Below are 226,093 nucleotides of genomic sequence, written 5' to 3'. Positions count from 1 at the left end.
TGAAATGCTTCAGGCGGCTGTCCGCCATTTGGCTGAGATGCGCGAGGTCAATCTGTTCTATTTCCAATTGCAATGCCAGAAGTTGCAATAAATCTTTCTTGCCGTAAGCGGTATTGACACGCTGCATCAATTCGGTTTTACGTTCACGCTCGGCTGCATCCGGTTCGCGGTCGGGATGCAGCACGGCGACCAGTTTACGGTAAACCTCTTGCACGGATTTGCTGGCCAAGGCGTCTTCCTCTTGTTGGCGGGCTTCTGCCGCCAATTGCTTTTTGGTTTTTTTAGGTGGCTGGGCGGGTTGGCCTTGGTTTTGGGTTTCTGATTGTTCGCCCAGCTTTTCTTCCAAGTAAGCTTTGAATTTCTCCGGCGAGCTGACATCGACATCATCCCCCAAATCCACATTAAACATTTCTTTGGCAAGGCCTTTCATGAGCTCGCCAACCGCCGCATCCGTTTCTTGCTTGAGGGTGTCGAAATCCTCGTCGCCGTATTTGTTGAAGATGGATTTCACTTCATCGGTGTCCATGTCGACCAATAAATCCTCGCACACGTCGATGATCAAATGCTTGATTTTGGCTTTATCGGTTTTTTTGAACAACGGTTGGTCGTGAAACTTATCCAATAACCGTATCCACTCCAATTGGTGCTGGTTCAGGGTTTCGACTAAGGGGTCGTATTCTTGCCCGACTTTTTGATGGTAAGCGGGTATGGTTTCTTTCCATTCCAGCAGTAATTTTTTTTGCCGGTCAATTTTTTTTCCTAGGCTGTTAAATTGTTTTTGTGCGGCGGTTAAGGTTTTTGCCTGGGGTTTAGGTTTAATGTGGACAACTTTATTGGGGGCTTTGGTCATGGCGATCATCTCATGGATAAGGGAAACAGGGATACCAGCTAGCAAGTAACCAGAATCCATGAGCGTCATTTTACCAAATTATCCGGTGCGCTAGTTCACTAACCTCGGCTCCACTATCAGGTCTTCCGCCCAGCAGCCTATCGGGTTACCCAGATTCAGTTCCCTGTCTTCAAAGCGGACTAGGAACACGCTGCGTTCTGGCTGTTCTTCGATGTGGCCTATCATAGTGATGACGCCGCGCGTCCCCGCCTCCGCCAACACTTCGCCTTCAATTCCGCCAGGTATCGAGCCATCATCGGTGATGACGGTTGCGGCGTAAACGATGTCGCCTATATCCAAATCTTCTACTCTCATGTTATCTCCCCGTTAGTGGCTAATGATTTTGTAAGGTTTCCTACAAAACCCGATGAATTGTTTGTTTGTAATCTTTGCTACACCTGTAAAAAAACAGGTTATCTTCGTATAAACAGTGGCTTGTATGAATAAAACTAGTCTGGCACACAGGTTGCATTAGCTTATTACAAGAACGATGCCAAACCTTTCAGGAGACTCTTGTGATTACCTTAACAGAAAAAGCTATTAACGCTGTCGGTCGCTTTATCGCCAGTTCGGAAACGCCGTCAGCGGGGCTTCGTATTGAAGTCACAGACGGGGGGTGTTCCGGTTACCAATACGGGCTGAAACTGGAGGCTGAAAACACGCCGGATGATACGGTCATTGACTGCGGTACGGTCAAGGTGTTTGTCGATCCGGTCAGTTTTCCGATGCTGGACGGTATGTCCATTGATTTTCTCGACAGTATCGACGGTTCGGGGTTTAAGTTCAGCAACCCGAATGCGGCCAAAAGTTGTGCTTGCGGTTCGTCATTTAATCCTAACCCTAGCGGTACAGGGACTAAGACCTGTTCTTAATGTAGGCCGGGCCGACTAATGCGCCTGCTTTGGGTGGCGCGTTAGGTGGCCCGGCAATCTAGGCCGCCACTGTTGGGTCACGCTATCGTTAACCCAACCTACACCAGTTAATCCGAGGACACAGCCATGTGGGACTATTCAGACAAAGTAAAAGAACATTTTTTTAACCCGAAAAACGCTGGCGCAGTCGTCGATGCCAATGCCACAGGCGAAGTCGGTTCCATCAGTTGCGGCGATGCCTTACGGTTGACCTTAAAAGTCGAGGAAGAGACTGAAGTGATCTTGGAAGCCGGCTTCCAAACCTTCGGTTGCGGTTCGGCGATTGCGTCATCGTCGGTGCTGACGGAAATCATCAAGGGCATGACCCTGGATGAAGCCCTGAAAGTCACCAACCAAGACATCGCCGACCATCTGGAAGGCTTGCCGCCGGAAAAGATGCATTGCTCGGTGATGGGCCGCGAAGCCCTGCAAGCGGCAATCGCCAATTACCGTGGCGAAGAATGGGCGGACGACCACGCGGAAGGCGCGTTGGTCTGCAAATGTTTTGCGATTGATGCGGTGATGATTGAAGAAATGGTCTGGGCGAATAAATTGCGCACCGTTGAAGATGTCACCAATTTCACTAAAGCGGGCGGCGGCTGCGCGTCTTGCCATGAAGACATTGAAGCCATTCTGGAAAAAGTGCTGGCGGAGAAAGGCGAGAAATTCGACCCCGAAGCGGCGCCTGTAACCAAAAAACCGGTTGTTGCCGAAGTCAAAGGCCCGTTGACCAATTTGCAACGCATCAAAAAAATCGAGGAAGTGCTGGAATCGTTGCGGCCTGCGTTGATGGCCGACGGCGGCGATGTCGAACTGGTCGAAGTCATCGGCAACACCGCTTATGTCAACATGACGGGCGCGTGCAGCGGCTGCCAAATGGCGGCGATGACCATTGCGGGCATCCAACAACGGCTGATGGAAGTGATGGGCGAATTCATTAAAGTCGTCCCCGCTTCGGAAATGAAAAAACTGGTCAATATTGAGGTGGCGTGATGACTGACATTTATCTGGACAACAACGCCACCACCAAGGTGGATCATGCCGTGGTTGATGTGATGATCCCGTATTTCCTTGAGCAATACGGCAATCCCTCGTCCATCCATAAATTTGCCGACGGTGTGGCCAAAGGCATCAAAAACGCGCGGCAACAAGTGCAGAACCTGATCGGCTGCGAACACGATTCGGAGATCATCTTCACGTCTTGTGGCACCGAATCCAATTCCACGGCAATTCTGTCGGCGATCAAAGCCCAGCCGAACAAAAAGGAAATCATCACCACCACGGTTGAGCATCCGGCGATTTTAAGCCTGTGCGAAGCGCTGGAAAAGGAAGGTTACACCATCCACCGGATGCCCGTGGACAAAGCCGGACGTTTGAACCTGGAAGCCTACAAAAAACTCTTGTCAGACCAAGTCGCTATCGTTTCAGTCATGTGGGCGAATAACGAAACAGGGACGCTGTTTCCAGTCGTGGAAATGGCGGAACTGGCCAACGCGGCGGGTGTGATGTTCCACACCGATGCCGTGCAAGCCGTCGGCAAAATCCCGATGATGTTGCAGGACACCAAAATCGACATGCTGTCGCTGTCAGGCCACAAACTGCATGCACCGAAAGGCATAGGCGTGTTGTATTTGCGCCGTGGCACCCGCTACCGCCCCTTATTGCGTGGCGGCCATCAGGAGCGCGGACGGCGTGCGGGCACGGAAAACACCGCATCCATCGTTGGTTTGGGCAAAGCCTGTGAACTGGCCTTGGAGCATATCGAATACGAAAACACCCATGTCAAAGCCATGCGTGACCGCTTGGAACGTGGCATCACCGAACAGATCCCGCATTGTTTCGTCACTGGCGATTTGTACAACCGCTTGCCGAACACGACCGACATCGCCTTTGAATACATCGAAGGCGAAGCGATTTTGATGTTGCTGAACAAGGCCGGGATTGCCGCGTCTAGTGGTTCGGCGTGTACCTCAGGCTCTCTTGAGCCTTCACATGTGATGCGGGCGATGGACATCCCTTACACCGCCGCGCACGGCACCATCCGCTTTTCGTTCTCACGCTATAACTCCATGCACGAAGTGGACGAAGTGCTGAAAGTGATGCCGGGGGTTGTCGCGACTTTGCGGAAACTGTCACCGTATTGGGAGGGTGATGGCCCGGTGGCAAGCCCTGAACAGGCGTTTAAGCCGACTTATGCTTGATATGTGTCATGATGGGCTTCATGCCTCGGCCCATCATGACGCCGCATGCCATCAATAAATCCAAGTAAGGTGGGCAAGCTGCTTTGTCCGCCATTTTTATCCTATGGATTGTATCGGGTGGGCACGGAAAGTGTGTGCCTACCCTAGTTGGCTTCTGAAACTTCCCCGTGCAGGCATGTGTTTCCCCCCGCTTTCGCCTTCTATAGCAAGGCCCGCTAAACCTATAACTCCAGTATGGCTAGGGTTGTTGGTTTTTACTGAATAGCAACATTTACAATAATCCTGGATTGTGTGAGACTCGGTTTTTCAGCCAATTAAACATTGGCCCTCATCTTTGTGATGTTACCTATGGAAAAACGTCTTGCTCTGATGTTAATAACTGGCGCTTTGGTTTATTCCAGCCACGCATGTGCGCTGACCCCGGCCCAAATGGACGCCTTGCAAGCCAAGCTATCGGCAAACAGTAAAGGACGCAGTGACGGCGCCACGGCGGGCTATGCCCAACTTATCGGTTTTATCTCGGATGCCTCGGTGTCGGGTTATGTCTTGGATGTGAACAATAGCCAAGGCTCAAGCATCAATATTGTGAAATTGCCCCTTGAACATGAATTGGCCGTGTTTGATAAGATGAAGATGTCGGTACGCGGCGGTTTCAATTATGCCAGTGTCGATTCCAAAAATATCCTTGCCGGCCTTTCTTCCGATACCGTCAAACCCACTTCGGAAGCGTATAGCGGTTTGGTGGGGCTATTGTTTGCCGTGCCCTTGGCTGAACATTGGACATTGAAGCCCGTGGTCGATGTCGGGATCGGGCGCATTGACAATTCCATCGCCTTTCAGGGGGCGGATGCCATCCAAGCCAAGCCTTTAGTTGAAAGCCTGGTCATCAATTGGTCGAGCAACATGGTGTTAGTGAGCACAGGCTTAGGGCTAGATTACACCCGCGCTTTCGGAAATTTTAAGCTCGACGTCAAAGCGAATTATAACCACACCCTGATCTCCAGTTTTTCTGAATCAGGCAATTTTAACGGCTTTAGCGAACAGACCGATTTGCTGCATTTTGCGGTTGATTTGGCCCGTCCCTGGGGGATTGGCCTGTTGGGTTATCCGCTAACCGGTGTGCTTCACACGGATCACACTGTTTTTCTGGGCAAGAATAGCAACGCGCTGGGTTTTTCTAACCTGAATGCCTTTGGTTACCGGGTGGAAGCTGATTTTAGCAAGGCCCGCTGGAAAGTAAGCTCGGCCGCCTTAGGCTTCAACTATTTGACGGGCGATAATGTCGAGGGGTATGAGGTGGTTTTTAATGTGGGCTTTTGATCCCTGTTTTTTCCTTGTTGGCTAAGAAATTGGCCTGTTCCATCGCTTAGCGCTTCCCTGTCCACGCATGGCGGCACTGCCATTAAGTAAAAATAAGCAATACAAACCAATTGGGCAGGCTATCGCCACCCGCAGTGGGCGGTTTGGCGGCCCAGCCTAGCACTCCCTTGCGGCATGGCTTTCCATGTTGCCTCCTTCAGTAAATCCGAGGGCTTCGGCAGCGGCGGGGTAGTCCCGGCCATACTGTGAACTGTCAGGTTTTCGGCTTTTACAAGCCACGGTAGGGTACGCTGTGCGTACCTTTAAAAAATCATCATAAAATCAATGCAAAAGGTACGCACAGCGTACCCTACCTAAAAAACCGAAAACTTGACCGCTTGAAGTATAGGTGGTTACCGCTTCGCCTGTTCGGACTCCCCCTACTTCAGTTAGAACACTACAGCCGCTATTTTGTCGGGTTTCCGACAATTTCCTTTGAATCCCCGCGCATTGTCATATCTGGCTAGCCAATCGCCGCCTACAGCCCCTTATTTTTGAGGTTCAAGCAGTTGGCAAGCGTTTTGCATTATCCATATCAACAGTATTTTGACTTCATCAAAAGCCCATGGACACGACAAGCCGCCACATCATCATAGACGACACCACGCTCAGGGATGGCGAGCAATCGGCTGGCGTGGTGTTTTCGCTGGATGAAAAACTGGCGATAGCCACGCAATTGGCGGCCTTAGGTGTGCCTGAATTGGAAATTGGCATTCCGGCAATGGGTGCGCTGGAGCGGGAAGAAATCCAGGCCATCGCCGCGTTGGGCTTGCCCCCGCAACTGTTGGTTTGGTCAAGGATGCGGCGTGATGACCTGAAAGCCTGTGTAGGTTTACAGGTGGATAAAGTGGATTTGTCCATTTCCGCCTCCGACCAGCATATCCAGCACAAGCTCAAACAAAGCCGCGCCTGGGTGCTGCAAACCATCAACGGGCTCGTGCAGGAAGCCAGAAGCTTAGGTTTCGAGGTCTGTGTCGGTATGGAAGATGCGTCACGGGCGGATGTCGGTTTTCTCTTGCAAATGGCGGAAGCCGCCCAACAAGCCGGGGCGTCGCGTATCCGTTTCGCCGATACGGTGGGCATCATGGAGCCGTTCGGTGTGTTCGAAACCATCAAAAGATTACGCGCCGCCACAGACCTGGATATAGAAATGCACGCCCATGACGATTTAGGTCTGGCGACGGCCAACACCCTGGCGGCGGCCCTGGCGGGGGCGACACATGTCAACACCACCGTCAACGGGTTGGGCGAACGCGCCGGCAATGCGGCATTGGAAGAGGTCGTGGTCGGGCTTAAGCAGTTATATGGTTTGGATACGGGCATCCATCTGGAGCGCTTCCCCGAATTGTCGGCATTGGTCGCCAATGCCTCCGGTGACGCCATCGGCACACGTAAGAGCCTGATCGGCAAAAACGTGTTCAGCCATGAAGCGGGCATCCATGTCGATGGTTTGCTGAAAGACCCGAACAATTACCAAGGGGTTGATCCCGCCATTGTCGGACGCCGCCACCAATTGGTGTTGGGCAAGCATTCGGGCACACAAGGCGTGATCCATGCTTATCAGCAACTCGGCATTAACGTGGACCGCCATCAGGCGCAATCCTTGTTGATACAAGTCAGGCGGTTTGTCAGTGAGCATAAACAAACGCCTGGCGCGTGCGATCTGAAACGTTTTCATCAAACAAATGAGGATAATTGTCATGAACGAAGAATTTGATTTGCTTGTTGACTGCCATGCAATCGACGCTGAATCCAGCGAAACCGACGAGTTGCCCGGCCTTGATGATGACCGCTATCCCGGTTCGTTTTTCCGCATCCCACGCCCGCCGATTCCTGGCAAAACCGAATGGAGCTTAAGGTAGTGGTCATGGTGATGACAACGCAAACGGCATCGGATGCGCCCCTGCCTTTTTTCGCGCAATGGGCCGAGGATGTTTTGTGTGTGTTCGGGCGCGACCCGGCGGCGCGTAGTGTCACGGAAATCTTGCTGACTTACTCTGGGGTGCACGCGGTGCTGTTCCACCGTATCAGCCACCGTTTATGGTTGGCGGAATGGAAGCTGGCGGCACGGATTTTGGCGGCGTTCTCCAAATGGATGACCAGCGTTGAGATCCATCCCGGGGCGACTGTCGGCAGGCGTTTGTTCATCGACCATGCGCTGGGCGTGGTCATCGGTGAAACCTCGGTGATTGGTGATGATGTCACGCTTTATCATGGAGTGACCCTGGGCGGCACGACCTGGAACAAGGAAAAACGCCACCCGACGCTGGGCAATAACGTCTTGGTCGGTTCAGGCGCGAAAATCCTGGGCGCGATCACCTTGGGCAATAATGTCCGTGTCGGCGCCAATTCCGTGGTCGTCAAGGATGTGCCGCATTGCTGCACCGTGGTCGGCATCCCTGGCCGCGTGATCCAAAGCAAAGGCACAAAAATACAGAACAGGCACGGCATTGACTTAGACCATCATCTGGTGCCAGACCCCGTCGGCAAAGCCATTGCCTGCCTGATGGAGCGCATTGACGAGCTGGAAGCCAAGCAAGCCGAATGGCAAAAAACCGCCAGCCAAGAACATTGCGATACCTGTGACGCTGAAAGCCTCTGTGTTTCGCATCAGGACGTCCCCGTCAAACTGACCGTGGTGCAGTAATGGATTTATTGGATTTTGAAGCGCAGGGTTTGTATTTTGAAGAAGCCGATGCCGAGGGCGTTAAGGAATTGATTGCAGACGCTTCGGAGAAATATGCGGGTGGTGAGGCGGAATTGCCCTTATTGCAAGCGTATTTCAAATCCCCGGATTCCTTGAATGTGTTGGTGGCCTTGAACCGGTTTTATTACTACCAACACCGTTTGGAAGACGCGTTGGCGGCGACGCTGAAAGCCTTGGCGGTGATCCGGCCGCTGGTGGGTTTTCCTGAAGATTGGCGGGAATTGCAGCTTGCCCATTTGCAAACCGTCCCGGCCGCGTTGTTGACGCAAGTCCGTTTGTATTTGTTTACGTTAAAGGCCATTGGTTTTTTGCACATGCGCCTAAACAATTTGGATACGAGCCAAGCGGTTTTTGAAAAATTGGTGGAGTTGGACAGCAAGGACAGGATAGGTGCGCAAGCCTTATTGGATTTGCTCAAGCAATGCCGGCTGGAAGCGGCTTAGCAAACGAAAATGGTAGGACGGGCTGGACAAGGGGGCCTGTCAATACCCACGGCAAACGATGGGCTTCCCTTTGTCCAGCCCGTCCTACCAATAACGGAGCCACTCCATGTTAAAGAGCACATCTGATTCCCTAATCACCATCATGGCCTTAGCGGCTTTCCTGGTCTTGGTGATTTATTTATTGGCGCAAGACACGTCCTTAGTCGGGCCCTTGTAAAAATCAGGATGGGTTGACGCAAGGAAGCCCATCGTTTGTTGTGAAGTTTGATGGGCCGGGTCTCCCATCGCCAGCCTTTATGCCCTATGGGCGCATCCTAACCTTAAGCGGAGAAAACCATGAGTTTTGCAGAAGAAATGGAAGAATTGGAATCCGCAGAAGATTTTTTGCAGTATTTCCAACTGGATTACGACCAGACCGTCGTGCATGTCAACCGTCTGCATATCCTGCAACGGTTCCACAACTACTTGCAACAAGGTGCTGACAGCCTGCCGGAAGACGAAACGGCGCTACGGGCAATTTACAAACGCTTGTTGCTGCAAGCCTATCAAGACTTTGTCGAATCCGATGCACAAACCGAAAAAGTTTTTAAAGTTTTCCACATGGGCGAGCAAAACTCGTTCGTAGCCCTCAGCGACATCAAAACATGAAACCGGACCGCTTTGATGAAGGCCGTTTTGAATACGGCGAACCGGTGCGGGTGACCCGAAATGTCCGCAACGACGGCACGTATCCGGGTATTGATGTCGGCGTGTTGCTGGTGCGGCGCGGCAGTGTCGGGCATATCATCAATGTCGGCACGTTCTTGCAAGACCAGGTGATTTTCACCGTCCATTTCCTGACCCAAGACATTATGGTCGGTTGCCGTTTGGAAGAATTGATTAGCGCCGATGACCCGTGGAACCCCAGCCGTTTTGAGTTCCGCGACAAAGTCGTCTGCACCCTGGACTTGGGTGTGCAGGGCAATGTGCTGGTCAGCAAAGGCACGGAAGGTGAGGTCTACAAGGTCATCCGTGATGACGAGAAGATCAAGTACCACGTCGCCTTTTATGACCGTACCTTGCTGGTGCCGGAAACGGTATTGGCCCCCGCCCACCCTGAAACGTTTACTGAGCCGGAGCTGTGAGATGAGCCAGCCACAAACCGAAGCCTATAACTTGTTAAGGGCAGCCCTGACGCTGTTCCAAAAATCGCCCGCGCAACTGGCGGCGGAAGAATTGCAGCAAGTGCGCGTGCAGGCCAGCAATGAACTGAAATTGGAAAACCGTGTGCTGAATTCGCCGGAAGCCGCCACGGTGGTGATCACCGAGCAGGAAGTGCAGGCGGCATTTTTGGAAATCCGGGGCCGTTATGAAGCGGAAAGCGATTTTCTTGCCGACCTGGAGCAAAACCAATTGGATGAGAGCCATTTACGCGCTGCGCTACACCGCCAATGCAAAGTCAACACCGTGCTGGATGTGGTCGGTAGCCGTGCGCCGACCATTAGCGAGGTGGAAATCGGCATTTATTACCACGTCCATGCCGAGCAGTTTAAAAAACCGGAAATGCGTGAAGCTTGGCATATATTCATCAGCATCAATCCTGATTACCCGGAAAACACCCGCGAAATGGCCTTGCAACGTATCCAAGAATTAGGCGTAAGGCTACAAAAAAAACCGTATAAGTTTGCCGATTTGGCGATGCAGCATTCCGAATGCCCGACTTCATTGCAAGGCGGAATTTTGGGCAAAGTGCCGCGCGGCAAATTGTATCCGGAGATTGACGCGGTGCTGTTTACGCTGAAAGAGGGTGAAATCAGCGGCGTGGTGGAATCGGAGATTGGTTTCCATTTGGTGTTGTGCAAACACATCCACAAACCGGAAACCTTATCGCTAGCCAAAGCCACGCCGAAAATCCGCCAATTAATGGGGGACCGCGCCAAACGGACGTGCCAACGGGCTTGGTTGGCGGGTTTAGGTAAAGATACGGATGAGCGGCATTGAAATGTAGGATGGGCTGAACGAAGGGAAGCCCATCATTTACTGTATTCTGGATGGGCTTCCTTACGTCAGCCCATCCCACAGGAACGTTAACTCTGAGGACAGCCATCATGACCATCAAAGAAATCAAACATTGCTCTTTTTGCGGTATTGAACAATCCGCTTCCATACCGCTGATTGCCGGTGCGGAAGGGTATATTTGCGGGGCTTGCGTGGCGCTGGCGCATCAGGTGGTCAGTAACTGGAGCCGCAAAAAAGAGCTGTCAAAAATGCAAGGCGCATTGCCGATCCCGGCCAAAATCAAGGAACATCTGGACCAATACGTCATCGGCCAGCAACTTGCCAAAGAAATCCTGGCGGTGGCGGTGTACAACCATTACAAGCGCCTGAAACACGAAAGCGGCGATGCGGGCTTAGGCCAGTTTGATAAGGATGTCGAAATCGGCAAATCCAACCTCCTGCTGATCGGGCCATCGGGCACGGGCAAAACCCTGCTCGCCAGCACGCTTGCCAAAATCGTCGGTGTGCCGTTTGTGGTCGCCGATGCCACCACGCTGACACAAGCGGGTTATGTCGGCGATGACGTTGAAAATATCCTGGTGCGTTTGCTGGATGTCGCCGAAGGCAATATGGCGAACGCCGAATGGGGCATTGTCTATCTGGACGAAATCGACAAGATCGCCCGCAGCCCCGAACAGCCTACGGGAACCCGTGATGTGTCCGGCGAAGGTGTGCAGCAAGCCTTGTTGCGTTTGGTCGAAGGTTCGCAAGTGAAATTGCCGAACAAAGGCCGGCATAGCAAAGAAGGTGCTGACCTTATCATGGATACCCGCAACATCCTGTTCATTGCGGGCGGCTCGTTCCCTGGTCTGGAAAAACACGTCGAAAAACGTTTGGTGCCGACCAACACCGCCATCGGTTTCCATGCCAGCGTCAACCAAACCGCCGAAAAACCGAGCCTGGAAGCCATGCTCAACGCCACCCAGCCCAGCGACCTGCGCAAATTTGGTTTGATCCCCGAATTTATCGGGCGCTTCCCGGTGTTGGCCCCGTTAGAACCCTTGGATATCGACGCGTTGATCCGCGTGCTGACCGAACCGAAAAACGCGCTGGTCAAACAGTACCAGCAGTTGTTCGCATTTGAAGGCGTGGAATTGGTGTTTGAGCGGGAAGCGTTGGAGGAAATCGCCCAAAAAGCCATTGAACGGGAAACCGGCGCCAGGGGCTTGCGTAGCATCATGGAGCAGATTTTACGCAAAAACATGTTTGATATTCCGTCCCGGGATGATGTGTCGCGCTGTGTAGTGGACGCCGATGTCGTCAAAGGCCTGGGTGAGGTCAAATTGGGGCATAAAGCGGATGAGGCGCGGCGGGAACAAGCCGGATAATTAGGTAGGCTGGGATGACGTAAGGAATCCCGGCACTGTAGGCCATCAAGCTGGGATCCCTTACGTCATCCCAGCCTACATTTAATAGGAAACTCATGAAAACCACCGAAGAAAAAATCCGCGAACAACTGGCAAACAACCCGGTCATCCTGTACATGAAAGGCGTGCCGGAAAAACCCGAATGCGGGTTTTCCGCCAAAACCGTGGGGATACTCAAGCAAACCAGTATCCCGTACACCTACGTCAACGTCTTGGCCGCCCCGTTCATCCGCGAAAAACTGCCTAGCATCTCGCATTGGCCAACGTACCCGCAATTGTTCGTCAATGGCGAGTTGGTCGGGGGCTGTGACATAGTTGAAGCGATGTGGAACGATGGCAGCCTGTTGCCCTTGTTGAAATCCGCCGAAGCCAAGGACGGCGCTGCTGGCGGCGAGCATTTAAGCGTGGCGGAAGTCACGCAACTGGTCCAGCAAGAGATTGCCGATGCCGAAGTGATTGTCGATGGTGCGGGCTGTGACCTGAGCTTGACCGTCATCAGCACCCGCTTTGCCGGTTTGCCCTTGGTGAAAAAACAGCAAGCCGTATTGGCGGCGCTGAAAGCACCGCTGGCTTCCGGTAAGTTGCATGCCGTCAGCGTGCTGGCTTACACGCCGGAAGAATGGCAAAGCAAACAGGCCTCCTCAACGGGCGGTCTGTTGCAGATACAGGGCTAGCCTTAGGGCCATAGGTTTTTACTAGCGGGGGGAGTCATGGCAAAAGTAGGCATTTTTTTCGGCACCGATACGGGCAACACCAGACGGGTCGCCAAAGACATGGCAACCTTGCTAGGCTCCGGGCTCGCCGCCAAGCCCGTGAATATCCGTAACGCGGAGGTTGCTGATTTGCTGCGATATGAGGTGCTGATCTTGGGGGCGCCAACTTATGGCGAGGGCGAATTGCCTGGTTTGGCAACCGGTAACGCGACAGAAAGTTGGGCGGAATTTTTGCCAAAATTGGCTGGCCACGATTTCACTGGCAAAACCATCGCCATTTATGGCTTGGGCAACCAAAAAAGCTACCCTAATGACTTTGTCAGCGCCATGTTTTATCTCTACGACAATTTTAAGCAGCGCGGTGCGGCCATCATTGGCGAATGCGGCACCGAGGGGTATAACTTCAAGGTGTCCAAAGCCATTGTCGATGGCTTGTTTGTCGGTTTGGCATTGGATCAGGAAAACCAAAAGGAGCTGACGGGGCCCCGCGTGGATGCATGGCTTAAAACCCTGCAAGCGGCTTGGGCTTAAAATGCAAGACCGGAAATTAAAAGCCATCTGTTCGCTGCACGACTTACGCCATGCCAGCTATTTGACCCGTCAAATAAGCCTTAAAGGCCAGGCTTGCTCCGCCCTGGTTTTTCTCTTTGAGGGCAAGCCATACAGTTACGTCAACCACTGTATGCACATGCAGCGGCCTTTGGATTGCGAACAGGACGCCATTTTTGACGGGACCGGCAAATTTTTGCGTTGCTCGATGCATGGTTTCATCTTTGATCCAACGACGGGCGAATGCCAAAGCCCGGTGTGCTTAGGGCAACGTTTGCAAGCGCTTCGCCTGCAAGAGATAGATGGCATGGTCTTTTTTGCCGAGAAGCATTTGGCGCTGCTTGTTTAGGGGGATGGGATGATAGAAGAATTGGCGGTCGTGGTGAAAATAGCCAACCATCAGGTATGGGTCGAGGGCGGGCAAAGCAGTGCCTGTGGTGGTTGCCTACAAAAAGCATCCTGTTCCACCCATGCGCTTGGCAGCGTCCTGAAGCAAAAGTCGGTGCCCGTTGATAGCGAGATCCCGCTAAATATTGGCGATAAGGTCATCGTCGCGATTGAGGAAAGCCTGTTGCTGCGTGCGTCATTATTGTTGTACCTGTTGCCCGTACTCGCCTTGTTTACGGGGGCGGGCATCGCCGACGGCTTGCTGGATAACAGCGGCACCGCCGAGCTATGGATAGCCGGCAGCGCGATAAGCAGTTTTTTACTGTCATTATGGTTAATCAATAAAGTGCAACAAGTGTGGACATTCGGCCATTTCGCCCGTCCGCTCGTCATCAAGAAAGTGTTACCCGCCGCGTATGAATGTCTGGGCGATTGAAAAAGACACGCCGCTTAAGATCCTGCTCTTGGAACTGGTGCACCGTTACGGCGAAAATGCCTTGGGCTTGAACACGAAGGAACAGCATTACCAAGCCATTGAAATTTGTACGCTACATGACCCCAGCCTATCGGCTTATATTTTCACTTTTGCCCAAATGCCAGGACGTTATGGCATCGACCTGAAATATCCCATTCCGGCGCACAACATCATCGGTGAAAACGAAAACCTGACCTTAGAGCAAACCCTAGAAATCATCAGCATCCACCTTTTCTCATGAACACCACCGCCCGTTATTTCCTCAGTTACAGCAGCGTCAAATTGCCGTTAAAACTGGTGAATGAAATCACCGAAGCCGACTTGAATCACCGTAATTTCTATTACCTAGGCCATTTCGATGGCGATGGGCAATTGCTGCATTGCCAGAAAATCGTCTACGGCGAAGTCGAATCCGAGCATCATTACCGCTATGGCGATGGCGGTGAATTGGCGTGGGCGCAAATCACGGAAGACGATGAGGTGCGGGAGATTGATTTTTAGCGCATGTCACGGTGTGGGTTTTGGTAATGGCTGAAACCGGACCTTCAGGTAGATGGGTTTAGCCAATAATCGCCCCGCCACAACTGCTGCCTTGCCCGGCCGTGCAGCCGTAGCAGTGTTGCAAGGTGTTGATGCGTTGGTTAAGCAGCGCGGGCACTTCGGTGATATGGGTGTGCCGCCCTTCCGCCCCCAAGGGCAGTTTCAGCATCTGGTTAAAATCACAATCATAAACAAAACCTTGCCAATCCACACTCAGGGTGTTTTTGCACATGACCTGTTCCAGCGTGGTGGCGTTGAAACTGTTTTTCAGCAAGGCCATATAGCCTTCAAACTGGCCTTTGCTTAGCAAAACACTGCCAAAGCGTTGTATCGGCAGGTTCGCCAGCGCATATAACCGGTTAAAAACAATGCCGTATTGTACAAACAAATATTGTTTGTAAGCCTGTTCCAGCGCGTGTTGTCCGGGCGGCAGGTTTGCGCCTTGCGGGTTATAGACCAAGTTCAGTTGCAAACCGCTGCCCGCTTGCCCATAACCCAGCGCATTGAGTTGTTGCAAGGCGGTGATGCTGGCGTTGAACGTGCCTTTGCCGCGTTGTTTATCGACATTGTCTTCCAGATAACAAGGCAAGGACGCGACAATTTCCACTTGCTTGTCCGCCAGAAACTGCCCCAAACCTTCAAAACCGGCTTCCAGCAAAACCACCAGGTTGCAGCGGTCTATGACGGTGATGCCCCTGTCCCTGGCGGCGGCCACCAGATAGCGGAAATACGGGTTCATCTCCGGTGCGCCGCCCGTCAAATCCAGTGTATGCAATTGCTGCTGGTCTAGGAACGCCAGCACTTGGTCTATGGTGGCTTTGTCCATCAGTTCCGTGCGCTTGGGGCCGGCATTGACGTGGCAGTGCGTGCAGCTTAGGTTGCACAAATAGCCTAGGTTGGCTTGCAAGATTTCCAGTGGCTTGCGGGTGATTGCCGGAAAGTCAGAAGGTTGCAGAAAGGGTAGGGAATCGAGCATGAGGGTGTTTTTCCGTCAATGCCGTAACCAGCGATGATAAACCGCCAGGCACTTTAATGCGGTTTGCGGGATATGCTGTTTTTTCCAAACGCCAGCGGCGTATTTGTTGGCTTCCGCTAAGGTCGGGTAAATATGTATTGTCCCCAAGACCTGATTCAATCCTAAGTTGTGCTTCATCGCCAACACAAACTCGGCGACCAGCTCGCTGGCCTGTTCGCCGACAATGGTCACGCCAAGGATTTTGTCTTTGCCTGGTTTGGTCAGCACTTTGACAAATCCTTGGGTTGCCCCATCGGCAATGGCCCGGTCCAAATCTTCCAGTGCATAAGTGCTGGTTTCATAAGCGATGCCTTGTTCACGCGCTTCCTGCTCGTTAAGCCCGACCCGCGCCACTTCGGGGTCGATAAACATGGCCTGCGGGATGGCGGAACCGTCGGTGCGGAATTTTTTGACTTGCCCGAACAGCGCGTTGACGCTGGCGTACCACGCCTGATGTGCGGCGGTGTGGGTGAACTGGTAAGGCCCGGCGGCATCGCCGCAGGCGTAGATGTTCGGGAAATTGGTGGTTTGGAAGCCGTCTATGGCGATGGTCTTTTTGGGTGACAGCCTGATGCCCAGTGCTTCTAAGCCAAAGCCTGAGACATTTGCGCTACGGCCTAGGGCAAGCAAAACTTGGTCGAAGGCAATACGTGTTGTTTGGCCTTGTTGTCCGGTGATTAGCGTTTTTTCGCCATTTTCGATTAGGAACGTTTTGGCTTCATGCCCCAGCAAAACCTGTATGCCTTCCTGCCGGAATTTGCTTTCGACCCATTCCGATACTTCGCTGTCTTCACGCGCCAACAAACGCGGCAATATTTCCACTTGCGTAACCCGACAGCCCAAACGTGCAAACGCTTGCGCCAGTTCACAACCTATCGCGCCGCCGCCTAGCACCAGCAAGCGTTCCGGTTTTTCCTGCAAACTCCAGATAGTGTCCGAGGTCAGATAGCCCGTTTCCGCCAAGCCAGGGATCTCAGGTACGAAGGGTTGGGCCCCGGTGGCGATGACGATGGCGCGGGTGGTGATGACGTGGCTTCCATTGTCGCCGTTTACTTCCACTTCCCAGGGCGAAATGATTTTCGCCGTGCCATTGATAACGTCCACACCCAATTCCGTGTACCGCCCAGGCGAATCGTGCGGTTCGATAGCTTTAATCACGGCCTGCACCCGTGCCATCACCGCCGCAAAATCCACGTCCGGCGGGCTGGTGTAGATGCCAAATTCTGCGCTGCGGCGGATTTGTGCAGCGGCTTTGGCGCTACGGATCAAGGTCTTGGAAGGCACACACCCCGTGTACAAACAATCGCCGCCCATGCGGTGCTTTTCGATCAGCGTGACTTTGGCCTTGACTGCGGCGGCGATGTACGAGGCCACCAAGCCGCCCGCACCTGCGCCGATCACGACCAGATTATTGTCAAATGTCTGCGGCTTAACCCATGCGCTGTAAACCTTGCGGGCTTGGAGCAACGCCAAGATTTTTTGGGTGATGAGCGGGAACAGGCCTAGCAACGCAAAAGAGCCGACCAAGGTTGGCGACAAAATCCCCGCTAACGAATCCAATTGCGCCAATTGCGTGCCCGCGTTCACGTACACCAACGTCCCCGCCAACATGCCGACTTGGCTGACCGCGTAAAAGGTGCGTGTGCTGATCGCCGTCAAGCCCATCACCAAGTTGATGATAAAAAACGGGAACAACGGCACTAAACGCAAGGTGAACAAATACAAGGCTCCGTCCTGCGCCATGCCTTCGTTGATGGTTTTCAGGCGGTCACCAAAACGGTCTTGGATTTGCTCCCTGAACAAAAAACGCGCCGCCAAAAACGCCAGCGTCGCGCCTATGGTTGACGCGAACGACACGATCACCGTCCCCCACAACAACCCGAACAGCGCACCGCCCGCCAAGGTCATCACCGTCGCGCCGGGCAAGGACAAACCCGTCACGAGGATGTACAGCAGGCTGTAGAGGGCGATGGTTAGGGAACGATGCCCGTCACGGTAAGCGGACAGGTTGTCTTGCTGGGCTTTGAGCATGTCCAGCGTCAAGTAATGTTGTCCGCCGGAGGCAAAGAATACGCTGATAGCCACGGCGGCAATGGCCAGTAAGAGGATGCGTGAGGGGTTCATAAGCATTAAGCCAAGGAAGTGTTGGGCGTAGGCGCATTCTTACCAAGTTTATGGTGTCGTGTCGAATGGTTTTTGGTGGGGGCTGATAAAAACGGGCTGGCCAGCCTGTATGGAACGGTAGCGTAATGCCCCGTCCAATGGCCCCGACAAAACCGAGGAGCGCAAGGAGGAAGCGGTAATCGGGCCGCCTTCTGACTCGTGCCGTCCAGGCACTCGCACTCCGTGTGCTTCGCATCCAAATCTGCTCCAAGCAGATTTGTCTTTGGATACTTTCTTTTCGACTGCAAGGATGCCACCACTAAAGGGTGGTCTATGGACAGAGGTAGGGCAACGCAGGAGCAGTTGCCGAGGCGGAGCAAAAAAAAGTATCTCGCTTTCGGGTGCGAGAACCCGATTAAAAAACTGTCGCGCTAGCGACTCATCATTATTTATTTTCAAGCCGCAGAAAATGTTTGCGTAACATCAGTTATCTATTGTTTCATAATAACATTTTGCTTGTGACATATGCACTTAAACGGGCTTTGGTTGATGGCTATAATCCCAACCCAAGGCCAAGGGGCTGATAGCTTGTTTCCTGGCCTTGCGCAGGAGGGTACATCCCTAGGGGTTGCCTGAGAGTGGGGAAAAACATCAACTGATGGTAAACAACAACGAGGAATTATTATGAAACGCAAAAATATGGCTAAATTTTCAGGCATTGCCTTAATGCTTTATTCCGTTTTCGCATCCGCCGCTTCGCCGGTTGGGTACTGGGAAATCACGTCTTATGTCGAACCTAATTTGGCTTTTGGGGTTGCCAATAAGGTCTGTTTCCTGAGCAACGGAACGTGGACTTCGTATACGTTCCCAGGGGCGAACGGTACGTGGTTCCAAAAAGGGGATAGGCTACGGACGACCGCGTATTCGCCGCAAAATCAATGGATGCATGGGTTATTCGGGCAGTTTGCGAATAACAATGAGTTTACCGGTGAATATATTGGTTTTGTGTTGAACGGTAACACTGTCCAAACAACGGAAAAAGGTAATTTTATTGCCAAACGTGCGGGCCGTGCTTGTCCTGTGCTATAGCGGCGGTAGGAAGCTGATGTACGGGTAATGTGCCATTTTAGGCCGGGTAACGAGGGTTGCCCGGCCTAGCCTGTGTTAACAGCTTGCTTTAATTCGATTTACGATGGTCTGCCGGAACGTCACGGCGGACTGCCCCGGTATACAACTGTCTTGGACGGCCGATTTTTTGTTCCGGGTCGGCGATCATTTCATCCCAATGCGCTATCCAGCCTACGGTACGCCCCATTGCAAACATCGCGGTGAACATATTGGTGGGGATGCCTAAGGCGTGCAGGACGATGCCGGAATAGAAGTCGACATTGGGGTAGAGCTTTTTCTCGATGAAGTATTCATCTTCCAAGGCGATACGTTCCAATTCCAACGCCAGCGCGAACAGTTTATTGTCGTGCAGGCCCAGTTCGGTAAGCACTTCATGGCAAGTGGCACGCATGAGTTTGGCGCGGGGGTCGTGGTTTTTGTAGACCCGGTGGCCGAAGCCCATGAGCCGGAACGGGTCGTTTTTGTCCTTGGCTTTTTTGATGAATTCGGGGATGCGCGAGACATCGCCGATTTTCTCCAACATGTTCAACACCGCCTCGTTCGCGCCGCCATGCGCAGAGCCCCACAAACAGGCGATGCCCGCCGTGATGCAGGCGAACGGGTTGGCTCCGCTGGAACCTGCCAGACGCACCGTTGATGTGGAGGCGTTTTGTTCGTGGTCGGCGTGCAGGATCAAAATCCTTTCCAAGGCACGCACCAGCACCGGGTTGGCCTGATAGTCGTCGCATGGGGTCGCGTGCATCATGCGCAGGAAGTTTTCCACATAACTGAGCTTGTTTTGCGGGTACATGAACGGCATGCCAGTGCTGTACTTATGGCACATGGCGACAATGGTCGGCACTTTCGCAATCAAGCGTATCGCACTGATTTCACGGTCTTTTTTAGAGCGGATGTCCAAGGCATCGTGGTAAAACGCCGATAAGGCCCCGACGACCCCGACCATGATCGCCATGGGATGCGCGTCGCGGCGGAAGCCTTTGAAAAAATTGGTCAATTGGTCATGCACCATGGTGTGCATGGTGACATTGTATTGGAACTCGGCCAGTTCGCCGCTAGCGGGCAGTTCGCCGTTCAGTATCAAGTAACAGACTTCAAGAAAGTTGCATTGCTCGGCCAGCTGTTCGATAGGGTAGCCGCGATACAGCAACACCCCTTCTTCCCCGTCAATAAACGTGATGGTGGAACGGCAGCTGGCGGTTGAATTGAAGCCTGGGTCGTAAGTAAACATGCCGGTGTTTTTATACAAGGCTTGGACATCAACAACATTAGGCCCCGTGCTTCCAGTTAAAACAGGTAACTCGCATAAAGGCTGGCCGTTCTCATTTAAGGTAAGACTGCGTAGTTGGGTCATGGATTTTCTCTCTGTTTTAGGTATGTTTAATGATGCCGCAAGCGGTATAGCAAGCAATCAGGCCGGTTTGGCGTTGGCTATGGCTTGTTGCGCCAGTTCCGTCACTTTCGCCCAGTTTTTGGCTTTGACCGCGTCGGCAGGCGCCAACCATGAGCCACCAACACAAGCGACATTGCTTAGGGCCAGATAGTCTTGGTAATTTTCAGGCGAAATCCCTCCCGTCGGGCAAAAAGTCACATAAGGCACGGGGCCGGCAATGGCTTTTAACATGGGGATGCCGCCAGCCGCTTCGGCAGGGAAAAATTTGAAGTGGTCCAACCCGTATTCCATGCCTTGCATCAGTTCTGACAACGTCGCTATGCCTGGGATCAAGGCGATATTGCCGGTTAATGCGGCGGCCAACAGCTTGGGCGTCAGGCCCGGGCTGATGGCGAACACGGCGCCCGCCGCTTCGGCGGCTTGAAGTTGTTCCGGAGTGGTGATCGTACCTGCGCCAACAATCGCGTCTTTGACATTATCGGCAATCAGCTTGATGGCTTCCAGTGCGATGGGTGTGCGTAAGGTGATTTCCAGCACCCTGATGCCGCCAGCAACCAAAGCTTCTGCCAAGGGCACGGCGTCATCCAGATTTTGGATAACCATCACGGGCATCACGGAGCTGGCATTGAGCACGTCTTTTGGGGATATTTTCCAGTGGGTTTGGGTCATGGTTTTACCAGTTGTGTTAGTTTAAATTCAATTGGTTAGGGTTAGACGGCTATGTTTAATCAATGACAAACAGATTGCTCGCACCTGTTTCGGCGGTGGTCGCACCTTGGCGGAACCCTCCGAACATTTCCCGTCCCATACCAAAATGGTGGTTTTTCGCGGAGTTTTCTTCCGGTAAACGGCCGTTAAACTCGGTTTCGTCAACCAACACATTCACATCGCCCGTTTTGATGTTCAGGGAAATGATGTCGCCGTTACGTACTTTTGCCAGCGGCCCGCCGTTGATGCATTCGGGGTACATATGGATGGCGGAAGGCACTTTGCCGGACGCGCCGGACATGCGCCCGTCAGTCAACAAGGCCACTTTGTAGCCTTTGTCCTGCAATAAACCTAGCGCCGGGGTCAGTTTGTGCAGTTCCGGCATCCCATTGGCGCGCGGGCCTTGGAAGCGCAACACGGCGACAAAATCGTGGTTCAGTTCGCCGCGTTTGAAGGCCGCCATCATTTCGTCCTGGTCATCAAACACCACGGCGGGGGCTTCAACCACTTGATGGTCTTCGGATACGGCGGAGACTTTGGAGATGCCGCGCCCCAAGTTGCCACGTATCAGATGGATGCCGCCACCCGGTGCAAACGGTTTTTCTACGGTGGCGATGACTTCGGTGTCCAGCGACGCGGCGGGGCTGGCCTCCCAAACCAAGTTGCCGCCAATAATTTTCGGCTCTTGTGTATATTGGCCCATGCCGTGCCGGTCGCCAATTGTCAAAATGTCTTCGTGCATCATGCCGTGTTTGAGCAGTTCGGCAATCAGCACGCCCATACCGCCAGCGGCTTGGAAGTGGTTGACGTCAGCCGGGCCGTTCGGGTAAATCTTGGTGATCAATGGGATGGCTTTGGACAGATTGTCAAAATCATTCCAGTTGATGATGATGCCCGCCATCCGTGCTATGGCAACTAGGTGCATGGTGTGGTTGGTCGATCCACCTGTCGCCAGCAAGCCGATCAGGGCATTTAAGATGGCTTTTTCGTTGATGACATGGCCGATGGGGCGGAAATCATTGCCTAAGGCGGTAAATTTCAGGACTTGCCGGGCGGCGGCTTTGGTCAGTTCATCGCGCAATGGCGTGTACGGATTGACGAAGGAGCTGCCTGGCAAATGTAACCCCATCATTTCCACCATCATCTGGTTGCTGTTCGCCGTGCCATAAAACGTGCAAGTGCCAGGGCTGTGGTAGGATTTGGATTCGGACTCCAACAATTCGGCGCGGCCGATTTTGCCTTCTGCATATTGTTGTCGGGCGCGGGATTTTTCTTTGTTGGTGATGCCGCTGGGCATGGGGCCGGCGGGGACAAACACGGCGGGCAAGTGCCCGAAACTCAACGCGCCCATCAGCAAGCCCGGGACGATCTTGTCGCACACCCCTAGGTACAGCGCACCGTCAAACATATTGTGGCTCAAGCCAATGGCGGTGGACATGGCGATCACGTCGCGGCTGAACAGGGACAATTCCATCCCGGCCTGGCCTTGGGTGATGCCGTCGCACATCGCAGGGACGCCGCCCGCAAATTGCGCCACGCCACCTGCGGCGCTGATGGCTTCTTTGATCAGGGCGGGCGCGTCTTTGTATGGCTCATGCGCGGACAGCATGTCGTTATACGAGGAGATAATGCCTATATTGGCTTTTTTATCGCCCGCCAAATCCAGTTTTTCGCCTGCGCCACACGCGGCAAAGCCATGTGCCAGGTTACCACAGCCTAACACGGAGCGGTGCGGGCCTTTGCCTATCGCCCCGTCGATACACACCAAATAGGCTTCGCGGGTGCGGTGGCTGCGGTCAATGACTTCTTTGGTGACTTTTTCTAATAATGGGTGCATGGACAATCCTGATAAATCAACGGCGGTTATTTTTAAGTTCGGAGGCTTTTAAACCTGAAAGGTTTTTGAAGACTTTCAGGGTATGGTTTTTTGATTTACTCTTCCCAAGCCCTGCCATCCCTGGCAATCAGCGCGACCGATGCGACCGGCCCCCAGGTTCCTGCCGGATAGGATTTGGGCTCGGCATTGAGATGTTGCCAGGCGTTCTGTATCGAATCAATCCATGTCCACGCCTGTTCGATTTCTTCGCGGCTTAAGAACAAGGTCGGGTTGCCGCGCATGGCTTCCAGCACCAATTTCTCATAACCGCCGAAGATCCGGCTCTTTTTGAAGGCTTCGGAAAAGCTTAAGTCGAGCTTGGTTTTTTTCAACTTGATATGCTCGTCAATGCCGGGGATTTTATTGAGCATTTCAATTTCCACACCCTCGTTGGGCTGCAAATGGATGATCAGCTTGTTGGGGGGCAACTCGCGGAAACTGTCGCTAAAAATGTTATGTGGCAATTGTTTGAAGTAAACGACAATTTCAGTGCGTTTGCTGAGCATGGCCTTGCCCGTGCGTAGGTAAAAAGGCACGCCGGCCCACCGCCAGTTGTCAATGTCCACACGCAAGGCCACGAAACTTTCAGTGGTGCTTTCGGTGTTTGCGCCTTCTTCCTCCAGGTAACCCGGGACCGCCTTGCCTTTCAAATAGCCGGCCGAATATTGCCCGCGTACGGTTTTTTCTTCAACGTTGTTGAGGGTGATTGGGCGCAATGCCTTCAGGACTTTGATCTTTTCGTTATGGATGCTTTCGGCTTCCAGATTGACAGGGGGCTCCATGGCAATAAATGTCAGGATCTGCAATAAATGGTTCTGCACCATGTCACGCAATTGCCCGGTTTTGTCGAAATAGTCCCAACGGCCTTCAATGCCGACCTCTTCGGCAACGGTGATTTGGATGTGGTCGATGGTGTTGTGGTTCCAGTTGGTGGTGAAAATCGAGTTGGCAAAGCGTAACGCCAGCAAATTCAGCACCGTTTCTTTCCCTAGATAATGGTCAATGCGGAAGACTTGCTTTTCGCTAAAGACGTTAGCCACCACATCATTGATTTCTTTGGATGATTTTAGGTTGTGGCCAATGGGTTTCTCCATGACCATGCGGGACTCTTCAGTCAAAATCCCGGATTGGTGCAATCCCTGACAAATGTTTTTAAACAAAAATGGCGATACGGCAAAGTAATTGACCAGCACCCGGGTTTTGCTGTCGGTGACGCTTTTTAATAGTTTGTATTGCTCCGTTTGCGTCAAATCAATTTGCAAATAAGCCAGCCTGGCCGAAAAGCGTTTCCAAACCACTTCGTCCATTGCCTCATTTAAAAACTCCTGCAAGCTTTTATAGGCAATATCAATAAATTGTGCATTGTCATGCGCATGTCTGTCGACACCAATGATGCGGGTGTCCGGTTCTATCAGTTGGGCATTTTCCAACCGATACAAAGAAATAAGTAGTTTGCGGCGGGATAAATCGCCGAGTGCGCCGAAGAGAACCAAATCACAGGGTTTAAATGCTTTTTTGTCTTTCATTACTTGTCGCCAGTTAAAAAGAGAGGCCGGTGTGGGAGGTGAGCAATTAATATGCCGAGATATTAGCTTCTTATTATCTCAGAAATTGTTTGAATGTGCTGTACTGATTAGCCACGTTAAACATGCAAAATTGGCAATTGGCGTTACAAAATGGGCGCAAACACCGGGAATTTTTGATCTATTTTGGTGCAAAGATGGGGTGGCTTAACCAAAATGTGGCGCGGCACAATCCATTGCAAAATATCATTTTTTGGATTGACAATGGACTAAAAACTCACATATAGTATCGACTCGAAACCAAAAAAGGAGAGCGATTTATGAATACTGCGATTTTTTATCATGCTGGATGCCCTGTTTGTGTGGGGGCCGAACAAATGGTGGCTGACGCCATTGATCATGGCAGGTATGCCGTTGAGGTTGTGCATTTGGGGGAACAGGCGGGACGTATTTTTGAAGCGGAACAGTCTGGCGTAAAGTCAGTCCCCGCACTACTGCTAAATGGCCAAGTTTTCCATATCAACTTCGGCGCATCATTAGACGACTTAAAAAAATAATAAAAAAGGTGTGACAATGAACGGACAAGAACAAAAAAAAGATAAATTCTGGTTGTATGTGGGTGGCGCCATGTTCCTGATCATTGCCGGTATCGCAATGGTCAAGCAAAGTGAGAATGAAAAATTCGCCCCTATCAAACAGCAGTTAGACGAGGAAAATGCCCAGATGAACATCAGGGTATTGGATGGCAATTAACAAAGGAGCGATTTCATGAAATATAAATTAACCGCTCTGCTGCCTTTGGTGGTTTTGCTCTCCGGCGCATCATTTACTGGGGAGGCATTGGCGACCGAATACATTTATCGGGATTTGATGGCGAACACCTTGCCGTCACCCGGCTGTGCAAGCGAAGCCGAGGCCATTGGCCATGCGTCCAAGCCGTTCAACATTAACAAGTACAGCAAGAAGTTTTGCCAGTCGCAAGGGTACGGTTGGCATGTCGATGCAGTCAAGGACAACGGTAAACCTGTTTGCCAGGATTGCAGCGGGGGCAATGTTGGCAAAAAGCAATGCCATCTTGAAGATGTTGTGGTGACCTGTAAACGCATTAAACCCGGTTCGGTTGGTATGTTGCCGGGAAAAAGCTGAGCGGCTTGGCATGGGTTTAGGTGGGCTGTAGCTCAAGAGTCAAATTATCTTCCTCCATTATATGGCCGGATAGCTTGCGCTAAGCCCGGCCTTTTTTGCCGCTGTTCCTTTGGCATAGTGGCGTCCATCAGGATCATAGTTAATTTGTTATAATGTTTCCGGTTGAAAAGCCGCTTTTCTGGTGCTTATGCCGCCGGAGAGGTTTATAAAATAACGGGACTACAACAACTATGAGTAACAATATTCTCCAGTCTTCACCTTCAGAAGACCTTTTCTCTTCGGCTTTTCTCTTCGGTAATGTCGGTGCGCCGTTTGTTATTGGTATGGCGGTCGGTTATTTTGCCAAGAAAATGCTCCGCATCACCCTTTTTGTTTCAGGCGCGGCTATCGTGATGTTGTTTGTGGCTGAATATTATGGGGTGGTCAATATTAGCGACGCGGACTTGCAGCATGCCGCCAATTCCGCAACCCATGCGGCAAAAACGTCAGGGGATTTTTTGGTGGGCCGTTTGTCTAGCATCACCAGCAAAGGCGTGAGTGGTGTGGTGGGTTTCTTTGCTGGTTTTAAATTGGGGTGAGAGCTTGGGCTGGTTGATGAAGTCGTTGGTTTTTAGCGTTTCATCGAGTCAAAAAACTCGGCATTGGTCTTAAAGTCTTTTAGTTTGCCGATTAAAAATTCTGATGCCGCCGTTTCGTCCATAGGCTGCAAAATTTTGCGCAGTATCCAGGTTTTTTGCAAGGTGTCAGGGTCGACCAGGTATTCTTCGCGGCGGGTACCGGAGCGGTTGATGTTAATCGCCGGGTAAATGCGTTTTTCGGCAATTTTGCGGTCCAGATGCAATTCCATATTGCCCGTGCCTTTGAATTCTTCGTAAATCACCTCGTCCATCCTAGAGCCGGTATCAACCAAGGCGGTGGCGATGATGGTCAAGCTGCCGCCTTCTTCGATATTACGCGCCGCACCGAAAAAGCGTTTGGGTTTTTCCAGGGCGTTGGCATCGACGCCGCCCGTCAATATTTTGCCTGATGAAGGCACGACCGTGTTGTAGGCCCTGGCGAGGCGGGTGATGGAGTCTAACAAAATGACTACGTCGTGTTTGTGCTCGACCAAACGGCGGGCTTTTTCTATCACCATTTCGGCAACTTGCACATGGCGGACGGCGGGTTCGTCAAAGGTGCTGGAAATCACTTCCCCGCGCACACAACGTTCCATCTCCGTGACCTCTTCAGGGCGTTCGTCGATTAACAGGACAATCAGATAACATTCGGGGTTTTGCTCGGCAATCGCTTGGGCGAGGCTTTGCAAGATCATGGTCTTACCGGCTTTCGGTGGCGAGACGATCAGGCCCCGCTGGCCTTTACCGATAGGCGCGATCAGGTCGATGATGCGTCCGGTCAGGTCTTCGCTGGTGCCGTTGCCTTGTTCGAGGACAAAGCGCTCTTTGGCAAACAGGGGGGTTAGGTTGGAGAAGTAGATTTTGTTTTTGGTGTTTTCGGGTGGCTCAAAATTGATTTGCTCAACTTTAAGCATGGCGAAATAACGTTCGTTGTCTTTGGGTGGCCGTATTTTACCGCTGATAGTATCGCCCGTTTTTAGCGAGAACCGCCGGATTTGGCTAGGGGAAACATAAATATCATCTGGGCCTGCGAGATAGGAACATCCGGGTGTACGTAAAAAACCAAAACCATCTTGTAAGATTTCCAAAACGCCGTCGCCGTAAATGTCGTCGCCTGCTTTCGCTTGTTTTTTAAGGATGGCGAAAATTAAATCCTGCTTGCGTGATCGGGCAACATTTTCAAGGCCTAAAGACTCGGCGATGTCAATGACTTCACTGATTTGTTTAAGTTTTAACTCGGTAAGATTCATAAAAAAGATAACCCGAAGGAAAGCGGTTAGTGCTGTACAGCCTAACTACTTGTATAGGATGGATGGATTGATAATTCAGGGGTGTAACTATCGGATGATATGATTGAGTGCGCGTGACCACCGCACCGGATAAGTATAACTGATGCACTCAGACCCGTCCAACCTTTTGTGACAGATCTGAGCCAATAGGCAAGCTAGATATTGGTGTCAAGAAATTTGGTAAGTTCTGATTTGGTCAGAGCCCCGACTTTAGTGGCTTCCACTTCGCCATCCTTAAATAGCATCAGTGTTGGGATGCCGCGTACGCCATAATGTTGTGGCGTTTTGGGGTTCTCATCTATGTTCACTTTTACTACAGTCAATTTGCCCGCATATTCTTCCGCAATAGCATCCAGAACCGGGGCAATCATTTTACATGGCCCGCACCATTCAGCCCAATAATCGACTAGGACAGGGCCGGCGGCCTTAAGGACTGTTTCACTAAATTCACTATCACTTACATGAAGGACTGAGTCACTCACACTAATTCTCCAACAAATAAAATTCGAAACTATAGGAGGCTTGGCAACGTGAGTCAATCAATTTTTAGGCTTAGCATTTTAACCTATTGGGATTTTACGTTATGCTATAGCCCATGAAACAGACTCATCTCACTGAAACACGCTTTAGCAATTTGGAATTATCTGACAGTATACTCCGTAGCCTCAATGAGGCCGGGTTCAAAAACTGCTCGCCCATTCAGGATAAAGCCCTCCCTTTGCTGCTACGCAATAAAGATATTGCCGGACAAGCCCAAACCGGAACCGGTAAAACGGCGACGTTTTTATTGGCCGCTTTCCAGTATCTCATCAATGACGGCTATGACGAACCGGTGGATGTTGATCCGGAAGATGTTGATATTGAAATCGTTCCGGCACCTGTTGCCGTTCCTGTCAGAAAAAAAATCAATAACCCTCGGGCCATTATCCTCGCGCCAACCCGTGAGCTGGCGATCCAGATACATAAGGATGCGTTGCAGCTCAGCAAGCATTTGGATTTGAAATTCGCGCTGATTTACGGGGGTACGGATTACGAGAAGCAGCGGGAAAAAATAAAATCCAATGTCGATATGATTATCGGCACGCCAGGGCGCATCATTGATTTTTACAAACAAAAAGTTTTTACGTTAGAGCATGTCAAAGTCACTGTCATGGACGAAGCTGACCGCATGTTCGACCTGGGTTTTATCAAAGACATCCGCTATCTGTTGCACCGCATGCCGCCGCCCGATAAGCGCTTGAATATGCTGTTTTCAGCGACCTTGTCTTATAAAGTGACCGAGCTGGCTTACGAGCACATGAACAATCCGGTGCTGATCCGGATCGAAAGCGAGGAGGTCACTTCCAAAGCCATACAGCAAAGCGCGTTTTGCCCCTCTAACGACCAAAAGCTGCCGCTGTTGCTTGGCATCCTTAACCAATACCAGCCCTTACGCAGCATTATTTTTGTCAACACCAAACGCTGTGCCGAGCTACTGGATGACACGCTCAATGCCAACGGCTATAAGACCGCCGCCCTGAGTGGCGACGTGCCGCAAGATAAACGCCAGCGCTTATTGAATGATTTTCAGGAAAACCGCATCACCTTGCTGATCGCCACCGATGTTGCCGCCAGAGGGCTGCATATCGCCGATGTGTCGCATGTGTTCAATTACGATTTGCCGCAAGACGTGGAAGATTATGTGCATAGGATAGGCCGCACCGCCCGCTTTGGGGCCAGCGGCGAGGCGATCAGTTTTGTTTGCGAGCAGTACGCTTATTCCATGCCCGATATTGAAGAATACATTGGGCAAAAAATCCCTGTCAAAGCCATCCCTAAGGAGCTGTTGGCCGAAGTCATCGTGCCGGAAAGAAAAATACGCGAGGCTAGGCCAGCCAATGGCGAAAAACGCTTTAAAACCGGTGGCAAGCCTTTCAAGCCTAAAGCCCGCCCATCAACTCCCGAAAATCCTCAATAGCCGGAAAGCCGTTAATCTCGCGTTTAGGTAGCTGGCTATCCGGTTTGGCGACGGCGACGACATGGGCGATGCCAAACCGCCGCGCTGATTCCAGCACCGCCAAATTGTCATCCACCAACAATGTCCTTTGTTTGTCAAACGCTTGTTGTTGCTGCAACAAAGCCCAAAAGCCTGGCTGTTCTTTGGCGGCCCCTAGTTCGTGGGAACAGATAATGGCGTCAAAAAAAACATGTAAACAGGTTTTTGCCATTTTTATATCAAGGCCGCCCCGATGCGCGTTGGTCACTAAAAACAATGCCCTTGATGAGGAACGGGTTTTTTCCAGGAAGTCCGTGACATGCGGCAGCACGGTGATCAGTCCGGCAATTTCCGCCTTCAATCCGGCAATGTCCAATTGCAGGGCGTCACTCCAATAATCTAAACAGTACCATTCCAGCTTGCCCTCCATGCTTTTAAAGCGCGGTATGAGCTGCCGTTTTGCTTCTGCTAGGGATAATCCTTGCTGCTGGGCATATTTCAACGGCACAAATTCCTTCCAGAAATGGTTGTCAAAATTCAAGTCCAGCAGTGTGCCGTCCATATCCAGCATCACGGTATCAATTTTGTTCCAATCTATCATAAGAGTGCGTTATAGTTAGGTCACTGAATTTATAAATATCCCGATGGCACAAAAACCGACTATCCTTACCAAAACCCTTGTTGCTAAAAGCCGTTTGTTCAGGATCGAAGCATTGGACATACAGTTTAGCAATGGCGAGTTACGCCAATATGAACGCCTGGCAAGAAGCGGTATGGGCGGCGCCGTGTTGGTTGTCCCGATGCTTGACAGCACAACGGTATTATTGATCCGCGAATATTCGGCAGGCACACACCGCTATGAATTGGGCTTGCCGAAAGGCAAAGTCGATGCGGGCGAATCGTTTTTTGAAGCGGCCAACCGCGAACTGAAAGAAGAGGTCGGTTTTGGCGCCAATAGCCTATATCATTTAAGCACGTTTTCCGTCGCCCCATCCTATCTCGAACACACCACCGAAATTATCCTTGCCCAAGACTTGTATGCCGAAAAATTGGACGGTGACGAGCCGGAAGAATTGGAAGTCATCGCCTGGAAGCTCGCTGACCTTAACGCCCTGATGGCGACGGGCGAGTGCACCGAGGCGAGGTCTATCGCGGCGTTGTTCATGGCGAGGGAATATCTGGAGCAATCTGCCAGTTAAGTTTAGATACAGATCCACACCCTGCCATAACGGGTTGGCAGTCTCTACAGCCGATACAAAGGTTCTAGCGGGCTGTCTTCTTTTCCCGCCAACTTTGCCCGCGCCTGATTCTCAGTAAAGGTCTGGAACAAGCGTTTGCCTTGCCATTGGCCGGTATCCTTACCATACAACACCTGGTTCAGTTCCTGGATCTCATCACGCAAACGCGCCTCGCAATGCGTGGCAATCGCGCCCAGGCTGGTTGCTTGGAATTGCTGTCGTCCCCAATCCAATAAGGCTTTTTTGGCGGCTGGTGCGTCATTTTCGGCGCAAGCCTTTTTTAAGCGCTTAACCGTGTCTTTAAAGCGCATTTCCCTCTCCATGGCGGCTTCATCAGGCATGGCTTTGTTGGCAGGTTTGTTACGCAAAAAATAAACCAAGGTCGCAAGCCACCCTACTGCAAGCACTAACGCCAGCCAGGGCCAGTAATCGTCGGTAGGGGCTGGCGTTGTGCTGGTGATCGGTGCGGCGGGTGGCCTTTCCACGGGCTTTAAGGCCGCAGGTGGCGCATGGGTTGCCGGGGCTGGTGCGGGCGCATCGGCTCCGGCTATGGCGGTGATTACGGTTTCCGGGATGCTGGCCACTTCCATTTTCTGGGTTTGGGTGTTGAACCAGGGGATGGAAACCGCAGGTAAGGTATAGCTGCCTGCTTGGGAAGGGATCAGGGCGATTTTTTCTTCCCGGAAGGCGGTCAGGCCGTCGCTGCCCTTGTTTTCTTTTAGTACAGGCTGGTCGGGATAAGTCTTAAATGCGCCGTTATTTTGGCTGGAACCCAACTCCGGCAATTGCCCGACAGTGATGCCCTTGGCTTGCAGGGTCAACGTCCGGGTCAAGGGTTCGCCCACTTTCATGTGCGCCGTATCGCCAGACCACGCCTGTTTCAATTCCAATTGTTCGGCAGGCAGCCAAGGGTGGCCTGCGGTTAAGCTGGGGGCGGGTTTGATGTCCAATTTGATCGCGGGCGATTCGACGCGTTTCGTCTTGGCGACTTGGGGGTTAAAAAAATTATTGTAAAGCGAGCGGTTGGCGCTTAGCACTTCGGCGGTCAATACCAAGGGCTTAATGGTCAAGGCACCGCTTTTTTGCGGGAAAACCGCGTACTTGCGTTCTGTGACCGAATACGCAACGCCATTGATTTCGGTGTTGTAGTTGGTGTCTTCACCTAGTTTTTCGATCACCGCGTCCGCCAGTTCCGGTTCGGACAATTGCGCCCTGGCAATCTCAACGCGGGTAAAAACCCGCAGGGTGTAAATGATTTGCGCTTGGATATATCCGTTGGTTGGTGTGGCTTCGGCTTTTAGAAACACTTCCTCATGGGTGTCGGCATCTTGTTGCGTGCCGCCTTGCTGCACTTGCACCGGTACCGGCGCGGTGACATCGTCACCAAAATGGATGGCCGGGATTTCCAAATTCCCCGCCGTTTTTGCGATGACATTTAGCGTCCATTGGATTGTTTTGCTGGTTTGCCCGTTAATCCATGACGAACTGCTGCCTTGGCTTTGGTGGAGTATCGAAAAATTTTGCTCCAGCGGGCTAAAATCAGGGTCATCGTCAGGTTCCTCGGTGGCGGTGAAAATGACCTGGAACGAATCATTCAGATTGACCGGATTGCGGTCTACGGTCACTTGGATTGGTGCCGCCCAGCCATACTTTGGAATGGCCAGCAAGAACAGCAAGGGCAATAGCCGAAAAAATTGGAACAGGTTTGTCGGTAACATAAGTTTAGCTTTCATCTTTCAAGTTTTGAATATGGAAAGTAAAGGCGTGGCAGATAAATTCAACTTTTGTGACGGCTGGTTCGCCGAGCAAGGAAAGCCCGCGAATCAACGGCGGGATGCTTTTGCCCGCACGCCATGCCGGATAACCCTCAAGGGGGGCTAATGGCTTTGAACCCCATTATTTGTAATACATGGGAATCCCCATTCCATCAAATTCACTCGCGCACCGGTTTTTTATCCAATTTCCTTTGCAAGGTACGCCGGTGCATGTTCAGTGCGCGTGCGGCGGCGGAGATGTTGCCGTCATAGCGCATCAGCACTTTTTGCAAATGCTCCCACTCCAGGCGTTTGATAGACAAGGGGTTTTCGCTGATGGATACCGACGCGTCACCTTCGTTTTTATTCAGCGCGTTGACGATCTCATCGGCGTTGGCGGGTTTGGTCAAATAATGGATCGCGCCGAGCTTGATCGCTTCAACGGCGGTGGCGATGCTGGCGAAACCGGTCAGCATGACGATTTGGGTGTTGTCATCCAGGGAAATCAGTTTCTTGACCAATTCCAAGCCGGATTCATAACCAATGCGCAAATCTATCACGGCATATTCGGGCAGGGTTTGTTCGGCCAGCGCAATGCCGCTGGCGACATCGTTGGCGACCAGCACTTCATAATTACGTTTTTCCAATGCGTTTTTCAAGACCTTACAAAAAGTCTCGTCATCATCTACCAATAATAACCGCGGTTTATCCAGTTCCTGTGCTGTCATCGTTTTGCTCTGCATTTAATAGGGGTATGGTAATTTCTACACAAGCGCCGCCTGAGTCGAGGTTGTATAAATTTATTTTACCGCCTAAACGTTGGATCGTGGAGTAGGTCAGGAATAAGCCAACGCCCAGGCCACGCTTTTTACTGATGACAGGTTGTTTGCCCGTAAATTCCAGGACTTCTGCAGGTAAGCCGACACCAAAATCGCGGATTTTGATCACCGCTTGCTGTAAATCCCAGTTGGCATGCAGTTCAATGCCTTTTTCCACGGGTGAAACTTCAGCGGCATTGTTCAGGATATTAATGATGGAGTGGGTCAGCGTGCGTTCGGCGATAATCTTCGCGTCCGTGTCCACGTCGGGGTCGATGATGAAGTTAAGCTTGGTGGAGGCTTTATGGGTCCGCCATTGTTTGATGACTTCGTCAATATACTCAACGAATAAGATGACCCGGCCTGATTCGGCGCGGAGTTCGCCCGCCGAGGCCGACATCACCGATAAGGCGGCCTTACAACGCTCAATTTCCTGTTTCATAATCAGGGTTTTTTCGTGCAAATCAGGAAAACGGTGTTCGGGATACTCTTGCTCCAGTTCATGGGTGACGATAGCAATAGTCCCTAATGGCGTCCCCATATCATGCGCCGCGCTTGCCGCTAAAGTCCCCAAGGCCACCACCCGTTCGTCACGGAGCGCGTTTTCGCGGGCTTCGGCGAGGTTACGTTCCTGGATACGTAAGGCGATGGCCAGTTCCACAACAAAAAACGCCACCAAGCCTGCGCTGAACACAAAGCCAAACCACATGCCGAAAATATGCAAATTAAAATAGTGCTTATCGCTTAGGGCATGGGCTTGCTGCAAGGCGTCATAATTCACCCCCGAATGCAACAAATGGGGATTGGGCGAATGTGGCTCTATGGCGGGCAAGGGGATATTGAAGGCCATCAGCACCGTGTACATGGAGGTGGTGATGATCACCATATACCAGGCATAAGAATGCGGCAGCATGATCGCGGTGATGATCACGGGCAACAAAAACACCCAAATGATCGGGTTCGATGCCCCCCCGGTCAGATACAGCAAGGCGGCGATGGCGACCACATCCATAATGAGTTGGATGAAAATCTCGGTTTCATTGACCGGTTCTTCCGCCTGCAAGCGCACCGAGGTGTAAAAATTCAATGCGCCGATCATGAACACCACCATCCAAAGCTGCTGTTGCGGCAGGTGGATGTTCAGGCCATAGGACGAGAGGATGATCAGCAAAGATTCGCTGAGTATCATCAAATTCCTTAAGATGAACAGCCAGCGCAGGTTTTGCCGTGCCGAGAACTCTGATTTAGGGGAGACGTGTGAAAACATGGCGGGGTTTAACCTTCTTGGCCGTCAATGCGGGCCTGGGTCAGGATGGGCAGATAAACCACAATGAACAAGGCGAATGCCGCCAACCAACATAAGGTGGAACCATAGACCAACCAGTCATACCAATTTGGCAAGGCGATGGGCAGCAATACCCGCAGTAAGGCGGCAACGTTGATCAACACAAAGGCCAGGGCGATGGCATTGGATACCCGCAACGCCCGTCCGGTATGCCCTAAAGATACCCGTGCCATCATCCCCAAGGTCACTACGGCAATGCCTCCGACAGTAAACGCATGCAACGCTAATGAAGGCAAAACCAGTTGATAGGCCGCTAGTGCAGTCAGGCCAAATCCAGTGATAATCCAACCATAGCCAATATACAACACCCACAACAAGGGCACGTAGCGGATCCTGGGCACGTACCAGCCATAGACTCTGGCAAAATTGGCCAGTGCGGCAATGATCGCCGCCACCGCCAACCCAGTGCCGGAAACATGGGCCAGTTGTAAGGCAAACACCAACACCGCGCTGGCGATCGAAAGGCCCTCTATCAATGGGTTTTTTGTCACCATCGTGCCGGAAATGGCGCGTTCGGTAAAAAACGGATAAACGCGTCCGGCAATCACCAGGATCAAGACAACCAGCGTCGCCAACACCAGCCCGATGCCCAGGTTGGCCGAAGCATTTGTCCAGCCGAGCATTTGCGCATGGACCAGGCCATTACCGGCCGCCAATACCAGCAAGATGGCGACGAACACCAAGTTGACCGTTTGTTTGGCTTGCAAAATGGGCAGGCTGACGCGGTAAGCCAACAAGGGCAAGAAAAGAAAATCCACCAAGGCAATTAAGCTATCGGGCAATAATCCGGCATAGAACGGCAGAATCCGTCCATAAAGCCACAATAGGCATAGGCCCCCCAATTGGTCTCCTGATAACGTGGGGCGGCCTGTCCAATTTTTTACGGCGGTCAATAAAAACCCGGCGACCACGGCAACCGAATACCCCAGCAGCATTTCATGGGCGTGCCAAAGGTTAGGGACAAAATAGTTGGCATGCACCAGTTCACCTTTAAAAATGGCGTTCCAGAGGACGATCAGCATCAATGCCGACAACCCGGCGAGAACGAAAAAAGCCCTAAACCCCAACGCGAACAGCGGATAATCAAATATGTTTTTTGTCTTCATTGTGATGAATCTTCCAACCAGTCCAATTCAGTATCAGAAAAGCCTGCAATTATACGCATTTCTCGGTTAAATGGGCCTTTTGGCCTGCCGCCTTGGTAATATTGTTTAAGCATTTGTTGGTAATGGCTTTCTGGATCCAGCCCTTGTTGCAGGCAGCACCACTTAAACCAGTACGAACCGCGTTCGACATGCCCCACCTCATCAGCTAAAATCCGCCCTAACAACGCGGCACTGGCGGCATCACCCATTTGCTTGAATTTACTGATAATGCCAGGGGTTACATCCAAACCCCGCGCTTCCATGCAACGCGGCACCAACGCCAAGCGTGCCAACACATCCCCGGCAGTGTCCTTGGCATGATCCCACAAGCCGCCGTGTGCGCTAAGGTCGCCATACGCCAAACCCAAACCAGCCAAATGCTGGCAAATCAATTCAAAATGTTGCGCCTCTTCGTCGGCAACCGTCAGCCAGTCTTGGTAGAATGCGTCCGGTAGTCCCCGGAAGCGGTACAAAATGTCCCACGCCAAATAAACCGCCATAAATTCAATATGGGCGATGGCATGGAAAAATGCCCCGACCCCGCCGGGTTGCGTCAATTTTCGGTTAGGTACCAGGCGCGGCGGCAACAATTGCGGTTGGGCGGGAAACAGTATGCGGCCAATATCAGCGGGTGGATGCAAGGAAGCCAAGCTTAATTCGCCCCGGCAGAAACGCGCCTTGGCTTCATGCGTCAAAGCCAATTTTTCAGCAATGTCGGCGTTATGCAAACACGCTTCGGCATAATCAAACAGGTTATCCATCATGATGAGAGTTTTAGAAGTTTTCGGGTTACTGGCGTATTGCGGGTTCATCTATTGGCTATCCGACCAAGCGACACTGCCGACGCCGGATTTGTTTTCAGGCGAAGATAAACTGCATCATGCCGGGGCTTATTTTATCCTGGCCGCCTTGGCCTGGGCCAATTTCAGGCGTATCGCCAAACCGCCTATTATACGGGCGGTGGCGGTGATTGTTTTCAGCAGTTTATACGGCGCGTCCGATGAGTGGCACCAATCGTTCGTGCCAGGGCGCAGCCCGGATGTGTTGGATTGGCTGGCGGATACGTTGGGGGCGGTTTTGGCGGTGTTGGTGTTGTCCACGAAATACACGAAAAGCACGAAAAATGGAGTGCGTAGGTCAGGTTAGCGACGGCGTAACCTGACAATCCCGGAGCGGCATGTTGGCCTTCACCCATCCGGTGCATTACGCTATCGAGACTGTGAAAGAGTTATTTTATGTCCACGAAAATCACGAAAATCACGAAAAAACACGAAAGTGTAAAACTAGATTAAGTGTAAGTTATTGAAAGTTATTATTTAATTGTTTCGTGTTTTTTGTGGGCAATCATTAATTCTTAGAGCATTTTGCAATACTTTCACAGTCTCTATCGCTAATGCGCCCTACGGCTCTGATCCGATAACCTGATGGGTGGCGACCGCGTAACGTCCTCCGAATTTTTAGCACGGGGATTTATCGGTGTAAAACTTACTTGCCCGGATGGGTTGCTAACAAAAAAGTCAAGGCGTATATTCCTGAAAAATCAAGGGGGGCGTGTAAATACCATGCGCCGTTTGGTGTGTAATTCACGGCACCTTTTTAGGTGTCTACTTAACGTTGGGGGAAATTAATGCCTAATACATCAAATCAACCAAACAAAAATTATGACAAAACACCTGAGCAACTAGAAAAATATCGAAACATCAATGTAACCCATCTCTCTTGGAGCTTCTGGTCTAGCTTAGTCAGCTTATTTGCTGGGCTTGTAGCTTTACTTAGCGGCGTTTATCTTGTTATGCAAGGAAACACCGGGCTATCTTCTCAACTAACTGTCATTGGCGGCGTATTAACTGAATTTATTGGCGCAGGTTTTTTCATTCTTTATTCAAAAAATGTAAAGCAACTAAATATCTTCTATGAACGCCTTATAAAGCACCAGGATGTTCTTTATGCAATTAGCCTCGCCAGGGAAGCACAAGAAGACCATAGGGCTGATTTAATTAAAGCTATAATCGGCAAACTATTAACAACAAATGAACCGCCAACCCCGCCAGACGTGCTTAAGGCCATCCTTGAAAGCAATACCCGCAACTCGTAAGGTGCACACTGTAGGGTGCAATAGGCGGTTAGTCGTATTGCCAGGGTCACCTCATTAAAAGTATAAGTATAATCAGTTACTTAAAAATTTGCAGTTTGTAGTCAAATATGTATTTTTCAAACCATTGCCAAATATGCAGGCAATTCATTGATGAATACAATGAGTTACAAACGGCAGAAAATTACTGTCATTAAATCGATAAAACGAAAATATATAACTGACTGTTTTATTTTGATATTTTAATGAGGTGACCCTGGTCGTATTGCACCGCATGTTGGCCTTTGATCATCCGGCGCATTACGCTATCGCTAATGCACCCTACCGCTACCGCTTGAGCCGGGTAGGGTGGGCAACGCTTTTCTGCCCACCACTTACGAACTGTTTGGCTCATCGGCGGGTCTGCGGGTTGTGCGGCTCTGTGGTGTAAGGGCTGTTCGGATGTGGGTCAAAATGTGCTTCATCCTATGCCCAACAAGTCAGTCAGGGGCACGCCGCCCGTTGGCGGTTTTGAAGTTTTGTTTTTTTATCAAGGTTCGGTGGCTTCGCTAAAGCTCACCAAGCGGCGCGCGCCTGTAAAGTTGGGAAAAAGAGCAACCATCCAACAAATGGAATTGGTAAAAAAATAAAAATATGGTATTCAATTAAATAACCAATGCTTTTATTTACTGTGTACCATTGGCTAACTCAGAAAACGAACAACTTTTTGGTTTTTTAATTATGAATATTCAAGCTATTGAACAAGAAGTTTTGCATCTACCGATTGAAGAGAGGGCCAGGCTCGCCGAAAAGCTGCTTTCCAGTTTGGATGCCTTATCGGAACAAGAAATAGAAAAGCTCTGGCTTGTAGAAGCGCAACGTCGAGCTTCAGAAATTGATAATGGAACGGTCCGGCTTGTTTCTGCTGAAGAAGTGGAGCGAAAAATCCAGGCAATTTTGCAATGATATATGCTTTCCACCCTGAGGCAGCGGCAGAATATGCCGAACATGTTGCATTCTACAAATCTCTGCGTACAGAACTCGGAACGCGTTTCCATGAGGCAGTTAAAGCGGTAGTTGCCAGTGTCTGTGAAATGCCCGCACGCTACCGCGCTGAATGTCCACCAGCCATTCGCAAGGCAAGAGTTCAGGGTTTTCCTTACGGCGTCATTTTTCGGGAAGTTGAAGACAACATTCAAATCCTTGCGGTTGCACACCATCGCCGCCGCCCTCTTTACTGGCTGGGCAGGCTTTAAATTACGCGTCTATGGATTTTGCTTTATCTGGCATGTGTGTTTAAACAAGTGTTTGTTTTTTCAATTTGGCTTTGGGGTGTGTTGCAAAAGCCCAATAAGCCAGGCAACGGGACTGCCCGCCGTTCTGGCTGGTGAAGTCAGTTTTTTTCACAGGCAGGGGCTTCGCTGTAGCCAATCACGTAGGCAGCTCCTTGCCGTAACGTTGGGCAGTACAAAATGGAGTTACTTGGCAAAAATTGGTCAGTTGATTTAAAAATCGCATTTAATGCTTATTTGCTCTCCGTTACATACGCTAGCTTAAGCTTTACCTTGTTACTGGAGTGCTTCACTATAATCTCTGGCGGCGGTTTTGAACTGGCTACTGGCAATGATTTTTTTACCAAGGCACAACATTTGTTAGTCATGACAATGCTTTTTTTTACAATCAGTTGGGTATTCACTTTTGTAACCGCCATCCTTCCTTTCTTGTTTGGCATCATGGTTAGTAATCAATTCAAAATATCAAATCGGCTGTACTTTGCAAGTGGTTCTTCTTTAACTGCCGCCATGCTCTGCTCTCTTTTTGTCAATATTCCCGAACTTGGAATCGATGTACAACCGCCAGAACCCTCGTTTTGGCAGAAATATTTCAGAGTGCTGCCATTTTTTTTGGCATCTGGATCAATTGTTGGCTTGGCCTGCTGGAAATATATAATTAAAAAAGCAAAGTAGGCTGGGGTGACGCAAGGGGAACCCCAGCAGAGTGGCTTGTGGTGCTGGGATTGCGCTATTGCTTCATCCCAGCCTACGACACTGGGTTTTCGCGAACCAATGAAATTCCCCAAACTACGCAAACCCCTGCAAGTTCAGCTAAAATGGCGGTTTTTGCATGGGAGCTTGTGATGTCCAAAATTATCCGCGTACGCCGCTACAGTGGCGAAGCCTTAATCCCTTATATCCCTGATTTGGCAAGGCTACGCATTGAAGTGTTCCGCGATTTCCCGTATTTGTATGACGGATCGCTGGATTATGAAAAAAAATATCTGCAAACCTATATCGACAATCCCGCCAGTGTGATTGTCTTGGCTTTGGATGGCGACAAGGTGGTCGGTGCGTCCACGGCCCTGCCGATGAAAGACGAGACCGAAGAATTGCAAAGGCCATTTTTGGAAAATGGCTACAACATTGACGATGTGTTTTATTGCAGCGAGTCGGTGTTGGACAAGAATTATCGTGGCTTAGGCATCGGCGTGCGTTTTTTTGAAGAACGTGAAGCCCACGCCGCCGATTTGGGCGGCTTCAAACATATCACTTTTTGCTGCGTCGAACGTCCGGTTGACCATCCGCGCCGCCCTGCCGATTATGTGCCGTTGGATGCGTTTTGGAACAAACGCGGTTATTTCAAGCATCCTGAGCTGAAAACCAGCTATGTCTGGAAAGATTTGGATGACACTGAAGAAACCGCCAAACCTATGACTTTTTGGTTGAAAAAATGAATGTAAAAATCGCCACCGCCCAATACGACATCAGCTTCCTCGCCAACTGGCAGGAGTATGTGGACAAAGCCACGCGCTGGGTGCGTGAAGCCGCCAGCCAAGGCGCGAAAATCTTGCTGTTCCCGGAATACCACAGCATGGAATTGGCCTCGTTGTTTGGCCAGGATGTGTATTCGTCCCTAGACAGGCAACTGGACGCCATGCAGGCTGTGCATGATGATTTTGTAAGCCTGTTCAAGGGTTTGGCAGGCCATCACCAATGCCTGATCCAGGCCGGGACGTTCCCGGTCAGGCTGGAATCTGGCGCATACCATAACCGCGCTTACCTGTTTTTCGCCGATGGCCGGGTCGATTACCAAGACAAATTGATGATGACACGCTTTGAAAACGAGCAATGGCATATCAACAGCGGCACGGAACTGAAAGTCTTCAGTACCGACTATGGCAAGCTGGCCATTAACATTTGCTACGACAGCGAATTCCCATTATTGGCGCGGCAACAAGTCGAGGCGGGCGCGGACTTGATTCTGGTGCCGAGCTGCACCGACACCTTGGCGGGTTATCACCGCGTCAAAATCGGCTGCCAGGCGCGGGCCTTGGAAAACCAATGTTATGTCGTGCAAGCGTGTTTGGTTGGCGAGGCACCGTGGTCAGAAGCCGTGGATGTGAATATTGGCGCGTCCGCCGTGTACACGCCAGTTGATAGGGGCTACCCGGACAACGGTGTGTTGGCGGCGGGTGAGCTGAACGCGGTGCAATGGGTGTATGCCGAGGTGGCGTTGGCGGGCATCGCCACGGTCAGGGCGCAGGGGCAAGTGTTCAATTACCGGGATTGGCCTTTGCAAACCCGGCCTGTGTTGGTTCCGTGATGGCCATAAAGCCCCGCTGGGCAGATGCCGAAGCCATCCAAGAAGCCGCGCAGTTATTACGGCAAGGCCGCTTGGTCGCCTTCCCTACCGAAACTGTCTACGGCTTGGGCGCGGATGCCAGTAACGCCGAGGCGGTGGCGGGCATTTTTGCTGCGAAAAGTCGGCCCGCCGACCATCCTTTGATTGTGCATCTGGCCGATGCGGCAATGATGCCTGGCTGGGCGGAGGAAATTCCTGACATGGCTTGGCAATTGGCGGAACGGTTTTGGCCTGGGCCATTGGCAATGGTGTTGCGTAAAAAAGCTTCCGTGCCGTTGGCGGTCACGGGCGGGCAGGATACGGTGGCGTTGCGCGTCCCTAACCATCCGGTGGCTTTGCAGTTGTTGCGGGCGTTTGGCGGCGGCCTCGCCGCGCCATCGGCCAACCGTTTCTGCCGGATCAGCCCGACCCAAGCTGCGCATGTGGCCGAGGAATTGGGCGATGCGGTGGCGATGATCTTGGATGGCGGTGCCTGCCAAGTGGGCGTGGAATCGACGATTGTTGATTTGAGCGGCCCGCAACCGCGTTTGCTGCGTCCTGGCCAAATCAGTGTGGCGGCGCTTGAAGCCGTGTTGCGGCAACCTTTAGTGTTGCCGGAGGCGGTGGCTTCGGAAATCCGCGCCCCGGGCATGATGGCGGTGCATTATGCGCCACAAACCGTGGCCTTATTGTGCCCGGTGGAACAATTACAGGCACGGGCCCAAACGTTATTGGCCGATGGGCAACGGTTGGGCGTGTTGGCCTATGCGCAAACCTTGCCAGCACATCCCCATTTGCAGGTGCTAGCGATGCCGGCTACGGCGGACGGGTATGCGCAAGCCTTGTATGCGTCTTTGCGCGAGCTGGACGGCTGGCAATTGGACAGGATTTTGGTGGAGCAGCCGCCGCAAACGGAAGCATGGCGGGCGGTCAATGACCGTTTGGGCAAGGCGACGTTGGCGGTGGCTTAAGCCAGTCAGGCGCTTAGCCTTTTGAAATATTCGCTTTCCGCGACAATATCACGGTTGTCTTCCACCCTGTCCAAAAACACCAGGCCTTCGAGATGGTCGTATTCATGCTGGAACACCCGTGCGGTGAAGCCTTCCAGCGGCAAGTCCACCAACCCGCCTCGCGGGTCGGTGTAATGCACCAGGATATTCACATAACGCGGCACTAAGGCACGTATCGACGGCACGCTCAAACAACCTTCCCAGCCTTTTTCCTTGGTTTCTGAAACAGGCGAAAACGATGGGTTGATCATCACCGTTGGCGCCATCACGGGTGCGTAAGGGTAGCGCGTGGTCGGGCGTGAGGCGACGATGATGATGCGTTTGGATAAGCTGATTTGCGGTGCGGCCAGCCCGACGCCTTGGGTGTTGGCAAGGGCCTGTTGCAGGGCGGTTATCATGGCGGCTGTCTCAGGCGCGGTGGCGTCGGCTATTGGTTCGGCGGTTTGCCGCAAAATATCCGCCCCCAATTGGGCAATGTCATAAACGGTACCCATGGCCTTATGCCTGCAATTCACACAAAAGCAGCGTTTGCGCCTGGACAGTTTTTTCCCCGCCGTTGCGTGGTAACTGCCGATAACTGCCATCTGGCTGCAAGAACCACACTTGTGAGTTATCTTGCAAATACAAATTCAGGTCATGCAGGATACGCGCGGCCAGCCTTTTGGATTCAATCGGGAAGCACACTTCCACCCGCTTGAACATGTTCCGGCTCATTAAGTCCGCGCTGGACGCGAACACTTCCTGATGCCCGTCATTGGCAAACACGTAAATCCGGGCATGTTCCAAAAAGCGGCCGATGACGGCCCGCACTTCGATGTTTTCGGAAACCCCCGGAACGCCCGGGCGCAAGCAGCAAATGCCGCGCACAATCAGCTTGATTTCCACGCCAGCCTGGGAGGCGCGGTACAGGGCTTGGATCAGCTGCTCCTCGACAATGGCATTGACTTGGATGATGATTTTAGCGGCTTTACCGTTTTTGGCGTGGTTGCTTTCGCGCTCGATTTTTTCTAGCAGGCCTTTGTGCAGGGTAAAGGGTGATTGCAGCAGTTTATTGAGCTTGGTCACTTTACCCAGGCTGGTGAGTTGCGCAAACACGCGGCGGACGTCTTCGCCCAACTCTTTGTCACAAGAAAACAGTCCGTAATCGGTGTAGATTTGTGCCGTTCTAGGGTGGTAGTTGCCTGTCCCCAGATGCACATAATTGCGCAAGTCCTTGCCTTCGCGGCGCAGCACCAGGCACATTTTGGCGTGGGTTTTGTAGCCGACCACGCCGTACACGACATGCACCGCCGCTTCCTGTAATTTGGAGGCCAAGTCGATATTGGCCTTTTCATCAAACCGCGCCCGTAACTCAATGACCACGGTGACGACTTTGCCGGCACGGGCCGCTTTTATCAGGGCGGCGACGATAGGCGATTCGGCACCCGTGCGGTACAAGGTCTGTTTGATCACCAAGACATCCGGGTCATCGGCGGCTTGCCTCAAAAACTCGACGACGGGCGAAAAGGATTCAAACGGATGGTGCAGCAAGATGTCGTTTTTCCGGATAGCCGCAAATATGTCCTTGTCTTTTGCCAGTTGGGGGGGGATGCTCGGTTTGAAGGGTTGGAATTTCAGTTCGGGACGGTCCAGCAAGTCATTGACTTCTTGCAGGCGGTTTAGGTTGACCGGGCCGTTGACCAAAAACAAACGGTCACGGGACAGGCGGAAGCGTTCCAGCAGGAAGCTGACTTTGTCTTCCGGGCAGTTCGCGTCGATTTCCAGGCGCACTTCATCGCCGTAATTGCGCATCGCCAGCTCGCCTTGCACGGCCAGCAACAAATCGTCGATGGCGTCGTCGTCAACAAAAAAATCACTGTTGCGGGTGACGCGGAACTGGTAACAGCCGGTGACGTTCATGCCCGTGAACAATTCGTTGATGAATTCATGGATGATGGAGGACAAAAACACAAAGTCATGCGGGCCGCTTTTGGTTTCTTCCGGCGGCAACTGGATAACCCTGGGCAAGCCGCGCGGGGCTTGCAGCACGGCGCGGCCGCTGTTACGGCCAAACGCATCCTTGCCCGTCAGCGAAACGATGAAATTCAGGCTTTTGTTGAGGATGCGCGGGAAGGGGTGTGCGGAATCCAGCCCCACTGGCGTTAAAATCGGCAGCAGTTCTTCGTTAAAATAGTGCGTCAGCCACTGGTGCTGCGCTTTTGTCCACTCTTTGCGGCGGATAAACCGGATGTTCTCTTTGGCCAGTTCGGGGATCAGGATTTCATTGAGGACGACGTATTGGTCGGCGACCAGCTCTTGGGCATGGACGCCAATTTTGGCCAATTGCTCTTGGGGCGTCGTGCCGTCGGCGCTGATGGCGTTAGGGTCGATGCTGGCCATTTCGATGATGCTGGCGACCCGCACTTCAAAAAATTCATCTAAGTTCGAGCAGGAGATGCACAGGTAATTGAGCCTTTCCAGCAAGGGCACGCTGGTGTTTTTGGCTTGGGCCAACACCCGTTTGTTGAATTCCAGCAAGCTTAAGTCGCGGTTGATATACAGCTCCGGTTTGTTTAAGTCGGTTTTGGGGTCGGTCGGGTTGATATCCATATTTTTTCCATCAATAAGCATTCAAGGTCACTATTCAAGGCACAGTGCCGGTGATAAATACATGCCGGTCACTAATTTGCCTAACATCGAAAGGCAGTTTGGCTTCGGCCAATTGCGCAATAATTTCTTCGGCACGAAAAGCCGCCAACAAGGATTGGTAAAAATCCCGTTGCAGGATTGCCGGCTCGTTACCGGCATAGGTTTTTACCATGTCCCTGGCAATGTCTGTGCTCCCAGGGCGCAACAAGTCCATGATAACAACACGGGTGCCTGTTCGGGAAAAACGTTTTACGGTTTGCCAAAGTGTCTGGGGGTCTGGCAAATGGTGCAGCAGGCTGTTGCTGAAAATAATGCCATAACTGGGCTGGGGCAATATGACATCGGGCAAGCGACCCTGAATAAAGCGTATCGGTTCAATTGCGTGATTATTGACAAAGGCTTCCGCATAATCAAGCATCACAGCCGAACCGTCGACGGCATGTAAACGGCTGGCCGGATAAGCGCGGGCAAACCGCCTGCTGATGTCCCCGCTGCCGCAGCCCAAATCCAGTGCGGTGCCTTTAAAATCATCGCCAATGAACGTTTGTAAGCGTTGGATGAAGTGGTTATGGGGGATTTCAAAATCCGCTTGGGCATAAGCTTGCACTTGCCCGGGATCTTCCATCAGTTCTGGTTCTAGTTGTCTAATCATGGTTGCCGGTGCATTACAGAAAGCCCCGGTTGCCTTGTAAGCCGCCGGTGTGGATGGCGATAATTTTTTGGCCGGGTTTGAAAGTGTTTTTTTTGATCAGGTCATACAGGCCAAACAGCATTTTTCCCGTGTAAACAGGTTCCAAGATAATGCCCGTGCCGCATTGGAACTCGCTGATAAAATCCATCAATGGCGCTGAGGTTTGGGCAAAGCCGCCAAAATGATAATCCAGGTTAATGTGCCAGTTGTCACGCGGGTGTTGCAAGAGATTTTCGACTTCCTGGTTGAGGAACCCGGCATTTTTTAAGGCCGCAAAACCTATGGCACGGCTGTGTCCAGGGATGGCGTTGATTAATCCGGCCAGGGTTGTCCCTGTGCCGCAGGGCACGCAAAGCCAATCGAAAGGTAGGGTGATTTCGCTGGCTGATTCGGCGACGCCCAGTAAGGCCAACGCTTGCGCGCCACCCTCTGGTAGCCAGTACTGCCCTGGTTGCAAACCGGGCAACCCGTCCCAGTTTTGATGGTTTCTGAGTATACGGTAATCGCCGCGGGAAACAAACTTAAGCGTCATCCCCCATGCGCGGGCATCCTGCAACGTGGGTGTCAGCGGGCCAGCGGGGTCGCCACGGATGTAGCCTATGGTCTGCAGTTTTAATAGCTGGCCAACGTAGGCCAAGGCGTGCAGGTGGTTTGAGTAAACGCCGCCCATGCTGATTAAGGTGTGGCTTTTGAGCGAGAGGGCGTGGTTGAGTATGTATTTCAGCTTGCGCCATTTGTTGCCGGAGATGACGGGATGGAGTAAGTCATCCCGTTTTAGCCATAGCTCAATTTGCTGCTGATCTAAAATGGGGGCGTTAATTTTAGTCAGTATGGAAGGCTGGAACTGCCGTTCCAGTGGGTGAAGGGCCGGTTGCATCAGATCAAATGCTTGTTATGCCCAACCAATGCAACCGGATAATGCTGTTAGCCGCGGTAACGGTCATAGACCATTTGCAGCATTTTGATTTCGCCTTCTTCGGGTTTGCTCCAGCCTTGGATTTGGATGTCTTGCAAGACTTGCTTGCCCTGCTCATCATCAGCCATGCCCTGAAGGATTTCACCTAGGCTTTCCGCTTGTTTCTGTAAGTAAGGGGCGACACAGAATAGATGGCAGGCAAAATCAGTTTGGCTTTCATCAATTTTGCGGACACTGTTTTTGCTGAATGACGATAGCCCATCGTAAGTTTTCTTGAGCATAAAGGCCAGATCAGCCTTTTTGCGGATCAGCGTTTGCAAGGCTTTAATTTCATTGCCGGCAAAATCAAAAGAAAATTTTGCTGAATCGAGCTGGTTCTCATCACACAGAAAACGGCCTAACAGGTAAACGAAACTGTTTTCTGTCGCCGTGCTGACGCAGACGCCGGCATAGTCGGGCAACGCCCGGTCATCGTCGGCACGGCTTAAGATAACGACTTCATCGGCTTCCGACGTAGGCCGCATAACGGGTATGAAGCCATGCTGCTTAATCATTAATGAAGCTTCAAAGGGTTTGGCAAACAGCAGGTCGGTGGTATGGGCATTGGGCACGTCGACCGTTTGTTCGAAATGGATGGCCTTTTTCATGCGCCGCTGCAAATAGGTGTTGAGCAAATACCAACCGGTCAATTGTTGTCCTGATTGCATGCTGGCGACAAAATTGAGCTTGTCATGGCTAACGATCGTGTCAGCGTCGACTTTTTTCGTTTCAATATGCCGGGGCGGTTCAGGGTTTATGCTGGCTGTGCCCGTGCTTGTGTCGGGGGCGCCGCCCTCTGATTTAATAAAACGGCCTAGCCCGGTAATTTTAAAGAGCATGCTGACCATCCGGTCCAAGTGTTGGACTTCGATACGGATTTTTTGCTTTTCCCAGCTTTCAAAAACTTTCAGTAACAACGATAAGCCCATTGAGTTGACGCGTTCAACTTGGCTGAAATCAAGCAACACATAAGACCCCGGAGGAATTTGTGAGAAGGATTCCAGGACACTGTTGGCATGGGCGTCAATGGCACCGACTAGGTCGAAACTGTAGTTATTGTTTTCACTGGCGATTTGTTTAATGGAGAAAGTGTTGTTCATGCTCATGGTTACGCCCCCACCGTGTAAGCGGCTTCATATTCGGTGTGGTAAATGAATTGGATGCCGGAATCAACGTCCATATCAATGGGGTTGTTGATGCCCCACAAGGTTGTCACCTGGGTACGTTTTTGTGGATGGACGCGGATTTGCAGGTAGTCTGAGAGCCTCCACATCATGTATAAGCCAACCCCTCCGATACCGGCTTCAACGCCGTTTTCCATCGCATGGGCGATATTTTTTAAGAACACGCCAGGGGTCAATGTCCCCCAGTTGTCCGTGATCATCAAACCGAGTAAGCCGTCGGTCAAGGCAATGTCAATACGCACTTCTTCGTGGGCGTCCAGCTCCCTTGATTCGCCTTTTTGGTAGTAGGCGACACCTTTACCATCGCGTGGTGCGGCGTACAGGCTGTTTTCAGTCATTTCATCAAGGATCACCATGAGCGCCTCGATATGGTCTTTGGGCAGGTTGCCCTGGTCATTCAGCCAAGAATAGATTTCTTCCGTGATGAAAGGCTTGTCTTCGGTATGGGTCAAGTTGAATTGGCGGTATTGGGGTTGCCCGGGCATGAGCGAGTACAGGTCATCATCGGCGGACTCATGGTGTTGGTTCAGCAGATGTTCCCAGCCCAGCTTGTGGCAGAAATCATCGTTTTTCGGCAAGATGCGGCAGATGCCGTCTTGGCTGAAACGGGTCAGCAGGTCGGAATAGCCCTGTTCGGCGAGGAAAACCACATATTCTTTTGAAATCCGTGGGATAGGGTGTTCGCCTTGGCGGTAGAAACCTTCTGAAATGCGGATGATGTCGCTGACATCGTTGGATTGTGCCACTTGGCTGACGCGGTCGGTATGGCTGATGACGACAATGGTGATGTCGTCGGTATAAGCCGTACCACGGCAATGCACCCTTAAGGCATCCATCAGGATATTGCGCAGGTCTTCAGGGTCTTCGACATCCACGTTGGCGTTCAACAGGAATTCCAGGCGGTCATAGCCGAACGGTTCGCCAGAAGGCGATTCTTCTTCAACCAGGCCATCCGTGTATAAAAACAGTTTGTCGCCTACATCCAGCGTCAGTTCGATGGCGGTTTGCAGGTAATCGGAATCCAAGCTTTTGCCTAAGGGCAGGCCGGAAGCTTCCAGCATTTCCCAGTGCTGTGCGTTCTTGCGCAACAAGTAGGGTAAGACGTGCCCGGCGTTCGCAAACACCAATCGGCCATTTCTGGCGTCCAGGCTCAAGCACGCCATGGTCATTAATAGCGATTGCTGTGCAGTCGCTTGCATATTGATGTTGAGCGAATTGAGGATTTCGCCAGGGTTGGTGTAGCCTTCGTGGATCAGCGGATAAACGCCCGCTTTGGCCGCGCCCACCATCGTACCGGCAGCAACCCCGTGGCCGCTGACGTCACCGATGAACAGGATGCTGTTATGGCCCCCGACTTTATAATAATCGTAGTAGTCGCCGCCTACCTCGCTGGAGGTCAGAAGGTTTGCCAAACCGGCAATGCCAGGCAAGGCAATGTTTGGTTGTGGCAGGATCGAACGTTGCAAGGTCGCCGCCAAGTTGACCTCGCCTTGCAGACGGCTGGACAACTGCGCCAATTCGGCGTTGGCCTGTTTTACTTGTTGTTCCGCTTCCTTGCGTTCGGTGATGTCCAGCCCGGTTGCCAAAAACATCAGCGGCCTTCCGTCCGAATCGGTGATCACCGTCGGGTTCCAAATAATGTTGAGCAAATCGCCAGTGCTGATGCGCATCAGGGTTTCAATGGAATCGGCATATTGCGCGTCGCCTGACATCATTTCAGTGAATAGTTTGCGCAATTCGGCCTGGTCATGTTCAGGGATGAAGTGGCTGAAAAAATCTTTGCCTTTGACTTCTTCTTCCGACCAGCCGCTATTTTCTTCGGCGTGGTGGTTGAACAGCACCACTTGGGCGTCGGTGTCCAGACCAATAATCAGCGCCTGGGTCGTGTTGATAACGTTATCGGCAAAGGCCTTTTCCTGCTTCATTTTCAAGGCGCTGTCTTTCAGCTTAAGGACTAGCGGTTGGAGCAATAAAGTGCCCACCATCAGCAGCGTCGCCAGCGAAATGCCAAACATCATGTGCTGTTTGTTGGTTGTGGTGCCGAGCATAAACTCGCTTTGGCGTTGGTAGATAGAGCTTGCTTTGCTGATTTCTTCGAGCAATTGCGGGGAGAGGGTGAACAGCAGTTTGTTCAGGACGGGGTCATCGAGCGTTATATGGTCGGCAGACCGTCTATAAAGGTCACGGACAGTGGTCAGATAAGTCCGCATCTGATGGTCAAGGGGTTTGGCGTTGTCGAAATAAATCAGCCTTAAGTCTTGTGACAAAGTGCCGGGGACATGGACTAAACGATCCCCTTCACGGATATAGCGGTCGCCAGCGCTAAGCGAAGCGTGGGTTTGGTCCAGTTGGGTCAAGTTTGAGATGATCTTAGCATCGACACGGCGAATCTCATTGGCATCGGTAAGATAGGTTTTTTCGGTAAGTAATAAGTTGATGTCACCAATCAGCTGCCCTTGTTCCGTGCTCATTTTCACGAGCCGGGCATTGCCTTCTTGGTTACGGATGTCGGTGATAAGAACCATATAAGTGATGGTGGACACAGCCCCCAGCACTAATAAGACTGTTGCATATTGGTCTGCTATTTGACCAATAATCCGTCGAAAAATGTCTTGCATCGATTTAACCCCCAGTTTTTATTATTGTTTATTTTTATTATGTATTGCCCGGACTTACACTTTATCACCACCTTAATTATTGATGAACTGATTGGAAGCAGTGTCAGCAACTCAGGTTTTGGTGTTTATCTGAAGCTTATTTTTTGCTGCTTTTCATTAGGCTTCCCCCCGCGGGCAAGTTGTTAAAAAGCGATTTCTATTATTGACTTGAAATGATCTCCCGTGCCGTGTTAGTTACCATTTTAGCGTGGATTTGTAAATATCGTATTGGGCCGATAATGCTAACCGTAAATTTGATAAAAACACTAGGTTTTCTTTGTGGATTTTTAAAAACCGTGATGTTTATCACATAAATTTAGTTGCGTATTAAGATAACGCGGATTTGCAGTTGGAAAATGACCCGGGTTGCGAAAATTTTGTTGGCGAGCAGGCTGTGTTGGGCGCTTTGTCGGTTCGGTAATTGGATAGGGTGAAGGGCTTTGGCGTTGGTGGTGGCCGCCCTTGCTTTTCCTAGGCGACGGTCGCCCGGTAGGCGCGCCCTGCATTGATGCCGACCTAAATTTAGGTGGCGCACTTGCTTGAATTGCTTAGGCCATTTCGGCGCCAAATTTTGAAAATTAGGGTCTTAGGCCTTAAGGTGGATATTTTGAAGGGTATTTGCCGGTTACGCATCAAGGATTTTGTTTGGCGAGCTGGCGCGTCCATGGGTTGGCAGGCTTGGCTTGCAATCTACCATGTTTTCCTTTAATTTAGCTCGACATCGGTAAAGGCTAGGGGTGCTTCCTGATTTATCTTGAGGCTGAGAGAAACCCTTTGAACCTGACTCTGGTTAATACCAGCGTAGGAAAGCCCGCAAAACTTCCTGCGCTTTATTTTATGTTTTGGAGAAAAATATGAGCGCAGTCCTTAAAGAACAACAAGCTACAACTGCTACCAGCAGTGTAAAAATCGACTCTTACCCCGCTTCAGAAAAAATCTATGTGCAAGGCGGCCGTCCTGATATTCGGGTGCCGATGCGTAAGATCACCCTGTCTGACACCCCGGCGCATTTTGGCGCAGAAAAAAATCCCCCGCTCTACGTTTACGACACTTCTGGTGTTTACACCGACCCCAATATCGAAATTGATTTGAAAAAAGGTTTGCCTTTAGTCCGTTCGGCTTGGATCTTAGAGCGCGGTGACACTGAGGAATTGGCCGGCCCGACTTCTGAATTTGGTCTGCAGCGTTTGCAAGATCCCAAGACGGCGCACCTGCGCTTTGAGCACATCCGCAAGCCGCGCCGCGCCAAAGCTGGCCATAACGTCTCGCAAATGCACTATGCCCGCCAAGGCATCATCACGCCGGAAATGGAGTATATCGCCATCCGCGAAAACCAAAAGATGGAGGAAATGCGCGGATTGTGGAAAGGCCAGCATCCTGGGGATTCCTTCGGCGCGGCTATCCCTGAGGTGATCACGGCCGAATTTGTCCGTTCCGAAGTGGCTAGGGGCCGGGCCATTATCCCTGCCAACATCAACCATCCAGAATTGGAGCCGATGATTATCGGGCGTAATTTCTTGGTCAAGATCAACGGCAACTTGGGTAACTCGGCGGTCACTTCCTCTATAGAAGAAGAGGTCGAGAAGATGCTCTGGGGCATCCGTTGGGGTGGTGACACCATTATGGATTTGTCTACGGGCAAAAACATCCATGAAACCCGCGAGTGGATTTTGCGTAACTCGCCCGTGCCGATTGGTACTGTGCCGATTTACCAGGCCTTAGAGAAAGTGGATGGCAAAGCCGAAGACCTGACTTGGGAAATTTTCCGTGACACGCTTATTGAGCAGGCCGAGCAAGGCGTGGACTATTTCACCATCCATGCCGGTGTGCGCCTGCACCATGTGCCATTGACGGCGAAACGTATGACGGGGATTGTCTCGCGTGGTGGTTCAATCATGGCGAAATGGTGCTTGGCCCACCATACCGAAAGCTTTTTGTATACGCACTTCGAGGAGATTTGCGAAATCATGAAGGCCTATGACGTGTCGTTCTCGTTGGGGGATGGCTTGCGTCCCGGGTCAATCTACGATGCCAACGACGCCGCGCAATTCGGTGAGTTGGAAACTTTGGGCGAATTGACCAAAATCGCTTGGAGGCATGATGTCCAGACTATGATAGAAGGCCCCGGCCATGTGCCCTTGCACATGATCAAGGTCAATATGGAGAAGCAGTTGGAAGAATGTGGCGAGGCTCCGTTCTATACCTTGGGGCCATTGACTACCGACATTGCGCCTGGTTACGACCATATCACCTCGGCGATAGGTGCGGCAAATATTGGATGGTATGGTTGTGCGATGCTTTGCTATGTCACGCAAAAAGAGCATTTGGGTTTGCCGAACAAGCAGGATGTGCGCGAGGGCATAGTGACTTACAAAATTGCCGCCCATGCCGCCGATTTGGCGAAAGGCCATCCGGGGGCGCAAGCGCGTGACAACGCGATGTCCAAAGCGCGTTTTGAATTCCGTTGGGAAGACCAGTTCAATATCGGGCTTGATCCTGAGAAAGCGCGGGAATTCCATGATGAAACCTTGCCTAAAGAGTCCGCTAAAGTGGCGCATTTTTGTTCCATGTGCGGCCCGCATTTCTGTTCCATGAAAATTAGCCAAGATGTGCGTGATTATGCGTCGGCAAAAGGTATCGAAGATGAAGCCGAAGCGTTGAAGAAAGGCATGGATGAAAAATCTAAGCAGTTCCTTGAAGAAGGCGCTGATATTTATCATAAAGTTTAATTTATAAACTGGCGTTGGATCAGTCGGAGAGGCGCCATTTCGTTAAGCTGGATAAATAATCCAAGAATTAGTTTGACAACTTCTGTGGTTTGGTTAGAATAGTCGGCTCTTCACGGTAAGCGGGAAGTTCGGGGCGGCGGAGGCCGCCCGGCGCGGCGGCGGGTTTTGGCCGTGCCGCCCCGGGGCAAGGTTCCCGGGGCTGAAAAAAAAGTTTGACAGGTTGTTTTGGATCTGTATAATAGTCCGACTCAGCTGGCGTGAAGCGCCAACGCTCTTTAACAAGGTGGACCGAAACAATGTGTGTGGGCGCTTGCGGCGGCGGTTTGTGTATGCAAACAACCGGCACAAGGCTCCGCACGCAATCGAAGATTGCGTCGGGCGTTTTGCCGGGCCAAGATTGGCCGCTTGTCTCATTAAGCGGCAAAACTGATTGAAACTGAAGAGTTTGATCATGGCTCAGATTGAACGCTGGCGGTATGCTTAACACATGCAAGTCGGGCGAGTAGCCTTCGGGCGAGAGCGGCGGACGGGTGAGTAACGCATAGGAACCTGCCCCGTAGTGGGGGACAACGTGGGGAAACCCACGCTAATACCGCATACGCCCCAAGGGGGAAAGCGGGGGACCTTCGGGCCTCGCGCTATGGGATGGGCCTATGTTGGATTAGCTAGTTGGTGGGGTAAAGGCCTACCAAGGCGACGATCCATAGCTGGTCTGAGAGGATGATCAGCCACACTGGGACTGAGACACGGCCCAGACTCCTACGGGAGGCAGCAGTGGGGAATATTGGACAATGGGCGCAAGCCTGATCCAGCAATACCGCGTGTGTGAAGAAGGCCTGAGGGTTGTAAAGCACTTTTAATGGGGAGGAACCCCTGCCGGCGAACACCCGGCAGACTGACATTACCCATAGAAAAAGCACCGGCTAACTCCGTGCCAGCAGCCGCGGTAATACGGAGGGTGCAAGCGTTAATCGGAATTACTGGGCGTAAAGCGTGCGTAGGCGGCCCGTCAAGTCAGATGTGAAAGCCCCGGGCTCAACCTGGGAACGGCATTTGAAACTGGCGGGCTAGAGTTTGGGAGAGGTAAGTGGAATTTCAGGTGTAGCGGTGAAATGCGTAGAGATCTGAAGGAACACCAGTGGCGAAGGCGACTTACTGGCCCAAAACTGACGCTGAGGTACGAAAGCGTGGGTAGCAAACAGGATTAGATACCCTGGTAGTCCACGCCGTAAACGATGCCGACTAGCCGTTGGCCCCAATTATGGGGTAAGTGGCGCAGCTAACGCGATAAGTCGGCCGCCTGGGGAGTACGGCCGCAAGGTTAAAACTCAAATGAATTGACGGGGGCCCGCACAAGCGGTGGAGCATGTGGTTTAATTCGATGCAACGCGAAGAACCTTACCTACCCTTGACATCCAGTGGATTCGGCAGAGATGCCTTAGTGCCTTCGGGAACACTGAGACAGGTGCTGCATGGCTGTCGTCAGCTCGTGTCGTGAGATGTTGGGTTAAGTCCCGTAACGAGCGCAACCCTTATCCTTAGTTGCCAGCGGGTCATGCCGGGAACTCTAGGGAGACTGCCGGTGATAAACCGGAGGAAGGTGGGGACGACGTCAAGTCATCATGGCCCTTATGGGTAGGGCTACACACGTGCTACAATGGCCGGTACAGAGGGCTGCGAACCCGCAAGGGTAAGCCAATCCCACAAAGCCGGTCCTAGTCCGGATCGGGGTCTGCAACTCGACCCCGTGAAGTCGGAATCGCTAGTAATCGCGGATCAGAATGCCGCGGTGAATACGTTCCCGGGCCTTGTACACACCGCCCGTCACACCATGGGAGCGGGCTGCAAAAGAAGCAGGTAGTCTAACCTTCGGGGGGGCGCTTGCCACTTTGTGGTTCGTGACTGGGGTGAAGTCGTAACAAGGTAGCCCTAGGGGAACCTGGGGCTGGATCACCTCCTTACAAAGACGCAAACGCGCCGCGAGCGCCCACAACACATTGTTTCGGCCACCACCACACGAGCCCGGGCCTGTAGCTCAGTTGGTTAGAGCGCACCCCTGATAAGGGTGAGGTCGGAGGTTCAAATCCTCCCAGGCCCACCACTTTTGGAGCGGCCGCCCGGCGCCGGCCATCCCGGCGGCGCGGCGCCCCTGCGAAACGGCGCGGACGGGCCGGGGACTTGGTACAGACCTGGGGCCATAGCTCAGCTGGGAGAGCGCCTGCCTTGCACGCAGGAGGTCAGGAGTTCGATCCTCCTTGGCTCCACCATCCAGGACGCGGCCGCAAGGCCAGGCGGGAAGGCCCGGGCATCCGGGCATGGGCGCCAATTCTATAGGTTTTTTCCCCGTCGCGGGGCCGAGGCCCTATAGAATTGATGCACAATCAATAGCTCTTTAACAATGCGGAAATCTGTAAAGCAATCGAAAGATTGGAACGATGCGCGAGCGCGGCCGGCGAGCCGGGCGCGGCGCGCATCCTAGCGACATGTAAGCGTCAAGTGGCCACAAGGCCCCGACAGGACGCCCGTGCGCCGGCGCGAGCCGGGGCGCGGGGCAGGCCGATTGGGGTTATAGAGTCAAGTGAATAAGCGCATACGGTGGATGCCTAGGCAGTCAGAGGCGATGAAGGACGTTGTAGCATGCGATAAGCCGCGGGGAGTTTGCAAACAAACTTTGATCCGCGGATTTCCGAATGGGGAAACCCACCCGCAAGGGTATCTTGCAGTGAATACATAGCTGCCTGAAGCGAACCCGGAGAACTGAAACATCTAAGTACCCGGAGGAAAAGAAATCAACCGAGATTCCCTTAGTAGCGGCGAGCGAACGGGGAACAGCCCTTAAGTTGGCACAGTGTTAGTGGAACGGTCTGGAAAGTCCGGCGACACAGGGTGATAGCCCCGTACACGAAAACCTGTGCCAGTGAAAACGAGTAAGGCGAGGCACGTGAAACCTTGTCTGAACATGGGGGGACCATCCTCCAAGGCTAAATACTCCTGACTGACCGATAGTGAACCAGTACCGTGAGGGAAAGGCGAAAAGAACCGCGGAGAGCGGAGTGAAATAGACCCTGAAACCGTATGCGTACAAGCAGTGGGAGCCGGCTTTGTCCGGTGACTGCGTACCTTTTGTATAATGGGTCAGCGAGTTAATCTCAGTGGCAAGCTTAACCGAATAGGGGAGGCGTAGCGAAAGCGAGTCTGAACAGGGCGTTCAGTCGCTGGGATTAGACCCGAAACCGGGCGATCTATCCATGACCAGGCTGAAGGTCAGGTAATACTGACTGGAGGGCCGAACCCACGTCTGTTGAAAAATACGGGGATGAGTTGTGGATCGGAGTGAAAGGCTAATCAAGCTCGGAGATAGCTGGTTCTCCTCGAAAGCTATTTAGGTAGCGCCTCGCATATCACTGTTGGGGGTAGAGCACTGTTTCGGCTAGGGGGCCGTCTAGGTTTACCAACCCGATGCAAACTCCGAATACCAACAAGTGCAAGTGCGGGAGACACACGGCGGGTGATAAGGTCCGTCGTGAAAAGGGACACAGCCCAGACCGTCAGCTAAGGTCCCAAAATCTAGGCTCAGTGGGAAACGATGTGGGAAGGCACAGACAGCCAGGAGGTTGGCTTAGAAGCAGCCATCCTTTAAAGAAAGCGTAATAGCTCACTGGTCGAGTCGGCCTGCGCGGAAGATTTACCGGGGCTAAGCCTAGTACCGAAGCTACGGGTCACACTTTTGGTGTGGCGGTAGAGGAGCGTTCCGTACGCCTGCGAAGGTCAACTGGGAAGTTGGCTGGAGGTATCGGAAGTGCGAATGCTGACATGAGTAACGATAAAGGGGGTGAAAAACCCCCTCGCCGAAAACCCAAGGTTTCCTGCGCAACGCTAATCGACGCAGGGTGAGTCGGTACCTAAGGCGAGGCCGAAAGGCGTAGTCGATGGAAAACGGGTTAATATTCCCGTACCGGCCGTGGCTGCGACGGGGTGACGGAGAAGGCTACATCAGCCGGCGGTTGGAAGTGCCGGTTTAAGCGTGTAGGGAGGTTCCTTAGGCAAATCCGGGGAACCCTATCCTGAGGCGTGATGACGGGCCCGCTTGCGGGCGAAGTGATGGATGCCATGCTTCCAAGAAAAACCTCTAAGCTTCAGGCCACGGGTGGCCGTACCGTAAACCGACACAGGTGGGTGGGATGAGAATTCTAAGGCGCTTGAGAGAACTCGGCTGAAGGAACTAGGCAAAATGATACCGTAACTTCGGGATAAGGTATGCCTTAAGTAGGTGAAGCCCCCCGCGGGTGGAGCCGGACAAGGTTGCAAAAAATTGGTGGCTGCGACTGTTTAGCAAAAACATAGCACTCTGCAAACTCGAAAGAGGAAGTATAGGGTGTGACGCCTGCCCGGTGCCGGAAGGTTAATTGATGGGGTCAGCGCAAGCGAAGCTCTTGATCGAAGCCCCGGTAAACGGCGGCCGTAACTATAACGGTCCTAAGGTAGCGAAATTCCTTGTCGGGTAAGTTCCGACCTGCACGAATGGCGTAACGATGGCCACACTGTCTCCAGCCGAGACTCAGTGAAATTGAAATCGCTGTGAAGATGCAGTGTACCCGCGGCTAGACGGAAAGACCCCGTGAACCTTTACTATAGCTTGACACTGGACTTTGAACCGATTTGTGTAGGATAGGTGGGAGGCATCGAAGCGGGCGCGCCAGCGCCNGTGGAGCCGACCTTGAAATACCACCCTGGTTTGTTCGGAGTTCTAACCTGGGCCCATTATCTGGGCTGGGGACAGTGTCTGGTGGGTAGTTTGACTGGGGCGGTCTCCTCCCAAAGAGTAACGGAGGAGCACGAAGGTACCCTCAGCCTGGTCGGAAATCAGGCGATGAGTGCAATGGCATAAGGGTGCTTGACTGCGAGACGGACAAGTCGAGCAGGTACGAAAGTAGGTCATAGTGATCCGGTGGTTCTGTATGGAAGGGCCATCGCTCAACGGATAAAAGGTACTCCGGGGATAACAGGCTGATACCGCCCAAGAGTTCATATCGACGGCGGTGTTTGGCACCTCGATGTCGGCTCATCACATCCTGGGGCTGAAGCAGGTCCCAAGGGTATGGCTGTTCGCCATTTAAAGTGGTACGCGAGCTGGGTTCAGAACGTCGTGAGACAGTTCGGTCCCTATCTGCCGTGGGCGTTGGAGGTTTGAGGGAAGCTGCTCCTAGTACGAGAGGACCGGAGTGGACGCACCGCTGGTGTTCGGGTTGTCATGCCAATGGCATTGCCCGGTAGCTATGTGCGGACAGGATAACCGCTGAAAGCATCTAAGCGGGAAGCCCCTCCCAAGATGAGACCTCCCCGGGGCCATGAGCCCCCTGAAGGGCCGTCGGAGACTACGACGTTGATAGGCACGGTGTGGAAGCGCAGCAATGCGTGCAGCTAACGTGTACTAATTGCCCGTGAGGCTTGACCCTATAACACCCAATCGGCCTGGTGGCCAGGCCAAGGCCCGGGGCGGCTGACGCCGCCCCGGGCGACACATGGACTTTACAGGTTTCCGCGCGCGCCCCCGGGAGGGGGCGCGCACCGCCCGGCGAGCGCCGGGCACACCGAATTGCTTGGTGACCATAGCGAGCGTGAACCACCCGACCCCATCCCGAACTCGGAAGTGAAACCGCTTAGCGCCGATGATAGTGTGGCGGTTTGCCATGCGAAAGTAGGGAATCGCCAAGCGCCCAACCCAGGAAGCCCGCCCCCTCAACCGGGGGCGGGCTTTTTTTTGCCCGCCGTTTCTGCCCCGGGCCCGGGGCGGCAAAGCCGTCATAGGCCGGCGCCGGCCTGCGGGCCCTTTCCGCCAACCGGGGCGACCCGGAAAACGGTGCCGTCCACCGCCACCACCTTCACTTTGGTGCCGATGCCGCAGTCCTCGCCACACACCTTCCAGATGGAATCGTCAACCTTGATCTTGCCCTGGCCGTTTTCGACCGCCTCGTAAAGCTCGAACACCCGGCCGATATAATGCCCGGCACCTGCTGGCGTTGCGCCCCTTGCCTCTTATGGAACTATTTGGTGGTTGGCACCCCCATGGCCACCACCTCAAAATCCGTGTTCCCGACCCGCTTCAGGGCGTCCAGGGCGTCGTCATCCCAACGGCTGTCAGCCGTCCCCGATATGTACAGGTTGCCGCCGTTGTCCGCGACGATCATCCCGTATTTTTTTAACGCCTTGAGGATGACTTGGGCAGGTGCGGGAAACGTGCTGATGTCATAGCTGGCTTTCAAGCGCAATCGCGCACCCATAGGCAATAAGTTGGTGCCGGTATTGCTGCTGGCAAAGTGCCGCGCAGGGGCAACATAAGCCCTGCGTGTTTGTTCAACAGTAAAGCGGATTGCATGGTTGATTGCTTTTTGTAGATAGACTTCATCGTACCTTACCAAGCCAGGTAAAATCGGCAAACCTGCCGCATCGGCCGACGTCCATCCAGCCGGACGCAGGGCATTTGAAGTAAGGTTGAAAACGGCACCGGAACCAGCTTTCCAGCTACCGTCAGCTTGTGGGTATGAACTCCAGGTTTCATAAAGTTTCCAGTGATCCTGGTCAAGAACCAGAACATGCCGGTCACCCTTTGAATGGGATCCCCCTTCAATTGGCGCATTGCTGGGGATTGGATAAGGCCCAGGATCGCTTTGATCGCTGATGTCAAATGTAACCGGCACTTTAGGTGTCACGCCAGACACAACTATAAAGGGTATCCCGAAGGGCTTGCCGTCATCCCAGTACGCATTGGCGCCGAAGTCAGGATGTAACGGCACATTTGTGCCTATCTGATTGATCAAGATGGATGATTTCGCATCGACAGGTTTCTTGTCAATCGGCTGGTTCCACGGGTTATCGGCCGGAAAAAGGCGGTTTCCATGTAAATTTGCATTAATGCCTGTCGCTGTGTCACAAGCCCAAACTGCTGACAACAGACAATTGGCTAAACAGAATGCGATAACCCCATGTTTTTTCATGATCATATTTTTTCCCCATGTTGTGCGTGAGCGCTATTATTAAGCGGGTGATTTGTCAATTACGAGCTGATGGCCTGAAAATAATTTATGCCTGTTGATAACAAATGTTGTCCCTACGCATGGTAAGTGAAAAAGCGCAGCATTATCTGTGCGATATGCACATCGTAACCTCAATCGGGCTATCGAAAACAGGGTGGGATTGTTCGGAGCTGCTAAAATGGTGGACAAGGTGTTGATGGGTTTTGTCTCTCTATGCGTATTAAGGTGAAAAAATGCTGAAAAAACTAATGCTCACGATCCTAGCCATTCTGGTTATCTTTGAAGAATGGCTTTGGGACATGCTCACTGTCGCCGGGCAGTGGTTGGCCCGCGCGTTTAATTTGGAACAGTTCGACGAACGGCTGATGAAGGCCTCGCCACCGCAAGCTTTGCTGGCTTTGTTTATCCCCCTGGCAATCGTGACCCCTATCAATATTTTCGCCCTGTTTTTGTTGGCCCATGGACGTATTGGCGAAGGCATTTTGCTTGAAATTGTTGCGAAATTGATTGGCACGTTATTGGTGGCGCGAGTGTTTAAATTGGTGCGGCCTGCATTGCTTACGTTCGCTTGGTTTGCCAAGTTGTATGACGCTATTACCGGCCTGCTACGGTGGGCGCACAAGCTCGTGCACGATTCGGCCATTTATAAATTGAGTGTCATGGTAAAAGCCGCCGTTAAAGCGAGGGCCAAAGCTTTCCTACAATATTTTTATCATTGACGGGATCCCATGTTGGGGCGTCCGACGCCAGTCTCTGGTGTGGGGTGCTGGATAAGGGCAAGATAAAGATAAGGCTTTGGGGGCGGATTTAGGTGATAACGAATTTTTTACATTGGCAACAAGCGGCGCGTTAATCCAACGGATTGGAATATTCCAGATCCAAAATATTTCAATTGATGGCGCTTTTCTGGAAAACCTTCAATTTTCCAAGCATATCCCTGAACCCTCAGCGCTTGTTAGGGTTAGTTTGGGCTTTATGGGTTTCATCCGGTTAAGGCATACGGTTACAGCTTGATGTTAACCAACTGGCTTCCTTTTTTACCACATCAGATCATCAGGCACCTCAAATCCGGCATACGGGTCGTCGGTTGCTTTAGCCACTTCCGGTTGCGCTTGGAAACAGACGATGACGCAGTCCGCCAAACGTTCGCCGATTTTCTTGGCGGCTTCCGCTGGCACCACATCATACGCCCCTTCAAACTTGACCACGGCGGCACGGCCTTTAATGACCTGCTCGCGTAGGGATTCGCCCAGATACAGGGTTTTGACCTTGCCATTATCGGTGAAGCGGTATGCCACGCCGTCAGGATCTTGCCGCTGGCGGTTTTGTTCGATCAATTGCTTGACTTGCGCAACGAGTGCTTTTTGCGCTTCTTGCTGGTGGCGAAGTTGGTTTAGTTCACGGTCACGCCCGGCTTTTTCGGCTTGGGCTTTTAAGGCCAGTTCTTTAGCTTCGTCAACTACCGTGGCATTGTTGTGGGTTTGCATCCGGCTTTGCTTGCGTTTGTCCGCTTGGACTTTTTTTGCCTGTGCGGAGCTTGCCAGGCCCGATTTTAAGAGTTGTTCTTGTAGGGATAGTTTTTGTTTGCTCATGGGGGCATTTTTTAGGCTATGTTTGCGTTAATAGTTGAATCTGAACTTTTGTACTCACCCTGGTCTCATTGGGACAGGGGGTGGAACAATGAAGACAAAAGCCTATTGCGAGTGGTTGGAAGGGGTGGGCCGCCTCACCCGAAAGCAACGGACAGCCGTGCTCGTCCAGCTGAATGCGGCGGAATCCCGTGAAGCCATCGTCAGTGAATTGGAGAGCGGACACCTGCGCCCGTGCCCGCATTGCCAGAGCGGGCGACTGGGCCGCTGGGGCAGGCAATCGGGGTTACAGCGGTTCCGCTGCCGGGACTGCGGAAAATGTTTTAATGCTTTAACGGGCACCCCGCTTGCGCGGTTGCGGCATAAAGAGCGCTGGTTCGATTATAGCCAAGCCTTGATTGAAGGGCTCACCGTCCGTAAAGCCGCCGAGCGTTGTGGCGTGGCTAAAACCACGAGCTTTCGCTGGCGGCACCGTTTTCTCACCGAGGTGGCCGGGCTGAAGGCGACTGGCTTGACCGGCATTGTCGAAGCGGACGAAACCTATTTTCCGTTGTCATTCAAAGGCTCACGACAGTTACCAAGGCCGCCGCACCGCCGTGGCCATGCGGCCCATCAACGCGGGACGGGGGACGGTCAAGTGCCGGTATTGGTGCTACGTGACCGTCATGGTACCACCACCGACTTCAAACTGACGGCGGCCACGCAAGCCGAAGAGGCGCCCATTATTGGCCGCGTCGTCGTAGCGGACGCCGTGCTATGCACCGATGGCGGCGCAAGTCTCAAAGGCGCGGCGCGTCAGGCGGGTATTGCGCATCGTGCATTGAACCTATCGGCGGGGATTCGTGTGCTGGCCGGGGTTTACCACATCCAAAATGTCAATGCGTATGACAGCCGCCTCAAAACTTGGATGCGGCGGTTCCATGGGGTCGCCACCAAATACCTTGATAACTATCTGGGCTGGCGGCGCGGACTGGAGCGATGGGGCGAACAAATCACCCCCGGCGTCATCCTGCAAGCCGCTGTGGGGCGTTGCGTACCTTTCCAACTATTAACGCAAACATAGCCATTTTTTAGGTTATAAGTGTTGGTTTCAACCGCGAAAGTGATAAGGCTGGATGGGGTGAGCCGTTCCGGCAGCGGCTGGCAGTTTTGACATTAATCTGCCAACGCCAATTTCTTCAATAGCTCCCGGACAAAGTCAACCTTCTGCTCAATGCTGGTAAAAGCTTGGCTAAATTTCAGCTTATCCATGCCATCCAGCTTGTAAACCTGCGCTTGGGTTTGGATTAGGCTTATTAACTGCTCGGCATTAATCGTCGGCGTGGAGGTAAAGACGATGCGCCCGCCTGCCACGTTGGCTTCAATTTTTTTGATGCCCATTTTTTCCGCCTGCTGTTTCAGTTCGGTGACGCTGAACAAGGTTTTCACCGCATCCGGCAACAAGCCGAAACGGTCGATCATTTCGATTTGCAGCTCACGCAAATCGTCGGCGGTTTCGGCGCTGGAAATGCGTTTGTACAGCACTAGGCGGGCATGGATGTCGGGCAAATAATCTTCGGGGATGAGTGCGGCGGCCTGCAAATCAACTTCCGGGCCTTTGTCCATCGGCGTGTCCAATTCCGGTTGTTTGCCGGATTTGAGCGCGTCCACGGCGCGTTGCAGCAATTCGGTGTATAAGGTAAAGCCGATTTCTTGGATTTGCCCGCTTTGGTCATCGCCAAGCAATTCCCCTGCACCGCGGATTTCCATGTCGTGTGAAGACAGCATGAAACCCGCGCCCAAATCGCCGGACGCTTCGACCGCCTCCAGTCGTTTAACCGCGTCTTTGCTCATCAAGTTTTTCGGCGGCACGATGAAATAGGCGTAAGCGCGATGGTGCGACCGTCCGACCCGTCCGCGCAATTGGTGCAATTGCGCCAAGCCCAGTTTGTCGGCGCGGTTGATGATGATGGTGTTCGCGCTGGGGATGTCGATGCCGCTTTCGATGATGGTGCTGCACAACAGCAAATTAAAGCGTTGGTGGTAAAAATCGAGCATGATGCGCTCCAGATCACGTTCCGGCATTTGCCCGTGGGCGATTTGGATACGCGCTTCCGGCAGCAGGGCTTCCAGTTCCCGCGCCATTTTGTCCATGGATTTGACATCGTTATGCAGGAAAAACACCTGCCCGCCACGGCGGATTTCGCGCAGGCACGCTTCCTTGATCTGCGCGTCCACCCATGTGCTGATGAAGGTTTTGATGGCATGGCGGTTAGGCGGCGGGCTGGCGATGATGGAAATGTCGCGTAGGCCGGATAACGCCATATTTAAAGTACGCGGGATCGGCGTGGCGGTCAGCGTCAACATGTCCAGTTCGTTGCGCAGTTTTTTGAAATGCTCTTTTTGCCGGACACCGAAACGGTGTTCCTCGTCTATCACGACCAGCCCGAGGGCTTTGTATTTCAGCTCCTTAGACAACAAGGTGTGGGTGCCGATGATAATGTCCACTTTACCTTCCGCCAAGGCCTCCGTGATTTCCTTTTGCTGTTTGGCGGAAACAAAGCGCGACATGACCTCGATGCGCACCGGCCAATCGGCGAAACGGTCGCAGAAATTTTGGTAATGTTGTTGCGCCAATAAGGTGGTGGGGACCAGCACGGCGACTTGTTTGCCGCTTTGCACGGCGATAAACGCCGCCCGCATCGACACTTCCGTCTTGCCGAAGCCGACATCTCCGCAAATCACGCGGTCCATCGGTTGCGGGCAGGCCATGTCTTCGACTATCGCGTCTATCGCGGTTTGCTGGTCAGGGGTTTCTTCAAACGGGAAGGCGTCGGCAAAGGCCTGGTAGTCGGTATTTTCCACCGCAAACGCGTAACCCTGTTTGATGGCCCGTTTGGCGTGGATTTCCAATAATTCGGCGGCGACATCGCGGATACGCTCAATGGCTTTTTTCTTGGTCTTGCTCCATTGGTCGCCGCCGAGCTTATGCAGCGGTGCGGTGTCCGGGCTCATGCCCGTATAGCGTCCGATCACATGCAACGAAGACACGGGCACATAGAGCTTGTCGTTATTGGCGTATTCCAGCATCAGGAATTCCGCCGGAATGCCGCCGATGGTCAAGGTCTGTAAGCCCATGTAACGGCCTACGCCATGTTCCTGGTGGACAACGGGCGAGCCTATCGTCAATTCCGTGAGGTTGTTGACAATGGCTTCCAATTCACGGGCGGCGGATTTGCGCCGCCTGCGCTGTTGTTGGATTTTTTCGCCGGACAACAGGGGTTCGGTGATGATGGCCAGCGCAGGGTTATCCAGCCAGAGGCTGTTTTCCACAGGTGCGACCACCAGGCACACGGCGTCTTCGGACTGCAGGAATTGCTGCCAGGTGTCCACGCGTTTGCTGCTGATCCGCCATGCCCGCAGCTTATCCTGCAATGCTTCCCGGCGTCCGGCGGATTCGGCGACAAACAGCGTCTTACCGGCAAAGCCGGTAATGAATTGTTGCAGGCGTTGGGCTGGCTGTTCGAGCTTGGCGTTGAGGGCCAAATCCGGCAGGGTTTTGCAGGGGCTGCCGGCCAGCGTTTTGGGCTCCAAGGTGATGCGTGCAAAACGGCTGACTTTGGCGGCTAATTCTTCTGCTGACAAAAACAGTTGTTCTGGTTTTAACAGCGGGCGTTCCAGGTCGTATTTACGCTGCTCGTAACGCTCCTGCGCATCGGCGTAAAACGCCGCCGAATTCTTGGCAAAACAGTCGGTGTCCACAACGATTGCCGAAGTGGGCAGGTAATCAAACAAAGTCGCGGTTTGCGTGACAAACAGTGGCAGATAGTATTCGATGCCGTTGAAGGCCAAGCCTTTGCTGACATCGGCATAGAGCGTGTTTTTGCTGGACGTTTGCGGGAATTGCTCGCGGAAGGTTTGCCTAAAATGTTTGACCGCGTCATCGGTGAACGGGAATTCCCGTGCCGGGAACAATTGGATAAGGTCGATTTTTTCCAACGAGCGTTGGCTTTCGGGATCGAAGGTGCGGATGGATTCGATTTCTTCGTCAAACAACTCAATGCGGTAGGGTACGGAGCTGCCCATGGGGAACAAGTCGACAATCGCCCCGCGCACGGCGAATTCAGCGTGTTGGTAAACTTGTGAGACGCATTGGTAACCCACGCTTTCCAGCTTCAGGCGGTTCAGTTCCAAATTAAAGTCATCGCCGACTTTAATGGCAAAACTGTTCGCCAGGACGTGTTCGCGGGGGGCGAGGCGGTGCATCAACGTCGTGACGGGCACGACCAAGGCGCCGCGTTTGGTTTCCGGCAACAACGCCAACACTTTCAGGCGCTCGGAGGTGATTTCCGGTAGCGGCGAAAACACATCGTAGGGCAAGGTTTCCCAATCGGGGAAATGCAGGATGGGATATTGCTTGTTAAGGAAAAACGCCAGCTCATGCTCTAGCCTCAAGGCGGTTTGGTTGTCGGTCGTGATGATCACGAACAAGCGTTTTTCTTTGGCAATCGCCGCCGCCAAGGCCAAGGCGTCGGCACAGCCCGTCAAGCCTGGCCATACCAAGGTTTGGCCTTTAGTTTGTGGGATCGCGGGGGAAAAAATTAAGGATTCGGGCATGACGGTAAGCGGTTAAACAAAAATGCGATTATACAACACACGATGTTACCGTATTTGAAAAGGCGGGGATGGGATGTGCCATTATTTGTTTGGGCAATGGCGCCGGAACCCTGGTTTTTACGGCGGCCACATCAACGGTATAAAAACATCGCGTCGCCATAGCTGAAAAACCGGTAGCCTTGGTTGATAGCGTGTTGATAAGCGTCCATGACCGGCCGATACCCTGCAAACGCACTGACCAACATTAATAGGGTGGATTCTGGCAGATGGAAATTGGTCAATAAGGCGTCGACCACCTTAAACGTATAGCCAGGAGTGATGAACAGCCGGGTGTCGCCCAGCGTTGCGGCAAAAGGCCCGGTTCTTGCCGCCGATTCCAATGCCCTGACGGCGGTGGTGCCAATTGCAATGACGCGGCCTGATCTTGCGCGGGTTTGTGCAATTGCGGCGACAGTTTCCGGTGGCACGTTGAAATGTTCTTTGTGCATCACATGTTCGGCGAGATTTTCAACCCTGACTGGCTGGAAGGTGCCGCTGCCGACATGCAAGGTCACAAACGCCGAGCGCACGCCTTTGGCTTGGATGCTGTCCAGCAAGGCCTGGTCAAAATGTAGCCCGGCTGTCGGGGCGGCGACCGCCCCGGCGGTTTTTGCAAACACGGTTTGGTAGCGGCTGAAATCGGCCGCGTCATCGTCACGGGTGATATACGGAGGCAAGGGGATATGGCCGATTTGCATCAGCACTTCAAGCACGGTTTGCCCGCCGTCAAACACCAACTGGAACAAGTCGTTTTCGCGGCCTTCGACCGTGCAGGCCAGGCCTTCCGGCAACTGGATGACAGCGCCTGCTTTCGGGGCTTTGCTGGCCCGGACATGGGCCAACGCGTGATGCTCATCAATGATGCGTTCGATCAAGATTTCAACCTTGCCGCCGCTGGCTTTATTGCCCCACAGCCGCGCCGGAATGACACGGGTGTCGTTAAACACCAGCAAATCATCAGGCTTAAGCAAATCAATAAAATCGTTGAACTGTTTGTCGGCCAACACGCCAGAATCACGGTTCAAGCACAGCAAGCGGCTGGCGGTGCGTTCAGCCAAAGGGTGCTGGGCAATCAGCGCATCGGGTAAGTCGTAATAAAAGTCACTTTTTTTCATAGCCCGCCATGTTATCAGCTTGGGCGGGTTCAGCCAAAATATCCCGTCCGTTTAAGGCAAAAACCGCTGTTTCCCAAGCAAAAATAATTTAATGACGAAAATATGAAAAATTGCTTGGCAATTTTAAAAAACATGCCTATAATGTCGGTTCTTTGCCGGGGTGGCGGAACTGGTAGACGCGCCGGATTCAAAATCCGGTGATGGTGACATCGTGCCGGTTCGATTCCGGCCCTCGGTACCAAAGAATTCAAAGGCTTACATATTTTTTATGTAGGCCTTTTTTATTGCCTGTTAAAAATGGCGCAATTTTGGCGCACTTCTAAAAAAACAGCCATAATAAACCGCAACAATTGCCTAAATCCCAGGCACAAAAAACCGCCAATTAAGGCGGCTTTATTAGGGATTGCCTACAAGTTCCACATGTCCAAACAGGTTTATGTTATCGGGGCGGCTAAAGCTGTTTGAATATCCGGTAAAAATCTTTCTTCTTTAATCCGGCTTGTTCAGCCATGCTTTTGATAAGCGTTTGCGAGAAGGGTGATTTTGGGCAATCAACGGTTACTTTATACAGCTTGCCGTTTGCTTCTTTTACCCATTGTTCATGGGAAGTGCCTTTTTGGGGGCGGGCAACAAAGCCAAGATAGGCGAGAATCTTTTTAATGTCCTTGCAGGTCAGCGGCGGAAATTCACCGCTCATGCAGGAATTAACGGCATAGTTTCATCGAACACACGCCCCGCGCCATGCAGCAACGTGATTTTCAGCTTGATAAAATAGTATCTAAGCCATGAAGACAACGGGGCGTGCCTTGATAACAATTGCGCGGCGTAAGGCTTGTCTTCACCTGCCAGGGCGTCAAAAACATACTCGGCAATCATGGCTTCGAGCTTGGTTTTCACTTCCTCGAAAGAGTCGCCCTGTGCAGCAAGGTTAAAGTCCAAGCATACCGCAACCCAGTAATCAGCCTCTTGTTCGGCAAAACATTTTATTATCAGTTGGTTGGGTGTCATGGGTGCTTTCTCTTGAGTTATCTAGTCTGTAACATTGTATTAGAAACAACTGTAAATAAGTACACCACGCGCAAAAGTATTCGTAGTAAGGCGGGATGTAAAAGGCAGGCCGATTAGCGATTACATTATCATGCAAAGCAGTTTAATTCGGCAACTTATGGATAGAAACATTATTACAACGGCTAAATACATCACATTCAGCATTACGGTAGACAATAATGTTTTTAAAGTAAATGGACACTATGAATTGACTGGGGTAAATGATTTTTCACGCATTTGATAAGCAGACAATCAAATAATTGCGGCTGAATTGGCATCCATAGCATGGCGCAACATCTCCAACTGGATTTTGCGTTCAGAAATTTGCTGCATCAGGTGCTGTGTCAAATCGCCTAATGTGTCGCCACCCATTGCTTCAGTTTCTTGCACAGTTGCCATTAACTCGTAAAGCTCATGCTGTTGCAGCTCGGCAAGTTCCTTTTCGGCTTCTGAAAAGCGGCGGCGTAGCTGGGCAATACGGCGAATTGCTTTTATCAACCGTGCGCCTACATCTTCGCCTTTTATCGCTTCGGGGTCTTCACCGAATTCGACAATCAATTTTTCAATCATTGGCAAATCCCCTACCTCATAAGCCCGATTAACTTTAGCCATCATCACGTTGCGGCGTTCACGTTCCGTATCGGTGGTGGCGCGGTCAGGGTGCATCAGCTTGGCGGCTTGGCGAAATGCTTGCTTAATTTCGGGTGTGATTTCCGGTGGCGGTGGTTTGCTTTCAATCACCCCCGCTTCTTCGGCTGATTTTTGCGCTTGCGCTTGTGCGGCTTGGGCGCGGAATTGTGCCTCGACATCATCAGGATGTAATCCGGCTTCCACCAAGGCAATTTTTGCGTCCAACTCGTCCAACTCAACAAACAACCGTCCAATAGTTTGATTGTAGTGGTATTGAAACTGGGATAGCTCGGATTTTATGGTTTCCAGCGTCAATTCGGCGGATATGACTTGTTCTTCAAGTCCAGCCTGTTCGGTTTCCAGGCGGGTAAGTTCTTGTTGTTCGGGTAGCATTATGTTTCTTTCCAGTTAATGCCTAGTATTGCGAGGTTTTCTTGTGCTTCTGCATCACCCTGTTCAGCGGCCTTCCGATACCAAAACACGGCTTCATCATCGTCCTGTTCCACACCGTATCCATTTAGGTACATCGAGCCTAAATTGCATTGTGCGTTTGGGTGGCCTTGCCCGGCTGCTTTTCGATACCAGAATATAGCTTCAATATCGTTTTGCTCAAACCCTAAAGATTGATTGCTTTCCCAAATATTCCCTAAATTGTATTGTGCATTTGCGCAGCCTTGTTCAGCTGCTTTTTGATACCAAAATATTGCTTTGTCAAAATCTTGTTCTACACCATATCCATTTTCATATATCAAGCCTAAGCTGAATTGAGCATCTGCATGACCTTGTTCGGCTGCTTTTTGAAACCAAAATATTGCTTCATTATCATCAGCCTGTTCCATGCCGCATCCATATAGGTACATCGAGCCTAAATTGCATTGAGCCGCTGCATAGCCTTGTTCAGCGGCCTCTCGATACCATAGCACAGCCACGTCAAAATCTTCTAATGACTCAGGATTATTTTCGTAGGTGAAGCCTACATTATATTGCGCTCTCGCATAACTTCGGTCAGCGGCTTGACGATACCAACGCATAGCTAAACCAACCGTTCTGTATTCATAATCTTCAGGTTGCCCATTTGTTTCGTACCATTCCCATATATTAATTGGGGCATTTTCGTGGTTTTTTTCAATAAAGTTGCAGTAACTCAATGTATTCTCATCGTCCTGCTCTACTTCATTAAAATGGTCATACATCCAACCTAAATCAGTCCATACCTCCAAATCATCCAAGGCTTGATTAGCGAAATACCAATCGAAGGCTAATTTACTGTAATAATCATGCTTTTCATCATCTTTGCTTATTCCTTGTCCACCGTTAAACATACACGCAAGCGGAAAATAGGCTTTGCCATAACCTTCATCAGCCAATTGTTGAAAGACTTTATACACATCAGCCAGTTGTTGCAGCATGCCATAAAAAGGTTGTAACCGATTAACTTCAAACAAATCGGCCTGAACGCTTAGCTTAGGCATTAACTGGCAATCAAAGCGGCTTGTATAGCCATAATCTGTTATCCGGTTATAAATATCCCGTGCTTGCCGATAACGCTTATCTTGTTCAACAATGGCAAGTTTTTGGCTTTGAATCGCCGCCAGTCCACGTCCCAATAAGGTGGTGGATTTTTTATCTGCCACCGTAACATGGCGGGCTGTTTGGATAATGGGCAATTGGTCAGCCATGTTATTTACCTGCCCTGTCTTCAAGTTGCCTAATCAATTTACCCAATTCGGTGCTATCCAGTAAACGTACTTTGGATTGTCTGGCAAGTTCGATGGCATTGGGGGTGTAATTGCCTGTGGTAATCACCCATGCGCTGTGACATTGATAATAGGCCATACCTGATAACGCTTCTTGCACGGCGGCTACACCGACACTACCGCGATAGCATTTGGCCTGTACGGCGATGCGCTCGCCTTGTCGGGTCAGTAGCAAATCTGCCCCGTAATCGCCGGACGTAGGGGTTAGCTGGACATGGTAGCCATGTGCGCGGAATAATCCGGCTAGATAGTTTTCAAACTCTGTACCGCTGAGTTGATTCAGTTCGGCGGCTTGCCGTTTGCCGTATTCGTGTTGCCAATATTCCTGTTCGCGTTGTTTTTGGCTTAGGGTGTGGTGTTGGGTTTTGGCAAAGTCTAAGCTATTTTGCAGGTGGCGGGTTCGCGCATCTGGTTGGCGTGGTTGTGGTTCGGCAATAGGCGGGGTTGACGGGGTATCGTCAAATACGCGCTTGAAGAGGGAAAAAATACCGAACATGGGTTACCTGATTTGACCGGAAATTTTTAGGGGATTTGTCTGGCAATGTAGACAAGTGCTAAACAGTTGGCTTTACAATCGACGGAAACGGTTTAAGCCTAACACCTGTGTAGGATAGCGTCAAATGGGAGCATTTTTTATGTCGTCAGTAGGACAGCCCATCATTGCAGCTCTAGCCCTTACCCGTGCCAGTTCGGCTAACAGTTCTTCATCAGACATTTTTCTTAATTCTGCCATGTATGGATTTAATTTTAATTGGGACTTTTCAAGCTTGTCGATTCGGGTCTTTAAGGCCATTGGTAGTTTTCCCTTAGCACATCCAGCATTGTCCGGCATTTGCCTAGGCTTTGTCTGAACGCCGCCGCTCGGCGGTTGTTAAATGCGGTGAGGGTTTCGCCAGGAAGGCGGATAGGTTCGCCGTTGGCTTTGGCGGCCTCGCGTTGTTCCAGCTTGATGATACGGTTTTTTAACACCATCAGTTATTCCCACGCTGTCCCGACAAACTGCACCAGGAAGGTTTGCACGGGATGTACGTTGGGATGCCCGGCTTGCCAGCGTTTACAGGCTTCGTCCGCGCTTTCGCCCAGTTTGCTGATGATGACGGCAACCTCGCCATACGTCCCCCGCGCTTCCAGTTTGTTTAGCCGCTGTCTGATGTTCATGTCCCGCCCCATCCTGAGAGCAGGCCGTTTTTGATGCTCATGGTTTTGACTCCAAGGCTTCAATGCGTCGGGTCAGTTCGTCAACCTCGATAATTTTGGCCTGTGCCGCCAGGGCGGTGATTAATTGGCTGCCCATGTCCGGCGGTATCTGCCCCGCCAGCGTGGCCTTGATGATTTCGCCGCCTTGTTCGGACAATGTGCCATTGACGGGGACGTTAATCGGCATGGCTTGGGGTTTAAGCGTCGGGCAAACCCTGTCCAGCAACACCTTGGCGGCTTGCACATCGCCAGCTTTTGCCAATTCCACCAATTTGCCGATAATGTCGGGCATGTCGTCAACAATAGATTTCCTAAATAGGGTGGCGGGGGTTTTGTCCTTGGGGCGGCCTTTGGGATTTCCAGATTGTCCAGGCTTAAATTTAGGTGTGGGCATCTTGTTTGCTTTCTGCTTTTATCAGTCCATTTAAGGCATTTAACATATTAAACAAATGATTCAATCATCATGCGCTTAACTTGTCGGGTGAGCGGTGCAAAGCTATCAAACCTCTCGCCATCGGACTTAATAGCCTGTTCAATCCATGCCCGAACAGCCGCGTTATCAGTCAAGCCATATTTACGCTGTAACGCTTTCACTAAATAACCTTCAAGCATCACTGTGGTACGCTTGGGTTGCCCTTGGTGGCTAAAGGTGACGGCAAAGTGTATTTGTTTAAAATCATAAACAGGGCTGTCTAGGTCATCATCCTGATTAACAATTTCCTGTTTAACATCTTGAACAAGGCTGTCCGGTGAACTTTGTTTAATATTTTGAACAATGGCATCGTCTAGGGATTCAACAGGTTCTTTATGTACGCTATCGACTTGTTTAATATCTTGAACAGGGTTTAAGTGTTCAACATGCCAGCGGTAAATTGCCAACTTGACATCATCGGGTAATTTTTTGGCTTTGCTGTTCATGCCCAAAGCCGCTTTAGCTTGCGCCACCAGTTCAGCAATTTTATTATGGCTTCGCGGTGAACAGCCGTAAAGGGCTGCTATGGCATCACCGAGTTTACTTGTTCCATCGTATTGCATGGCGCACCTGTTTAATATTTTAAATGACTCCTATTTTATCGCATTTAACATATTAAACAAAACACTACATCATCCACTAGACAGTTTTACCCAATCGGTGGGCGTGTTTGCATAATAATGCACCAACACCTAAAGACCGCCGACTTAAAAAACCGCTAACGAATGTGGCCTAAATAAACGGGTAGGTATGGTTATAGTAGGTGTGTATCAAATTGTGGTACGCAAGGTTTCTGTAACCCCTTGATTTTTTCACTTTGCGTGTCACTTTTTGAGACACAAACCAGATTCAATATATTTTGTGTCTTAAAATGAAGCACACAAATCGGATTTGTGTACCTCATTTTGATACGGTTGCTTCAATTTTTGGGTTGCCATTTTTCCCAATCGTGGGTGGGTTTACAGCCTAAATAAGGCATCCACGTCAACCGCCATTCCCTTGTTTTACTGCCCGTTCTGCTGTTGAACAGGGATTCAGCATCACACACAATAAAGCCGCGTTCGTGCAGGATTTTGAACGCTTTGGTGGCGGTGTTTGGCGCACAGCCAATTTTGGCGGCGGCTTCACGGACTCCATAAGCAACCGCCCTCTCATTTCGCCATTGCATTTGGAGCAAGTCCATTAGCACCTTCGCGTCGGCAGGCATGGTTTCGTAAACAGGCTGTTCACGCATCCCCCTTGAGACGGCTAAAACACCGCCTCTCTGGTCAAATGGCAGATTTGACTTTTTCCGCTTTGACATGGTTGCCCCGTTAAAAGGGCAATAGCAATGCTAGCCAATCAGATAAGCCGATTAAAATGGGTTTCACATGCCCAGTTATTCGGGTAATATGGCTTTGCAGTTTTTTGAAAATGGCCTGTCTGGTGTTGGCGCACCGAGCAGGTTTTTTATTGGTCGCCATGTTGCCCCCTAATCCCTAAATTTTCAGGGGGAAAGCCATTTTTCTCGAAAATATCTGCTTGCGCCGATTGGTGCATACATTTTACAAGTCGATAAAACGCAACTTTTCCAAATCCTTGCCTGCGATAACTCAATATGGGCAATTCAAATTCCTTTTTCAATCGGTGAATGGTCGCGCCAAGCCGCCAACCACCAGCGTCCAAAGTTTGTTCTAGCGTACTGAGTTCTTCGCCAGCTTCTAAACGTTGCCTGACTTCGTGGAGTGACCATGCTGCCCTGTTGGATAAGCCGCCCATTTATTTGACCCCTTTACTGCTTTGGGATTCTAACCAACTAAAATAAGCGGCCTCCTTTATCAAAATGCGCCGCCCGTTGCGGACAATTGCGCCCGACTTGGCGAGTTCGTTAGTTTCGGCGTGGAAGATTTGATGACGTAATCCGCCAACTGTGAAAGCGGGGTGACGTTTTGTGAATTGTTGGACGGTTGAATAAATCCATGCGGTTTGCACGGCTTCGGTTTGCTGCTCTACTGACATAATTACCTTTAATTGAAAAGTACCGTCACGTTTTGTCACGGATTGTCGGCAATTATTCAGGTGTGGCGGGTGGTAATACGAAGTAGTAAAAGGTGGTAATTGTTGGTTTTATTGTTTTCCGCGTTTTGCAAAACTGGCATGGTTTGCCATCTTGAATAAGTCTAATTTACGGCCTTTTTTCCAAGCCGTACTAAAGCTACTCTCTTTATCGAAAAGCAAAGGGTAATCTAATCTACAAATATTTTCGATAGTTCCTTGTTCGCCGTCCGGTATTCTCATCGGTTCAAATTTTTTGATTTTAATAACTTCCAGAATGGCCTTGTGCTGTTTTTCAAGCTTAAGAAGGTTTGTGTCATTCTGCCAATCTGTTTCTATATCGCCTTGCCTATCCGCGCTATCATCCTTGCCTACAGTTACAGCGTCAGCATTAGTTTCCGTTTTGCCAAACTTCGCCTGGTTTATAACTTGCTCCTCTATCGCTTGCCACATGCCAAACGGTGTATCGTCCTTGCCTAAAAAACCAACTAAGTCAACCAAGCTCCATTTTGGAGAATGGTTATCTAGTTCCTGTTCAAGTCCCTGTATTTTTTGGGAAAGTTCCCTATCTATTTTTTCACCATTATATTTGGCATCGTATGGCTTATTCGCCGCGTACCTGTCATCAGGCCACCTAATAGGGTCTATTCCGTATATCAATTTTGCGGCTTGAATTGGTGTTATATTGCTTAAGCCTTTCCAGTAATCCCAGTCTATTGGTGAGCCATTGGTTATAGATTCCCTCCACTTTGTCACGCCGTTAGCTGCTGCATTTGAAACGGGCAGGCTGTTATATTCCCGTTTCAAATATCGCGTATCTTCCGTATTCATTATTGGGTTAAAACACAATTCGATAGGCTCTGTAATTGGCTCGTCTGTAATTTCATCCTTTCCATGCCTAGTAAATATTTCAGGTGACCATTCAAACCAGTTGTTAAATTCATCAAGCCAGACATAGGCTTTCAGTGGCTTGATTATTTCTATAGAACGTTTGCGCCATTCTGTTTTTGGCTGTCCTTTAACTTCGTTCTGAAGTTTTTCAATTAGATTGTTAATTTCATACCATTGTGCAGAAGGGATTGATGACGGCGTATTGTTGGTGTCTAAGTTGAAAGCTGTCGGAAAAGGTGTAGTGCCATCATGATAAGGCTTTACCAACCTATAAATGAGCATATCTGGCGATAATGCCCAACCTGTTACAAAGGGCAGAACCCATATTGGCAAAGCATCACGGCCTTCAATCTTAACAACGACATTCATCACACACCGCCAAATATTTTTTGGTTCATGCTGGCAACCACGTTGCTTACATGCCCGTCCGACAAATGGGCGTAACGCTTTACCATGTTTAATGTTTTGTGTCCTAACACTTCGGCTATTTCAGCCAAGCTCGCGCCGTTCATGGCTAGATAAGATGCTGTGCAGTGCCGTAAATCATGCCATTTTAGGTCATTTATGTCTGCACGCTCTAGGGCATATTCAAAGGCGCTTCTTAAATTAATGGGTTTCTGTGGGTTGTTCTTACTGGGAAAAAGTAAATCGGTATCAAGCCGCCTAATCTTGCTGTGTTCCCGTAACAGCTCCAAGCCATGCCCAGCCAAGGGAACGCGCCGCCGTGTGCCGTTTTTGGTTTTGTGCAGGATTAAAAAGCCGTCCTTTAAATTAACGTCCTGCCACTTCAAGCCCATTAATTCAGCTTGTCTCATGCCGCTGGATAAGGCCAGAATGACGCACAAATAAAGCCAGTCGTTTGAGGATTCCTTACAGGCGGTTAATAGTTTGGCGCGTTCGTCATCATCCAGGAATCGGACACGTCCATCGGGTTCAGTTGGTTTTTTTACCTTTTTTACCGGATTGTCATGTACCCATTGCCATTCATTCACGGCAACGGTGAAGGCGTGGGATAACGCCGCCATGTATCGAACAACGGTGGCAGGTGCGCGGCTTTCACCTAATGATTCCCGGCATTCCACAATTAAAGGCGGTGTAATATCGGCAAGCAAATAAACGCCTATTTTATCCTTCCACCAAGTCAGCTTGCTTTTACGCTCGGCTTGCTCTTTTTCGTTGTAGTTGGGCAGTTCGGCCTTGATGTACCTATCGGCTAAATCGGCGAATGTGTGTTTTTTAGCCTCAACGGTTTTGAAGTGTCGGCCTTCCCTGATTGCGCTCTCAGTATTTTGAATCCACTTTGAAGCATCGGTTTTACGTTTAAAGGTTGCTGTTTGTGTAGGACAGCCTTTTAACCGAACTTCCGCCCTATAGCGTTTAGTTCCATCTTTAGCTGTGCGTTCTGTGATGGTTGCCATAATTGCCCCTATGGGATAGCAACTGGCTTTGGTATGATGTATCAGCCATTGCTTAACCCTGTCTGTTAAGTAATCGGTAAGGCCTTGTTGGTGGTGGTACACCCTCAAGGCCGCTTTGTTTCTAGGGTTGTATTATAATGCTGTGGCGCACTTTTGGCGCAATTGAATATAAAAAATGGTGATAAATGGCAATAATTGACAACAAAGCAAAGCATTCAACATATTGATTTTAATGTTATTATTTGTTGCTGCTTGTTATGGTTTTTTGATTAAATCGGATTCAAAATCCGGTGATGGTGACATCGTGCCGGTTCGATTCCGGCCCTCGGTACCAAAGAATATAAAAGGCTTTACAAGAAATTGTAAGGCCTTTTTTATTGCCTGCGATATTCTAATCACCCCAACCCCGTCATCAGGAATAGGCAATGGCCGAGCAACAAAAGTCCCCTGCTATCAATCCCGTGCATCCGGCTATCGAAAGCTACATGCGCCGTCTTGTGCAAGCCACCGACCATCCCGTGCTGGCCGACATGGAGGCGTTAGCGGAAAAAAACAACTTCCCCATCGTAGGCCGCTTAGTCGGCACGTTTCTGGAAACCTTGGCAAAAATGGCCAACGCCCAACGCGTGTTTGAATTTGGCAGCGGCTTTGGCTATTCGGCTTACTGGTTTGCCAAAGCGGTGGGCGGGCAAGGCCAGGTCATTTGTACTGAAGCCGATTTCCTAAACCAAGAAAAAGCCAAAAACTACCTGTCCGCCGCCAATTTATGGGATAGGGTCGATTTTCAAGTCGGCATGGCGCAGGAGGTGTTCGCCCGGACAGAAGGCGTGTTTGACATTTGCTATAACGATGTCGATAAAGGCGATTACCCGGACATCTGGCGCATGGCGAAAGGGCGTATCCGCCCTGGCGGCCTGTATATCGCCGACAATGTCTTATGGAAGGGCAGGGTGGCCGTCGAAAATTACACCGAAGCATTTAGCGGCTGGACAGAAGCCATCAAAGAGCATAACGAATTGGTTTTCAATGACCCGGAATTTGATGCGTTTATCAACCCGACCCGTGATGGGGTGGTGGTGGCGCGGCGGAAAATGCCGTGAGCCAATGGCTTATCCGGTGTGGCCCGCCTTTTGGCTAACGCTTTAAGCAATGGCCTTTTTGCGCGCAAGCCACACGCTATTTTTGTCAATATGTGACAAAAATAGTCAATCAATCCCTTCCTGATGCCCTTTAAAATCCTGTAAAAACCACTATCCTGTTTTAGGTTTGATAGGATAGTGGTTTTTCCTCCATCACGTGTCCGGCCAATTTTTCAATAACCCTTGTTAAATCGGGTAATGGCGGATTTACAGGCCGGGGAAAGAAAAAAAGCGGATGTATCGCTAAAATAGGTCTAAATATTGCTTAACTCGATCACGGCATATAAGTTTAGGGCTTTGCTGTAATTTGTTGATGGTAAACGGCTTAAAGTTTTTTGTTATCCCACACTTACATAAACTCTAATCCATTAGCGTTAATCATATAAATGATGTGAAAGCAAAGATATTTAATTTTTCACAAGCATTTAAGATTTTCATATTAAACTCTAATAGCACAAGATAACCTCCGGTCTGATTCACTATTTTCACAATTAAAGAGAACAACTATGGCTACTTATAAATTTTCTACTGCACCTGCAAGCATTGTGTTTACTACCAGCGATTTTTTGATTTTTGATGTTTCAACAGTCAGTGCGTCATCAATCACTATTACAGGAACTGTAAACATTGCAATTAGTGATGGCAGTAAAACCGTTACTTTAACTGGATTCAACCTAGATAATGTTTCCAGCGCGAATTTTATCTTTGCCGATGGCAGCAAATTACAAATTGGTGATGACCTGACAACCACTGCCAATGATGGCTTGGCAAATTCCTTTATAAGCACTGACTCTAATGACTATTTTGATGGCCGCGGAGGTAATGACACGGTTTCGTATGCAACAGCAACGTCCGCTGTCACCGTAGACTTAACTGTAGCTACTGCCCAAAACACTGGCGGCGGCGGTACTGATAAGTTAATCAGTGTCGAAAATATCACCGGGTCATCTTACAACGATACCTTAACAGGCAACACATCAAACAATTATCTGGATGGCGGAGCGGGTGTTGACGCTATGACGGGTGGTGCTGGCAATGATACCTATATAGTCAATGCCAGTGATACAGTGACTGAAAATGCTAGTGAAGGTACGGATACCGTGATTAGCAGCGTCGATTATGTGTTGGGCGTTAATGTCGAAAATTTGACGCTAGCCGCAGGTGCGGTTTCAGGTACGGGCAATGGGGTTGCCAACATCATTATTGGTAACAGCCTTAATAACATTCTCACAGGTGGTGCTGGGACTGGAAATGACAACCTCCAGGGCGGTGCAGGCGATGACACCTATTTTGTAAGCAAAACAACGGATGTGGTCAATGAAACGGCTGCCGGTAGCGCGGGCATCGATCTCGTAGTATCCAGTGCCACTTACACATTAAGCACTAACGTTGATAATTTACGTCTGACCGCCGGCAACATTAATGGTACGGGCAACGCTTTAAACAATATTATCTATGCGGGTAGTGGTAACAATACCTTAGATGGTGCCGGTAATACAGGTGTTGGGGGGGCGGATACGCTTTCATACCAATACGGCGTTAGTTCAACCACGGGTGTGACTGTAAGCCTTGCGCTTGCCACGTCGCAAGCCACTGGCGGTTCGGGTTCAGATACTATCTCTAATTTTGAAAATTTGACAGGAAGTAATTACAGCGATGTTTTGACTGGTAACGCTGGGGTTAACGTCATCACGGGTGGTTATGGTAACGATAGTCTTAATGGAGGTACAGGCGGTGCCGATACCTTGGTGGGTGGGTTTGGTGATGATACCTACACATTGGTCGACGCTACCACAGACGTTATCACCGAGTTGGCTTTGCAAGGTACTGATACGGTTACCTCTGCTTTGGTGAATGTTGATATTAGCGCCATCGCTAATGTAGAAAATGTCTCCTTGACAGGAGCACTAACACTGAGCGGAACTGGTAACGCCTCTGACAACACTATCACAGGTAACAGTGCCGCCAATACCCTGACCGGCAATGCTGGCAACGATACGCTGATCGACGGTAACAGCGAAGGTACGACTGATACGTTAGTTGGTGGCTTAGGTGACGACACTTATCAAGTCAACTCATCAACAGATGTGGTGACCGAAGCCGCCTCCCAGGGTACGGACACTGTCATATCGACAGCGACGTTTGATTTAAGTGTTGCTGCAAGCGTTGGTGTTGAAAAGCTGACCCTGAGTGGCGCATCAGCGGTCAATGGCACAGGTAACGCCCTTGACAATACCATTACGGGTAACGGCGTTGCCAATAGCCTCACTGGCAATGCAGGTAACGATAAGCTTGATGGTCAAGGCGGCGGAGATACGTTAGATGGCGGCCTAGGTATTGATACCATGCTTGGCGGTGATGGTGATGATACCTATGTGGTTGACAATGCCTCAGATACTGTCACCGAACTAGCTGGCCAAGGCACAGATACTGTCCGGTCTTCAATCGCAGGGGTTAGCGGCTATACATTAACGGCTGAAGTTGAAAATCTAATACTGATTGGTTCCGCAGTTGTCGGGACAGGTAATGCGGCTGACAATACCTTGACTGCCAATGTGACCTTAGCTAGTACCTTAAACGGCGGCGCAGGCAATGACACGCTAAATGGCCTCGCTGGCGCGGACAAGCTTGATGGTGGTGTTGGTGCAGATATTATGAGTGGCGGGGATGGCAACGATACCTATATTGTTGACACCACCAACACCTTGGCTACTAATGGTGACCAGATCACTGACGGGGGTACAGGCATAGACCTCGTCCAGTCTAGCGTCACTTACACAATCTTCGATACGGATGTAGAAAACCTGACATTGACGGGTTCAACTAACATCAATGCTACAGGTAACGCTTCAGTCAATACCATCACGGGCAATACGGGCAACAACATTATTGATGGTCTCGGTGGTGCGGACATTATGAGTGGCGGGGCTGGCAATGACACTTATGTCGTTGACACCACCAACACCTTGGCGACTAACGGTGACCAAATCACTGAAAATGCAGGCGCAGGCACCGATCTTGTCCAGTCTAGCGTCACTTATACGATCTTTGATGTAGATGTGGAAAACCTGACATTGACGGGTTCTGGTGTGATCAACGCGACGGGTAACGCATCAGTAAACACACTGACAGGCAATGGTGCTAACAACATCCTTAATGGTTTGGGCGGTGCAGATACCATGGTAGGTGGTGACGGTAATGACACTTATGTTGTTGACAATGTAGGCGATAAAGTTACGGAAAGCCCAAGCCAAGGCACGGATCTTGTCCAATCTAGCGTGACTTACACGATTACAAACATAAATGTAGAAAACCTGACATTGACGGGTTCAGGTGTGATCAACGCGACGGGTAACGGATCGGTTAATACCATCATAGGCAATACGGCCGCTAACTTGATTGATGGTAAAGCTGGAGCTGATATTATGAGCGGAGGGGATGGTAATGACACCTATGTTGTTGATACCACCAACACCACGGCTACTAACGGTGACCAGATCACTGACGGAGGCACGGGCACTGACCTTGTCCAGTCTAGCGTCACTTACACGATCTTCGATACGGCTGTGGAAAACTTGACATTGACGGGTTCCGGTGTGATCAATGGTACGGGCAACGTTTCAGCCAATATCATCACAGGTAATGCTAAAAATAACGTTCTGGATGATGGTGGAGCTGGTGCGGCAGATACCCTGATCGGTGGTGTGGGCGATGACACTTACAATGTTAACAATTCAGGCGATACCGTTACAGAAAGTGCTTCACAAGGCACAGACACCGTTGTTGCAAGTGTTAGCTACACCTTAACGGATGTGGATGTTGAAAACTTAACCTTGAGCGGTACAGCAACAACAGGTATCGGAAATGCATCCGCCAACACCCTGACCAGTACAGGTAGTGCCAACTCCTTAAGCGGGCTTGCCGGAATTGATACGTTGGTTGGAGCGGCTGGTGCCGACACCTTAATTGGAGGGTTGGGCAAAGATACATTAACTGGAAATGCCGGAAACGATATATTCCAGTTTGCAACCACGTCAACTACCAACACAACAACACATGTCACAACCGTAACATCAAATGATACAACATTGGGCGCATCTGATGTTATAACCGACTTTACGCAAAGTTCGGATGTCATTAATTTACATCAAATATTTGATGATACTGGTGCAGGTTCTGGATCAGGTGTTGTTTTAACCTCATTTACCGGAACAGGGGCAAAAGAAGTCGTGTATGAAGCGTCAGGAAGTGACACGGTAGTCTTAGGTGACATCGGCGGTGATGGTGTGGCTGATTTTGAAATTATCTTAACTGGCTTCTCTAGCCCAATGGCAGGAACGGATTTTGTGTTCTAGTTATAACGCTTTAGTTTAGCGCCGAAATAAAACCCTCATTCGTCCGGGTGAGGGTTTTTTTTTGCCTAGATAAAAGCAACAAACTTCGCTTTTTTGATGTATAACGATCTGTATAAAATGCTGTACGCTTAAGGTCTGGTTGCGTCCAATTTGTTTAATCCCTCATACGGATTGTGCCACCTTAAAGTTAATTGTTTTATTTGAGGATAAGCGTATTTTATAAACCTGCGCCCGATTCTATAATCAACTTGTTTTTTCATTATTGAGGTCATAAATATGGCTAATACCTACGATTTCTCTACATTAATTGCTAGCGGCAATGCGTCGCAGGCATTTTTAACCACCGATTTTTTAACGTTTAATGACAGTATCCATGCGTCTGATTTGATTATTGCAACATCAGGGGCAAATATCACCATAAAGCTTTCCACTGGTTTTACCTTGACCTTAACTAGTTTTACCCAGAAGCAGGTGGCCAGTACAAATTTTATTTTTGCCGACGGCAGTAAATTGATTATCGGTGATGGCTTTGTTACTGCATCCAGCGATGATTTGGCCAATACTCTGGTTGGTACTGAATTTAATGACTATCTCGATGGTGGGCTCGGTATTGATACCGTATCCTATGCGGGCGCCAATTCAGCCGTTACTGTTGACTTAAGCATTACGTCCGCCCAAGACACTATTGGTGCCGGTACTGACAAACTGCTGAATATTGAAAACATCATAGGCTCAATCTATAGCGACACCTTGGCGGGTGATGGCAATGCCAATAGCCTTGATGGTGGTGCAGGCATAGACATCATGGATGGTAAAAATGGCAGTGACACTTATTTTGTCACCGCAGGCGATCTGGTCACCGACACTGGCACCACAGGCACTGACCTTGTCAATGCGGGCGTTGACTATGCGTTGGGGGCTGGAATCGAAAATTTGGTGCTAACTGGAACCAATGCCGTGAACGCTAGGGGTAACGGTTTAAATAACACTATAACAGGCAACTCGGCCAATAACGTTCTGGATGGCGGTGCAGGTGATGATTCATTGAATGGCAGTAGTGGCAATGACACTTATATTGTTGACAGTGCCAACGACAGTATTACTGATACAAGCGGTACCACGGATCAGGTGATCAGCAGTGCAGTTTCTTTTGACATGAGCGCCAAAGCGGTGACGGTAGAAATTTTGCGTTTAGTGGGTAGCGCCACTAGCGGGACTGGTAATGGTTTGGCGAATACAATATTCGGAAATAGCGGTAATAATACCCTGAATGGTGGTGCAGGTATCGATACTTTGACCGATTTATTGGGCGGGAATGATACGCTGATTGGTGGTGCTGGTGTGGATACCCTAAAGGGAGGTTCTGGCAATGATACCTTAACAGGGGGTGTGGATGCTTCGACTGGTGATGGCGCAGCCGATGCCATGACTGGCGGTACGGGCAATGATACATACAATGTCACCGATACCACCGATGTTGTCAATGAAGCCGCCAATGCAGGCACCGATCTCGTCAACACAATTGTCACTTTCTCATTGAATGACAACGCGAGCGGCAATACCAGTATTGGAGTTGAAAACCTCACCTTAACGGGTACGGGCAATATCAACGGCACAGGCAATTCCTTAGCCAATACCATCACAGGTAATAGTGGCAACAATATTTTGATCGGCGGGAAAGGTGCTGACTCATTGGTTGGCGGTTCAGGTAATGACACCTTAACGGGAGGAGGGGATGCTCTGACTAGTGACGGGGCGGCGGACACCCTGAGTGGCGGTACAGGCAATGATACGTACAATGTCACCGATACCACCGATGTTGTCAATGAAGTGGCAAGTGCGGGCACCGATCTCGTCAACACCACGGTCACTTTCGCATTGAATGACAACGCGAGCGGCAATACCAGTATTGGTGTTGAAAACCTCACCCTAACGGGTTCGGCCATTATCAACGGTACAGGCAATTCTTTAGCCAATACCATCACTGGCAATATTAGCAACAATACCTTATTTGGCTTGGCTGGCAATGATATCCTGACCGACACCTTGGGCGGTAACGATGTTCTTGATGGCGGAACAGGTGCGGATACGATGTCCGGTGGTTTAGGCAATGACACTTACATAGTCGATAACGCATCAGATTCTGTCTCTGAAGGCTCGCTGTTAGGTACTGATTTGGTGAAAGCCAGTGTCACTTACACATTGACCGATGCCGATATTGAAAACCTGACCTTGACTGGTAGTAACGGTACGACCACGTCCACCGACGCCCTTAATGGTACTGGCAACGCGGCGGCTAATACGATTACCGGCAATAATGGTGACAATACCTTAATTGGCGGCGATAACGCGGACAACCTGCAAGGTGGTGGCGGTAATGACCTCTTGGTCGGTGGTACCGCGGATACGGGTGCTATTTCTGGGGTCACGCCTGATGCCGATTCGATGGCGGGCGGTTTGGGTGATGACACCTACTCCGTTGACTTTACTAACGATGTGGTCACTGAGTTGGCAAGCCAAGGCACTGATTTGGTCAAGTCCCGTGTCACTTACACCCTATTGGACGTGGATGTCGAAAATTTGACGCTCACTGGTCTTACTGGTGTAGTCACCAATACCGATGCCATTAATGGTACGGGCAACGCTTCTGCCAACGTCTTGACAGGAAATGCGGGAAACAACATCCTTTCTGGTTTGGGTGGTGTTGACACGCTTACTGGCGGCGCAGGTGATGACACGCTTGATGGCGGCTCGGGTGCGGATATTATGGATGGCGGGGCTGGTAATGATACCTATATTGTTGACACGACCAACACCGCTGCTGGTAACGGTGACCAAATCAATGCTGAAACTTCAGGCCAAGGCACTGACCTCGTCCAGTCCAGTGTCACTTACACTATCTTCGATGTGGATGTGGAAAACCTGACTTTGACCGGAATCAGCGCGATAAATGGTACGGGTAACGTATCAAATAATATCCTAAACGGTAATGGTGCCAACAATACTTTGGTGGGTCTTGATGGTAATGACACGCTGGATGGTAAGGCTGGTGCCGATACGTTAAATGGCGGTAACGGCGTAGATACTTATTTTGTTGACGATACGGGGGATACGGTTGATGAAAGCACAGGCACATCTGGTGCCGACCATGCCGCGACTACAGTCGCTAATGCCAATTTGGATATTGTCAACGCCAGTGTCACTTATACCATTACAGATGCATTGGTTGAAAACCTGACTTTGACCGGTACTGGGGTTATTAACGGGATAGGTAACAGTTCTGCCAACATCCTAATCGGCAACGTCAGCAATAATGCTTTGGATGCCGGAGCGGGCAATGATGTTATCAACGGAGGAATCGGCAAAGATACGCTGACTGGCGGTGCCGGTGCCGACATGTTTACCTTTACACAGTCATCAGACTCCTCGGCGGCCAATTTTGATGTCATCACCGACTTTAGCCTAGCCGGCCCGGATGTCATTGACTTAAGCGCTATTGATACAGGGACGTTGGCATTTGGTGGTTTGAAAGCCGGTACGCCAACCACCGTTTCAGCTGCCCATACCTTGGATTATTATGTCAGTGGCTCCAACACCTTCCTGATTGCTGATACGGATGGCATTGCCAGTACCATAGACTTTGAAGTCCAATTGACTGGCTTTACATCAACGTTGACAGCATCAAGTTTTGTATTGGGTCATACCATTACCGGCACTTCCAGTAATGACACCTTAAAAGGCGGCGTGGGTAACGATACTATTACCGGGGCTGGCGGAGCCGATACCATGTCGGGTAGCTTGGGCAATGATAAATTTGTGATTGCCAACAAAGCAGCAACCCAAGGCTCTAGTTTCGCGGCAGGCAATACCTCCGCCGTAAACATTGACAGCATTACTGATTTTAATGGTAACGGTTCAGCCGTAGGGGATACCATCCAATTGGGTATCGGTAGCTCTGCTTTCGGAACCATGACATTTACTGGTTCGACAACAGCATCTGTAAATGCTGTGACAGTTGCCACGGCGGGAACTTTCACGACACTCGCTTCTGCTGTCCAGTCGGCGAGCGCAGGGGTGGCATCATCAAATTCAACGGCTCAAATCTATGATGTAACAGTTACTGCGGGCACGTTGGCAGGCCACTACGCCATCATTAATGATGCAACTGCTACAATTACCTCAAGTGATACCTTTATATCGCTGACAGGCATTACTGGGGCACTGAACAGCACGGATTTCTTGTTTGCCTAAAACCCGCTAAGTCATTCTACCTTTAAGCCATGTAGAGGCTGTTAAAAGCATAAGCGACCTCCATTTGGGCAACCGGATGGAGGTTTTTTTGTTTGGGGTATGTGCCGTATGTTTTTGTTTAAAGCGTATTTCCAGAAGGTGCAATATCCAATTGAAATATGCGGTATAAATATACTGGGTTGCGTTTGGCATCTGTGTGATTTAAAGCACCTTCCGAAACTTAAACTTACGGTTATCCGGCTCCACCCTGGTTTTGCCGCCCCCCTGGTCGCCATCCCAAGTGCTTAAACGTAAATACGCATCCGACAGGCCAACGATAATAAAGAACAAGGTGCAGCTTTGGTTCATCATCGCCACGGTCGCCACGGCGATAAAATACATCAAAAAAATTGCCGCCAATGAAAACGCCAATGAACTGCCTTTGGGTTCGGTCATCGGGCGCGACATGCCGTGGATAATCAGGCGCACCATCATGCCTAACATAATGGCCAGCAATAGGGTCAAGGCAATCACGCCGTGGTTCAGATAAGTCAGCAAAAAATGGTTGTCGATGGATTCAAAGCCAGGGACTTCCGGCCATTTCATCAAACCCCAACCCCACCATAGGCGTTCGCTGGCGACATCCATGTATTCTGTCACCAGTTCGTAACGGTAAGCGGCGGTTTCTTGGTTATCATCTTTGGCATTTTTTCGCCCGACCGACGCATAACTTAAAAAGGCCAGCAGCAAGGGCAAGCCGATAAACACCATCACGGCGATGACCGCCGTCATCGCCGCCACCCGTTGTTTGGAACGGCCAATGATGGTGATGCCCGCAGCGACAATGCCCGCCAACCATTGGCCTTTACCCAACGTCGTCAACACCCCGCCCAAAATCATGAGGGTGAAAATTTGCGCCGGGCTGAACCAAGGGGCCCACGCCAGCTGTTTCATTTTTGCAGGCCAGGCGTCCGACCATTGCAACCAGCGTTGTAAGCGGTAACCGACCGCCATAATCACGCCATCCAGCAGACAATGCCCATACGGCCCCGCCGCCCGTGCCAAGCCAAAGCGGAAAGTGGTGATCCAGCCCAAGCCTTGGCCTGGAAAGAACATGCCCAAGTAGGCTTGCCATAAGTTGTAGCCAAATTTGTTCTCGAACAAGTTCATGACAAAAACGAAGGCCAAACACAGCACCACGCTTTTGGCAAAGTCATAGCGCAAATTAAACGGCTCGATCAGGCTTTTGGCGAAAATATAGGGGAACATCACCGACGTGAGTTCAAAAAACATCAGGTTTTGCGCATCGGCATAACCGGAAGCAAGGAATTCGGAAAAGGACACAGAAAAGGCGTAAAAACCGACAAGCAAATCCGTAAGGCTGAATTTATAACCGGGCGAGCCTTTCATGACAAAGACCGCGAACAAAGCCACCGATGCGCTTTGGTTAAACGAAGGGTCAGGCAAGCCTGGCGTGATGGCCCGGTAATAATCCGGCAGCAGCAGCAAGGTCGGGATGTACACCCAAATGAACGCTTTGGTGACAGACTGGTTTTGCGCGACGTAATACGCCCAAATTCCAGGTAAATAAGCGATGTACGATAGCATCGGGAGTTAAGTTTTGATGACCCGCGCCGGAACCCCCGCAGCCACCGCTCCGGCGGGTATGTCTTTCGTGACTACCGCATTGGCGCCGACCACCGCGTTTGCGCCGATGGTCACGCCGCCCAGTATGGTCACGCCACGGCCTATCCAGGCATTTTTGCCGATGTGGATAGGCTTGCCCTCGTGTCCGCTATGCCGCATTGAGCCTTCGCCGACGATACGGTGGTTGGCATCACGCAGACTGGAATATTCGCCTATCATCACCCCGTCTTCCAACACAATCGAAGCAAACGCGACCAAATGCACCCCGCGCGACAATACCACATCGTTGCCGATGGTGATGTTTCCCGCGTCTTGGGTTTCCAGATACAAATCGCGGTACAGATACAGGTTTTGCCCTAAGCTGATTTGCCTGGTGCCGTGCAATTCCGGTGTGTTCAGCACCACAACCGACGGATGCACCGTGCCGTTTAACGCGCTGTTCAGGCGGGCGTTGGCCCAGAGGCGATGGAGTGCGTCTAGCTTGTTGGTGATTGTGGCGAGGGGATAGAGGGATTTAACTAAGAGTTTTTTTAGTTGCTGGCTCATGGGTTACCTTTTTATTTAGGTTCAGAGTTTAATATCGTAGGTTGAGGTGTACCCAACAAGGGCATAAAAGGTACGAACCCCAACAACAGAGGTTAGACCTCCGTTTGCTCACCAAAACCAATCGAGCCAAAATCATCACCGCAAGCCCAATTTTCATCAATAATCTGGTTTTAATATAACGATGAATGCTTGAAAATTGCCAATCCACTGGCCTCGTCACATAACCATGTTTAACGGGATTGTAGTGGATGTAATCCACATGGCGTTCAAAATCCAACTCATCGCGGATCAGGTGTTCCCAAAACCGACGTTGCCAGACACCACGCTCGCCCTTGCTTTTCCGGCTTATGGATACCCTTTCTGTTGCCGCAAGTTGTCTTGAAAAACCTGCTTTTATCAACCCCCAACGGGTAGAAAAATCACCATCGTTTTCCGGCAATGTCCACAAACAATGCAAATGGTCAGGCATTACCACCATCGCATCAATGACAAACGGATGCGCCAATTGCACCCGCCGTACCGATGACCTTAACAAAGGCTATGTTTGCGTTAATAGTTGGAAAGGTACGCAACGCCCCACAGCGGCTTGCAGGATGACGCCGGGGGTGATTTGTTCGCCCCATCGCTCCAGTCCGCGCCGCCAGCCCAGATAGTTATCAAGGTATTTGGTGGCGACCCCATGGAACCGCCGCATCCAAGTTTTGAGGCGGCTGTCATACGCATTGACATTTTGGATGTGGTAAACCCCGGCCAGCACACGAATCCCCGCCGATAGGTTCAATGCACGATGCGCAATACCCGCCTGACGCGCCGCGCCTTTGAGACTTGCGCCGCCATCGGTGCATAGCACGGCGTCCGCTACGACGACGCGGCCAATAATGGGCGCCTCTTCGGCTTGCGTGGCCGCCGTCAGTTTGAAGTCGGTGGTGGTACCATGACGGTCACGTAGCACCAATACCGGCACTTGACCGTCCCCCGTCCCGCGTTGATGGGCCGCATGGCCACGGCGGTGCGGCGGCCTTGGTAACTGTCGTGAGCCTTTGAATGACAACGGAAAATAGGTTTCGTCCGCTTCGACAATGCCGGTCAAGCCAGTCGCCTTCAGCCCGGCCACCTCGGTGAGAAAACGGTGCCGCCAGCGAAAGCTCGTGGTTTTAGCCACGCCACAACGCTCGGCGGCTTTACGGACGGTGAGCCCTTCAATCAAGGCTTGGCTATAATCGAACCAGCGCTCTTTATGCCGCAACCGCGCAAGCGGGGTGCCCGTTAAAGCATTAAAACATTTTCCGCAGTCCCGGCAGCGGAACCGCTGTAACCCCGATTGCCTGCCCCAGCGGCCCAGTCGCCCGCTCTGGCAATGCGGGCACGGGCGCAGGTGTCCGCTCTCCAATTCACTGACGATGGCTTCACGGGATTCCGCCGCATTCAGCTGGACGAGCACGGCTGTCCGTTGCTTTCGGGTGAGGCGGCCCACCCCTTCCAACCACTCGCAATAGGCTTTTGTCTTCATTGTTCCACCCCCTGTCCCAATGAGACCAGGGTGAGTACAAAAGTTCAGATTCAACTATTAACGCAAACATAGCCTTAACAAATCCACCTGCTCAACTAACAAACGGCTTTTGCGTTCCGCCAAATTAACCGTGAAAAAATAACAAGCTCCGGCTACATTGGCACGACGGTAACGCATAAAAAATCCTCTGTAGGTTGGGGTGACGATAGGAACCCCAACAAATGGGTGTCTATGGGATTGTTGGGGTTCCTGTCGTCACCCCCATAGGCATCAACTTAAGGAAATTTAGACGAACATCTCTGATTTCACGCATGATAAGCCAAACAACTATCAGAAGGAATCGGGACATGGACATTTTTTCAAGCGTAGCACGGGCATTGCAACACGTTTTAAACGGCAAAGCCGACAGTTTGGCAAAAAAACGGGTTTATCGGGCGGCAGCGTAAAATCACCGGATCAAATTTTGTAAAAACATTGCTGTTCGGGTGGCTACAAAACCATACGCCCTCGGTGGAAGGCTTGGCGCGGGCGGGCTACGCGCATGGCCTTAGGGTATCCGCGCAAGGCCTGGACAAACGTTTTGACGAAAAAGCCTGCGGGTTTATGCAGAGCGTCCTGGAGGAAGCCGTCGCCCAAGTTTTTGTGGCAGGGGACTTGCTTGACGTTAACTTGCTGAACCGGTTCACCGCCGTGTACGTGGCGGATTGTAGCACCGTGCCCTTGCCCGCCGTGCTGGCGGGCGTTTGGCAAGGCAGCGGCGGCGCAGGGAGCGGCAGCGAAGCGGGCATGAAATTGGACACCCGTTTGGAACTGAAAACGGGGGCGTTGCATATCGGGCTGTTGCCGGGCCGCCACTCGGACAACCGCAGCCCGGTGGCCGCGGCGACCCATGAACCGGGCAGCCTGCGCCTGCAGGACTTGGGCTATTTCAACCTGGCCCGGATGAAGGCCCAGCACGGGCGCGGCGAATTCTGGCTATCCCGCCTGCAACCGCGCACCAGCGTACTGGCGATGGACGGCCAGCCTATTAACCTGCTGGCTTGGCTCAAACAAGGTGTCACTCGCCAGGAAATGTACGTCCGCGTGGGTGTGGCCGAACAATTGCCCGCAAGGCTGCTGGTCTGGCAACTGCCGGATGGGGCACGCGCGAAGCGGCGGGCGAAGATGACCGCCAATGCCCGCGATAACGGCAGGATGCCCACGGCGGAGAGCTTGGCGGGCTGCGACTGGAATATCCTAATCACTAACGTCGCCCCTGAAAAGCTCAGCCTCGACGAATGTTTTATCCTTTATGGCGTGCGCTGGCAAATCGAATTGCTGTTCAAGCTATGGAAAACCCATGGCAAACTGGGGCATTCGCGGAGCGAAAAACCCCATCGCATCCTTTGCGAGGTTTACGCAAAGCTGTTGGGTGTGGTGGTCCAGCATTGGGTTGTGCTGACAGGCTTATGGCAACTACAGGAACGCAGCTTGGTCAAAGGCTGCCAAAGGGTCAGGGAGCAATCGGCACGCTTGGCGGCTTGCATCAATGACCTGGATTCGTTAACCGGGTTGTTAAAAGAATTGGCTGACCGTTTCAACTATGGCTGTTCGCTTAACACCCGAAAGACCAAGCCCAATACCTCCCAACGCTTTGATATGGCTGATGCGTTTTCTTAAGTTGATGCCTATGGGGGTGACGACAGGAACCCCAACGAATGGTATATTTATGAGATTGTTGGGGTTTGTACCTCACCCCAACCGAGCTTTAAAAAATGATTTAGGAAACATTTAAATGTATAAATTACGCCAAAATATCTGGTTAGTAGTGTTGATATTCTATTTTGTAATTAGCCAATCAGCTATTTCAAAAATCTATAAATACACGGATGATGAAGGTAGAACATATTATGCGGATGAACAAAAAACTTGTAGTTATAAACCTATAATAAATCTTCCCAAGAACATAAACCAAACATTAAAACTGGCTAAAAACGAAAATCCCGAAGCATTCTATGAACTTGCTAATCTGCTTGAAGATCGAGAAAATTACAAAGATGCGGCTATTTTGTTGTTGAGAAAAGCTGCTGAGCATAATCATCAATATGCACAATATGACCTTGGCGAAAAGTATTTAAATGGGGGCGGTGTTGAAAAAGATTATCAAGAAGCAGTTAATTGGTATCGTAAAGCTGCGGGACAGAATTATCCTTGTGCAAAATTTAAGCTTGGCTTGATGTATTTTAACGGTCAAGGTGTAGAGCAAGATTATAAACAAGCCATTTTTTGGTTTCACAAAGCTATTGAACTTGATAATCCAGATGCACAATTCAAGCTTGCTGAAATGTATGCTAAAGGACAAGGTGTGAGTCAAGATTTTAAACAAGTAGCCTTTTTGTATAGAAAACTGGCTGAAAAAGGTAATCCAAATTCACAGCTTCTTCTTGCGGATATGTACGCTAGAGGTGAAGGAGTTGAAAAAGATGTTAAACAAGCCCTTTTTTGGTATCAGAAGGCGAGTGAACAGGATAATCCAGAAGCGCAATTCAAACTTGGTGAAATCTACAATGAAGGCCGAGGAGTCAATCAAGGTTATAAACAAGCGTTTTTTTGGTATAGCAAATCTGCCAAACAAGGTTATTCGCTTGCACAATTTAAGTTAGGCGTGATGCTCAATAATGGTCAAGGAATAGCCCAAAATTATAAAGAAGCTGTTTTTTGGTATAGTAAACTAGCTGAACAGAATTATCTGTCGGCTCAATACAATCTCGGTTTAATGTATTTGAAGGGGTTAGGCGTTGCACAAAATTTTATGGAAGCGCATAAATGGTTTAACCTTGCGGCCAGAAATGGTGACTTATCGGCTATAAAGAATAAATCTATAACTGAAAAACGTATGACTCCTGAACAAATTGTAGAGGCACAAGAATCTGCCAATAAATGGCAGGCTGAATTTGATAAAAAGTAAATTTGTATGGATGGAATTAAATACTTGCAGGATTTTCTAATCCAACGTTTTCGACCATATTTTCAAAACCTTATGAACATGGTAATACATCCGTTCAAACAGCCCTTTGGTAGCACCTCATGTTAGCCTAACGTTTCAAATTATTAGCTCTTTATGCGTACGCAATTAAGAAAATTGGCAATTCACGCGGATTGATTATTCGGGTTGGCTTATTGGAGACCTATAGCTTTGAGGATGAGGTGGAATTGCGTTTGGAAGGCAAAACCTTTGTGATTGAAGCCCTTAACACGCCACGCAGAAGTTTACTTATACTCAATTAACCCCTGCCGTCGATTCCTAATCCGGTTGTACCAATACCCCAACTGCCCCAATGCTATCGGTATTTGCTGCAAATGCGAATGCACGCCATAGAGCAACAAAGTCACAGGCTGGCGGCATTTCCATCTCGCTTTGTACGCTGAGCGGACGATTAAAAAGCTATAGGCCAAGACTAAACCAACTAATGGCAGGGGATCGCCAAGTAGCACCGTCAAGCCTAGCGCACCCAACAACATCCCCAATAACACACTGACATGAATGGCGTTGCGTTTGCATTCGCTGACCCATAACGGGAAGGCGGTGTTTTTCATGCGTTGCGAGACTTCTGCGTAGGCGTGTCCGGCTCTGAGGGCGCGTTTCCAGTAGGCTTGCCAGCGGGTCATGGCGAGGTCGTGGTCGGTCATGGGCTGGTCGATGTGCAGGATGGTGTGGCCTAGGGCGCGGATGCGTTGGCAGAGTTCCGGTTCTTCGCCAGCGATCAAATCTTCGCTAAAGCCATCGACGTTTGCCAATACTTCGCGGCGCATCAACGCATCGCCGCCGCAGAAATCGGTGATGCCGGGTGCGTAAATCCAATCTAAATCTAATACTCGGTTGTACAGCGTGCGGTCGGGATAGCGTTCGCGGCGGTGTCCCCAGACGATGGCGACTTCGGGATTTTCTGCCAAGGCTTGCAGTGCGGCGGGCAGAAAATCGGGGTGCAGGCGGGTGTCGCCGTCTAAAAATAGGATGAATTCGGCTTGCGATTCGCGCCATCCGGCGTTGCGGCCTATCGCCGCGCACGGGCGTTTGGGGATGACGCGTAGGACTTTTGCGCCGCGTTGTTCGGCGAGTTCAGGGCTACCGTCGTGGGAATTGGAATCGACGTAGATGATTTCCAATCCGCCCGCAATCTGGGTGTTGTTAATGGAATCTAAGCATTCGGCGAGGCGTTGGCCTTCGTTGCGGCCTATGACGACGACGGAAACCAGTGGCTGGTTCATGCTATAACCTCGGCAAATTGGGCGCGGTAATCTTGCAAACGCGCGTGGCTAGAATAGTGTTGCCATAAGCGCTGGTGGGCATTGTCCGCCATGTTATTGAGTTGCGCGGCGGTGGCGGTTTGTAAACGGAGGAGTTGTTTAGCCAAGTCTTGCGGGTCGTTGGCTTGGAAATGCAAACCAGTAGTAGCTGTATCGGTTAAATCCAAGTCAGGGATCAAGCTGCCAGCACCGCCGGCATTAGGCAATAACACGGGAACTTTCGCCGCCATGGCTTCCAAAATCGCTAGGCCAAACGGTTCTTCAGGACAGCAATGCAATAGTAAATCGCTGGCAGTGAGTTCTTCGGCGACTTGCTCGCTAAAACCGACGAAATTGACGTTAGGATGGGTATTTTTCACCCGCTCGCGGAAAGCGTCCAAATCCCAGCCTGTGCCTAGGATACGGAATTCAAGATTCGCCAAGGCAGGTTCTAAATCCAGCGCGTCCAACAACACATCAATGCGCTTGATCGGATCGACACGCGAGACGACGATGACTTTGCGGATGCCATCTTGCGTAAAACGCGGACGTTGCAATGCCGTGTCGATTTGCTCGTCAGGCAGGAAGTTTTCCAATACTTTGATTTGTTGGTCGCGCACACCATGCGCGAGCAAACGTTCGCGGACAAAGTTAGAAACGGCGACTAAGGTTATCGGCAAATAGTTGAGGATTTTTTTTCTGCCGTAACTCAGGCGTTCGTCAGTGCCGCCATGCACCAGGTGCAGATGGACGTTTTTTAGGCGGTAACGCAGATTGAGGAACAGAAATATCAGCGAATGGGAAACGCCTGTGGCGCAGACGGCGATGCGTTGGTTGTTTTTCAGAACAACGGGCAGTTGTTTGAGCAAATCCTTGCTGCCGTTAAAGATATGGGATTCTATGCCTAAACGTTGCGCTTCGGCGTGTACTGGGCCGGGCGGGGCGAATAATAACGGGGTCAGGTCATTCTGCAAACCTTGCAAAGTCACCAAGGCCATGCGTTCCGTGCCGTAGAGATTGCCGCTGTGTAACAGGTATAGCAGGCGTGTTGCTTGCATTGTCGTTCCTCCTGAATCAAATGGTTATCAACCAGCCGTTATCTCATTTCATGAATTGTTGGTGATAGGGCGTTTCTTGTTATTTCTCCATAACATCCAATTTAAGTCAACATTAATCCATAGTTGACGGGGGGCATCAAGGTTTGCTTTGGGTTCTGAGTAAAATTCACTTTTATTACGGTAATACTTAATATTTTTAATATACATTTTTTGCTATCGTAAAAACGCGGTTGTTGTCCCGTGAATCGCTAAGGAAATTTATGAACTGACCCTGCGTCCAATATATGAACAATTCTCAGGGAAGGGTTTGGTTGTTAATGCAAAATTTAAAAATAACAAGAGAGGAAATATGCAAATAAGAACACTCGCAAGTGGCAATATAAACAACCCTATTTACACTAAACTGAGTTTGGGTGCCACCGTGTCAGGCTATAGTAGCGATGAAGCTTTGGGTGCGGGTGACCTCGTCGTAATTGATGCAAGCACTTGTTTCCCTAGTGATGTCAGTGTGGTGTTTGCCTCCCTTGATGCGGGGGCGGCGTTATTGCTGTTAGACCCCACTGATGGGCATAAGCAAGCGGTAGCTAAGCATATTGGCTTTAGGTCTAAAGGGGCCAGCATAGGCTACTATGTGGTTAAGCAACAAGTTGCTACGGGAGTTTCGCGCTACCGTATCGTTGAAGCGGGTGACAGCAAGGGCATGGTGGCATCCGTAAGCCAAGCCGTACTCGGTGACGCCAATGGCGTAAAAGAAACCTTTCCCCCACAAATTGCGTTCCAGGATGTTGAACAAGTGCAACCGCTCACTGACGCCGATGTGGAGTTGTTCCTAGCCGCCATTGATACGGTTGTCGAGCCGGACACCGCGTCTTCGCCGCCATCTGAATTGGTTTGGCAACAGTGGGTGTATTCAAGCCCCCATTCTTATACTGCCAGCGGGTCAGTCAATTCGGATACTGGCATGGGGCCGCCGCCCTCTAAATCTATCTCATTGCTGCTGACTTATACGTTCCAAGGGGCGCTCAACAATGCCCCGCAAAGTGGGGCTTTCCAATATTTGGGGTTATTGGAAACAGGCATTTTCCAAAATAATGGCATGAGCAATACAGATGACGACAATTATGGATGGATTATCGCCGCGCTTTCGCCAACCTATGAAGCACCGGCTTCGCTTTTTTGGTATGCCAGTTCACCGAGCAATACCAATGATGTCACCCAAGTCACTACCGGTTCATCCGTCAATATAGGCTTCAATAACAATGGCGTGAGTGGCGGCTATACCTATTCGAGTTCAACAACTGAAAATATAACGGATTGGTATATCAAACAACAAACCGCGTCTAGCTGGCTTTACGCCCAAAACACGCCATTTGACGGTTCCACAACATCGGCCAGTGTGGCGAGCGGTTGTGTGAATTGGTATTCAGGGCATATCAACACCAGTGAGTTCCCGGTCATTTCCACCAGTTCGCTCCAGTTTGCCGTGGACACCGTTTGGAAAACCAACGAAGTCCTCAGCACGGAAGTGGATATAACTATCAGCAATTTCATGCAAACGGATTATATGATGGTTAAGGAGTTCTTGGGCTTAGGCACGAATTTTGTGCTTTGGACTTCCCAAAGCACCCAGTCGGACAGTTTTGCCATTGACATGTCGGTGATTGCCTGAGGCTTGGCAGGGTTTGGAGCCAATAAAACAGTCAACGGGGCGGCCTGGGCAAAATAACCAGGCCGTTTGGCTTTTGATCTTAATTGGCCACTAGACTTAGGCCATCGGCCATGAATAGTGGCCGCCCAGTTGTTGGCAGGGGTTTATGTTGCAGGTGTTTGGGCATAAACCTTGGAATAATACCCGCCACCTTTAAAAACCTTCAAACGGGTGACGATAAAGCTAATGACTTTGGGATCCACGCGTTCCAGCACTTGCACGGCGCGTTTGATTTCCCCAGGTTGGGTTTCTTGGGCGGCGATCAACAACAGGGTAATGTCACTGATGCTGGCGAAGAACTCCACGTCGGCGGACAATAAAATGGGTGCGGCATCGAGGATGACCATCGCATATTGTTCCGACAATTTCCCCAGCGCGGCTTGCAGGCGCAAATAACCGAACAACAGGCCGTCTTCCGGCATGCTTAGGGCGATACGGTCAGGGTAACCGGAATCGGCCGGGCTGACGATTTGTTGCACGGTTATATCAGCATCTACGATCAAATCAAACACGCCCGCTTTTATTGGGTCTGTGACATAACGGGCATCGGCTTTAAGGGTGTTGACTTCCACGACCACGGCACTGACGTCCATATTGCCAAAATCCCGCGCCAAATCAAATGCCAATGATGTGGTGTTGCTGTCATGCGTGACTGCAGTCAATAAAATCAAGTTGCTGGCTTTGGCAGAGCGCAGGCGTTCGCGGTTCAGGGCCAAGGCCAAGCGGCGTTTCTGGTCGGCGATGATATGGGACGGGACACCGTCTTGGCCGTTTTCCAATAAAGCCGCCAAGGGTTTGTAGCCCAGCAATTTCTCGACTTGTCCGGCGGTTTTGATGCGGCGATCCAACAAATCCATGATGATGGGCACGATTAAGCCGAGAATCCCGCCCAGCACCACAAAGATAATAAAGATTTTTTTCTTGCCGCCGCGTATCGCTTGTTCCGGCGGCCTGGCATAGCTTTCCATACGGATATAACCGGGGGCGTTGGATTCCAACTCAATGAAATTGATGCGGTTTTCGACCGTTTCCAATTGCTGGTAAAAACGTTTTATATCCTGCGTCAAGGTCAGGGCTTCATTGTAATTATTGGAAAACCAAGACGCGCGTTTCTTTTGTTCCGTGATTTGCGCCAACAAGCCCTGTTCGATTTGCCGGGTGAGCGTGACTTTTGAGCGGCGCTCTTCCAGCAACATGCGTTTGACATCATTGCTCAATTGCGTCGTCGCCTCGACCACTTCCGCTTCAATCACCGCCAGTTGTTTTTTGATTTGTTCGTGCCACGGATGCTTCACGTCCAAGCCGCTGATTTGTTCGACCAATTTGCTGCGCCTTAAATACATATTGGCTTTCAGGCTGTACAGGCCCTGGTCTTTATAGACTTGTTCGGACACCAGCGATTCGAGCGCGGCGGAGGCCTTCGCGTCTTTAGGGTTTTCGAACAACTGCAAACCGGCTTCCGCCGCCATGCGTTCGCGTTGGGCGACGGAATAAGCTTTTTGGCTGTCCGCCAGCAAGTCATCGTAAGGGTTGGGGGCGTTATCAACAAAGGTCGTGACACTGATTTCTTGGGCTATATCGGACAGGTGTTTTTTCTTCTCGGTAACGATGTCCTGAAATTTTTTACGTTGCCCGTACAAAAACGCCAGCCGTTCTTTCGAGGCATAGAGCATCAAATCCTTACGCGCTTCTTCAAAGTACACGGCAATGACGGTATTGACGATGTCATCCAGATAGTCTTTTTTGTCCGATTCCAATGTCACCGAAAACAAATAGGTGTCTTTGACAGGTTTCACAACCAGCGCCGCCTGTAAGCGTTCGGCGGCGCGGCGGTCTTCTTCGTCAGGCAATTGCCAGACATAACGTTTATTGCCCAGCCTTTTTAAGGCCTCCAGAACGATGTCATAGCGTGCCACCGTGCTGGCTTGTTGCGTCAAAAATTGCAGATATTGCTGGTAGGAGGGGATTTCCTGTTCCTTGCTGTCTTGCAGGATGGTGGCGACACGTGGGGCGACATGTACCACGGCGGTGACGGCATAATAAGAGGTGCCTTTTTTCCACGCGACGGGGATGCCAAGCAAAGCCATTACCACAAACACCCCGGCACTGATTTTCCAATGCTTTTTCAGGCTGACCAAGGGCATGATCGCCCCGGTCGGCACCGATTCGCTGGCTACGGGGGTAAGCTGGGATTCCGCCATTAAGGGACGACCGCGCCTATTTGGCTAATGGTAAAAAGGGTGCTGAAGGGGTTGATTTGTTGCACGATATAACCAATTTTGCTGACCCCATGCCGAGGCACGAAAATGATGTCGCCTTCGTTGATGGCGACATTTAATTGCTGTTGCGGTTTTAACAAATCGGTCAGGTCGATTTTCATATTGACGTTGGCGCTGGGGCGGATGAGGTGGATGTCATGGGTATTGCCGTCTTTGGTCAAGCCTCCCGCCTGGCCCAAGGCGTCCATAAACGACATTTGTGGCGTTAGCCGTAAAACCCCCGGCGTATTGACCGCGCCCAAGACAAACACCGACGTGTCGGTCGCATCAGGAATATACACCACATCATTACGTTGCAACGGCACGTTTAAGCTGATGTCACCCGTCAGCAAACGTGTCAGGTCTATCCAGAGTATCTTTTCTTTGCGGATAATGGCGCAGCGCGTCAGCACCTGTTCTTTACGCAATAGCGGCATGCCACCCGCTTGGGCAAGGATGTCCAGCAAATTTGGTGGCGTATTGAACAGCAGCTCGCCAGGATGTTCGACACGGCCAATAATGATCACGCGGTTGGAATTGTAATGCTCGACGCGCACCGTGGTGAAAATATTCAAATAATACGGTGACAGGGCGGTATTGATGGTTTCGGCGGCTTGTTCGCGGGTGAGGTTACGCACCGACACCGAACCGACCACCGATAAGGTAATCCGGCCATCCGGCCCTATGCGCTGCACACCCGACAATTCCGGCCTGCCGATGACTTCAATGTTAATGTCATCGCCGTCGTATAACAGGTAATCGGTGATTTTTTTGGTGTCGGCCTTAAACGCCTCAACCGCGCTTATATTGGAATAGCGGGTCGAGCGGTCCGGAACGGTAAACGCTTTTTCAGCATGGCCCGTAGCATCGGGAATACTTTCCCATGCCCCGCACGCAGACAGTAATGACAGGTAGCAGGCGATGATAAGTCGGGCAAAGGGATGGGCCATAGTGTTTTAAACGGTAAGACTGTAATAATTGTCTGGCGTCCGATTGTAGCTAGGTTTCAAAACACTGTCACCTTGTCAAGCCATTAACGGCAATATCTGTAAGCCGCGGGGGAAAAGCAGTTTCCCCCTCAAAAACTTGGCCATTTGAAGCACCGGGATCCGCCATAAGTTATTTCAGCGCCAAGGCGGCACTGAAATGGAGGGGCAAGGTTAAGCAGACAAAAGCGGTTAGGAGGTTGTTTGCCCGTGTTAACTACAAGAAGAACAAAGGGTTTTTGGTGACGGCGACTATGCCGATATAAACAAAACACGCCATCGTACCAGCAAATGCCAGCCAGCGGGTTGTGCCGCGTGTGCGCATGGTCACGACGCCCAAACCGATGTAACCTAATAATGCCAGCACCTTGGCCAGTAACCAAGTGCTTTCGCCGGATAGCCATGATCCCTGAAAGACCAGGATGATGCCGCTGAGCAATAACAAGGTGTCGATGATGTGCGGTGCGACTTTCATGACGGGCTGTTTGAGCAGGCTAGGGTGGGTTTCTGACAAGATAACCCGTCCGACAAAGCTGAAAATGGACAGCAATATAAAAGTAAGGTGGATGGTTTTAATCATACGGTTCTCTGGTATGGGAAGCCGGGCTTCCGTTACGGGCTGCAACTTGACCGCCATTATTATGCGCGGTTCAATGCGGATAGGGACAAAAATAGGTTCTGGTCATTTGATTTCCGCCAGTAGCTTTGCCAGCATGTTTTCCGCTTGCCTGCCGTAGCCACCGCCGAACAAATTCAGATGGTTCAAAATGTGGTAGAGATTGTACAGGATTTTCCGTGTGCCAAAACCTTGATCTAAAGGCCAGGCCGATTGGTAGGCGGCGTAAAAATCACGGTCGAAGCCGCCAAACAGTTCGGTCATTGCCAAATCGGTCTCCCGGTCACCGTAATAACAGGCCGGGTCAAAGATAACAGGCCGCCCTTGCGGGTCAACGGCGGTGTTCCCGCCCCATAAATCGCCGTGCAATAGCGACGGTATGGGCTGGTAGCCGCTAAAGAAAGCGTCGAGGCTCCCGCATAATTGCTCGCCCAAGGTTTGCAGGCGGCCATTCTGCCCGTTAATTTTTGCCAGCTGCAATTGGAAACCGAGGCGTTGTTCACGCCAGAAATCAGGCCAGCTGGTATGGCCCGCGTTGGGCTGTGGCGTGCTGCCGATCGTGTTGTCGCGGTGCCAGCCGAAATAGGCTTGGGGTTGTCGGTGCAATTGGGCGAGTTGTTGCCCCAGCAAGCGGCTAGCGGAGGGGCTGCCCGCGCCCCAGTCCAGGTATTCCAGTACCAGGAAAGCATGCTCGTCAGTTGAGCCTGCCAAGATAGGGCGAGGGACGCGCAAGGTGTGGGTCGCCGCCAATTCCTGCAAACCTGCCAGTTCGGCGGTGAACATGGGTAATAATTGCGGGCGGTTGAGTTTGACAAAATAATGTCGCTTGCGGCCTTGCAAACGGAAAGCGGAGTTGATGTCGCCGCCAGATAGCGGCTGTGCGGATAGCAGGTCGAAGGGTTCGCCTAGGCTTGTACGGATTTGTCCGGCGATGTGGTTGAAAGTGTCCGTGTGTTTCACAGGCTTGGCGGTCAAGTCGTTTAGATAATGAAGTGGATTATAAAACCACGATAGAGGCGAAGGCTACGGCGTTTTTGATGGGTCGGTGTAGGTTCCAGGTTTGGAAGGTAAAAATTTAAGCCGGAAGCTCCGGTGTCACGTTTACACGGACAGGTGCATTCCGGCTTATGGTTGGGGTTGGCTGTGAAGCGTGCGTACCCTTAAGCAAGGACGAATTTTACGCCGATCAACAACAGGATGGTGGCTAAAGTTGGACGTAAATAACGTTCAGGGATTTTCGCGCTGATATGGCTGCCGACCCAAATGCCCGGAAAGGAGCCGATCAGTAAGCTGCCTAATAGCACAAAATCCACGTTGCCTAATGTCCAATGCCCAAAACCTGCAACAGCGGTGAGCGGGATGGCGTGGGCCAAATCCGTGCCGACTATTTTGACGGTTTTCATTTTTGGGTACAGGAACAATAAGGCGACTGTGCCTAAGGCGCCTGCGCCGACTGAGGATAATGTCACTAGCACACCGAGCACCGCACCCGTCAAAATGGTTGCGGGGATTTGCAGCTTATGGAAACGGCCAATCACTTCGAGGTCATTTTCCTGGTCTTTAGGGACATCAACCTTTCCCGCCCGGCGTATCAGGAGGCTACGCACCAGCAGTGACACGGCGGTCAGCAACAGGGCGACGCCCAAGGTGAAGGTGATGGCGCCAGTGACTTCTTTGCCGATATCCATCAAATGCTTCAATACCAGCAATGTGGCGATGGCAAAAGGGATGCTGCCTACCGCCAGCCAAGTGACGACTTTCCAATCGACCGAGCTGTGTTTGGTATGGTGTACCCCGACCCCGACCGTTTTGGTGATGGCGGCGAACAATAAATCGGTGCCGACCGCAACTGACGGTTTGAAGCCAAATAAGAACACCAATAAAGGGGTCATCAATGAGCCGCCGCCGACCCCGGTGATGCCCACCAATAATCCGACCAGTAAGCCTGAAAGCGAATATTCCCAATTCATAAGTAATAACCTTTTTTGATTGTTAAGATAATATGAAAACATCTTAACAGGGCTTATCTACAACTATTAATGATATGTTATGCTATGGTTATATCATTTGGTTATATAGAGCGGTATTATGAAGCTGCACCAGTTGCGTTATGTGCGTGAAATTTCGCGTCAGGGCTTGAACATTTCCCAAGCCGCCGAGGTGCTGCATACTTCGCAATCCGGTGTCAGCAAGCAGATCCAATTGCTGGAAGAAGAATTGAACCTGCATATTTTTGAGCGTAATGGCAAGCGGTTAACCGGTGTCACGGAATCGGGCAAGCTGATTTTAAACTTGGCCGAGCGGGCATTGCGTGAAATAGACAATATCAAGCTCGTCAGTGAAGAATTCAGCCAAAAAGAAACGGGGACATTGACCTTGGCGACGACGCACACGCAGGCGCGCTACCGGTTGCCAGCCGCTGTGCAGGCCTTTATACAGCGTTATCCCGATGTGAAATTGCATATCCATCAGGGCAATCCGACCCAGGTTGCCGAACAGGTGGCGAGTGGCGAAGCCGATATTGGCATCGCGACGGAAGTGATCAGCAATTTTGATAAGCTCCTGTGTTTCCCTTGTTACCAATGGAACCGTTGTATTGTCGCGCCGCATTCACACCCGTTGTTTGATGATCGGCCATTGACCCTGGAAAAAATCTCGCGCTATCCGTTGATCACTTATGATTTCACCTTTACGGGCGGTTCTTTGGTCAACCGCATCTTTACCGAGGCGGGGCTGGCGCCGAATGTGGTGCTGACCGCGATTGATGCGGATGTCATCAAAACCTATGTCAATCTTGGCTTGGGGATCGGTTTGTTGGCGAACATTGCTTACGACCCTGAGCGGGATAGCGGTTTGGGGGTTATCGACGCCAGCCATTTGTTTCCGCCCAGCACCACTTATCTAGGCATACGCCGGGATGCTTATTTACGCGGTTATATGTTTGAATTGATCCAATTGCTTGCCCCGCAATTTGACCGCAAAGCGATAGAGACTGCTTTGCAGGGGATTTCAATAAATAAGATGTTTTTGGGGTTTGTATAGCGTTTGCCGATTCGTGGCTGATTGTGCCGCATTCAAGAAAAAAAAAAGGATTCTTGATGCTTTAAGGTATAATCGCCGACTTAAAAAAGGGGGCTTTGATCAAGAATAACCACCCCCGGGCTTCTTAAAGTTATGCGGATATCGAGAGTTATGAAAAAAGTTAACGTTGCGTTAGTCAGGCTGCTTCAGTTTGTGGTTTTTGTGTCATTCACCTTTATGGTGGTGGCTTATTTTGGGGCGATGGTGTTGTTGCCGCTGGATGCTATAGTGTTGCTGACTAAGCTGATGGGTGTGGTCGGGATGCCCGGGTTTATAGGGGCATTAATTGCGGTTCCGGCGGTGGGTTATTTATGCCTTATCGTTTATAAGACGCCAGGATTATGCCAAATGGTCATTGATACGGGTGTCGATTTGGTTAAAACGGGCAAAACCAGGGTTGAAGCGTTTAATGAGATTGTCAATGCAGTGAAGGCGTAATGGTTTATTGCTAAAAAAGGGCGTGCCGTCATTGGCACGCCCTTTTTTTATACCTCATGGAAAAGCGAATTGATAAACGCAGAAATGTGCTGTATTTCTTCAATGCAGACGGAGTGTTCCATTAGGTAATCATGCCATTTGATGTGGTATTCCAGTGCGTCCAGGGCGTCGAAAGCGGCTTTGGCGGTTTCGATGGCGACCACATTGTCCAGGATGCCATGAGCCATGAAAATGGGTGTGCTGTAATTCGCCGCACTGCCTTCTGCTTTTAATTGTTCAGTGGTCGGCAAATAGGCCGATAATGCGACAATGCCCGCCAATTTTTTCGGATAACGCAGGCCTGCGTGGAGCGCTATTACCCCGCCTTGGGAAAAGCCGGCGAGCAAAATATTTTCGGATGGAATGCCTTTGTCCATTTCTTGCCGGATGAGCCGATTGATGGCTTCAGCGGATTTATAAATGCCTGCCGTGTCAACTTTCCTTTCTAGGGAAGCTTCCAGGATGTCATACCAAGAACGCATCTTCATGCCGTTGTTTATGGTCACTGGCTGGATCGGTGCGTTCGGGAATATAAAATGGATGTTCGCGGCGGACTGCAAATGCAGTTCAGGCACAATGCCTTCAAAATCATGGCCATCCGCCCCTAGGCCGTGTAGCCAGATCACAGAATATTTATGTGCCGCAGTCGGCAGTATTTCAACAAGGGTGAGTTCAGAAGGCATGGCGATGTCGGGAGTCGGCGGTTTAAAAAGTTTATGGGTCTAATTTACCATTACTATGAGGCAAATCAATAATGAAACCATGTAAGTTTTACCGTATTGTAAAGGCGGCCGCTGCTTTGGTAGGGAATTTTAGTAGAATATCAGCTTAACTTAGCGTTTTGTAACCAGTGGCGGCCATGATAGACCATCTTGTTTTAATTGCTTTAATATTATTGGGTTTTGGCTACTGGTATCACGGCCAAAAGGTGAAAGAAATTGCTTACCGGGCCACTCAAGCCCATTGCCAATCAGTGCAAGTGCAGATGTTGGATGATTATATTGCGGGAAATGGGCTTTGGCTAAAGCGGGACAACAAAGGGAGGCTGCGCTTGCAACGGACTTTTGTATTTGAGTTCGCTTCCACAGGCGATAGGCGATATAACGGAAAAATCATTATGTTAGGCCAATCTGTCGAATCTATCGTTATGGATCCTTACAGGGTGGATTTGGGTTGATTTTGCTTGGGGGTTAATATGCAAAAATGTCCTTCATGTGGCTATGAAACCGACACGCAGGTAATGCGCTGCCCGGAATGTGGCAGTTTTTACTCGAAAATCATTGAATTGATAGAGCAGGAGGCGGAGGACGAGGCCCGTTACCGATTAAAGTCCCGTCTGCGTCGGGTTTTTCAGGCCGACAATAAAAAACAAGCCGTCAAGCTTGAGTTTGAGCGGTTGAGTGCCGGGTTGACGCTAAAAGCCAAATTGGCCCTATGGGTGATTTTTGTGTTTGTTTTTGCGTTGATTGTTACGGTAGTGTGATCGGTGTCCGCAGGAGGGGTTAGAGACGCAAAATGTTGCGCCTCCACCGTCACTAAAAAAGGTGGGCTAAGCTTCTTCTGTTTTGTCCGTTAGTGGCTTTTCCATTTCAGAAACGCGCTTTTCCAGGTCTTCGAGTTTGGAACGGGTTTTTGCAAGCACCATTTTCTGGACTTCAAATTCTTCACGGGTCACCAAATCCAGTTTGCTTAATGCGCTTTGTAAAATGGCGTGAAAGTTTTTTTCCAGATCCTCTTTAAAATTGTTCAATCCGGGCGGGATGGCGCTGGCTAAACGGTTGGCTATGTCATCTATGGCTTTAGGGTCGAACATGTTGGCTCTCGCATTGATAAGGTCGGTTTACTAGGGGGATGGGGTGGTGGATGTGCCAGTCCCATCGACAAGGACATGCTCACGGCATATTTTCTTTGAGTCGGTTTGGCTTAACGGCAGTTGCGTTAAGTTGCACAGGTAGTGGTTTTCCACTTCAATGAAATTAACACAGGAATGGCAGACGCCAAAGCTTTTGGCATTGTTGGCCTTTTGTAGCTCGGTCAGGACATTGTTCAAGGCGTCTTCAATGGTAGTGAATTTTTGGGACGAGATGATGGCCTGCGCTTGTGCAAAAACATCAATAGGTTTGATTTCGTCCAATAAACGCTTGCCTGCCTCAGACAACGCCAGGTGCACCACGCGGCCATCGCTGCTGTCTTGGCTTTTGGTCACATAGTCTTTACGCTCAAGCACCTGAATCGATTGCGAGACGGTGCCTTTGGTCAGGCCAATGTATTCTGCAACTGCCGCAGGCGTGTCGCTAAAGCGGTTGCAAGTCGACAAATAATCCAAAACTTGGATATGCACGGGTTGCAGGCCAATGGCGGCATATTTTTTTCGCTCTTCAGAACGCAACAGGTTGCTGATGCGTTCAATAAGCCTGAAGGTGTTTAAATCCTGCATCAGCTTATAAAGAAAATGCTTTTTTAAAAAACTCTGGTTGCGCCAACGCTGCCTTGTGGATGTCGACATTGTAATAAGTCGTGTCGAAAGGTTTGTCGGCGGCATCCAATTCACGAAATTTTGCCAAGCTGGTTTTGCTGGCGATGGTCGCGCTCCACCATCCCGATGGGTAGATGCACTGCGGGAAAAAGAGGGTCTGCAAATGCCCAAAACCCGCCGACCCCATGGCGTCACGCATTTCGCCGATTAATTTCAGGTGGTATAACGCGGATTCGCTCTGTTGCACAACCATGCCGTGTTCGGACAGGCAGTTAAAGCAATCATGATAAAACGCTTTGCTGAACAAGCCTTCGGCCGGCCCGACAGGGTCTGTGCTGTCAACAATAATGATGTCAACGGAATTAGGTTCGGCATCCTTGACCCATTTGATGCCGTCGATAAATTTCAATTCCGCACGCGGGTCGCTGTTGGATTCGCAAAGTTCTGGGAAGTAAATTTCTGCAAGGCGGGTTACCCGTTCATCAATATCAATTTGCACGGCATGTTCAACGGAGCGGTGCTTCAATACCTCTTTCAGTGTGCCGCAATCACCGCCGCCGATAATCCATACCCTTTTGGGTTCGGGATGTGTGAACAGCGCGGGATGGCTAATCATCTCGTGGTAAAAAAAGTTATCGCGGGTGGATACCATGGTGCAGCCGTCTATCACCATCAAATTACCGAAAGTTTCGGTTTCGTAAATTTCTAGAAATTGGAACGCGGATTGTTCTTCGTGTAGTTTCTTTTTGATTTTTAAAGAAAAGGCCGAGTCAGCCCCTGGAAGTTGTTCGGTAAACCATTCTGAGGGGTTCATTTATGTTTCCTGAAATGTAATAAGTTAAGTCGCCATTATATTAGAATTTATTGGCTTTTAAGTATAGTTATGGCAAGTTCTTTTGAGCCGGGAAGTTTGGCTTGATATTTTGGGCGGAGGAATCAGGTGATGCCCGCTGGATTTGTTGGCGGTTGCAATAGCCTTGGGCGGCGCCCATCTGGCTCCGCTATATGCCTGTTGGCGGCTTCCTGATTGTAAAATGTGTCCAGTGAGCAGGTTTTTTGGCCATTAAGCCTGTATTTGGCTGTTTTGGTTTTCGTATATCCTGCCTTCGTGGTTGTTAAGGGTGATGGGATAAATTGATCCCCACATACGAATTTTAAATATTTAGTTGACACATTGGTTCTGATAGAAGACAATGAGCAGCTTACCCGATACTGGAGGGGTTCCCGAGCGGCCAAAGGGATCAGACTGTAAATCTGCCGGCTCTGCCTTCGGAGGTTCGAATCCTCCCCCCTCCACCATCTCAAATTTAGTTTAAAGCGGGTGTAGTTCAATGGTAGAACTCCAGCCTTCCAAGCTGATCACGTGGGTTCGATTCCCATCACCCGCTCCAAATTCTATAGGTTGTGCTCATATAGCTCAGTAGGTAGAGCACTTCCTTGGTAAGGAAGAGGTCACCGGTTCAAATCCGGTTATGAGCTCCATTTGCAAAGTCAAAAAGTTAAAGGTATAGATTCATGGCCAAAGAAAAGTTTTCACGTAGCAAGCCCCATGTCAACGTCGGCACAATCGGTCACGTTGACCACGGCAAAACCACCCTGACCGCGGCGCTGACGAAAGTGATGGCCGAGCTGCAAGGTGGGGAGGTCAAGGCCTTTGACCAAATTGACAATGCGCCTGAAGAGCGGGCGCGCGGCATCACCATCGCCACCTCGCATGTCGAGTACGAGTCCGCCGTCCGCCACTATGCCCACGTTGACTGCCCCGGCCATGCCGACTATGTCAAAAACATGATCACCGGCGCCGCACAAATGGACGGCGCGATCCTGGTCTGCTCGGCCGCCGACGGCCCGATGCCGCAAACCCGCGAGCACATCCTGCTGTCACGCCAGGTCGGCGTCCCCTACATCGTCGTGTTCCTGAACAAGGCCGACATGGTCGATGACGAGGAGCTGCTGGAATTGGTGGAAATGGAAATCCGCGAACTGCTGGACATGTACGAATTCCCCGGCGACGACACCCCTATCATTAAAGGCTCCGCGCTGCTGGCGCTGAACGGCGACACCAGCGAAATTGGCGCCCCGTCGGTCGTCCGCCTGGTCGAGGCTCTGGACACCTACATCCCGTTGCCCGAACGTGCCGTTGACGGCGCCTTCCTGATGCCGATCGAAGACGTCTTCTCGATCTCAGGCCGTGGCACCGTGGTGACTGGCCGTATCGAGCGTGGCGTGATCAAGGTCGGCCAGGAAGTCGAGATCGTCGGCATCCGCCCGACCGTGTCCACCACCGTCACCGGCGTGGAAATGTTCCGCAAACTGCTGGACCAAGGCGAGGCGGGCGACAACGTCGGCTTGCTGCTGCGCGGCACCAAACGCGATGATGTCGAGCGTGGCCAAGTGTTGGCGCACAAAAACACCATCAAGCCGCACGCCCACTTCAACGCCGAGATTTACGTGCTGTCAAAAGAGGAAGGCGGCCGCCATACCCCGTTCTTCGACGGCTACCGCCCGCAATTCTATTTCCGCACCACCGACGTGACCGGGGCGGTGAAGCTGCCTGAAGGCGTCGAAATGGTCATGCCTGGCGACAACATCTCCGTCAGCGTGAAACTGATCTCGCCGATCGCGATGGAAGAGGGCTTGCGTTTCGCAATCCGTGAAGGTGGCCGCACCGTCGGTGCGGGCGTTGTTGCCTCTATTATTGAGTAAATTTGGGGGTGTCGGTTTTCTGGCATCCTTTTCAGTAATGCTTGAATAATATAGGTTTGTAATATATTATATCCAGCTGTTTAAAGTTTTTTCTGAATAGGTCAGTAGTTCAATTGGTAGAATAGCGGTCTCCAAAACCGCGGGTTGGGGGTTCGAGACCCTCCTGGCCTGCCACTCAGATTAAAACATATCGATATTTTCTAATTTAACATTCAAAGGCTCATGAATACCCAAGTAGAAGCTGATGTGTCTGTCCTTGATATTGTCAAGCAGGTTTTTTCCGTGGTTTTAATGGTTGCCGGGATTGCTGCTTTCTATTATTTCTCGGATATTCAGCTTGTTTATAGGGTTTTGGGGCTTTTGGTTGTTGCCTTGGCAGTAGTCGCAATGATGTTGACGACCGCAGTCGGGCAGTCTGTTTGGTCATTTGCGCTTGAGTCAAAGCAAGAAGTAAAAAAAGTTGTTTGGCCTAACCGGGAAGAAACTGTACGGACCACATTGTTGGTTTTTGCTATGGTATCTGTGGTTGGTATTGTTTTGTGGTTATTGGATACCTTTTTGTTTTGGGGTGTGCGCCTTTTAACGGGTCAAGGCGGGTAATGTAGGATGTCATTGAGATGGTATGTTGTTCACGCTTACTCAAATTTTGAAAACAAAGTCAAGCAGTCTTTAGAGGAAAGGATAAAGCGTGAAGGCCTTGGGCAGTATTTTGGGAAGATACTGGTTCCGACCGAAGAGGTTGTGGAGATGCGCATGGGGCAGCAACGTAAAAGCGAAAGGAAGTTCTTTCCAGGATATGTCTTGGTGCAAATGGAGTTGACTGACCAGACCTGGCATTTAGTTAAGGATATCCCCAAGGTCTTGGGTTTTATAGGTGGCGTATCTGATAGGCCAGCCCCTATTTCTGAAAAAGAAGCGATGGCCATATTGAGTAGGGTTGAAGAGGGTGTCAATAAGCCAAGGCCTAAGGTTTTATTTGAAGTTGGTGAGGTGGTAAGGATAGTTGACGGGCCATTTAAGGATTTTAACGGGGCTATTGAAGAAGTGAATTATGAGAAAAGCAAGTTGAAAATATCGGTTTTAATATTTGGCCGGTCAACTTCAGTTGAACTGGGTTTTTCTCAAGTCGAAAAAGGCTAATTAAATAGCGGATTTTTTAAAATCCCTGTCTGAATAAGGCAGGGATTTTTGTTTCTTAGGGGAGCTGAAAAGCGTTTGTACCCATATTGGAGTTTAAGATGGCAAAAAAAATAACGGCATATATAAAATTGCAAGTAAAGGCTGGTGAAGCCAACCCTAGCCCGCCTATCGGTCCCGCGCTGGGTCAGCGTGGCGTCAATATAATGGAATTTTGTAAGGCGTTCAATGCTAAAACACAGGATGTTGAAAAAGGTTTACCTTTGCCTGTGGTCATTACTGTTTACAGTGATCGAAGCTTTACCTTTATTACCAAAACCCCTCCGGCTTCAATCCTTTTGAAAAAAGCGACGGGCTTGAAAAGCGGCAGCAGCAATCCGAACACGAAGAAAGTGGGCACTGTCACGCGTGAGCAATTGGAAGAGATTGCCAAGATAAAAATGGAAGATTTGAATGCGGCTAATCTTGAAGCCGCAGTAAAGACGATTGCAGGCAGTGCGCGGAGCATGGGTCTGAATGTGGAGGGGTTGTAATGGCTAAGTTATCTAAAAAAGCAAAAATCATTAAAGAAAAAGTCAGCCGTACTAAGCAATATCCGATTTCTGAAGCTGTTGAATTGCTGAAAGAGTTAAGCGCTGCAAAATTTAACGAAGCGATTGATGTCAGTGTCAACTTAGGTGTCGATCCCCGCAAGTCTGACCAAAACGTCCGCGGCGCGACTGTGTTGCCAAATGGGACTGGAAAAACCGTCCGGGTTGCTGTGTTTACCCAAGGCCCTAACGCCGATGCGGCTAGGGCGGCAGGTGCTGATATTGTCGGCATGGATGACCTGGGCGATTTGGTCAAAAAAGGTGAGATGAATTTTGATGTGGTCATTGCGTCTCCTGATGCTATGCGCGTGGTCGGTCAGTTGGGTCAGATTTTAGGCCCTAGGGGTCTGATGCCTAACCCTAAAGTAGGCACCGTAACCGCAGATGTCGCCACGGCAGTGAAAAATGCCAAATCAGGCCAAGTCCGTTACCGCACTGATAAAGGCGGGATTATCCATTGTACATTGGGTAAGGTCAGTTTTGATGCGGCTTCCATCCAAGGCAATTTGGAGGCGTTGTTGGCGGATTTGAGAAAGGCCAAGCCATCATCTGCCAAAGGTGTTTATATTAAAAAAATCACCTTGTCCTCAACAATGGGGCCAGGCTTGTGGTTGGACATGAGTAGCTTGGCCAGCTAAAAAGACTTTGGGTTGCCGTGCGAGCGGTGACCGTCAAAGACCGCAGGTGTTGTAAGACTTAATTTCCTGCGTAGACGGAGGCTAGACCTAAAAATTAAAATAGGGAAAGAGCCGTTATGGAGCGCCTGTTCTTAAGGCGCATATTATCAATCTGAATAATTCAGAAACTATCGGAGGTAAGCGTGGCGCTAAATTTGGATGGCAAAAAAGCTGTCGTAGAAGAAGTTGCTGCAATCGCCGCTAAAGCTCACTCTGCAATTGCAGCGGAATACCGTGGCATGTCCGTAACGGAACTGACCGAACTGCGCAAAACAGCGAGAGAAACAGGCGTTTATCTGCGGGTCGTAAAAAATACCCTGGCAAGACGTGCTGTGGCAGGAACCGAATTTGAATGTATGCAAAGTGGCTTAGTCGGGCCTTTGTTGATTGCATTCTCAATGGAGGATCCTGGTTCGGCGGCGCGTCTGATTGGCGAATTTGCCAAAGGTCATGACAAATTAATCCCTAAGGTAGTGGCAATTGGAGGTCAGCTTTATGACTCATCCGAATTGGCCCGTTTGGCAAGTTTGCCAACCCGCGATCAGGCTATCAGTATGCTGATGTCTGTGATCAAGGCACCAGTAGAGAAATTTGTCCGTACTTTGGCCGAACCGCATGCAAAAATGGTTCGCACAGTGGCGGCGATCAGAGATCAGAAAGAAGCGGCGTAAGCTTTATATCTAACCTGTTAAAACTAAATATATTTCGAGGAACAAAAAATGGCATTATCACAAGAAGAAATCTTGGACGCTATATCTAACATGACCGTCATGGAAGTCGTCGCATTAATTTCAGCGATGGAAGAAAAATTTGGCGTTTCCGCTGCCGCCGCTGTGGCTGTGGCCGCCGCTCCTGCCGCCGCTGCCGCTCCAGTTGAAGAACAAACAGAGTTTGATGTCATCCTGACTGGTTTTGGCGAAAACAAGGTTTCTGTTATTAAAACAGTCCGGACCATCACTGGCTTAGGCTTGAAAGAAGCAAAAGACGCGGTTGAAGGTGTGCCAACTGTTTTGAAAGAAGGCGTGCCTAAAGCCGAAGCCGAAGACATTAAAAAGCAACTGTTAGAAGCAGGCGCTACAGTCGATATTAAATAATAATATTGACCCACATCAAGACCTAGGTCTTTTAAGTATGGCTGGTGGCTTTAGTCACCGGCCTTTTACTGTTTACTCTAAATCGTACAGTAGAAACAATCCATGACGAAAAAGTTTGGAAGCGATATGTCCTATTCTTTTACCGAAAAAAAGCGTATTCGAAACAACTTTGGCAAAAGCACCGAAGTACTCGAAGTCCCCTATCTTTTGGCAACTCAGATCAACTCTTATGCCAGTTTTTTGCAATTAGGCGTAAACCCTGAAAAACGTGCCGATATAGGCTTGCATTCAGCATTCTCAAGCGTGTTCCCCATTGAGAGCCACTCTGGCTATGCTGCCCTCGAATATGTGAAATACCGCTTAGGTGAGCCAGTATTTGATGTAAGGGAATGTCAGCAACGCGGAGCGACGTTTGCCGCGCCTTTACGGGTGTTAGTGCGTCTGGTCATCTATGACAAAGAAGCCCCTGCGAATGCGAAAGTTGTAAAAGATATTCGTGAACAGGAAGTTTACATGGGCGAGCTACCCTTAATGACGGAAAATGGAACTTTTGTCATCAATGGTACTGAACGGGTTATCGTCTCCCAATTACACCGGTCTCCAGGGGTCTTTTTTGACCACGATAAAGGAAAGACCCATTCGTCAGGGAAATTGCTGTTTAATGCGCGGGTCATCCCTTATCGCGGCTCATGGTTAGACTTTGAATTTGACCACAAAGACTGTGTTTATGTCAGGATAGACCGTCGCAGAAAAATTCCGGCCACTATTTTGCTTAGGGCTTTGGGTTTCGACAATGAAGAAATGATTAGGATTTTCTTCGAAACCAATAAGTTCGCACTGGGTTCCGATCGCTGCCTATTCCACATTGTCCCTGAAAGGATGCGTGGTGAAATTGCCGCGTTTGATATCAAGTTCAACGGGCAAGTGTTGGTGGAAGAAGGCCGCCGGATTACGGCCAAGCATATCCGCGAAATGAACAAGGTGGGTATGACTGAAGTTGAAGTCCCGCGCGAGTACCTTATTGGCAAAATTTTAGGGCACAATGTTGTTGATCAATCGACCGGAGAGTTGGTTGCCAATGTCAATGATGAAATTACCGATGCATTGATTGAAAGATGTATAGAAAAGGGCATCTCTGAAATCAATACCCTCTTTGTTAATGATTTGGACCGGGGGCCTTACATCAGTAATGCCATGCGGCTGGATGTGACAACTAACACGTTGGAAGCGTTAGTTGAAATTTATCGTATGATGCGCCCTGGTGAGCCACCTACCAAAGAGTCGGCTGAAAACCTGTTCCAAAACCTGTTTTTTACCGATGACAGATATGATTTGTCGACGGTAGGGCGGATGAAATTTAACCGCCGCTTGGGCCGTGAAGAAATTGTCGGGCCAGGTACGCTAACTAAAGACGACATTATTGATGTGCTGAAAGAATTGATCAGCATCCGTAATGGCAATGGTAATGTTGACGACATTGACCACTTAGGGAACCGCCGTGTCCGCTCGGTCGGTGAAATGATCGAAAACCAATTCCGTGTCGGTTTGGTCAGGGTTGAGCGTGCAGTTAAGGAACGCCTGACTTTGGCGGATTCAGAAGGATTGATGCCGCAAGAAATTATCAACGCGAAGCCGGTTTCGGCTGCAGTTAAGGAATTCTTTGGCTCTAGCCAGCTGTCGCAGTTTATGGACCAGAACAATCCATTGTCGCAGGTGACACATAAACGCCGGGTTTCCGCTTTGGGGCCCGGCGGTTTGGCTCGCGAACGCGCTGGTTTCGAGGTGCGTGACGTACATGCGACACATTATGGCCGCGTATGCCCGATTGAGACGCCTGAAGGCCCGAACATCGGTCTGATAAACTCTTTGTCCGTTTATGCGCGCACCAATAATTATGGCTTTCTTGAAACACCTTACCGAAAAGTGGTAAATGGTGTCGTAACCGATCAAGTCGATTATTTGTCTGCCATTGAAGAAGGCGAGTTTGTTATTGCGCAAGCGAGTGTCGCGGTCGACGGGAACGGCAAGTTGGTGGACGGATTGGTTTCATGCCGGCATAAAGACGAGTTTACCTTGGCAATGTCGGATACCGTCCAATACATGGACGTGTCATCCAAACAAATTGTCTCGGTCGCCGCATCTATTATTCCGTTCTTGGAGCATGATGACGCCAACCGCGCCTTAATGGGTTCGAACATGCAACGCCAAGCCGTACCGACCCTCAGGGCCGAAAAGCCGTTGGTGGGTACTGGTATGGAAAGGACTGTAGCTAAAGACTCCGGTGTTACGGTAGTTGCCAAGCGCGGCGGTAAAATTGAAGCCGTCGATGCGGCAAGAATTGTTGTCCGGGTAAATGACACCGAAACCGAAACAGGAAGTCCGGGTGTAGATATTTACAATCTAATTAAATATACCCGCTCCAACCAGAATACATGCATTAACCAAAAACCGTTGGTCAAGCCTGGTGATATTGTCAATGCTGGCGACATTGTTGCCGATGGCCCGTCTACGGACATGGGTGAGTTGGCATTAGGGCAGAACATGTTGGTTGCCTTTATGCCATGGAATGGTTACAACTTCGAAGACTCTATCTTAGTGTCTGAACGGGTTGTCAAAGAAGACCGGTTCACCACGATTCATATTGAAGAAAAAACTTGTGTCGCACGTGACACCAAGCACAGCCCGGAAGAAATCACTGCGGATATTCCTAATGTCAGTGAAGAAGCGTTGGCAAAATTGGATGAGTCCGGCATTGTCTATGTGGGGGCTGAAGTTAAAGGTGGCGATATTCTGGTTGGTAAAGTCACGCCTAAAGGCGAGACACAGTTGACGCCTGAAGAAAAGTTATTGCGGGCGATTTTTGGCGAGAAAGCCGCCGACGTAAAGGATACCTCGTTACGCGTCCCTAGCAGTATCGAAGGCACTGTAATTGATGTCCAAATTTTTACCCGTGATGGGGTTAAAAAAGACAAACGTGCTTTGGATATTGAGCATGAACAAATCAAAAGCTATAGAAAAGATTTGGATGACCAGTTAAAAATCCTTGAAGAAGACATCTTCTTGCGTGTTGCCAAGTTGCTGGTAGGTAAAATCGCCATGTCTGGCGTAGGATTGCGTGCAGGCACTGAGATTAGCAAAGACTATTTGGATGGTTTGAAGCGCTCGGATTGGCTGAAAATAAAGATGCAGGATGAAGAGATTAACCTGCAATTGGAAACGGTCGCCGCCCAAATTGAGCAACAACGCAAAGATTTTGATGAAAAGTTTGAAATCAAGCGCAAAAAAATTACGATGGGTGATGATTTGCCACCTGGCGTGCTGAAAATGGTCAAAGTTTATTTGGCCGTGAAACGGCGTATCCAACCAGGTGACAAAATGGCGGGCCGCCATGGAAACAAAGGGGTTATCTCTATGATTAGACCCATAGAAGATATGCCTTATACCGCCGATGGCAATCCCGTTGACATTGTCTTGAACCCTTTGGGCGTACCATCGCGTATGAACGTGGGGCAGGTTTTGGAAACCCATTTAGGGTGGGCGGCCAAAGGCCTTGGCATAAAGATTGGCAAAATGCTCGAAGCGAAAGCGAAGATCAACGAGATCCGCGAGTATCTGGGTAAAATTTATAACAGCAGTGGCCGTAAGGAAAACCTGGATTCTTTTAGCGATAAAGAAATTTTGGAAATGGCCGCCAACTTGGTGGCGGGCGTACCTATGGCGTCGCCCGTTTTCGATGGCGCGGATGAAGAAGACATCCGCACCATGTTGAAATTGGCGGACTTGCCGGAGCATGGGCAAATTACCCTCTACGACGGTTTGACGGGCGAGCCTTTCGAACGTGAAGTGACGGTCGGTTATATGTACATGTTGAAATTGAACCACTTGGTCGACGACAAGATGCATGCCCGATCCACCGGCCCTTATAGCCTCGTCACCCAACAGCCGTTGGGCGGTAAAGCCCAGTTCGGTGGCCAGCGTTTCGGGGAAATGGAGGTCTGGGCGTTGGAAGCTTATGGTGCGGCTTATACGTTACAGGAAATGCTCACCGTTAAATCCGATGACGTGACAGGGCGTACGCGCATGTACAAAAACATTGTCGATGGTGACCATAAAATGGAAGCAGGTATGCCGGAATCATTTAATGTTTTGATTAAAGAGATTCGCTCATTGGCTGTGGATATTGAATTACAACGCGAATAACTGCGTGGTTTACCGCTACTACATGATAGCCTGCTCTGGATTATGCCAGAGACTATTTTAAAGAGGACAAGCTCTTGAAAGATTTAATGAACTTCTTAAAGCGTCAAGGTCGTGCAGACGATTTTGATGGAATTAGCATCGGGCTGGCCTCGCCAGATATGATCCGATCCTGGTCTTACGGTGAAGTGAAAAAACCGGAAACCATCAATTACCGTACGTTTAAGCCTGAGCGAGACGGTTTGTTTTGCGCCAAAATTTTTGGCCCGGTCAGCGACTATGAATGTTTGTGCGGTAAGTACAAGCGTTTGAAGCACCGTGGCGTCATTTGCGAAAAATGTGGCGTTGAAGTCACGTTGTCAAAAGTCCGCCGTGAGCGGATGGGGCATATTGACTTGGCCAGTCCTGTGGCGCACATCTGGTTTTTGAAATCTTTGCCGTCCAGAATCGCCTTATTGTTGGACATGACCTTGCGCGAAATCGAGCGCGTGCTGTATTTCGAATCTTTTGTGGTTTTGGATCCGGGCATGACCCCGCTGGATAAAGGCCAATTGTTGACAGATGATGAATATCTGGATGCGGTCGAGCTGCATGGTGATGATTTTGTTGCAAAAATGGGTGCGGAAGCGATTTATGAATTGCTGAAAGCCATTGATTTGCAAGAGCAAGTTAATGTGTTGCGTGAGGAGATTAATTCCACCAGCTCAGAAACAAAGATCAAAAAATACGCCAAGCGCCTTAAGGTCATGGACGCCTTGTTGAGTTCCAAGAACCGTCCTGAATGGATGATTTTGCAGGTCTTGCCTGTCTTGCCACCCGAATTGCGCCCTTTGGTGCCTTTGGATGGCGGACGTTTTGCGACCTCTGACCTGAACGATTTGTACCGCCGGGTCATCAACCGGAACAACCGGTTGAACAGGTTGTTGGATTTGAACGCACCCGACATCATCGTGCGCAACGAAAAGCGGATGTTGCAGGAATCGGTCGATGCCTTGTTGGACAATGGCCGGCGTGGCCGCGCCATAACTGGCACTAACAGAAGGCCGTTAAAATCCCTTGCGGACATGATCAAAGGCAAGCAAGGCCGTTTCCGCCAAAATTTGCTTGGCAAACGTGTCGATTATTCAGGCCGTTCCGTTATTGTGGTCGGGCCGACTTTGCGTCTGCACCAATGCGGCCTGCCGAAAAAAATGGCGCTGGAATTGTTCAAGCCGTTCATTTTTAGCAAATTGCAGTTCCGTGGTTTGGCGACGACGATCAAAGCAGCCAAAAAAATGGTTGAGCGTGAAGGCACGGAGGTTTGGGATATTCTCGAAGAAGTAATCCGCGAACATCCCATTTTGTTGAACCGTGCGCCAACTTTGCACAGGTTGGGTATCCAAGCGTTTGAACCCATCCTGATTGAAGGCAAGGCGATCCAGTTGCATCCTTTGGTCTGTAGCGCGTTCAACGCCGACTTTGACGGTGACCAGATGGCGGTGCATATTCCGTTGTCCATCGAGGCGCAGTTGGAAGCCAGAACCCTAATGATGGCGACTAATAATATCTTGTCGCCCGCAAATGGCGAGCCAGTAATTAACCCGTCCCAAGACGTGGTATTAGGGCTTTATTACATTAGCCGTGAAAAAATTAATGCCAAAGGCGATGGCAGTATTTTTGTGGATGTGGGCGAAATACATAAGGCCTTACAGGCAAAAACGGTCGAGCTGCAAGCAAAAATCGAGTTGCGTATCACCCAAAAGATATTAAATGAACAGGGTGAAATTGAAGAAAAAACTCATCGTGTTAAGACTACGGTAGGAAGAGGCCTGATATGGGAAGTCGTCCCTGGTCTTATGCCGTTTGACTTGGTCAACTGTGATATGACCAAAAAGAACATTTCCCGGTTGATAAATTACAGCTACCGTTATCTGGGCAATAAGGATACGGTGGTGCTGGCGGACCAATTGATGTACCTGGGTTTTAGGTATGCAACGATTTCTGGGGTCTCTTTTGGTATCGAGGATATGGCGATACCGGCCAAGAAGGTTGACATCATTGCTTCGGCTGAAGCTGAAGTTAATGAGATACAAAGCCAGTATTCATCAGGTTTGGTGACGGATGGTGAGCGGTACAACAAGGTTGTTGACATTTGGTCGCATGCCAATGACCAGGTTGCAAAGGTCATGATGGACGGGTTAGGCGAAGAGTCCGTTATTGATGCCGAAGGCAACGCCGTAAAACAAAAATCCTTCAACTCCATCTTTATGATGGCTGAGTCAGGTGCTAGGGGCTCGGCGGCACAGATCAGGCAGTTGGCGGGTATGCGTGGTTTGATGGCAAAACCGGATGGTTCGATCATCGAAACGCCAATCACTGCAAACTTCCGTGAAGGTTTGGACGTATTGCAATACTTTATTTCCACCCATGGTGCGCGTAAAGGTCTGGCGGATACCGCCTTGAAAACGGCGAACTCCGGTTATTTGACGCGCCGTTTGGTGGACGTGGCGCAAGATTTGGTTATTACAGGCCAAGATTGCGGCACCAAAGATGGTTTGGTCATGATGCCTATCATTGAAGGCGGGGATGTCGTCGAGCCATTATCTGAGCGTGTATTGGGCCGGGTTGTCGTGAACGATGTCATGGCTCCGGATGGTGAAACCATCATAGTTCCGACCGGTACATTGTTGGATGAGCATTGGGTTTCTGTGCTTGATGACCATAGTGTCGACCAGGTTATCGTCCGTTCAGTGATAACTTGTGAGAACAGGCATGGTGTTTGTGCCGCCTGTTATGGCCGTGATTTAGGCCGGGGACACCATGTTAATATCGGTGAGGCGGTGGGTGTAATCGCTGCGCAATCAATTGGTGAACCCGGTACCCAGTTGACCATGCGTACCTTCCATATCGGTGGGGCGGCATCACGGTCAGCGGCTATCAGTAACGTCCAGGTCAAATCTGCCGGTACTGTCCGGTTGAGTAACTTAAAATCAGTTGCCAACCGGGAAGGTAACTTGGTGGCGGTTTCCAGATCCGGCGAAGTCTGTGTTGTCGATGATTATGGCCGTGAAAGGGAGCGTTATAAAATCCCTTACGGTGCGGTGCTGTCCGTGCAAGAAGGCAGCAAAATCAGTGCCGGGGACATCATCGTCACTTGGGATCCGTTCACCCATCCTGTTATTACTGAAGTGGACGGGTTTGTTGAGTTGGTTAACTTTGTCGACGGCGTGACCGTACAAAAACAATCTGACGAAGTGACCGGTTTGAGTTCTCTTGTGGTCACGGATCCTAAGCAACGTGGTAGTGCAGGTAAGGAATTACGTCCAATGGTCAAGTTGATTGACCAAGACGGCAATGGCATTTCGTTGCCAGGAACTGATATACCGGCACAATATTTTTTACCGGCAGGGGCTATTGCTGGTATTAAAGATGGTGGCGAAGTAAAGGTTGGTGACGTTCTGGCCAGGATCCCGCAAGAGTCAAGTAAGACAAGGGATATCACGGGTGGTTTGCCACGCGTAGCAGATCTGTTTGAAGCGCGTAAGACCAAAGACCCGGCGATTCTTGCTGAAACTAGCGGGACAATTTCTTTTGGAAAGGAAACCAAAGGCAAGCAACGGGTTATTATTACTGACGCCCAGGGGGAGCAAGTTGAAACCCTCATCCCAAAATGGAGGCATATTACTGTTTTCGAAGGTGAATATGTAGAAAAAGGCGAAACGATTGCTGAAGGTGAGTTGACTCCCCATGACATTTTGCGGTTAAGGGGTATCGAAGAGTTGGCGAACTATTTGGTTAAAGAAATTCAGGATGTTTATCGTTTGCAAGGGGTAAAAATTAACGACAAGCATATTGAATGTATCATTCGTCAAATGCTTAGAAAGGTTGAAATTACCGCTTCCGGGGACACTGCCTTCCTGAAAGGCGACCAAGTCGAACGTGCCGCGGTAAGGGTCGAAAATGATAGGATGGAAACGGAAGGTAAAATCCCGGCTAGTTTCGAGTCTATTTTGTTAGGCATTACTAAGGCTTCTTTGGCGACCGAATCATTTATTTCCGCAGCGTCTTTCCAAGAAACAACCCGGGTGTTGACTGATGCCGCTGTTAGAGGATTAAGTGATAGCTTGCAAGGGCTTAAAGAAAACGTGATCGTCGGTCGCCTCATCCCGGCAGGAACCGGGTTGGCTTACCATGAAAATCGGAAAAATAAATTTATGCAACATCAGTCGGTAGATATGGCCAGTGTTCCGGTTGTAGATACTGAAGAGGCATTGAAGCAAGCCTTGAATATTTAAGTAAACTAAATGATATTTAAAATATGCTTGACCTGCGCGTTATAGCAAAGTAGAATATCCTGCTAACATAAGTTAAAGCGATTTAGATAAGACGAAAACAATTTTGACTGTCAGTAAGTTTTACTTGATGGTTGGTGAAATATTGTCTGGCAGTTAATTGTATATCGGAGAGAAAAATAAATATGGCCACGATTAACCAATTGGTTCGTAAGCCCCGTGCTAAAAGAATTGAAAAAAGTAATGTGCCAGCGTTGGAGGCGTGTCCTCAGCGCAGGGGTGTGTGTACCCGTGTTTATACGACGACACCTAAAAAGCCAAACTCAGCTTTACGTAAAGTGGCCAGGGTTCGGTTGACTAATGGGGCTGAGGTAAGTAGTTATATAGGTGGCGAAGGCCATAACCTTCAAGAGCATTCCGTGGTGTTGATAAGGGGTGGCAGGGTTAAGGATTTGCCTGGTGTGCGGTATCACGTTGTTCGTGGTAGTTTGGATGCTTCTGGTGTAAATAACAGAAAATGCGGGCGCTCTAAGTATGGAACTAAGCGGCCAAAAAGTTAAGAATATTGGATAAAAAAAATGTCTAGAAGAAGAGTTGCAACTAAAAGAGAGATTATTCCAGATCCAAGATTTAATAGCGTGATGCTGACCAAATTCATGAATATGATCATGGATAGCGGTAAAAAGTCTGTGGCTGAGTCGATTGTTTATGGTGCTCTTGATGTTATTGAGAACAAAGGTCATTCGGTTCCTTTAGATGTGTTGTCTAAGGCGTTAGAAAATGTTCAGCCAAGGGTTGAGGTTAAGTCGCGTAGGGTTGGTGGTGCGACTTATCAGGTTCCGGTTGAGGTTAGGCCGTCTAGGCGTATGGCTTTGGCAATGCGTTGGTTGATTGATGCTTCGCGCAAAAGAAACGAAAGGACGATGGCTTCTAAATTGGCAGGTGAGTTAATGGATGCTTTTGAAGGCAAAGGTAATGCTGCTAAGAAGCGTGAGGATACTCATAGAATGGCTGAGGCTAATAAGGCGTTCTCTCATTACCGCTTTTAATTAAATTAGGTCTTATGTAGCGTGGCTCGTAAAACTCCAATAGATAGGTATCGCAATATTGGCATTATGGCGCACATTGACGCCGGTAAGACCACAACTACAGAGCGGATACTTTATTATACGGGCGTATCCCATAAGATAGGTGAAGTGCATGATGGCGCTGCGACAATGGATTGGATGCAGCAAGAGCAGGAAAGGGGTATTACAATAACCTCCGCCGCAACGACATGTTTTTGGAGCGGGATGCAAAAACAGTTCGATCAGCATCGTATAAATATTATAGACACTCCTGGGCATGTCGATTTTACGATTGAGGTAGAGAGGTCGTTGCGTGTTTTGGATGGTGCCTGTGCGGTATTTTGTGCGGTGGGTGGTGTTGAGCCCCAGTCGGAGACGGTGTGGCGTCAAGCAAATAAATACAAGGTTCCCCGTTTGGTCTTTGTAAATAAGATGGATCGGACGGGTGCGAATTTTCTTCGGGTAATTGATCAAATAAAGGCTAGGTTGGGTGCTAATCCAGTCCCTATGCAATTGCCAATTGGATCCGAGGAGAATTACAGGGGTGTTGTGGATTTGGTGAAAATGAAGGCTATATATTGGGATGATGCCAATATGGGCATGAGTTTTTCTGAGCATGGCATACCAGATGAGATGCGTCCCGCGTGCGAAAAATGGAGGGAAAACATCCTTGAATCTGCTGCGGAAGCAAATGAAGAATACATGGAAAAGTATCTTGAAACAGGTTTTTTGACGGATGAAGAAATACAGTCAGGGATAAGATTCAGGACGATAGAAAATCAGATTGTTCCGGCCTTCTGTGGTTCGGCCTTTAAAAATAAAGGCGTTCAGGCAATGTTGGATGCGGTGATTGAGTATTTGCCTTCCCCTATTGATATACCTCCTGTTGAAGGTGTGTTGGAGGATGAGGTGACGGAAGTAAAGCGGTTTGCTGATGATGGCCAAGGGTTTTCGGCTCTTGCTTTTAAGATTGCCACGGATCCGTTTGTAGGCACGCTAACTTTTTTCAGGGTTTATTCTGGGGTTTTAAATTCTGGAGACGTACTTTATAACCCGATAAAAAAGAAAAAAGAGCGTGTTGGGCGTATCGTGCAAATGCACGCAAATAGCAGGGAAGAGGTCAAAGAAGTGTTTGCGGGCGATATAGCGGCGGCTATTGGCCTTAAGGATGTGACGACAGGTGACACATTGTGTGACGTAGGTGATGTTATCCTCTTGGAAAAAATGGATTTTCCAGATCCGGTTATTTCGATAGCGGTTGAGCCTAAAACGAAAGCAGATCAAGATAAAATGACGGTTGCTTTGGCTAGGTTGGCGCAAGAAGATCCGTCATTCAGGGTTAATACTGACGATGAATCTGGTCAGGTGATCATATCCGGGATGGGCGAGTTGCATCTCGAGATCATCGTCGATAGGATGAAAAGGGAATTTAATGTTGATGCAAATATAGGTAACCCCCAGGTCGCTTATAGGGAAACTATCCGGAAAACCGTCGAACATGAAAAAAAGTTTATAAGGCAAACTGGTGGTCGTGGTCAATATGGTCACGTATGGCTAAGGATAGAGCCATTAGAGCTAGGGAAGGGATATGAGTTTGTAAATGAAATTGTTGGTGGTGTTGTTCCTAAAGAATACATACCGGCGGTAGATAAAGGTGTGCAGGAGCAGCTAAAAAGTGGTGTATTGGCTGGTTTCCCTGTTTTAGATGTAAAGGTGTCGTTGTTCGATGGTTCTTATCATGATGTCGATTCGAACGAAATGGCTTTTAAGATTGCTGGATCAATGTGCTTCCGCGAAGGGTTGAGTGAAGCGGCTCCAGTTTTACTTGAGCCAATCATGAAGGTGGAAGTGGTCACTCCTGAAGAATATATGGGCGATGTGGTCGGCGACATCAATAGGCGACGGGGCATAATTCAGGGGATGGAGGATTTGCCTTCGGGAAAGGTAGTTAGTTGTGAAGTGCCTCTCGCAGAGATGTTTGGTTATGCGACAGATTTGCGCTCGACTTCCCAGGGAAGGGCTACATATAGCATGCAGTTTGAAAAATACAATGAAACCCCAGCGCATATTGCAGATGGCATCATTAAAAAATCTTCGTAAAATTGAATAAATATAAGGTATTAACTCATGGCCAAAGAAAAGTTTTCACGTAGCAAGCCCCATGTCAACGTCGGCACAATCGGTCACGTTGACCACGGCAAAACCACCCTGACCGCGGCGCTGACGAAAGTGATGGCCGAGCTGCAAGGTGGGGAGGTCAAGGCCTTTGACCAAATTGACAATGCGCCTGAAGAGCGGGCGCGCGGCATCACCATCGCCACCTCGCATGTCGAGTACGAGTCCGCCGTCCGCCACTATGCCCACGTTGACTGCCCCGGCCATGCCGACTATGTCAAAAACATGATCACCGGCGCCGCACAAATGGACGGCGCGATCCTGGTCTGCTCGGCCGCCGACGGCCCGATGCCGCAAACCCGCGAGCACATCCTGCTGTCACGCCAGGTCGGCGTCCCCTACATCGTCGTGTTCCTGAACAAGGCCGACATGGTCGATGACGAGGAGCTGCTGGAATTGGTGGAAATGGAAATCCGCGAACTGCTGGACATGTACGAATTCCCCGGCGACGACACCCCTATCATTAAAGGCTCCGCGCTGCTGGCGCTGAACGGCGACACCAGCGAAATTGGCGCCCCGTCGGTCGTCCGCCTGGTCGAGGCCCTGGACACCTACATCCCGTTGCCCGAACGTGCCGTTGACGGCGCCTTCCTGATGCCGATCGAAGACGTCTTCTCGATCTCAGGCCGTGGCACCGTGGTGACTGGCCGTATCGAGCGTGGCGTGATCAAGGTCGGCCAGGAAGTCGAGATCGTCGGCATCCGCCCGACCGTGTCCACCACCGTCACCGGCGTGGAAATGTTCCGCAAACTGCTGGACCAAGGCGAGGCGGGCGACAACGTCGGCTTGCTGCTGCGCGGCACCAAACGCGATGATGTCGAGCGTGGCCAAGTGTTGGCGCACAAAAACACCATCAAGCCGCACGCCCACTTCAACGCCGAGATTTACGTGCTGTCAAAAGAGGAAGGCGGCCGCCATACCCCGTTCTTCGACGGCTACCGCCCGCAATTCTATTTCCGCACCACCGACGTGACCGGGGCGGTGAAGCTGCCTGAAGGCGTCGAAATGGTCATGCCTGGCGACAACATCTCCGTCAGCGTGAAACTGATCTCGCCGATCGCGATGGAAGAGGGCTTGCGTTTCGCAATCCGTGAAGGTGGCCGCACCGTCGGTGCGGGCGTTGTTGCCTCTATTATTGAGTAATATAAATATGTCAAATCAAACTATCAGAATCCGTTTGAAATCATTTGATCATAAATTGATAGATCAATCGGCTGGTGAGATAGTAGAAACAGCAAGAAGGACAGGCGCACAAGTCAAGGGCCCGATTCCATTGCCTACTAAAAAAGAGCGTTTCACTATATTGATATCTCCTCACGTGAATAAAGATGCGCGTGATCAATATGAGTTGAGAACATATAAAAGATTGTTGGATATTGTAGAACCGACAGACAAGACTGTAGATGCGTTGATGAAACTGGATCTGGCGGCTGGTGTCGATGTTCAAATAAAACTGAATTAGAAGTAGAGGAATTGGCAGATGTCAATAGGTCTTATTGGTCGTAAATGTGGAATGACCAGAGTATTTTGTGAAGATGGTTCATCGGTACCTGTGACTGTTGTCCAAATTGAAGCAAATAGAGTGACTCAAGTGAAAGGGGTTGAGAGTGATGGTTATCGTTCAATCCAAGTCACGACTGGTGAAAAAAAGTCTTCCCGAGTCAACAAGGCAATGTCTGGTCATTATGCTGCGGCAAATATGACTGCGGGGCGTGGCCTTTGGGAGTTTAGGCTTGAAGACGGGGAAGGGGCTGATTTGACGACTGGCTCTGTTTTGCCGTTAACTGTCTTTTCTGAGGGTCAATTTGTTGATGTTCAAGGAAAAAGTATCGGTAAAGGCTTTGCTGGGGGTATTAAGCGCCATAACTTCCACATGCAAGATGCCACTCACGGTAACTCCCGGTCACACAGGGTATTAGGTTCCATAGGTATGAACCAGACTCCTGGTCGAGTCTTCAAGGGCAAGAAAATGGAAGGTCATTTAGGGGCTGTAAAAACAACAGTTCAAAATTTGACCATTCATTCTATTGACGTAGAAAGAAACTTGATTTTAGTAAAAGGTGCTGTGCCTGGAGCTAAAGGCGGAGATGTTATTATCACTCCTGCTATGAAAAAAAGAAATAAAGGTTAAGTCATGGGTTTTTATATACCTGCATTAAATGAGAAAGATTCTTCCGGTCAATTAGAGGTTTCTGAATCTGTTTTTGGCCAGTCGTTTAACGAAACACTGGTTCACCAGTTGGTAGTCCGTTATATGGCTGGTGCTCGTGCTGGTACAAAAGCACAAAAAACACGTTCTGATGTCAGTGGTGGCGGAGCTAAGCCTTGGCGGCAAAAGGGTACTGGCCGTGCTAGGTCTGGATCGACGCGTAGCCCTATTTGGCGGACTGGCGGTATTGCATTTGCGGCAAGACCTAGGTCATACGAACAAAAGTTAAATAAAAAAATGTTTCGGGTTGGGATACGGTCTATTTTGTCTGAGCTGTTAAGGCAAGACAGGTTGCTTGTAAGTAATGACATTATTCCTACTTCAGTTAAAACGAAAGAGTTAAGCGTCAAATTAAAAGCGATTGATGCCAAACGGATTTTGATTATTGTAGATCAAATAGATGAAAACATCGCATTATCATCTAGGAATATTCCTTATTTGGAAGTTGTAGAAGCGATAAACCTTAGTCCTGTTTTATTGGTTTCAGCTGATAAGGTAATTGCTACCCCTGAAGCCTTGAAAAGAATAGAGGAGCGGTTGTCATGAAATTGGATGCATATCAATTAACAAACGTTTTGCTTGCGCCAGTTGTATCTGAAAAAAGTGCAAATTCAGCGGAAACTAACAAGCAGTTCGTTTTTAGAGTGGAAAAGCAGTCTACAAAACATCAGATTAAATCTGCAGTAGAAGCAATGTTTAGTGTTGAAGTGGATTCTGTGAACATATTAAATGTTAAAGGAAAACAAAAAAGATCCGCACGTTCCTTGTACAAAAAGTCTGATTGGAAAAAGGCTTATGTAAAACTTAAGGAAGGGTTCGACATAGAGTTCACTACTGCTTAATTTAGTTACAATGAAAGGTCAATAGGAAACGGTAGAAAACATGGCTATTGTAAAGTCAAAACCGACATCACCAGGATCGCGGTTTGTTATACGTGTTAAAAATGACGATCTACATAAAGGAAGCCCTTATGCTCCTTTGCTTAGTAAGATCAGTAAGAGCGGTGGACGTAATAACCAAGGACGCATAACGACTCGGCATATTGGTGGGGGTCATAAACAGCACTACCGTATTATCGACTTTAAGCGTAATAAAATGGATATTCCGGCGATCGTTGAACGATTGGAATATGATCCTAATCGGACTGCCAATATTGCTTTGATCTTATTCAAAGATGGCGAGCGTAGATACATCATTGCACCTAAGGGATTGCAAGTAGGCCAGGAGCTTTTGTCATCAGAAAGCGTTCCTGTTAAGCCCGGCAATTGTATGCCATTAAGAAATATACCAATGGGCACCACCGTTCATTGTGTCGAGCTAAAGCCAGGAAAAGGTGCTCAAGTGGCTAGAAGTGCAGGTACTTCTGTGCAATTGGTGGCTAGGGATGGAGCCCATGCTACGATTCGCATGCGGTCAGGAGAGATGCGAAAAGTTATGGCTGATTGTCGTGCCGTGATTGGAGAGGTTTCTAATGCCGAACATAACTTATCCTCTTTGGGTAAGGCGGGGGCGACGAGATGGAAAGGTGTCCGTCCAACCGTACGAGGGGTTGTTATGAATCCTGTTGATCATCCGCATGGTGGTGGTGAAGGACGTACATCTGGCGGAAGGCATCCTGTATCGCCTTGGGGTATGCCGACTAAAGGTTATAAAACCAGAAAAAACAAACGTACTGATAATATGATTATCAGACGCCGTAAGTAGAATAGAGAGGGATTAACGTGCCGCGCTCAATTAAAAAAGGTCCTTTTATTGACCACCATCTTCTGAAAAAAATTGAAGATGCCGTAAGCAGCAATAATAGGAAACCAATTAAAACATGGTCGAGAAGATCAATGATTATTCCTGACATGCTAGGCCTGACTATTGCCATACACAATGGTCGGCTCCACATTCCAGTGCTTATTTCTGAGAATATGATAGGGCATAAGCTAGGTGAATTTGCGCCTACCCGAACATACAAAGGTCATGTGGCCGATAAAAAATCAAGGTAGGGCTCAATCATGGAAATTTCGGCAAAGTTAAGCAATGCCCCTCTATCAGCTCAAAAAGCACGTTTAGTGGGGGATCAAATACGTGGGTTGCCTGTTGATAAGGCATTGAATACGTTGAAATTCAGCTCTAAAAAAGCAGCAACGATCATAAAAAAAATACTCGAATCAGCAATAGCTAACGCTGAGCATAATGAAAGCATTGATATTGATGAGTTGCGTGTGTCCACGGTTTTTGTAAACGAGGGGCCCACAATGAAAAGATTTAAGGCCAGAGCCAAAGGACGTGCAAACCATATCCTTAAAAGAACCTGTCATATTACAATTTCAGTTGCAGAATACGAGTAGAGGTATATAGAAATGGGTCAGAAAGTACATCCAACAGGTATTCGGCTTGGAATTGTAAAGGACTGGAATTCAAGATGGTATGCAAATTCCCAAGATTATTCGGTTTTTCTGCATCAAGACTTGACGATAAGGGAGTATATCAGAAAAAAACTGGCTAACGCTTCAGTGAGCCGTATACAGATTAACCGTCCGGCGAATAATGCCCACATCACCATACATACAGCGCGTCCAGGTATCGTGATAGGCAAGAAAGGCGAAGACATTGATGTGTTGAAGCAAGAAATATCTAAGATGATAGGTATGCCAGTTCAAGTCAATGTTGAGGAAATAAGGAAGCCCGAGTTGGATGCCCAGTTAGTAGCTGAAGGTATTGCGCAACAACTTGAAAAACGGATTATGTATCGTCGTGCAATGAAGCGCGCTGTGACCAATACGATGCGTTTAGGCGCAGAAGGCATAAAAATCAGTATTGGTGGTCGTTTAAATGGCGCGGAGATTGCCCGTACTGAATGGTATAGGGAGGGTCGAGTGCCTTTACATACTTTGAGGGCTGACATAGATTATGCAACAGCCGAAGCAAATACTACCTACGGAATTATCGGTATAAAAATCTGGATATTCAAAGGTGAAGTATTCGATATGGACGCACACATCGCATCCATTAATTCTGAATCTAAAAAATAGTTGAAGGGAAAAAGTTATGCTTCAACCTAAAAGAACAAAATTTCGCAAGCAACATAAAGGCAGAAACAACGGAACGGCTGTTAAAGGCTCTTCCGTGAGCTTTGGTGAGTACGGATTAAAATCAGTAAGTCGTGGCAGATTGACTGCACGCCAGATTGAATCTGCTAGAAGAACAATAACGCGTCATGTAAAGCGTGGCGGCAAAATCTGGATCAGAATTTTTCCTGACAAGCCAATTACCAAAAAACCTTTAGAAGTTCGTATGGGAAAAGGAAAAGGTAGTGTAGAATACTGGGTTGCACAAATTAGGCCTGGCACTATGCTTTATGAAATTCAAGGTGTATCTGAAGAATTGGCTCGTGAAGCCTTTACACTTGCTGCAGCTAAGTTGCCATTAAAAACACTCTTTACTGTTCGGACAATAATGTAATGAAAGCAACAGATTTACGTCAAAAAACCAAAGCCGAATTGCAGGCTATGTTACTCGAATTGTCACGCGAGCGGTTTAACCTTAGGATGCAAAAGGCCACAGGCCAGCTATCTAAGTCAGACCAAGTGAAAAAAGTAAGACGTGATATCGCACGTATCCAAACAGTATTGACTCAAATGGTAGGTGCATGATATGAGCGAAAATGTTACCAAGCTGAGAACCATTTCCGGTAAGGTTGTCAGCAATAAAATGGACAAAACTATTACAGTTTTGGTTGAGCGTGTCGTAAAGCATCCTGTTTATGGGAAATATATAAAACGGTCAACCAAGATGATGGCGCATGATGAAAATAATGTTTGCCAGGAAGGTGATATTGTTGCAATTACATCTTGCAGGCCGATGTCAAAAAACAAAACCTTCAAGCTTGTTCAGGTCTTAGAAAGTTCTAACAAATAGCAGTAGCTATTTATACATAGTCAAATTAGGAATAGATCATGATTCAGATGCAAACTAACCTTGACGTCGCCGATAATAGCGGTGCAAAAAAGGTCATGTGTATCAAAGTCCTAGGCGGCTCACATCGGCGTTATGCAGGCATTGGTGATATTATCAAAGTCAGTATAAAAGATGCGATTCCGCGTGGAAGAGTAAAAAAAGGCGAAGTTTACAATGCCTTGGTCGTAAGAACCCGTAAAGGGGTTCGCCGCCCGGATGGCTCGTTGATTCGTTTTGATGGTAACGCGGCGGTCATTTTAAACAATAACTTGCAACCTTTGGGTACGCGTATTTTTGGCCCAGTTACACGTGAGCTTAGAGGGGAAAAATTTATGAAAATTATCTCTTTGGCTCCTGAAGTATTGTAAGGGGAAAATAATGCAAAAAATAAAGAAAGGTGATGACGTTATCATCCGTACTGGAAAAGATAAGGGTAAGAGTGGGCGCGTAACCCAAATACTTAAGAATGATAAGGTGTTGGTTGAAGGGGTCAATCAAGCCAAAAAAACGCAGAAAGCGAATCCAAATACCGGAGTTTCTGGGGGCATCATAGTAAAAGATATGCCTATCCATATTTCTAATATTGGTTTGTATAATCCTGTGACAAAGAAGGCGGATCGTATTGGCTTTAGGATATTGGAAGATGGAAAAAAAGTCAGATACTTTAAATCTACCAGTCAAGTCGTTGATAATTAAGGTGTAGATGGGTTATGGCCAGATTAAAAGATACATATAAAGAGACAGTGCTTCCAGCTTTAATGCAACAGTTTTCATATAAATCTGTTATGCAAGCTCCAAGAATTACTAAAATTACCCTAAATATGGGGGTAAGCGGCGCAGTCACAGACAAAAAAGTGTTGCAGTCAGCAGTTGCCGATATGGAAAAGATCGCGGGGCAAAAACCTGTGGTCACGTTGGCCAGGAAATCTATTGCGGGTTTTAAAATTCGTGACGATATGCCTATTGGTTGCAAAGTGACCTTGCGTAGCGAGAAGATGTATGAGTTTTTAGATCGGCTCATTAGTATCTCTATTCCTCGGATTCGTGACTTTAGAGGCCTAAGCCCTAAAAGTTTTGATGGGCGAGGTAACTATTCAATGGGCGTCAAAGAGCAGATTATCTTTCCAGAAATTGATTACGATAAAATTGATGCTTTACGAGGCATGGATATTACCATTACTACGACAGCGCGGACAAATGAAGAAGGTTTGGCTTTGCTGAAATTGTTCAATTTTCCATTCAAGAGCTAAGGTTAGGTTTATCATGGCAAAGAAATCAATGATCGCTCGTGAAGACAAGCGTAAAAAATTGGTAAAAAAACACAGCGCTAAACGTAATGCTTTGAAGGAAGCGATTAGAAGCCCTAATACATCGTTTGAAGATAAAGAGTTGGCTCAATTGCAATTGCAAAAAATGCCGCGGGATTCGAGCGTGTCCAGAGTGCGTAACCGTTGTAATTTAACTGGTCGTCCGCACGGATATTATCGTAAGTTTGGCCTTAGCCGGAATAAGCTGAGAGAAGCCACTATGCGTGGTGACGTGCCTGGCTTAGTCAAGGCTAGCTGGTAATATCTGGTAGATCGAGTTAGGAGAATTAATAATGAGTATGACAGATCCTGTAGCGGATATGCTGACACGCATCAGAAACGGCCAATCAGCGGGTAAGAAGTTTATCAAGCAGCCGTCTTCAAAATTGAAAGTGTCAATAGCAAAGGTATTGAAAGAGGAAGGTTATATAACCGATTTTAGTACGGAAACGGTAGGTAATCACATCGAAATGACAGTCGAGCTGAAATACTATAAGGGTGTTCCAGTTATCGAGAATATTAAAAGAATTAGTAGACCCGGCTTACGCATCTATAAGTCCAAAGATGAGTTGCCAAAGGTTCTTGGTGGTTTGGGTATTGCTATTGTTTCAACATCAAATGGTGTTATGACTGACCGGGCTGCACGTGCTATCGGGCATGGCGGCGAAGTCATTTGTACTGTTTGTTAATGTAGGCGTGTTATGTCAAGAATTGCTAAAGCCCCAATCACTATACCTAAGGGTGTAGATATAAAAATTGAAGACAACCATATGACCGTTAAAGGAGCTAAGGGTCAGTTGTCATTTACGCTTAATCCTGCTGTCAGTGTCGATATTGCTGATAACGTACTTCAAGTGGTTTGGAATAGGGATGATAAGGTTGCGACCGCTCAAGCGGGTACTGCACGGGCGATTGTCAGTAATATGGTTGCTGGTGTTTCTGCTGGTTTTGAAAGAAAGCTGACCTTAATTGGTGTTGGTTATAGGGCTCAGGCTAAAGATAAGATTTTGAGTTTGGCTTTAGGCTATTCCCATCCTGTTGATTTTGAAGTTCCTGCTGGCGTTACGATTGAAACTCCAAGCCAAACTGAGATTATTATCAAAGGTAGCGATAAGCAACAAATTGGTCAGGTAGCTGCTAAAATTAGGGCATATCGTCCTCCAGAGCCGTATAAAGGTAAAGGTGTCAGATATGCTGAAGAGAATGTTATCAAGAAAGAAGCTAAGAAGAAATAAGGTGGCGTGATGCAAAAAAAGCAAACTCGAATGAAGCGCGCATTAAAATTGCGTTGCAAAATAAAAAAATTAAACGCCATCCGCTTATCGGTTCATAAGACTTCCCAGCATATCTATGCCCAGATAATCAGCGGTGACGGTTCAAGCACTTTGGTGAGCGCGTCGACAACACAAACAGAGATTAAGTCGCTATTGAAAAATACCGATAACGTACAGGCGGCTATTGAAGTAGGTAAGAAAATTGCCGAGAAAGCTCTTGCTGCTGGTATTACCGAGGTTGCTTTCGATCGATCAGGTTTTAAATATCATGGTCGCGTGAAAGCATTAGCTGATGCTGCCCGTGAAGTTGGTTTAAAGTTTTAGGAGAATAAAATGTCTACAGCACCTGCTCAGGGCAGTATTGATGGTTTGCAAGAAAAACTCGTAAATGTGAGACGGGTTGCCAAGGTTGTTAAAGGTGGTAGAGTTTTCGGATTTACTGCCCTTACTGTGGTGGGTGACGGCGCGGGGCGGGTTGGTTATGGGGTTAGCAAAGCTCGTGAAGTTCCGATTGCAATCCAGAAGTCCCTGGAACAAGCGCGTAAAAATATGCGTAAGGTCTCTTTGAAGGGAGATACCCTTCAGTACCCTATCATGAATACTACAGGTGCCGCTAAGGTTTATATGCAACCTGCATCTGAAGGTACCGGTATCATTGCTGGCGGAGCGATGAGGGCTGTTTTTGAAGTTGTTGGCGTGCATAATGTGTTGGCAAAATGTATTGGCACTAATAATCCAATTAACGTTGTTAGGGCAACCATTAATGGTCTTACTGGAATGCATAACATAAACCAGATCGCTGCTAAACGCGGTTTATCGCCTGATCAAATAATCGGATAAATCAGATGGCTACTACTAAGTTGAATGTAACGATGATTAAAAGTAAGTTTGGTCGCCTTCCTAGGCATCAAGCGTGTTTAAAAGGGCTTGGTTTGCGGAAAATCCATCAAACCGTTGAAGTGCTGGATACACCGGAAAACAGAGGCATGATAAATAAAATATCGTACATGCTAAAAGTTGAGGAATTGTAATGTTTCTGAATACGATACAGGCAAGTGAAGGATCGCGGAAAAAAGCCAAACGAGTGGGTCGTGGAATAGGTTGTACTCTTGGTAAAACATGCGGAAGAGGGCATAAGGGGCAAAAGGCAAGAAGCGGCGGGTTCCATAAAGTGGGTTTTGAAGGGGGGCAGATGCCTCTTCAACGTCGGCTGCCAAAAATTGGTTTCATCTCACAATCAGGTAAGTATTCTGCTGAAGTGCGTCTAAGTGAATTGAATGGGCTGGATTCAGAAATTATTGATCTGAAAGTCCTAATTAAGGCGAATATTGTGCCTATTTTTACAAAAAAGGCCAAGATAATAAAATCTGGCGATCTTACCAAAGCAGTTACCATAAAAGGCATTAACGTAACAAGCGGTGCTAAAGAAGCTATTGAATCGCTTGGTGGAAAAATAGAGGCTTAATTAAGGTGAGTACTTCAAAAGTTCAAATGGCTAATAAGCTCGGCAATTTTTCAGAGCTACAGGCAAGGCTGCTTTTTGTATTAGGGGCTTTTGTTGTATATCGCGTTGGTGCACATATTCCGGTTCCCGGAATAGACCCTAAGGCTCTTGCCATAATGTTTGAACAGCAAAGCGGCTCAATACTAGACATGTTTAACATGTTTTCCGGTGGTGCCCTTATGAGACTTAGTCTGTTTGCTCTTGGTATAATGCCCTACATTTCTGCATCAATCATTATGCAGTTGATGACGGTCGTTATCCCTTCCATGGAGCAAATGAAGAAAGAGGGTGAGGCGGGTAGAAGGAAAATATCACAATTTACCAGATATGGCACAGTTGTTTTAGCTACATTTCAAGCGATCGGTATTTCCTTGGCTCTGCAAAACCAAACTGCAGGAGGCCTTTCCGTGGTTCTGGCTCCTGGCATTGGGTTTATAGCAGTAACCACAATCACGTTAGTGACTGGTACAGTGTTCCTGATGTGGTTGGGCGAGCAGGTCACCGAGCGCGGTATTGGCAATGGTATTTCAATGATAATCTTTGCTGGTATTGTTTCTGGGTTGCCTAAGGCTGTTGGTGGCACATTAGAACTTGCTAGGACGGGTGAGATGAATGGAGCATTTATTATTTTGCTCTTCCTTTTATCTGTCGGTGTGACGGCTTTGGTCGTATTTGTAGAAAGAGGGCAAAGAAGAATACTGATAAATTACCCAAAGCGCCAGCAGGGTCGTAAGCTTTATGCCGCACAAAGTAGTTTTTTACCCTTAAAGATAAATATGGCCGGGGTTATACCGCCCATATTTGCTTCCAGTATCATATTGTTCCCTGCAACAATTGCTGGTTGGTTCGGAAACGCCGAAGGGTTTAATTGGCTTCAGGATATTGCAACTATGTTGTCTCCTGGACAGCCGGTCTATGTATTGCTGTATGCCTCTGCGATCGTGTTTTTCTGTTTCTTTTATACCGCGCTGGTATTTAACTCAAAAGAAACGGCCGAGAATTTAAAAAAATCCGGTGCATTCTTACCTGGTATTAGGCCTGGTATTCAAACCAGTATGTATATTGATAAGGTTATGACCCGATTGACGTTGATCGGGGCGTTTTATATAACCTTGGTTTGTTTGTTGCCAGAGTTTTTAATAGTGTATTGGAATGTCCCTTTTTATTTTGGTGGCACTTCTTTGTTGATCATTGTTGTGGTTGTCATGGACTTTATTTCTCAAATGCAGACCCATGTCATGTCCCAGCAGTATGAAGGCTTAATGAAAAAAGCCAATTTAAAAAAATAATTTTATTGTAAGAACGCTTAGGGGTTTGTGATGAAAGTTCGTGCTTCTGTAAAAAAAATATGTAGGAATTGTAAAATAGTGAAAAGAAATGGTGTCGTTAGGGTTATTTGTCTGGATGGACGTCATAAACAACGGCAAGGTTGATTTTTTTGTTAACATTATTTCTATTGTGCTATAATTCGGCACTTAACTTTAGAATATTACTCAGGGGAGTAACTGAATGGCACGTATTGCCGGGATAAATGTACCAGATCATAAGCATGCAGTTATTGCCTTAACTGCAATTTATGGGATTGGGCGTCAAACTGCAACTGAAATTTGTTCGGAAGTAGGTATATTACCGTCCATTAAAATAAAAGAGTTAACAGAAGATCAACTAGAAATGATTCGTGGAGTTGTTTCTAAGATGACAGTGGAAGGTGATCTTCGGCGCGAAGTTTCTATGAATATTAAACGCTTAATGGATCTAGGTTGTTATCGCGGTATTAGGCATAGACGCGGCCTTCCTTTGAGGGGGCAAAGAACAAGAACAAATGCCAGGACTAGAAAAGGTCCACGTAAACCAATCAGAAAATAAAATATTCTTTTAAGAGAAAAAGTAATGGCTAGTCCAAATCGTTCAAGAAAACGTATCAAAAAAGAAGTGGCGGATGGTATAGTCCATGTGCATGCATCTTTTAACAATACAATAATTACTATCACAGATAGAAAGGGAAATGCACTATCTTGGGCGACCTCGGGTGGCTCTGGATTCCGTGGATCCAGAAAAAGTACACCCTTTGCAGCCCAGGTTGCAGCTGAAAAGGCCGGTATAGTTGCTCAAGAGTTTGGGATGAAAAACTTGGATGTGCTAGTTAAAGGCCCTGGTCCTGGACGTGAGTCGGCTGTTCGTTCTTTGAACAACTTAGGATTTAAGATTAACAATATTATTGATGTCACTCCCATTCCTCACAATGGTTGCCGTCCACCTAAGAAACGCCGCGTATAAAGATTTGGAGTAATAATATGGCAAGATATCTTGGTCCTACCTGTAAGTTAAGTCGTAGAGAAGGCGCAGATCTGCTTTTAAAAAGTAGAGGCAAGTCTTTAGAAAGTAAATGTAAATTAGACCAGAAGCCTGGTCAGCACGGTACTAAACGAGCTAGAAATTCTGATTATGCTATTCAGTTAAGAGCTAAGCAGCGTTTACGCCGTATTTATGGTGTGCTAGAAAAGCAATTCCGAAATTATTATAAAATCGCAGATATGAAGAAGGGTGCAACGGGCGAAAATCTTTTGAATCTTCTTGAGTCTAGGCTTGATAATGTCGTTTATCGCATGGGGTTTGCCTGCACCAGAGCCGAAGCCCGCCAATTGGTGAGCCACAAATCCATCCAAGTAAATGGTGGATTGATTAACATCCCTTCTTATCAGGTTGTTCCTGGCGACGTTTTAAGCATTCGGGAAAAGGCAAAAAAACAACAACGAATTGTTGATGCCTTAACTGTAACTGAGCAATATGGTTTTCCTGCTTGGGTTGATGTCAATCCAAAAACTATGACAGGTACTTTCAATTCATTGCCTGATCGTGTTGACTTAGGTAGCGATATTAATGAACAGTTAGTAGTTGAGCTTTACTCTAAATAATTGAAATTCGAGGGATATAAATGCAGAATTCTATTTCTGGCTTATTGAAGCCTCGTCTTGTTGAGGTTGTAAATAAAACCCCAAACCATTCTAGAATCGTCATTGAGCCACTTGAGCGTGGTTTTGGGCATTCGCTTGGAAATGCATTGAGACGAGTTTTATTATCTACAATTCCCGGTTGTGCAGTCACTGATGTGGAGATTGAAGGTGTCCTTCATGAATACACCACTATAGAAGGGGTACAAGAAGACGTCATTGATATACTCCTTAACTTGAAGAAATTGGCTGTTATATTGCATTCAAAAGATGAAGTTGAGCTTACATTGACAAAGAATGGTGCTGGTAGTGTAACAGCGGGCGACATTACTCTTCCCCATGATGTTGAAATTGTAAATCCTGATTTAGTTATTGCTAACCTGACCCAAGCCGGTGTGTTAAACATGAAGCTCAGGGTTCGTCGCGGCAGGGGATATGAGCCAGTAAGTGTACGTAAATCTCTGCCGAATTATAATGCCCCAGTTATGGGGTCTTTGCAATTGGATGCTTCGTATAGCCCTATAGTCAAGGTTTCTTATCAAGTTGAAAGTACCCGTGTTGAACAGCGTACTAACTTAGATAAGTTAATTATTGAGCTTGAAACAAATGGAACTGTAGATCCCGAAGAAACTATTAAACTGGCTGCGACCATATTGCATGAGCAATTGTCCGTCTTCGTTGATTTTGAGAAGGTAAATGACCTGCTTGAAGAGGAAAAGATAGAGGTCGAAGAGATATTTGAGCCTGTTTTACTTCGGCCAGTTGATGATCTTGAGTTGACTGTTCGTTCGGCTAACTGCTTAAAAGCTGAAAATATTTTCTATATCGGTGACCTGATTCAGCGTACTGAAGTTGAATTATTGAAAACCCCTAATCTGGGCAAAAAGTCACTTACAGAAATAAAGGATATTCTTGCCCTAAAAGGTTTGTCATTAGGTATGCGTTTAGAAAACTGGCCGCCTGACAATCTAGCAGATCAATCTCATTCATCAACACATTAATTTTATTAGGTCATCATTACAATGAGACATCGTAAATCAGGTAGAAAATTTAACATGAATAGCAGCCATCGCAAGGCTCTATTCAGTAACATGGCTAATTCTTTGTTTAAGCATGAATTAATCAAAACGACCTTGCCTAAGGCTAAAGAGTTAAGGGGCTTTGCCGAGCCTTTAATCACTTTATCTAAAGAAGATAGCGTGGCGAAAAGACGGTTGGCGTTTGCTAAATTGCGTGACCGTGACATGGTGACTAAATTATTTAACGAATTGGGTCCAAGATATAAAAATAGGTCAGGTGGTTACTTACGCATTATGAAATGCGGATTTAGGACAGGTGATGATACGCCAATGGCCTACGTTGAACTGGTCGATAAACCTGAATAATTTTAATTGCCATACCAAGGCAAATTAAATAGCTAAAAAAAAAACCCGATGTTGTTTATTAACAATATCGGGTTTTTTTTTAACTATATTTTATTGGTTTCGTCCATCTGATATTTTTAAATTTAGCTTTATGCCATTTAAAAAATTGTCTGGATTCGCGGACATGACATCAGTTAGTATTTCTTTGATTTCCTTGAGTTTAGGGAAGGGGATTACACATCGTTTTTAAAGCTTTCAATCCAATTACTACAAGATGGTAGGTATCGCTCATTGTTTATGTTGACAATGTCCTTTTACACTGCCGCCCTTTTTGGAAGCTTATTTTTAGAGGAGGAGTTATGCAAATGTATTTATCCATGATTCAAAATGGTTCTGCTAATGCTGTTGTTTATGGTGTGGCGGGTTTTGTGGTTTTTTGTCTTTTACTGTGCTTGCTAATGGCGTCCGGTTACCGTAAGAAAATATTTAAGTTGAAGGGTGATTTGGTGCTTGCCAAAACCGCCCAAGAACAGCTTTTGGCCTCGGAGGGGAGAATACAACAGTTGGAAGATGAATTCTTAGAATATAAAACCCAAGTTGGGCAATATACTACGCAGGCGATAAGTTTTCTGGAGGCCGCCGGTAACGGCTTGGCTTCCGATTCTGATCAAGATGTTGATATGGATAACCTTGAGAATCTATGGAAAAAACAAGAACACGTTGTTACCCAGTTATTAGACCGGATAAATGGCCTGCAAAGTAGTGTGCAAGATTACCAGATGCAGCTTGAGGAGCTAAATAGGACGGTCGGCGAACAAAGTGACTTACAAACAGCAACCGAAAATAGATTGGCAAATGTCCAGATAAAAAACCGTGATTATAAAGCAAGGATTGGTGGGCTAGAATTGGCCAGGATGAAGGAATTCAATGACCTGAATTTGTCTGCACAAGAGATACGCCGTTTAAATGAGGCGTTGGCTTGTAAATCTGATTACGATGAAATCAAAGGTTCGCTGCTAAAGTTGAAGGAAAAGAATAGGGCTTACAAAGTTCAAATTGAAAAGCTTGAATTGGATCGGATGAAGGTGTTCAATGACTTAAATCTGGCGGTACTCAAAAATAAGGCGTCGGAAGCAAACTTAGCTGATAAAACTGATTATGTGGCTGACGTTATAAAGCCGCTTGTGGTTGAGGAACCCCCAGCGGAACCCATTCAAGTTGAAGCGCCAACCGTGACAGGATTGAAAGATGCCGGCCTTACAACAGGAACTCCCAATGGCCCAACGGGTTTGTTCACTAAATGGATAAACAGCATTAAAACAGATTTTAGTCCAGGTGAAAAAGTAAGCCCACAATTTGTATCTTCTGAATCCAAGCAGGCCAATGAGGAAAAAACACTTGGAAACTTGCCAATCGAAGCATTGGGCCCGCCTGGTTTGGAGGAAAAGGCCCAATCCATTTTGGAGCCGCAGCCTGCCCAAAAATCTGATCCTGCATCGTTACAAGATAAGTCGCACTGGTTCAATTCTGTAAAAAAACAGTTTGGGAAAATTCAGCCTTCCCCACGCCAGACAGTTCAAGCGGATAAAGGACAAATTGTCGTCGCTGAAGAAAACAACAATCAAATCCCTAGGCAACTGAAGGATTTTTATCAAAAAATGACGTCTTTTAACGCTAAGCAATAGCAGTAAAAACATTATCAAGTGGTAGGGGCGTTACTGTCCCTACCGTTGTTGTAATCTTTTTGTGGGCATTCTACGTCTTAAGGCTAATTTCGCCGCCTATTGCCCAAATTGTAAATAACGCCGCAGCATGTCCAAAGATAATAGTGCCGCTTGATTTTGTTTGCGTTTAATGGTGCCAGCTATAATGTGGGTAGTTTGTTGATAACCCCCCTTGGCAAGGAGGACATTATAAATGGTAATGGATTGTTTCTTGTCGTTAAAGGCATTACGGCCGCCAGCGTATAGTTGAACCAGCGTGAATTCTGCCTGGCTGGTTTTTTGTAGGGCAACGGTCAATTGTTTGGCCGTTTCGTATAGGTTTCCCGTATCAATGGTGATGCCCATTTTTTGCCCGATACGCTCCAGGGGTTGTCCGAAGCCCGATTCCAACAGCCAATCCGCGCCGATACACATGCTAGCCAATAGGCCTTGGCTAGCCGTTTCCAAGACCGCCAAGGTATGCTGGCCTTTGTCCATCAAATGATCGACAACCCCGGGCAAATCATTTGAAGCCTCACCTTGATGCTCTATTGAAAAAACAGCGTCACCCAATAATCCAACAATGTTATCAATTAAAGTTGTCCGTTCAGATTTGGGGAAATTGGAAGGGAACAGCAGTTTGGTTTGGACATCCATGAGGCTGGCACGAAAACCTAGTTGGACTGATGCGGGAATTTTAATGGAATCAATGCGTTGCTGAATATCGGACTCACCTATGCCAAAAGTTTTTATACAAACCAAAGAGTTGGGGTTCAAGGCAAAACGGATGGGTAATAGTGGCAGGATTTTTTCAAGGAACATGGGTTTCATTTCCGAAGGCACCCCGGGTAAGAAAACTAGCCAGCAACCGCCGTATTGAAGGGAAAAGCCTGGTGCCGTGCCCCATTCGTTATCCAGCCGCAATGCGCCTAGAGGTAGCATGGCCTGTTTGCGGTTTAATGCAGGCATTACGCGTTGGCGTTGGATAAAAAACTGTTGGATTTGGGCAAAAGCCATTTCGTCGAAAACGAGTGGCAATGCAAACGCTTGGGCAACCGCTTCTGCGGTCAAATCATCAATAGTCGGCCCTAAGCCGCCAGTGCAAATGCAGCAATCGGCACGCCGGGCGATTTCCTTCAGTAACGCCACTAAATCTTCTAGTTTATCGCCTACTGCGGTATGCCTGGTTACGGTAAAACCTAAATTTATCGCTTGTTGTGATAGCCATGCCGCATTGGTGTCTACTGTCTGGCCTGTGACAATTTCTTCGCCTTGCGAGAAAATTTCCAGCGTTGGGTTCATGTCTGTGCCCATTTAATATGTGGTGTTATCAAAATTTGTACGGCATCATTACATCTCTAATAATAAGTGCCTTTGAGTTTTACTTGCCGCGTTAATTTTTATGGATATCAAGCAACATTGGTTGGCTGATGCCGCCCGCATCGTTTCACCCAATTATGACGAACGCCCTGACCCTTCAGATATTTCCCTAGTGGTCATCCACTGCATCAGTTTGCCGCCCGGTGAATTTGGTAATGCTTATATTGACCAGTTGTTTTGCAACCAGTTGGATCCTGATGGCCACCCTTACTTCAAAGAAATTTATCAGCTTAAGGTATCTGCCCATGTCCTGGTCAAACGGGACGGTGCTTGCGTCCAATATGTGCCATTTGACCGGCGAGCGTGGCATGCAGGGCAATCGAGTTACCAGGGGCGCGACCGTTGTAATGATTTCTCGATTGGCATTGAACTTGAAGGCACAGAGCTAGTTGCTTACACGGACAGGCAATATCAACGATTGTCCACGCTAATCCGCGCCTTATTGGCCCATTATCCAGGCCTATCAAAACAACGTATCGCTGCCCATAGCGACATTGCGCCGGGGAGGAAAACCGACCCTGGCCCGTCTTTTGATTGGCGGCGCTTGTACCGCCTGTTGGAATAATGGCCTTTGCCAAAAGCTTCCAAGCATTCGGTTTTCCCTGTTTGACACATTGGGCGGAGTGGATGGCTAGTGTTCGCCCTCACCCTCTTCTTTGTGTATGTCCTGTAGCGATAAGCTGTTTGCTATGGTCTTGTCGCTAACGGGTGATTTTGATCCAAAGCCTTCGCTTAAGCTGATTTTCAACTTTAAGTTATTGGGCGAATCCGAGTTTTGCAAGGCGTCTTCCAGGGAAATGACGCCTTCTTTAAACAGCCGCATCAAATGGCTATCAAACGTTTGCATACCGATATTTTCTGACTTTTCCATCGCTTCTTTGATATTTTGGATTTCCCCTTTCAGGATCAAATCCCTTACCAATTGCGAAGACAATAGGATTTCAATTGCCGCAACACGTTTGCCCTCAATGGTCGGTACCAGCCGTTGCGAAACAAAGGCTTTTAAATTCAGCGACAAATCCAACAATAACTGGTTGTGGCGTTCCTCAGGGAAAAAATTGAGGATACGGTCCAGGGCTTGGTTCGAGTTATTCGCGTGCAAGGTCGACAAACACAAATGGCCGGTTTCGGCGAACGCCAGCGCATGTTCCATGGTTTCACGGCTACGGATCTCACCAATCAGGATCACATCGGGGGCTTGGCGCAAGGTGTTTTTCAGGGCGTCTTCATAGCTCATGGTGTCGACGCCGACCTCACGCTGGTTGACCAGCGATTTCTTGTGCGGATGGATATATTCGATAGGGTCTTCAATGGTGATGATATGGCCGGATGAATGGGTGTTGCGATGGTCAATCAATGCCGCCAAGGACGTCGATTTTCCTGAACCCGTGCCGCCGACAAATAAGATCAGCCCCCGTTTTTCCATAATGGTTTTTTTCAGGATTTCGGGCAAACCCAATTTGTCGGCATTGGGGATTTCCACTTTGATATTACGGATGACCAGCGCGAAATTATTGCGTTGTTTGAAAATATTCACCCGAAAACGCCCTATCCCAGGTTCGGAAATCGCCAGGTTCATTTCTGGTATCACTTCAAATGCTTTTTTCTGGTCGTCATCCATTAAACCGAAGGCGATTTCTTTCAGTTTTTCGTTCGTCAATTTCACGTTTTCCAAAGGCTTAAGCACCCCTTGGAATTTGGCGGCAGGTGGGGCATCTACGGTCAGGTAAAGGTCAGAGCCGTCATGACGGACAAGGATGGTCAAATAATCTTTAAATTCCATAAAAAGCTCGCTTGAGGGGAAATGTGCCTAAGTTTAGCAAATAAAGAAGAGGGCGCCAGTTTAAATAATATCCGCGTATAATGCCTGATTTTTCAGATAACTATCAGACAACTACCGTAATCACTTAAAGGATATGAATCAGCAAAGAAAAGCAGTGGCACTTATTTCCGGCGGTTTGGACTCCATGCTCGCAGCCAAAACCGTCATGGAACAAGGCGTCCATGTTGAAGGCATCAATTTTTTCACGGGTTTTTGTGTCGAAGGCCACACCCACGCCATCCGGGACAAGGATAAGGCCAAACCCAAGCGCAATAACGCCTTGTGGGTTGCCGAACAACTCGGTATAAAGTTGCATATCGTCGATGTCATCGAAGAATATAAAAACGTGCTGATTAACCCAAAACACGGTTACGGGGCGCACTTGAACCCATGCTTGGATTGCAAAATTTTTATGGTCAACCGCGCCAAACGATGGCTGGTAGAGAATAACTTTGATTTTATCATTACCGGTGAAGTGATCGGGCAACGGCCTATGTCACAACGCAAAAACACCATGCCTATCGTCGCAAAACAATCGGGTGCAGACGATTTATTGCTGCGCCCCTTATGCGCAAAAAATTTGCCGGAAACCCTGCCGGAGCGCGAAGGTTGGGTCGACCGGGAAAAGCTCCACGACATCACCGGGCGGTCGCGCAAACCCCAGATGGCGATGGCGGAGCAGTTTGGTATCGACGACTATTCCCAACCCGCTGGCGGCTGTTGTTTTCTGGTTGATAAGTTTTACACGGCAAAACTGGTCGATTTATGGCAGGCGCAAGGCACAAAAGACTACGAACTTGACGATGTCATGCTGTTGAAAGTCGGCCGCCACATCCGCCCTGCGCCGAACTTTAAATTGATTGTCGCCCGTGAAGAAGGCGAGGGACGGTTTTTACAAGGCTATAAGAAAGATTACATCAGTCTGGTGTCGGTTAGCCATAACGGGCCATTGGTATTGCTGGACGGGGAACCGTCAGCGGAAGATTTGTTCCTCGCCGCCCGGATAACGGCGCGTTTTGGGCAAGGGCGCGAAGCGGAACAAGTGGATGTTGCGATCCTCGATAAGGATGGCCTGGAGAGGGTCGTCCCCGTCACGCCGTTACCAAAGGCTGAGATCCCTAAAAATTGGTATATATGATTAAAGAAACCCTAAACACCCGCCGCTTGCTCTGCCCCTTGCCGGTTATCCGCACCCAAGACAAAGTCAAGCAATTGCAGCCTGGCGACGTGCTGGAAGTGGCCGGCACTGACCCGGGCATCATGCAGGACATCCCCGCTTGGTGCCGCATCAATGGGCATAAGGTGTTGGAGACCCGGTCTGGCGACCATGAATATTTCATTGTTTTGGAAGTGGGCACTTAATGGCGGAGATCAAGGGTTCGGCAGCAGCCGATAAGCTGAAAAAACGGGCCAGCTTAGTTGGGGCGGCAATCAATGTGTTGCAGACATTGATTAAATTGACGTTTGGGATTGTGGGGCAATCGGCGGCATTGTTGGCGGATGGCATCCATTCCTTATCGGATTTGCTGAGTGATTTGCTGGTGATTGTCGCGGTCAGGTTTGGCAGCCGCGAAGCCGATGGCGACCATCCTTATGGCCATCGCCGTTTTGAGACCATCGCCACGGTGATTTTGGGGGTCAGCTTAATAGGCATTGGCGCGGCGATTATCTGGCATATTCTGGAACGGGTGCATCACCCAGAAACGCTGCCAATTCCTGAAATGAATACCTTGGGCATCGCCGCCGTGTCGATTTTGCTTAACGAATGGCTCTATCATTACACCAAGCGTATCGCCAAAGCCACGCGTTCGAAATTGCTGATGGCAAATGCCTGGCACCAACGAAGTGACGCGCTGTCATCGTTGGTGGTGTTATGCGGCATTATCGGTGTTTTGCAGGGCTACCCGTTTGCCGATGCGATAGCGGCGGCGGTGGTTGCGCTGATGGTCGCTAAGATCGGCATAAATTTGGTGTTCGATAGCATCAAGGAACTGGTTGACACGTCTTTGCCGCCATCCTTGGTCACTGAAATCCACAAAGTGATTTTGGGCGTTGAGGGGGTGCAGGGCATCCATTTGCTGCGTACCCGCCGTATGGGCGAAGATGCTTATATTGATGCGCATATTGTCGTCGATCCGCGGATCACCGTTTCAGAAGGGCATTGTATTGGGGATGCGGTCAGGGACCGGTTAATCAGCCGTTTTGACGATGTGCTGGATGTGCTGGTGCATGTGGATCCTGAAGATGACCAGGACTTTATCGCTAATGACCCCCCTTTGTCGCGGGTGATGGTGCAACAGTTGCTTGACAAATATCTGGCCGGGCTGGATGCCACCGTTGCAGAATTCCGTATCCATTATTTGGACAAACACATCGAGGTGGAAATCATCTTGCCCTTTACTGTGGTTGGACAAGCCGAACAGCTGGCGTTGCTGGAAAAACAATGCCGTCTGCTACAAGCCAATGTCCAGCAACTGCATAATATAGAAGTATTTTTTAAATTATAATGTGGGGGCGGATGCGCCCCTAGCCTAACAACGAGGATAATTATGGCGGTTGGACAATGTGATTTTCCAGAAATGCCGGCAGTGGCCGGCGTCACTTTAGGTACTGCGTGTGCCGGTATCAAACAAACGGTAAAAGATGACCTGTTGCTGGTCGCCATGCCGGAACAGTCAAGCTGTGCGGCGGTGTTTACGCAAAATGCCTTTTGCGCCGCGCCTGTGCAAGTTGCCAAAGCCCATTTGCCGCACTCGCCGCGCTGGTTGCTGGTCAATTCCGGCAATGCCAATGCCGGTACGGGCGCACAGGGCATGCAGGACGCGCTGATGGGCTGTGCTGAACTGGCCGGGTTAGTCGGCGGTACGGCGCAGCAAGTCCTGCCCTTTTCGACGGGGGTGATAGGCCAGCCGTTGCCGATGGCGAAAATCACCACGACATTGCCCGCCACCGTGGCGGATTTATCGGAAAGCCATTGGGGCAAAGCCGCAAAGGCGATTATGACCACCGACACCTTCCCGAAAGGCGTCAGCAAGGTGCTGATGGTGGACGGCCATTCCGTCACCATCAACGGCATTGCCAAAGGTGCGGGCATGATCCATCCGGATATGGCGACCTTGCTGGTTTTCATGGCGACCGATGCGTGTGTCAAACCCGATCTATTGCAAGCATGCCTTGCGGCGGCGGTGGAGCAATCATTTAACCGCATCACCGTGGATGGCGACACGTCCACCAATGACGCTTGTGTCTTGCTGGCGAGCGGCTGTTCAGCCGCACCGGAAATTCTTGCCGGGACTGGGCATTATGAAGCTTTTGCCGCCGCAGTGATGGAGGTGTGCAAGCAATTGGCCGAACTGGTCGTGCGGGACGGTGAAGGCGCGACCAAGCTGATGCGCATTATTGTGGGTGAAGCGGCAAGTGAGGAAGAAGCGGTGCGGGTTGCTAAAACCATCGCCCATTCGCCTTTGGTGAAAACCGCTTTTTTCGCCAGTGACCCGAATTGGGGGCGGATACTTGCCGCAGTGGGCCGCGCCGGTGTCGAGGCCATGGTGTTGGAAGACGTGCAAATTTATCTTGGCGATGTTTGCATCGTCAATAATGGCGGACGTGCGCTTGATTACACCGAGGAAGCCGGGCAAGCCGTGATGGATAAGGCAGAAATCACCATCACCGTTAAATTGGGGCGCGGCGCGTTTACCCAAGAAGTGTTGACTTGCGATTTCTCTTACGATTACGTCAAGATCAACGCCGAATATCGGACGTGATGAATTATCAACCCAGCCTGGCGTAAAATAAAATAGAGGTGTGTGGATGGCGGGACGACGGCTGCAAGTCGCGGTGGGGGTCATCAAAAACGCGGCAGGGCAAGTTTTGATCACCTTACGTGACGAGGCGTTGCACCAGGGCGGTTTATGGGAGTTTCCGGGCGGCAAGCTGGAAATTGGGGAAACGGCCGGACAAGCTTTGGCGCGCGAGCTGAAAGAGGAGTTGGATATCGTCGTGAATGCGGCAACGCCGCTGCTGGCCATAAACCATCAATACCCAGACCGGGCGGTACAATTGTTGGTGTTTGAGGTGACCGGTTTTTCAGGCCAGGCACGGGGCAATGAAGGCCAGCCTTGGCAATGGGTGGATGCCGCCGATTTGCCGCGTTATGCGTTTCCGGCGGCGAACCGGCCAATAATCGCCGCCGCGCAGTTGCCCGGTTATTACGCAATTTTGGAAACGGACGACCCGTCGCAGGTATTGGGTAACTTGCAAAGGATTTTGGCTAATGGCGTCAAGTTGGTTCAAGCGCGTTTGAAAAACCTGCCGCGCCACAGTGTTTTGCAATTTCTTGAACAGGCGTATCCCTTGTGCCAAAAACAAGGCGTGTGTTTGCTTGCCAATTCCAGGTTGGGATTGTCGGATCATCCGGCGTTCCAGGGCATCCACTTGACTAGCCGTGATTTAATGGCTTTAAGGCAACGTCCTGGGGCTGTGCGTTGGTTGGCGGCATCCTGCCATAATCCCGAAGAATTGCGGCATGCACAGGCTATAGGCGTTGATTTTGCGGTGCTCGCACCCGTATTGCCTACACTGACCCATCCGCAGGCCCAAACACTAGGTTGGGAGAAATTCTCGGACTGGGTAGTGGAGGCGAATTTGCCGGTTTATGCCTTAGGTGGGATGACGCGCTTATCGCTTGAGGCGGCGCGTAATGCGGGTGCGCAAGGTATTGCGTCGATCAGGGCTTTTCTTGATTAAGGCCGCCATATAATTTGGCCGTCAATATCCCCTTCATCTTCCTCCAATGGCTCACCCGGTATCCTTTTTTCTTCCATCGCCCATTCGCCAAGGTCTATCAGCTTACAGCGTTCAGAACAGAAGGGCCGGAACTGTTGCTCCGGTAACCAGGCGACCGGGGCTTTGCAAGTCGGGCAAGAGACGATAAGGGGCTGGCTGGAAGCGGACATCAGAATAGACAGCAAGTCAGTTCAAAAGGGATGTCATTAGGGCTTTGGGTCGGGCGTTTGTCATCTTCGGGGGGCACCATAAAGCGGATAGTGCAACGGTGCTTGCCGCCGCTTATTTCAGCAAAACAGGGTAGGGACTTATCCAGGCTCACTTTGAGCAACTGGAAATTTTGGTTGCGGTCAGGCGTGAATTGGAAAAAACCGGCCACCGCAATCTCTTGGGTGGCTGAGTTGCTGGTGCGTATCAGATTAAGGATCAGGTCGATAGCGATGCGGATGTCATTGAAAGGGCTGCTCCATAACTCAAGGTCTTTTCTTGATAGCGCGTCATCCTGTTCCAGCCAGTGATGGTATTCAGGCAAGTCAAAAGAGCATGTGCCACCAGGAATGGAACTGCGCTGGGTAATGCTTTGGAACAAGTCACTTTCCATGATGTTCAAACCGATTTTTCCGGTCACGGCATATAGGTTCTTGCTGATTTGTGCCAATTCAGCCAGGATAGTGTCTAGCTTGGTCGAATCAACCCCTTGGCTGTTTGCAATTTTGGCTAACGTCTTAGTGTTGCGGTCAAGTTCTTTTAAAACTTCGGACTTAAGGTCATTGCGCCTGAAGATGGACATGATGTCCAATAATGCACTGATGGCGGCCCGTTTGTCAGCGACACTACTTCCCGCTGAAAAATGGCCAAATTGATGGAAGAGCTGCTCTAACCTAATGAATACACGGATACGTTCGTTGAGAGGGAATTCATAGGTAATGGTGGTGTTCACAGACAAGTTAATCCTGACAATTGCTGATTGAAAGGTACAAATTGTGCAGTTTTTTAACTTGTTCTGCAAGCTTGTCGTTGGTGCCGGTATTTTCGATTAAGTCATTTGCGTTGGCGATCCTAAAATCACGTGGCACCTGGCTGCCGATAATCGCTTGTATCTGCCCGTCGGACAGATGGTCACGCTGTCTGACGCGCATTACCTGGATTTCCGTCGGGCAGTCGATCACCAGGATACGGTCGGCCAGCCGCGTCATTTTGGTTTCGAACAATAATGGGATGCAAATCACACAATAAGGGGATATGGTCTGCCCCACAGCTGCCAGTATTGCCTGGTAAACCAGCGGATGCAGGATGGACTCAAGCTTTTGTTTGGCCTCGGCGTCGGCAAAAATGATGTCGCGGAGATGGCTCCTGTCAAGTGAACCGTCAACGTTGAGTATTTTTCCCCCAAACACTTGCCGGATTGCCGCCAGCGCAGGTTGCCCTGGTTGCACCAAGTTGCGGGAAATAATATCGGCATCAATGATTGGCACGTCAAGTTGGGAGAACAGGTTGGCGACCGTTGATTTCCCACAACCGATGCCGCCGGTGAGGCCGATTCTTAACATGGTTTTATAGGCCGATGTAATTGAGGTACATCCGGTTGATTTCTATCCCCCAGACCAACGCTATCCAGCCGGCAATGGCTAGATAAGGCCCGAATGGGATGGGGATGCGATGGTCGCGTTTAGTGGCGATGATTACGGCAATGCTGATGATGGTGCCAACCAATGACGACAACAAAATGATCAGGGGTAGCGCCTGCCAACCCAGCCATGCGCCGAATAAGGCCAGGAGCTTAAAGTCACCATAGCCCATGCCTTCCTTCCCGGTGGCTAGCTTGAACAGGTGATAAACGGCCCACAGTGCCAGATAACCGGCAATTGCGCCGATAATGCCCGCGTTGCCGTCAGTAAACAGGCCGAAGGCATTCAAGAGCAAACCCAGCCATAGCATGGGAAGCGTAATGGAATCGGGGAGCAGATGGTGGTCAATATCAATAAAGCTTAATGCGATGAGCGACCATGTGAGGATCAAGGCAAACAGTGTTTGCGGGCCATAACCGAAATGCCAGGCAATGAAGGCCGAAGTGATGGCGGTAAACGCCTCTATCAGCGGATAGCGGGCAGAAATGGCTTGCCCGCAGGTGGCGCACTTGCCTTGCAATAGGAGATAGCTGACAACGGGTATGTTCTGGTGGGGTTTGATGGGCGTTGAACAAGAGGGGCAACGGGATAAAGGCAAGACCAAATTGAAAGGCTCTGAGGGTTTTTCAGCCGGGAGTTCCAAGTAATCCCGGCATTCTTTACGCCAGCCCCGCTGCATCATTACTGGCAAGCGGTAAATGACGACATTCAGGAAGCTGCCGACAAGCAAACCAATGATGCCTGCCATGGTTGAACAAAGTAATGGCGACGCGAGAAAAATATCCAGTTGCTGAAGCATGGTGAAATGTTTTATGGTGAAAATATCTGTTACGCCAGTAAGTTACCCGACCGCCGCGCCCAGCTTGAAAATCGGCAGATACATCGCCACGATTAAGCCGCCCACTAATATGCCTAAGATAACCATAATAATAGGCTCCATGAGGCTACTAAGGTTGTCGACTAGGTTATCGACTTCTTCTTCATAAAAATCGGCGACTTTTGACAACATCGCGTCCATGGAACCGGATTCCTCGCCAATGGCGACCATTTGCTGCACCATGTGCGGCCACATGCCAACTTGGCCCATCGCAAATTGCAAACGTTGCCCGTTCGAGACGTCTTCGCGCATTTTTAACACGGCTTCGGCATAAATGATGTTGCCGCAGGCTCCGGCGACGGATTGCAAGGCTTCGACCAACGGGACACCGGCCGCAGACATGGTCGATAATGTCCTGGAAAACCGGGCAATCGCAGATTTATTGATGATTAAACCGACCACCGGAATTTGCAATAACATCCTATCCAAAAAGTGGTTGAAAGGTTTGGAGCGTTTTTTAAAAAAATCAAAGACATAATAAGCGCCGACAAGGATGCCAAGGACGATATACCACCACTCTTGCAACCACGCCGACATGTTGATGACCATGCGTGTGAATGCGGGCAAATCGGCCCCGAAGCTTTTAAACAGGTCTTCAAAAACCGGCACCACAAACAATAGCAAGATCGCCGTCACAATAACGGCAACGGCCACCACGGCAATAGGGTAGGTCAGGGCCTTCTTGATTTTCTTTTTCATGGACTCTGATTTTTCTTTGTAAGTGGCGACCTTGTCCAATAAGGTATCCAGCACCCCGGCATGTTCCCCTGCTTCAACCAGGTTGCAAAAAAGTTCATCAAAATAGACCGGGTGTCTTTTTAATGACGAAGCTAATGTATCGCCGCCCTCGATATCCGCCTTGATGCCCATTAGCAAGGTTTGCATGCTTGGGTTTTCATGGCCTTTGCCAACAATGTCAATTGCCTGCACTAAGGGTAAACCCGCCGCCAACATGGTGGCCAATTGCCTTGCGAAAATGGCAATGTCGGCGGCGGTGATCGGTTTGGTCCTGGCCGTAAAAAACGGTTTAGGCTTTTTCTTGATGTTGGTGACACGGAAACCTTGCCGCCTTAATTCGGCTTTGGCGACGATTTCACTAATGGCGGCAATTTCCCCTTTGGTCTTGTTTTTTGCCTTGTCGACACCTTGCCAAATATAATCGATTTGTTCAGTTTTTTCTGCCATGTTTATTCCTTAGTTACCCGGTCAATTTCTTCCAGGCTGGTGATACCCATACGGACTTTATTTAATCCTGAGGCACGCAAGTCGTTAATGCCTTCCGATTTTGCCAATTGTGTCAGTTGCAGGGAGTTTCCCCCTTCGAGAATCAGTTCGCACATTTTTTCGCTCAGGGTCATGACCTGATAAATGCCAACCCGGCCTTTGTAGCCGTTTGTGCAGTGCTCACAACCGACCGGGCTGAAGATTTGCAGGCCGGGCAATTCATTTTCGGTAAACCCCGCATCGAGCAAAATGTGCTCAGGGAATTTTACCGGGGCCTTGCAATGTTCGCAGAGGCGGCGGGCTAGCCGTTGTGCCATGATCAAGTTGACCGCAGATACGATATTGAAAGGGGCGACCCCCATTTGCATCAGACGGTTAAGTGTTTGCGGGGCATCATTGGTATGCAACGTCGACAGCACCAAATGGCCAGTTTGTGCCGCTTTCACGGCAATATCTGCGGTTTCGAGGTCGCGGATCTCACCGACCATAATGATATCAGGGTCTTGCCGGAGAAAAGCACGTAAGGCATTGGCGAAGGTCAGCCCTGTTTTGACGTTGACATTGACTTGGTTAATGCCTTCCACCGTAATTTCAACGGGGTCTTCGGCGGTGGAAATATTACGGTCTATGCTGTTAAGGATATTCAAGCCTGTATAAAGCGAAACGGTTTTACCGCTACCGGTCGGCCCGGTCACCAGCACCAGGCCATAGGGTTTGTGAATCGCATGTAGGAAAAGTTCCTGTTGTTTAGGCTCAAACCCCAGCTTTTCAATGCCCATTTGTGCGGCGGTCGGGTCGAGGATACGTAACACCACTTTCTCGCCAAACAGGGTAGGGCAGGTGTTGACCCGAAAGTCGATGGCCCGATTTTTGGACAGCATCATTTTGATACGCCCGTCTTGGGGCACCCTCCGTTCCGCAATATCCATCCGGGACATGACTTTAACACGCGATATGATGCGGGTTGCAATGTTGACTGGCGGGCTGGCTACGGCATAAAGCATGCCGTCTTGGCGGAAACGGATACGGAAGTTTTTTTCGTAAGGTTCAAGATGGATGTCCGACGCGCCTTTCTTAACGGCGTCAAGCAATATTTTATTGACAAATTTGACAATAGGGGCCTCGTCAACATCGGGATTGCCATCAACAACAACAGTGCCATCATCAGCGGCTATATCCAGGTTTTCCAGGTCGGCGTCCAACATGTCCATCATTGACGTGTCGGCAACTTCTAAAGCCGTTTCGATGGCATTGGTCAGCTTGTTTTCTTCTACCAGAATAATTTCCGGGCGCATCAGGGTTTGGAACTTGATGTCTTCAATCCCCTGATGGTTGGTAGGGTCAGCCATCGCAATGAACAGTGTTTTGCCACGTTGGAACAACGGTAAGGCGTGGTGCTTACGGATGAGCTTTTCGTTGACCACTCCGACGGGAAGGCTGCGGCAGTCAATGGCATCCAAGTCTAAAAGGGGCAAGCCAAACTCAATGGATGCTTTTGCCGCAATGGCTTTGCTATCAACCAGCTTGTTTGTGACTAGGTAACTGATCAGTTGGACTTTGTTTTGCCTAGCTTCCTTAATACAGGCCCTGGCCTGGCTTTCTGTTAAAAGCTCGGCTTGAATTAATACTTTTGCAAGCCCTCTAAGCTGAAGATCAGTCGATTCAGTAGCCATTCATCATTACTATGGGTTTCATCATTAGGGAAATATAGAGCAAATAAGCACTTTGTCTACCTTGAACGGATAAAAACCAACAATGGGTTGGGTTTTTATCCGGAAGTGGGCCAGGTTTTTTATAACAAGCTAATTTTTTTGTGTTGCAGTTCAAGATTATTGAGCAAAGACTGCATTTCCGCAAGCTTGGACTTTTCTTTGTTGATGACGTCGGCGGGGGCTTTATCAACAAACGTCGGATTGTTGAGCTTGCCTTCCACGCGCGGCAAATCGTTCTTGATGCGCAGGATTTCTTTGTCCAGACGTGCGAGTTCGGCGGTTTTGTCAATAAGGCCAGCCATCGGGATCAGTATTTGCATTTCGCCGACCAGGGCAATGGCTGATTCTGGCGCGGCTTCGTTAGTGGCCAACCATGTTATAGATTCCAAGCGCGCCAGTTTCTGCAAATAAACCAGATTGTTGCTGACGTAAGTTTTGTCCGCTTCCGTGCCATTTTGCAACAATACCGGTAAGGGTTTGCCCGGTGCGATGCTCATTTCGCCGCGTATCCTTCTTACCCCCAAAATGACCGCCATCAACCAATCGGTTCCGGCAACGGCGGCAGTGTCGGTTTGCGTCGCATCGGCAGTAGGGTAAGCCTGCAACATGACCGTTTTACCCGTAATTCCCTGCAAAGGCGCAACCCGTTGCCAGATTTCTTCGGTAATGAATGGCATGATCGGATGTGCCAGACGCAACACCGTTTCCAAGACTGTTAAAAGCGTTTTGCGTGTACCACGTTGCAAAGCCGCATCTTCCGATTGCAAAGATATTTTCGCCAATTCCAAATACCAATCGCAGTATTCGTTCCAGGTAAATTCGTAAATCGCTTGTGCCGCCAAATCGAAACGGTAATGGTCAATGGCGTGGGTGGTGGCTTCGATAGTTTGGTTGAGGCGAGAGAGTATCCAGCGGTCAACTTGCGTAAATTCGCAAGGTGCATCTCCCAAACCACAATCCTGTTCCTCGGTGTTCATCAGCACATACCGCGCCGCATTCCACAATTTATTGCAGAAATTGCGGTAGCCTTCAGTGCGTTGCAAATCAAAGCGGATGTCGCGGCCTGTTGATGCCAACGATGCAAAGGTAAAGCGCAAGGCATCTGTGCCGTAAGATTGGATTCCATCAGGGAATTCCTTACGGGTACGGGCTTCAATTTTGGGTGCATCTTGCGGTTGCATTAAGCCCCTGGTGCGTTTCTCTACTAGCGGCTCCAAATCAATGCCATCAATGATGTCGATAGGGTCCAGGACATTGCCTTTGGATTTGGACATTTTCTGGCCTTCGGCGTCGCGCACCAAGCCGTGGATGTAGACCTCCTTAAACGGCACTTGGCCTTGGAATTTCAAGCCCATCATAATCATCCGCGCCACCCAGAAGAAAATGATGTCAAAACCCGTGACCAAGACGCTGGTCGGGTAAAACTTCGCCAGTTCCGGCGTTTGTTCAGGCCAGCCTAAGGTCGAGAACGGCCACAGTGCGGACGAAAACCAAGTGTCCAGCACGTCTTCGTCTTGTTTGAGCACATAATCCGCCGCCAAACCATGTTTGTCACGGATCGCTTGTTCGGATTCGCCAACGTAAACATTCCCCAAATCGTCATACCACGCCGGAATCCGGTGTCCCCACCAGATTTGCCGGGAAATGCACCAGTCTTGAATATTGCGCATCCATTCAAAATAAGTGTTTTTCCAGTTGTCCGGCACGAATTTAATGTCGCCATTTTCCACGGCGGCAATTGCCGGTTCTGCCAGTGGTGCGATTTTCACATACCATTGGTCGGTCAACAGCGGTTCGATGACGGCGTTGGTGCGGTCGCCGCGCGGCACCATCAATTTATGGTCGGCGATTTTTTCCAGCAAACCTTGGGCTTCCAAATCGGCGACGATTTGTTTGCGCGCCGCGAAACGGTCCAGGCCGTGGTATTGGGTCGGGATCAGTCCGTCGGCGCGGATGCTGGCATCGACGGTGAGGATGTTGAACAAACCACCGTGTGGCGTGTCCATCAGCGCCGAGGTGTGGCGGTGGCGCGTCCAGACTTCGTAGTCGTTGAAATCGTGGGCGGGGGTGATTTTTACACAACCCGTGCCGAATTCAGGGTCAACATAATCGTCGGCGATAATCGGGATGCGGCGGCCTGTGAGCGGCAATTCTAAAAACTCGCCGAGCAAATGCTTGTAACGTTCGTCTTCAGGATGGATAGCAACGGCGGCATCACCCAGCAAAGTTTCAGGGCGTGTGGTGGCGACAATCATAAAGCCTTGCCCGTTCGACAGCGGGTAGCGGATATGCCACATCGAACCGTTTTCTTCTTCGGACAACACTTCCAAATCCGATACGGCGGTGTGCAAGACCGGATCCCAGTTCACCAAACGTTTGCCGCGATAAATCAGGCCTTCTTCATACAAGCGGATGAACACTTCCTGCACGGCGTCGGACATGCCTTCGTCCATCGTGAAGCGTTCGCGTGACCAATCCAAAGACGCGCCCATGCGCCGCAATTGGCGGGTGATGGTGCCGCCGGATTCTTCTTTCCACTGCCAGACTTTTTTGATGAATTCCTCGCGTCCGTAATCGTGGCGGGTCTTGCCTTCGGCGTTGCAGAGGCGTTCGACCACCATTTGTGTGGCGATGCCGGCGTGGTCAGTACCCGCTTGCCACAACGTGCTGTGGCCTTTCATGCGGTGGTAACGGGTCAGCGCGTCCATGATGGTGTCCTGGAAGGCGTGCCCCATGTGCAGGCTGCCCGTGACATTGGGCGGCGGGATCATGATGCAGTAGGATTCTTCGGCTTCTGGGTTGGCGGCGAAATAGCCGTTGTCTTCCCAGGCTTGGTACCAGCGTTGTTCGATTGCGTGCGGTGAGTAAGTTTTGTCCATGTTGATATTCTTATTTTGGTGTTCAGAGCTTATGCGTGGCTATGTCAATGCCCGCTTGTTGGTATTGTCGGTAACGTTGCCGGCCTGCGGCTTTGGTCGTTTCATCGTTGTCGAGAATTTCCAGGATCCGGCCTATCGTTTGGAAATTTTCCGGGCAATGTGCGGACAGGTTCAGCAAGGTGCCCCGCCATGCGTCGGGGGCTTGCCTGTGGCCTATCAGTGTGACGTTCCCAAATTCAGGCGCTTGCCCGTCATAGATCTGGTGCGGGACAAAGCTGCCCGCCCTGAAAGTCCAGAGCAGGTTGTCGAGCAATTGGCTTTGTTCGGCGTGGTCGGTCAGGACATAACAGGCGGTGCCGTTACGGTAGGCTTTTTCGATCAGCTTACAGGCAAACACATAGCGTTCCTGGGCCGATCCGGAAGCTAGCAGGTAAAAACTGACGTCCGGCATCCGTTGTTAAAGCTGGCTGGCGCGGTTGAGCAAATATTGGCTTAACAGCGGCACGGGCCGGCCCGTTGCGCCTTTGGTTTGTCCGGTGCGCCAAGCGGTGCCGGCAATGTCCAAATGTGCCCAGCGGAAGCTTTCGGCAAAGCGGGACAGGAAACATGCGGCAGTGATGGTGCCGGCATCTTTGCCACCAATATTTGCCATGTCGGCAAAGTTGGATTTTAACAATTCCTGATATTCTTCCCACAAAGGCAGCCGCCATAGGCTATCATTAGCCGTTTCGCTGGCGGTGATCAGGTCATTGCAAAGCCCGTCATCGTTACCGAGTAGGCCGCTAGGGATGCGCCCCAAGGCCACCAGGCACGCGCCTGTCAGGGTCGCCAGGTCAATGACGACATCGGGATGGAAGCGTTCGGCGTAAGTCAGCGTGTCGCAGAGGATCAGCCGGCCTTCGGCGTCGGTGTTCAAGATTTCGATGGTTTTTCCGGACATGCTGGTGACAATGTCGCCCGGTTTGTTGGCATCGCCATCAGGCAGGTTCTCTGACGCGGGGACCAAACCGATGATGTTCAGCGGCAGGTTCAGTTTGGCGGCAAACAACAATGTGCCTAACACCGCCGCGCCGCCGCACATGTCGTATTTCATCTCGTCCATGCCCAGGCCTGGTTTCAAGGAAATCCCGCCAGCATCGAAAGTCAGGCCTTTGCCGACCAGGACTATCGGTTTGCTGTTTTTCTCGCCGCCTTGGTAATCCAGGGTGATGAGCTTGGCGGGTTGGCGGCTGCCGCGTGAGACGGAGAGTAGGGATCCCATGCCTAAAGCCTGCATGTCGGCTTCTTCAAGAATGCGGGTGGACAACTTGGTGAATTGTTCGCCCAGGGCAATGGCTTGCCCGGCAAGGTAAGCGGGCGTGCAGATGTTGCCGGGCAGATCTGCCAAGTTTTTGGCCAAACTGACACCTTCGGCGATGGCTAGCCCTTGTGCCAGGCCAATTTGCGCGGCGTCTGCCGTTTCGGCGGACGCGCTGATGCGGATGCCGGTAATTTGGCTTTCGGGCGTTTTATCGGATTTGGTTTGGGTATACTGGTACACCGCATCATTGAACACTTCGACGATCTGGCGCGTTTTCCATGCCGCATCGCCGCCTTCAACCGCGCATTCGGCAAGGCAGCAAACAATGGATTTGACCGGTGGTTTTTTGCAACTGTTGATCGCCGCCGCCAGGGCTTTGATGAAGAGTTTGTTGGATATGGGTTTGTTTTCGCCTAAACCGACCAGCAGGATGCGTTCAATGGAGCTATCGGGTATTGTGGTCAGCAATACGGTTTCGCCATTTTTACCGCTGATGTCGCCACGGCCGAGGATTTTGTGGATTAAGCCTTGCGTGCTGGCGTTCAGGCTGGCGGCGGAAGGGCTGAGTTGTTGGTCTTGGTAAACGCCAACAATGATGCAATCACATTCAAGTTTTTCTAATGGCGCGGTTTCTATAGAATAGTCCATAACTTTATCGTCTAGTTGCGGGTGAAGGTTTTTTCGGGAGCGGCAAGCCGTCGCCGGCCCAAGGTTAAGGTGCGATTATATACCTTTCGGCCTATAAATTCCGCATGGCGGGCAGTGAAAATACACGATTGTGCGCCATTGCCAATACGAAAAAAGACAACAGGGCAGTGAATTTTACCGGACGGTAAATAAACTGTGCCAACCAATAGTTTTTAAGGAGACAGGTTTGTTATCAGATTGCCCCCAAATCTTGGAATTACGGCGGTTTTACAAGTTGACAGTGCTGGATAAATTGATAGCCCAGGAGTTGCTGAAAACCCTGCTGTCAGTTTGGTCGGTGATTGTGGTCATTATTGTTAGCCGTGAATTTATCCGGGTGTTGGATAAGGCGATCCAGGGGCGGGTGTCCAGCGAAACGTTGATGACCTTGTTGGCGTTAAAAACCATCATTATTGGCGTGTCATTGTTGCCCGCCGCCTTGTTCATGGCGGTATTGATGGTGCTGGGCAAAATGTACCGGGACCAGGAAATGTCCGCAGTCGGGTCGGCGGGGGGCGGCGCGTTGACTTTGTACCGCGGGGTGTTCCTGCTGGTGTTCCCCTTGAGCGTCGTGGCGGCGGGTTTGTCCTTGTACACCACGCCGTGGGCGGAGGCCACGACCACCAGGATTATGCACGAAGGGGATGAGTCGGCCGATTTGCGTGGCATCGCCGCCGGGAAGTTCAGCGAATATAGCCAGAGCGACCTCGTTTTTTATGTCGAGGACATCACTGACGACAATGTCATGCATGATGTTTTCGTGCAACATCGGCAAGGTGGCACCCCCGGCATCATCACGGCTGAATCGGCGCGGTTACGGGATTTGCCGGAAGGCCGTTATGCCGTATTTTACCATGGCGAGCGTGTCCAAGGCGTCCCTGGCAACTTGGACTTTTTCATTGAAAAATTCACTGAATACGCCGTTAGGGTCGAAGAGCCGGATACGGCGGTTTTCTTCAGCCGCGCCGCCGTCGCCCCCGATGCGCTTTGGGCGTCAGCGGCGGCGGTTGACAATGCCGAATTGCAGCGGCGTTGGTCTATCCCGTTGGGGATGCTGTTGCTCAGTTTCCTGGGGGTGCCGCTAGCGCAAATTTCACCCCGCGGCGGCGCATTCGGCAATATCCTGACCGGGTTTGTGATTTATTTTTGCTACGGCAACTTTTTACGCGTGGGCCAGTTGTGGGTCACCAAGGCCGTGATCCCCGCGTGGTTGGGAGGGCTGGGCATCAACCTGCTGTTGTTGGCCGTGGGGGGGGCGCTGCTGGCGCGGCTGTATGGATGGCGGTGGTTGTATCTCAATTTAAGGCAGAAGGCCGAGCTATGAATGTACTGACCCGCTACATTGTTTGGGATATTTTAAAAGCCTCATCCGTTGCCGCCATATTGTTGTTGACCTTGTTCGATCTGTTCACATTCAGCGATGAGCTGGACGACATTGGCAAGGGGGAATATGGTTTGTTGGATGTCTGTCATTTCGTCACCTTCACGTCCCCGACCATCCTCTACGAACTGATGCCCGCCTCGGCGTTGATTGGCAGCTTGTTTGCGTTGGGCGGCATGGCCAATAACCACGAGCTGATCGCCATGCGGGCGGCGGGCCTATCGGTGTTCGGCATTATCAGGGCGGTGCTGGTCGCGGGTTGTTGTTGGATTGCCGTGGCGGTGTTGGTGGGCGAATTTGTCGCCCCGGTCGCTGAAAGCAGGGCCCAGGTGATGCGGGCCACCGCACAACACAACCCGTTTTTCCGCAATTTGAAATATGGGATTTGGCTGCGTGAAGGAAGGCGGTTCATCAACATCCGCCTAATCGAGGACAACGGCGACCTGGCCGACATCAGCATTTATGAAACCGATGCCCAGCGGCATCTGTTGCGATCTATCCATGCCCAAAGGGCCGTGTATTTAGGCAAGCAACAATGGCGGGTGGAAGGCATTCAGGAATCGTCCATCTCCACCACGCAAATGCAGGCCGACTCGCCAAAGGAACAAATCTGGAATTCATCCATAGAGCCGAATTTGCTAAAAATTGTCGTCGTCAACCCGGACAATTTATCGTTATATGATCTGGCGATGTACGTGGAATTTTTGAAGGACAACCGGCAAAAATCGCAACTTTATGAAATGTCCTTTTGGGGCAGGGTCGTCACCCCATTGGTCATTTTTACCATGTTGCTGGTGTCCGCCCCGTTTGTCATCGGTGTCAAGCGCGGTGTCAGCGCCGCTACGCGCATTCTGATCGGCGTGGTCATTGGTATGGGTTTTAATGTCATCGACATGACCATCAGCCATGTCGGCCTGATTTACAGCCTTAATCCGCCGTTGGTTGCGTTTATCCCTAGCTTGCTGGTGTTGTCGGGGGCGGTTTATGCGATTAGGAAGGTGGGGTGATAGCGTCAAGGCTTAGGTATTTTTACCTTAATCCCATAGCCCGATTGCTCTAATTTTCCCGTTTTCCCATAATAATCCACCACCCCATGCTCCCAAACCACCCAAACTTCTTCTGCGCCCGCCTGCAAATAAAGCTGCACCTTCTCGGCCATCTACACTTTTGAATTTGACGGAGAGACAATTTCAACACACCGTTCCGGCGCGTGGGGGTAGGGCGTTGCATAACCGTATTGTTTGATGAAGGCCTTGGAACACCATGCGACATCGGCGACTTTTACGCCTTCGGTGGTTTGGATGGAGCATTCGGCCAGTGCTTCGCCTTTTTTGAGTTTGCGCTCAAGCAAAGCGCTAATTTTTGACTGTAACCGGCCATGTCGATTGGAAGCGGGGGGCATTTCAACTTTTCCGTAACGGTTCAGCTCAATTTTAAACGGTAGGTTTTGAAAGTAAGGGTTGTCAATGACTTCCGACCATTGCATGGTTTGTTCTCCGGTAAAGGGATGCCCCATTGGCTTAATCGTTTAACGGTACACAACTTCTGGTTTACCGTCACCAGCCACCAGCGCACCGATGCTAAACACTGTTTCGCCTAAGCTTGCCAGCGTTTCCAGCGTCACCGCTTCATCTTCCGGCGCGACGCAAACAATCATGCCGACACCGCAGTTGAAGGTGGTCAGCATATCCGCCAGCGGGACATTGCCTTGGCTTTGCAGCCATTGGAAAATGGCGGGGAAGTCCCAGCTACTCAAATCAATCTCGGCGTTGATCCCCGATTGCAGGACACGAGGCAGGTTTTCGGTGATGCCGCCGCCCGTGATGTGCGCCAAGGCGTGGACGGGCACTTTTTCCAGTAGGGCCAGCAGTGGTTTGACATAAATGCGGGTTGGCGTCAGCAAGGCTTTGCCAAGGGTGGTGTCTTGGAACGGGCTGTCTAAGTCCGCGCCGCTATGGCTGATGATTTTACGGACTAGGGAATAGCCGTTGGAATGCGGGCCGGAAGAAGCGATGGCGATCAGTTTGTCGCCAATTTTCACTTGGCTGCCGTCCAGCACTTTGCTTTTTTCGACAATGCCGACACAAAACCCTGCCAGGTCGTATTCGCCTTCGGCGTACATGCCCGGCATTTCCGCCGTTTCGCCGCCGACCAAGGCTGCCCCCGCTTGTCCGCAGCCCGTGCCTATGCCCTCGATGACTTGCGCCGCCGTGTCCACGTCCAGCTTGCCAGTGGCGAAATAATCCAAGAAAAATAAGGGCTCAGCGCCTTGGACAATGATGTCGTTGACGCACATGGCGACCAGGTCGATGCCGACGGTGTTGTGGATGTCCAAGTCGATGGCCAATTTTAATTTTGTGCCGACCCCGTCAGTGCCCGACACCAACACGGGGTGTTGGTAGCGGTCTAAAGGCAATTCAAATAATGAGCCGAAACCGCCCAGTCCCGCCATCACGCCAGCGGTGCGGGTTTTGGCGGCAATCGGTTTGATGCGTTCGACTAATGCATTGCCGGCGGCAATATCTACGCCTGCACTTTTGTAATTTAGGCTCTCTGGGTTTTTCGCGCTCAATGTCGTGCTCTCGCTAGGGATTTAAATGCTGCTATTGTACAAGACAACGCGGGTTTTGTGTGTAAGCAGGGAAGGGATGGCGCGGATAATTGGTGTTTTTGCATTCCTGAACAAAATGCTGGGGAATTAGTTGAATTTGATAACAAAACTCATTAAAGTGCGGGGTGGTGTGATGACACCATCATTCGAATGAGGAGTTTAAAATGACAATAACAACAATTATTAAGCCCGTGTTTTTGCTTGCCGCGCTATTGGTGTCCGGTACGGCATGGGCCTATAGCCCTGAAGAAGCGGAGTTGGTTTGTAAGAAACCGAAATTTACCGATTTTAACCTGTCGCCGTATAACGCCGCCGATAATAATGAAGTGCCTGCCGGAGCGGAATTCATCATCAAGATATCCGCTTATGTTGACCCGACGACCATTAAGTTGACGGCAAAAGGGGAGCCTTTGCCCTTTAAGGTGGAAAGCAATATCTCCTTCCATAAAATTACGGCAAAATTGCCCGCTACGTTAAACGGGCAATATGCCCGGATCAATGTCAGCGCAAAAGCGGTTTTAGGTTGTGATGACCAAACGGGTTGGTTGGTTAAGGTCGCTAAGTAGCCAAGCAACCTAACGCCGGACACCGCCGTTTTGCTGGTTTTGGCAAAGCGGCGGGGTTTTTGGGTTTAAGTCAATTACTCTTTATCGCTTTGTGGTTCGTCCATTTCCGGATCGCCCGCTTCGGGATTGCGCACGCCAATATCATTATCATATTTTTCCGCTTCCATATCGGGCACTGGCTGTGCGGACACCCCGGTCGCATCTAAATCTTCAGCCGCATCCTGTCCGTCATACTCTGGATTGGGCATAGGTTTTGCGTTGGCCGATAATTTAGGTTCAATAGCCCTATCCGGTTTGGCAGTGGCGGGTGGCGTGTCCGTTATGGCCGTGTTGGCGCTGTCTTCGGAACCATCACAACCTGATAGGCAGATAAGCAGTGCCAAGGCTGTGAGGGTGAGGGATGATTTTTTCATATCGGGTTCCTTCTGTTAACGGTTAGGGTTAAATCGCCGCCCCACAACATTTTTTATATTTTTTGCCGCTACCACAATGGCAAGGGTCGTTGCGGCCTAATTTGACGGCGCTTATCGGTTGTGCCGCTTTAGGCGCGTTCGCCATCATGGCTTTTGTGCCATAGACTTGCAGGGTTTTGACCGCAATGGGCACGTTCGGGAACAACGATGCGGCGAGGATGTCGTCAGTCGGGTCTTGGCCTTGTTCGGTGATCAGTTTCTTGAGTTCGGCGACTTTGGCTTTGTCAAAGTTGCTGAAATCTTTTGTTATCAGGCACATAAACAGCTTCGCGCTGTTGCGGATAGCCAGCAGGTCATGGTCAGTCGGCCTTAGCCGCTCATTTTTTTTGCCAAACCAAAAATCTTCGTTAATCAATAAGCCGATATAAAAACCTTGGCACCAGCCGTAAGCGGATTCCGCCATCGCTTCATCAAGCTGGTCAAAATCAAACGGAAAAGCCAATTGGTTGCTGGCGAACAAGGCCTGATAGGCTTCATGCGTAGCGGCGGCCGTGGTGTCCAAGTTGCTGATCTGCCCTTCCGTAAGCGGCGGGCGTTCGCCATAAAATAACGCCGACAGCCAGACTAGCGGGTTGCTTTTATTGGGCGTGATCATTTGCGCAAAAAACAAACCACGGATTTCGTCTACGCCTAAGTATTGGTCCTCAGGGGCAATCGAAGCCAAACAGGTTTCGAGGCCGGTCAATAATGCTTTATCAATCATAAGTAGTTATTTTAATTATTATTAGGTGTGTTAAACGGTTACGGGCTACATGGTCAATTTGCCGCTACGTAACCAGGCGGTCATTGTAGGGCCGGTTTAGAATATAAGTTAGTGAACAAACGCACCACCACAAACAACATGGTTTTAGTCAAATCCACCGTGCTTTCATCGCTTTGCGTGTCCGCCGCCATGTCGTCAACGCCTTCGTTTAAAAATTGCAACAAGGCATTTTGTTGCAACTCGCCTGCTTTAGGTTTAAAGAAGTCTTCCTTCATTTTTTGGCTGCGTTTGTCATTGATGAAACGGCCTTCCATCAACGGTTTCAGCTCCTTGTCCAACAAACCTGCCTGACGTTCCATCCAAGTGGGGTCATCCTTAAATTTTGGGGTGTTGCCAAAGACTTTCTTGTAAACGCAGGCCACATCAAAACATAAATCCATAAACAAATTCGCCATGTCTTCATTGCGTTCGGTAATGATGGACGGGAAGGTTTTGAAGATGGTTTGGAAGAACATCGGCTGGTCGATCTCAAGCTGGATCATCATCCGTTTGCCTGTGTCCTGGTCTATGCTCCGGGCATATTCGAGAGCCTGATACAGCTCCTGGGTGTAAAGTACGTGCATTTTTTTCCTGTCATTAATAGATAAAATAAAACGCTATCATATCATGACAGGATGGGTTTGCTGGCTTGGGAATCGTAGAAGTCCGGCTAGGGTAGGGATGCGGGCCGGCCAGGGGGAACGCGGTCTTTTTGCATTGCAATTCCTACCATTACAAAACATTCACTTTGGCCCGTCCGCGTCCGCGGGGTCGCCCTCATAAGGTGTGGCGTATTTGCAATCTTTTTGCGGGCAGACTTTTTCTGCGCCATTGCGTTTGGTGGTTTTGACGGTCAGGATGGGCCAGTCACAGGCGGGGCAGCTTTCCTTGATCGGGGCGTTCCAGAGCGCATAGTCGCATTTTGGGTAGCCGGAGCAGGAATAGAAAATTTTGCCGTTACGGGATTTGCGTTTCAGCAAGCTGCCCGTTTTACATTGTGGGCATTCGACATGGGTGTCCAGCGGTTTTTCCAGCGGTTCGATATGGCGGCATTTGGGATAACCGCTACAGCCGATGAACTTGCCATATTTCCCGGCTTTTAAAACCAAAGGTGAAGAACATTCCGGGCAAACCCGCCCTTCAACGACATCGGCCGCTTCGGAATTGCCGCCATCATCGCCCAGATTGCGGGTGTACGAGCACTCCGGGTAGTTCGTGCAACCGATAAAACGCCCGTTGCGGCCTAAGCGTATGGATAGCGGCTTGCCGCATTCCGGACATTTTTCGTCTATGGCTTCCTGGGTGATGTCCTTGCGCTGGACACTGGCCTCTTTATCGGTGATCAATGAAGTGAAGGGGTTCCAGAAATCACGCATCAGCGGGATCCAGTCTTTTTCGCCGCGTGAAACCGCATCAAGCTCGTCTTCCAAATTGGCGGTGAAGCTGTAATCGACATATTTGGTGAAATGCTCGGTCAAAAAGCGGTTGACGATACGGCCCACATCGGTCGGATAAAAGCGCTTGCCCTCTAACGTGACATATTCACGGTTTTGCAGTGTCGAAATGATGGTCGCGTAAGTCGACGGGCGGCCTATGCCGTATTCTTCCAAGGCTTTGACCAAACTGGCCTCGCCGTAACGGGGCGGTGGTTCGGTGAAATGCTGGTCGGTGAGGATGTCGCTGAGCGGCACGGGGCGGCCTTCCTGCATGTGCGGCAGGAAGCTTTCCTTGTCGTCGCCTTCGCCTTCGTTGCTATCGTCCTTACCTTCCAGATAGACGGTCATAAAGCCAGGAATGGCAATCGACGAGCCCGTCGCCCTGAACACGTGCTTGCCGTTCGCGCAACTCAAATCGACGGCGATGCGGTTCAGGGTCGCGTGGATCATTTGGCAAGCGATAGTGCGCTTCCATATCAATTCGTAGAGCTTGAACTGTTCGGCGGTCAGGTGGTTTTTGATCGCCGCAGGCACGCGCCTAATGGAGGTGGGGCGTATCGCTTCGTGGGCTTCCTGCGCGTTTTTGGATTTGGTCTTGAACAGGCGCGGCTCTTTCGGGACGTTGTCATTGCCATAATTTTCGCCAATATAGGCGCGGATGTCCTGCACGGCTTCTTCCGACAAGTTGACGGAGTCGGTGCGCATATAGCTAATCAAGCCTTCGGTTTCGCCGCCGATGTCTATGCCTTCATACAATTGTTGGGCGACCATCATGGTGCGTTTGGTGGTGAAACCGAGTTTCCGTGAAGCTTCCTGTTGCAAAGTCGAGGTGATGAACGGCGGCGCCGGATGGCGTTTTTGTTGTTTTTGTTCGAGTTTAGTGACCAGCAATTGCCCGTCAGCGGCATTGAGGAGGGTTTGCTTGGTCTGTTCGGCGCGTTCTTGGTCGGTGATGCTGAATTGGCTGATTTTTTCGTCGTTGAACTGGATTAGTTTGGCTTTGAACGGCTGTCCGTCAGCCGTCAAGGCGGCATTGATCGTCCAGTATTCACGGGTTTTGAACGCTTCGATTTCCAGTTCGCGCTCGACGATCAGGCGCAAGGCGGGGCTTTGTACTCGCCCCGCAGACAGGCCGCGGCGAATTTTTTTCCATAACAGCGGCGATAGGTTGAAGCCAACCAGATAATCCAAGGCGCGGCGGGCTTGTTGGGCGTTGATAAGGTTAATCGCCAGTTGTTCAGGATGGGCAATGGCTTCAGTGACGGCTTTTTTAGTGATTTCATGGAAGACCACACGGTGCACGGGTTTGTCTTTCAGGAGTTTTTTTTCGTTGAGCAGTTCGTACAGATGCCAGGAAATGGCTTCGCCTTCCCGGTCAGGGTCGGTCGCAAGATACAAGGTGTCAGACGTTTTCAGGGCTTTACTGATGGCAAGCACATGTTTTTGGTTACGTTCGATGACTTCGTATTTCATGGCGAAATCATGCTCCGGGTCTACCGCACCTTCTTTGGGGATCAAATCACGGACGTGTCCATAAGAGGCTAAAACCTGAAAATCCTTGCCGAGGTATTTTTCAATGGTTTTGGCTTTGGCGGGCGATTCGACGATGACGAGATGCTTGCTCATGTAATTTAAATTTACGGTGAAAGGTTCGGTCCTCTAGGTCAAGAGGTAAAAGTAAAGGCTTGGGTTTTTTGGCGTTTAATGTAAATAAGTGGGCACCAAATCGTAAACAATGTCTTCCATCCTGGAAAAGGCGATTTCTTCATCCGGTTGGCTGAGCAACACCATCAACACTATCCATTTCAGTTTTTCCATGGAGATTTCTTCATTTTCCAAGGCCATCGCGCGGTCTATGACAATTTCGCGGTTGGCCGGGGTCAGGATGCCGCTATGTTCCAAAAACATAATGAGGTTGCGGCATTCAATGTCCAATTTGTTTTGCTCCTCGGTGCAGAAAATCCGGAACGCTGACGAAGCGCTGGGTTTGATTGCCCGTTGCAGGCTCAGGGATTCCAGCCAGTCAAACGCCTTGGTCACTTCGCAGGATTCAAAACCCGCTTCCTCAAGTTCGACTTTTATGACATCACTGTCAGGAAGAATTTCAACCTCATCTTCCATGTAGTTTTCAAACAGATACATCAGGACATCAAAAATATTTTCTTTCATGGTTCGCTTAAGGTTTGGGTTATTTTATTCGCGTATAGGAACCGCCAGCGGTTGCTTCGACATAACCTTGCAGTTCTAAAATAAGTAACATTGAAGAAACGGCTTCAACGGATAAGCCTGCATTTTCAACTAGATTATCAATGGAAGTTGGGCTGAACATGACTAGATTCAATAATGTTTGTTGCTCCAGGTCAAGCTTTGATTGTGGGGAATGGTGTGAATAATTCACATCTTGTTGAAAATATTGGTTTAATTCTTCGAGAATATCTTGGGTTGTTTCGACAAGTTTTGCTCCTTCACGGATCAAGGCATTGCAGCCACGGGCCAATGGGTTGTGGATTGACCCCGGAATAGCGAACACTTCACGGTTCTGTTCCAAGGCCATCCTCGCGGTAATGAGCGAGCCGCTTTGTTTGGCGGCTTCGACCACCAGCAAGCCTTGGCATAAGCCGCTGATGATACGGTTACGTCTTGGGAAGTGGTTGGCTTTGGCGGTCGTGCCAGGCGGGAATTCGGAGACCATCGCCCCTGTATTGACAATTTGCGTCGCCAAGCCTTTATGTTTGGCGGGATAGACCCGGTCCAGCCCGGTGCCCGCCACTGCAACCGTGTGGCCTTGGGCATGGAGTGCGCCTTCATGGCTGGCCGCATCGATACCTAGGGCCAGGCCACTGGTGATGACGAAACCTGAATGGCTTAAGGCTTTGGCAAATTCGAAGGCGGTTTCCCTGCCGAGTTGTGAGGGGTTCCGGCTGCCGACAATGGCAATTTGTGGTAAAGACAGGATTTCAGGCTTGCCACGCACGAACAATAGGGGGGGCGGGTCGGCAATCTGTTTGAGTTGCGCAGGATAATCCGCATCCAGCACCGTTATTGCCGTGTTGTTGGGTTGCGCCAACCACGCCATATCGCTGTCAATAACGGCCAAGTCCGGCTTTTTAATGGCGTCAATAATGCTGGGTTTTAAACCCAATGCGCTTAACGCTTGGCGCGACTCGGTGAAGATTTGTCCGGGGGTATGGGTGTCGAGCAATTTGAGGAAGCCTCTGCACCCCACACCCGGCACACGCAAGAGCGTTAGCCAGTCGCGGAGGGTTTCGTCGGTTGGTGCAGTGACCTTGCTCAGGGGGTCTTCACTTTGTCTAAAACGTGGATGGCCAGATTAGCTTTCATCACCAGCGCGTAACTGACGCGCTCAAAAGGACGGAAAACCATCAGTATGCCCGCCTTTTCATCAGGCAGTTTCACCATCGCGTTTTTAATCGGACTGAAGCGGTCGCTAATCATCCGCCCCTTTCGGTAAATGGTCAGTTCATGCCCGACTTGCAAGCCGTCCCGGCTGCCTTTATCAATGACCACCGTGTTGTAGAGGCCAATTTGTGAAACCCCCCCGGGGACACTGATAATGTTGCCGATAAGCTTTTTCGCTGGCGGCCTTGGGAAGTAGTTCAGCGTGACGTCTTCTTCGATGTTCGGCATCACCCTATCGCCTAGGCGGATTTCCGATTTGGACTTGGTGACCACCAGGCTAGCCGGGTCGCCGACTTGCTGCAATGTGGTGTCAGCGATGTATTGGGCTTCATACCCTAAGGTTTCGCCCGTTTCGGGGTTTTTATAGGTTTGGCCTTGACGGTAGACGGTGTAATTCTGGTTGCTGGATGAATAGATGGCCCGGACATAAATTTTATCGCCTTCACCGGCGACCAGATGCTCACCCGCCAAATCGACCACATAAGGTGCGGCGTTCAATTCATTTGGCCCGACGACCCGTGGCGTGGTCAAGAATTGCGATATTCTGTCTGTCGGGATCAATTTGATCGCTTGGTTGAGGTTGCTTTCCCGGATACAAGGCATCAGTTTGCCATCCGGGGAGACGGGGAATTTAGTCCGGCCGTTTTTCAAGTCTTCTTCATGAAGGACGCAAGGCGACTGGATATTCAATTCGCCTGAGGGCAATTCGTTTCTGGACAAACTTAATTGGGGGCGGCCATTGACCATGGAAAAATAGATGGTATCCCCAGGATAGATCAGATGGGGATTGTGGATCTGGCTGTTAAAACGCCATAGTTCTGGCCATTGTGTGGGATGCTGTAAAAATTTGCCTGAGATGTCCCATAGGGTATCACCGTGGACTACCGTGTATTGGTCAGGATGGGCCGGGTTGATTTGTAATTCATCTGCGCAAGCGTTGATGCTGATAAAAGCAGAGAGTAATATCCCTGAAAGTATGCGAAAAGCCATAGTGATTCCTGAGGGGTCTTTTTTAGTCTGTTTGAATTCAAAGTTTAGATGAATTCAGATAGAATTCCAGTATTCAATTATTATAGTGGAGAGTTTGTTGAGTATTCTAACTATTCTCGAGTTTCCTGATGATCGGTTGCGGAAAAAAGCAGCGGTTGTCGATAAAATCGACAATAACACCCAAAGATTTGTTGACGATATGTTGGCCACCATGTATGCCGCAAAAGGGGTCGGTTTGGCGGCTACCCAGGTCAATGTCCATAAACGTATCATCGTCATAGATATTAGTGAAGAAAAAAATGCGCCGCTTTGCCTGATCAACCCGCAAATTGTTGAGCAGGACGGGGTTAAGGAGTCTGAAGAAGGCTGTTTGTCCGTCCCCAGCTTTTATGAAAAGGTGAAGCGGGCCGAACATATTAGGGTCAAAGCCCTAGACCGCGAAGGCCGTGAGTTTGAGCTGGAGGCTCGGGAGTTGCTGGCGGTGTGCATACAGCATGAAATGGATCATTTGGAAGGCAAGTTGTTCGTCGATTATCTGTCGCCGTTAAAACGCCAACGCATTAAGACGAAGCTGGAGAAACTCCATAAATTGGAAAAAAGTTGAGCATGAAAATTATTTTTGCCGGAACGCCCGAATTCGCTGTCCCCAGTTTGCAAACCTTGCTCGCTTCAGGCCATGAAGTCTGTGCCGTTTATACCCAACCTGACCGCCCGGCAGGGCGTGGCCGCCATTTGCAGCCGAGCCCGGTCAAACAATTGGCGGTCGCCGCCAACATCCCTGTTTTGCAGCCGTTGACGTTTAAGGCGGATGAGGAGCTGCAACGCTTGCGGGATTTTAACGCCGACCTGATGGTCGTCGTCGCTTATGGCATGATTTTGCCGCAAACCGTCCTGGACGCGTTGCCTTTGGGCTGCATCAACGTGCATGGCTCTTTGCTGCCGCGTTGGCGTGGGGCCGCACCGATCCAGCGCGCACTCATGGCGGGCGATGAAAAAACGGGCGTGACCATCATCAAGCTTGTCCGCAAGTTGGATGCGGGCGATATGTTGCACAAAGAGGAATGTGCCATTGGTGGGTCTGACACCTCCAGCGATTTGCATGACCAGTTGGCGGCATTGGGTGCAATAGGCTTGGCAAAAGTTGTAGGGCAATTGGAACAAGGCACCGTGCAAGCGGAACCGCAAGATGAGGCCTTGGTTACGTATGCCGAAAAGCTTGGCAAAAGCGAAGCCGTGATTGACTGGGCGCTGCCTGCGGAGACCCTCGCCAGAAAAGTGCGCGGCCTGAATGCTTGGCCTGTGGCGCAAAGCCTCTACCATGGTGAAGTGTTGCGTATCTGGCGCGCCGAAGCGATTGCTGGTGAAAGGGCGGGGGAGGCCGGCACGGTGCATGGCGACCACAAACATATGGACGTGGTCACCGGCGAAGGCCTGTTGCGTTTGTTGGAAGTGCAATTGCCGGGTGGCAAACGCATGGCGGTTGAGGCCTTTCTCAATGCACACGATGTCAACGGGGCAATACTGGGTTGAGTATCAATACACGCGCCATCGCCGCTCGGACCCTGGCCAATGTCCTGGAAAACGGCCATTCATTAACGGCAAGCCTCGATACCACCTTGGCCAATGTGCCAGCCAATAAAGACCGCGCCTTTGTCCAAATGCTCTGCTACGGGGTTTGCCGGCATTATCACCAGCTCACCGCCATCTTGGATGAATTGGTCGATAAACCGCTCAAAGACACTGAAATCAAGGCCTTGATTTTAACCGGCCTGTACCAACTCAAATTTATGCGCGTCAAGGCTCACGCCGCCGTTTCCGAAACGGTCGCGGGCGTTGGCAAAAGGGCTTGGGCCCGGGGGTTGGTGAATGGCGTGTTGAGGACATACCAGCGCGAACAAGAGCGGTTAGACCGGCACTGCCAACAACACCCTTCCGCCGAATACAGCCATCCTGATTGGCTGATTGCAAAACTTTATGAAGACTGGCCAGGACACGCCGGGCAAATCCTCTTGGCCAACAACCAGCAAGCCCCGATGGTGTTGCGCATCAATACCTCCAAAATCGGGCTTGCAACTTACCGGCAACAGCTTGAAGCCCGCGGCATAACCGCGCATGGCGTTGCTTTTTGCCCGTCGGCGCTAGTTCTTGACAAGGCGGTGCCCGTGGATGAGTTGCCGGATTTTGCGGCGGGAGTTGTCTCCGTGCAAGATACGGCGGCACAACTGGCGGCCGGCCTGCTGGACTTAAAAGCCGGGCAACGGGTATTGGACATCTGCGCCGCACCGGGCGGCAAAACGGCACATATCTTGGAAACCCAAGGGCAATTGAAAGGGCTGGTTGCGGTTGATATTGACCCGGCCCGCTTGCAACGGGTTGCCGAAAACCTCCAACGCTTACAGCTATCTGCTACCTTGGTGGCCGGTGATGCCGCTGACCCGCAAAGTTGGTGGGATGGCCAGCCTTTCGAGCGGATTTTATTGGATGCGCCCTGTTCCGCAACGGGCGTGATCCGCCGCCATCCTGACATAAAATTATTGCGCCGTGCCGAAGACATCGCCCCATTGCAAGCCTTGCAACAGAGCATTTTGTCGGCCATTTGGCCCTTGTTGGCTAAGGGCGGCATTTTGTTGTACGCCACTTGCTCGGTATTGAAGCAGGAAAACGAACAGCAAATGCAAGCCTTTTTAGCCGCCCACCCCGATGCCGGGGAGCTGCCTTTTGCGGCGGATTGGGGGATGGCGGCGAGTGTCGGCCGGCAAATTTTGGCTGGCGAATCAGGCATGGACGGGTTTTATTATGCGCGTTTGTGTAAGCTTTAAATCCCCGTTGTTATGGTTTTGGTTGTTTTGCCTGTTGCCGCCAATGGCCCAAGCCGGTTGCTGTAACGCCTATATCAAACAGGCTGGGTTAGCCAGGGAAAGCAACGGCTATTTGTTGTCTGCGGAAATAGACTACCAACTCAGCGAAAAAGCGATGGAGGCGTTGCAAAACGGCGTCCCGTTATTTTGGAATATCCAGGTAAAAATCCAGCGGCCGCGTGAGTTTTTTTGGCCGGAAACACTGGCTGAAGCCACCATCCGTTACCGTTTGCAATATCATGCGTTATTGAAAATGTATCGCGTCAAAAATGAAAGGAACGGCGTAGTCCATAATGTCTCAACGCTGTCTGGCGCCATTGGTTTAATGTCGGTTTTGCGCAATGTCCGGCTTTTTGACGGGGCAGAGTTCTTGCCGGAACCGGGTGCGGTGGTGGCCTTAAAAGTTGATTTTGACCGCGATGCCTTGCCTTTGCCCCTGCGCCCCTTGGCTTATCTTAGCCGGCAATGGTATTTGTCCAGTGATTGGAGTTCATGGCCATTAAAAAATTAAAACTGCCGGCTAACCTGTCCGTATCGGTTTTGTCAGGGTTTATCCTGCTGTCATTGCAGTTGATGAGTTCGGCCACTCAAGAATCTTCACAGCTCGGGGAGATGTATTCCTGGTTGCTGTTGATGAATGCCATCGGTTCAGTGGTTTTGTTATGGTTGGTCGGCGCCAATATCTACACGCTGGCCAAGCAGTTGAAAAAGCATGAAGCGGGTTCCCGCCTGACGACCCGCATGGTGTCGTTGTTTGTGGTGTTGGCTTTGGCTCCGGCGGCGATCGTGTTTTATTTTTCCATGCAGTTTCTGCATCAGGGGATTGATAGCTGGTTCAATGTGGAAATAGACCGTGCCATGGAAGATTCGCTGGAACTTAGCCAGGCCTCGTTAGACCAGCGCATGCGCTGGCATTTAAAACAAACCCAGCAATTGGCCCCCAAGCTCGAGTTCTCGCCGGACAATTTGCTGACCTTGGAAATTGAAAATTTGCGCGAACTGTCCGGCGCCACAGAAATGACGTTATTTTCCCAGCCAGGCACGATCATTGTTTCTAGTAGCAATAACCCCAGCGATATTTTGCCCAGCCTACCGGACGAGCATATTTGGATACAACTGCGCCAGCAGCATTCCGATTATGTTGAGCTATCGCCAGTGCGCGATGACGAGCTGATGATCCGTGTGATTGTCAAAATAAATTCGCAAGAGCCTCTCTACTTGCAAGCTTTGTATCCGGTTCCGGTCAGGATAGCCGATTTGGCCGATTCGGTGGAGTTTGCTTTTGTGCGTTATCAGGAGATGAGTTTTTTACGGCACTCGTTAAAACTCAGTTTTTCGCTGGCTTTGTCCTTAGTGCTTTTAATGAGTTTGCTGGCGGCCATTTGGGTGGCGTTTATCAGTATCCGCCATATCGTTTCGCCGGTGAAAGCCTTGGTTAAAGGTACACAGGCGGTCGCTTCTGGCCATTATGACCAACAATTGCCGGTTATCGCGCAAGATGATTTGGGTTTCTTGGTGGAGTCTTTCAATGAAATGACGCAACGGATCGCCAGGGCCAGTTACGAATCGAGGATGGCGGGTTTTGAGGTTGAAAACCAACGCGCTTATCTGGAGACAATCTTGGCGAATCTGACGGCTGGCGTCATCAGTTTTGACGCGTCATTTAAAATCCGCACCGCGAACCAGGCCGCTTACCGGATTTTCCGTATTCAAGTGAACCATTGTATTGGTTATACTCTCTTGGAATTGGCAAAGAGCGAGGCTGAGCTGGCCGAGCCGTTGAAATCTATCCAGCGCCTATTGGAGCTATCCGACGACATTTGGGAGCAACGCATCGCCTTCTTGGGCCCCAATGGCAGGCAAGAGCTGCTCTGCCGTGGAACCCCGTTGTTCGCACAGGACGGCCTGCGTGTGGGTGCGGTGGTCGTGTTTGATGATGTCACGGATTTGATCCAGGCACAGAAAAATGCCGCTTGGGGTGAAGTGGCGAGGCGTTTGGCCCATGAAATAAAAAACCCGCTCACGCCCATCCAGTTGTCGGCAGAACGCTTGCAACATAAATTGGCGGACAAGCTCTCCGCAAATGATGCATCCATCTTGACGCGCTCCACCACCACCATTGTGCAACAAGTTGAAGCCATGAAGGAAATGGTGGATGATTTCTCCGAATATGCGAAACCATCAAAAAAACAGACGGTAGCGATTGATTTGCCTATACTGGTGCAAGAGGTGTTGGCGCTTTATGTGCTCAAGTCAGGGGTTAAATTTAAGGCCAATTATGAAACGGGCGGCGGTTTGTTGATTAATGGCGATCCGGTCAGTATCAGGCAAGTTTTGCATAATCTGATAAAGAACGCGTTGGAAGCTATAGAAACAGAGGGTTTGATTGAAATCAACCTGCATCGGGTGCAAAAAAATGACACTGATTTTATCGAAATCAGCCTTTTTGATGATGGCCCGGGGATAAAAGAAGATCAAATCGAGAAAATTTTTGAACCTTATGTCACTACCAAGGCCAAGGGGACGGGGCTCGGTTTGGCAATAGTCAAAAAAATCGTTGAAGAACATGGTGGCGCGATTTGGGTTGACGGCCGCCGTAAAGCGGGCGCCGGGTTTATTATCCAGCTGCCCGCCTATATCGTTTAGAAAATTTAAGGAAATGATGGATACACATACACCGCGGTTATTAGTTGTCGATGATGAGCCGGATATTCGCCGTCTGGTCAGTGAAATCCTCGAAGACGAAGGTTACGAAGTGGCTATGGCGGAAGACGCTGAAACAGCCAGGCAATTGAAATCAAAAACCAACCCCAATCTTATCCTGCTGGATATCTGGATGCCAGATACCGATGGCATCACCTTGTTGAAAGAGTGGGTGGCGGAAGATTCCTTGAATTGTCCGGTGGTTATGATGTCGGGGCATGGTTCGGTGGAAGCGGCGGTTGAAGCGACCCGCTTGGGCGCTTATGATTTCCTCGAGAAACCCTTGTCCATGGCCAAGTTGCTGCTGATTGTTGAAAAGGCCTTGGAATCGAGTTATTTGCAGTGGGAAAACGCCGGCACCAGCAGGCCGTCGGCCATCGACATAGAGCCTGTTGGCAAAAGCGCGAGTGTCGCCAGGACTAAAGACCAGTTAAAACGTTTGGCCCAGCATGACGCACGCTTGCTGTTGGTGGGTGAGGCGGGTGTTGGCAAGGAATTGTATGCCCGATACTTGCATAACCATAGTTCACATCGGGACGGCCCTTTTATTGATGTGGCGGTGGGCAGCATTTCGCCCGAAAATTCGGCAGTCGAGTTTTTTGGTAAGGAATGTGGCGGCAAAATTTATCCGGGGTTGTTGGAACGGGCCCATAAAGGCACGCTGTTTTTAGGCGAAATAGCGGGCATGGACAAGGAAACCCAGCTGCGCTTGCTGAGCGCGTTAGAGTCAAGGTCCTTCTTGCGGGTGGGGGGTAGCGAGGCTGTGCGTGTCGAAGTGCGGGTGGTGGCGTCAACACGGATTAGCTTGGACGAAGAGGTCAAGTCAGGGAGGTTCCGGCAAGATTTGTATTATTTGCTGAATGAAGTGACTATGGAAATCCCCCCGTTAAGGGCACATAGCGAGGATGTGCCGGCCTTATTGAGCTTTTATGTCGATTACTTTGTGAGCCAGGACAAGTTGGGGTTCAGGCGGTTTTCGATGGCGGCGCAGAATTTTTTGCGCAATTACTGTTGGCGGGGTAATGTGCGGGAGTTAAAGAACCTGGTGCAGCGCCTGATGATCCTCGGTGTTGGTGAAGATATTGAGTTGGAGGAAGTGAAGTCCGCGTTAGGGTCTGTGATGGGTGATATGGCCATGGCGCCATCCGTGCCGGATTTTTTTAATTTGCCACTGAAAGAGGCCAGGGATCATTTTGAGAAAGCTTATCTGGAATATCATTTTGAAAGGACTGGAGGCAGTGTCGCCAAATTATCCGCCGCAGTTGGCATGGAGCGCACCCACCTGTACCGTAAATTACATTCCTTAAATATTAAATTATGATTGGAAGCGCTTGGGGGATTTTGTTAATAAGTAAATTTTTACAAAAAACGTTGTAAAAAAACCTATTGTCCCGTAAAATTGCCAGTCTTTTATTGAGGCTTTCAGAAAGACTAAGTAACGATGAAAACATTTAGTGCAAAACCAGCAGAAGTTAAGCGTGATTGGTACGTGGTTGATGCAGAAGGAAAGACGTTAGGTCGCCTTGCTTCTGAAATTGCACGTCGTCTACGCGGCAAACATAAACCAGAATATACACCGCATGTCGACACTGGTGATTACATTATTGTCGTCAATGTAGAAAAAATTGGCGTTACCGGGAATAAAGAAAAAGATAAACTGTATCAGCATCATACAGGCTATATCGGTAACCTGAAAACTGTCAGCTTAGGTAAGTTAAGAAAAACGTTCCCTGACCGGATATTGACAACTGCCGTAAAAGGCATGTTGCCTAAGAATCCTTTAGGCCGGGCAATGTTCAAGAAATTAAAAGTCTATGCCGGCCCCGAACATGAACATCAGGCGCAACAGCCAAAAGTTTTAGAATTATAAGCGAGTAGACCATGGCAGCAGCTCAGTATTACGGAACAGGTCGTCGTAAAAGCGCAATAGCTCGCGTTTACGCAACAAAAGGCTCCGGAAAAATTACCATTAATACCAAGACTATTGAAGAGTATTTTGGCCGCAAGACAGATCAAATGGTTTCACGTCAACCTTTAGAATGCGTCGACATGGTCAGCAATTTTGATGTCAATGTCATCGTTAAAGGCGGTGGCCCATCAGGCCAAGCAGGAGCCATCCGTTTGGGCTTGACCCGTGCGTTAATGGAATATGATGAAACGTTACGTCCAGCGCTTAGGAATGCAGGTTATGTGACCCGTGATTCGCGCATTGTTGAACGTAAGAAAGTCGGTTTACACAAAGCAAGAAAACGTCCACAGTACTCCAAGCGTTAATCTTATTTTTAATCAAGATCACGTTAAAAGGGTTGCGTTATTTAATAATGCAACCCTTTTTTATTGGGATGGCGTTAGGTCATTAAGGGATAATTGACAGTTAAATGACATCCAAAAATGATTTTTTTTCTTAGCAATGCTAGAATGAAGCCAACTTATGATCAAATAGATGCAACGGATGTCGACGGACGCTAATAATACGCTTCATAATGGCTCTGCACTTGAGTTTAAGAGCAGTACTTTTTCGGTTCCTGTCTTAGTTTTATCCAGCAACGATTGGATAATTATCGAACATCAGCTACAGAAAAAAATCCAGCTGGCACCGGATTTTTTCAAAAACTCACCGATAGTGTTTGATGTGCAGTGGCTCAATAAAAACAAGCTTGATATTGACATTGCCGGGCTGTTGGATACCATCCGTAAAGCGGGATTGCTCCCTATTGGAATCCGTGGCGGAAATGAAGGGCAAAATAAACAGGCCATAGATCTCAATATTCCCGTCTACTCTGTCCACAATAGCCTGTCCAACGAACATAAGAACATCGACCGCACTCCTGCAAAAGCCCAGGCAGTGGCGCCGGAATCTGCGGCAAAAGCCCAAGCCACTATAATTACCCATCCGGTCCGTTCAGGCCAGCGCGTCTATTCGAGCGGCGACTTGATTGTTTTGGCCCAGGTGAGTGCAGGTGCGGAAATTATGGCGGAAGGTAATATTCATGTTTACAGTACCCTAAGAGGCCGTGCTTTAGCGGGAGTGCAAGGTAATGTCGAGGCGCGCATTTTTTGTTCCGATTTGGAAGCGGAGCTGATTTCAATCGCGGGCACTTATAAAATCAGCGAAGATATGCGAAGTATCGCCCGTAATAAACCAGTGCAGATTTATTTACAAGAACATGCTTTAATTATTAAAGATATTGCTTAATAAAACTACTTAGAGGAACATTTGTGGCAAGAATAATCGTTGTAACATCCGGTAAAGGCGGTGTTGGCAAAACCACAACCAGTGCTGCAATCGCCATGGGACTAGCAAAAAAAGGTCATAAAACAGCCGTCATAGACTTTGATGTGGGGTTGCGTAATCTTGACCTGATTATGGGCTGTGAACGTCGGGTAGTCTATGACTTTATCAATGTCATCAATGGGGAAGCCTCGCTTAACCAAGCACTTATCCGCGATAAACATTGTGACCAATTGTACATTTTACCGGCTTCGCAAACCCGGGATAAAGATGCCTTGACCCAAGAAGGGGTTGGCAAGGTATTGGAGGAGTTGTCTAAGGATTTCCAGTATGTTGTTTGTGATTCTCCGGCGGGTATCGAAAGGGGCGCGCATCTGGCGATGTATTATGCTGATGACGCTTTTGTGGTGACTAACCCTGAAGTTTCATCGGTACGGGACTCTGACCGTATGTTAGGGTTGTTGTCCAGTAAATCACGCCGGGCGGAGCGCAACGAAGAGCCCATTAAGGAATATCTGTTGTTGTCCCGTTATTCACCCGAAAGGGTAAAGATCGGCGATATGCTGAGTGTGGATGATGTGCAGGACATTTTGTCTTTGCATCTGCTAGGGGTGATACCCGAGTCAAAATCAGTTTTGACTGCGTCAAACTCAGGTGTGCCTGTCATCCTTGATGAAAAAAGCGATGCGGGGCAAGCGTATGCGGATATCGTTGCCCGTTATTTGGGCGAAGACAGGCCGCACCGTTTTATTGACGAGAAAAAAGGCCTCTTCGGGAAGCTTTTTGGAGGCAAATAATGAGTTTACTTGACTATTTTAGGATCACTAAAACCAGTTCGGCATCTCTGGCTAAGGAGCGCTTGCAAATCCTTGTTGCCCATGAGCGCTCTTCTCGGCATCAGCCTTCTTATCTTCCCCAATTACAAAAGGAATTGCTGGAAGTGATAAAAAAATATGTTAACGTCGATCAGGAAGCCATATCATTTAATTTCGAGCAAGATGAAAACCAGGAAACGCTCGAATTGAACATCGTGCTGCCTGACCATCATGCAAAAAATCTGTAAACTCTCTAACTACTCTCAAAGGTGATTGAAATGATTGAAATAATTGGTGATGCAGCAGGTAAATTGTGGAAGTATCTGGATGAAAATGGCCCTTCCAGTGTTACTAAAATTGCCACAGAAACTGGGATTAACAAGAATGATATACAGCGTGCTATTGGTTGGCTGTCTAAAGAAGATAAATTGATATTTGAAATGAAAGGCCGTACAGAGACCTTATCATTGAAATAGCAAAGTGACTGTCCTCAACCCAAGATTTGGCAAATATAGCCAGTCTTGGGTTTTTTATGCCCGGAAATTAATGCAGTTCCCGATGGCGGACAATGACGTTGAAGTAAGTGTTTTTGAACTGCTTGACTAATGAGTCCACTAGATAAACTGAACGGTGCTGCCCTCCTGTACAACCGATAGCGATTGTTAAATAAGTGCGGCCTTCAGCCTCAAAGCGGGGGATCCAGCGTTCAAGAAAATAGGTGATGTCTTGAAAAAACTCCAGAACTATTGGGTGCCCCTGCAAAAATCCAACCACTTCCTGATCTTTTCCCGTTAGCCCCCGTAATTCGGGAATCCAATAGGGGTTAGGTAAGCCGCGCGCATCAAACACAAAATCAGCATCTAAAGGCACGCCGTGTTTGAAGCCAAATGACTGGAATTGTAAGGAAATATGTTTGGCATCACGTTCGCCGATTTGGTCTTTAATCAGTTCACGCAATTGGTGGTAATGGGTGCGGCTGGTGTCAATGATGACGCTGGCATGTCTGGCGATCGGCGTGAGCATTTCCCTTTCTATTTTTAATGCTTCTTTTAAAGGGATATTGACGTCTGTCAAGGGGTGCTTGCGGCGGGTTTCGCTGTAGCGTTTCAGTAACGTGGCTTCTTCGGCTTGCATAAAAACGACTTCGCAGCTGATGCCCTTATCGTTTATCAGCCTCATGCTTTCGGAAAAGTTGGCCAAACTTTCGCTTTGGTTCCTGGCGTCAATCCCTATGGCCGTTTTGGCGTAGGTCTTGGTGTCGACCAGCATGACATGGTTAATAAAATCTTCGAGTAAGGTGACTGGCAAATTATCAATGCAATAATAGCCACAGTCTTCTAAGGTATCGAGAGCGATGCTTTTTCCGGAACCGGAGAGTCCGCTGACAATTAATAGTTTCATAAAATTAGGCGCAAGGTGCGTACATAGTTTTGGGTTTGTTTTGTATGATTGCCGTCTTGCGCCCTATAAAAGCTTTGTTATCTGTGGTTATTCGTTTTTTCTTTGTGTTTGGTTATTTGGCGGTCCAATTTGTCGACCAGGTTGTCGATGGCTGCGTACATGTCTTCCTGATGGTCTTCGGCAAATAACTTGGCTCCGCTCAATTGCAGCGTGGCCTCAGCTTTTTGCACCAGTTTTTCTACGCTTAAAATAACATGTACATCAGTCACATTGTCAAAATGACGCGCAAGTTTGGCAAATTTTGCGTCGATGTGCGTTTTTAACGCATCGGTTATTTCAAGATGATGACCTGTTATTATTACTTGCATGGTAAAACTCCTTAATGAATTGATGGGTTTTAGCTGGAGAGCGTGATGTTTATAAAATCCGTTTTCTCTGGCTTGATGATGCGATAAACATCGCTTCACGATACTTGGCAATTGTCCTTCGAGCAACATTAATGCCTTTTTCGTTTAAAAAATCAGCAATTTTGCTATCACTCAGCGGTTTGGCCGGATCTTCATTGCTGATTAATTCTTTAATAATTGCCCTAATGGCGGTTGAAGAGCATTCGCCGCCACTTTCGGTCGATACATGGCTGGAAAAAAAGTATTTGAATTCATAGATACCGTTGGGGGTATGCATGAATTTTTGTGTGGTCACCCTAGAGATGGTGGATTCGTGCAATTCCAGTTCTTCGGCAATATCGCGCAACACCATGGGTTTCATCGCAACAGAGCCGTGCTCAAGGAAAGCCGTTTGTTTTTCGACAATGGAGCGGGCTACCCGCAACAAGGTGTCGTTGCGGCTATGCAGGCTTTTGATAAACCACCGGGCTTCCTGCAAATGGTCTTTCATGCACGTATTGTCTTTGCTGTTGTCGGCACGTTTTATCATCGCCGAGTAGAAAGGGTTGATCCGAAGTTTAGGGGCAATATCGGGATTTAAGTTGACTTGCCATTGGCCATTTTGTTTGACAACGTAGACATCGGGGATCACATACTCTGAGTCGTGCTCTTGTATGCGGGAGCCGGGTTTCGGCTCAAGTGTCCTGATCAAGGCGACAACGGAGTCCAATTGCCTTTCGGTCAGACCCAATTTGCGCATGAGCTTGGATTGCTCATGGGTGGCCAATAGATCCAAGTGTTGGGTCACAACGGCAAGCGCTTCCTCCCTATATGGGGTGGTTTCTGGCAATTGCCGTAATTGCAGGCGTAAGCAGTCGCTCAAATCAATCGCCGCAATGCCGGCGGGGTCAAAATTTTGGATCCTGTGCAAGACGGCATAGACTTCTTCAATATACAGGTCATCCAGCTGGGTTTGTATGGATTGGAAAATGTCTTCTGGTTTGCTGGTCAGATAACCATCTTCATTGATTGAGTCGATAATGCCGATGGCGATGGCATGGTCACGTTCCGAAAACCGGGTCAGTTCCAATTGCCACAATAAATGGTCCAGTAAAGTGGCGCTGTTGCTGCGTTGGGTTTCAAACTCAACCGTTTCATTATTGTGGCTCCCCGATTCCATGACCGTGTCATAAATATCATCCCAGGACGAATCAATCGGCAATTCGTCAGGGATGTCAGTTTGTGAACCCTCACTGGTTTGCGTATCGGTTTGTTCTGTTTTTTTCTCTAGCTGTGGTTCGGGGACGGGTGCATTGTTGTCGTCGTCGCTGATTTCCAACATCATATTGGATTCAAGCGCTTGTTGGATTTCTTGTTGCAAATCTAAAGTGGACATCTGCAACAGTTTAATCGCCTGCTGCAATTGCGGCGTCATGGTAAGTTGCAGGCCTTGCCGAAGATGTAAAGATTGTTTCATTTTGTGTGCAATACTGTGACTAAAGACTAAAATTTTGGCCTAAATAAACCTTGCGTACTTCCTCGTTAGCGACAATGGCCTCAGCGTCACCTTCTGCGATCACTTTGCCGTCGTTCAATATATAGGCCCGATCACAAATACCTAAAGTTTCCCGCACATTATGCTCGGTAATCAGGACGCCAATACCCCGTTGCTTCAAGTGCACGATGATTTTTTTTATATCGTCAACTGAAATGGGGTCTACCCCCGCGAAAGGCTCGTCCAGCAAAATAAATTGCGGTTGTGTGGCCAAGGCCCGCGCAATTTCAACTCGCCGCCGCTCGCCTCCTGATAAGCTCAGCGCCCTTTGGTTGCGCAAATGTAGGATATTAAACTCCTGTAACAGGTCATCGATGACCAATTCAATTTGGCTGTCGCTTAAGTCAGCCCGGATTTCCAAAACGGCACGTAAGTTATCGGCCACGCTCAATTTACGGAAAATTGACGGTTCCTGGGGCAGATAACCGATACCCAGCCGCGCCCTCAAGTGCATCGGGTGGTGCGTTATGTCTTTGCCGGCCAAGGTGATTTCACCGGAGTCCGCTTTGATCAAGCCGACCATCATATAAAAACTGGTGGTTTTGCCTGCCCCGTTAGGCCCTAACAAGCCAACGACTTCCCCGGTATTGATAACCAAGGATACGCCGTTGACGACATGGCGTTTATGGTAGGCTTTAAACAGGTTTGTTGCTACTAAAGTTGCCATGCTTACTGGGTTTCTTTGGCTTTCGGCTTTAATATAACATGGACGCGTTTGTTATCGGATGATTTTTCACCCGCTTTTACTAGCGAACTTTTAATATCATATTCAATTAAGTTGCTCGAATAAGTCGCATTGCCTTGGGTGACAATCGCTTCATTTTGTAAGACCAGGAGATTGCTTTTCGGATAGTAATTGCCGACCAAGGCCTCACCGATAATGTCTTCGGCACCGGCGCTGGGGGTTTGTTTGAATTTGGCCCGGTTACCGGTAAACACCAGTTTATCGGCTTCGCCATTTTTCATATAAACGACCAATTTATCAGAATTGACACGGATGCTGCCTTGGATTGAGACGACGTTACCGGTATACGTGCTGGTTTCGGTGGTGTCGTCATAGGTGGCCGTGTTCGAATCGATTGAAATGGGCTGGTCGGCATCGCTTTCTAGGGCGAAAGCGGCAGTGTTAAACCAACTGCTTAGTAAAATACAGCAAAAAATAATGTGCTTATTATTGTGTTTCATATTTCCCTTGTACATGGGACAGCAATTCAATTCGAATTGGCTGCTTAAATACCAGTTTCATTCCAGTTCCTGTGGTTTTGTGGGGCGGGCTCACTAATTCCGCCCATGCATCAGTCTCTGCAAAATGGGTTTCTGGCCTTACTTTTAGGTTGGAGGTATTAATTTTCAATGCCTTAACGTTGTCAAACTTATCTCTGTCAATAACGACTTTACCTTTGAGAAAAATATTTTTGCTGTCGGCGGAAACCGTCCCGGATTCTGATTGGATAACCCATGGCAGTTGTTTTTCCTGGTGAAGAAAAATCAGTGGCTTATCCATATCCGTCGTATGGTCGTCGCTGTAATGGACGATTTTTTCAGCATACAATTGTGTATTGGGTAAGCCGGTGGCGCCCATTTCCCACTTGGTATAGCCAGTGCTGAAGAAATCGGGGCTGTGCGGTGGTATCAATTTGTTATTGTTATTATCTACGTCGGTCAAGTTGACTAGTATCCAGCTTGCGAACGCAATAAAAGCCAGATAAAAATAACTGTACGGGTCTCTTGAATAGGTCATGTCAGATAGGCGTTGACGATGGCGTCATAATGGCCTTGTGCATTCATGATAAGGTCACAGGCTTCACGCACAGCACCTTGGCCGCCACAGCGGCTAGTCTGCCAATGGGCGCGTTGTTTGACGGTATCAACTGCGTCGTGGACGGCAATTGCCAAGCCGGCCCGCGTCATGATAGGCAAGTCCAGTAAGTCATCACCGACGTAAGCCACTTGTTCCGGGCTTAGCTGTAGCGATGTCAACAGTTCCTGGAATGCGGCGCGTTTGTCTTCATGCCCCTGATAGACGTGGCTTATGCCCAGGCTGTTCATGCGTAAGGTGACTGCGGCAGACCGCCGCCCTGAAATCACCGCGACTTCCACGCCCGTTTGGCGCAGTAATTTGATGCCGTGCCCGTCTTGGGCATGGAAGCTTTTGTATTCATTGCCCTGATGGTCAAAAAATAGCTTACCATCGGTCAAGACACCGTCAACATCAAGCACCAATAATTTAATGAGGCTGGCCTTGGCGTGGATGCTGGATAAGGGCTCGTTACCGGACATTAAACAATACCTGCCTTTATCAAATCGTGCATATTCAAAGCCCCAATCGCACATTGTTGCTCGTCGACGACCAGCAGCGCGTTAATTTTTTTCTGTTCCATAATTTGCATGGCTTCGGCGGCCAGTATATCGGGGGTGATCACCGCACAATGTGGGGTCATGACTTCGGTGATTGGGGTGCTGTGGATGTCCAGGTTTTTTCCTAGCATCCGCCGCAAATCGCCATCGGTAAAAATGCCTATGACCCGGTTGTTGGCTTCTACGATGGCGGTCATGCCTAATTTTTTTTCGGTCATTTCCAAGAGCGCATGGCTAATCAATGCCGATTCGGGCACGGAAGGCATGTCAACGCCGACGTGCATAATATCCCTGACGCGTAACAATAGGCGTTTCCCCAAGCTGCCGCCCGGATGGGCGAGGGCGAAGTCATCGCGGGTAAAGCCACGCGCTTCCAATAACGAAACCGCCAGCGCATCACCCATCACTAAGGCGGCGGTGCTGCTGGAGGTGGGCGCCAGCCCCAAAGGGCAGGCTTCCTGTTTGACGGCCACATTTAAATAAGTGGTTGCAAACCTCGCTAGCGTTGAATTGGCGTTGCCGGTAATGGCCACCAATGGCACACCTAGGCGTTTGATGATTGGTAGGATAGTGAGCACCTCTTCAGTTTCCCCTGAATTGGATAAGGCAACCACGACATCATGCTTGGTGATCATGCCCAAGTCACCGTGGCTGGCTTCACCTGGGTGCACAAAAAAAGCGGGCGTACCGGTGCTGGCCAAGGTGGCGGCGATTTTACTGGCGATATGCCCTGACTTGCCCATACCGATGACCACAACGCGTCCGGTGCAATCAAACAATAACTTACAGGCGGCGACGAAATTGCCATTGATTTGCTCTTCCAAATCGGCAATGGCCTGTGCTTCTACCTGGATGACCGCCTTTCCTAATTCGCGGAGTTTTTGATCATTTAATTTCATTTTCTGCCTTCAAGTTTCGGCGTTAATGTGGTCGTGACAAAAAAATCATTAAAAAATAGTCTGATAATCGTATTCGTCATGAAATAGTACAGCAGGTAAGGCCACCCGTCGCGTAGGCTTAAGCAAAGTGGTGTGGCGATAAGCGGGTATAAAAATGTCAACATTATGCCATGCTTATCCCGTTAGCGCTTCATCAGAAAGCGATAAAATGCGTTGGACATTTATGAAGATCGCGGTAACTAACCGTAGGGCAAAGTGTTTGGGCTTTTGATGCGGCTTTTTTAATGGATTATCAATTGACTTGATAAACGCTCGTCATACACAATAACTGATTTTACTTCCCTAACAGCCCCTTGGTAGTATGGATATTAGCGATTTTCCCGAAACGAGCTTGGTTTGTGTCAGGCAATTGTCATTTTCCCGTGGCAACAAAAAAATATTCGATAATATTTCCCTCGATTTCAAGCGCGGCAAAGTGACGGCGATCATGGGGCCCAGCGGCACTGGCAAGACGACTTTATTAAAGTTGATTGGCGGGCAGTTGTGCCCGTCCCAAGGCTCGATTACCGTTGATGGCCAAAACGTCCACCAGCTACGGCGGAATGAGCTTTATGCGTTGCGTAAGCGTATGGGGATGCTGTTTCAAAGCGGGGCGCTGCTGACCGACATGAATGTTTATGATAATGTCGCTTTTCCATTGAGGGAGCATACCCATTTGCCCGAATCCATGATCCGTACCTTGGTGCTGATGAAATTGCAGGCGGTAGGTTTGAGGGGCGCCAGGCAACTGATGCCGAACGAGCTGTCTGGCGGCATGGCGCGGCGGGTCGCTTTAGCCAGGGCGATTGCCCTTGATCCGATGATGATCCTTTACGATGAGCCCTTTACCGGGCAAGACCCCATCGCGATGGGGGTCTTAGTGCATTTGATCAAATCCTTGAATAACGCGCTAGGCTTGACCAGCATCATTGTTTCCCATGATGTCGCCGAAACGTCACAAATTGCCGATTACATTTACATCATTTCCGAAGGCAAGGTGGTTGACCAAGGCACTCCTGCCGAGATCAAGCAATCCTCCTCAGAATGGACCCAACAATTTATGTCGGGGGCCGCTGATGGCCCGGTGCATTTCCATTATCAGGCCAAAGACTATGTTGACGATTTGCTGGCTTCAGGGAAGCGTTACTGACAGCCTACATCGGTAGCATGCCATTACGGGCACTGGCGCGCTATTCCCGAATAAGGGGGCGTGCTAAGGCAACCGCCGCCAAGCGCATATAAAACCAGCGATACTAGGCCATTTTGTGGACATGGCTGTCGGGCAGTTTGGTAAAGGAAAGGGAAGGTTTGGCTTGGAAAATAGATAGGACTGGAGAATGCCATTTTTCGCATGACGGCATATCGCGGTCAATTGCCCCATGGGCACCGCAAAATGATGTCCCAAAAAGCTAAAGCCCGGCCCAAAATTCCCTGCCTGATCTTAACAAACGCTTTGGCAAGCCGTCCGGACACCAGGGTTGTTTGGCAAAGGCTTGGGGGGTTGCCGACGTTTTATATGCTTGTAAGCGCATTGGCATCAAGCGTTTTTAAATTTGATAAAAATAACCTTTAAAACAGTGTGTTATGGTCTGTAGGCCAGATGGCCTTTTCGATTAATCAAGCGTTTTTACTTCTTTATGCCCCTAAGAATAGCCCTGGCCCAAACCAATTTCCTGGTCGGCAATATCGCCGCCAATGTTGAAAACTTAATTTCCGCCGCAATCCATGCCCGGGACCAGCTGCACGCCGGGCTTGTTGTTTTCCCCGAACTGAGCGTCATCGGTTACCCTGCCGAAGATTTGCTGTTACGCGCCGATTTTATCGCCGCCGCCAATAACGCCATTTACCAAATTGCCGATGCCATCACCGGTATTGGCGTGGTGGTCGGCTTTCCTGAATGGGATGGCGTCAAGCTTTACAACAGCGCGGTGGTGTTGCATAACGGCGTGATGCTGGCCAAATACCGCAAACAGGCCTTGCCCAATTACGGCGTATTTGACGAGCAGCGTTACTTTACCGCGGGCAACGAACCATGCGTGTTCGAGTTTGACGGCACGTTTATCGGCCTGACGATTTGTGAAGATGTCTGGCGTGAGGGGATAATCATAGCGACCCAACAAGCGGGGGCGGAGATGCTGCTGACGCTGAACGCCTCGCCTTACCATTCCGGCAAAAGCCAGCAGCGTGAAGAGGTGATTTGCCAGCAAGTCAAGGCGGCGGGCATTCCCTTGGTGTATGTCAACCAAATCGGCGGGCAAGATGAGTTGATTTTTGACGGTGCGTCGTTTGTCGCGAATGCCCAAGGCGATATTGTGTTCCGCGCCGTAGAATTTGCCGAGCAGGTCAGCGTGGTTGATTTTGAGGGTGGCCAGCCAATCCCTGGTGTTTGTGCCCCGCTGTATCAGGATGTCGCCAGCGAATACCAGGCCTTGGTGTTGGGCATTAAAGATTATGTGCGTAAAAATGGCTTCCACGGCGCCTTGTTGGGATTGTCCGGCGGTATAGATTCGGCGTTGGTGTTGGCTTTGGCGGTGGATGCGCTGGGTGCGGACAAGGTCGAAGCCGTACTGATGCCGTCGCGTTACACGCAGGACATGAGCAACGAAGATGCCGTGTTGGAAGCGCAAGCCTTGGGCATTAAGTATCACACGATCCCAATAGAACCCGCCGTGGACGCGTTTACCGGCATGCTCGCCGATGTTTTTGCGGGTACCCGCAAGGACACCACCGAGGAAAACATCCAAGCCCGTTGCCGTGGCGTGGTTTTGATGGCGATGTCCAACAAACAAGGCAAATTGCTGCTGACCACTGGCAACAAAAGCGAGATGAGCGTGGGTTATGCGACGCTGTACGGCGATATGGCAGGCGGTTTCGCACCGATCAAGGACGTGCCAAAATTGCTGGTGTACCAATTGGCAAATTACCGCAACAGCCTTTCTCCTGTGATACCGGAACGGGTCATCACCCGCGCGCCGTCCGCCGAACTTGCACCCGATCAAAAAGACGAAGACTCGTTGCCGCCTTACGAGGTGTTGGATCCTATTTTGGAGCGGTATGTGGAATTGGACCAATCGGCTGAAGAAATTATCGCCGCTGGTTTTAGTAAAGAGGCGGTGGCGCGGGCGATCAGTTTGGTGGACAGGAACGAATACAAACGCCGCCAGTCGCCGCCTGGCATAAAAATCACTTCACGGGCGTTTGGGAGGGATCGGCGTTATCCGATTACGTCAGGGTATCGGGGCATATAACACGATGTAAAGCCGATGTCAGATCGTGCCAAAAAAGCCAAATTAATTTAATGGCTTGCAGATTTAGGTGTTTTTTGATAATAGGCGCCCGCCAAAACCATAAGAAAGCTATTGACATTTTTATTGGAATTGGTAATTTTTATGAGGTTATTTTTAAATGACAGGCCTTAGTTTAGGTTTTGCAGAATTTACGGATTTTGGTTTATCACTCCGAAATTAGAAAGGGGGTCGCCATGAATAAAATTACTCCTCATTTGTTACGCGATTTGCATGCCACTCTCCCCGAAGGCACAGAACGCTATCTCTGTTCAACCGTTAGGAAAGCGTTGGCAAAATACCGCAACGATCAGGAACCCTTAAGCTTTTTAGAGCAAGACCAGGCGTTGCTGGTTTTACGCCAACGCTTGGGGCGTGGCCTGGAACGTTTCTTTGTTGATGACGTAAAAGCCGCGTTAAGCTCGTATGTAGGTATGAAATGGAACCAGATGGCGTAATTACATCGGTTCCAGCCGGATAGGGGGTGGGCACAGGTGGTTTGTGCCCACCCTGACACCCAAATTAATCCGCATCTATAAGATTTCCGTCCGTAATCAATAAGTCATAATCTTTAGTTACTATCTCCGGTCTTACCTAAAATATTCTAAGACCGGAGACTGTTAAGTGATTAAAAGCAAAAAGTTTTCTCAACCATTGAAAGCAATGTCCATCGTATTGTTTTCAGCCCTACTGGTCAGTGCGCCTTCGCATGCCGCTGATCCAGTTATTTTGAATTTCTCTACCGTGGGCGACTCCCGCCAAGATCCTGTAAATATAGACCCAAGCGTCAAAGACTTAAGTATGGTCGGTGTGGGTAATTGCCAAACACCGTCAGGGACTGGATTAACCGCTAACCCTGGCATATCGGCACAAGATTGCAAATGGCTGCAAAATACCAAAGCTTGGGGACGTATTTTACGTGCTATCCAGGCGCAAAAGCCTAACCTGTTGTTTTTTAATGGTGATATGATTATGGGGTATGGTAAGGCCGGTGTGCCTGTTACCAGAACGTCAAATGGTGTTGGTGAAACCGCCATTACCAATCCTACTGTAAGCGATGTGGCCAATTCCGATTTGATGCAGTTCTACAAACAATATGGCTTCTGGCGGGGTATGATTGCCAATTTGATGGAAAATGGCACTTATCTTGTGCCTGTTCCTGGCAACCACGAAGTGCAATGTAAACGCTGCGGTAAGTCAGCCCAAGTTGAGAACGAAACCGCTTGGAAAGACAATATGGGGGATTTGATTCTTGATACCAGCCGTTTGGCTAAATTGACGGGTGTGTCCGCAACTAATTTTAACCCCTTCAACAACCCGTATTATGACCCATCAACGTTAGCAACCACTCCTGCACCTTATGTTAGCAATCCAGATGGTATTAGCACTGACCAGGCGCAACTGAGCTATTCTTTTGACATTGGTACGTCCCACTTTGTGGTTATCAATACGGATGCAGTTGGCAAAGATGGTTACGCGCCTAACACTTGGTTGGAAAATGATTTAAATATTGCCAAAACGAATGGTGCGAAACACTTTTTTGTTTTTGGCCACAAACCGGCGTTTTTCTATAATTACTTAGGTTCAGCACCATCCAGCACTTCTTCTTTGAATGACAAAGACCCTATAGCGGCTAAAGCCTTCTGGGATATTATTGTCAAGTATAAGGCCACTTATTTCTGTGGACATGAGCACAGTTACAATATCCAAAAAATCAATGGCTTTAATCAAGCGGGTTCCGCTTATCAGGTGTTAGTTGGTGCAGGCGGCTCGCCTTTTGAATCATCTGTTTCAACTGGCAACCCCAAAGACCGGATGTATTCATGGGCGAGAGTTGGTATCCATCAGAGCGGTAGGGTTATTCTCAATACTTACGGTTTTGATGACACATTGGCCAACCCTAAAATCCCTTTAGATTCTGGAATTGTTTTACATTAAGCTTAAAAACTGATCGGTGGTGATGATACGAAGGTAGGGTTCCCCCTACCTTTATCCCGCCGCATCATCATCCGCATAACCACGTTAGGTTATGCCTTCCGGGGAAAACCTAACGTTTTTGTTCAAATTGATTGTTCTCCCTGCCTCGTGGCCAAGCCACAGCTCCTATCTCATTTGCTGCGTGCCAAACCAATGGCGTTGTGCCGATAAGGTTTGGCAGGCTGATTTTTATTGACGCTTTCCTGCATAATTCAAACACATCGCCAGAAAAAACTGCACGCCGAAGATCATATTTGCCATTAACAAATGCACGGGTTGGGCAACGGGTGGCACGCCAAGCCGGTCAAGGGTCACGCCCGCTAAAATCGCGGTGATGATCAAGCCTGCCAAGGCATATCCTGTGCGTAGCAACAAGCTATCCTTAGCAATGCTCTGGCGCAGTTTCCAGACTATCCACAAATTGGTGAACAAGATAATGGAGGAAAACGAGCGGTGCACATAGAAAATGATGGGGAAATCATCGCGCCAGTATTTGCGGTCTATGTAGCTGTGTTCGTGGGCGATGAAATCCACCGCTTCCCTAACTTGTGTCCCCATTGCCACTTGCAATAAAGTCATCGCCATTGCCACTTTCAAGACGGTTTGGATTTTGGCTGGCAGTTGTCCGGTGTCAAGCTGGCCGATAAAGTCCCGTTGCGAACGGGTGATGGTGTAGGTCAACAACGCGACAATGCCTAAAGCCAACAGCATGTGCAGGGTGATCATGACGGGTTTCAGGTTGCTGGCGACCACGGTCGAGCCTAACCAGCCCTGAAATCCCACCAGGAAAAAACTGCCTAAAGCCAAGTAAAAAATGGTTTTGTCGGTTTTCAGAAAAATCCGCGATGACCAGGCGGTCAGAAAAATCAATATCCCGATCGTTACGCCAACGAGGCGGTTGGTGTATTCCGTCCAGGTTTTTACCGGATTGAACTGGGTGTTTTCATAGCCGCGTTGGGCGTAGATTTCGTGGTAATTGGCAGGCAGTTGGGCTTCGTCGGTCGGCGGTATCCACTGCCCGAAACAAGTGGGCCAATCGGGGCAACCCATGCCCGCCCCCGATGCCCTGACAATGCCGCCCGCAAGTATGACGAGGTACACCGCGAAAATGGTTAATGTGCCTAAGCGGCGGAAACGGATGATGGCTTGGTTATCAATGGGAGTGGGCATGACAGTCAATAAAAACAAAGGTTAAGGGTAGGCTAAAACCAAAAGCGCACGGGTTTTGTGATGGGCGAAGCCAAATCGTCCGCCTTTTACCTTTGGCCATATTCAGTTGTCGGGATGATGTGCAGGGGAGTGCCATCCGCTAGCTTAAGCTGATACTGGTTATTTTCGGCAAGTTGGATGACGATCAACAACTTACAGCTTTGCCCGTCGGTTTGTGCCGCCAGCACTTGCCCTACGGTTTCATCACGACCATCCAATACGTTGGTGTTCGGCTCCGGTGCGGGTATGCTGGCTTCCGCCAACAACATGCCGCGTTTGCTTTTGCCCAGATAATGCGTCCTGGCAATGATTTCCTGCCCTGTGTAACAGCCTTTGGTGAAGCTGATGCCGCCCAATTTGTCCAGGTTTAGCATTTGCGGGACAAATTCTTCTGATGTTTCTGCGTTTAGCCAAGGGATGCCTGATTCAATGTCGAGCAACTGCCAGTTTGCCGGATTTTCAGGCTGGAAGCCTTGCTTGACCTGTTCTGACCAAAATGCGATGGCGGCATCGGGCGGGGCAAGGATCAATGCCCGCGCCCCCCAATGCACGCTGATGAAGGTTTGCCGGGTCGTGGCCAACCATGCGCCGGGGGAGGGCGCCGGGGGGGCAGTAATGCCTAGCAGGCAATACGCGTTGGTGTTGTCGGTGATGGTGACGATGGAGCGTAAGATGAACATCCCCAAACGTTTTTTGACCGTCTCCAGCAAGCCAATGGGCAAGACGAGATGGAAAACATCCGCTTGTTTAATCAACAAGAATGTGGCGATGGCCCGGCCTTTAGGGTTGCACACCGCGCCCAAACTGCTTTGTTCGTCTGTAACCTCTTTAATGTTACAGGTGATTTGACCCTGCAATAAAGTCGCCGCGTCTTTGCCGCTGACGGTCAACACGCCCAAATGCGCCAGGGCAAAAATACGCTGATGTTCTGCGGGACGGGCTGGAAAACTAATTCCAGTGGGGGATGGGAAGCCTGCTTGGGCCGATCGCAGGAAGTTTTGCCAGGTTGGGTTCATGATGGGGTTGTCCGATCCTTTAGTTGTGGGCTGCCATAATGGCCAATTTATCAGCCTGTATCCCCAATACCAATTCACCCTTCAGTAAACCGACCAGTTCCTTGCCCGCCATCGTGTATCGCCAGCCGTGCAACAAGGGGCATCCGTCAGCATCATCATTGTCATCATTGAACAGCAATGCTTCCAAATCCTTACGGCTTGCCAAGATGCTGGGGTTCAAGGAGTTTTCTTCGGCGCGGATACGCACCAGCGCCGTCAAAATGTCCAGTATCGCTTCTTGTTGCTGGGTCTTTTTGGTGGGCCTTCCCTGCTCATGCAGGGGGATGGGCGGCTGGTTTTTGGCGGCCGTGATGATTTCGCAAAGCTCTTTGCCATAACGGTGGAGGACACGTTCGTTGATGCCGCGGACGGCGGCCAAGTCACTGATGTTTTCAGGTTGCAGCTTGGCAATGTCGAACAATAACTCATCCTTCAATAGCCAGCTTTTCGGGCGGTCTTCGCGTTGGGCGGTCTTTTCCCGCCATTCGGTCACCGCTTGGATGATGGACAGCTGTTTGCCGGTGAGTTTGTTTTTGCCTTTGATTTTTAGCCAAGCTTTGGCGGGGTCAATGTGGTAGATGTCAGGATTCGAGAGTTCGGCAAAGTCCTGTTTTAACCAGTCGGCGCGCCCCAGTTCGGCGAGCTTTTTGATGATGATCTGGTAAATCTGGCATAAGTAAATGACATCATCGGCCGCGTATTCAATTTGTGCTTCGGTTAACGGGCGCTTGCTCCAGTCGGCGCGGGTGTGCGCTTTGCTCAGATTGATATTGAGGAAACTGGACACCAGCATGGCATAACCGGGGTTGTCCTGAAAACCCAACAAGGGGGCGGCGACTTGGGTGTCAAAAATCGGTGTGGGCAATTTTCCGGTGACTTGAAAAAAAATCTCCAAATCTTGGCGGCAGGAATGGAAGACTTTGATGATGTTAGGGTTGTAAATGGCCGCAAATAACTCGCCTAAATCCGGCAAGGCAATCGGGTCAATGCAAGCCACCCAGTCAGGGGTGGCGATTTGTAACAGGCAGAATTTAGGGTAATAAGTTTTTTCACGAAGAAATTCGGTGTCTAGCGCCAGCCAGGACGCTTCCCGTATCAGGGCGCACACGGCGGTCAGTTTTTCAGGTGTGTTTATGTAGTTGATAGTGGTCATACAGTTATCGGGCCATCATGGGGAAAAACCGCAGAGAGGTTGTTGGGGCTGGGTGGCGATCAGTCTGCGCATGGATCGCCAGCAGCTTTGCCGGATTTTACAGGGTGTGGTTTGCTGCGGCGGCGATGTAAGTTAGTGCGTTTTTTATAACGGGATTTTACGCGTTTTATTGCCAGCGGCCGTGCATTTATTTCCACCGTTTTCAGATGCTGGAAAATGTCCGGGGGCATGGAATCAGGCAAGTCGATGAGTGTATATAAACCACGGATGTTGATGTTGTTAATGTTGTTTTTGTCGACGCCGGATTCTTCGACCAGGACTTTTTTTAGGGTTTCGGCGTTGACTTGGTGTTGGCTGCCTACATCCAGGCGGTAACGCACCATTTTGATTATGTTGACGGGTTCCGGTGTCGGGGCAGGGGCGGCGGGTTGCGGTTGGGTCAGGTAAAACAGCGCCGCCGCACATGACAATAGGTCAATGCCCAGGTCATCAGCCAGGCTTTGTACCAGGGTGCGCTGGGTGTCTAATGGGGTATGGGCCAGGATGTGTTGCAAACACTCCTTCAACAGCTCGGGTTTTTGGTCAGGCTCGACGGCTTTATTGCTGTTGTTCACAATTTTTATAGTTATTTTTTACGTACTGGATAGGATGGCGCCAGGTGTGCTACACCTGGGGTATTCGCGTTTGTGTGGATAGCCAAAAAAGCCGTTAGGTTTAACGCCAGGGCGCGGAAAAATAGGGCAACTTAAGCGACGATGCCTTAAAGGTTGCCAGGATTGATTTCCACGTAAGCTTCATCACGCAAGCGGCGTATCCACAACTCGGTTTCTTCTTCAATTTTACGTTTTCTGATGGCGTCACGGACTAAATTTTTCTTATATTCGGCGCTATTATCCTTATTTTCCCTATCCATTACTTGGATTAAATGCCAGCCGAACTGGGTTTGTACAGGGTCGCTGATTTGTTTGATTTCCAAGCGCGACATGGCTTCTTCAAAGGGTTTGACCAGGTCGCCCGGTGACACCCAGTCGAGTGAGCCGCCTTTGATTGCCGAACCTTTGTCGTCGGAATGGGAACGCGCCAAGTTGGCAAAATCATCGCCGTCAAGAATCCGTGCTTTCAAGCCCAGCAAACGTTTTTTGGCTTCGGCGTCATCCACCAGTTCATTGGTCTTGATCAAAATATGCCGGACTTTGGTCTTGGTGATGAAATGGTCGCCAATGCCGCCTTTAAGCTCGAGCATTTTGATGATGTGGAAACCGCTGGGGCTGCGGATCGGGTCGGCGATGTCGCCCGTTTTCATTTTGCTGACACCTTCCGTAAACAGGGTCGGCAAGGTGCTGAGGGTACGCCAGCCTAAATCACCGCCTTTCAAGGCATTGCCGTCATCCGAGTTGCTGATGGCCGTCTGTGCGAAATCCCCGCCGGCGCGGAGTTTGGCGACCAGGTCGTCAGCCTTGCGCTGGGCATTTTGTATGTCTGCCGGAGAGGCGCCTTCCTTAAGCGCGATCAGGATGTGCCCCAAATGGTATTGGACGGATTCATCGCCGACCTTGCCTTGGGTTTCCATATAGTGTTCAACTTCTTGGTCGGTGACTTTAATGCGCCCGCCGATTTCCCGCCCACGCAACTGGTTGATGGCGATTTCGTCCCGCATATTGTCCAAAAAACTTTTATAGGGGATGCCTTGTTTTTCCAGTTCTGCGCGGAATTGTTCCAAGTTCATATTGTTGCGCTGGGCAATATCGGCCGCCGAATTGTTGAGCATGTCTTCGCTGACGGTAATGCCCGCCCTTTCCGCCATCTGCCGTTGCAGTTTGTCGATGATCAATTTTTCCAGTACCTGTTTGCGCAAAATTTGCTCAGGCGGCATTTGTGACTTGCTGGCGGCTATCCGTTGGATAATCCCCGTCATTTCTTTTTGCAGCTCCCGTTCCAGAATCACATCGTCCTCGACGATGGCGATGATGCGGTCAAGGGGTTCGGCTTTTGCGGTGAAAGTGCCGGACAGCAAGCTCCAGAGCAAGATGGACAATAAAATAACGGGGGTGGGTTGTTGTTTGATCATTTGCCAGGTTTCCGGTAACCATAAATACTTTTTACGAAGAAGTCATCCAATTGCTCGCCGACGCCAGTCAGGCCTTTCAGTTCTATCTGGAAGAATATGCCGGTCAGGGCGGTGCCTTCGACGGTGTTGTTGCTGAGCACGTCAGTGTTATTGATGTTATTGATGCTGTTTAGGTATTGGCGGCCAATGATACGGAAACGCCAACAGCAGTTTTCCTTTTCCAGGCCGACAAAACCATCTTGGGTACTATTATACAGCCATGAATACAGCCAGCGTCCGACCATTGACCAGTTGTTGTAAATAGGCCAATGGAAGGACATGTCACTTTGGGTGATGTCGTTGCTGTGGTTAGGGATCAGGGGGTTTAGCCGGTACAGGTAACCCAGGTTGACCACTTGGCCGGGTTCATTGACAAAATGGACGACCGCTTTGCCACGGACGATCCTGTTGGATTCAGGATCCCACTGTATCCCGGAATCAAAACCGACATGCCGGTTGAATTGGGTGCTCAACTCCGCAACCAATGGCGATGTCGGCTGTGTCTCCACCGGGCTAACCGCACATAAGCTGGACGGGTACGCGCCACATAGCGTCACTTCCCGGTTACGGAAATAAAATATCTCGCCCACGCTGAGTTTCAGCTTTTCAGTGCCTGTAACCGGGTCAACCAGGCGCGAAGTGATCGCGGTAGTGATTTGGTTGGCATCCTGAATGCGGTCGGAGCCACTAAAACGGTTGTCGCGGAACATGTTGCTGTACCAGAAATCGTAAATCGAAGAATCAAACAGGGGGATTTGGGTCTGGTCAGTCTTTGGGATGTACAGATAAAACAGCCGTGGCTCCAGGGTATGCACCAAGCTTTGGCCGGCGACATTAAGGTCACGCTCCAGGTACAAGCCCGTATCGGTCGAAAAAATCGGCAATGTCCTGGAAATGTCCTGGGGTAAACCTGAAATTTGGTTGGTCAATAAATATTCCGTGTGTTGCAAGGATATTTTGGGTGTCAGGTACGCACTGGCGGTTTGCAAGGGCAAGCTGACCGAGGGTTTGAAGTTAAAGCGTTGGCCATTGACCAAGTTATCATGTTGGAAATACACTGATTCAGTTTCCAACTGCGTGTCGACAGGCACGCTGTTAAAGGAGTGCGCCAAGTTCAGGTTGACTTGCGGCAACCGGCGGTAGGGGATTTGGATGCCAGATAAGGTGGGGTCGATGGTCTGGTAATTTTCCACCCGTGTCCTGAACATCAGGCCTTCCCTGATGTAATTGATGTCCGCCTGGCTCCTCACGAAACTGAAATTGGGGAAGCTTAGGGCATTGCCTAATTCCGCAAAATAGTTTTTGTCGGATACATAATTCAAATCTAAGTTGGCATTGATGTTGGGCGTGAACTGTGTCGTATTTCTCAGTGAGCCCTGGTACCGCGAGGTATTGAGGACGTCATCATGGGGCATGTATTCCAGGTTGATCTTGCCCAGCGATTGCTCGGACATATAGCGGAAATCCGCCGCCAATAAAATGCCCCGCTTGGAAAAATATTTAGGTTTGAGTATGGCGTCATAATTGGGCGCCAGATTCCAGTAATAAGGTGCTGAAAAAAGGAAGCCGCCCGTTTGGGTATTGCCGAAAACGGGGGCAAGGAAACCGGACATGCGCCGGTTGTCAATCGGGAAGCTCATATAAGGCGAATAAAAAACGGGCGTGCCTTTAAATTCAAGCCAAGCATGTTTCGCCGAACCCTTGCCCTTCAGCTTGTTCAATTTCAGCTCTGAAGCATGCAATGCCCAATCCTGGTTGCCCGGACGGCAGCTGGTGTAAGTGACGCCTTGATAATGGGATAAATCTTTGCTGTCCCGGTAAACCGCTTGGGCATGGCCGCGTAGGGGCGTCGCCGGGAAAACAAATAAAGTGTCGCGCAATTTGGCCTGGTCGGAAGCCAATTTCAATGTGGCCGAATCGCTATGCAAAGCCAGTTCATCGTCGCTGTAATAGACGTCGCCATGCAAATCCAGGGTTTCTGAAACGCTGTCATAATTTGCCGAGTGTGATTGCGCGTGTTGGTCGGCCCGGTTCAGTTCCACGTTCCCGGAATAATTGCCGATTTCATTATCAAATATTTCCGAATAGTTCGATTTGACATCCAACGGCGTTTTGTCACGCATCCGGTCGACTGGCGTGTAATTTTTCTGGGTGCCGGTGGGGGCGGTGCAGTTTGCCCACGGGTCATTTTCAAATTGACTGGCCAAGGTGCGGAAAATTTGTTCCTGCTGGTGGTCATAAACGGGGTCGAGAAGGCTGAAGCCGAAACCACTTGAGTCTTCCCCATCACCGGTTCCGGCGCATTTGGGGTCGCTGGCGCAGGGCTTTATCACCGGTTTGGTCATCGGGCTTGCCGCCGTGTCGGTGGCGTTAACGGGTGGCGGGGCCATGTCCGGCGCCGGTTTGGCCGCTTCAAGGTTTGTTGGTTTGGGTGGCGTTATGCTAGCGGGACGGTCAATGGCCAATGGGGCGGGTTTAGGGGATTCATTGGGGGCTACTGCAAGAGGTTCAGGCCTTGGCTCCTGCTCCGGAGCATCAATGGGGGCCTCCTGCGGAGCCGGGCCATGGTCATCGACGCAAACCCATTCGTTACTGCTTTTGTCCTGCTGGCACGACCATGCCGATTGGTCGGCAAAGCTGTTTGAGGTGGCCAGGGACGGTAAAAAAACCAGGAATAAGCGGCGAAGCATAGGCGATATCAAGTTTATTAGCGTGATAGTTAGTAAATCGAATAGAATGCTGGACACGCATTCTACCTCAATTTATAACTGCTAGATAACTAATCTACCCGCATCGGACGCCATGTTTGAAGACCTAAGAACCCTCAGTTTATTGGATTGGCTGGAAAATGATCTCTTGCTGACCATTGATGATTTCCAACCCGCATCCAGCGATGCCAGTTTCCGCCGTTACTTCAGGGTCACCACGCCAGAGGGGCAAATGGTCGTGATGGACGCGCCCCCGGACAAAGAAAATATCCCCGCATTTATCAAGGCCGCCACGTTATTGGCAAGCGCGGGCGTGAAATCCCCCATGATTTTCCAGCAAAACCTCGAGGACGGGTTCTTGTTATTGGAGGATTTTGGCAGCCAGCCGTTTTTGGATATGGTGGCTAAGGCAGTTGACCCGAACCCTTTATACCACTTGGCCATGGACAGCCTGTTTGCGTTGCAAACCCGCACCGACCCCGAAACTAGCGGTTTGCCGGGTTATGATGAAGCCCTGCTGAAACGTGAATTGGGGATATTCACCGACTGGTTTGCCGGCCAATTGCTGGATGCCGATCTCCCCGCGAAGCTAACCGAAAAAGTCGAGTCCCTGCTGGTCGCTTCGGCGTTGGCGCAACCGGCCGTTTGTGTGCACCGGGATTACCATTCGCGTAACCTTATGCTGGTTGATGGCGGCACCCTAGGGGTTTTGGATTTTCAGGATGCGGTGGTTGGCCCCATCACTTATGACCTGGTGTCGTTATTGCGCGATTGCTATGTCACTTGGCCCCAAGGGCAGGTCGGGCAATGGTTGGCGCAGTATTACCAACGCTTGCAAGCAACTGGCCTGGTAAGTTGTGGTTTGCCACAATTTAGCCGCTGGTTTGACCTGATGGGCTTGCAACGCCATTTGAAAGCCATTGGCATTTTTTCCAGGTTGCATTTGCGTGATGGCAAATCCGCTTACCTCCATGACATCCCGCGGACATTGGCCTACGTGCTGGCGGTCACCGGCCAATACCCGGAACTGGCAGAATTTGACCAAGTTGTCCGTGAAGGCCTACGGCCCGCTTATGGCCGCTTCCTGCAAACCCTTGGGGACCACGTATGAAAGCCATGATACTTGCCGCCGGACGCGGCGAACGGATGCGCCCGTTAACTGACCACACCCCCAAGCCCTTATTGAAAGCCGCCGGCAAGCCCTTGCTGGAACACACCCTGGAGCAGTTGGTCGGCGCTGGATTTACGGAAGTGGTCATCAACCACGCCCATTTGGGCCGGCAAATTGAAGATTATTTTGGCAATGGCCAAGCGTGGGGGGCGGCCATCAGTTACTCCCCCGAAGGCGACGAGGGGCTGGAAACGGCGGGCGGCATCATTAACGCCTTGCCTTTGCTGGGTGGGGACGTGTTCCTGGTCGTCAACGGCGATGTCGCCACCGATTTCCCGTTCGCCTCGCTCAAACACCAGGCGGTAGACCTGGCGCATTTGGTGCTGATCAACAACCCCATACACCATCCGGGAGGGGATTTTGCTTTGGACGCCACAGGCAAGGTGTTGGAGAAGGGCGGCGAAAAGTACACGTTTAGCGGCATCGGCTTGTATAGCCCTGAGCTGTTCAAAGGCCAGCCTTCCGGAAAGAGTAAGCTTGCCCCGCTGTTGTGCCAGGCCATGACGGGACGGCGGGTCAGCGGGCAACACTTTGCCGGGTTTTGGATGGACATAGGCACGCCGGAGCGTTTGCAGGTGTTGGACGGTTATTATGGGCAACGGGTTGGCTCTAGGTAAAAGTTCTTCTGATCTGCCAACGTGTTTCCCGGATGTATGATGAAGCGGCCTTTTGCCGCAATGTATAAGACATAGGCGTTTAGTCTGGCCGCATCAGGTTTGCCGCCTACGCTTCCGGGTTGGATGTTGGGAAGCGGGTTGGACTGCCGTATGCTTTGCCCCGGCTTCCTAAAGGCCTTCGCGTTTACGCCCGTACATGACTTCAAATGTCGGGTTCAAGTAGCTTTCATCAAGAAACCCCATTTCCACGCAGAGCTTTTTGGTGTCAAGAAAATGCAGTTCAAAATAAGGGTGGTAGGTTTCAAACAGGAACAACGGCTGCCAGCAGGTCATGGTGTCCCAAGGTGAACCTTGGAACGAGAACACCCCACGGGCCAAATCGGCTTGATGTTCATACCAGGCTTGTTGCCAGTTCAGGCGGGCGAAATAGTCTTTGGTTTTGGTGCGCGTGAAGCTGTCGCTCGGAAAAAGGAACACCACCGCGCCATCTTCCGTTAAGGCCGTAGCGATTTTTTCGGCCACCTTTCGCTGGTCTGTGCCGTTATGGATGTAGTTATGGAACCAAGCCGCCGTAATCAGTCCATATTTGCCATCAGGCAGATAGCTCAGGAAATCGGCCTCTTCAAAGCGGATGTGGTTCAGGGCGGGGTTGCTTTGGGCTTTTTTGATCTGTTCGTGTGACAAATCTATGCCCGTCACGGCGCGGGCATGGTCGGCGACCAGTAACGTGTTGTCACCGGTGCCACAGGCAATATCTAGCGCATTCTCAAAATATCCAGTGCCTGCCACCGCTTTGATCCCCGCTTTGAAGCAGGCGGTAACAAAGGCGTAGTAACGTGCCGACAAGCTATTGTTGGTTTTAAATTCGGCGTAATTTTCCCATGTGCCGTTCATTTGGGTGTTATCCGGTTGTTTAGCGATCATAAACACGACTAATCTTCGTGGATGTTGCTGAAGGGATTCTTGCCTTGTAGGCCGTATCCACAATGGGTGCTAGAGCGGCGGCGTATGGGGGCGATGCGGGCCACATCAAACCGTTTTCCAGAACTTTTCCGGCGAAGCGGGAGGGGGCTTAAACATGCCAATGGAAAGCAAGGAGCCGCCCTAGACGTTCCGGAAGAGGCCTGGAAGGTTTGCCGTTCAACCCAAACCCGGCTGGGCGGGCTTTCGCCTGTTGTCCAAGGTTTTGGGGCTGGCGGCATTCGCCGGGAACAGGGTTTGGCATCGTCATCGCCAAAATAAAACATTGCAAAAGGCGTTTAAACTTGCCGGAGACGATAAAGCCTATCCGGCCAGCGGTCTTTACGTTGCCTAAGGCAGGGGGGCCGAAGGGGCGTCCTTAATGATGCCCCTGCTGATCAACAAATCGATGACCGCCTGCACGCTTTCTTCCAATGTTTGCTCCTTTGTATTGACCGACAATTCGGGGTTTTCTGGCGCTTCGTAAGGCGAATCAATGCCTGTGAAAAAAGGGATTTGTCCGGCCCTGGCCTTTTTATATAAGCCTTTGACGTCACGCTGTTCGCAGGTTTCAATGGGGCATTGGCAATAAATTTCCAGAAACTCACCATGCGGGACTAGGTTTCTGGCGGCATTCCGGTCTGATTTGAATGGGGAAATAAACGCCGTTAGCGTGATCACGCCCGACTCAATAATCAGTTTGGCGACCTCGCCAATCCTTCTGATGTTTTCCACACGGTCATGGTCGCTGAAGGTCAAATCGCTACATAGGCCATGGCGGACATTATCGCCATCCAATACAAACGTGGAAATGCCCCTTTTGTGCAACTGGTCTTCCACCGCATGTGCCAGCGTTGATTTCCCCGATCCGGACAGCCCCGTAAACCAAATGATGACACTCTTGTGTTGATGCAGGTTTTCCCTATCTGCGCGGGTAACAGTGGCATGATGCCAGACAGTATTGGAACTTTTCGTGTTAGTCATACATTTATCGGATGAGTGAGTGTTGGAATGATGTTATCGGTATTTTTCTGCAAAAGCTGTGACAAATGTACTTAACTGGTCAAGAGGCAAGTGGTTGATGCCCGCCGCACTTTTACGCCCGCCTCCGGTCGGGAAAGCCGAGCATAATTCATCGGCGCCAGTTTTGTTGGTTAGTGGTGCGCGCACGCTAATTTGATAATCGCCTTTTTCCGTAAAACTCAAGACCGCATGGGCGCGGTTGGGCGTTTGGTTGGCAAGCTCATTGCCGAACACGCCATTGATGCGCCGGGCCCAAGCCTCATCCGGTAAAATGTATACCCCTATGCTGTCCGTCTGATGTTCTGGCTTAATACGCAAAGCTTGTGCCATGTCATCCGAATAACCACCTAACAATTGTTGATAAATCGCCGCATTGTCAGTCATAAAATCAAATGGGGATGCGTAAGGGGACAGTTCCCGGAACAGCGCGTCCGGTGCGAAATGCAGATCGTTGAGGCTGCCGCCATACCCGTTATAATTGATGCAAATCCCCAAATCATTCAGCTGCCTTAACTGCGCCTCCGATAGGTCTAATGTTTCGGCCGCCTGCTTGGCGCTGGTAATCAGGTTGTCCCCAAAGGCGGCGGTGACCGCCCAAGCACGGTATTTTCCCTCAAGGTGTTGGTCAACCAGCAAACTGGTGCAAACATTCGCATCGGTGTTGATAATGGCTTTAAGGTGGGGATGCTCAGGGATTTCACCAGATTGATGATGGTCGACATAAAACACATGCGCGCCTTTGGCGAGGATCCTGTCCAAAGCGGTGCGGTTTTTTTCCAAAGAAATATCTAGCACAGTCACCTGGTCATCTTTTTCAACGGACACCGCCTCCAACAGCTGGATATCCCTTTTGATGCCCGTAACCAATTTCGTTTCGGCAGGCCGGGCAAGCCGCAATTGCACTAAGGCGCAAATACCATCTGCATCACCATTAAATACATCAATTTGCATAGTTTTATCCTAAGTGTGGTGGGGGTTCTATTGTACGAGATGGTTACGATTAATTCAAAATGGCTTCAAGGCCACTTCAAATGGCATAGGGCGAAACGCTTTATTGGGGGTAGAATATCCCGATCATTTCGTCAAAATAGCCAATAATTCATGTTAAACCAAGATAAATCAACCAACTTTAGGTTCATGAGCACGGCGCTCCGTCATGTTTTGCCAAACAATCAAGCGGTTTCGTTAGCGATACTCTTAATTGTTATCTTTATGTTGATTTATTTCTTGTCCGATTTGCTCATGCCGGTATTCGCGTCAATCGTCATCGCTTATTTGCTGGAAGGTCTTGCAGGTAACGCCGAAAAACGGGGCCTGCCGCGATTGCTGGCCGTCTATCTGGTCTTTTCCGTATTTTTGGCCTGCTTGATTTTTTTGCTGTTTTATTTAATGCCGATTGTGTCCCAACAGTCAGTTGAATTGGTGCAACATATCCCTGAAATAATCAACCACGCCCAAAATGGCATCATGCGCTTGCCAGACATGTATCCAAAATTTATTTCCGAAAACAAGATCCAGCAGATTATGAATGCCTTACAAAAAGAGCTGCTGACTTATGGGCAGAGCGTCCTATCCTTGTCAGCGGCTTCGGTGTTGGGTTTGGTCAGTGCGTTGGTCTACCTGTTTCTGGTGCCTATGATGGTGTTTTTCTTTTTGAAAGACAAAAGCGTATTTATTGCCTGGTTCCTGCAATTCATGCCTAGGGACAGGCATTTGACCGTGCGGGTTTGGACTGAAGTTGACACCCAAATCGGCAATTATGTGCGTGGCAAGTTTTCTGAAGTGTTTATCCTCTGGCTAATGAGTTATGCCACGTTTGCCACCATGGGGCTCAATTATGCCATGCTGCTTTCTGTGTTGATGGGGTTGTCGGTCATCATCCCCTACATCGGGGCAACTTTGGTGACTTTCCCGGTATTGATCGTCACCTATTTCCAATGGGGGCTAGTCGGAGATGATTTTATGTATATGTTGGTCGCTTATACCATTATCCAAGCCATAGACGGGGTCGTGCTAGTCCCGTTCCTATTTTCTGAAGCCGTCAATTTGCATCCGGTCGCCATTATTATCGCCATCCTGTTTTTTGGCGGTTTATGGGGTTTTTGGGGGGTGTTTCTGGCGATCCCATTGGCGACAGTGGTCAAGGCGGTATTAACGGCATGGCCCAGGATTGGTGACCCCGAACATATCATTTGATGGTTGTTTTCATCTGCCAATAGAGCCTGTTCATTACCCTAATAAATCCTTTATAATTTACCAAAATGCTGGTGTAGCTCAGTCGGTAGAGCAACACATTCGTAATGTGTGGGTCGGGGGTTCGATTCCCCCCACTAGCTCCATAAAATCAAGTGGTTATAATTCAATTTATGTAGTGGTTTCTGGAAAATTACTACATTCTTACTACACCTTTGGATTTTCCAAAGGATTCAATGCAACGGCTTGATTAAGGTAATCAGGCGATAAGTGCGAATAAATCATTGTGACTTGAAGGGATGAATGGCCAAGTATTTTTTGAAGGGCCAGGATATTCCCACCTGACATTATGAAATGGCTGGCAAAGGTATGCCGGAGAACGTGGGCAAGCTGGCCTGTTGGGAGTGATAACCCCGAACGTTTAAAAGCCGAACGGTACGCACCATAGCAATATTTGAACTCGCTATTTTTTAAGAAATCCTGAACACGCGTAAATAAGGCAGGGGAGACGGGAACAAACCTTGATTCACCATTTTTTGTATGGGTGAAATAAAATCCACCGTTACGGACATTTTCCAGTTTCAGACACTGGCATTCAGACCACCTGGCACCAGTGGCCAATGAAATTTCTGAAACCAGTTTAAGGCTAGGGTTTTTTGAATTGTCGATACTTTCAAATAGTGCCTTGATTTGATCCTTAGTCAAATAAGACAGCTCCATTTTTCTTTGCTTTAGCTTGCGGACATTTAGAAGAGGGAATTCAAAGGCGATAACTTCAAGCCTCTTTAATTCACGGTAAAGCGATTTTAAAACAATCAATTGCCTGTTTAAGGTTGACTCAGTGATACCCGATTCTAACCTTTTTTGGCGGTACATGGCATAATCTGAGACTGACAAAAGCCTCAAGACCGGATCATTCAAAGAATCCGAAAGATGGATTAAAGATTGACGTGTAACTTTGGCACTTCTCAAGGACTGACCGTGTAAATCGTACCAGAGCGTTATAAACTCAGACAGACGACGGTTATCCAGCCTTTCCGTTTTGGTTTGGCCAGACAGGACTTGCTTTTGATAGTGTAAAGCCGCTTTCTTTGTGGGGAAGAGCTTAACCACCCTTTTCCCTGCCCTACCTTCAGGATAGAAATCCAGCTTGTAGTTATCGCCTTGCTTGGTTATCGCCATCTTTTTTAATCGCCGGCTGACTTTCGTAACGATTTTTTAACGAGCCGATGAAACTTCATTTTATGGGCATCATTACAAAATTGGCGTGGGCGACCCATATAATTACCGTCAAAAGGTATTTTTTGACGACAGAATTTACAAGGTTCATATGAATAAGCCATATTTAAGCCGCTTGTCTGGACAATAGCCGCCGTGTGAGCATGGATTTTTTGATGTTTTCCCTAATGTCGGTTTCATTTAGCCCCCGCTCTTTGTAGTATTGCCTGATCCTGCCCCAGACGGGCATGGCCTTGAGGAATATCATCACGTCATCATGGTCATAGCCTTGACGGACGCAGAGGCTTATAAAATTGCCCACTAAGGACGTGATGTTTTTGGCGACAGGGTCAACACTTTGCTTTTTTTTTCTGGAGACTTCAAAGTTTTGGGCAGGGACGTAGAAATGAACATCTTCCATGAGCAATTGCCAGAAAGGATGCAGCATGTCTTTGCCCTGGACCAGGTTAAACCGATTGATTTTAAGGGCATATCGCCAGATATTGGTCAGGTATTCTGAGACTTGCTCGAAGGATTCCAGCTGGACACCCATCCCCTGGCCAATTTCTCTGATGACTTTGTGGTGTATCCTGGCCTCAATACGCCTGACCACTTTTTCAGGATCGTAGACACCGAGGGAATACGTTCCCCATTCATTGTGGAAATAATCCACTTTGTCACTTTTGACGATTTCATACGATTTATCATAGATGGCCATTTGCACACAATCAGGCTTACCTATCAAGTAGTTACGTTCTTGTTTCGGGCTTCCGTAAGTGGTCACAGCCTCGCTAATGTCCGATAGGTCTATCTGGGACACCCCATCATAGGCTTTTATGGTTCGGCTATAGGTTGACAGGTGATCTAGGAAATTACGGGGGAGGGTGAAGTTCTGGTAATCACAGGCCAGATGGACAGAGCAGCCTTTGGCTTCGTATTTCATTAGCAGCCTACTGGCCAGGGTGTCCATATAGTCCTGGATGCTTTTGGCAGTACGGCAGGATATAAACTTAGGTGACAGCTCAATTTTTAGATGTTGGCCTTCATTTTCTATCAGGTTGTAGTAAGAGCCAAACAGGATGACAACGCCTAACTCGTTGTTTTGTAATTTGTAACGATACCGCGCCACTTTGCCCATTTTGGCAAGGTGGAAAGGTTCGGTATGGAACCGGTCATTTTCATTAGGCATGGATAAATGGAAAAACTGTTCTTTTTGTTCAATTTCTTGCTGGAAACTCTCAATCAAGTAAGGCTTAGGGATACCGAAGTAAAGCTGGCGGATGGTATCGACGGAAGCCCCAACGACTTCAACATTGCTTAAATCCATCATTGCATGATGGTTCATAAATAACCGACCCGTTTTATCCGGTAAAGAGGACTTGGCTAGGGATTCAGGGCTATATCTGTCTGACAGTTTCATAAAGTGAACTTTTAAGGGTTGCGACCGTTGTTAAGTGAGTCTTAACGGGCTTATCGTTTAAGGTCTAACTAACGTGATACAAGGACGTTAGCCAGACCGATTATTTTTTTAACTTGATCCAATGGGTAGGATAACTAGCCCCGCGCCCGTCCTTTCCTTTACGGGAGCCACCCACCCTAGGGCATGGCGGGCTACCCTGTCATTTTGCAGTCATGTCGACGTTTTGTTGGCACGGACGCCTTTATCTTTCCTGGCCTATCTACGCGTTATTTTTAGCCGCTGGAAACTCACACGTCCCTGTGCTCAAACAGCCAGCAACTAAAAACAAAGCCAAGATTTTCCAACTCAAGAAAAAACCACCCGCACCTAATAAAACGGGTCTCATTCCTTAAAAAACGCCAGGGTAGCCCGCCATGCCCTAGGGCGGGTGGCTCTTCCCTGCACTCCCGGCCTGGGCGCGGTTTAAACACGCTATCGGTTAGAAACCGTTATTTAAGGGCGATATCGGTATGGCGGCTAATATTCACGGAGCGGTCAATGGGAAAAGCAGTAACGCTGTATTGGTGCTGGCCATTCATCAGTAGCAGCCCATACGGTTTCCTGACCACGAAATAGCCAAAGCCCACGATTTGCGGGATGGTGAGCCGCTCATAAACGCGGTTGGATTCATCCAGGAATTCAATGATGGCCACCATTTTTGTGCGTTCCTTATTTTCAACCAATCCAACTAGGCGGGGCTTGTACTTGGCTAAGATGTCGTCGAGGTAATTGGCGGTGGCTGTCGGTTTTTCGGGTGGCTTGTCCGTTGCGGCGGTATTGGCGGGCATGGCCATTTCTGGCGGTCTGTCTTTAGGAGGTTGTTCAATGGGCGGTTTAGTTTTGACTTTAACAACAGGATGGGCACCATGAAAAAAACCATACAGGTAATAAATAGAAAAACATAAAGCCACAAAAAAAGCCGGAAAATAAAACCTAAAAGCGGGCGATTTAAGTATATTCGCCCTATCATCCGCATAATTCCCTTTGTTAAGAGTTGTTGGTTCATGGGAGCTGTAAAGGCCAAAATACTTGGGGTCATATTTGCCGGAGCCGCTATTCAGCTTCTCAAACTTGCCCGCCCTTTGCTTGTAGGTTGTCCAGGTGTAGGCATTGGGTTGCCCGACCGCGTCCCTTTTGACAAACGTAATCAGCTGGTCAATGCGGCGTTTCCAAAGCATGTGGCAGTCACGGTGATCCTGTGTCATGACGATGATGTCAAGTCCGCGGTGCCCGTGTTGGGTGACGAAGGTTGTTTGTTGTTCGTCCAGGGGTTGTTTTGACATTGGGAAGAAATCCTGCAACTCATCAATAATAACCAAGGCGTCATTTTCAACGTGCAAATGGATTTGCTTCACATGCTCTTTAGGGACAAAGACCAGCAGCCGCTGCATTTCTTCAAGGGACTTGTCCAGCAAATCCGCAAATTGCTGGTGGTTCAGCCCTTCAATATAGGCGAAGACTTTCCGGCCTTCTTTTAAGGCGGGCAGTATCCGGCTGACAACCGCTTCATAGGATTTGCCGGAACGGGGCAAGCCTTCGTGGCAAATGATCATAAGGCCGCCTTAACAAAGGAACTAAAGATTGAAATCAATTTGAAGGCCGACCAGACAATTAGGCCACAGGTCAGGATATACAACGCTTCCTGAACACCCGCACGGTTAAGGCAATAAAGCAACGTGGAACCATAAGACGCTATATCGTCCCAAATGCCGTGGAATGACGTACTTATAGAACCTAAGCCCTGAACCGAGCCAATGCAATACGAACAAGAGTCAGAAGCCCACTGGAAAAGCCATAGGACAAATGGAGGCAACTTTTTAAAAACCATAAGAGGCAGGTCGATAAGGAAATTAGCCAGCGACTCAATAACATTAGACAAATAAGTGATAACCGAATCATAGAAATTGCCTATGGTTTGCAATAGGGCATCAAAGAAACTTTTTAACGGCGTTAAGAAGTGATCCTTGATGAAGTTTACAAATACATCAAATTGGCGTTTGTCCCATTCGTTCCAGTCCCTAAGCCATTGCTTTATCGTTGTGTCCACACTCACGATAAAATTAATGAAAACGTCAAAATATGCCTTGATGGAGGCGAACGCATCACGGAAAAAAGCCGTGATGGCATTGAACAGATTAACCAGCGATTGAAGAGCCGCGTTAAAAAATGACCCTACCGAATTGAAAAAGTCTTTTAAAAACGCAACCAATGCATAGTAAAAATTGACTAGGGTTGTGACGATCGCTTGCATATTACCCTCTTAAGAAAGACCGGATAGGGCTATCCGAAATGCCATGAAAACCGCGCTTCCTATCACAATGGCGCGGATGATAGGCCAGAAATATTCCATAAAGTCAGCACAAATCCAATCTGATGTTATTTCATCCATACCCATGACGGCAGGAAATACAAGCGGACTGCAAGAACCGCCGCCTATCTGGACATCAAATATATCCTGCCCGAACTGCATAATGGGTTGCTGTTGGATGGCAGCGATAGTGTCGGAAAGGACACCCTGATAAGTATCGGTGGTTGGCGTGTACCATTTACCCAGATTTGGATCAGGCGCACTAATTGCAGGCGTAAACTGACCCATTGCCGGAGTGCCAGCCGTTGAATTGGACGTGACGCTTGCACCGCTGGAGGTTTGAGCCGATGGCGTCCCCATCCCCGCCCCCAGTGATTCAAAGCTGGGCGGCGTATAGTTTCCGATAGAGCCGCCAGGATTGGTCATTGTGCCTGGGGTTGCGGTTTCACCTGATCCCGACCCGGAACCGGAACCGGAACCGTCACCCGATCCTGAACCACCGCCCGATCCCGACCCGTCACCAGACCCTGAACCACTGCCGGAGCTGTCAGCGTCCGTGCCATCGCCATCAGTGCCATTGGGACCATCGCAGAAGGTCAAGCAAACCTGCTGGCCTCCAAAATTGCACTGGACTTTAGGGGCTTGGCATTGATCCAGGGTACAAACGCCATTGACCAAGGTGTATCCTGGCTGGCAGATATCGGGCGGTGTCTCACACAGCCGCGTGGCCAGGTTAAGCACTTGGGGGGAAACACACTGGGGATCAAGGCAAGCATGCGGAACCTGGCTAGTATCTAGGGTTTGGCCGCCTATGCAGTTGGGTTCGTCAGCACAGCTATGGGTTGCCGTGTTCAGATATTTAGGCGGATCACATTGCGGGTCTTCACAGACGTTTGTATTAGGGTTGCGGACTTGCCCGCCAATACAGGCCGGACATTGTGCGCCTGTTGACGGGTCGATGATTGAGCCGTTGCCGCAATCGAGGTCACAGCGTTTCATTTCAACATTGGCAACCAACGGGAAGGTACAGCTGACGCTGTTATGGTCGCACATATGGGCGGCTTGGTTTTCAACTTCCCAATTAATGGTTTGGGTTTGGCCTACAGTGGTTACTGTTGGTGTGGTTTGACAATTCAGGGGAGCGTCACAAATGGTTGAAACCGTTGCAATACATTGGTTACCTGACAACGTATAGTCAGCCGGACAGGACTGGGTTGAGGTACAGTGGACGGCAACATCATAAGCCACCCCCGATGCATTGGTGTGGGTGCAGTTAACATCCGCAGGGCCACCCGTATAGGGATCACAGCGGTTTGTATCCGTAGCCCAAAGGGCATTAAGCACAAGTATGGGAGAGCTCTTAAAACCACTGCCCCCATAATAACAACGGGTATTGGTTAACGTCGGATTGATGGACGGGCATGTGGTGCCATTCGCCCAACCATTTGAGGAAATGAAGAAAAGCAAAAAAATGATTAGCCTAGGCATGGGTAAACCCTGCTATCACTGCATAAGCGGAGACTAAACCGGACAGGAAGAAGAGGACTAAGAAAATCATTGTTTGGCCTTTATGCTGGGGAGAAGAGAGGCCGAAGCCCCTCCCCCAAGGTTTCTGAAAATTAACGGAACCAGCGGATAACTTGGTTGAAGCCCCAGCGTGCAAAGCCTGGAGCCACCTTAACAACAGCTAGCACACCAATAGCAGCAAGCAATGTTCCATTGTCAATCGCCCCTGTAACATCAGTAAAATCAAGGGCGGCATTGGCAGGGCTGGACAAGATGACAGAAGCCGCAGTGACGGCCAAAGCGGTTTGGATGACTGTCACCAGCCGGGTTTTTGAGGTTTTCATAGTTTTTTCCTTTCTTTAAGGTTGAAAAATTCAGTGTTCTTTGTCACTGAACCAGTTAATGACGACACCAAAAGCCCATGCCGTCAGGTATGCGATGACTGGCAAACTAAAGCCAGCCATCCACATTTGTTGTAAGTCTTCTGCAACCGGAATGGTAAATATGTCGGTTAGCGTGGGAAGGCTTGTAAATTCTGACGCGGTCAATAGGACGTAATCCGTGCAACTCTCAAGCGTGGTTGTGGTGGCTTGCAGAAGGTCGATGGTGTCCGAGGGGTCACGGACGGACTTAACACAGGTTGCCATGGTATTGACCCGCCCTTATCAGATTGCCGAGTCTTCAAACTCGCAGACGAAGTAATGCGAGCCGATGTTGTAATAATTGAAGGAATCGTCGGACGAGTCATAGAACAGGTACTCGTCTAAAACAATTGTATGGTTGTTAAAATCGACCTCATAAAACGAGCCACCAAGACCAATATTGGTTGGTGCGAAGTAGGCCTGTGAGGTGGCGGTTGTGTAGGTTGCCGTTGAGTTGGCATAAGTGACGCCTAGCCAGTAGGGGGCTGGGTTCAACAGGAGCAGCTTTTTCAGTTCGGCGGCTTCGGTGTTGTTGTTGATTACGGCCAGGTGGCCTTGTTTGGTTTTGCAGTAGTTGTCCGCGTTGGTGCGGGTCATGACGTCGTAATAGGCGATATAATTACTGCCGTTTGAGGGCGAATGCATGACCAAGGAGGGGTTGGCGGCATGGCTGTTTAGGGAAATGACGGCGAGCGCACCAGCCGTCACGATTTGCTTTAGGGTTGTTAAGAGACTTTTCATGTAAGTGTCCTATGGTTTGGGTGGTTTTGCCGGAGCCGCCGGAACGGTTTTACCCTGACGGGTGAAATGGATCGTTTTTTCCGGTTACGCGGTTGGGCGTTGGGTTACGGTCTGGTTGCCTGTTGTGGTGGCTGGCGGTTTGCCGTCCGTCGGTTTGTCGCCGTTGGGTTTGGCGGCGAGGTCGTCAGCGGTGGGCAGGCCAGGTTTGTAGGGTTTGATGGATAGGGCGGTTAGGGCGGCTTTGTTTTGTCCACCCATATCTATGTCGGCCAAGATTTCAAATACGCCCGGAAGGGTGATTTCTTTTGCTTCCAATTTTTGGCGTTGTTGTTCAAACATTTCAAAGGGGATGCGAATTTTTATGAGTTCGTCCCCGATGATGTTGGGGTTCCGGCCTGTGTTGGGTTTGCTTACCCAGATGGAGCCGCCTTTGCTATTGGCGTCGATTTCGTATTTCGTGATGCAGATGACGTTACCAACTACAGTGGTTTGCATGTTGCCTAGAAATGTGTTGTGGTCTGACATGGTTAGGTTTCCTTTTTTGTGGGTTTTTCAGTGGTTTTTTTGAGCTTTTGAAGGCCGTAGGCTCTAACGGCTTAGATTAGGGCGTTTGTGGTTGTGGTTTATGTGGGTGCCGGGGCTTAGTAGGCCTAGGTTGATAAGTTCGGTTTCATGGTGGTTACGGCATTGGGTGTCACAGTAGAAACGGCCAGCTAGGATTTCGGCACCACAGTATTTGCAATAGGTGGTTTCGGGTTCCTGGACGTCAGTTAATGCGGGTTCGTATAGGTGGTAGGTTGTTGTTGCCATTTTTAGTACCTTTGTTAGTGATTTCTAAGGTGTAAAACCTGAGAACACAAAAAACCGCCAAGAAACGCAAAAACCATGACAATGGTCAAAGCGCGGTCATAAAGTTTGAACAATTGGTTTTTATCCATGCGTTCAGCTAGTGATGATGCTTTAGGGTTGGTAAACATTTTTAGTCACCTTTTTAATGTTGTTTGTGGGCGAACCCTTCGGGACGGGCTTTCCGTTCCAATGGCTCTTTAAAGCCCTTAACAGGGAGTAAGCAAAAAACGCTTTTCCTGCCGTCAAAGGTTTTTTTCTAACTCCCTGTAACGGCCTTTAATGAGCCATTTCCACTACAATCCCTTTCGCTCGTTTCCGTACGGCATCCGGGGTTACAGTTATTAAGGGCAAAGATGGCTGGAGGCGGGGATGATGTAGGACTTCATTCTCGGGCATCCGGTGTTGGCCATCTTTTCCGGCTTTGTCAAAACCTAACTCCGTTACGGTTTTGGCTTTTTAATGGTTACGCTATCGCTTTATTTAGACGCTTACGCGCTAAATGGTAAGCGGCTTCGCAGTTGGTTTTAGGGCTAGCGGAAATGGTTTCCCTACGATTCCGCTTGCTGTTTAAGGCCTTGATAATTGGCGGCTTGGCGCGGTTGGATTTAAACCCCTGCCAACCCACCAACCGGCTAGGCTTTTTCCAGTGCGTCCCGTCTATAGTTGGGTTGTGCAGCTTTTCACGCCTTGCGCGGGTGTCAAGGTACGCAGGCTTTACCCCTTGACACCCGCGCAAATGGGCGTGAAGCTTGGCAACAACCCCTATACGACGGCGCCGACTGGCTTGCATCTAACCGCCCTCAATTTCTTTTATCTGGAGTTCACCACGCGCCAGTTGTTTTTTTCGAAGATAGGCACGGATTACTGTAGCTGGTTCATCAGGCAGTTCGTTAAGGTTGACCAGGTCGCCCTTGATGAATAGGGTCAGGACTATTTTGGTCAGGTTGTAGGGTTTGGTGTTGCGCTGTAGGCATTCTTGTTCAAGTTTGAGGTAGTCGGCACCGGATAAGGCGGTATAGAAGCGGCGATCCTCAAGGGTTTGGGTCGGGTTGTCTGTCTTTGGCGGTAAAACCATAGTCGATTGTTGTGTTGTCATGGCGGTCTATGATCCTGAGTTTAAGCGGGCATTTGCATACGCCGCGGATGATGATGTATTTCCAGTTAACGGTTTTGCTTACGGTTTGGGTGGTCTGGCATTCCGGGCAGATCCTTTGCGTTTTGCTGTATTGGTTTGTGCCGGATCCATTAGCTTGTGGTGTCGCAGAAGTTGATGGAGTCATGGTATTGCCCAGGCAAGGTGAAGACGGTTTGTTCCAGTTCGGCCACTTCGTGTTCAAAAGAGTGTGCCAGCCGGTCTTCTGGCACGTTGAGGCCATTTTCAGGTGGCAAGGTTTTATGTACGGAAGCAAGCTCTTTAATTTTTCGGGTGGCACGGGCGGAGAAATCAACACAGAGGCCATCGCTCGAATTGTCTAAATAGACGGACTCTTCCTTAAGGTCGATAAGGGCTTGCAGGACTGTGCCAGTAGGTTTGTGCGTGACTGTCAGTAGCTGGCCTGGCTCAAGTTCGACATTGATGGTATGGCTAGGTGAAGGTGCCGGTTGATTCAGGGTTGTTTGTTCTGATTCTTGTTGCAGCCGTTCTTCAATGCGATCCAAAAAGTATTTACAACTTTGATCAAGGTACAAAAGTTCGTCATCAAATATTTTTTGCCATGTGGCGGTTAAGGGTTCAGGAAAAAGCGAGCGCAAAAAATTGACCTTATCTTTACGGATGCCATATTCACGCAACACAAGTGACCGGATAAGGGAAATATCATCCTTATGTTCAGTTTTAATACGTTCTTGCTCATAAATAACAGATAAAGAAAGGCCGGAAAGGGTGGATCGTAGTTGTTTTTGGGTGATGTTCATTGTATTGACCCCCCAACAAATCCGGCTGTTTTGGAGCTTTCTTGTATCTGGGCAAGGTTGACAAAGAGGTAACGGCCTATTTTGACCGTGGGTATATAAGCCCGGTCTACCCAGCCGCCCACGACGCCTTCCGAAACGCCTATGAGTTCGGCAAATTTTGCGGGATGCACCAGAGGGACGTTGACGATGACCGGGACTCGGTTCAACGCTTCCCGCAATTCTTCTGGTTTGACTTGTTGATTTTGCTGGTTCATGATTGCACCTTAGCCTCGCTTGGCTCTTTGTGGCTCGTTTGAAATTGTGTAAATAATACACAGTATATAATACATAGTCAATATAAAATACATAATTTTATGCAAGATATACGCGAAAGAATGATAATTCTTTTGGATTTCATAGGATTAAAAAATCCTAAACTAGAAGAAAAAACAGGAATACCCCGAACAACCTGGGGAAATATAAGGAACAGAAGAGGCCGGGCAAATGAAGAACAAATAACAGCAGTTATACAGTTATGGCCTGAATATGCTTATTGGTTAACAACAGGCTTAACAATTCCAGAAGCCGGACAGATAAGCCCAGATATGGAGGACACAAGGCAACGCCTAAATCTAAGGACGGGTACAGATTAGCCCACAAAATTTATAAAAAATGGTTCAAATCCAGGCAGGATGTGAAATAGTTCATAGCTTTTACGGGCTTTAGTGAGCTACATTAAAAGCATTTTTATTTCTTCATGTAAGGGGCTGAATAATGTGGGTAGCAATTTTGCTTGTTTGTTTAGTTGTCTTAGTAATAATAATCGACGCAATCCGTTATATAGCCAGCAGAAAAAAACCCTATTTAATCTACCTAGCAATAGGTGGATTATTGGTCTATATGGTTTCAACGGGTAAAGAAAACAATCAGGACAGTTGGCCAAACACCAGGACATTAAGCCTTAACCCCATAATGGAACTACAAAAAGAAGTGGTTCACGAAGGCATAGGGAATATAGTCAGGAAACTTGAGGATAGGGGACGGTTAAAAAAAGGAGAGTTTGCAAAAATTGAGGGGAAGATATTCAACGAAAACCAAACTAGAGAAACCCAGGAAGTGGACTGGGAAAAAGAAGGGGCAAAAATGCGAAGGGACAAAGCGTTCAAGGAATTTTATAAAAAACCTAGCAATTGTGTTAGCCCTGAAAACGAACAAGAAAAAATGGATTGTATCAACGCCCACGTTAGGGCATGGAAGCAATTCATCCTAACTTATAAAGAATAATTGCCAATACCTCCCTATTGCTAAATAAAATCAAAAAATGGTTAACTTATGGACAGTAATAATTGCGTTCGCAATAATCATAAAAATCATTGATTTGCTAGTAAAGAAAAAAAAGAAAGGCAAAAAAATGGAGCTAATAGAATCAACCCTTGAAGGCATTCAAATAAGCCGGGAATTGAAAAAGCTTGAAGAGCAGCCCAATTTATACGCCATCCCTAAAAAAACCGACTATTCAGGAACGATACACCCTAAAAACGAGGGGATTATCAGATGGACTAAGCCATTTTTAAGATCGTTGGAATGGAAGCGTTACGAAGAAATATGCGTGGAATACCTGAAGTTAAAAAACTGCACAGCGGATGTGACGTGTATCGGGGCTGATGGCGGAATTGATATAAAAATCAAAGACAAGAATGGAAGTTTATTAGCGGTGGCACAATGTAAGGCATGGAACAGGCCGATAGGTGTTAATTTGATACGCGAGCTTTACGGTGTGATGGCTGCCGAAAGAGTAAAGCATGGAATCTTTTTAACAACGTCAGAATACAGCAAAGATGCAATTGAGTTTGCCAAAGGCAAAAACCTATTATTGATTGATTGCGACGAATTAATAACATTAATCAATAACCTTGGCGATAAAGAAAAACGGAAAATTGACAAGCTAGCAACCACTGGAGATTACACAACCCCAACTTGTGTAAGGTGTAACGTAAAAATGACTAAACGAACTGCAAAAACAGGAAAAAACGCTGGTGGCGAATTTTGGGGATGTGTAAATTATCCAAAATGTAAAAACACAATACAAATAAGAAATAATTTAAACAAACATAATTAAAACTTTCCAGTAAGACGTAACAAAAGCGCGGTAATAATCGTTATCTGCAATAGGCCGACACCGACAACCCAGCGAATAAGGTCAGCTTTAGTTTCTTGTATTTCACGCCTGACCATTTCAATATCACGCTTCAATTCAGAGCGGACAAGTTCAATTTTAAGTTCGGTTTCCTTAATCCTCGCATCCAAATCTTTATTGGTGACGACGTTATCAAGGTTATGTTCATGCTTGACGTAATCGACAAGGGCGGAGGTGGCTTGTTGATGAAGCCGTGTTATGGCCACAGCTTGTGGTTCAGTCAAACCCGCCTGCTTAAGTTCGGTTACAAATTCATGGGTATCAAAGGTTAACGTAGCCATAACGAATTAGGTTTTATCAAGAATTTGCTTATTGTAACTGCAATTAAAGAAAAATGATTGTTTACTACATTCTGACTACATTAGGGAGCGTTATTGTTTTTTAATGTGGTTTTCGTTTTTATAGCCCACTGTTTTAAAACACTATTTCGCACTGTGTAGCACACAACAAAGTTTTCGTAATGTGTGGGTCGGGGGTTCGATTCCCCCCACTAGCTCCAATAAATCAAAGCCTTATGATATATCATAGGGCTTTTTTTATGCTTGTGACATTGTTGTTACTTATAAATGATACATTTTCTGCTTTGACGGCTAAATGCTCGCTTGATAAGGGTGCGTACTTTAAGGCCCCAAAAAACAGACAGCAGTTTAAGATGGTGTCTATCCTAAAAAGGTAGGCTTAAATGAGTGAAAAAAAACGCATGATCATGTCCGGCGCACAAAAAGCGAAAGTGGCGTTGGAGGCGGTGAAAGGCAACAAAATCGTGAACGAGATAGCCCAGGAGTTCGGTGTCCATCCGACACAAGTCGGCCTCTGGAAAAAGGCGTTGCTGGAAAATGCCGGGCAGTTGTTTGACGTGAAGCGCGGCCCAAAGTCCATTGACCCGCAAAGCGACCCGGAACGCCTATACGCCAAGATAGGCCAGCTCAACATGGAACTGGACTGGCTTAAAAAAAGTCCGGGATCAGCCACTAAGCCAACGGCAAGGCTGGATCGGTGCCGGTAATGGGCTGTCCGTGGCGGCACAGTGCCAACTGGCGGGCATTGCGCGGTCAACGGTTTATGCGCACAGGATGGCGGTTGCGGATGAAACTGAGCTGCCCCTGTTGCGTCTGTTGGATGAAGAATACACCCGGCATCCATTCAAAAATGGTTTGCAGGTTGTGGTGGTCTGGCTACGTGCCCAAGGGCATTGCGTGAACCGCAAGCGTGTGCAGCGGCTGATGCGGATATTGGGCTTGGTCGCGATGGTGCCAAGCCCTAACACCAGCAAAAAGCATCCGCAAAATGCAATTTATCCTTATCTTCTCAGGGGGTTAAGCGTGGTGCGCCCGAACCATGTCTGGAGTACAGATATCACCTATATCCGCCTGACACAGGGTTTTGTATGCCTAGTGGCGATCATCGACTGGTATAGCCGTAAAGTCCTGGCTTGGCAGGTGTCGAACACGATGGACGCCGGTTTTTGCGTGGATTGCCTGGCTGATGCCCTCAAGGGGTTTGGAAAGCCTGCGATATTCAACACCGACCAGGGATCGCAATTCACCAGCGAATCATGGATTAAACTGTTGAAGGACAACGCCATCCACATCAGCATGGACGGGCGTGGCAGGGCATTGGACAACCTTTTTGTCGAACGGCTATGGCGGAGCGTCAAATACGAAGATGTTTATCCGAAAAACTATGCCTCGATGCCGGAACTGCTGATGGGATTGGCGGAGTTTTACAACGGTGGGCGGTTTCATCAGGCATTGGGCTATAAAACACCGGATCAAGCCTATCGGACGGGAGACGGTGGCGGGGCAAAAATCGCCGATCGTTTTGGTGATAAAAATGCATCGTCAAGTGAAGAAACGGGGCAGCAACCCTCTGCTGTGACAGAGACGACACCCTCTTAAATTAGGCATTTTATTGTCTGGACAATGGGGTCCACTATATAAGGACGGAAAAATTTGGTTAATTTCTAAGGTTTAGATTTTAAAATCTGTTTTTTGATTTTGTAGAGCAATCCCACAACTCATCTTATGGGGCAGTCATTAAGTTGGCTTCACTGTAAGACGGAAAGACAGCCTTCGGGCAGTTTTTTCATTTATAGGGCAAAGGATGAGGGCGATTGTTTATATTGACGGGTACAATTTTGTGTTGGTGTACTCAGGAACACGGCTTACAAATGGCTGGATATTGCCAGCTTGGTTAAGCACATTTGCCATGTCCAAAATCCACAACTGGATTTTATTGTTGGCGGCTGGGAGGTTTGAACCGTTGTTTCACTATAGCTTGTTTTAAAACGCCTTCTTGGTCAGGCGACTTAGATTTTTTTTCGTCCGTTCAAGGAGGATTTTTTGGCGTTCAATCGCCCATAAATCTATGCCCGTTTCCAAAGGGATTAGTCGTTTGCCAATCATTTCACATAAGCCTTGACGTATGGCAAACAGCCGGATAATACCCATGTCTGTTGGGTTATTTTGCAACAACTCCTCGAATTCTTTTTGATTGGCTCGGTCATGGCAATAGTTTTTTGTCACCCCGCCTTCGTCGGCTGAAACCGACATCGGTAAGGCGCACAGCGAAACTATCAGCAAGGCCTTGATCATGTAGTCATACATTTTTTCTCTGTTTCCGCTTCTCTTTGGCTTTTGTTTGCCATTATATGTTGTTTGGGTTGTCGAATGTTTGCCTTATAGCTAAGGTCCGTTAATTAATCAAAGGTGATTCGCACAAATAAACCGTGTCTTTAAGTGCGCCATAATTTTCAGATTGATAGGCTTTTTATAGTGATAACAAATGCTTATCGAGGACTGGTGAATTGAATATATATATCGCACTCCATCGACGACCCAATCAGGTAGGGGAATATTGTTATTTATCTCTGTACATGACAAAAAAATAGCCCGTTGAAAATATGGCAAAATAGTGAATTTTTGCGAAATAGGACAAGATGCCACACTTCAACGAGCTAACGACTATGTTAAACCAACACTTTCACTGGAACAAGGCGCGAATGGATTGTCTGGTTGGGATGGTGGTCGCGTTATTTTTTCAAGGAAACCATTAACTTAACCAAGCTCGCCCAGGCATTTCCCGGTAAGGCCAAAGCGGATTCCCATTACCGGCGGATGCAACGCTTCATCAGCGACCCCGGTGCCGTCGGGTTTGACGGTGTCGCTTGGTTTGTCATGAAACTGTTCGGTTTCCTTGAAACCGACTATTACCTGACGTTCGACCGCACCAACTGGCAGTGGGGTAAGAAAGACATCAATATCCTCATGCTGGCGGTGGTCTACAAAGGCATTGCCGTTCCCGTTTACTGGCTATTGCTGAACAAACAAGGCAACTCCAGCACCCGCGAGCGCATCGCCCTGTTGAAGCGGTTTGTCCGAGAATTCGGCAAAGGGCGCACCATCAAATTCTTGGCCGACCGTGAGTTTGTCGGCGAAAAAGGCTATGTCACCGTTAGTTGTTGAAAAAATTTTATGTTCGGCGCAAAGCCTTATTTAATGCGGATTGCGGCTTTCGCTGAAAGCCGCGTCATTTAAGGCTTCCACAATTAACGGTGACATAGCCGCGAAAAATGGTTCGGCTGGCTGCAAGGCGAAGGCATCGACTTTGCCGTCCGGGTCAAGAAAAACACCCGGGTGACCAACGGGCGTGGGTGTTTTGTCCAAGCCCGGCAACTGTTCCGCACCCTGAAGCCTGGCGAAAGCCTCGTGCTGGCGGGTGTCCGGAAAATGACCGGCACGGCGGTTTATTTATCCGCTTTGCGTTTGGACGACGGCGAACTGCTGATTGTCGCCACCGCCAAGCCCTGCCTGGACGCCATTGAAACGTATGCGTTGCGTTGGCAAATCGAGACCCTGTTTGGCTGCCTGAAAAGCCGTGGCTTTAACTTTGAGGACACCCATGTCACCGACCGCCGCCGCATCAAACGCCTGCTGGTGGTCGCGGTGATCGCCTTTTGCTGGGCGCACCGCGTGGGCGAATGGCAACACGAAAGGGTCAAGCCCATCAAAGTCAAAAAACATCAACGCCTTGCCAAAAGCATTTTCAGGCTGGGGTTGGACATTATCAACGAAGCCTTGTTTCAGTTGGCGTATGGCTTTGGGAAGGCCATTGAGGCTTTGTTTGGCTTCCTTCGTGAGGATAAGGCCACACCCTTTTAGCTGATCTTTGTCATGTACAGAGAGAAAAAACAGAACTCTACACAGACTACCTGATTTGCAACCAAGGCTTGGCGACGGCGACCAGCCTGGGCGATGCTTGACGGTGAAGTCAGCCATGACCAGATAACCCGCCACATGTCCGCCAGGCTGTATACCTCAAAAGACTTGTGGGTTGATGCCAAACGCATCGTGCGCCAGATCGAGAAGGATGACGCGTGCCTGATCTTCGACGACACCGTCCAGGAAAAGGCCAGCACCGACGAGAACGAGATCATGTGTTGGCACTATGACCACTGCAAAGGCCGCTCCGTCAAAGGCATCAACCTGTTGAACGCGCTGTACCACAGCGGGGACGTGTCGGTTCCGGTCGCCTTCGAAGTGGTGCGCAAACCGCATCAGTTCAGCGACGTAAAAACCCGCAAGGTCAAGCGGGCGGCGGAGTTCACCAAGAATGAACTGATGCGTTCGATGATCGCCACCTGCGTGGCGAACGCCATCAAGTTCCGCTATGTCCTGACCGACAGNTGGTTTGCCGCTAAGGAGAACTTCGAGTTCATCCTCAAGAAAGGCAAACACTTCATCAGCGCGCTCAAGGACAACCGCTTGGTGGCATTGACCGAAACCGACAAGAATGAAGGACGCTATGTACGGATCAGCCANCTGGAATTGGCGGATCAACAATCGGTGCGCGGCTGGATGAAGGGCTTCAACCATGAAGTGCTGTTCGTCCGGCGGGTCTTTACAAACAAAGACGGCAGCACCGGTTTGTTGAATCTGGTGTGCAGCGATTTGGCGTGCGACGGCGGACAAGCATCGGCTCTCTACCAAAAACGGTGGAAAGTCGAGGAGTCCCATAAGTCACTGAAATCCAACGCGGGGCTGGCGAAGTCGCCCACCCGCACCGTCACCACACAAAACAACCACATCTTCATGTCGATTTATGCCGTGTTCAAGCTAGAATGTTTGAAGATTAAACATAAAACCAACCATTTCGCCACTCGGGCTAAGCTGTTTATAAAAGCGAATCAAATGGCGTATGAAGAGTTACAGAAATTACGGGCTGCGTAACATCAGTTATTTATGTAAAGATTAAAGGCATTGATAAGCGGGTCACGAGGGCGACCACCTTTTTTATATTCAGCTTCAAAAGACTCAAGTTTTTTTAGACAAAATTCTCTGTAGCCAGATGTTGGCATAAACACACCGTCAAAAAGTGTCAATCCGTCCAGAAAGGATTGACCAGAAACGGGGGATGAATCCCGCTTATTGCCCCGTCGGGCTATCCGGTCAAGTTGAATTATGTCAAGAGATTACGCCAAGGGTTAAAAACAGGGCGTACTTTATGGGCGGTCAGCGGTGTATACCGCTATTAACCCGCTGAATACAGGCGCATGTTGGGGATAAATTTAAAATCTTTGGTGTTTGGCGTGTACAACTCAAGGTTGTAGTTCACGGCTGTGGCGGCAATCAGCATGTCGGGTATGGATGGCCTATGGCTTAGCGAGTAATCCGCCATCAGGCCGATAAATAAATCTGAAATGTCCGTTGTCAGTGGGTAACAGTGGCAACACGCCAAGTGCTTGTTTATTTTGGCAAGCTCCTGTTTGTCCCTTGCACCGAACAGCAATTCCGCCTTGGTGATGACGCTAACGGCTATATTCGCTTAGCCTATATCGCGTAGTGCTTGAATGGTTGCCGGATTGCCTTTGTAAAACTCAATCAAGATATTGGTGTCGCACAGGATCATGGTTGGCCTTGCCGCCATGCGTCCGTACGGATGGTTTCTTGGTCTATATTCCGGCCTTGCCAAATACCAGCATAGGCAAAAAAATCATTTTCGGGGGCGGTGAGGGTTTCCGAATGGCGTTTGATGAGGTCTTTAACCAACTGTTCAGGCTCTATGTGTTCCTGTTCTGCCATTTCCGCCAGCAAGGTGGCCGTTTCGTTGTCGAGTTCTAAGGTTGTCATGTCTTGCCCCTGTTGGTGTCTTGTCGGGCTTTATTATACGTCTCTGGACAATTCAAGCCACAAAAGCAATCCGGCATCACACGGCTTTTTTAAAGGCTATGTCACCGTTAATTGTGGAAGCCTTAAATGACGCGGCTTTCAGCGAAAGCCGCAATCCGCATTAAATAAGGCTTTGCGCCGAACATAAAATTTTTTCAACAACTAACGGTGACATAGCCT

235 protein-coding genes, 8 tRNA genes, 3 rRNA genes, 2 pseudogenes and 1 riboswitch (2 of these 249 cut by a window edge) are annotated in these 226,093 nt (G+C 49.6%); of the genes and pseudogenes, 134 read left to right on the top strand and 114 right to left on the bottom strand.

From position 1 onward, the window contains the following. Together METMI_RS0104595 and METMI_RS0104590 are read right to left on the bottom strand one after the other, a co-directional pair. Positions 1-910: the 5' portion of a J domain-containing protein gene (locus METMI_RS0104595; protein WP_232215180.1), read on the bottom strand. It extends 305 nt beyond the left edge of the window; the window shows 910 of its 1,215 coding nt (coding positions 1-910); its start codon is at positions 908-910; its stop codon lies beyond the left edge, outside the window. 30 nt (positions 911-940) lie between these two features. Next, positions 941-1,204, bottom strand: a complete 264-nt coding sequence (locus tag METMI_RS0104590) for a nitrogen fixation protein NifZ (protein ID WP_019865068.1) — start codon at positions 1,202-1,204, stop codon at positions 941-943. Between the two features lie 200 nt (positions 1,205-1,404). On the opposite strand from METMI_RS0104590, the gene METMI_RS0104585 reads away from it, so the two are divergent. From METMI_RS0104585 to METMI_RS0104495, 18 genes are all read left to right on the top strand, one after another. Next, complete coding sequence (locus tag METMI_RS0104585) at positions 1,405-1,761, top strand: HesB/IscA family protein (protein ID WP_019865067.1); 357 nt, start codon at positions 1,405-1,407, stop codon at positions 1,759-1,761. A gap of 126 nt (positions 1,762-1,887) precedes the next feature. Beyond that, positions 1,888-2,793: a Fe-S cluster assembly protein NifU gene (gene nifU / locus METMI_RS0104580; RefSeq protein WP_019865066.1), complete on the top strand. Its 906-nt coding sequence runs from the start codon at positions 1,888-1,890 to the stop codon at positions 2,791-2,793. Next, positions 2,793-4,001, top strand: a complete 1,209-nt coding sequence (nifS, locus tag METMI_RS0104575) for a cysteine desulfurase NifS (RefSeq protein WP_019865065.1) — start codon at positions 2,793-2,795, stop codon at positions 3,999-4,001. Before nifU ends, nifS begins: the two co-directional genes overlap by 1 nt. A 348-nt stretch (positions 4,002-4,349) precedes the next feature. Next, on the top strand, positions 4,350-5,321 hold the full coding sequence (locus METMI_RS0104570) for a hypothetical protein (protein WP_232215179.1): 972 nt from the start codon (positions 4,350-4,352) through the stop codon (positions 5,319-5,321). A 604-nt stretch (positions 5,322-5,925) separates the two neighbouring features. After that, positions 5,926-7,077: a homocitrate synthase gene (nifV, locus tag METMI_RS0104565; RefSeq protein ID WP_019865063.1), complete on the top strand. Its 1,152-nt coding sequence runs from the start codon at positions 5,926-5,928 to the stop codon at positions 7,075-7,077. Then, the gene (locus METMI_RS27385; RefSeq protein ID WP_019865062.1) at positions 7,061-7,222 is read left to right on the top strand and encodes a hypothetical protein; all 162 of its coding nucleotides are present in this window, start codon (positions 7,061-7,063) and stop codon (positions 7,220-7,222) included. The genes nifV and METMI_RS27385 overlap by 17 nt, the downstream gene beginning before the upstream one ends. Positions 7,223-7,233: 11 nt before the next feature. Beyond that, positions 7,234-8,007: a serine O-acetyltransferase gene (cysE, locus tag METMI_RS0104555; RefSeq protein WP_198007977.1), complete on the top strand. Its 774-nt coding sequence runs from the start codon at positions 7,234-7,236 to the stop codon at positions 8,005-8,007. Next, positions 8,007-8,510, top strand: a complete 504-nt coding sequence (locus METMI_RS0104550; protein WP_019865060.1) for a hypothetical protein — start codon at positions 8,007-8,009, stop codon at positions 8,508-8,510. Before cysE ends, METMI_RS0104550 begins: the two co-directional genes overlap by 1 nt. A gap of 336 nt (positions 8,511-8,846) precedes the next feature. Further along, the gene (nifW, locus tag METMI_RS0104540; protein ID WP_019865057.1) at positions 8,847-9,158 is read left to right on the top strand and encodes a nitrogenase-stabilizing/protective protein NifW; all 312 of its coding nucleotides are present in this window, start codon (positions 8,847-8,849) and stop codon (positions 9,156-9,158) included. Next, positions 9,155-9,634 carry a nitrogen fixation protein NifZ gene (locus METMI_RS0104535; protein WP_019865056.1) on the top strand — a complete coding sequence of 160 codons (480 nt, stop codon included), beginning with the start codon at positions 9,155-9,157 and terminating at the stop codon, positions 9,632-9,634. The genes nifW and METMI_RS0104535 overlap by 4 nt, the downstream gene beginning before the upstream one ends. 1 nt (position 9,635) lies before the next feature. Then, the gene (gene nifM, locus METMI_RS0104530) at positions 9,636-10,490 is read left to right on the top strand and encodes a nitrogen fixation protein NifM (protein WP_019865055.1); all 855 of its coding nucleotides are present in this window, start codon (positions 9,636-9,638) and stop codon (positions 10,488-10,490) included. A 107-nt stretch (positions 10,491-10,597) separates the two neighbouring features. Continuing rightward, positions 10,598-11,875, top strand: a complete 1,278-nt coding sequence (gene clpX, locus METMI_RS0104525) for an ATP-dependent Clp protease ATP-binding subunit ClpX (protein WP_019865053.1) — start codon at positions 10,598-10,600, stop codon at positions 11,873-11,875. A 95-nt stretch (positions 11,876-11,970) separates the two neighbouring features. After that, entirely contained in the window at positions 11,971-12,588 is a 618-nt protein-coding gene (gene grxD / locus METMI_RS0104520) for a Grx4 family monothiol glutaredoxin (protein ID WP_019865052.1), read from the top strand. Positions 12,589-12,624: 36 nt separating this feature from the next. Continuing rightward, complete coding sequence (locus METMI_RS0104515) at positions 12,625-13,158, top strand: flavodoxin (RefSeq protein ID WP_019865051.1); 534 nt, start codon at positions 12,625-12,627, stop codon at positions 13,156-13,158. A gap of 1 nt (position 13,159) precedes the next feature. After that, positions 13,160-13,525, top strand: coding sequence for a Rieske (2Fe-2S) protein (locus METMI_RS0104510; RefSeq protein WP_232215178.1), 366 nt, complete (start codon positions 13,160-13,162; stop codon positions 13,523-13,525). Positions 13,526-13,534: 9 nt separating this feature from the next. Beyond that, positions 13,535-13,999 (top strand): SoxR reducing system RseC family protein, encoded by a 465-nt coding sequence (locus METMI_RS0104505; RefSeq protein WP_019865049.1) that lies wholly within the window; start codon positions 13,535-13,537, stop codon positions 13,997-13,999. After that, positions 13,980-14,279 carry a hypothetical protein gene (locus tag METMI_RS0104500; protein WP_019865048.1) on the top strand — a complete coding sequence of 100 codons (300 nt, stop codon included), beginning with the start codon at positions 13,980-13,982 and terminating at the stop codon, positions 14,277-14,279. The genes METMI_RS0104505 and METMI_RS0104500 overlap by 20 nt, the downstream gene beginning before the upstream one ends. Continuing rightward, positions 14,276-14,539, top strand: a complete 264-nt coding sequence (locus METMI_RS0104495; RefSeq protein WP_019865047.1) for a DUF6156 family protein — start codon at positions 14,276-14,278, stop codon at positions 14,537-14,539. The genes METMI_RS0104500 and METMI_RS0104495 overlap by 4 nt, the downstream gene beginning before the upstream one ends. 58 nt (positions 14,540-14,597) lie before the next feature. Here METMI_RS0104495 and arsS read toward each other — a convergent pair whose 3' ends face one another. From arsS to METMI_RS26725, 3 genes are read right to left on the bottom strand one after another with little or no spacing between them, the layout of a single operon-like run. After that, positions 14,598-15,554, bottom strand: coding sequence for an arsenosugar biosynthesis radical SAM (seleno)protein ArsS (gene arsS / locus METMI_RS0104490; RefSeq protein WP_019865046.1), 957 nt, complete (start codon positions 15,552-15,554; stop codon positions 14,598-14,600). Positions 15,555-15,569: 15 nt separating this feature from the next. Continuing rightward, on the bottom strand, positions 15,570-17,717 hold the full coding sequence (locus tag METMI_RS0104485) for an FAD-dependent oxidoreductase (protein WP_019865045.1): 2,148 nt from the start codon (positions 17,715-17,717) through the stop codon (positions 15,570-15,572). Between the two features lie 48 nt (positions 17,718-17,765). Next, positions 17,766-17,930: a hypothetical protein gene (locus tag METMI_RS26725; RefSeq protein WP_156829763.1), complete on the bottom strand. Its 165-nt coding sequence runs from the start codon at positions 17,928-17,930 to the stop codon at positions 17,766-17,768. Positions 17,931-18,380: 450 nt separating this feature from the next. Between METMI_RS26725 and METMI_RS0104480 the strand changes: the two genes are divergently transcribed. After that, a complete protein-coding gene (locus tag METMI_RS0104480) occupies positions 18,381-18,785 on the top strand; it encodes a hypothetical protein (RefSeq protein WP_019865044.1) in 405 nt (134 codons plus the stop codon). Positions 18,786-18,873: 88 nt separating this feature from the next. Here METMI_RS0104480 and gltA read toward each other — a convergent pair whose 3' ends face one another. The 4 genes from gltA to zwf all read right to left on the bottom strand — a co-directional run bounded on the left by gltA (position 18,874) and on the right by zwf (position 24,324). Next, positions 18,874-20,175 carry a citrate synthase gene (gene gltA, locus METMI_RS0104475; protein WP_019865043.1) on the bottom strand — a complete coding sequence of 434 codons (1,302 nt, stop codon included), beginning with the start codon at positions 20,173-20,175 and terminating at the stop codon, positions 18,874-18,876. Between the two features lie 57 nt (positions 20,176-20,232). Next, entirely contained in the window at positions 20,233-20,883 is a 651-nt protein-coding gene (locus tag METMI_RS0104470; protein ID WP_019865041.1) for a bifunctional 4-hydroxy-2-oxoglutarate aldolase/2-dehydro-3-deoxy-phosphogluconate aldolase, read from the bottom strand. 55 nt (positions 20,884-20,938) lie between these two features. Then, the gene (gene edd, locus METMI_RS0104465) at positions 20,939-22,759 is read right to left on the bottom strand and encodes a phosphogluconate dehydratase (protein ID WP_019865040.1); all 1,821 of its coding nucleotides are present in this window, start codon (positions 22,757-22,759) and stop codon (positions 20,939-20,941) included. Positions 22,760-22,854: 95 nt separating this feature from the next. Then, on the bottom strand, positions 22,855-24,324 hold the full coding sequence (gene zwf, locus METMI_RS0104460) for a glucose-6-phosphate dehydrogenase (RefSeq protein ID WP_019865039.1): 1,470 nt from the start codon (positions 24,322-24,324) through the stop codon (positions 22,855-22,857). 317 nt (positions 24,325-24,641) lie between these two features. On the opposite strand from zwf, the gene METMI_RS0104450 reads away from it, so the two are divergent. From METMI_RS0104450 to METMI_RS0104435, 4 genes are all read left to right on the top strand, one after another. Then, complete coding sequence (locus METMI_RS0104450; RefSeq protein WP_019865037.1) at positions 24,642-24,878, top strand: thioredoxin family protein; 237 nt, start codon at positions 24,642-24,644, stop codon at positions 24,876-24,878. 16 nt (positions 24,879-24,894) lie between these two features. Beyond that, a complete protein-coding gene (locus METMI_RS0104445) occupies positions 24,895-25,074 on the top strand; it encodes a hypothetical protein (protein ID WP_019865036.1) in 180 nt (59 codons plus the stop codon). 15 nt (positions 25,075-25,089) lie between these two features. Beyond that, entirely contained in the window at positions 25,090-25,467 is a 378-nt protein-coding gene (locus METMI_RS0104440) for a hypothetical protein (RefSeq protein ID WP_019865035.1), read from the top strand. 230 nt (positions 25,468-25,697) lie between these two features. Beyond that, entirely contained in the window at positions 25,698-26,045 is a 348-nt protein-coding gene (locus METMI_RS0104435; RefSeq protein ID WP_019865034.1) for an FUN14 domain-containing protein, read from the top strand. Between the two features lie 32 nt (positions 26,046-26,077). Here METMI_RS0104435 and rho read toward each other — a convergent pair whose 3' ends face one another. After that, complete coding sequence (gene rho / locus METMI_RS0104430) at positions 26,078-27,334, bottom strand: transcription termination factor Rho (RefSeq protein WP_019865033.1); 1,257 nt, start codon at positions 27,332-27,334, stop codon at positions 26,078-26,080. A 194-nt stretch (positions 27,335-27,528) separates the two neighbouring features. Further along, on the bottom strand, positions 27,529-27,855 hold the full coding sequence (trxA, locus tag METMI_RS0104425) for a thioredoxin TrxA (protein ID WP_019865032.1): 327 nt from the start codon (positions 27,853-27,855) through the stop codon (positions 27,529-27,531). A 113-nt stretch (positions 27,856-27,968) separates the two neighbouring features. Between trxA and METMI_RS0104420 the strand changes: the two genes are divergently transcribed. Beyond that, positions 27,969-29,330, top strand: a complete 1,362-nt coding sequence (locus tag METMI_RS0104420) for a DEAD/DEAH box helicase (protein WP_019865031.1) — start codon at positions 27,969-27,971, stop codon at positions 29,328-29,330. On the opposite strand, the gene yrfG is transcribed toward METMI_RS0104420, so the two are convergent. Continuing rightward, complete coding sequence (gene yrfG / locus METMI_RS0104415; RefSeq protein WP_019865030.1) at positions 29,293-29,949, bottom strand: GMP/IMP nucleotidase; 657 nt, start codon at positions 29,947-29,949, stop codon at positions 29,293-29,295. The genes METMI_RS0104420 and yrfG overlap by 38 nt on opposite strands. 43 nt (positions 29,950-29,992) lie before the next feature. Here yrfG and nudE point away from each other — a divergent pair, with 43 nt between their 5' ends. Beyond that, on the top strand, positions 29,993-30,547 hold the full coding sequence (gene nudE / locus METMI_RS0104410; protein WP_019865029.1) for an ADP compounds hydrolase NudE: 555 nt from the start codon (positions 29,993-29,995) through the stop codon (positions 30,545-30,547). A gap of 44 nt (positions 30,548-30,591) precedes the next feature. Here the strand turns inward: nudE and METMI_RS0104405 are convergent, their stop codons facing one another. From METMI_RS0104405 to METMI_RS0104385, 5 genes are all read right to left on the bottom strand, one after another. Next, on the bottom strand, positions 30,592-32,304 hold the full coding sequence (locus METMI_RS0104405; protein WP_019865028.1) for a BatD family protein: 1,713 nt from the start codon (positions 32,302-32,304) through the stop codon (positions 30,592-30,594). 215 nt (positions 32,305-32,519) lie between these two features. After that, entirely contained in the window at positions 32,520-33,068 is a 549-nt protein-coding gene (locus tag METMI_RS0104400) for a response regulator transcription factor (RefSeq protein WP_019865026.1), read from the bottom strand. Next, positions 33,046-34,425 (bottom strand): ATP-binding protein, encoded by a 1,380-nt coding sequence (locus tag METMI_RS0104395; protein ID WP_029151480.1) that lies wholly within the window; start codon positions 34,423-34,425, stop codon positions 33,046-33,048. The genes METMI_RS0104400 and METMI_RS0104395 overlap by 23 nt, the downstream gene beginning before the upstream one ends. An 8-nt stretch (positions 34,426-34,433) precedes the next feature. After that, complete coding sequence (locus METMI_RS0104390; protein ID WP_019865024.1) at positions 34,434-35,609, bottom strand: NnrS family protein; 1,176 nt, start codon at positions 35,607-35,609, stop codon at positions 34,434-34,436. Further along, positions 35,606-36,409: a ferritin-like domain-containing protein gene (locus METMI_RS0104385; RefSeq protein ID WP_029151479.1), complete on the bottom strand. Its 804-nt coding sequence runs from the start codon at positions 36,407-36,409 to the stop codon at positions 35,606-35,608. Before METMI_RS0104385 ends, METMI_RS0104390 begins: the two co-directional genes overlap by 4 nt. 1 nt (position 36,410) lies before the next feature. Between METMI_RS0104385 and METMI_RS0104380 the strand changes: the two genes are divergently transcribed. The 8 genes from METMI_RS0104380 to METMI_RS0104335 all read left to right on the top strand — a co-directional run bounded on the left by METMI_RS0104380 (position 36,411) and on the right by METMI_RS0104335 (position 42,308). Then, a complete protein-coding gene (locus METMI_RS0104380) occupies positions 36,411-36,794 on the top strand; it encodes a VanZ family protein (RefSeq protein WP_019865022.1) in 384 nt (127 codons plus the stop codon). Between the two features lie 481 nt (positions 36,795-37,275). Then, positions 37,276-37,743, top strand: coding sequence for a TRADD-N-associated membrane domain-containing protein (locus METMI_RS0104375; protein ID WP_019865021.1), 468 nt, complete (start codon positions 37,276-37,278; stop codon positions 37,741-37,743). A 675-nt stretch (positions 37,744-38,418) separates the two neighbouring features. Continuing rightward, positions 38,419-38,685, top strand: coding sequence for an addiction module protein (locus METMI_RS0104365; protein WP_232215177.1), 267 nt, complete (start codon positions 38,419-38,421; stop codon positions 38,683-38,685). Then, entirely contained in the window at positions 38,682-38,975 is a 294-nt protein-coding gene (locus METMI_RS0104360) for a type II toxin-antitoxin system RelE/ParE family toxin (RefSeq protein WP_019865018.1), read from the top strand. Before METMI_RS0104365 ends, METMI_RS0104360 begins: the two co-directional genes overlap by 4 nt. A gap of 216 nt (positions 38,976-39,191) precedes the next feature. Further along, entirely contained in the window at positions 39,192-39,686 is a 495-nt protein-coding gene (locus METMI_RS0104350; RefSeq protein ID WP_019865016.1) for a hypothetical protein, read from the top strand. A gap of 170 nt (positions 39,687-39,856) precedes the next feature. Then, entirely contained in the window at positions 39,857-40,450 is a 594-nt protein-coding gene (locus METMI_RS0104345) for a GNAT family N-acetyltransferase (RefSeq protein ID WP_029151478.1), read from the top strand. Further along, positions 40,447-41,319 carry a carbon-nitrogen hydrolase family protein gene (locus METMI_RS0104340; RefSeq protein ID WP_019865014.1) on the top strand — a complete coding sequence of 291 codons (873 nt, stop codon included), beginning with the start codon at positions 40,447-40,449 and terminating at the stop codon, positions 41,317-41,319. The genes METMI_RS0104345 and METMI_RS0104340 overlap by 4 nt, the downstream gene beginning before the upstream one ends. Then, a complete protein-coding gene (locus METMI_RS0104335; protein ID WP_019865012.1) occupies positions 41,319-42,308 on the top strand; it encodes an L-threonylcarbamoyladenylate synthase in 990 nt (329 codons plus the stop codon). Before METMI_RS0104340 ends, METMI_RS0104335 begins: the two co-directional genes overlap by 1 nt. 5 nt (positions 42,309-42,313) lie before the next feature. Here the strand turns inward: METMI_RS0104335 and def (METMI_RS0104330) are convergent, their stop codons facing one another. From def (METMI_RS0104330) to METMI_RS0104305, 6 genes are read right to left on the bottom strand one after another with little or no spacing between them, the layout of a single operon-like run. Next, entirely contained in the window at positions 42,314-42,841 is a 528-nt protein-coding gene (gene def, locus METMI_RS0104330) for a peptide deformylase (protein WP_019865011.1), read from the bottom strand. 4 nt (positions 42,842-42,845) lie between these two features. After that, positions 42,846-44,936, bottom strand: a complete 2,091-nt coding sequence (gene ppk1, locus METMI_RS0104325; RefSeq protein WP_019865010.1) for a polyphosphate kinase 1 — start codon at positions 44,934-44,936, stop codon at positions 42,846-42,848. A 34-nt stretch (positions 44,937-44,970) separates the two neighbouring features. Beyond that, complete coding sequence (locus METMI_RS0104320; protein ID WP_019865009.1) at positions 44,971-45,627, bottom strand: class I SAM-dependent methyltransferase; 657 nt, start codon at positions 45,625-45,627, stop codon at positions 44,971-44,973. Positions 45,628-45,640: 13 nt separating this feature from the next. Next, the gene (locus METMI_RS0104315) at positions 45,641-46,543 is read right to left on the bottom strand and encodes a 1-aminocyclopropane-1-carboxylate deaminase/D-cysteine desulfhydrase (protein WP_019865008.1); all 903 of its coding nucleotides are present in this window, start codon (positions 46,541-46,543) and stop codon (positions 45,641-45,643) included. A gap of 47 nt (positions 46,544-46,590) precedes the next feature. Beyond that, positions 46,591-47,727, bottom strand: coding sequence for a PhnD/SsuA/transferrin family substrate-binding protein (locus METMI_RS0104310; RefSeq protein WP_019865006.1), 1,137 nt, complete (start codon positions 47,725-47,727; stop codon positions 46,591-46,593). A gap of 2 nt (positions 47,728-47,729) precedes the next feature. Continuing rightward, on the bottom strand, positions 47,730-50,423 hold the full coding sequence (locus METMI_RS0104305; RefSeq protein WP_019865005.1) for a SpoIIE family protein phosphatase: 2,694 nt from the start codon (positions 50,421-50,423) through the stop codon (positions 47,730-47,732). A gap of 762 nt (positions 50,424-51,185) precedes the next feature. After that, a riboswitch (TPP riboswitch) is annotated at positions 51,186-51,287 on the top strand. Positions 51,288-51,316: 29 nt separating this feature from the next. On the opposite strand from METMI_RS0104305, the gene thiC reads away from it, so the two are divergent. The 6 genes from thiC (at position 51,317) to rrf (ending at position 58,906) form a co-directional block, all read left to right on the top strand. After that, positions 51,317-53,191: a phosphomethylpyrimidine synthase ThiC gene (thiC, locus tag METMI_RS0104295; protein WP_019865003.1), complete on the top strand. Its 1,875-nt coding sequence runs from the start codon at positions 51,317-51,319 to the stop codon at positions 53,189-53,191. A 433-nt stretch (positions 53,192-53,624) separates the two neighbouring features. Then, positions 53,625-55,152, top strand: a 16S ribosomal RNA gene (locus tag METMI_RS23120). Positions 55,153-55,215: 63 nt separating this feature from the next. Continuing rightward, positions 55,216-55,292, top strand: a tRNA-Ile gene (locus tag METMI_RS0104280). A 90-nt stretch (positions 55,293-55,382) separates the two neighbouring features. Then, a tRNA-Ala gene (locus METMI_RS0104275) sits at positions 55,383-55,458 on the top strand. A 305-nt stretch (positions 55,459-55,763) separates the two neighbouring features. After that, positions 55,764-58,647, top strand: a 23S ribosomal RNA gene (locus METMI_RS0104270). 143 nt (positions 58,648-58,790) lie between these two features. After that, positions 58,791-58,906, top strand: a 5S ribosomal RNA gene (gene rrf, locus METMI_RS0104265). The 16S, 23S and 5S rRNA genes sit together here with 2 tRNA genes alongside, the layout of an rRNA operon. An 87-nt stretch (positions 58,907-58,993) precedes the next feature. Here rrf and METMI_RS23115 read toward each other — a convergent pair. Then, complete coding sequence (locus METMI_RS23115) at positions 58,994-59,188, bottom strand: NfeD family protein (RefSeq protein ID WP_083930168.1); 195 nt, start codon at positions 59,186-59,188, stop codon at positions 58,994-58,996. Between the two features lie 47 nt (positions 59,189-59,235). Then, the gene (locus tag METMI_RS0104255) at positions 59,236-60,192 is read right to left on the bottom strand and encodes a hypothetical protein (RefSeq protein ID WP_019865001.1); all 957 of its coding nucleotides are present in this window, start codon (positions 60,190-60,192) and stop codon (positions 59,236-59,238) included. Positions 60,193-60,458: 266 nt separating this feature from the next. Between METMI_RS0104255 and METMI_RS0104250 the strand changes: the two genes are divergently transcribed. Continuing rightward, the gene (locus tag METMI_RS0104250) at positions 60,459-60,944 is read left to right on the top strand and encodes a hypothetical protein (RefSeq protein WP_019865000.1); all 486 of its coding nucleotides are present in this window, start codon (positions 60,459-60,461) and stop codon (positions 60,942-60,944) included. 318 nt (positions 60,945-61,262) lie between these two features. Here METMI_RS0104250 and METMI_RS0104240 read toward each other — a convergent pair whose 3' ends face one another. Continuing rightward, positions 61,263-61,817, bottom strand: coding sequence for a DUF2058 domain-containing protein (locus tag METMI_RS0104240; RefSeq protein WP_019864998.1), 555 nt, complete (start codon positions 61,815-61,817; stop codon positions 61,263-61,265). Positions 61,818-61,905: 88 nt separating this feature from the next. Between METMI_RS0104240 and METMI_RS0104235 the strand changes: the two genes are divergently transcribed. After that, positions 61,906-62,877: an IS1595 family transposase gene (locus tag METMI_RS0104235; RefSeq protein ID WP_019864971.1), complete on the top strand. Its 972-nt coding sequence runs from the start codon at positions 61,906-61,908 to the stop codon at positions 62,875-62,877. A 92-nt stretch (positions 62,878-62,969) separates the two neighbouring features. Here the strand turns inward: METMI_RS0104235 and mfd are convergent, their stop codons facing one another. Continuing rightward, entirely contained in the window at positions 62,970-66,410 is a 3,441-nt protein-coding gene (gene mfd / locus METMI_RS0104230) for a transcription-repair coupling factor (protein ID WP_019864997.1), read from the bottom strand. 131 nt (positions 66,411-66,541) lie between these two features. Beyond that, positions 66,542-67,564 (bottom strand): tRNA preQ1(34) S-adenosylmethionine ribosyltransferase-isomerase QueA, encoded by a 1,023-nt coding sequence (gene queA / locus METMI_RS0104225; RefSeq protein WP_019864996.1) that lies wholly within the window; start codon positions 67,562-67,564, stop codon positions 66,542-66,544. Positions 67,565-67,718: 154 nt separating this feature from the next. On the opposite strand from queA, the gene METMI_RS0104215 reads away from it, so the two are divergent. Further along, positions 67,719-67,805: transfer RNA gene (locus tag METMI_RS0104215), tRNA-Leu, on the top strand. A gap of 210 nt (positions 67,806-68,015) precedes the next feature. Here METMI_RS0104215 and METMI_RS0104205 read toward each other — a convergent pair. The 15 genes from METMI_RS0104205 to METMI_RS0104125 form a co-directional block, all read right to left on the bottom strand. Next, positions 68,016-68,261, bottom strand: coding sequence for a type II toxin-antitoxin system HicA family toxin (locus METMI_RS0104205; protein WP_019864994.1), 246 nt, complete (start codon positions 68,259-68,261; stop codon positions 68,016-68,018). Beyond that, positions 68,258-68,572, bottom strand: coding sequence for a DUF1902 domain-containing protein (locus METMI_RS0104200; RefSeq protein WP_019864993.1), 315 nt, complete (start codon positions 68,570-68,572; stop codon positions 68,258-68,260). Before METMI_RS0104200 ends, METMI_RS0104205 begins: the two co-directional genes overlap by 4 nt. A 291-nt stretch (positions 68,573-68,863) precedes the next feature. Continuing rightward, positions 68,864-69,634: a J domain-containing protein gene (locus tag METMI_RS0104195; RefSeq protein WP_019864992.1), complete on the bottom strand. Its 771-nt coding sequence runs from the start codon at positions 69,632-69,634 to the stop codon at positions 68,864-68,866. After that, on the bottom strand, positions 69,634-70,920 hold the full coding sequence (locus tag METMI_RS23105; protein ID WP_019864991.1) for a tetratricopeptide repeat protein: 1,287 nt from the start codon (positions 70,918-70,920) through the stop codon (positions 69,634-69,636). Before METMI_RS23105 ends, METMI_RS0104195 begins: the two co-directional genes overlap by 1 nt. 1 nt (position 70,921) lies before the next feature. After that, complete coding sequence (locus METMI_RS25265) at positions 70,922-71,494, bottom strand: restriction endonuclease (RefSeq protein WP_019864990.1); 573 nt, start codon at positions 71,492-71,494, stop codon at positions 70,922-70,924. A gap of 120 nt (positions 71,495-71,614) precedes the next feature. Continuing rightward, positions 71,615-71,791, bottom strand: a complete 177-nt coding sequence (locus tag METMI_RS26720) for a hypothetical protein (protein ID WP_019864989.1) — start codon at positions 71,789-71,791, stop codon at positions 71,615-71,617. Beyond that, on the bottom strand, positions 71,782-71,970 hold the full coding sequence (locus METMI_RS0104175) for a hypothetical protein (protein ID WP_019864988.1): 189 nt from the start codon (positions 71,968-71,970) through the stop codon (positions 71,782-71,784). The genes METMI_RS26720 and METMI_RS0104175 overlap by 10 nt, the downstream gene beginning before the upstream one ends. A 3-nt stretch (positions 71,971-71,973) precedes the next feature. Continuing rightward, on the bottom strand, positions 71,974-72,156 hold the full coding sequence (locus METMI_RS0104170) for a hypothetical protein (RefSeq protein ID WP_019864987.1): 183 nt from the start codon (positions 72,154-72,156) through the stop codon (positions 71,974-71,976). A gap of 37 nt (positions 72,157-72,193) precedes the next feature. Further along, positions 72,194-72,589, bottom strand: a complete 396-nt coding sequence (locus tag METMI_RS0104165; protein WP_019864986.1) for a DUF5681 domain-containing protein — start codon at positions 72,587-72,589, stop codon at positions 72,194-72,196. A 47-nt stretch (positions 72,590-72,636) separates the two neighbouring features. After that, complete coding sequence (locus METMI_RS0104160; protein WP_019864985.1) at positions 72,637-73,230, bottom strand: hypothetical protein; 594 nt, start codon at positions 73,228-73,230, stop codon at positions 72,637-72,639. A gap of 356 nt (positions 73,231-73,586) precedes the next feature. Further along, a complete protein-coding gene (locus METMI_RS0104150) occupies positions 73,587-73,970 on the bottom strand; it encodes a GntR family transcriptional regulator (protein ID WP_156829762.1) in 384 nt (127 codons plus the stop codon). Positions 73,971-74,116: 146 nt separating this feature from the next. Next, the gene (locus METMI_RS0104140; protein ID WP_019864981.1) at positions 74,117-74,425 is read right to left on the bottom strand and encodes a hypothetical protein; all 309 of its coding nucleotides are present in this window, start codon (positions 74,423-74,425) and stop codon (positions 74,117-74,119) included. After that, positions 74,426-74,665, bottom strand: a complete 240-nt coding sequence (locus METMI_RS0104135; RefSeq protein ID WP_019864979.1) for a hypothetical protein — start codon at positions 74,663-74,665, stop codon at positions 74,426-74,428. Between the two features lie 108 nt (positions 74,666-74,773). Further along, positions 74,774-75,961: a hypothetical protein gene (locus METMI_RS0104130; RefSeq protein ID WP_019864978.1), complete on the bottom strand. Its 1,188-nt coding sequence runs from the start codon at positions 75,959-75,961 to the stop codon at positions 74,774-74,776. Beyond that, on the bottom strand, positions 75,961-77,010 hold the full coding sequence (locus METMI_RS0104125) for a tyrosine-type recombinase/integrase (protein ID WP_029151477.1): 1,050 nt from the start codon (positions 77,008-77,010) through the stop codon (positions 75,961-75,963). Before METMI_RS0104125 ends, METMI_RS0104130 begins: the two co-directional genes overlap by 1 nt. 425 nt (positions 77,011-77,435) lie before the next feature. On the opposite strand from METMI_RS0104125, the gene METMI_RS0104120 reads away from it, so the two are divergent. From METMI_RS0104120 to METMI_RS25255, 3 genes are all read left to right on the top strand, one after another. Continuing rightward, positions 77,436-78,110 (top strand): O-methyltransferase, encoded by a 675-nt coding sequence (locus METMI_RS0104120; RefSeq protein ID WP_019864976.1) that lies wholly within the window; start codon positions 77,436-77,438, stop codon positions 78,108-78,110. Between the two features lie 545 nt (positions 78,111-78,655). After that, a complete protein-coding gene (locus tag METMI_RS26715; RefSeq protein WP_019864975.1) occupies positions 78,656-82,504 on the top strand; it encodes a beta strand repeat-containing protein in 3,849 nt (1,282 codons plus the stop codon). A 276-nt stretch (positions 82,505-82,780) separates the two neighbouring features. Beyond that, positions 82,781-86,755, top strand: coding sequence for a beta strand repeat-containing protein (locus tag METMI_RS25255; protein ID WP_019864974.1), 3,975 nt, complete (start codon positions 82,781-82,783; stop codon positions 86,753-86,755). A gap of 201 nt (positions 86,756-86,956) precedes the next feature. Here the strand turns inward: METMI_RS25255 and METMI_RS0104105 are convergent, their stop codons facing one another. Genes METMI_RS0104105 through METMI_RS0104090 form a run of 4 tightly spaced genes read right to left on the bottom strand, consistent with a single transcriptional unit; the run spans position 86,957 to position 90,437 of the window. Next, a complete protein-coding gene (locus METMI_RS0104105) occupies positions 86,957-88,342 on the bottom strand; it encodes an O-antigen ligase family protein (RefSeq protein ID WP_019864973.1) in 1,386 nt (461 codons plus the stop codon). 6 nt (positions 88,343-88,348) lie between these two features. Next, positions 88,349-88,927 (bottom strand): acyltransferase, encoded by a 579-nt coding sequence (locus METMI_RS28105; RefSeq protein WP_019864972.1) that lies wholly within the window; start codon positions 88,925-88,927, stop codon positions 88,349-88,351. 28 nt (positions 88,928-88,955) lie between these two features. Then, positions 88,956-89,405: an REP-associated tyrosine transposase gene (locus METMI_RS23085; protein WP_408630391.1), complete on the bottom strand. Its 450-nt coding sequence runs from the start codon at positions 89,403-89,405 to the stop codon at positions 88,956-88,958. A 60-nt stretch (positions 89,406-89,465) separates the two neighbouring features. Next, positions 89,466-90,437, bottom strand: coding sequence for an IS1595 family transposase (locus tag METMI_RS0104090; protein ID WP_019864971.1), 972 nt, complete (start codon positions 90,435-90,437; stop codon positions 89,466-89,468). A 474-nt stretch (positions 90,438-90,911) separates the two neighbouring features. On the opposite strand from METMI_RS0104090, the gene METMI_RS0104075 reads away from it, so the two are divergent. Both METMI_RS0104075 and METMI_RS23080 read left to right on the top strand, forming a co-directional pair. Continuing rightward, entirely contained in the window at positions 90,912-92,096 is a 1,185-nt protein-coding gene (locus METMI_RS0104075) for an IS4 family transposase (protein WP_232215176.1), read from the top strand. A 115-nt stretch (positions 92,097-92,211) separates the two neighbouring features. Further along, complete coding sequence (locus METMI_RS23080; RefSeq protein ID WP_019864966.1) at positions 92,212-93,384, top strand: tetratricopeptide repeat protein; 1,173 nt, start codon at positions 92,212-92,214, stop codon at positions 93,382-93,384. Positions 93,385-93,686: 302 nt separating this feature from the next. Here METMI_RS23080 and METMI_RS0104065 read toward each other — a convergent pair whose 3' ends face one another. Then, complete coding sequence (locus METMI_RS0104065; protein WP_019864964.1) at positions 93,687-94,685, bottom strand: glycosyltransferase family 2 protein; 999 nt, start codon at positions 94,683-94,685, stop codon at positions 93,687-93,689. Beyond that, entirely contained in the window at positions 94,682-95,761 is a 1,080-nt protein-coding gene (locus METMI_RS0104060; RefSeq protein ID WP_019864963.1) for a glycosyltransferase family 4 protein, read from the bottom strand. Before METMI_RS0104060 ends, METMI_RS0104065 begins: the two co-directional genes overlap by 4 nt. A gap of 349 nt (positions 95,762-96,110) precedes the next feature. On the opposite strand from METMI_RS0104060, the gene METMI_RS0104055 reads away from it, so the two are divergent. Continuing rightward, the gene (locus METMI_RS0104055; protein WP_019864962.1) at positions 96,111-97,430 is read left to right on the top strand and encodes a hypothetical protein; all 1,320 of its coding nucleotides are present in this window, start codon (positions 96,111-96,113) and stop codon (positions 97,428-97,430) included. Positions 97,431-97,573: 143 nt separating this feature from the next. Here METMI_RS0104055 and METMI_RS23075 read toward each other — a convergent pair whose 3' ends face one another. From METMI_RS23075 to METMI_RS0104030, 5 genes are all read right to left on the bottom strand, one after another. Further along, complete coding sequence (locus tag METMI_RS23075) at positions 97,574-99,670, bottom strand: GumC family protein (protein ID WP_019864961.1); 2,097 nt, start codon at positions 99,668-99,670, stop codon at positions 97,574-97,576. Then, entirely contained in the window at positions 99,670-100,677 is a 1,008-nt protein-coding gene (locus METMI_RS0104045; RefSeq protein ID WP_019864960.1) for a polysaccharide biosynthesis/export family protein, read from the bottom strand. Before METMI_RS0104045 ends, METMI_RS23075 begins: the two co-directional genes overlap by 1 nt. A 253-nt stretch (positions 100,678-100,930) precedes the next feature. Further along, positions 100,931-101,293 (bottom strand): SirB2 family protein, encoded by a 363-nt coding sequence (locus tag METMI_RS0104040; RefSeq protein WP_029151476.1) that lies wholly within the window; start codon positions 101,291-101,293, stop codon positions 100,931-100,933. A gap of 102 nt (positions 101,294-101,395) precedes the next feature. Beyond that, positions 101,396-102,289: a fructosamine kinase family protein gene (locus METMI_RS0104035; protein WP_019864957.1), complete on the bottom strand. Its 894-nt coding sequence runs from the start codon at positions 102,287-102,289 to the stop codon at positions 101,396-101,398. A gap of 200 nt (positions 102,290-102,489) precedes the next feature. Next, complete coding sequence (locus METMI_RS0104030) at positions 102,490-103,299, bottom strand: sulfite exporter TauE/SafE family protein (protein WP_019864956.1); 810 nt, start codon at positions 103,297-103,299, stop codon at positions 102,490-102,492. 118 nt (positions 103,300-103,417) lie between these two features. On the opposite strand from METMI_RS0104030, the gene METMI_RS0104025 reads away from it, so the two are divergent. Together METMI_RS0104025 and METMI_RS0104020 are read left to right on the top strand one after the other, a co-directional pair. Beyond that, complete coding sequence (locus tag METMI_RS0104025; protein ID WP_019864955.1) at positions 103,418-104,371, top strand: CysB family HTH-type transcriptional regulator; 954 nt, start codon at positions 103,418-103,420, stop codon at positions 104,369-104,371. A 150-nt stretch (positions 104,372-104,521) separates the two neighbouring features. Then, positions 104,522-104,848 (top strand): hypothetical protein, encoded by a 327-nt coding sequence (locus METMI_RS0104020; protein ID WP_019864954.1) that lies wholly within the window; start codon positions 104,522-104,524, stop codon positions 104,846-104,848. A gap of 47 nt (positions 104,849-104,895) precedes the next feature. Here METMI_RS0104020 and METMI_RS0104015 read toward each other — a convergent pair whose 3' ends face one another. Next, positions 104,896-105,570 (bottom strand): alpha/beta hydrolase, encoded by a 675-nt coding sequence (locus METMI_RS0104015; RefSeq protein ID WP_019864953.1) that lies wholly within the window; start codon positions 105,568-105,570, stop codon positions 104,896-104,898. A gap of 176 nt (positions 105,571-105,746) precedes the next feature. Between METMI_RS0104015 and METMI_RS0104010 the strand changes: the two genes are divergently transcribed. Both METMI_RS0104010 and METMI_RS0104005 read left to right on the top strand, forming a co-directional pair. After that, complete coding sequence (locus METMI_RS0104010) at positions 105,747-106,064, top strand: DUF3301 domain-containing protein (RefSeq protein WP_019864952.1); 318 nt, start codon at positions 105,747-105,749, stop codon at positions 106,062-106,064. 18 nt (positions 106,065-106,082) lie between these two features. Further along, the gene (locus METMI_RS0104005) at positions 106,083-106,370 is read left to right on the top strand and encodes a P-loop NTPase family protein (RefSeq protein WP_019864951.1); all 288 of its coding nucleotides are present in this window, start codon (positions 106,083-106,085) and stop codon (positions 106,368-106,370) included. Positions 106,371-106,436: 66 nt separating this feature from the next. Here METMI_RS0104005 and ubiK read toward each other — a convergent pair whose 3' ends face one another. From ubiK to speE, 3 genes are read right to left on the bottom strand one after another with little or no spacing between them, the layout of a single operon-like run. Then, entirely contained in the window at positions 106,437-106,700 is a 264-nt protein-coding gene (ubiK, locus tag METMI_RS0104000; protein ID WP_019864950.1) for a ubiquinone biosynthesis accessory factor UbiK, read from the bottom strand. A 30-nt stretch (positions 106,701-106,730) separates the two neighbouring features. After that, positions 106,731-107,324, bottom strand: a complete 594-nt coding sequence (locus METMI_RS23070) for a MarR family winged helix-turn-helix transcriptional regulator (RefSeq protein ID WP_019864948.1) — start codon at positions 107,322-107,324, stop codon at positions 106,731-106,733. Positions 107,325-107,328: 4 nt separating this feature from the next. Further along, positions 107,329-108,177, bottom strand: a complete 849-nt coding sequence (gene speE, locus METMI_RS0103990; RefSeq protein ID WP_019864947.1) for a polyamine aminopropyltransferase — start codon at positions 108,175-108,177, stop codon at positions 107,329-107,331. Between the two features lie 400 nt (positions 108,178-108,577). Here speE and METMI_RS0103980 point away from each other — a divergent pair. From METMI_RS0103980 to METMI_RS0103755, 46 genes are all read left to right on the top strand, one after another. After that, positions 108,578-108,662, top strand: a tRNA-Tyr gene (locus METMI_RS0103980). A gap of 18 nt (positions 108,663-108,680) precedes the next feature. Continuing rightward, positions 108,681-108,754 (top strand) — tRNA-Gly (locus METMI_RS0103975). Positions 108,755-108,769: 15 nt separating this feature from the next. After that, a tRNA-Thr gene (locus METMI_RS0103970) sits at positions 108,770-108,845 on the top strand. A gap of 33 nt (positions 108,846-108,878) precedes the next feature. Then, positions 108,879-110,069, top strand: coding sequence for an elongation factor Tu (gene tuf, locus METMI_RS0103965; protein WP_019864933.1), 1,191 nt, complete (start codon positions 108,879-108,881; stop codon positions 110,067-110,069). Between the two features lie 98 nt (positions 110,070-110,167). Next, positions 110,168-110,243, top strand: a tRNA-Trp gene (locus METMI_RS0103960). 48 nt (positions 110,244-110,291) lie between these two features. Then, a complete protein-coding gene (secE, locus tag METMI_RS0103955; protein ID WP_019864945.1) occupies positions 110,292-110,669 on the top strand; it encodes a preprotein translocase subunit SecE in 378 nt (125 codons plus the stop codon). A 6-nt stretch (positions 110,670-110,675) separates the two neighbouring features. After that, positions 110,676-111,209, top strand: a complete 534-nt coding sequence (nusG, locus tag METMI_RS0103950; RefSeq protein WP_019864944.1) for a transcription termination/antitermination protein NusG — start codon at positions 110,676-110,678, stop codon at positions 111,207-111,209. Positions 111,210-111,307: 98 nt separating this feature from the next. Next, positions 111,308-111,739, top strand: coding sequence for a 50S ribosomal protein L11 (gene rplK / locus METMI_RS0103945; RefSeq protein WP_019864943.1), 432 nt, complete (start codon positions 111,308-111,310; stop codon positions 111,737-111,739). Further along, complete coding sequence (gene rplA, locus METMI_RS0103940; RefSeq protein WP_019864942.1) at positions 111,739-112,434, top strand: 50S ribosomal protein L1; 696 nt, start codon at positions 111,739-111,741, stop codon at positions 112,432-112,434. Before rplK ends, rplA begins: the two co-directional genes overlap by 1 nt. Before the next feature lie 182 nt (positions 112,435-112,616). Further along, complete coding sequence (gene rplJ / locus METMI_RS0103935) at positions 112,617-113,144, top strand: 50S ribosomal protein L10 (protein ID WP_019864941.1); 528 nt, start codon at positions 112,617-112,619, stop codon at positions 113,142-113,144. Between the two features lie 48 nt (positions 113,145-113,192). Further along, complete coding sequence (gene rplL / locus METMI_RS0103930; RefSeq protein WP_019864940.1) at positions 113,193-113,567, top strand: 50S ribosomal protein L7/L12; 375 nt, start codon at positions 113,193-113,195, stop codon at positions 113,565-113,567. Positions 113,568-113,693: 126 nt separating this feature from the next. Continuing rightward, positions 113,694-117,767 (top strand): DNA-directed RNA polymerase subunit beta, encoded by a 4,074-nt coding sequence (rpoB, locus tag METMI_RS0103925; RefSeq protein WP_019864939.1) that lies wholly within the window; start codon positions 113,694-113,696, stop codon positions 117,765-117,767. Positions 117,768-117,853: 86 nt separating this feature from the next. Next, positions 117,854-122,038 carry a DNA-directed RNA polymerase subunit beta' gene (gene rpoC / locus METMI_RS0103920; RefSeq protein ID WP_019864938.1) on the top strand — a complete coding sequence of 1,395 codons (4,185 nt, stop codon included), beginning with the start codon at positions 117,854-117,856 and terminating at the stop codon, positions 122,036-122,038. 182 nt (positions 122,039-122,220) lie between these two features. Then, the gene (gene rpsL, locus METMI_RS0103915) at positions 122,221-122,595 is read left to right on the top strand and encodes a 30S ribosomal protein S12 (protein ID WP_019864937.1); all 375 of its coding nucleotides are present in this window, start codon (positions 122,221-122,223) and stop codon (positions 122,593-122,595) included. Between the two features lie 18 nt (positions 122,596-122,613). After that, a complete protein-coding gene (rpsG, locus tag METMI_RS0103910) occupies positions 122,614-123,084 on the top strand; it encodes a 30S ribosomal protein S7 (protein ID WP_019864936.1) in 471 nt (156 codons plus the stop codon). A 21-nt stretch (positions 123,085-123,105) separates the two neighbouring features. Next, positions 123,106-125,202, top strand: coding sequence for an elongation factor G (gene fusA, locus METMI_RS0103905; RefSeq protein ID WP_029151475.1), 2,097 nt, complete (start codon positions 123,106-123,108; stop codon positions 125,200-125,202). Positions 125,203-125,229: 27 nt separating this feature from the next. Continuing rightward, a complete protein-coding gene (gene tuf / locus METMI_RS0103900; protein WP_019864933.1) occupies positions 125,230-126,420 on the top strand; it encodes an elongation factor Tu in 1,191 nt (396 codons plus the stop codon). A 7-nt stretch (positions 126,421-126,427) separates the two neighbouring features. Beyond that, positions 126,428-126,739, top strand: coding sequence for a 30S ribosomal protein S10 (gene rpsJ, locus METMI_RS0103895; protein WP_005373966.1), 312 nt, complete (start codon positions 126,428-126,430; stop codon positions 126,737-126,739). An 18-nt stretch (positions 126,740-126,757) separates the two neighbouring features. Continuing rightward, a complete protein-coding gene (gene rplC, locus METMI_RS0103890) occupies positions 126,758-127,408 on the top strand; it encodes a 50S ribosomal protein L3 (RefSeq protein ID WP_019864932.1) in 651 nt (216 codons plus the stop codon). A 3-nt stretch (positions 127,409-127,411) separates the two neighbouring features. Beyond that, the gene (rplD, locus tag METMI_RS0103885; protein WP_019864931.1) at positions 127,412-128,032 is read left to right on the top strand and encodes a 50S ribosomal protein L4; all 621 of its coding nucleotides are present in this window, start codon (positions 127,412-127,414) and stop codon (positions 128,030-128,032) included. Then, positions 128,029-128,328 (top strand): 50S ribosomal protein L23, encoded by a 300-nt coding sequence (rplW, locus tag METMI_RS0103880; RefSeq protein ID WP_019864930.1) that lies wholly within the window; start codon positions 128,029-128,031, stop codon positions 128,326-128,328. Before rplD ends, rplW begins: the two co-directional genes overlap by 4 nt. Before the next feature lie 40 nt (positions 128,329-128,368). After that, a complete protein-coding gene (gene rplB / locus METMI_RS0103875) occupies positions 128,369-129,190 on the top strand; it encodes a 50S ribosomal protein L2 (RefSeq protein WP_019864929.1) in 822 nt (273 codons plus the stop codon). Between the two features lie 17 nt (positions 129,191-129,207). Next, positions 129,208-129,480 (top strand): 30S ribosomal protein S19, encoded by a 273-nt coding sequence (gene rpsS, locus METMI_RS0103870; RefSeq protein ID WP_029151474.1) that lies wholly within the window; start codon positions 129,208-129,210, stop codon positions 129,478-129,480. A 9-nt stretch (positions 129,481-129,489) separates the two neighbouring features. After that, positions 129,490-129,825 (top strand): 50S ribosomal protein L22, encoded by a 336-nt coding sequence (rplV, locus tag METMI_RS0103865; protein ID WP_019864927.1) that lies wholly within the window; start codon positions 129,490-129,492, stop codon positions 129,823-129,825. 12 nt (positions 129,826-129,837) lie between these two features. Then, complete coding sequence (gene rpsC, locus METMI_RS0103860) at positions 129,838-130,509, top strand: 30S ribosomal protein S3 (RefSeq protein WP_019864925.1); 672 nt, start codon at positions 129,838-129,840, stop codon at positions 130,507-130,509. A gap of 16 nt (positions 130,510-130,525) precedes the next feature. Further along, positions 130,526-130,939 carry a 50S ribosomal protein L16 gene (gene rplP, locus METMI_RS0103855; RefSeq protein ID WP_019864924.1) on the top strand — a complete coding sequence of 138 codons (414 nt, stop codon included), beginning with the start codon at positions 130,526-130,528 and terminating at the stop codon, positions 130,937-130,939. After that, entirely contained in the window at positions 130,939-131,130 is a 192-nt protein-coding gene (gene rpmC, locus METMI_RS0103850) for a 50S ribosomal protein L29 (protein ID WP_019864923.1), read from the top strand. Before rplP ends, rpmC begins: the two co-directional genes overlap by 1 nt. Before the next feature lies 1 nt (position 131,131). Then, positions 131,132-131,395: a 30S ribosomal protein S17 gene (gene rpsQ, locus METMI_RS0103845; RefSeq protein ID WP_019864922.1), complete on the top strand. Its 264-nt coding sequence runs from the start codon at positions 131,132-131,134 to the stop codon at positions 131,393-131,395. 38 nt (positions 131,396-131,433) lie between these two features. After that, the gene (gene rplN, locus METMI_RS0103840; protein WP_019864921.1) at positions 131,434-131,802 is read left to right on the top strand and encodes a 50S ribosomal protein L14; all 369 of its coding nucleotides are present in this window, start codon (positions 131,434-131,436) and stop codon (positions 131,800-131,802) included. 10 nt (positions 131,803-131,812) lie between these two features. Continuing rightward, the gene (gene rplX / locus METMI_RS0103835) at positions 131,813-132,130 is read left to right on the top strand and encodes a 50S ribosomal protein L24 (RefSeq protein ID WP_019864920.1); all 318 of its coding nucleotides are present in this window, start codon (positions 131,813-131,815) and stop codon (positions 132,128-132,130) included. 14 nt (positions 132,131-132,144) lie between these two features. Further along, positions 132,145-132,684, top strand: coding sequence for a 50S ribosomal protein L5 (gene rplE / locus METMI_RS0103830; protein ID WP_019864919.1), 540 nt, complete (start codon positions 132,145-132,147; stop codon positions 132,682-132,684). 13 nt (positions 132,685-132,697) lie between these two features. Then, positions 132,698-133,003 carry a 30S ribosomal protein S14 gene (gene rpsN, locus METMI_RS0103825; RefSeq protein ID WP_029151473.1) on the top strand — a complete coding sequence of 102 codons (306 nt, stop codon included), beginning with the start codon at positions 132,698-132,700 and terminating at the stop codon, positions 133,001-133,003. Positions 133,004-133,034: 31 nt separating this feature from the next. Then, entirely contained in the window at positions 133,035-133,430 is a 396-nt protein-coding gene (rpsH, locus tag METMI_RS0103820) for a 30S ribosomal protein S8 (RefSeq protein WP_019864917.1), read from the top strand. Positions 133,431-133,442: 12 nt separating this feature from the next. After that, entirely contained in the window at positions 133,443-133,976 is a 534-nt protein-coding gene (gene rplF / locus METMI_RS0103815) for a 50S ribosomal protein L6 (protein WP_019864916.1), read from the top strand. Between the two features lie 9 nt (positions 133,977-133,985). Beyond that, on the top strand, positions 133,986-134,339 hold the full coding sequence (rplR, locus tag METMI_RS0103810) for a 50S ribosomal protein L18 (protein WP_029151472.1): 354 nt from the start codon (positions 133,986-133,988) through the stop codon (positions 134,337-134,339). A 9-nt stretch (positions 134,340-134,348) separates the two neighbouring features. Further along, complete coding sequence (gene rpsE, locus METMI_RS0103805) at positions 134,349-134,855, top strand: 30S ribosomal protein S5 (protein WP_019864914.1); 507 nt, start codon at positions 134,349-134,351, stop codon at positions 134,853-134,855. A 5-nt stretch (positions 134,856-134,860) separates the two neighbouring features. Then, positions 134,861-135,046, top strand: a complete 186-nt coding sequence (rpmD, locus tag METMI_RS0103800) for a 50S ribosomal protein L30 (RefSeq protein ID WP_019864913.1) — start codon at positions 134,861-134,863, stop codon at positions 135,044-135,046. Beyond that, on the top strand, positions 135,046-135,480 hold the full coding sequence (rplO, locus tag METMI_RS0103795) for a 50S ribosomal protein L15 (protein WP_019864912.1): 435 nt from the start codon (positions 135,046-135,048) through the stop codon (positions 135,478-135,480). The genes rpmD and rplO overlap by 1 nt, the downstream gene beginning before the upstream one ends. Before the next feature lie 26 nt (positions 135,481-135,506). After that, complete coding sequence (gene secY / locus METMI_RS0103790) at positions 135,507-136,808, top strand: preprotein translocase subunit SecY (protein WP_019864911.1); 1,302 nt, start codon at positions 135,507-135,509, stop codon at positions 136,806-136,808. Positions 136,809-136,838: 30 nt separating this feature from the next. Next, on the top strand, positions 136,839-136,952 hold the full coding sequence (gene rpmJ, locus METMI_RS26035; protein WP_083930166.1) for a 50S ribosomal protein L36: 114 nt from the start codon (positions 136,839-136,841) through the stop codon (positions 136,950-136,952). 76 nt (positions 136,953-137,028) lie between these two features. Beyond that, positions 137,029-137,385 carry a 30S ribosomal protein S13 gene (rpsM, locus tag METMI_RS0103780; protein WP_019864910.1) on the top strand — a complete coding sequence of 119 codons (357 nt, stop codon included), beginning with the start codon at positions 137,029-137,031 and terminating at the stop codon, positions 137,383-137,385. 24 nt (positions 137,386-137,409) lie between these two features. Further along, positions 137,410-137,796, top strand: a complete 387-nt coding sequence (rpsK, locus tag METMI_RS0103775) for a 30S ribosomal protein S11 (protein WP_019864909.1) — start codon at positions 137,410-137,412, stop codon at positions 137,794-137,796. A gap of 17 nt (positions 137,797-137,813) precedes the next feature. After that, positions 137,814-138,434, top strand: coding sequence for a 30S ribosomal protein S4 (gene rpsD / locus METMI_RS0103770; RefSeq protein WP_019864908.1), 621 nt, complete (start codon positions 137,814-137,816; stop codon positions 138,432-138,434). Positions 138,435-138,454: 20 nt separating this feature from the next. Then, a complete protein-coding gene (locus tag METMI_RS0103765; protein ID WP_019864907.1) occupies positions 138,455-139,471 on the top strand; it encodes a DNA-directed RNA polymerase subunit alpha in 1,017 nt (338 codons plus the stop codon). Between the two features lie 21 nt (positions 139,472-139,492). Beyond that, on the top strand, positions 139,493-139,855 hold the full coding sequence (rplQ, locus tag METMI_RS0103760; RefSeq protein ID WP_029151471.1) for a 50S ribosomal protein L17: 363 nt from the start codon (positions 139,493-139,495) through the stop codon (positions 139,853-139,855). A 338-nt stretch (positions 139,856-140,193) separates the two neighbouring features. After that, positions 140,194-141,519 (top strand): hypothetical protein, encoded by a 1,326-nt coding sequence (locus METMI_RS0103755; RefSeq protein WP_019864905.1) that lies wholly within the window; start codon positions 140,194-140,196, stop codon positions 141,517-141,519. A gap of 96 nt (positions 141,520-141,615) precedes the next feature. On the opposite strand, the gene METMI_RS0103750 is transcribed toward METMI_RS0103755, so the two are convergent. Beyond that, positions 141,616-142,839 (bottom strand): competence/damage-inducible protein A, encoded by a 1,224-nt coding sequence (locus tag METMI_RS0103750; RefSeq protein WP_019864904.1) that lies wholly within the window; start codon positions 142,837-142,839, stop codon positions 141,616-141,618. 100 nt (positions 142,840-142,939) lie between these two features. Here METMI_RS0103750 and ampD point away from each other — a divergent pair, with 100 nt between their 5' ends. After that, complete coding sequence (gene ampD, locus METMI_RS0103745; RefSeq protein ID WP_019864903.1) at positions 142,940-143,482, top strand: 1,6-anhydro-N-acetylmuramyl-L-alanine amidase AmpD; 543 nt, start codon at positions 142,940-142,942, stop codon at positions 143,480-143,482. A 66-nt stretch (positions 143,483-143,548) separates the two neighbouring features. On the opposite strand, the gene METMI_RS0103740 is transcribed toward ampD, so the two are convergent. Then, on the bottom strand, positions 143,549-144,700 hold the full coding sequence (locus tag METMI_RS0103740) for a PilT/PilU family type 4a pilus ATPase (RefSeq protein ID WP_019864902.1): 1,152 nt from the start codon (positions 144,698-144,700) through the stop codon (positions 143,549-143,551). Positions 144,701-144,833: 133 nt separating this feature from the next. Here METMI_RS0103740 and METMI_RS0103735 point away from each other — a divergent pair, with 133 nt between their 5' ends. Genes METMI_RS0103735 through METMI_RS0103715 form a run of 5 tightly spaced genes read left to right on the top strand, consistent with a single transcriptional unit; the run spans position 144,834 to position 149,485 of the window. Further along, positions 144,834-145,877, top strand: a complete 1,044-nt coding sequence (locus METMI_RS0103735; protein ID WP_029151470.1) for a tRNA (5-methylaminomethyl-2-thiouridylate)-methyltransferase — start codon at positions 144,834-144,836, stop codon at positions 145,875-145,877. Continuing rightward, complete coding sequence (locus tag METMI_RS0103730; RefSeq protein ID WP_019864900.1) at positions 145,874-146,101, top strand: sulfurtransferase TusA family protein; 228 nt, start codon at positions 145,874-145,876, stop codon at positions 146,099-146,101. Before METMI_RS0103735 ends, METMI_RS0103730 begins: the two co-directional genes overlap by 4 nt. Next, on the top strand, positions 146,101-147,246 hold the full coding sequence (locus tag METMI_RS0103725) for a cation diffusion facilitator family transporter (RefSeq protein WP_019864899.1): 1,146 nt from the start codon (positions 146,101-146,103) through the stop codon (positions 147,244-147,246). The genes METMI_RS0103730 and METMI_RS0103725 overlap by 1 nt, the downstream gene beginning before the upstream one ends. Positions 147,247-147,288: 42 nt before the next feature. Then, positions 147,289-148,503: a bifunctional glutamate N-acetyltransferase/amino-acid acetyltransferase ArgJ gene (argJ, locus tag METMI_RS0103720; RefSeq protein ID WP_019864898.1), complete on the top strand. Its 1,215-nt coding sequence runs from the start codon at positions 147,289-147,291 to the stop codon at positions 148,501-148,503. 46 nt (positions 148,504-148,549) lie between these two features. Further along, positions 148,550-149,485 carry a Nudix family hydrolase gene (locus METMI_RS0103715; protein ID WP_019864896.1) on the top strand — a complete coding sequence of 312 codons (936 nt, stop codon included), beginning with the start codon at positions 148,550-148,552 and terminating at the stop codon, positions 149,483-149,485. On the opposite strand, the gene yacG is transcribed toward METMI_RS0103715, so the two are convergent. The 9 genes from yacG to METMI_RS0103670 all read right to left on the bottom strand — a co-directional run bounded on the left by yacG (position 149,482) and on the right by METMI_RS0103670 (position 159,792). Beyond that, complete coding sequence (yacG, locus tag METMI_RS0103710; protein ID WP_019864895.1) at positions 149,482-149,694, bottom strand: DNA gyrase inhibitor YacG; 213 nt, start codon at positions 149,692-149,694, stop codon at positions 149,482-149,484. The two genes, METMI_RS0103715 and yacG, sit on opposite strands and share 4 nt — an antisense overlap. After that, positions 149,694-150,464 (bottom strand): cell division protein ZapD, encoded by a 771-nt coding sequence (gene zapD, locus METMI_RS0103705; protein WP_019864894.1) that lies wholly within the window; start codon positions 150,462-150,464, stop codon positions 149,694-149,696. Before zapD ends, yacG begins: the two co-directional genes overlap by 1 nt. A gap of 7 nt (positions 150,465-150,471) precedes the next feature. Beyond that, a complete protein-coding gene (gene coaE, locus METMI_RS0103700) occupies positions 150,472-151,074 on the bottom strand; it encodes a dephospho-CoA kinase (protein WP_019864893.1) in 603 nt (200 codons plus the stop codon). Positions 151,075-151,078: 4 nt separating this feature from the next. Next, positions 151,079-151,951, bottom strand: coding sequence for a prepilin peptidase (locus METMI_RS0103695; RefSeq protein ID WP_029151469.1), 873 nt, complete (start codon positions 151,949-151,951; stop codon positions 151,079-151,081). A gap of 42 nt (positions 151,952-151,993) precedes the next feature. Then, complete coding sequence (locus METMI_RS0103690; RefSeq protein WP_019864891.1) at positions 151,994-153,214, bottom strand: type II secretion system F family protein; 1,221 nt, start codon at positions 153,212-153,214, stop codon at positions 151,994-151,996. A gap of 2 nt (positions 153,215-153,216) precedes the next feature. Then, positions 153,217-154,926, bottom strand: a complete 1,710-nt coding sequence (pilB, locus tag METMI_RS0103685; RefSeq protein WP_019864890.1) for a type IV-A pilus assembly ATPase PilB — start codon at positions 154,924-154,926, stop codon at positions 153,217-153,219. Positions 154,927-155,045: 119 nt separating this feature from the next. After that, positions 155,046-157,844, bottom strand: coding sequence for a valine--tRNA ligase (locus METMI_RS0103680; RefSeq protein WP_019864889.1), 2,799 nt, complete (start codon positions 157,842-157,844; stop codon positions 155,046-155,048). A 22-nt stretch (positions 157,845-157,866) separates the two neighbouring features. Further along, positions 157,867-158,295 carry a DNA polymerase III subunit chi gene (locus METMI_RS0103675; RefSeq protein ID WP_019864888.1) on the bottom strand — a complete coding sequence of 143 codons (429 nt, stop codon included), beginning with the start codon at positions 158,293-158,295 and terminating at the stop codon, positions 157,867-157,869. Positions 158,296-158,301: 6 nt separating this feature from the next. Continuing rightward, positions 158,302-159,792 (bottom strand): leucyl aminopeptidase, encoded by a 1,491-nt coding sequence (locus METMI_RS0103670; RefSeq protein WP_019864887.1) that lies wholly within the window; start codon positions 159,790-159,792, stop codon positions 158,302-158,304. A gap of 226 nt (positions 159,793-160,018) precedes the next feature. Between METMI_RS0103670 and lptF the strand changes: the two genes are divergently transcribed. Together lptF and lptG are read left to right on the top strand one after the other, a co-directional pair. Continuing rightward, positions 160,019-161,155: an LPS export ABC transporter permease LptF gene (lptF, locus tag METMI_RS0103665; protein ID WP_019864886.1), complete on the top strand. Its 1,137-nt coding sequence runs from the start codon at positions 160,019-160,021 to the stop codon at positions 161,153-161,155. Then, the gene (gene lptG / locus METMI_RS0103660) at positions 161,152-162,219 is read left to right on the top strand and encodes an LPS export ABC transporter permease LptG (protein ID WP_019864885.1); all 1,068 of its coding nucleotides are present in this window, start codon (positions 161,152-161,154) and stop codon (positions 162,217-162,219) included. Before lptF ends, lptG begins: the two co-directional genes overlap by 4 nt. A 5-nt stretch (positions 162,220-162,224) precedes the next feature. Here lptG and METMI_RS27380 read toward each other — a convergent pair whose 3' ends face one another. Genes METMI_RS27380 through purM form a run of 3 tightly spaced genes read right to left on the bottom strand, consistent with a single transcriptional unit; the run spans position 162,225 to position 163,784 of the window. Beyond that, complete coding sequence (locus tag METMI_RS27380) at positions 162,225-162,371, bottom strand: hypothetical protein (RefSeq protein ID WP_019864884.1); 147 nt, start codon at positions 162,369-162,371, stop codon at positions 162,225-162,227. After that, on the bottom strand, positions 162,372-162,698 hold the full coding sequence (locus tag METMI_RS23065) for a Uma2 family endonuclease (protein ID WP_019864882.1): 327 nt from the start codon (positions 162,696-162,698) through the stop codon (positions 162,372-162,374). It lies immediately after the preceding gene. Between the two features lie 42 nt (positions 162,699-162,740). Next, a complete protein-coding gene (gene purM, locus METMI_RS0103650; protein WP_019864881.1) occupies positions 162,741-163,784 on the bottom strand; it encodes a phosphoribosylformylglycinamidine cyclo-ligase in 1,044 nt (347 codons plus the stop codon). A gap of 203 nt (positions 163,785-163,987) precedes the next feature. Between purM and METMI_RS0103645 the strand changes: the two genes are divergently transcribed. Beyond that, on the top strand, positions 163,988-164,389 hold the full coding sequence (locus tag METMI_RS0103645; protein ID WP_019864880.1) for a hypothetical protein: 402 nt from the start codon (positions 163,988-163,990) through the stop codon (positions 164,387-164,389). A 74-nt stretch (positions 164,390-164,463) separates the two neighbouring features. Here the strand turns inward: METMI_RS0103645 and METMI_RS0103640 are convergent, their stop codons facing one another. The 7 genes from METMI_RS0103640 to METMI_RS0103610 form a co-directional block, all read right to left on the bottom strand. Then, a complete protein-coding gene (locus METMI_RS0103640) occupies positions 164,464-164,802 on the bottom strand; it encodes a hypothetical protein (protein WP_019864879.1) in 339 nt (112 codons plus the stop codon). A 28-nt stretch (positions 164,803-164,830) separates the two neighbouring features. Further along, a complete protein-coding gene (locus METMI_RS27705) occupies positions 164,831-165,565 on the bottom strand; it encodes a UPF0149 family protein (protein WP_019864878.1) in 735 nt (244 codons plus the stop codon). An 80-nt stretch (positions 165,566-165,645) separates the two neighbouring features. Next, on the bottom strand, positions 165,646-166,188 hold the full coding sequence (locus tag METMI_RS0103630; protein ID WP_029151468.1) for a hypothetical protein: 543 nt from the start codon (positions 166,186-166,188) through the stop codon (positions 165,646-165,648). A gap of 159 nt (positions 166,189-166,347) precedes the next feature. After that, the gene (gene topA / locus METMI_RS0103625; protein ID WP_019864876.1) at positions 166,348-168,666 is read right to left on the bottom strand and encodes a type I DNA topoisomerase; all 2,319 of its coding nucleotides are present in this window, start codon (positions 168,664-168,666) and stop codon (positions 166,348-166,350) included. A 75-nt stretch (positions 168,667-168,741) separates the two neighbouring features. Further along, positions 168,742-169,209 carry a DUF494 family protein gene (locus METMI_RS0103620; RefSeq protein WP_019864875.1) on the bottom strand — a complete coding sequence of 156 codons (468 nt, stop codon included), beginning with the start codon at positions 169,207-169,209 and terminating at the stop codon, positions 168,742-168,744. 19 nt (positions 169,210-169,228) lie between these two features. Beyond that, a complete protein-coding gene (gene dprA / locus METMI_RS0103615; RefSeq protein ID WP_019864874.1) occupies positions 169,229-170,281 on the bottom strand; it encodes a DNA-processing protein DprA in 1,053 nt (350 codons plus the stop codon). 50 nt (positions 170,282-170,331) lie between these two features. Beyond that, positions 170,332-171,450: a LysM peptidoglycan-binding domain-containing protein gene (locus METMI_RS0103610; RefSeq protein WP_019864873.1), complete on the bottom strand. Its 1,119-nt coding sequence runs from the start codon at positions 171,448-171,450 to the stop codon at positions 170,332-170,334. Between the two features lie 97 nt (positions 171,451-171,547). Between METMI_RS0103610 and def (METMI_RS0103605) the strand changes: the two genes are divergently transcribed. From def (METMI_RS0103605) to METMI_RS0103550, 12 genes are all read left to right on the top strand, one after another. Beyond that, positions 171,548-172,054 carry a peptide deformylase gene (def, locus tag METMI_RS0103605; RefSeq protein ID WP_019864872.1) on the top strand — a complete coding sequence of 169 codons (507 nt, stop codon included), beginning with the start codon at positions 171,548-171,550 and terminating at the stop codon, positions 172,052-172,054. 2 nt (positions 172,055-172,056) lie between these two features. Next, positions 172,057-172,980: a methionyl-tRNA formyltransferase gene (gene fmt, locus METMI_RS0103600; protein WP_019864871.1), complete on the top strand. Its 924-nt coding sequence runs from the start codon at positions 172,057-172,059 to the stop codon at positions 172,978-172,980. Next, positions 172,977-174,269: a 16S rRNA (cytosine(967)-C(5))-methyltransferase RsmB gene (gene rsmB / locus METMI_RS0103595; RefSeq protein WP_019864870.1), complete on the top strand. Its 1,293-nt coding sequence runs from the start codon at positions 172,977-172,979 to the stop codon at positions 174,267-174,269. The genes fmt and rsmB overlap by 4 nt, the downstream gene beginning before the upstream one ends. Beyond that, positions 174,247-174,819, top strand: coding sequence for a DUF4390 domain-containing protein (locus METMI_RS0103590; RefSeq protein ID WP_019864868.1), 573 nt, complete (start codon positions 174,247-174,249; stop codon positions 174,817-174,819). Before rsmB ends, METMI_RS0103590 begins: the two co-directional genes overlap by 23 nt. Continuing rightward, a complete protein-coding gene (locus METMI_RS0103585; protein WP_019864867.1) occupies positions 174,801-176,954 on the top strand; it encodes a sensor histidine kinase in 2,154 nt (717 codons plus the stop codon). The genes METMI_RS0103590 and METMI_RS0103585 overlap by 19 nt, the downstream gene beginning before the upstream one ends. A gap of 16 nt (positions 176,955-176,970) precedes the next feature. Beyond that, a complete protein-coding gene (locus METMI_RS0103580) occupies positions 176,971-178,332 on the top strand; it encodes a sigma-54-dependent transcriptional regulator (RefSeq protein ID WP_019864866.1) in 1,362 nt (453 codons plus the stop codon). A 120-nt stretch (positions 178,333-178,452) separates the two neighbouring features. Further along, positions 178,453-178,881: a 50S ribosomal protein L13 gene (gene rplM, locus METMI_RS0103575; protein ID WP_019864865.1), complete on the top strand. Its 429-nt coding sequence runs from the start codon at positions 178,453-178,455 to the stop codon at positions 178,879-178,881. An 11-nt stretch (positions 178,882-178,892) separates the two neighbouring features. Beyond that, a complete protein-coding gene (gene rpsI / locus METMI_RS0103570) occupies positions 178,893-179,285 on the top strand; it encodes a 30S ribosomal protein S9 (protein WP_019864864.1) in 393 nt (130 codons plus the stop codon). Between the two features lie 178 nt (positions 179,286-179,463). Beyond that, positions 179,464-180,207, top strand: a complete 744-nt coding sequence (gene minC / locus METMI_RS0103565; RefSeq protein ID WP_029151467.1) for a septum site-determining protein MinC — start codon at positions 179,464-179,466, stop codon at positions 180,205-180,207. A gap of 23 nt (positions 180,208-180,230) precedes the next feature. Further along, on the top strand, positions 180,231-181,040 hold the full coding sequence (gene minD / locus METMI_RS0103560; RefSeq protein ID WP_029151466.1) for a septum site-determining protein MinD: 810 nt from the start codon (positions 180,231-180,233) through the stop codon (positions 181,038-181,040). Beyond that, positions 181,040-181,306 carry a cell division topological specificity factor MinE gene (minE, locus tag METMI_RS0103555; RefSeq protein WP_019864861.1) on the top strand — a complete coding sequence of 89 codons (267 nt, stop codon included), beginning with the start codon at positions 181,040-181,042 and terminating at the stop codon, positions 181,304-181,306. Before minD ends, minE begins: the two co-directional genes overlap by 1 nt. A 30-nt stretch (positions 181,307-181,336) precedes the next feature. Further along, positions 181,337-181,534: a winged helix-turn-helix domain-containing protein gene (locus METMI_RS0103550; RefSeq protein WP_019864860.1), complete on the top strand. Its 198-nt coding sequence runs from the start codon at positions 181,337-181,339 to the stop codon at positions 181,532-181,534. A gap of 67 nt (positions 181,535-181,601) precedes the next feature. Here the strand turns inward: METMI_RS0103550 and rapZ are convergent, their stop codons facing one another. The 8 genes from rapZ to METMI_RS0103510 form a co-directional block, all read right to left on the bottom strand. Then, positions 181,602-182,459, bottom strand: a complete 858-nt coding sequence (gene rapZ, locus METMI_RS0103545) for an RNase adapter RapZ (RefSeq protein WP_019864859.1) — start codon at positions 182,457-182,459, stop codon at positions 181,602-181,604. Between the two features lie 77 nt (positions 182,460-182,536). Beyond that, positions 182,537-182,827, bottom strand: a complete 291-nt coding sequence (gene hpf, locus METMI_RS0103540; protein ID WP_019864858.1) for a ribosome hibernation-promoting factor, HPF/YfiA family — start codon at positions 182,825-182,827, stop codon at positions 182,537-182,539. Positions 182,828-182,876: 49 nt separating this feature from the next. Next, positions 182,877-184,322, bottom strand: coding sequence for an RNA polymerase factor sigma-54 (locus METMI_RS0103535; RefSeq protein ID WP_019864857.1), 1,446 nt, complete (start codon positions 184,320-184,322; stop codon positions 182,877-182,879). Positions 184,323-184,341: 19 nt separating this feature from the next. After that, complete coding sequence (lptB, locus tag METMI_RS0103530) at positions 184,342-185,067, bottom strand: LPS export ABC transporter ATP-binding protein (RefSeq protein ID WP_019864856.1); 726 nt, start codon at positions 185,065-185,067, stop codon at positions 184,342-184,344. A gap of 2 nt (positions 185,068-185,069) precedes the next feature. Further along, positions 185,070-185,585 carry a lipopolysaccharide transport periplasmic protein LptA gene (gene lptA, locus METMI_RS0103525; RefSeq protein ID WP_019864855.1) on the bottom strand — a complete coding sequence of 172 codons (516 nt, stop codon included), beginning with the start codon at positions 185,583-185,585 and terminating at the stop codon, positions 185,070-185,072. After that, on the bottom strand, positions 185,572-186,066 hold the full coding sequence (gene lptC, locus METMI_RS0103520; RefSeq protein ID WP_232215175.1) for an LPS export ABC transporter periplasmic protein LptC: 495 nt from the start codon (positions 186,064-186,066) through the stop codon (positions 185,572-185,574). The genes lptA and lptC overlap by 14 nt, the downstream gene beginning before the upstream one ends. 71 nt (positions 186,067-186,137) lie before the next feature. Continuing rightward, entirely contained in the window at positions 186,138-186,680 is a 543-nt protein-coding gene (gene kdsC, locus METMI_RS0103515) for a 3-deoxy-manno-octulosonate-8-phosphatase KdsC (protein WP_019864853.1), read from the bottom strand. Then, positions 186,680-187,657: a KpsF/GutQ family sugar-phosphate isomerase gene (locus METMI_RS0103510; RefSeq protein WP_019864852.1), complete on the bottom strand. Its 978-nt coding sequence runs from the start codon at positions 187,655-187,657 to the stop codon at positions 186,680-186,682. Before METMI_RS0103510 ends, kdsC begins: the two co-directional genes overlap by 1 nt. Before the next feature lie 361 nt (positions 187,658-188,018). On the opposite strand from METMI_RS0103510, the gene METMI_RS0103500 reads away from it, so the two are divergent. From METMI_RS0103500 to METMI_RS0103480, 4 genes are all read left to right on the top strand, one after another. Then, positions 188,019-188,846, top strand: coding sequence for an ATP-binding cassette domain-containing protein (locus METMI_RS0103500; RefSeq protein WP_019864849.1), 828 nt, complete (start codon positions 188,019-188,021; stop codon positions 188,844-188,846). Between the two features lie 487 nt (positions 188,847-189,333). Beyond that, entirely contained in the window at positions 189,334-190,944 is a 1,611-nt protein-coding gene (locus METMI_RS0103490; RefSeq protein ID WP_019864847.1) for an NAD+ synthase, read from the top strand. A gap of 233 nt (positions 190,945-191,177) precedes the next feature. Next, entirely contained in the window at positions 191,178-191,438 is a 261-nt protein-coding gene (locus METMI_RS0103485; protein WP_019864846.1) for a hypothetical protein, read from the top strand. Positions 191,439-191,604: 166 nt separating this feature from the next. After that, positions 191,605-192,918 (top strand): metallophosphoesterase family protein, encoded by a 1,314-nt coding sequence (locus METMI_RS0103480; RefSeq protein WP_019864845.1) that lies wholly within the window; start codon positions 191,605-191,607, stop codon positions 192,916-192,918. 228 nt (positions 192,919-193,146) lie between these two features. On the opposite strand, the gene METMI_RS0103475 is transcribed toward METMI_RS0103480, so the two are convergent. The 6 genes from METMI_RS0103475 to lptD all read right to left on the bottom strand — a co-directional run bounded on the left by METMI_RS0103475 (position 193,147) and on the right by lptD (position 201,171). Continuing rightward, entirely contained in the window at positions 193,147-194,127 is a 981-nt protein-coding gene (locus METMI_RS0103475; protein WP_019864844.1) for a COX15/CtaA family protein, read from the bottom strand. Between the two features lie 86 nt (positions 194,128-194,213). Then, positions 194,214-195,182 carry a CAF17-like 4Fe-4S cluster assembly/insertion protein YgfZ gene (ygfZ, locus tag METMI_RS0103470; protein ID WP_019864843.1) on the bottom strand — a complete coding sequence of 323 codons (969 nt, stop codon included), beginning with the start codon at positions 195,180-195,182 and terminating at the stop codon, positions 194,214-194,216. A gap of 19 nt (positions 195,183-195,201) precedes the next feature. After that, the gene (gene rnd / locus METMI_RS0103465; protein WP_019864842.1) at positions 195,202-196,374 is read right to left on the bottom strand and encodes a ribonuclease D; all 1,173 of its coding nucleotides are present in this window, start codon (positions 196,372-196,374) and stop codon (positions 195,202-195,204) included. A 59-nt stretch (positions 196,375-196,433) separates the two neighbouring features. Continuing rightward, on the bottom strand, positions 196,434-196,988 hold the full coding sequence (locus METMI_RS0103460) for a DbpA RNA binding domain-containing protein (protein ID WP_019864841.1): 555 nt from the start codon (positions 196,986-196,988) through the stop codon (positions 196,434-196,436). A 146-nt stretch (positions 196,989-197,134) separates the two neighbouring features. Then, positions 197,135-198,442, bottom strand: coding sequence for a peptidylprolyl isomerase (locus METMI_RS0103455; protein WP_019864840.1), 1,308 nt, complete (start codon positions 198,440-198,442; stop codon positions 197,135-197,137). Next, complete coding sequence (lptD, locus tag METMI_RS0103450; protein WP_019864839.1) at positions 198,439-201,171, bottom strand: LPS assembly protein LptD; 2,733 nt, start codon at positions 201,169-201,171, stop codon at positions 198,439-198,441. Before lptD ends, METMI_RS0103455 begins: the two co-directional genes overlap by 4 nt. A gap of 112 nt (positions 201,172-201,283) precedes the next feature. Here lptD and METMI_RS0103445 point away from each other — a divergent pair, with 112 nt between their 5' ends. Together METMI_RS0103445 and murU are read left to right on the top strand one after the other, a co-directional pair. Then, on the top strand, positions 201,284-202,300 hold the full coding sequence (locus METMI_RS0103445; RefSeq protein WP_019864838.1) for an aminoglycoside phosphotransferase family protein: 1,017 nt from the start codon (positions 201,284-201,286) through the stop codon (positions 202,298-202,300). Beyond that, positions 202,297-202,977, top strand: coding sequence for an N-acetylmuramate alpha-1-phosphate uridylyltransferase MurU (gene murU, locus METMI_RS0103440; RefSeq protein ID WP_019864837.1), 681 nt, complete (start codon positions 202,297-202,299; stop codon positions 202,975-202,977). The genes METMI_RS0103445 and murU overlap by 4 nt, the downstream gene beginning before the upstream one ends. A gap of 168 nt (positions 202,978-203,145) precedes the next feature. On the opposite strand, the gene METMI_RS0103435 is transcribed toward murU, so the two are convergent. The 3 genes from METMI_RS0103435 to METMI_RS0103425 form a co-directional block, all read right to left on the bottom strand. Then, on the bottom strand, positions 203,146-203,901 hold the full coding sequence (locus METMI_RS0103435) for a class I SAM-dependent methyltransferase (RefSeq protein ID WP_156829759.1): 756 nt from the start codon (positions 203,899-203,901) through the stop codon (positions 203,146-203,148). A 387-nt stretch (positions 203,902-204,288) separates the two neighbouring features. Further along, complete coding sequence (cysC, locus tag METMI_RS0103430; protein WP_019864834.1) at positions 204,289-204,921, bottom strand: adenylyl-sulfate kinase; 633 nt, start codon at positions 204,919-204,921, stop codon at positions 204,289-204,291. Positions 204,922-204,954: 33 nt separating this feature from the next. Beyond that, positions 204,955-205,911 (bottom strand): single-stranded-DNA-specific exonuclease RecJ family protein, encoded by a 957-nt coding sequence (locus METMI_RS0103425; protein WP_019864833.1) that lies wholly within the window; start codon positions 205,909-205,911, stop codon positions 204,955-204,957. Between the two features lie 150 nt (positions 205,912-206,061). Between METMI_RS0103425 and METMI_RS0103420 the strand changes: the two genes are divergently transcribed. Both METMI_RS0103420 and METMI_RS0103415 read left to right on the top strand, forming a co-directional pair. Continuing rightward, the gene (locus METMI_RS0103420; RefSeq protein ID WP_019864832.1) at positions 206,062-207,156 is read left to right on the top strand and encodes an AI-2E family transporter; all 1,095 of its coding nucleotides are present in this window, start codon (positions 206,062-206,064) and stop codon (positions 207,154-207,156) included. Positions 207,157-207,223: 67 nt separating this feature from the next. Beyond that, a tRNA-Thr gene (locus tag METMI_RS0103415) sits at positions 207,224-207,299 on the top strand. 61 nt (positions 207,300-207,360) lie between these two features. Here METMI_RS0103415 and METMI_RS0103410 read toward each other — a convergent pair. The 13 genes from METMI_RS0103410 to METMI_RS23055 form a co-directional block, all read right to left on the bottom strand. Then, complete coding sequence (locus METMI_RS0103410; protein ID WP_019864831.1) at positions 207,361-208,335, bottom strand: phage integrase; 975 nt, start codon at positions 208,333-208,335, stop codon at positions 207,361-207,363. A 163-nt stretch (positions 208,336-208,498) separates the two neighbouring features. Beyond that, the gene (locus tag METMI_RS0103405) at positions 208,499-209,716 is read right to left on the bottom strand and encodes a hypothetical protein (protein WP_019864830.1); all 1,218 of its coding nucleotides are present in this window, start codon (positions 209,714-209,716) and stop codon (positions 208,499-208,501) included. A 563-nt stretch (positions 209,717-210,279) separates the two neighbouring features. After that, positions 210,280-211,383, bottom strand: coding sequence for a zonular occludens toxin family protein (locus METMI_RS0103400; RefSeq protein WP_019864829.1), 1,104 nt, complete (start codon positions 211,381-211,383; stop codon positions 210,280-210,282). Continuing rightward, positions 211,380-212,081 (bottom strand): hypothetical protein, encoded by a 702-nt coding sequence (locus METMI_RS0103395; RefSeq protein ID WP_019864828.1) that lies wholly within the window; start codon positions 212,079-212,081, stop codon positions 211,380-211,382. The genes METMI_RS0103400 and METMI_RS0103395 overlap by 4 nt, the downstream gene beginning before the upstream one ends. Positions 212,082-212,090: 9 nt before the next feature. Further along, positions 212,091-213,191, bottom strand: coding sequence for a hypothetical protein (locus METMI_RS27370; protein ID WP_198007884.1), 1,101 nt, complete (start codon positions 213,189-213,191; stop codon positions 212,091-212,093). A gap of 566 nt (positions 213,192-213,757) precedes the next feature. Then, positions 213,758-213,988 (bottom strand): hypothetical protein, encoded by a 231-nt coding sequence (locus METMI_RS0103385; protein WP_019864826.1) that lies wholly within the window; start codon positions 213,986-213,988, stop codon positions 213,758-213,760. A 30-nt stretch (positions 213,989-214,018) separates the two neighbouring features. Next, a complete protein-coding gene (locus METMI_RS0103380) occupies positions 214,019-214,291 on the bottom strand; it encodes a hypothetical protein (RefSeq protein ID WP_019864825.1) in 273 nt (90 codons plus the stop codon). 18 nt (positions 214,292-214,309) lie between these two features. Further along, on the bottom strand, positions 214,310-214,807 hold the full coding sequence (locus METMI_RS0103375) for a lectin-like protein (protein ID WP_019864824.1): 498 nt from the start codon (positions 214,805-214,807) through the stop codon (positions 214,310-214,312). A gap of 84 nt (positions 214,808-214,891) precedes the next feature. Next, a complete protein-coding gene (locus METMI_RS0103370; RefSeq protein WP_019864822.1) occupies positions 214,892-215,332 on the bottom strand; it encodes a hypothetical protein in 441 nt (146 codons plus the stop codon). Between the two features lie 63 nt (positions 215,333-215,395). Further along, complete coding sequence (locus METMI_RS26700) at positions 215,396-215,617, bottom strand: hypothetical protein (protein WP_019864821.1); 222 nt, start codon at positions 215,615-215,617, stop codon at positions 215,396-215,398. Positions 215,618-216,446: 829 nt separating this feature from the next. Beyond that, on the bottom strand, positions 216,447-216,752 hold the full coding sequence (locus METMI_RS0103350; protein ID WP_156829758.1) for a hypothetical protein: 306 nt from the start codon (positions 216,750-216,752) through the stop codon (positions 216,447-216,449). Between the two features lie 149 nt (positions 216,753-216,901). Beyond that, entirely contained in the window at positions 216,902-217,570 is a 669-nt protein-coding gene (locus tag METMI_RS0103345; protein WP_019864817.1) for a hypothetical protein, read from the bottom strand. Continuing rightward, the gene (locus METMI_RS23055) at positions 217,567-217,824 is read right to left on the bottom strand and encodes a hypothetical protein (protein ID WP_019864816.1); all 258 of its coding nucleotides are present in this window, start codon (positions 217,822-217,824) and stop codon (positions 217,567-217,569) included. Before METMI_RS23055 ends, METMI_RS0103345 begins: the two co-directional genes overlap by 4 nt. A 99-nt stretch (positions 217,825-217,923) precedes the next feature. Between METMI_RS23055 and METMI_RS26020 the strand changes: the two genes are divergently transcribed. From METMI_RS26020 to METMI_RS0103330, 3 genes are all read left to right on the top strand, one after another. Then, on the top strand, positions 217,924-218,202 hold the full coding sequence (locus METMI_RS26020) for a hypothetical protein (protein ID WP_083930160.1): 279 nt from the start codon (positions 217,924-217,926) through the stop codon (positions 218,200-218,202). A 121-nt stretch (positions 218,203-218,323) separates the two neighbouring features. Beyond that, complete coding sequence (locus METMI_RS0103335; RefSeq protein ID WP_019864815.1) at positions 218,324-218,833, top strand: hypothetical protein; 510 nt, start codon at positions 218,324-218,326, stop codon at positions 218,831-218,833. A 127-nt stretch (positions 218,834-218,960) separates the two neighbouring features. Then, positions 218,961-219,668 (top strand): restriction endonuclease, encoded by a 708-nt coding sequence (locus tag METMI_RS0103330; protein WP_040572885.1) that lies wholly within the window; start codon positions 218,961-218,963, stop codon positions 219,666-219,668. On the opposite strand, the gene METMI_RS0103325 is transcribed toward METMI_RS0103330, so the two are convergent. Next, positions 219,665-220,027, bottom strand: coding sequence for a CCDC90 family protein (locus METMI_RS0103325; RefSeq protein ID WP_019864812.1), 363 nt, complete (start codon positions 220,025-220,027; stop codon positions 219,665-219,667). The two genes, METMI_RS0103330 and METMI_RS0103325, sit on opposite strands and share 4 nt — an antisense overlap. Positions 220,028-220,428: 401 nt before the next feature. On the opposite strand from METMI_RS0103325, the gene METMI_RS0103315 reads away from it, so the two are divergent. Continuing rightward, positions 220,429-221,644 (top strand): IS3 family transposase gene (locus tag METMI_RS0103315; protein ID WP_232215174.1). Its coding sequence is split into 2 segments (ribosomal slippage): positions 220,429-220,718 and positions 220,717-221,644, totalling 1,218 coding nucleotides; the frame shifts between segments, so codons are not numbered across the junction. 384 nt (positions 221,645-222,028) lie between these two features. On the opposite strand, the gene METMI_RS0103305 is transcribed toward METMI_RS0103315, so the two are convergent. Next, positions 222,029-222,352 (bottom strand): hypothetical protein, encoded by a 324-nt coding sequence (locus METMI_RS0103305; RefSeq protein ID WP_019864808.1) that lies wholly within the window; start codon positions 222,350-222,352, stop codon positions 222,029-222,031. A gap of 639 nt (positions 222,353-222,991) precedes the next feature. Here METMI_RS0103305 and METMI_RS28270 point away from each other — a divergent pair. From METMI_RS28270 to METMI_RS23040, 3 genes and pseudogenes are all read left to right on the top strand, one after another. After that, positions 222,992-223,180, top strand: a pseudogene (locus METMI_RS28270) (IS4-like element ISAba33 family transposase); the annotation flags it as partial. Positions 223,181-223,330: 150 nt separating this feature from the next. After that, positions 223,331-223,906 carry a transposase gene (locus tag METMI_RS0103295; protein WP_083930158.1) on the top strand — a complete coding sequence of 192 codons (576 nt, stop codon included), beginning with the start codon at positions 223,331-223,333 and terminating at the stop codon, positions 223,904-223,906. A 50-nt stretch (positions 223,907-223,956) separates the two neighbouring features. Further along, positions 223,957-224,974, top strand: a pseudogene (locus METMI_RS23040) (IS701 family transposase). Between the two features lie 301 nt (positions 224,975-225,275). Here the strand turns inward: METMI_RS23040 and METMI_RS23035 are convergent. From METMI_RS23035 to METMI_RS0103275, 3 genes are all read right to left on the bottom strand, one after another. After that, positions 225,276-225,563 carry a type II toxin-antitoxin system VapC family toxin gene (locus tag METMI_RS23035; protein ID WP_269634483.1) on the bottom strand — a complete coding sequence of 96 codons (288 nt, stop codon included), beginning with the start codon at positions 225,561-225,563 and terminating at the stop codon, positions 225,276-225,278. 86 nt (positions 225,564-225,649) lie between these two features. Next, on the bottom strand, positions 225,650-225,874 hold the full coding sequence (locus METMI_RS23030; protein ID WP_019864802.1) for a hypothetical protein: 225 nt from the start codon (positions 225,872-225,874) through the stop codon (positions 225,650-225,652). A gap of 160 nt (positions 225,875-226,034) precedes the next feature. After that, positions 226,035-226,093, bottom strand: the 3' end of a protein-coding gene (locus tag METMI_RS0103275) for a tyrosine-type recombinase/integrase (protein ID WP_232215173.1). Its footprint extends 454 nt past the window's final position; 59 of the gene's 513 nt are visible here — the last part of the coding sequence; its start codon lies off the right edge, out of view — the gene reads right to left on this strand; its stop codon occupies positions 226,035-226,037.

It is taken from the genome of Methylovulum miyakonense HT12 (assembly GCF_000384075.1).
GTDB lineage: Bacteria > Pseudomonadota > Gammaproteobacteria > Methylococcales > Methylomonadaceae > Methylovulum > Methylovulum miyakonense.
Note: the sequence above shows the minus strand (reverse complement) of the source record. Positions and strands in the feature narration are given on the sequence as shown.

Excerpts from the sequence above, each read along its gene's own strand:
- METMI_RS0104205 (WP_019864994.1), bottom strand. The coding sequence starts at position 68,261 with ATGAGCGGTGAATTTCCGCCGCTGACCTGCAAGGACATTAAAAAGATT.
- rpoC (WP_019864938.1), top strand. The coding sequence starts at position 117,854 with ATGAACTTCTTAAAGCGTCAAGGTCGTGCAGACGATTTTGATGGAATT.
- minE (WP_019864861.1), top strand. The coding sequence starts at position 181,040 with ATGAGTTTACTTGACTATTTTAGGATCACTAAAACCAGTTCGGCATCT.
- rpsC (WP_019864925.1), top strand. The coding sequence starts at position 129,838 with ATGGGTCAGAAAGTACATCCAACAGGTATTCGGCTTGGAATTGTAAAG.
- METMI_RS0103385 (WP_019864826.1), bottom strand. The coding sequence starts at position 213,988 with ATGAAAACCTCAAAAACCCGGCTGGTGACAGTCATCCAAACCGCTTTG.
- METMI_RS0103345 (WP_019864817.1), bottom strand. The coding sequence starts at position 217,570 with ATGAACATCACCCAAAAACAACTACGATCCACCCTTTCCGGCCTTTCT.
- nifU (WP_019865066.1), top strand. The coding sequence starts at position 1,888 with ATGTGGGACTATTCAGACAAAGTAAAAGAACATTTTTTTAACCCGAAA.
- rpsK (WP_019864909.1), top strand. The coding sequence starts at position 137,410 with ATGGCTAGTCCAAATCGTTCAAGAAAACGTATCAAAAAAGAAGTGGCG.
- METMI_RS25255 (WP_019864974.1), top strand. The coding sequence starts at position 82,781 with ATGGCTAATACCTACGATTTCTCTACATTAATTGCTAGCGGCAATGCG.
- METMI_RS0104390 (WP_019865024.1), bottom strand. The coding sequence starts at position 35,609 with ATGAAGACAAAAAACATATTTGATTATCCGCTGTTCGCGTTGGGGTTT.
- METMI_RS27385 (WP_019865062.1), top strand. The coding sequence starts at position 7,061 with ATGAACGAAGAATTTGATTTGCTTGTTGACTGCCATGCAATCGACGCT.
- rplO (WP_019864912.1), top strand. The coding sequence starts at position 135,046 with ATGTTTCTGAATACGATACAGGCAAGTGAAGGATCGCGGAAAAAAGCC.
- rplW (WP_019864930.1), top strand. The coding sequence starts at position 128,029 with ATGAAATTGGATGCATATCAATTAACAAACGTTTTGCTTGCGCCAGTT.
- ppk1 (WP_019865010.1), bottom strand. The coding sequence starts at position 44,936 with ATGGATATCAACCCGACCGACCCCAAAACCGACTTAAACAAACCGGAG.
- METMI_RS0104310 (WP_019865006.1), bottom strand. The coding sequence starts at position 47,727 with ATGAGCATGAACAACACTTTCTCCATTAAACAAATCGCCAGTGAAAAC.
- METMI_RS0103550 (WP_019864860.1), top strand. The coding sequence starts at position 181,337 with ATGATTGAAATAATTGGTGATGCAGCAGGTAAATTGTGGAAGTATCTG.
- yrfG (WP_019865030.1), bottom strand. The coding sequence starts at position 29,949 with ATGATAGATTGGAACAAAATTGATACCGTGATGCTGGATATGGACGGC.
- METMI_RS0103335 (WP_019864815.1), top strand. The coding sequence starts at position 218,324 with ATGTGGGTAGCAATTTTGCTTGTTTGTTTAGTTGTCTTAGTAATAATA.
- rplN (WP_019864921.1), top strand. The coding sequence starts at position 131,434 with ATGATTCAGATGCAAACTAACCTTGACGTCGCCGATAATAGCGGTGCA.
- hpf (WP_019864858.1), bottom strand. The coding sequence starts at position 182,827 with ATGCAAGTAATAATAACAGGTCATCATCTTGAAATAACCGATGCGTTA.
- kdsC (WP_019864853.1), bottom strand. The coding sequence starts at position 186,680 with ATGTCCGGTAACGAGCCCTTATCCAGCATCCACGCCAAGGCCAGCCTC.
- rho (WP_019865033.1), bottom strand. The coding sequence starts at position 27,334 with ATGAATCTTACCGAGTTAAAACTTAAACAAATCAGTGAAGTCATTGAC.
- rplX (WP_019864920.1), top strand. The coding sequence starts at position 131,813 with ATGCAAAAAATAAAGAAAGGTGATGACGTTATCATCCGTACTGGAAAA.
- rpsE (WP_019864914.1), top strand. The coding sequence starts at position 134,349 with ATGTCTACAGCACCTGCTCAGGGCAGTATTGATGGTTTGCAAGAAAAA.
- METMI_RS0103725 (WP_019864899.1), top strand. The coding sequence starts at position 146,101 with ATGGCGGAGATCAAGGGTTCGGCAGCAGCCGATAAGCTGAAAAAACGG.
- METMI_RS0104240 (WP_019864998.1), bottom strand. The coding sequence starts at position 61,817 with ATGAGCAAACAAAAACTATCCCTACAAGAACAACTCTTAAAATCGGGC.
- METMI_RS0103380 (WP_019864825.1), bottom strand. The coding sequence starts at position 214,291 with ATGGCAACCTGTGTTAAGTCCGTCCGTGACCCCTCGGACACCATCGAC.
- METMI_RS0104020 (WP_019864954.1), top strand. The coding sequence starts at position 104,522 with ATGAAAAAAGTTAACGTTGCGTTAGTCAGGCTGCTTCAGTTTGTGGTT.
- rpsQ (WP_019864922.1), top strand. The coding sequence starts at position 131,132 with ATGAGCGAAAATGTTACCAAGCTGAGAACCATTTCCGGTAAGGTTGTC.
- METMI_RS0104335 (WP_019865012.1), top strand. The coding sequence starts at position 41,319 with ATGGCCATAAAGCCCCGCTGGGCAGATGCCGAAGCCATCCAAGAAGCC.
- rplP (WP_019864924.1), top strand. The coding sequence starts at position 130,526 with ATGCTTCAACCTAAAAGAACAAAATTTCGCAAGCAACATAAAGGCAGA.
- rplA (WP_019864942.1), top strand. The coding sequence starts at position 111,739 with ATGGCTAAGTTATCTAAAAAAGCAAAAATCATTAAAGAAAAAGTCAGC.
- METMI_RS0104535 (WP_019865056.1), top strand. The coding sequence starts at position 9,155 with ATGAAACCGGACCGCTTTGATGAAGGCCGTTTTGAATACGGCGAACCG.
- METMI_RS0104010 (WP_019864952.1), top strand. The coding sequence starts at position 105,747 with ATGATAGACCATCTTGTTTTAATTGCTTTAATATTATTGGGTTTTGGC.
- rplQ (WP_029151471.1), top strand. The coding sequence starts at position 139,493 with ATGAGACATCGTAAATCAGGTAGAAAATTTAACATGAATAGCAGCCAT.
- speE (WP_019864947.1), bottom strand. The coding sequence starts at position 108,177 with ATGAACCCCTCAGAATGGTTTACCGAACAACTTCCAGGGGCTGACTCG.
- gltA (WP_019865043.1), bottom strand. The coding sequence starts at position 20,175 with ATGACCCAACTACGCAGTCTTACCTTAAATGAGAACGGCCAGCCTTTA.
- METMI_RS0104380 (WP_019865022.1), top strand. The coding sequence starts at position 36,411 with ATGATGAGAGTTTTAGAAGTTTTCGGGTTACTGGCGTATTGCGGGTTC.
- METMI_RS0103370 (WP_019864822.1), bottom strand. The coding sequence starts at position 215,332 with ATGTCAGACCACAACACATTTCTAGGCAACATGCAAACCACTGTAGTT.
- arsS (WP_019865046.1), bottom strand. The coding sequence starts at position 15,554 with ATGCTCGATTCCCTACCCTTTCTGCAACCTTCTGACTTTCCGGCAATC.
- rplV (WP_019864927.1), top strand. The coding sequence starts at position 129,490 with ATGGAAATTTCGGCAAAGTTAAGCAATGCCCCTCTATCAGCTCAAAAA.
- METMI_RS0104175 (WP_019864988.1), bottom strand. The coding sequence starts at position 71,970 with ATGGTGTTAAAAAACCGTATCATCAAGCTGGAACAACGCGAGGCCGCC.
- rplB (WP_019864929.1), top strand. The coding sequence starts at position 128,369 with ATGGCTATTGTAAAGTCAAAACCGACATCACCAGGATCGCGGTTTGTT.
- METMI_RS0104015 (WP_019864953.1), bottom strand. The coding sequence starts at position 105,570 with ATGCCTTCTGAACTCACCCTTGTTGAAATACTGCCGACTGCGGCACAT.
- METMI_RS0104350 (WP_019865016.1), top strand. The coding sequence starts at position 39,192 with ATGGAGTTACTTGGCAAAAATTGGTCAGTTGATTTAAAAATCGCATTT.
- lptB (WP_019864856.1), bottom strand. The coding sequence starts at position 185,067 with ATGGCAACTTTAGTAGCAACAAACCTGTTTAAAGCCTACCATAAACGC.
- METMI_RS0104510 (WP_232215178.1), top strand. The coding sequence starts at position 13,160 with ATGCAAGACCGGAAATTAAAAGCCATCTGTTCGCTGCACGACTTACGC.
- METMI_RS0104420 (WP_019865031.1), top strand. The coding sequence starts at position 27,969 with ATGAAACAGACTCATCTCACTGAAACACGCTTTAGCAATTTGGAATTA.
- METMI_RS0104160 (WP_019864985.1), bottom strand. The coding sequence starts at position 73,230 with ATGCAATACGATGGAACAAGTAAACTCGGTGATGCCATAGCAGCCCTT.
- rpsL (WP_019864937.1), top strand. The coding sequence starts at position 122,221 with ATGGCCACGATTAACCAATTGGTTCGTAAGCCCCGTGCTAAAAGAATT.
- lptA (WP_019864855.1), bottom strand. The coding sequence starts at position 185,585 with ATGAAACACAATAATAAGCACATTATTTTTTGCTGTATTTTACTAAGC.
- cysE (WP_198007977.1), top strand. The coding sequence starts at position 7,234 with ATGACAACGCAAACGGCATCGGATGCGCCCCTGCCTTTTTTCGCGCAA.
- METMI_RS0104235 (WP_019864971.1), top strand. The coding sequence starts at position 61,906 with ATGAAGACAAAAGCCTATTGCGAGTGGTTGGAAGGGGTGGGCCGCCTC.
- METMI_RS0104480 (WP_019865044.1), top strand. The coding sequence starts at position 18,381 with ATGAAACGCAAAAATATGGCTAAATTTTCAGGCATTGCCTTAATGCTT.
- METMI_RS0103645 (WP_019864880.1), top strand. The coding sequence starts at position 163,988 with ATGACAATAACAACAATTATTAAGCCCGTGTTTTTGCTTGCCGCGCTA.
- METMI_RS0103445 (WP_019864838.1), top strand. The coding sequence starts at position 201,284 with ATGTTTGAAGACCTAAGAACCCTCAGTTTATTGGATTGGCTGGAAAAT.
- METMI_RS0104500 (WP_019865048.1), top strand. The coding sequence starts at position 13,980 with ATGAATGTCTGGGCGATTGAAAAAGACACGCCGCTTAAGATCCTGCTC.
- METMI_RS26715 (WP_019864975.1), top strand. The coding sequence starts at position 78,656 with ATGGCTACTTATAAATTTTCTACTGCACCTGCAAGCATTGTGTTTACT.
- rnd (WP_019864842.1), bottom strand. The coding sequence starts at position 196,374 with ATGACCACTATCAACTACATAAACACACCTGAAAAACTGACCGCCGTG.
- METMI_RS0103675 (WP_019864888.1), bottom strand. The coding sequence starts at position 158,295 with ATGCCGGACGTCAGTTTTTACCTGCTAGCTTCCGGATCGGCCCAGGAA.
- METMI_RS23080 (WP_019864966.1), top strand. The coding sequence starts at position 92,212 with ATGTATAAATTACGCCAAAATATCTGGTTAGTAGTGTTGATATTCTAT.
- METMI_RS0104170 (WP_019864987.1), bottom strand. The coding sequence starts at position 72,156 with ATGAACATCAGACAGCGGCTAAACAAACTGGAAGCGCGGGGGACGTAT.
- METMI_RS0104045 (WP_019864960.1), bottom strand. The coding sequence starts at position 100,677 with ATGGCCCATCCCTTTGCCCGACTTATCATCGCCTGCTACCTGTCATTA.
- lptD (WP_019864839.1), bottom strand. The coding sequence starts at position 201,171 with ATGCTTCGCCGCTTATTCCTGGTTTTTTTACCGTCCCTGGCCACCTCA.
- METMI_RS0103715 (WP_019864896.1), top strand. The coding sequence starts at position 148,550 with ATGGCGGGACGACGGCTGCAAGTCGCGGTGGGGGTCATCAAAAACGCG.
- METMI_RS0104060 (WP_019864963.1), bottom strand. The coding sequence starts at position 95,761 with ATGCAAGCAACACGCCTGCTATACCTGTTACACAGCGGCAATCTCTAC.
- ubiK (WP_019864950.1), bottom strand. The coding sequence starts at position 106,700 with ATGTTCGACCCTAAAGCCATAGATGACATAGCCAACCGTTTAGCCAGC.
- METMI_RS27370 (WP_198007884.1), bottom strand. The coding sequence starts at position 213,191 with ATGTGCGACCATAACAGCGTCAGCTGTACCTTCCCGTTGGTTGCCAAT.
- ampD (WP_019864903.1), top strand. The coding sequence starts at position 142,940 with ATGGATATCAAGCAACATTGGTTGGCTGATGCCGCCCGCATCGTTTCA.
- METMI_RS0103400 (WP_019864829.1), bottom strand. The coding sequence starts at position 211,383 with ATGATCATTTGCCACGAAGGCTTGCCCCGTTCCGGCAAATCCTATGAA.
- rpsJ (WP_005373966.1), top strand. The coding sequence starts at position 126,428 with ATGTCAAATCAAACTATCAGAATCCGTTTGAAATCATTTGATCATAAA.
- tuf (WP_019864933.1), top strand. The coding sequence starts at position 125,230 with ATGGCCAAAGAAAAGTTTTCACGTAGCAAGCCCCATGTCAACGTCGGC.
- nifW (WP_019865057.1), top strand. The coding sequence starts at position 8,847 with ATGAGTTTTGCAGAAGAAATGGAAGAATTGGAATCCGCAGAAGATTTT.
- METMI_RS0103420 (WP_019864832.1), top strand. The coding sequence starts at position 206,062 with ATGTTAAACCAAGATAAATCAACCAACTTTAGGTTCATGAGCACGGCG.
- def (WP_019865011.1), bottom strand. The coding sequence starts at position 42,841 with ATGGGTACCGTTTATGACATTGCCCAATTGGGGGCGGATATTTTGCGG.
- METMI_RS0104440 (WP_019865035.1), top strand. The coding sequence starts at position 25,090 with ATGAAATATAAATTAACCGCTCTGCTGCCTTTGGTGGTTTTGCTCTCC.
- METMI_RS0104515 (WP_019865051.1), top strand. The coding sequence starts at position 12,625 with ATGGCAAAAGTAGGCATTTTTTTCGGCACCGATACGGGCAACACCAGA.
- METMI_RS0104360 (WP_019865018.1), top strand. The coding sequence starts at position 38,682 with ATGATATATGCTTTCCACCCTGAGGCAGCGGCAGAATATGCCGAACAT.
- rplE (WP_019864919.1), top strand. The coding sequence starts at position 132,145 with ATGGCCAGATTAAAAGATACATATAAAGAGACAGTGCTTCCAGCTTTA.
- METMI_RS0104405 (WP_019865028.1), bottom strand. The coding sequence starts at position 32,304 with ATGTTACCGACAAACCTGTTCCAATTTTTTCGGCTATTGCCCTTGCTG.
- METMI_RS0103395 (WP_019864828.1), bottom strand. The coding sequence starts at position 212,081 with ATGCAAGCGATCGTCACAACCCTAGTCAATTTTTACTATGCATTGGTT.
- METMI_RS0104550 (WP_019865060.1), top strand. The coding sequence starts at position 8,007 with ATGGATTTATTGGATTTTGAAGCGCAGGGTTTGTATTTTGAAGAAGCC.
- rpsM (WP_019864910.1), top strand. The coding sequence starts at position 137,029 with ATGGCACGTATTGCCGGGATAAATGTACCAGATCATAAGCATGCAGTT.
- METMI_RS0103740 (WP_019864902.1), bottom strand. The coding sequence starts at position 144,700 with ATGGAATTTAAAGATTATTTGACCATCCTTGTCCGTCATGACGGCTCT.
- nudE (WP_019865029.1), top strand. The coding sequence starts at position 29,993 with ATGGCACAAAAACCGACTATCCTTACCAAAACCCTTGTTGCTAAAAGC.
- coaE (WP_019864893.1), bottom strand. The coding sequence starts at position 151,074 with ATGTTAAGAATCGGCCTCACCGGCGGCATCGGTTGTGGGAAATCAACG.
- METMI_RS0104505 (WP_019865049.1), top strand. The coding sequence starts at position 13,535 with ATGATAGAAGAATTGGCGGTCGTGGTGAAAATAGCCAACCATCAGGTA.
- METMI_RS0103585 (WP_019864867.1), top strand. The coding sequence starts at position 174,801 with ATGGCCATTAAAAAATTAAAACTGCCGGCTAACCTGTCCGTATCGGTT.
- METMI_RS0103485 (WP_019864846.1), top strand. The coding sequence starts at position 191,178 with ATGAATAAAATTACTCCTCATTTGTTACGCGATTTGCATGCCACTCTC.
- rplR (WP_029151472.1), top strand. The coding sequence starts at position 133,986 with ATGCAAAAAAAGCAAACTCGAATGAAGCGCGCATTAAAATTGCGTTGC.
- METMI_RS0103455 (WP_019864840.1), bottom strand. The coding sequence starts at position 198,442 with ATGATCAAACAACAACCCACCCCCGTTATTTTATTGTCCATCTTGCTC.
- METMI_RS0104135 (WP_019864979.1), bottom strand. The coding sequence starts at position 74,665 with ATGTCAGTAGAGCAGCAAACCGAAGCCGTGCAAACCGCATGGATTTAT.
- rpsD (WP_019864908.1), top strand. The coding sequence starts at position 137,814 with ATGGCAAGATATCTTGGTCCTACCTGTAAGTTAAGTCGTAGAGAAGGC.
- edd (WP_019865040.1), bottom strand. The coding sequence starts at position 22,759 with ATGCACCCATTATTAGAAAAAGTCACCAAAGAAGTCATTGACCGCAGC.
- cysC (WP_019864834.1), bottom strand. The coding sequence starts at position 204,921 with ATGACTAACACGAAAAGTTCCAATACTGTCTGGCATCATGCCACTGTT.
- METMI_RS0103425 (WP_019864833.1), bottom strand. The coding sequence starts at position 205,911 with ATGCAAATTGATGTATTTAATGGTGATGCAGATGGTATTTGCGCCTTA.
- METMI_RS25265 (WP_019864990.1), bottom strand. The coding sequence starts at position 71,494 with ATGTTCGGTATTTTTTCCCTCTTCAAGCGCGTATTTGACGATACCCCG.
- ygfZ (WP_019864843.1), bottom strand. The coding sequence starts at position 195,182 with ATGAACCCAACCTGGCAAAACTTCCTGCGATCGGCCCAAGCAGGCTTC.
- METMI_RS0104395 (WP_029151480.1), bottom strand. The coding sequence starts at position 34,425 with ATGTTTTCACACGTCTCCCCTAAATCAGAGTTCTCGGCACGGCAAAAC.
- fmt (WP_019864871.1), top strand. The coding sequence starts at position 172,057 with ATGAAAATTATTTTTGCCGGAACGCCCGAATTCGCTGTCCCCAGTTTG.
- METMI_RS0104195 (WP_019864992.1), bottom strand. The coding sequence starts at position 69,634 with ATGCTACCCGAACAACAAGAACTTACCCGCCTGGAAACCGAACAGGCT.
- METMI_RS0103630 (WP_029151468.1), bottom strand. The coding sequence starts at position 166,188 with ATGCACGTACTTTACACCCAGGAGCTGTATCAGGCTCTCGAATATGCC.
- METMI_RS0104120 (WP_019864976.1), top strand. The coding sequence starts at position 77,436 with ATGGCCGAGCAACAAAAGTCCCCTGCTATCAATCCCGTGCATCCGGCT.
- METMI_RS0103375 (WP_019864824.1), bottom strand. The coding sequence starts at position 214,807 with ATGAAAAGTCTCTTAACAACCCTAAAGCAAATCGTGACGGCTGGTGCG.
- METMI_RS23105 (WP_019864991.1), bottom strand. The coding sequence starts at position 70,920 with ATGGCTGACCAATTGCCCATTATCCAAACAGCCCGCCATGTTACGGTG.
- METMI_RS0104445 (WP_019865036.1), top strand. The coding sequence starts at position 24,895 with ATGAACGGACAAGAACAAAAAAAAGATAAATTCTGGTTGTATGTGGGT.
- grxD (WP_019865052.1), top strand. The coding sequence starts at position 11,971 with ATGAAAACCACCGAAGAAAAAATCCGCGAACAACTGGCAAACAACCCG.
- METMI_RS28105 (WP_019864972.1), bottom strand. The coding sequence starts at position 88,927 with ATGAGCCAGCAACTAAAAAAACTCTTAGTTAAATCCCTCTATCCCCTC.
- METMI_RS26700 (WP_019864821.1), bottom strand. The coding sequence starts at position 215,617 with ATGGCAACAACAACCTACCACCTATACGAACCCGCATTAACTGACGTC.
- METMI_RS0104165 (WP_019864986.1), bottom strand. The coding sequence starts at position 72,589 with ATGCCCACACCTAAATTTAAGCCTGGACAATCTGGAAATCCCAAAGGC.
- METMI_RS0104400 (WP_019865026.1), bottom strand. The coding sequence starts at position 33,068 with ATGACAGCACAGGAACTGGATAAACCGCGGTTATTATTGGTAGATGAT.
- METMI_RS0103490 (WP_019864847.1), top strand. The coding sequence starts at position 189,334 with ATGCCCCTAAGAATAGCCCTGGCCCAAACCAATTTCCTGGTCGGCAAT.
- METMI_RS0103590 (WP_019864868.1), top strand. The coding sequence starts at position 174,247 with ATGCGCGTTTGTGTAAGCTTTAAATCCCCGTTGTTATGGTTTTGGTTG.
- METMI_RS0104590 (WP_019865068.1), bottom strand. The coding sequence starts at position 1,204 with ATGAGAGTAGAAGATTTGGATATAGGCGACATCGTTTACGCCGCAACC.
- lptG (WP_019864885.1), top strand. The coding sequence starts at position 161,152 with ATGAATGTACTGACCCGCTACATTGTTTGGGATATTTTAAAAGCCTCA.
- METMI_RS27705 (WP_019864878.1), bottom strand. The coding sequence starts at position 165,565 with ATGATTGATAAAGCATTATTGACCGGCCTCGAAACCTGTTTGGCTTCG.
- METMI_RS23075 (WP_019864961.1), bottom strand. The coding sequence starts at position 99,670 with ATGGCGGAATCCCAGCTTACCCCCGTAGCCAGCGAATCGGTGCCGACC.
- METMI_RS0104030 (WP_019864956.1), bottom strand. The coding sequence starts at position 103,299 with ATGAATTGGGAATATTCGCTTTCAGGCTTACTGGTCGGATTATTGGTG.
- METMI_RS0103510 (WP_019864852.1), bottom strand. The coding sequence starts at position 187,657 with ATGAAATTAAATGATCAAAAACTCCGCGAATTAGGAAAGGCGGTCATC.
- METMI_RS23030 (WP_019864802.1), bottom strand. The coding sequence starts at position 225,874 with ATGACAACCTTAGAACTCGACAACGAAACGGCCACCTTGCTGGCGGAA.
- METMI_RS0103405 (WP_019864830.1), bottom strand. The coding sequence starts at position 209,716 with ATGAACCATCATGCAATGATGGATTTAAGCAATGTTGAAGTCGTTGGG.
- METMI_RS0104105 (WP_019864973.1), bottom strand. The coding sequence starts at position 88,342 with ATGCTATCGTACATCGCTTATTTACCTGGAATTTGGGCGTATTACGTC.
- METMI_RS0104130 (WP_019864978.1), bottom strand. The coding sequence starts at position 75,961 with ATGAATGTCGTTGTTAAGATTGAAGGCCGTGATGCTTTGCCAATATGG.
- METMI_RS0104450 (WP_019865037.1), top strand. The coding sequence starts at position 24,642 with ATGAATACTGCGATTTTTTATCATGCTGGATGCCCTGTTTGTGTGGGG.
- METMI_RS0103755 (WP_019864905.1), top strand. The coding sequence starts at position 140,194 with ATGCAAATGTATTTATCCATGATTCAAAATGGTTCTGCTAATGCTGTT.
- METMI_RS0104345 (WP_029151478.1), top strand. The coding sequence starts at position 39,857 with ATGTCCAAAATTATCCGCGTACGCCGCTACAGTGGCGAAGCCTTAATC.
- nifV (WP_019865063.1), top strand. The coding sequence starts at position 5,926 with ATGGACACGACAAGCCGCCACATCATCATAGACGACACCACGCTCAGG.
- METMI_RS0103535 (WP_019864857.1), bottom strand. The coding sequence starts at position 184,322 with ATGAAACAATCTTTACATCTTCGGCAAGGCCTGCAACTTACCATGACG.
- METMI_RS0103410 (WP_019864831.1), bottom strand. The coding sequence starts at position 208,335 with ATGGCGATAACCAAGCAAGGCGATAACTACAAGCTGGATTTCTATCCT.
- METMI_RS27380 (WP_019864884.1), bottom strand. The coding sequence starts at position 162,371 with ATGGCCGAGAAGGTGCAGCTTTATTTGCAGGCGGGCGCAGAAGAAGTT.
- zwf (WP_019865039.1), bottom strand. The coding sequence starts at position 24,324 with ATGAAAGACAAAAAAGCATTTAAACCCTGTGATTTGGTTCTCTTCGGC.
- METMI_RS0104140 (WP_019864981.1), bottom strand. The coding sequence starts at position 74,425 with ATGGGCGGCTTATCCAACAGGGCAGCATGGTCACTCCACGAAGTCAGG.
- METMI_RS23065 (WP_019864882.1), bottom strand. The coding sequence starts at position 162,698 with ATGCAATGGTCGGAAGTCATTGACAACCCTTACTTTCAAAACCTACCG.
- tuf (WP_019864933.1), top strand. The coding sequence starts at position 108,879 with ATGGCCAAAGAAAAGTTTTCACGTAGCAAGCCCCATGTCAACGTCGGC.
- mfd (WP_019864997.1), bottom strand. The coding sequence starts at position 66,410 with ATGCCCGAATCCTTAATTTTTTCCCCCGCGATCCCACAAACTAAAGGC.
- rplC (WP_019864932.1), top strand. The coding sequence starts at position 126,758 with ATGTCAATAGGTCTTATTGGTCGTAAATGTGGAATGACCAGAGTATTT.
- rpsG (WP_019864936.1), top strand. The coding sequence starts at position 122,614 with ATGTCTAGAAGAAGAGTTGCAACTAAAAGAGAGATTATTCCAGATCCA.
- METMI_RS0104125 (WP_029151477.1), bottom strand. The coding sequence starts at position 77,010 with ATGGCAACCATCACAGAACGCACAGCTAAAGATGGAACTAAACGCTAT.
- METMI_RS0104305 (WP_019865005.1), bottom strand. The coding sequence starts at position 50,423 with ATGCAAGACATTTTTCGACGGATTATTGGTCAAATAGCAGACCAATAT.
- METMI_RS0103350 (WP_156829758.1), bottom strand. The coding sequence starts at position 216,752 with ATGACAACACAACAATCGACTATGGTTTTACCGCCAAAGACAGACAAC.
- secY (WP_019864911.1), top strand. The coding sequence starts at position 135,507 with ATGGCTAATAAGCTCGGCAATTTTTCAGAGCTACAGGCAAGGCTGCTT.
- METMI_RS0103620 (WP_019864875.1), bottom strand. The coding sequence starts at position 169,209 with ATGAAAGAAAATATTTTTGATGTCCTGATGTATCTGTTTGAAAACTAC.
- METMI_RS0103730 (WP_019864900.1), top strand. The coding sequence starts at position 145,874 with ATGATTAAAGAAACCCTAAACACCCGCCGCTTGCTCTGCCCCTTGCCG.
- murU (WP_019864837.1), top strand. The coding sequence starts at position 202,297 with ATGAAAGCCATGATACTTGCCGCCGGACGCGGCGAACGGATGCGCCCG.
- rpmC (WP_019864923.1), top strand. The coding sequence starts at position 130,939 with ATGAAAGCAACAGATTTACGTCAAAAAACCAAAGCCGAATTGCAGGCT.
- METMI_RS23070 (WP_019864948.1), bottom strand. The coding sequence starts at position 107,324 with ATGCAGGATTTAAACACCTTCAGGCTTATTGAACGCATCAGCAACCTG.
- METMI_RS26720 (WP_019864989.1), bottom strand. The coding sequence starts at position 71,791 with ATGGCCTTAAAGACCCGAATCGACAAGCTTGAAAAGTCCCAATTAAAA.
- rpsH (WP_019864917.1), top strand. The coding sequence starts at position 133,035 with ATGAGTATGACAGATCCTGTAGCGGATATGCTGACACGCATCAGAAAC.
- METMI_RS0103670 (WP_019864887.1), bottom strand. The coding sequence starts at position 159,792 with ATGGACTATTCTATAGAAACCGCGCCATTAGAAAAACTTGAATGTGAT.
- METMI_RS0103690 (WP_019864891.1), bottom strand. The coding sequence starts at position 153,214 with ATGGCAGAAAAAACTGAACAAATCGATTATATTTGGCAAGGTGTCGAC.
- METMI_RS0104375 (WP_019865021.1), top strand. The coding sequence starts at position 37,276 with ATGCCTAATACATCAAATCAACCAAACAAAAATTATGACAAAACACCT.
- METMI_RS0103475 (WP_019864844.1), bottom strand. The coding sequence starts at position 194,127 with ATGCCCACTCCCATTGATAACCAAGCCATCATCCGTTTCCGCCGCTTA.
- METMI_RS23085 (WP_408630391.1), bottom strand. The coding sequence starts at position 89,405 with ATGGTGGTAATGCCTGACCATTTGCATTGTTTGTGGACATTGCCGGAA.
- rapZ (WP_019864859.1), bottom strand. The coding sequence starts at position 182,459 with ATGAAACTATTAATTGTCAGCGGACTCTCCGGTTCCGGAAAAAGCATC.
- METMI_RS0104055 (WP_019864962.1), top strand. The coding sequence starts at position 96,111 with ATGCAAATAAGAACACTCGCAAGTGGCAATATAAACAACCCTATTTAC.
- queA (WP_019864996.1), bottom strand. The coding sequence starts at position 67,564 with ATGAAAAAAAGTGACTTTTATTACGACTTACCCGATGCGCTGATTGCC.
- METMI_RS0104025 (WP_019864955.1), top strand. The coding sequence starts at position 103,418 with ATGAAGCTGCACCAGTTGCGTTATGTGCGTGAAATTTCGCGTCAGGGC.
- pilB (WP_019864890.1), bottom strand. The coding sequence starts at position 154,926 with ATGGCTACTGAATCGACTGATCTTCAGCTTAGAGGGCTTGCAAAAGTA.
- METMI_RS0104435 (WP_019865034.1), top strand. The coding sequence starts at position 25,698 with ATGAGTAACAATATTCTCCAGTCTTCACCTTCAGAAGACCTTTTCTCT.
- METMI_RS0103330 (WP_040572885.1), top strand. The coding sequence starts at position 218,961 with ATGGAGCTAATAGAATCAACCCTTGAAGGCATTCAAATAAGCCGGGAA.
- METMI_RS0104065 (WP_019864964.1), bottom strand. The coding sequence starts at position 94,685 with ATGAACCAGCCACTGGTTTCCGTCGTCGTCATAGGCCGCAACGAAGGC.
- METMI_RS0103750 (WP_019864904.1), bottom strand. The coding sequence starts at position 142,839 with ATGAACCCAACGCTGGAAATTTTCTCGCAAGGCGAAGAAATTGTCACA.
- METMI_RS0103580 (WP_019864866.1), top strand. The coding sequence starts at position 176,971 with ATGGATACACATACACCGCGGTTATTAGTTGTCGATGATGAGCCGGAT.
- METMI_RS0103610 (WP_019864873.1), bottom strand. The coding sequence starts at position 171,450 with ATGGCTTTTCGCATACTTTCAGGGATATTACTCTCTGCTTTTATCAGC.
- rpoB (WP_019864939.1), top strand. The coding sequence starts at position 113,694 with ATGTCCTATTCTTTTACCGAAAAAAAGCGTATTCGAAACAACTTTGGC.
- topA (WP_019864876.1), bottom strand. The coding sequence starts at position 168,666 with ATGAGCAAGCATCTCGTCATCGTCGAATCGCCCGCCAAAGCCAAAACC.
- nusG (WP_019864944.1), top strand. The coding sequence starts at position 110,676 with ATGTCATTGAGATGGTATGTTGTTCACGCTTACTCAAATTTTGAAAAC.
- METMI_RS0104255 (WP_019865001.1), bottom strand. The coding sequence starts at position 60,192 with ATGATCATGAAAAAACATGGGGTTATCGCATTCTGTTTAGCCAATTGT.
- clpX (WP_019865053.1), top strand. The coding sequence starts at position 10,598 with ATGACCATCAAAGAAATCAAACATTGCTCTTTTTGCGGTATTGAACAA.
- secE (WP_019864945.1), top strand. The coding sequence starts at position 110,292 with ATGAATACCCAAGTAGAAGCTGATGTGTCTGTCCTTGATATTGTCAAG.
- nifS (WP_019865065.1), top strand. The coding sequence starts at position 2,793 with ATGACTGACATTTATCTGGACAACAACGCCACCACCAAGGTGGATCAT.
- METMI_RS0104250 (WP_019865000.1), top strand. The coding sequence starts at position 60,459 with ATGCTGAAAAAACTAATGCTCACGATCCTAGCCATTCTGGTTATCTTT.
- METMI_RS0103695 (WP_029151469.1), bottom strand. The coding sequence starts at position 151,951 with ATGCTTCAGCAACTGGATATTTTTCTCGCGTCGCCATTACTTTGTTCA.
- rplD (WP_019864931.1), top strand. The coding sequence starts at position 127,412 with ATGGGTTTTTATATACCTGCATTAAATGAGAAAGATTCTTCCGGTCAA.
- METMI_RS0104090 (WP_019864971.1), bottom strand. The coding sequence starts at position 90,437 with ATGAAGACAAAAGCCTATTGCGAGTGGTTGGAAGGGGTGGGCCGCCTC.
- METMI_RS0103765 (WP_019864907.1), top strand. The coding sequence starts at position 138,455 with ATGCAGAATTCTATTTCTGGCTTATTGAAGCCTCGTCTTGTTGAGGTT.
- rplM (WP_019864865.1), top strand. The coding sequence starts at position 178,453 with ATGAAAACATTTAGTGCAAAACCAGCAGAAGTTAAGCGTGATTGGTAC.
- rpsI (WP_019864864.1), top strand. The coding sequence starts at position 178,893 with ATGGCAGCAGCTCAGTATTACGGAACAGGTCGTCGTAAAAGCGCAATA.
- METMI_RS0104320 (WP_019865009.1), bottom strand. The coding sequence starts at position 45,627 with ATGATTAGACAACTAGAACCAGAACTGATGGAAGATCCCGGGCAAGTG.
- METMI_RS0103305 (WP_019864808.1), bottom strand. The coding sequence starts at position 222,352 with ATGTATGACTACATGATCAAGGCCTTGCTGATAGTTTCGCTGTGCGCC.
- METMI_RS0104485 (WP_019865045.1), bottom strand. The coding sequence starts at position 17,717 with ATGAACCCCTCACGCATCCTCTTACTGGCCATTGCCGCCGTGGCTATC.
- yacG (WP_019864895.1), bottom strand. The coding sequence starts at position 149,694 with ATGTCCGCTTCCAGCCAGCCCCTTATCGTCTCTTGCCCGACTTGCAAA.
- argJ (WP_019864898.1), top strand. The coding sequence starts at position 147,289 with ATGGCGGTTGGACAATGTGATTTTCCAGAAATGCCGGCAGTGGCCGGC.
- METMI_RS0104470 (WP_019865041.1), bottom strand. The coding sequence starts at position 20,883 with ATGACCCAAACCCACTGGAAAATATCCCCAAAAGACGTGCTCAATGCC.
- METMI_RS0104315 (WP_019865008.1), bottom strand. The coding sequence starts at position 46,543 with ATGCAACCGGCCCTTCACCCACTGGAACGGCAGTTCCAGCCTTCCATA.
- METMI_RS0103680 (WP_019864889.1), bottom strand. The coding sequence starts at position 157,844 with ATGGACAAAACTTACTCACCGCACGCAATCGAACAACGCTGGTACCAA.
- rpsN (WP_029151473.1), top strand. The coding sequence starts at position 132,698 with ATGGCAAAGAAATCAATGATCGCTCGTGAAGACAAGCGTAAAAAATTG.
- METMI_RS0104200 (WP_019864993.1), bottom strand. The coding sequence starts at position 68,572 with ATGACACCCAACCAACTGATAATAAAATGTTTTGCCGAACAAGAGGCT.
- METMI_RS0104150 (WP_156829762.1), bottom strand. The coding sequence starts at position 73,970 with ATGTCAAAGCGGAAAAAGTCAAATCTGCCATTTGACCAGAGAGGCGGT.
- METMI_RS0103325 (WP_019864812.1), bottom strand. The coding sequence starts at position 220,027 with ATGGCTACGTTAACCTTTGATACCCATGAATTTGTAACCGAACTTAAG.
- rplL (WP_019864940.1), top strand. The coding sequence starts at position 113,193 with ATGGCATTATCACAAGAAGAAATCTTGGACGCTATATCTAACATGACC.
- thiC (WP_019865003.1), top strand. The coding sequence starts at position 51,317 with ATGAGCGCAGTCCTTAAAGAACAACAAGCTACAACTGCTACCAGCAGT.
- rplF (WP_019864916.1), top strand. The coding sequence starts at position 133,443 with ATGTCAAGAATTGCTAAAGCCCCAATCACTATACCTAAGGGTGTAGAT.
- METMI_RS0103640 (WP_019864879.1), bottom strand. The coding sequence starts at position 164,802 with ATGAAAAAATCATCCCTCACCCTCACAGCCTTGGCACTGCTTATCTGC.
- METMI_RS26020 (WP_083930160.1), top strand. The coding sequence starts at position 217,924 with ATGCAAGATATACGCGAAAGAATGATAATTCTTTTGGATTTCATAGGA.
- METMI_RS0104040 (WP_029151476.1), bottom strand. The coding sequence starts at position 101,293 with ATGATTAAAACCATCCACCTTACTTTTATATTGCTGTCCATTTTCAGC.
- METMI_RS0103735 (WP_029151470.1), top strand. The coding sequence starts at position 144,834 with ATGAATCAGCAAAGAAAAGCAGTGGCACTTATTTCCGGCGGTTTGGAC.
- METMI_RS0104385 (WP_029151479.1), bottom strand. The coding sequence starts at position 36,409 with ATGGATAACCTGTTTGATTATGCCGAAGCGTGTTTGCATAACGCCGAC.
- METMI_RS23055 (WP_019864816.1), bottom strand. The coding sequence starts at position 217,824 with ATGAACCAGCAAAATCAACAAGTCAAACCAGAAGAATTGCGGGAAGCG.
- METMI_RS0103500 (WP_019864849.1), top strand. The coding sequence starts at position 188,019 with ATGGATATTAGCGATTTTCCCGAAACGAGCTTGGTTTGTGTCAGGCAA.
- minC (WP_029151467.1), top strand. The coding sequence starts at position 179,464 with ATGTCGACGGACGCTAATAATACGCTTCATAATGGCTCTGCACTTGAG.
- METMI_RS0104495 (WP_019865047.1), top strand. The coding sequence starts at position 14,276 with ATGAACACCACCGCCCGTTATTTCCTCAGTTACAGCAGCGTCAAATTG.
- METMI_RS0104340 (WP_019865014.1), top strand. The coding sequence starts at position 40,447 with ATGAATGTAAAAATCGCCACCGCCCAATACGACATCAGCTTCCTCGCC.
- METMI_RS0104005 (WP_019864951.1), top strand. The coding sequence starts at position 106,083 with ATGCAAAAATGTCCTTCATGTGGCTATGAAACCGACACGCAGGTAATG.
- nifM (WP_019865055.1), top strand. The coding sequence starts at position 9,636 with ATGAGCCAGCCACAAACCGAAGCCTATAACTTGTTAAGGGCAGCCCTG.
- rplK (WP_019864943.1), top strand. The coding sequence starts at position 111,308 with ATGGCAAAAAAAATAACGGCATATATAAAATTGCAAGTAAAGGCTGGT.
- rpmJ (WP_083930166.1), top strand. The coding sequence starts at position 136,839 with ATGAAAGTTCGTGCTTCTGTAAAAAAAATATGTAGGAATTGTAAAATA.
- METMI_RS0103435 (WP_156829759.1), bottom strand. The coding sequence starts at position 203,901 with ATGATCGCTAAACAACCGGATAACACCCAAATGAACGGCACATGGGAA.
- rpmD (WP_019864913.1), top strand. The coding sequence starts at position 134,861 with ATGGCTACTACTAAGTTGAATGTAACGATGATTAAAAGTAAGTTTGGT.
- METMI_RS0104570 (WP_232215179.1), top strand. The coding sequence starts at position 4,350 with ATGGAAAAACGTCTTGCTCTGATGTTAATAACTGGCGCTTTGGTTTAT.